We start from the raw sequence: 230,686 nt of genomic DNA on the forward strand, positions 1-230,686 counted from the left end.
CGCACCGGTCACCGTGTACGTGATCGTCTGACCAGCAGCAACATTGGTACCCGAGGCCGGATCCGCAGTCTTCGCGACCGTGAAACCCGGAACCAAGTGATTCGTCTCCACAGAAGGAGGAGTGATCTCCGGACCGGTCGGCGGCTTCGCAGTACCGGTGACCTTGTTGTTCAAGACTGTGCCCGCGGCAACGCCGTCGTTGACCTTCACCTCATAGGTGAGAACGACGGACTTACCGGCTTCGAGAAAACCAGTCCACGAAAGGGTGGTGCCCGACAGAGTCGGATCAGCAGCAGGAGCACCGTCGACGGTCGCCTTCAGCGAACCGGGAACGACAGCGGCGTTATTGAGAACCGCACCCAGATCATCGTTGATCTTTACCGGATCGAGCTTCGTCTTACCGGTGTTGGTTCCGGTGACGGTGTACTTGATCGACTCGCCGGCCTGAACCGTTGAACCGGAAATCGGATCAGCAGTCTTCTCCAGTTTGAAGCCGGGAACCGAGTGATTCGTCTCCACCGTAGGAGGAGTGATGTCCGGACCGGTGGGTGGCTTCGCAGTACCGGTGACCTTGTTGTTCAGAACCGTGCCCGCGGCAACGCCGGCATTGACCTTCACCTGGTAGGTCAGAACAACAGACTTACCAGCCTGGAGATTGGCGGACCACGACAAAATGCTGCCCGACAGGGTCGGAGCAGCGACAGCAGCACCGTCGACGGTCGCCTTCAGCGAGCCCGGAACGACAGCAGCATTGTTGAGAACCGCACTCAGATCGTCTTTGATCGTCGCGGGAGTTAGGGCCGTCTTGCCGGTGTTAGCACCGGTGACCGTGTACGTAATGGTATCGCCGGCCTGAACCGTCGAACCTGTCGCGGGCACAGCGGTCTTCGCGACCGTGAACCCGGGCATGGGATGCGTCGTGCAGAGATTGGTTGCAGGATCACATGTTGTGGGAGGAGTTGTTGTCCCCGGAACGAGGTAGTTGTTCAGGACTTTGTTACCACCGTCTTTGACCGTGACGGTGTAGGTGACTGTCCCTTTGCCGCCGGCTGGCAATGTGCCGCCGACTTTGATTTTGTCGGTGCCATTCAATGCAGCGGTGAGTCCGCCTGTAGCAGCACCGACCGCAACCGTTCCGTCATCAATGACGTCGGCAAGGAAGTCCGTGTAGTCGATCGTTGCCGGCGCAGTGCCGGGATTCTCGAAATTCAGAGTGTAGGTGATTGTTTGGCCGATATTGACCGTCTCACCGGTAGGTGGTGACGACGACTTCTTCACGAGAACCGGGGTATTGATGATCTTGCAGTACGCGTTGTCACCAGGTGCTAATGCTGTCTGCGCAACTCCACCAGCTTGAAGATTCTTGGCCACACCATTGACCTGGCAGTCCCACTTCGTCGCGTAGTTCGCGGTCTTGGTCGCCGAAGTAGTGGGCTTCTCCCAGAACGTGACGGGGGTAGGCGTCGTGTCAGCGAGGAGCATCCGCCAACCGGTGGACGCGGTGGTATCCGTAGCTCCGGTATCGGTGGTCTTGAGCACCTGTCCGCTCGCGGCATTTGCATCGGCGAAAGTACCGGTGCTTGTTCCGATGGTGAAGTCGTCGCCAGGACTGACTCGCGTAAGTTCCTTGTCGATCTTGACCCTCGGCAACAAGATGCCGAACGCAACACCCTGTCGGGACGTTGAATCCGTGGTGTTTCCGAAAGTGCCCGCGAAGGAAGTCGGCGCTGTCGCAGCCAGTACTACCGCTCCAGGTGAGTAATTCTTGCTGAAATCGTTGTCCCACCACGAGTCGCACCGAACCGAGTTCGTTCCCAACCCGGTCAGTCCATCGGCACCCCCGACCGTGCCGTTGCAGGCCCGAATCGGCGGCCATCCGGCAGTTCCGGGTATACCCATGGTGCGATCGATCTGACGGAAGCTCTTGTCCGACTGGAACGACAGGAATTCCTTGTTGTTTGCGGCAACAGGGTCCGTCGATTCGGCATCCGCCACAACAAGCCCGTAGTTGTTGACGGCTCCGTTGGGCCCATTCATCACGATATTGTCGAGCTTGACTGTTCCGCCGGACTGGACCCTCGTCGACCCGTTCATGTCCGGAACCGTTTGGTACAAAGCAGGCTTGACTGTGTTGGGAACACCCGTATACGCGACAGTGCCGAGCGACGAGAATTTCGCCTCGGCAGGCAAGGGACGCGCAGTGACGCCCGTATGCGGCTTTGTCGTGGATCCGTCGATCGAGTTGACCAGCTTGGCATTGAAGCTGATGGAGTAGATATCCGTCAGCTTGACCGTCATCGGCTGTCCAGCTGCTGAGGTTGCGGCAGCCTGGTTGAACGTCGACATATCGATCCAGCAGATGTTCTGCGAGAGATTGCCGGTGTTGGGCGCACTGAACGCACAGCCCGTGGGCGGTTGCTCGTCCGGCAGGACAGCAGCACGAGCCGGCGTCTGAGCCTGAACGGGACCGCCGAGCGTCGCGGCCGGCTGCGCTGATGCAGCTACTGCCGTCGCGCCGGAGAGGCCGAGAATCATCGCGATGGCGGTCCACACCACCGTCCACGCTCGCACCCAGGGCGGGAGCCCTGCGGTGAATAAGGCCGACCTTGTCGGCGGTATGTCGTTAGGCATTTCTTACTCCCCAGGATGTGCCTGATCGATGTTCGGTGGACGGAGATGCGAGAGCGCTGGCGCGAACTCCCGATTGATCGGTTGGTTCGGGTCGATCCGCCTGTTTTCGGCTGATCGACCTCACACCGGACGCTGTTGCCGGTCCTGTCATTCGAGCTCGTCTTCGGAAACACCTGCGTGTTGGAAGAGCCGCCCTGAACAGGACCTTGGCCCTCGAAATCCGTGCAAATCGAGAGCAACCTTCCAGTTATCTGGTTCAAGATAACAGATAACCGGGAGCTTGCCCATCGAAAGTCAGACAAAGCAGACCGATCGACGTTTTTGTTCGTAGATCGGACAAGCTTCGAGGAGCAGCGTTGTTCAAGCGGACAATTCAGCCCTCGGAGTACGGCACCGCTCCGAACGCGATGGCATTCGGCGTTTCCGCTGACCAGATCGGGTGACGACCAACTTCGAGGGCGCCAAGGAATCTGGACAAATGCCCAATATGGATAAGGCCTGTTGGATGCGCCACAGCGCCTCGAACCATGAGCGGGAACTCCGTACTGAATGGAGGCCGATCACCCGTGCGAGCACGTCGAAATTTTTCGAATTGATCCAGACCACACCCGGCGACGGCTGCCGGTAACGAAGTACTCCGGGGCTCCGATAATTGGATTGCGAGGTGCCATCTTCGACCGAAACCGAGCGGGCGCCTTCGAGCCAGACCCAACTTCAAGTCCGTTTTGTAGCTTTTCAATTGGAGCGGTCCTGCTCATTTTCTGCCATAGCTATCTTCTGATCCTGCTCAGCTAGTCGAAAGTTCAGCGACTGTGGCTACCACTCGGCAGAATTCTCGTAACTGGCGAGCAACAACCGGACTAACCGGCCAAGATTCGCAAGAGTGCCAAAAAGGGCCCTTCCGCGTTCCTCGAGACAAATGCCTCGAGGGCGAAAGGGCCCGAACCGGGCACCACGGAGCCAAGGGCCCCGCCGCAAGCTAGCTGCTGCCGAACCCCACACTGTTGGCGTAGCGATCGAAATCGCCCTGCGCTCCGCTGTAGACGTTGATATCAGTGTTTCCGGTGATCCCGGGGATGCGTCCGGTGCTGGTGTACTGCCAGAAGGTCCAGTTGGACCAACCGCCGGGCAGCGGGCCCGGAGCGTTCTGCCCGTTGTAATCGGCGATCCACAGCGGGTAGTGGTTGAACTCGGTGGTGTTGGCCATCTGAGTGCGCCAGAAGTTGGGATACGTGTAAATGATTGGCTGCCGCCCGGTAAGTGCCTGGACTGTATTCAGGTAGCGATGAGTCCAGTCGATGACCTGACCGGCGGGCAGTCCCTTCGCGTCCTCGAGATCCAGTACGGGCGGCAGGTCACCAGGTCCGTTGATACCCAGGACGATCGCCGAATAGAAGGCGGCCTGGGCTTCGGGGGACTGGCGAACATCTGCGTAGTGGTAGGCCCCGCGCGAGACGCCGGCAGCCCGCATGACCAGGCAATCCTGGATGAAGTACGGATTGACGTAGTTGAGCGACTCGGTGGCCTTGACCATCGCGAACTCGTGCCCTGACGCCTTGACCTGGAACCAGTCGATTCCGGTTCCGTCCACGTGCTGCCACGACGAGACGTCCGGGCCGCGGGGAGCGTCGGCAGCGGCGAGGCCAGGTGCCGTGATCGCGATGGCAGCTGCCATCGCGATCGGGGTGAGCTTGCCCAGTGTCCTGACGATCCGTCGCTCGACCATTTCCCGAGAGTAAGGTCGACTAGTCCGTTTTGTCCGCTAATTCAGGGAATGTTCACTCAACCGAGCCAATCGAGAACAGCCGCCGCGGTCCACGACTGTTGCATGCTGCCCAGCGGCTCACCGGTGAAAGGCTCGTAGTACTCGGCAAAACTGCCATCACTGGCCTGCCGCAACCCCTCCGAACGCAAGACGTGCGATCGCTCGGCCCACCCCCGACGCGCGAACGCCCACGAGAACAACCACGTGATCACCGGCCACACCGGGCCACGCCAATACTCCCGAGGACGGAAATCGCCGGAAACCGGAGACGTCGACGGTGGGACGGCAAATCGCATGTCCGGGTGACCACAGAATTTGGGCCCCTCGAAAGTACGCAACAGAGCGCGCTCGGCATCGCGGCTCAGGCCGCCACACAGCAACGGCGCAAACATCGCGATGGTCTCGGTATGAACCCATCGTCCGGTGCGAAGATCGAAATCCTTTGCTGCACCCGATCGTTCATCGGTGGTGGCAATTACGCCCTGCCGGAATCGATCTGCCCAACCGCGCAGATCACGGACGTCGGAGTTTGGTCGCGAATGCTCCTCACCGATAGTTGCCAAAACATCACATGCCATCGAGAAAACCGCACTGACAAACACGTCCTCCACGGCAAAACTCATGGCAGTGGCGAGTTGAGAATCCTCGTACCTCACGGCCTTCATCTCTTCGAGAAGCCAAAGGTAGCGGTCGTATTCGTGATCCGTGGGTCGCTGAGACAAGTCGGTCACCACAGCGAGATCAGCGCGCTGATACGCAGGCACTTGTCCCGCAACAACATTCGCGTACGCCAGATCCCATCGCGGAGAATTGTCCATCCCCGATTCCCACCCGTGATAGAGCGCGATGCGGCCGTTGCCGTCGAGATCGCGGGCCTCCGCCAACCAGCGGTGCCACCGAACCAGATCGCTCCAGCGCCGGTCGAGGAACTCTTCCGCGACCGCACGCGTCGTACGTCCGTGCCGACGCGAATGATCGAGAATCCGCTGCACCGCAATCGCGTGAACGGGGGGTTGAGTGATTCCCGATGTAGCTGTACCCAAAGGAGCATGAGCTGCCAACGCATTGACATCCCAACGCGTCGGGCCGGGGAAGTAGCCGTCGACACCGTTCGCGAACACGATGTGCGGAATCATTCCGTTCTTCCACTGAGCCGAGAGCAAGGTATCGAGCTCTACTACCGCCCGTTCGACGCTGAGCGGCGCCAAACCTACCGCGACGAACGCGGCGTCCCAGCTCCACATGTGGGGATACAGCTTCGGGGCAGCGCTGGTCATCGTGCCCAGGTCGTTTCCGCGCAGCAGGTAGGCAGCTCGGGCGGCGAGCTGAGTCGGGGTAAATCCGCGGTCGGCCATAGATGTCTATTTTGCGACGCGCGGCGCCTTTGCGCTCATCGAGCACTAATCGGGCGCCGTAACCGCGATAATGTGGCAACACCGTCAGGCGATCTCGAAGTGGAGGGCTTGTGCGCGAGAAGATCAAAGCACTGCTGTTCGACGTCCAGGGCACAGCGACCGATTTTCACAGCACCCTGTGCCGCGAGGCCCGTCGGATCACCGACGCCGACGTCGACTGGCCAAGATTCGTCAATCTCTGGCGCGCTGAGTACTTCGCGAACACCTCCGAGGCCGACGACTCCACAGGCGAATGGGTGACAGTACATTCGGTGTACCGCGAGGCTCTGCGCAAGCTGTTGGCCCGCGAGAGCATCGAACTTTCCGATGCCGAACAGGAAGAACTCACCACCGCCTGGAAATTCCTGGACCCGTGGCCGGACACCGTCGCAGGCCTGACAACCCTGCGCCAGCAGTACACAATCGCTGCCTTGTCCAACGCCGATGTGAATGCCGCAGTCAGCATCTCCCGGCACGGAAATCTGCCATGGCATGCCGTCTTCACCGCCGAAATGGCCGGTGTCTTCAAACCAGATCCGAAGATCTACCACCTGGCTGCTCGATACCTCGGGTTCGACACGGCCGAGATCATGATGGTTGCCAGCCACAAATATGACATCCGGGCGGCCAAAGCTCTCGGGTTCCGCACAGCCTTCATAGCCCGACCACTCGAATTCGGAGCCAGGGGCAATCCCGATGTGTCATTCTCCGACGAGTTCGACATCAACGCCGAGGACTTTCTGGATCTGGCAGCACAATTGGTCCACTGATGCCGTGCCTGCGCGTCGTTGCTGGTATTCCTACGTGAAGGAATATCGAAACGGACAGGCGGTTTGGATTTCATGGGCACCAAGGAAGACAGCGCTACCCGCGAACGCAAGGCCCTGCGGTACTCCCTCGTGGTCGCAACGGCGTTGGCTGTGCTCGCCGCATTCTGGGGCTGGATCTCGCAGTCCCAGGTGATCCTGCTCGACGGTGTGTACGCCCTCATCGGAATGGTGTTGACGGCGCTGTCGCTGCGGGTCTCGCGGATAGCCGACTCGGGCCCCACCGCACGCTTCCCCTTCGGTAAGGAGGCATTGATCCCGGTAGTCATCGCTGTCCAGGGCATGGCGCTACTGGCGACGCTCGCCTACGCCGCAGTCGAGGCAGTTCGTGTCATCCTCGCGGGCGGGGCCGACGTCACCGCGGGATCGCTGGTGGCATACGGCGCTGTCAGCGCAGTGGTGTCGATCATCATCTGGCGCTACGTCGGACAAGTCGACCGCACATCTGATCTGCTCGTCGCCGAAGCCAGGCAATGGGGAGCGTCGGCTGCCTTCAGCGCGCTGGTCGCAGTCGGTGCTGTCGTCGCAATGATCCTGGGCCGCACCGATTTCTCCGACGCCGACCGATATGTCGACTCCGTCTTGGTCCTCCTCGGCTGCGCGTTGTTAGTCCCGCAACCGTACGCACTTCTGCGAACCGCACTGATCGAACTCCTCGAAGGTGCTCCCGGCGAAATCGTTCAGGCCCGCGTGCACGAGGCCATCACCGCCGTCCGCGACGAATTCGGCTTGGACGAACCGACTCTCACCATGAGCAAGGTGGGTCGCAAGCTGTATATCGAAGCGACGTTCATGGTCGCGCCACACAGCTGGGACATCGACGGTGAAGACGCAGTTCGACGCTCGTTCGCCAACAGCCTCGCCGATCTCCCCTACGAACCATGGCTCAACATCGAACTGACCACAGATCCGGCGCTGATGCTCTAGAGGCGGAATCTACTCTCGAACAATAGAATCGCGACGGCCGGGCCCACCTCACCTTCTCGAAAACGTCCTTGACTCGAAAGTATGTTCGAGTATGATGGAAGGTGGAACGGGGGGTTCTCATGACGATCGACACCATCGACGACGCTGTCACTGCCGTGGTCAACAGCTCCGCTGTGGGTGTGCGCGGACGATTGTGGCGGCTGCACCCCAGCGACGTCCGCGAGATCGCCATCACCGCGTCAGCGGAAATCCTTCGCCTGGAAGCCATTCGAGTGGCCGCCGTCGACACCCTGACGTTGAACCCGGACGAACAAGTACTCTGCTACCGCGGCACCGGACAATGGCTCGCGAACCACACCATGCTGCAAATCTCCACCGGCAGAAGAATCGCAACCCTAGGCAAAGCCCTACGGTCATTCCCCGAGATCGAAGACCAATTCGACTCCGGCGACCTCACTTTCGAGCACGCAGCACTGATCGTGGCGTTCTGCGAATCCCCACCCAAAACAATGCCCGACGCCGCGCTACCGTACTGCCGCGACACACTCCTCGCGGCAGCATCCGGCGTCGAAGCAACCACCGTCAAACTGCGCTACGCCATCAGCGTCCTCGAGCACATGTTCGAATCCGACGACATACCACCAAGCGAAGACACCGATCGCAACGAACTGCGCATCTCCCCGACCCTCAACGGAAGAGTCTCCGTCCGAGGCGATTTCGACGGAGTGACCGGCGAGATGCTTCTCTCCGCCCTCTCCAGCCTCTCCATGCCCACCCCCGCCAAGGACGGCACACCCGACAAACGACCCGCCGCCACACGCAACGCAGACGCCATGGCAGAACTCATCCGGCGCTACCTCGACAACGCTGCCACCGGTATCGACGGCGGCCAACGCCCACACCTGAACGTGCACATCAACGCCAAAGACCTGGCCTACCACCGTGAATGCGCCTCCACCGCAGGCGACTCAACAGGCCGCACCACGACTACCGACCCGTCCGACCGTGACGACCTCGACACCCTGGACCTTGGCATGCCGGATCTCGACAAACAAGATCTCGATGTCGGCCACATGCCCTGGATGGGACCACTGAGCGTCGGCCGCACCCGCATGATCGCCTGCGACTGCATGCTCGGCGCCGTCCTCCTCGACGAAAACGGTGCCCCACTCGACGTCACCCCACTCAAAAGGCTTGTCACCGCGGCACAACGCACCGCCCTGATCGCCCGCGACAAAGGATGCGCCTTCCCCGGCTGCGACTGCGTCCCCGCCTGGACCGACGCCCACCACATCAAACACTGGGCCAAAGGAGGACCAACCATCATGGACAACCTGGTCCTGCTCTGCCGAACCCACCACACCCTGATGCACCGAAAACCCGGATTCACCGGACAATGGGAAATCCAGGTAGGCGCTGATCACCTGCCCTGGTTCATCCCCCCGCCGGGCATCGACCCCGACCAGAAACCCCGCCGCTCCACCACACGACGCTGAACCCGGAGGTCACCGAGCAAACGCCTCGGTGACCCATTCCGGCGTGCTCTCAATTGCCCGCCCACTCCAGAAGATTTTCGGCGGTCCACGTATTGATCACCCGATCCGCTTCGACGCCGCACTTTTCGGCCCGGTCACAGCCGTAGCCCTGCCAAGCCAGCTGACCGGGGGCATGGGCGTCGGTATCGATGGAGAAAAGACAATCGAGATCGCGGGCCAACTCGATCAAACGCGAAGGCGGGTCACGACGCTCCGGTCGGGAGTTGATCTCGACGGCGGTGCCTGATTCTCGGCAGGCCTCGAACACTTTCTCCGCGTCGAACTGCGACTCGGGCCGGGTTCCGCGAGCGCCCTCGACAAGACGCCCGGTGCAATGCCCGAGAATGTCGACACGCGGGTTTCGCACTGCAGCAAGCATTCTGCGGGTCATCGCCTCACGTTCGGACCGCAGCTTCGAGTGCACGCTCGCCACCACGATGTCGAGTTCGTCGAGTAGATCGGGATCCTGATCGAGTGAACCGTCTTCGAGGATGTCCACCTCGATTCCCGTGAGGATGCGGAAGGGAGCCAGTTCGGCATTCAACCCGGCTATCACGTCGAGTTGAGAACGTAGACGCTCCGCGGACAGCCCGTTGGCAACAGTGAGGCGAGGCGAATGATCGGTGAGGGCGCAGTAGTCGTGGCCGAGTGCTGCTGCGCGTCGCATCATCTCTTCGATGGGGCTTCCGCCGTCGGACCAGTCGGAGTGTGTGTGGAGATCGCCGCGCAGCGCTTGGCGCAATGGGCCGTCGCCGATGGGCTCGGCCTGCCCCCGCAGTTCCTCGAGATACTCGGGGACGCCGTCGTACGACTGGGCGATGATCATTGCCGTCTTGGGCCCGATGCCGGTGAGAGCCTTCCAACTGTCGGCCTTCCGGCGAGACTCCTTCTGCTCGTCGGACAATCCAGCAAAGACCTCCGCAGCTCGGCGATAGGCCTTGACGCGGTGCGTTTCAGCGCGTGATCGTTCGAGCCAGTAGGCGATCTCCCGAAGCGCTTCATCCGGTTCCATGAGACCACTGTTCCGTCAGCAGCGGCTCGCGGCAAGCCTTGATCCCCTTACGCTGTGAATATGGACGACCCGAGAGCACGATTTGAAGCCGCGCGGGTGGCTCACCTGGCAACGGCAGATGCGGCCGGCGTTCCGCACATCGTGCCGCTGGTATTCGTTTTGGTCGGCGACACCGTCTATTCCTGCGTCGACCACAAACCGAAGACCACCACCGCACTTCGCAGGCTCCGGAACATCACCGAGACGGGGCGTGCGAGCCTGCTCGTCGATCATTACGACGACGACTGGTCCGCGCTCTGGTGGGTCCGCGTCGACGGACGCGCGGAGGTCCTCGGCCCCGGCACCAAGGAGTCCGAGAGCGCAATCGATGCTTTGGCCGCAAAGTATCCGCAGTACGTAGATCACCGACCGCACGGACAGGTGATAGCCGTCCGCGATGTGGAGTGGTCGTCATGGTCGGCAGCAGCCTAAGGTTCTGTCCTAGTGTTCAAGGAGCGAAAGTGATTGCAACACTCTCAATTCGGGCAAATTGGCGGGGGATCGATGAAACGACGACAGTTACTTCAGCGCGCAGCCACAGGCCTGGCGCTGGTAGCGGGACCTCAGGTGATCGACATGGGTAGCAGTTCCGGAAGCAGCCAAGACGCAACAACCCCGTTGGATGAGCTGTTGCAAGTCGTTTCGCTCTCCCACGTGAACGACCCCGCGACCACGCCGATTTTTCCCGGCGATCCCGCGTTCACTCTCGACACAGCGGCAACCATCGCAGACGACGGCTACTACCTCCAGTACGTCAAGGAGGGTGAACACACGGGCACACATTGGGGCGCACCCGCGCACTTTCAGGAAGGTGGACTCACAGCCGACCAACTCGATCCGGCCGACCTCTTCCTTCCCGCAGTGAAGATCGACATCCTGGACAAGGCTGCCGCCGATTCGGACTATGCGCTCACGGTCTCGGACCTTCAGGAGTGGGAAAGGCGCAACGGCAAGATCCCCGATGGAGCGGCCGTAGTTCTCTGGACCGGTTGGGAATCGCGCTGGGGTAGCGAAGAATATGCCAATGCCGATGCCGAGGGTGTCACCCACCAACCCGGATTCTCGGTGGACGCGGCGCAGTGGCTGATAGACACCGGACGCTTGGGCACCCGCGGAGCATTGGGAACCGACACCTTCGGTCCCGACCTCGGAAACGACGAGACCTACCCCGTCTCGACGCTCCTGTACGACAAGCATCGAATCAGTCTGGAGAACTTGAACAATCTTGCCGCCCTGCCAACCACCGGGGCGAGCATCCTTGTCGGTGGCGCGATCAACAAGGCCGGATCGGGTTCACCGGCAACGATCTTCGCACTCTTACGGCGCTAGTCTTCGCGGCGATCGCAGTAGACGACAACGGCGCCCTTCCCGCTTCTCTTCGCCTCGTACATCGCCGCATCGGCTCGGCGGAGAAGAGCGTGTGCACTCAGCGGCTCGTCGGCTAACTCGAACTTCGCGACACCAACGCTCGCACCCACCGACACCGATGTGTCTGCAGTCTGATCAGAACTGAGCGCGTCGACGATCCGGTGGGCTACGACGACGGCGTCGTCGATCGGGCCCTGCAGAAGTACCGTGAATTCGTCGCCGCCGAATCGAGCGACAAATGCACTCTCGGGAACCGCTTCGCGCAGACGCGCCGTGAGGGCAACCAGTAACCGGTCACCGGCCGGGTGCCCGTAACGATCGTTGACCTGTTTGAAGTCGTCCAGATCGACAAGCATCAGCACCCAATCGGAGTTCGTGAGGCGGTAGTTCTCGATGGCGCTCGCGAAGTGTTCGTCGAATGCGGCCCGGTTGGCGAGCTCGGTGAGTGGGTCGTGATGCGCTCGGTACCGGAGCTCGTCCTGCGCAGCGGAGATCTGTTGGAGGAGCGCGTCGTTCTCGAGGAGCGTGAGTATCTGGCGCACCAGCGCGAGAACCAGCACGCCGACGCCGAGTATCACGACCACGGCATCGAGGTTGCCGACGATCAGTGCCTGAACAGTCACGATCGTCGCGATCACCGCGATCAACAGATACGGCAGCAGCAACTGAGTCCGATCACTTCGCCACTGCTGTGGCGCGTCGCGGTTCCGAGGCTCGGTTCGCTTCGTCAGCGCCGCCAAGGCGATCAAAGGCGGCCCCGCGATGAACCCGGCATCGGCGATGGTCGGCATACTCTCGGCGCCGATCGCCACCAAGTACGCGTACAGACTGTCCGAAAGGGAGAGCATCACCAACCCGCACCCGAGGAACGTCAGCGGTTCGCGGATCTCGGCAACGGCCTTCGGTCCGATGACCATCAGCAAGACCATCGCGATCAGAACGAAGTCGGTGATCGGATACATCACCGCGACAAGAAACCCGAGAGACCCTGTCGGACCGGTATGAACGACGGCACCCAGGGCGGTCGTCCACGTGAGGATGAACAATCCACCGACAACGACAAGCCCGTCGAGCGTCAGCACGAGCCAGAGATGGATCGGGCCGATCGCCTCACGCCGGGGAGACTCACGTACCAGCGACAGAAGCGCCGGTACGGCAAACACCGGGAACATGAAGAAACCGATGTCCGCGATCGACGGCGACGGAAGTGGTACGTGGAGAACTGAGCGGTAGAACGCCCAGAAGAACATTCCGAGGGTCCAGCCGGCCATACCGAGAGCCATCAGAGTTCGCCAACGACGCTCGACTCCGTGATGGCGCCGCGACGTCCACCAACAGACCGCAGTCGCAGTGGCGCCGCCGACGAGCTGGGCGACATCGTCCACCAGAACCGAGGTTCGTGGGCTGAGCAGCCCGGATCCGGCGAGGACGATGACCGCAACAACGACGCCGAGAACCAGCCACGTGCGTCGTGCTCGGAACTGCGTCATCGAAGGGCCCATCGGTGTTCAAGGCGTCACCACCGATTGTCTTGCAGCCGGCATCGTTGCGGCCGGAATGTTCGTGGTGACGAATGCCCGTACGAACCTACCCGATTTGGTAGCGGATTGTTAACTGGACGAACGATCAAGACCGCCCGTCAAGCCACGGCGCTGTATTCCGCTCGGGTCCTACGCCGCTGCGAAGTCCATTTCGCGATGACCCCCTGCGACGGGCTGAACAGGTACACCAGGGCGAATACGATGCCCTGCGTCATCACAACCATGCCCCCGGAAGCTGTGTCGAGGTAGTAGCTGACGTAGATACCCGTAATCGCGCAGATTGCGGAAACCACCGGAGCTATCACCAGCATCCGCGAGAACTTGTCAGTGAGAAGGTAGGCCGTCGCGCCGGGGATGATCAGCATCGCCACCACCAGCACGACTCCGACAGCTTGCAGCGCCACAACGGACGTGAGTGCGAGGACGCCGAGTAGCAGCGCTCCGAGACGCTTAGGCGAAAGACCTATCGCGTTGGCATGGATCGGGTCGAAGGCAAACAACGTCAGATCGCGACGCTTGAGCAACAGAATGCTCAACGCCAACGCGCCGAGTATCGCGACCTGCAGAAGATCGGACGAGCTCACCCCCAGCAGGTTGCCGAAAATGATGTGGTTGAGATCGGTCTGGCTGGGGGTCACCGAGATGAGAACCAAACCGAACGCAAAGAGAGTCGTGAAGACGATACCGATCGCGGCGTCTTCCTTGACGCGGCTGGTGTTACGGATCAGTCCGATCAGTGCGACGGCGATCAGCCCGAAGATCAAGGCCCCGATGGCAAATGGAGCGCCGACGACGTAGGCGAGGACAACACCGGGCAGGACAGCGTGCGAGACGGCATCGCCCATCAGTGACCACCCGATGAGCACCAACCAACAACTGAGCACCGCGCAGACAACCGCCGCCACAACCGCAACGGCCAACGCGCGCACCATGAATCCGTACTGGAGAGGATCAAGTAGCAATTCAACGAGGTTCATCGATCAGGTCCTGTCCATCACGTCGAGACCGAAAGCCAGGGCGAGGTTTTCCGGTTGAAGCACGGTGTCCGGGTCGGCGTGCACCAGAACCTTGCGCATGAGCAGTACCGCCTCGTCGCAGAGTTTCGGCACCGCGTGGAGGTCATGTGTCGAGACCAAGATCGATCGGCCGTCGGAAGCCAACTCTCGTAGCAGCGTCGAAATCGTTGCCTCGGAACGCTTGTCGACGCCGGCAAAAGGCTCGTCCAGCAACAGTATCGACGCGTCCTGTGCGATACCGCGTGCGACGAAGGCGCGCTTCTTCTGACCACCCGAGAGCTGGCCGATCTGACGATCCGCAAATTCGGTGAGTTCTACTCGCTCGAGGGCCTCTGCCACCGCCTCGCGATCTACACGCCGCGGACGTCGCAAGAACCCGAGGTGGCCGTACCTGCCCATCATCACGACGTCACGGACACTGATCGGGAAGGTCCAGTCGACGTCTTCACTCTGCGGCACGTATCCGACGCGCCCGCTCTTGCGCGCAGCGGCTGCGTCGAGACCGGCGATTCTCACAGAGCCGTTGTCCGGCTTGATCATTCCCATGATCACCTTGAACAGGGTCGACTTTCCTGAACCGTTCATACCGATCAGTCCGCAGACGCTTCCGGAATTCAACGTCAGATCGACATGGTCCAGTGCGTGGACCTCGCCGTAGTGAACGCTGACGTTTTCGACGCGAATGGCTTCGTTCATGATTTACCGCCGGTCAGACCGCCGAGGATGACGTCGGTGTCGTGGCGAATCATGTCCAGGTAGGTGGGCACGGGACCGTCGGATTCGGACAGCGAGTCGACGTACAGCGTCCCACCGAATTTCGCACCGGTCGCCCCGACAACCTGCTGCATGGGGGCATCCGAGACCGTCGACTCGCAGAAGACGGCGGGAACGGAATTGGCCCGGACGAAGTCGATCGCGGCGATGATCTGCTGCGGCGTCGCCTGCTGCTCGGCATTGACCGGCCAGATGTAGGCCTCGCTGAGTCCCGCGTCCCTGGCCAGATAGGAGAACGCACCCTCGCAACTGACGAGTGCACGCTGACCTGCGGGCAATGCCGCCAGGCCACTGACCAGGCCGTCCTGCACTGCTTGCAGTTCCGCCTTGTACTTAGCGCCGTTCTCCGCAAATGCCGAGGCATTGTCCGGGTCGAGGTCACTGAAAGCAGTCACCATGTTGTCGACGTAAATCTGCGTATTCAACGGAGACATCCATGCATGCGGATTGGGCTTGCCCGCATAGGCGTCGCCGGCGATCGGAATGCCTTCGACGCCGTCGCTGACCACGACGTGTGGCACGTCCAGACCGTTGACGAATTTCGCGAACCACGCCTCGAGGTTCATGCCGTTGTCGAGGATCAGATCGGCTTCGCTCGCCCGCCGAATGTCTCCGGGCGTCGGCTCGTAGCCGTGAATTTCCGCCCCCGCCTTGGTGATCGACTCGACGCGAAGGTGATCGCCGGCAACGTTCTGGGCGATGTCCGACAGCACGGTGAACGTGGTGAGCACCACCGGGCGGTCGTCGTCGGAGCCGGAATTCACCGCAGAACAGCTGGAGAGAAGCAGGGCGGCGAGGGCGGCAATTCCCAGGCGGCGGAAGTTCTTCGCGTCGCGAGTCGTCATGGTCGAACTCTAATATGTGGGTAAACAAATACACAAGTTCGGATAGCCGAACAATTCACACTCGATAGGCTCGGACCATGCGTCCTACTGCCTTGATCACCGGTTCCAGTCGCGGCCTCGGAGCTGCCATCGCACGCGAACTGGCGCCGACACACGACCTGCTGCTCGGTGCACGATCCGCGCAGGCCCTCGAGCCGATCTGCGCGGAACTACCCGGCTCGACGCCCCTACCCCTCGACCTCACGGACTACGACGCCGTCGCGGTCGCCGCCTCGTCCATCACGACGCTCGACGTGCTGGTACACAACGCCGGCGTGGCCGACATCGGAACCATCGAGGAATCCTCGGTCGATCAGTGGCGACGCACCCTCGAGGCAAACGTCATCGCCGTCGCCGAACTCACTCGTGTCCTCCTTCCTGCCCTCAGGGCAGCCGGTGGCCACGTCGTACTGATCAATTCCGGTGCCGGACTGCGCGCCAACGCCGGCTGGGGCTCGTACGCGGCCAGCAAGTTCGCCCTGCGCGCTTTCGGAGACGCACTGCGCCTGGAAGAGCCGTCCTTGCGGGTCACCTCCGTTCACCCCGGACGGATCGACACCGATATGCAGCGCAACATCGTCGCCGGCGAGGGCGACGAGTACGACCCGGAGCGCTTCCTGAAGGCCTCCACTGTGGCGCGTGCCGTACTCACTGCCGTCGAAACACCGTCCGACGCACACCCCACGGAGATCGTGCTTCGACCTACCGGCCGGTAAATCCCCAGTTCGCCGGTAACGGAATGATGACGATGGCCACCCGGATATCGCTTTTCCCGGTACTGGCCCGATACTGACATCAGTTGTCGGACAAAGAGACTGGACTGGTTCTCAGGAGTTCATCGAGAGGTGGTGTGCGATGCATGATCATACGAATACGTGGGGAATTTCCACCGAGGCTTTCCTCGGGTGGTACGTCGCCGCTGCCACCGGAGCGGTGGTGATCGCACTTGTGATCAGAGGCGTCGCCATGCGCAAGCCCACACCTGCATTGCGCACACTCACACCACCGGAGATGGGTGTACTGACCAGCGACGAGCGTGCGGTACGCGCTGCCGTGGCAGAACTCGAGAGTGCTGCATATTCTGCCGGCCAGGGTCAGCATGACCGCTTCACCCGCATCGTCCGCCAGCGGATCGACGACGCCGGTGGAACTGCCGTGCCCTCCCGGCTCGTGCCGACACTTCCGCTGCCCCTGTTGGAGCTTCGTAGCGACCTGGTGCAGGCCGGCTACCTGAACGGCAATCGTGAACACACTTTGACGCGATTGTCCGTGGTACCGGTCGTTGTCGTCGCCGTGGTCGGCACGATCAGGACCGGATTCACTGTCGTGAACGAGAACCCGGTGGGATACCTTCCGCTCGTGGTCGTCTGCCTCGCCCTGATTGTCGTAACCCTACTCCGCCTGAGCCGACGCACTCGTTTCGGCCAGGTCGAATTGAGTCGCCTGAAGGACGAATACTCCTACCTCACACCGAATTTCCAACCGTCGTTTGCTACCTACGGGGCGACGTCGGCGGGTATTGCCGCGGCACTCTTCGGTCCGGGTCGCGACGGCGGTTGGGCACCCGGATGCGGCGGCGGGTCTTCACCGTCCAGTTGCTCGACCTTCTCGAGCACCGTGAGCTGTGGGGGGTGAGTGCGGTGAACAACCACTACTCAGCCGACACGTGGGGGATCCCCAGCCAGACTTTCCTTCAGTGGTACCTGGTGGCGGCTGCCGTCGCGATCGGACTCTCGCTGTACAGCCGAATGACTGCGCGCCGGTCGCCCGTGGTCGTCGACTCGGTCCGTCGGCCGCTCACTCCTCCCGAGATCGGTGCCTTGACCAGTGACTACCAGGCCGTTCTGGCGTCGATGGCTATTCTGCGTAGCGCCGAACTGATCAGCACCGAAGGAAAGACCAAGCTGGCACTCACTGCGGAGGACAAGAGTCGTCTCGACTGGTTCACCCGTACCGTGCACAAGCGACTCGGCAACGGAAAGGTCCCGCTGCGGCAGGTGCGTCTGATGGGACGGCTGAACGTCGCACTCGCACAACTACGTACGACGCTGATCGACGAGGGATACTTGCAACGCCCGCAGGACGGGCTGACTGCTGCCTTTCGGACCGTTCCGATCCTGGCGGTAATTGGTCTCGGCGTAGTCCGTCTCGTCGCCGGCATCGCCGGCGGTAAGCCGGTCGGGTTTCTGCTCCTCACCATCATCGTTCTCGCGCTGATGATTCCACTTCTCCGCATCAAGCGTCGTCGGACAGCTTTGGGCGACAGCGAGCTTCGACGCCTCAAGCACGAAAACTCGTACCTCTCACCGAAACTGCGGCCCGCGTACTCGAGCTACGGTCCCTCGCTCGCCGGGCTCTCGGCGGCGCTCTTCGGTTCGGGCGCTCTGGTTCTGATCGATCCCGCGCTGGCGGGAGCGGTGGCTGCGGGCGCCGCGTACAGCCCGGGTGGCGGGGGTTCGAGCTACTACAGTTGTGGCTCCTCATCCGGATCGTCCGGCTCGGACGGCGGTGGCGGCAGCGGTAGCAGTTGCGGCGGCGGGGGGTGTGGGGGATGAGCACGCATGCAGCCGACACGTGGGGGATCCCCAGCGAGGATTTCCTCTACGGCTACATAGCCGTATCGGCCACGCTCATGGTTCTCACTCTGGTGTGGCGTCTGATGATCCGGGCACGCCGGTGCAGGTATTCCGCCGGGCACGGGTATTCCGCCGAGCAACTGACACCTCCGGAAGTCGGAATGCTCACCGGCGAGTCACGCGCCATCGCAGCGTCATTGGCAATCCTGCGTAGCGCTGATCTGATCACCACCGACGGCGCTGTCCTGCGCCCGTTGGGCCCTGGCGACGAGACCCTGGACTGGTACACCCTCACCGTGTACCAGCGCCTGGCCCAGCAGGCTCTACCCCATCGTCGGCGGCAACTCGCCGAGCGCATGACGGTGGAAACAGCTCGCCTACGAAACTCTTTGGCGGACCGGGGATACCTGACCTCCGACAGCACCAGGCGTTCAATCTTTCTCTCCACAGTTCCGTTGAAGATCCTGGTGGCCGTGGGTATCGTCCGCATTGCTTTCGGACTGCACAACGACAAGCCCGTCGAGTTTCTGATTCTCGCCGTACTCGCCACCGGGTTCAGCATCCCGCTGCTCGGGCTCAACTTCGATCGCACCACCTCGGGCAGTGCGGCACGTTCGGAACTGACCACGGCACACGCCTACCTGTCCCCGCGCAACAAGCCTGCCTTCTCTGCCTACGGCCCACGCTTGGCGGGGATGTCCGCCGCTCTCTTCGCCGGTTCGGCGATGCTGATGATCAATCCCGCCTTGGCCTCCGCCGCCGGAATCGGTGCCGACGGCAGCGGAAGTAGCGGGGGTTCGGACGGTGGCGGTTCAGACGGGGGAGGCGGCAGCTGCAGTGGGGGTGGCGGATGTGGCGGCGGCGGTGGTGGATGCGGGGGATAGCCGCGTCCGGGCGAGCAGAAGCGCTGCGGCCTCGGTAGTGATGCCACGTTCCTCGCTCAACGAATACACCTCGTCCAGAGTTCGACCGATCCCTCGGGTTCGTTCGACGACATCGTCTTCGTTCCACCCCAGGACTTCTCGCCCCACGAGGTGAAAGGCTCCGCCTGCGTTCGCGACGAAATCAGGGGCACAGAGAACCCCGCGGCTCCGCAGAACCTCGCCCGCAGCGGCATCGGTCAAGATGTTGTTTGCTGCGCCCGCCACGGCCAGAGTCGGAATCGACGCAGCAGCAGCGGAATCGATGATGCCTCCCATCGCACAGGGAGCAAAGAGGTCACACGATGTTCGAAGTACCTCGTCCGCAGGAACGATCGTGTGCCCCGCAAGAGAAGCCGCCTCGAGGCGCTGCGGGTCCGTATCGGCAACAAGCAGGCGTGCCCCAGCCTGCGCCGCGAGACGCACAACATCTCCGCCGACGGCGCCGAGCCCCTGAACCAGCACCTTTCGGCCGTCGAGTGTTCCGAGTCCACGACGACGCGCCGTGGCCTTCATCGCTTCGAACACGCCCAGAGCCGTGGCGTGCGCGCTGGAACCGGCGCCACCATTGTCGACCGAACGCCCGAAGACGTACTTGGTGGTGCGACTGAGCTGATCCATGTCGGAAGAGTTGGTGTTGACGTCAGGACCGGTCCAGTAGTTTCCCTCGAGCTTGTCGATGTTCTCCGCGTGAATGTCGAGGATACGAGACCAAGTCGCCGAGTCGATCCGATTGCGCGGTGCGGGCAGTGCTATCACCGACTTCCCGCCACCCATCGGCAGGTCGGAGACAGCCATCTTCAAAGTCATTGCGCCGGCCAGCTTCCCGGCGTCCGCCAGCGCGTGACCGATCGAGGGGTAATGCGCCGCCCGCGTGCCACCCGACGCCGGTCCCAGACGGGTGGAGTCGATTCGGATCACAAAGGTCGTGTCGGTCTCCCGATCATGTCGGGTGACGGTCAGTTCACCGTCCCAGCGCAGTTCGTCGTCGATGCTCATTGCAGATCCTCTTCTGGTCATGGTTCAGCGGTGCGCGTGCAGTGGTGTTCCCGCGAGTGCGAGCATGGCCTCGCCCAACGCCTCGTTCTGGCTGGGGTGCGCGTGGATGAAACGCCCCACTTCATCGGGAAGTGCTTCCCAGGCGACGGCCAACTGCGCCTCACCGATCAGTTCACCAACCCGGTCGCCTACCAGGTGGACGCCGACGACGGGACCTCTGGTTCCGCTGCGAATCACTTTGATTCCCCCGGTGGTTCGCAGGATCTGACTCTTGCCGTTACCCGACAGGTCGTAGACGACGGTGGAGACGTCACCGTACTGCTTGCGCGCCGCCTCTTCGCCGAGTCCGACTGATGCAACTTCGGGATGTGAGTACGTCACGCGAGGAATCAAGTGTTCGGCGACCGGTATCGGATCCTTCCCGGCGATCTGTTCAGCCACAAAGATCCCTTGTTGGAAACCTCGGTGCGCCAACGCAAGACCGGGCACGATGTCGCCGACCGCGTACACACCGTCCACGGACGTACGGAGGCGTTCGTCGGTAACGACAAAACCCTTGTCGAGGCTGATTCCGTTTTCTTCGAAACCGTTACCGCCCGTGCGGGATCCGCGGCCGACGGCGACCAACAGTAGTTCGGTATCGGATATCGTTCCGTCGCCTAGTTCGACGCGGACCGAATCGGCTGCTTCTTTCGCGGAAACGATCTTTGTGTCTGTCTTACAGACGATTCCGCGTTTCCGGTAAGCCCGCTCCAGCTGCTTCGACGACCACGGGTCCTCCGCGGCGATCAGTCGCGGGAGTGCCTCGACGATCGTGACTTCGGCGCCGAACGAGCGCCAGAGGCTCGCGAACTCGACGCCGATGACACCGCCACCGAGCACTGTCGCGCTGGTGGGCACCCGGTCGAGTTCGAGCGCCTGGTCACTGGTGAGGATCCGGCGGCCGAGTTCGATGCCGGGCAGTTCCCGCGGATACGATCCGGTGGCCAGTACGAGTGATGTTCCGGTATAGCGGGTTCCGTCGACGTCGATGCTTCGCCCACCGACGTACGTTCCGTATCCGTTGACGATAGTGATCTTGTGTTGCGCCAACAAACCTTGCAGACCGCTGTACAGCCGCTCGACTGTCCCGTTTTTGTAGTCGTGCACCTGCGCGATGTCGATGCCGTCAAAAGATGCTCGGACTCCGAATTGCTCACTGGTGCGTGCCGAGTCGGCGACCTCGGCGGAATGCAGCAGCGCCTTGGTCGGGATGCATCCGCGGTGCAGGCACGTTCCGCCGACCTTGTCCGCCTCGATCAGCGTGACCGACAATCCGAGTTGGGCGGCGCGGATGGCGCAGGCATAGCCGCCCGATCCTCCACCGAGGATCACGACATCAATGTGCTGTTCTGCAGTTGTCATCGGAGCCTTGGTCATCGGAGGCTTGGTCATCGGAGGCTTGGTCATCAGAGCCTTCCCAGGACGCGGATCGGGTTCTCGATGTAGTCACCGAACAGCCTCAGGAATCCACCGGCTTCGCCTCCGTCACAGACGCGGTGGTCGAAGCTCAACGAGATCTGAGTGACCTTACGGACGGTCAACTCGCCGTTCACCACCCACGGCTTGTCGATGATGCGCCCGATCCCCAGAATTGCCGCCTCGGGGTGATTGATGATCGGAGTCGATCCGTCAACCCCGAATACCCCGTAGTTGTTGAGCGTGAACGTGCCGCCGGTCAGGCGGGCGGGTTCGAGTTTGCCGTCGCGCGCAAGGTCGGTGGTCACCCGAAGTGCTTGTGCGAGTTCGACGGTGCTCAGGGCGTCCGCATTTCGAATGACCGGTACCATCAATCCCTTCGGTGTCTGTGCGGCAATTCCCAGGTGGATGCGGGCGTGTCGGACGATCTCGCCTCGAGCAGTATCGACCGACGAGTTCAGTTCGGGGTACTGCCCCAACGCCGCGGTGGTCAGCCGAGCCAGCAGCGTCATCAGGCTGATCTTGTCGGAATCGGGCAGTGACTTGTTGATCTCGACCCGTGCCGTCAACAGTTCGGTGGCGTCGACGTCGACCCAGGTTGTCGCGTCAGGGATCTCACGGCGGCTGGTGGACAGCTTGTCGGCCACCACCTTGCGAAGCCCCTTGATCGGGATGCGTTGGTCGCTCACGTGCGACGTTTCCGTCTCCGGGCCGGTGTTCGACCCGGCCTCGACGTCAGCGCGCGTTATCACCCCGCCGGCACCGGATCCGGAGAGCAAGGAGAGGTCGATATCGTTGTCGACAGCCAGCTTACGAACGATTGGCGAGATCACGCGTACCGACGGAGCAGCTTTGCGACGGCGTCTCGGTGCATCCTCACTGGTGCCGTAGCCGATCAGGACGTTGCCCGAACCCGCGCGTTCCTCTTCACGGTAACGCTCGTGGTTGGCCGAAACGACCGCGTCGACACTGCCGCCACCACTCACAGTGATCAACGGCGTGCCCACCTTCAAGGTGTCGCCGTCCTTGCCATGTAATTCGACGACGGTCCCGGCGAACGGGATAGGCACGTCCACAGCAGCTTTCGCGGTCTCGACCTCGACGACGATCTGATCGATGGTGACCACGTCGCCGACCTTGACGTGCCACTCCGCAATATCGGCCTCGGCCAGACCTTCACCCAGGTCGGGGAGCATGAATACCTGATTGCTCATGCCGTCACCGCCCAACGGGTGTCCGGGGCGTCGTTCCACTGCAGACGGTCGACGGCGTCCAGGACACGGTCGACGCTGGGCAGGTGGTGACGCTCGAGCTTCGGCGCGGGGTAGGGGATGTCGAATCCGCTGACCCTGAGCACCGGAGCGTGGAGATGGTGGAAGCATCGCTCCTGCACGCGAGCAGCAATTTCCGCACCAACACCGGCAAAGCCCTGCGCTTCCTGGATGACGATGCAGCGTCCGGTCTTTCGCACCGACGCGGTGACCGTCTCGTCGTCGAACGGCACTATCGACCGGATGTCGATCACCTCGATGTCGCGGCCCTCGGCCGCAGCAGCCTCGGCGGACTTCAGTGCAACCTCCACGGACGGACCGTAGGCAATGAGCGTCGCGTCACGACCGGGGCGCCGGACGACGGCGCGCCCGATCGGCTCCCGTGCGGTCAGTTCGACATCGGCTCGCGAGAAGTACAGCTTCTTGGGTTCGAGGAAGATCACCGGGTCGGGGTCCTCGATCGCCGAACGTAGCAGTGAGTACGCATCTTCCACCGTGGATGGCGCCACGACCTTCAGGCCGGGCGTGTGTGCGTAGTAGCCCTCGCTGGAATCACAGTGATGCTCCACCCCGCCGATACCGCCGGCAAAAGGAACACGGATGACTATCGGAATCGACAGTGCACCCTTGGTACGGTTGCGGATCTTTGCGACGTGGGAGGCGATCTGCTCGAATGCCGGATAGGCAAACGCGTCGAACTGCATTTCCACGACCGGACGAAAACCAGCCATGGCCATGCCGATTGCGAATCCGATGATGCCGGACTCGGCGAGGGGAGTGTCGAAGCATCGGTCGTCGCCGAAGTCGCGGGTGAGGCCGTCGGTGACGCGGAAAACGCCGCCCAGGGTGCCGACGTCCTCACCGAAGACGACAACGTTGTCGTCCGCAGCCAGAGAGTCCCGTAGCGCGGTGTTGAGGGCCTGAGCCATCGTGAGCATGGGCATGGTCAGTGTCCCCCTGTGTCAGCGGCTTCGGCGGCAAGTTCGGTTTCGAGTTGGGCTTGTTGCTCACGCAATTGCGGTGTCTGCTCGGCGAAGACGTACCGGAACAGATCGAGCGGATCGTGCGGGCGGTCGACGTTCATGCCGGCGCGAAGTGTGGCGGCCTCGGTTTCTGCCTCTGCGGTCAGTGATTCCACGAACGCGTCGTCGATCAGATCGTGTGCGCGCAGATACTTTTCGAGACGCGGCAACGGATCTCGCCCGCGCCAGCTTTCCACCTCGGCGCTGTCGCGGTAGCGGGTGGCGTCGTCGGCGTTGGTGTGTGCGTCGATGCGATAGGTGTGTGCCTCGACGATCACCGGTCCGTTTCCGCTGCGGACGAAGCGCGCCGCCTCGTCCATGACGGCCATCATCGCAACAGGATCGTTGCCGTCGACCTGCTCGCTGCCGATCCCGTAGCCGACGCCCTTGTGCGCTAACGTCGGTGCTGCGCTTTGACGTGACAACGGCACGCTGATCGCAAATCCGTTGTTCTGCACCAGAAAGACGACCGGTGCCTTGAAGACGGCGGCGAAGTTCAGCGCTTCGTGGAAATCACCCTCACTGGTGGCCCCGTCACCGCAGAGCGCCAGCGCGACGGTGTTCAGGCCCCGTCGGGACTCCCCGTAGGCCACCCCCGCTGCATGCAGCAATTGCGTTGCCAGCGGGGTGCACTGCGGCGCACTGCGCAGCGCTACCGGGTCGTACCCGCAGTGCCAGTCGCCGGCAAGCATGCTCAGAATCTGCACCGGATCGACACCCCTGGCAGCCAACGCCATCGAATCCCGATAGGTGGGGAAGAGCCAGTCACTCGGCTCCAGACTCATCGCTGCCGCGATCTGGCATGCCTCCTGCCCTCGCGAGGACGGATACACGGCCAAGCGCCCCTGTTTGGTCAGCGCCGTCGCCTGCTGGTCGAAGCGTCTGCCCAGGAACATCTTTCGATACATCTCGATCAGGCGATCGTCGCTCGGTTTTGCGTAGCGCGCCTCGCTGCGCGTCAGTTCTCCAGCAGGGTCGAGGTACTGCACCGCGGAATCGGCCGGCAGGAACTTTTGATACCGCAGTTCCCCCAAGGGCTCGACAAGAGTCACTTCTACCTCCAGAAGACGTTGTGTCCATCAGTATTCGCACTTCGGCGACGTAATGGCAGAAGGCGTCGAAGATTCAAGACAAACGGCCTATCATGAGGATTCGGACAGCAATATGTCCATCAACCGACTCGACTACCGAAGCAGGAATGGACAGATGGCCACCGAACCGCACGCTCTCGATGCGATCGACCGCCGCATCATCGCCGAACTGGTCGCAGACAGTCGCATCTCCATGCGTGCACTGGCCGAGAAGGCGCACATATCTCGCGCTCACGCCTACGTCCGCATCGAAAGGCTCGAGGACGCCGGAATCATCACCGGATTCACGACGCGGATCGCGCATGAGAAGGCCGGACTCGGCTCCTCGGCGTACGTGGCGCTCTCGATCAGGCAGCACTCGTGGAGGGGTCTGGCTGCGTCGTTGAAGGCACTGCCGTTTGTCGAGCACTTCTCCCTCCTCGGCGGCGACTTCGACGTTCTGGTGCTGGTTCGAGCCCCGGACAACCAGGAACTACGCCACACCGTTCTCGAAGAACTCCAGGGACTCGACGGGGTTCTCTCGACCAAAACGTGGCTGATCTTCGAAGAAGGCAACGGTCCGGGACCCAACTGGCTGCCCGGCTGATCCGTCTATAGTCGCCGTTAGCAGTTGCACACGGGAGGTGACTCGAATGACCCTGTACGGCCTGGGAATCGGTTGGCGTCCCGAGGTATCCGGAATCATCGCGCAGCTAGACGGCCTGGCATTCTGCGAAGTCATTGCCGAATCCATCGGAACCGAGATACCGCCGCACCTCGGTTCGCTGGGAGTTCCGGTGATCCCGCACGGAATCTCGCTCTCCCTTGGCGGGGCCGAGGCGGTAGATCAGGCTCGGGTCGATCACCTTGCGCATACAGCCCAGCTACTGGACGCCCCCTTGGCGAGTGAGCACATTGCATTCGTGCGGGCGGGCGGCATAGAGGCCGGGCACCTGCTCCCACTACCACGCACCTACGAAGCCGTCGACGCCTTGGTACGCAACATCACCCGGACTCAGGACGGTCTACCGGTGCCGTTTGCCGTCGAAAACGTTGCCGCCCTTTTCGACTGGCCCGACGACGAGTTGACCGAAGGGGAGTTTCTCTCGGAGATCGTCGACCGCACCGGGGCTCTGCTGGTTCTCGACATCGCGAACGTCTATGCCAATGCCCTCAACCGAGGGCGTGATCCCTGGGCCGAGCTGAGCCGGCTACCACTCGAGCGAATCGCATACTGCCACATCGCCGGTGGCAGCATCAGCGACGGCAAATACCACGACACGCATACCGATCCTGTGCCCGAAGCCGTGCTGGAACTCCTTGCGCAGTTCACCGCCGCCGGTCACCATCCCGCGATCATGCTCGAGCGCGACGGAAACTATCCGCCGGCACTGGAATTGCTCGACGAGCTCGATGCCATCGCCGACGCAGCGGGTCTGGATCGCATCACCGCGGGCACCGATTGGTCACGCACATGAGCACGCTCGGTGAGCGTCAAGAAGCGCTTATTCGCGCTCTGGTGGCAGGCGGCGAACTACCCGAGGGCTTCGACAAAGACGATGCTGCCGTTGTCTCGACGGCACTGCTCCGAAAGCGCGCCGGAGAAGTGGCGCACCACCTTCCGGTCGTGCGCCACACTCTCGGCGATCGCTATCTTCGGTTGTTCACAGCGTGGGCCGACGGACGGCCGAAGACGTCTTCGCACGCGGACGCCCAGGCTTTTGTCGCCCACCTCCAGGACATCGGCGAACTGCCTCGCTCGCCCTGGCATCAGAGGTTTCGAAGACTCTTACGCAAGTGAGACAACGGCTTCGCTTGTGTACATGAGGAACGTCATCGATTCCTGGAAGTACAGCTCGACGGAGTTCGCATCGTGCGAGAGGTAACCGATGGACAGGTCCTGGCCCAGATGCAGTTCGTAGTCACCACCACGCGTCGACAGCAGGAAAGCGCCGTCGATGGCCGGGGCCCAGATGATCTCGCCGTCGAGAACGCGTCGCAGGTGCTCGCGGATGGGGTAGCCGTGATCGGAGGTCTCGTTGATCGCGGTGAACGCGTCGGCGTTCAGGAGCAATGAATACGGTCCGTTGACACCGGCCAGGCGCAGCGACGTGATCGCCTGGCTGATGGCTTCCGGGTAGTCCTTGGCGTCGATGGGGAGCTTCAATTCCGGGTTGGAACCGCTCGCCCGCACGCCGGTGATGCTGGCTGCGGGGTATCCCTCGAAGATGGCGCGGTCCTCGGCGAACGCGATCTGCTTGGCGGCATCCTTGACCGGCTGCCAGTCGGAGTCCTTGGCGCCGCGTTCGACGTCGTCGATGGCCTGACGGCTGACGGTGAACGGGACCCGCAGTTCGATGACCGGCTGCGACTGACGAGCGTGTGCGATGACGCCGTCGGCCAAGGGATTGATCGGCACCTGATGTCCGAGCGGGATGGCCGCAAGATCGTCACCTGACGGGCCCTCCACGTCCACCACACGACGACCGGCGACGTGGCGCTTGAAGGTACGGCTCGCCTCTTCTTCGATCTCGGCCCAGGCTGCTGCCGAAATGGGTGCTAGGTCGCGGTGCAGGTTTGTCATTGCTGGGCACTCCTTTTGAGGCTGCCGATTCCGAGAGAACCGTCAGAGATGGGCGCTGTGAACGTCGCTTCGGGAACGAGCCTGGTCGGCGCGTCCGGGGGGTCGTCGAGAAAGTCCGCCGTCGGAACGAAGAAATTGATTCCGGTGACGGCGGTGGAGAAATCGAGAATGCGGTCGTAATTGCCGACGGGATTCCCGATGAACATGTTGGTCAGCATCTGCTCGGTGACCGTCGGCGACGCCGAGTAACCGATGAAATAGGTACCCATCTCAGCGGAGCCGACGTGGCCGAACGGCATGTTGTCGCGCAGAATCTGGATCTGCTCACCGGATTCGTCTTCGATGACGGTGAGTGCGGTGTGTGAGTTTGCCGGTTTGGTGTCGTCGTCCATCTCGAGATCTTCGAGCTTGGAGCGTCCGATGACGTTCTCCTGCTCCTCGACGGGCAGTGAGTTCCACTCCGACATGTCGTGGAGGTACTTCTGGACGATGACGTAACTGCTGCCTGCGAAGTCCGGATCCTCGTCACCGACGGTGACCGCAACGTAGGCGGCCTGCCCGGACGGATTCTCGGTGCCGTCGACAAAACCCATGAGGTCGCGTTGCTCGAAATACTTGAACCCGTGGACCTCGTCGATCACCGACGCGGCGCCGGCCAACCTGTTGGTCACAACCGTGGCGAACTCGAAGCACAGGTCCATCTGACGGGCCCGGATGTGGAACAACAGATCGCCCGGTGTGCGGGGAGCGTGGTGTTTGTCACCGGTCAACTCGACAAAAGGATGCAATTCTGCCGGCCGTGGACCCTCGAACAGACGGTCCCACGCATCCGAACCGATGCCGACGACGGCGGCCAAGCCACCGGCGGGAACCCGGAATCCGATCGAGCGTTGCAGTCCGGAAATATCGGCCAGAACGTCGTGAACTGCCTGCTCACCACCCTCGTCGATGGTGAAAACCAGGAAGATCGCAGCTTCGGTGAGCGGGGTCAGCAACGGCTGCGGTATCGCGGGAAGGGCCACTTCGGCCTCGTCGATCTCACTCGTTTCCGCCATGCAGACCAGTATGGACGATTCCGGCAGTCCCGGCATCAGTAGTGGGTAAGACGAGTGAAGGTGTCGCGTTACGGTGTCGCGGCCTGGGCACCCGCGTCGAAGCCAGCCGGAATCTCGAAGATCTTTCCGTCGAACCCAGCGCGGTAGAGATGCCCGCTCGCGAATCCGGAATTGCCGCGCCCATAGGTCAACACACTCGACGCCTGCAGTCCGCTGGTGAGCGAGCAGTACTGGCCGGGTCCGTCGATCCGCCACACCTCACCACTGATGTCCGTGGGAACGATTGCGCGATCTCGCGAGTCCAGGGTCAAACCATCTGGGGCAGAGAAGGTTTCGAGACCGCCGAGATCGACCAACGATTCCGAATACCCTGGATTGTCGACGGAGATGCGGCTGACACCCGGGTTTGCGAACGTGCGCGAGACGTAGAGCCAGCGATTATCGGCGCTCAGGGCTGCACCGTTTGCACTCGGGAAGGTCGCCCACGTCGGGTCGACGGCACCGCCTGGGCTGACCTTACCGATCAACGAACCGAAATCGTTGGTGGCATAGATCGTTCCGTCGTGCGCGACGGCGAGGCCGTTTGCAGCGCTCAGACCACCGGCGATCGGCGTCACGGCACCCGAGTTCACGTCCACCCGCGCGACCGACGCAGCACGCGTCAGATCACCGATCAGCACGCCGGCGTTTGCTCCGGTTCCCACCAGCAGTGAACCGTCCGGACCCCACGCGAGTGCGCCCGCACCGCCGGGAACCGTCGCGATCGGAACTGCGGCCTGACCAGGCGCGTCGACGCGGAAGATTCGACCACTCACCAGATCTGTCGTGTACAGGCGACCCTGAGCGTCCACGGTGACACCCTCGAGGGCCGCGCCCGGAATCTGGGCGCTGAGGATTGCGGGGGACGATCCAGGGCAGGGCGGCGCGGCCGCGGCACCGGACACACCCAGAGCCAGAAGCGAACCGGCAACAAGAGCACCGGTGATACCTACCCGAATACCGCGATCGAAGATCCTGGTGCGCATCTGCGCAACGCTAGACCTTCGGCCCGATTTCGCCTAGAGCGACCGAAGGAAAGAGATCAAAAGTTCATTGACCTCGGTAGCACGTTCCTGCTGTACGAAGTGCCCCGCGCCGCCGAGAAGGTGCACACCCCGCAGGTCGGGGACGGTGTCCTTCATGCGGTCCAATGCCTTGGGGCCGCTCATCGCTATGACCGGATCCTCGGCGCCCGCCACGAAGAGCGTCGGGACGTTGACGTTCGCGCCGTCCAGATCCGCACTGCGTTCCCAATTAGCGTCGTACGCTCGGTACCAGTTCAAGCCGCCTGTGAAACCTGCTGCAGTAAAGGCCTTTACATAAACATCCAGATCGTCCTCGGTGAGCCACGACCACGGCAATGCAGGCGCCTCGGGCAGTACGTCGAGGTAGCCGTTTCCTTCGGACGGGTTCTTCCAGACGTCGAGGTACCGGTAAGCCCCGGAGAGGGCATGGAAGAGCCGCTGAAGAAACTCACGTGGACGGGCGTCGAGTTCGCGCTCCGCGACACCCGGTTCCTGGAAATAGTGAATGTGCAGAAAATGCTTGCGCGCCATCGCGGCGTAGATTGTCGAGGGTTTTGCGGGGAACCTGTCGGGCGCATAGGGGACCGCCAACGAGACAAGCCCCGCAACACGATCGGGATGGCGCAGAGCGGTGGTCCACGCGACGGGCGCGCCGAAATCGTGGCCGACGAACACCGCTTTGTCGATTCCGAGAGCGTCGAGTAGGTCGATCAGCCGGTTCGCGACGGCATCGTTGGTGTAGTCCTCGACCGCTTCGGGGCGGGTAGTGCCGCCGTAACCGGGCATGTCGAGTGCGATCGCCCGAAAACCCGCTTCCGTCAACGCTGTCGACTGATGCCGATAGCTGTACCCGAGGCCGGGAAAGCCGTGACACATAACCACAGCTGTCCCAGAACCGGAATCGTCAATCTGCCAACGGAATCCGTCGACATCGATCGTCTTGACCGTCATGTCAGGCGGTGATCATGTCTTCCTGGTTCCAGAATGCACGCATCGACAGGATCTTTCCGTCGTCGTCGAAGGTCATGACGTCGATGGGTGCGATGGTCAGGGTCTGCTCGCCGAGCTTGGTGATCAGCGAGAAGTGGAATGCCGCTTCGTTTCCGGCGATGCGGAGGGTCTGAAGGTGAGCTTCTTGGTCGAAATTCTCGATCACGGAGTAGAACTCGAGAATGGACTCGCGGGTGGTGCGAACGTCGGTACCAACCGGGTCTTCAACGGTTGCACCCTCGGCATACAGGGCCACAACCTGGGCGGCAGTGCCCGTGGCAACTGTCTCGATGTAGGCGTCGACGGTCTTGCGGATTACCTCTGCGGACGGTGCCATGGTCTACCCCTCGTAGTTAGAACAGGTTCTAATTCTGAGGATAACCTACGTCCCTGGTCCACGGGTCAGGTTTCGAGCACCTTGCGCAGGCGAGCCTTCTTCCGGTTCTCCCGGACGATCCAGACGACATCGGCGTCGTCCGACGCCTCCAGGGAGACGAATGCCGGCAGGGCATTCTCCGGATCAGCCGCGACCGCGACGCTCCAGCAGTATCCGAGCGCCTGCCGGAGAGTACGTGTGTCGGCGTCACGACGGGCATCAGCTGGTTGCGAGACGATCCACTCGGTAGCGTCTCGGCACACCCGGACGGCCAGCGCAGCGTTGGTCCTGTCCTTCAGCAACCGTGGCTCGCAGATCCCGGCAGCCGCTGCGCGCAGCGTCAAAGGATGGGCCGAGCGTGCCCACTGCTCGATGATCGCCCGGAACAATTCCGGATCCGTGTCGCCTATCGCCTGAACGGCCATCGCGGCAGCTTCACGTGCACGCCACGAAGCAATGGTGGTCGCCTCCGTCAGACTGTCCAGAGCAGCCTCATCGCGCGAACGAACAAGAATGAATCCGAGCCCGACGATCCCACAGCAGCGGATGTATTCGTCTTCGGACTCCACCGCCCGCAGGATGTCCTCGTTATCGGCGCCGCGCGCGAACTCGAGCATGAGCGCGAGGTTCGCGCGCGGGCCGGGCAATCCTGAACGCTCCTGCAGATAACTCCACAGTTCATCGCCGTCCAGATCCGCGAATGTCATGGGCGTCCTTTCCTCAGTACACCCAATCCTGTCAGCCCGGATCTACACGCGCAGCATTTCCGATCAGTGAGCAGGGAGAAGGGACGTCTCCTGCGCCGCGCCGTCCTCTGCGCCGATCTGGACGATGTTTCGCGGCAGGAATACGGCTGCGATCGCACCGAGAACTGCTGCAGCAGCACCGATCAGGAACGCGATACGCATGCCCTCGTCGGTGTAGAACACAGCGCCCTCCATCGCCATCGCGATGTGCGAGTTCAAGACCGTGAAGGCGATGACGGGAAGCACTGCGGGGAAGATGCTCTGGAAGACCGCAACCATGCTCGCCGTGGTTGCCTGCAACTGCGGCGGCACTGCCTCGATGAGCAGGTTCGGAATGGAGGCGTAACCCATACCCATACCGACACCGAAGATTCCGGCAAAGATGATGAGCAGCGGCTTGTTGTCGTGAATGGTGGCCGTCAAGGTGAATCCGACTGCCATGAGTATCATTCCGATGATCATCAGCAGACGGGGTCGAATGTTGCGGCCGACCAGGAAGCCCACGATCAAGCCGCCGACCACCACCATGCCGCCAAGGGGCGCCTGGAAGATCGCGAATCCCTCTGCTGTCACGCCGAATCCGTATCCCAGGCCGAGAACTGCTGGCGTCATCACCATCATCGGCAGCAAAATCGTGAAGACTCCCGACGCGCCGTAGCAGAACCCGGCACCGACGGCGGTGAGCATCACCGAACGCTTGCCGAAGTAGCGCAGGTCGATCAAGGGCTCACGGATGGCTCGGGCAGAGGCAACCCACGCCACCAGCAGTGCGACGCCACCGATCAGATAGGCCAGCGTCGAACCGTTCTTCCAGCCCCAGGTCGGTCCGAAGCTGACGCCGATCAGAATTCCGGCGATGCCCGATCCGAGTAGTACCGCACCGATCAGGTCCAGCGAAGAACGCAGTCGCACAGCTGATTCCGACGTCGAAGCGAAGATCATGACGCCGAGCAGAACCAAACCGATGACGAAGAACCAGAAGATGCTCCGGAACCCGTGGTTGTCGATCAACCAACCGGTGAGGAACGGCGCCGGAATAGCGATCAGGCCCATGCCGGAGGTTGCAATACTGACAGCCAGCGCAACGGTTTTCGGCGGAAAGACATCTCGAATGAGGGAGTAGCTCAGGAAGAGGCAGGGAACGAGCAGACCAGTCAGGGACCGGCCCAGAATCAAGACGGCATAGCTCGGCGCAATCGCCGAAATGAAGGATCCGACCGCTGCGCCGGCGACCGCAAAGAGCAGGACTTTTCGCTTGCCGTACATATCCGCGAGCTTGCCGAGCAGCGGAGACGCGACCGCCCCCAGCAGCAGGAACGACGTGAGCAGCCAAGCTCCCTGCGTCGTTTGATAATGCACCGAGATGGCGGGCAGCGCCGTGGAAATCATCATGTAGCTCACCGCGAGCATTTCGAGAAGAAGAACGATCGACGCCAGCGAGAACACCAGTCGCGGAGTCCACCGCTCCGGTATCGACGTCGATTCGGGCAGACTGGGAGACGAACCGTCGCTGTGGACATGAGACGCCATGGCTGAAGAATCCTTTCGGGACACCTGCGAATTCGATTGACCCCCTGCCGAATACCGTCGGCCGGGGCCTTGCGGGGAAGTGCAGTGGAACGACAGCTACCGTTCTCGGCAACGTGTTACCTGCATCACAGCCCTCGCGTCGAACGCGCGCTACAGAATGTTCCGCGGAGCGGGACAATCAGGACAACGACTGATTGGCACCCCGGATACAGCCCCAGATACGACTGTGCGCCGTTTCGGTAGCGGTAACTACCAAAACGGCGCACGTGCGCGAAGCGCCTACAGAACTATGTTCACCATCTTGCCCGGCACAACGATCACCTTGCGCGGTGCTTTGCCCTCGAGCAGAGCGACGATCTTCTCGTCGGCCAGGGCGATCTCCTCCACAGCCTTGCGATCGGCATCCGCCGGGACGCTGATGCGGCTACGAACCTTGCCGTTGACCTGGATCGGGTACTCGACGGTGTCCTCGACAAGCCACTTCTCCTCGACAGCGGGGAAGGGGCCGTGCGCAAGAGATTCCGTGTGTCCCAAACGCGACCACAGCTCCTCCGCGAGGTGCGGCGCCAGGGGAGCGAGCATCAGCACCAACGGCTCGACGGCAGCACGGGGCGCGCCACCCGGGAACGCCTTGGTGAGGTGGTTGTTGTACTCGATCAGCTTCGCAGCGGCCGTGTTGTCGCGCAGCGCGGTGTAATCCTCGATGACACCGGAAATCGCCTTGTTGAGCGCACGCAGCGTCTCCTCACCAGGAGCTTCGTCGGTGACACGGGGCTTGCCGGTCTCCTCGTCGATGACGACGCGCCACACTCGCTGCAGGAATCGAGCAGCACCGACGACGTCCTTGGTCGCCCACGGACGCGAGGTGTCCAGCGGACCCATCGACATCTCGTACACACGCAAGGTGTCTGCACCGAACTCGGCGCAGATCTCGTCCGGCGCAACGGCATTCTTGAGGCTCTTGCCCATCTTGCCGTACTCGCGGTTGACCTCGGCGCCCTCGAAGAAGAACTTGCCGTCATGCTCGACGACCTCTTCCGCGGGCACGTAGACGCCGCGGGCATCGGTGTACGCGAATGCCTGGATGTAGCCCTGGTTGTACAGGCGACGGTACGGCTCGCTCGAGGACACGTAGCCCAGGTCGAACAGAACCTTGTGCCAGAAGCGCGAGTACAGCAGGTGCAGCACCGCATGCTCGACGCCGCCGACGTACAGGTCGACTCCACCGGGATCGTTGGGGCCGTGCAGTTCCGGACGCGGACCCGTCCAGTACGCCTCGTTCTGCGGGTCGCAGAAGGCGTCCTGGTTGGTGGGGTCGATGTAGCGCAGCTGGTACCACGAGCTACCAGCCCACTGCGGCATGACGTTGGTGTCGCGGTGGTAGGTCTGCAGACCGTCGCCGAGATCGAGCTCGACGTTGACCCAGTCGGTCGCCTTGTTCAGCGGGGGAGAGGGCTCGGAGTTGGCGTCATCCGGATCGAAGGACACGGGTGCGTAGTCCTCGACCTCCGGAAGCACAACGGGCAGAGCCGAATCCGGCAGGGCGTGTGCGTTGCCGTCCGCGTCGTAGACGATCGGGAAAGGCTCGCCCCAGTAACGCTGACGCGCGAAGAGCCAGTCGCGCAGCTTGTACTGGATAGTGCCCTTGCCCTGGCCGCTCTCCTCGAGGCGGCTGATGACGGTCGCCTTGGCCTCGGCTACGTCCAAACCGTCGAGGTAGTCGGAGTTCACCAGCGGGCCGTCACCGGAGTACGCAGCCTCCGAAACATCGCCACCGGCAATAACTTCGAGAATTTCCAGTCCGAACGCGTTCGCGAACTCCCAGTCACGGTGATCGTGTCCCGGAACTGCCATGATCGCGCCGGTGCCGTAGCCCGTCAGAACGTAATCGGCGATGAAGATCGGGACCTTGTGGCCGTTGACCGGATTGACGGCGTAGGAACCGAGGAAGACGCCCGTCTTCTCCTTGTTTTCCTGACGCTCCAAGTCGGTCTTGGCGGCAATCGACTTGCGGTATGCAGCAACAGCTTCCGCCGGAGTCGTGGCACCGCCAGTCCAGCGTGCGTCGACACCTTCGGGCCACTCGTCCGCGACGAGCTTGTCCACCAAGTCGTGCTCAGGAGCCAGCGTCACATAGGTGGCGCCGAACAGCGTGTCAGGGCGCGTCGTGAACACATCGACGCCGTATTGGCCTGCGGCAAAGGTAACTTCGGCGCCGTAGGACCGTCCGATCCAGTTGCGCTGCATCGCCTTGACCTTGTCCGGCCAATCCAGGTACTCGAGATCGTCGACCAGGCGATCGGAGTACGCGGTGATGCGCATCATCCACTGCTGGAGGTGCTTACGAAACACGGGGAAGTTTCCGCGGTCACTACGACCGTCGGCGGTGACTTCCTCGTTGGCCAGCACGGTACCCAAACCGGGGCACCAGTTGACCATCGAATCCGACTGGTAGACAAGGCGGTACGAGTCGACGACCTTTGCCTTCTCGGCGACTGTCAGCGACGCCCACTCGCGTCCGTCTTCCAGAGCGCGCTCACCGGAATCGAACTCGGCTTCCAGCTCGGAGATACGACGGGCCTTGCCGGCCGCCTTGTCGTACCACGCGCCGTGGATCTGCAGGAAGATCCACTGCGTCCAGTGGTAGAAGTCGACGTCCGTCGTCGCGAGGCTACGACGCTCGTCGTGCCCCAGACCCAGGCGTCGCAGCTGGCGCTTCATGTTGGCGATGTTGGACTCGGTGGTCGTCCGCGGGTGGGTACCCGTCTGCACGGCGTACTGCTCGGCCGGGAGACCGAACGCGTCGTAGCCGAGGGTGTGCAGGACATTGCGCCCCTGCATGCGATGGAAGCGTGCGAAGACGTCCGTAGCGATGTATCCGAGCGGGTGACCGACGTGCAGGCCCGAACCCGATGGGTACGGGAACATGTCCTGAACGAAGAGCTTGTCGGCGGGAACACCGTCGGGCGAGGAGAGCGGACCGACCGGATTAGGCGCGTTGAACGTGCCGTCCTCACTCCAGCGGTCCTGCCAGTGCTGCTCGATCTGGCCGGCGAGCTCCGCGGTGTAGCGGTGCTGCGGAGTTGCGTCGGCTGGTGAATCGGGGGACTGCGGAGACTCGGTCACTGTGGTCGCTATCTACTTGGCTGACGGAAATACCGATAACCAGGGTAGAGCCTGTGCGACCCGGGCATACCATCAACTCCACTCGCGCCTATCCTGTATGGGTGATCGTTGTCGCTGTGGTGCTATTCGTGCTCGCTGTCGCCGTCGGTGGAGTTGGTGTCGCCGGTCTGATCGGCAAACTCCCGCGCAACCGCTGGGCCGGTGTCCGCACCGAGGATTCCCTGCGGAGCGAGGAGTCGTTCGCCCTCGCCAACAAGGTGGCCGGTCCGACCATGCTCGCGGCCGCTGGAATGTTGGTCATCGGCGGAGTCGCAGCACTGACCATCGGCGGAGTCTTCGGCGTCGCGGTCGCGATCATCGCCGTCGTCGTCGCCGTCCTCACTGCCGGTTTCGGTGGAGGCATCGGCACCCGCGCGGCCGCCGCGCTCCCACAGCAGAGCGGATGCGGTAACGACTGCAACTGCGGCGGCCACTCCGAGCCTGCCGCAGACGAGCCGGCGGCGGAGACCCCCGAGGCCAAGGCGAACGCTGCCGCTTGCGGTACCGCTTCCTGCGGTGCCTGCGCGCTCAAGGATGCTTGCCAGCCGGCTCATTGATTCACGTGAAACATCGCGTGGTCGACCCGGCCGGGGTCGTATTCGGACTAGTGGTTCCGCTGTTGTGTGCGGTCTTCGGCTTCGTCCTGACAAAAATGTGGGAGCCTCGCCTCCCGGAACAGATCGCGACTCACTGGACCACCACCTCGCCGGACGGCTTCTCCACCCCGTCTTCCAATGCGTGGACCATTGCACTTTTGACACTGCTCTTCGGTGGCGGTCTCAGCGCGATTGCTGCTCTTGCTCCCGCGATGTTGATGATGCGTCGCTTCATGTTGGTTGTCGGGCTGAGCGTGGTCGGGCTCATCACGACAGTGAACTTCGCTTTGCTCTACACCCAACTCGATGTCACCGATCCGTCCACGACGTCACTCCCGCTGTGGTCTATCGGTGTCGGCTTTGCAGTCGGCGGGGTGCTGGGGTGGATCGGCGCCTCGTTCCTGCGTGACTACCGCGTCCGCACTCTTGCCACGATCGAACCCTCGGCCGGCTTGCCGCGAAGCGGCTGCCCTCTACCTATCTCCGACGACGTCGGATTCAGCACCAAAGGCTCGGTGATCCTCACTGCGATCACTCTGGCGCCCGGAGTCGTCATGACGCTGGCGATGCGGTCACTCTGGCCGCTGTTCATCTTCGGTGCACTCGGACTGCTCGTCGTCAGCTTGGTTCGCTTCCGGGTGATCGTCGACGAACGGGAAATTCGGGTGATCAACATGGGGATGGCTGCGATGATCTACGGCATCGACGAAGTTGTCGGAGCCGACGTCGCGGAGATCAAACCGTTCGCGGACTTCGGCGGCTGGGGACTCAAGACCAAGGGTCGTCGTAACTACGGCGTTGTCACCCGCACCGGGCCAGCGGTGGTCATCACGTTCGCCGGTGGCGACCGACTCACGATCACGACACCGAAGGCCGAAGACATCGCCGGGTCCCTCAACCGATTGGCCGACGCCCGGACTCGGTAACCGCCGAACCTGACCCGATCGCTTCCTGAGTCTTCTCGAGATACCCGCATGCCGCCGCCCTGGCTTTGGTGACATCGCGCTCGGCGATGGCTTCGGCAACTCCCTGATGATGCGAAGACGTCAGCGACGGCGGATGAACGCCTTCGGTCACCTCGTAGGTGGCGCGGACCGTTTCGAGGATTCCGGCAAACAGATCGGTCAGAACCGGATTGTGAGCGGCATCGACGACGGCAATGTGAAACGCCAGATCGACGTCGACGAAGTTCTCGGCCGGCACGTCACGCTTGGCGGCCAGCTCACGAAGTATCCGAACGTCGTCGTCGCTACGACGCTCACACGCCAACCGGACCGCTTCCATCTCGAGCGCACGACGCACTTCGAAGACGTATTTCATCTCGTCCACGGACGCGTGTTTGCCGAGCAGTCCGCCGATGTCGGTCCGAGCGCGCACGAAGGTCCCTGATCCTCGACGGATCTCCAGGACTCCCGTCGAGGTCAGTGTCTTGATCGCTTCGCGCACGGTGTTCCGGCCGACGCCGAGAACACTCATCAGTTCCGGCTCGGTGGGAACACGGTTCCCGACGGTCCAGGCGCCGTCGGAGATCTGCGCGCGCATCCAATCGAGGGATTGCTCGTACGCGGACTCCTTGCGAACAACGGTCATCTACTCATCCTCACAGCATTCGCGGCGATCATTCCACTCACCTACGATACGTAGGACGACCCATGTATTTTCTAACTCTGTCATCAGGAGGGGCTTCCCACGTCCGCCACAGCTGTCGCCACCGAAGAACGCACACGCCGCACCAATCGACACTTCTACGGCGTGGGCTACGTCCTCACCGTGATCCTTCTGGGCGCGAACATGCCCACCTCCGTCTACGGGCTGTACCGGACCGAGTTCGGATTCACGCCCACCATCCAGACGCTCATCTACGGCGTCTACGTCGCCGGCCTCGTTCCGGCATTGCTGTTCTTCGGACCGCTGTCCGACGCCCTCGGCCGACGAACCGTGCTTCTGACTGCACTCGCGCTGAGCGTCGTCGGCACACTCGTTCTGGCATTCGCCGACGCGACTGTGTGGTTGTTCGTCGGACGCGTTGCTCAGGGAATCGCGGTGGGCGCGGCCAGTGCGGCGGGCAGCGCCGCGTTGGTGGAGCAGGAACCGAAGTTCGATCATCGACGGGCAGCGCTCGTATCGACGGTGACGGGCGCGTTGGGCGGTGCACTCGGACCACTCGTGTCCGGTGCGATCGCCCAGTACCTTCCGCAACCGCTGCGGTTGCCGTATCTGATCTTCCTCGTCGCGTTCATCCCGGCACTGATCGTGCTGCTGCTACTGCCGCGGATCGGGGACATCACACACCCGAAGCGGTTCTTCCAGATGCCACATGTTCCCGCCACCATTCGAGAGACGTTCTGGCTCAGCTCGCTCGCCGTCGCGCTGTCGTGGGGCGCAGTCGGGCTCTTCCAGTCGGTGGTCCCGTCGTGGATGACCAGCCTGCTGAACATCGACAACCTCCTACTCGGCGGCGGAGCAGCTGCACTGGTCATGATCTGCTCGGTGATCGCGCAGCTCGGCGGGAGTCGTATCGACCCGCGGACGTCCGTCACCGCCGGCCTGGGAATCCTCGCTCTAGGAATGATCGGCCTACTCGTGGTCGACCTCGTCCCCAGCCTTGCGCTGCTGGGCGTCATCACCGTGGTGGTCGGCGCCGGGCACGGTCTGGCGTTTGCCGGCGGCATGAAACGCGTCAACGCCGCCGCCCGAATCCACGCCCGCGAGAGCCACGGCGGAGTCCTGGCGGCATTCTTCACCGTCAGCTACGCGGGACTGGCGATCCCGTCGATCATCGCGGGTATCGCCATCACCATCCAGGGAATGCAGACGGCCATCATCGAACTGTCGATCGTCGGGACGCTGCTGTGCCTGGCCGTGATGGGCTTCAACCTTCGTGGGGCTCGAGAGCCCGTCGACGCACGCCGTTATCCTTAGCCAGGTGAAGTTTCTCAGTAGGTTCTACATCGACGGGTTCATCCTCGGCATCATCATCGCCGGCGTGCTCGGAAGTGTGTTCCCGGTATCGGGTACCGCGGAGAGCATTCTGAACTGGGCCACCAAGATCGCCATCGGCTTCCTGTTCCTGCTCTACGGCGCACGGCTCTCGCCGCAGGAAGCGTGGAAGGGCGTCAAGCACTGGCGACTGCACACTGTCGTCCTTGCCGCGACGTTTGTGCTCTTCCCGCTCATCGGCCTTGCGCTGCGATTCCTGTCGCCGACCCTGATCAGCGACGAGCTCTACACCGGCATCCTCTACATGTGCCTCGTTCCGTCGACGGTTCAGTCGTCGATCGCGTTCACTTCGATCGCCAAGGGAAACGTCGCCGGCGCGATTGTCAGTGCGTCGTTCTCCAACCTGATCGGCGTCTTCGTCACCCCGTTGCTGGTGGTTCTGCTGATGAATACAACGGGCCAGGCGACGGTCGACTTCTCGTCGATCCTCGACATCGTCGTGCAGCTGCTGATCCCGTTCATCGTGGGCCAGCTGATCCGCCCGCTGGTGATCGGATGGCTGCAGAAGTATGCCGAGCCCACCAAGTACGTCGATCGCGGATCGATCCTCCTCGTTGTCTTCGCCGCCTTCAGCGAGAGCATGAAAGAGGGGATCTGGAGCACCATCACGATCTGGCAGATCGTGATCCTCACAATCGTGTGCTGCCTGATCCTCGCGCTGGTTCTCGGCGTGACCACTCTCGCGGGGCGCAAGCTCGGGTTCGACCTTCCCGATCAGATCGTCATCATCTTCTGCGGGTCGAAGAAGTCCTTGGCGACAGGCCTACCGATGGCGGCTGTACTGTTCGCGGGCCAGCCCGTCGGCCTGATCGTGTTGCCGCTGATGATCTTCCATCAGATCCAACTGATCGTCTGTGCTGCGATGGCGCAACGCTTCGCGAATCGGGATCCGGTGAGCGTCAGCTAGCGAGCAACTCGCCTCGGGTCGCGTCGACGCAGCCACAACCGCCCTGCAGTTCAGCACAATCGATGGACAACGCATGGCGACTCGATGCCAGGTCGACGCAGTTCACGCCGGTGCATTCGAGTGATCCGTCCGCATGTCGCAGCAAAGAATCGTGGCAGTGATCGACATCCGAAACACAATCCGCGCACTGGATCTGACGCTCAGCGATCATTGCTGCCACCTCTCTCGAAAACGATGACACAGGAATATCATCGACCTCCGACAGATCAGTTTCGTTCCACTTCGATGGGATGGCTGGCCAGCATTGCCACGGGGAGCGGTTGGCGTCGTAGCACCCGTGCCCAGACATCGACTCGGGGCGGCGTCAGCACATCGGACGGCAGTGAGCTGATCACCATCCAGTCTTCACGTTCGAGCTCCGAATCCAGCTGCCCCAGAGTCCAACCCGAGTAACCGGCAAAAATGCGGATCCCTTCGACCAGAGGAGCGATGACCTCCGGGTCCGAGTCCAGATCCACCATGACAACTTTGCCGTCCACCCGCCGCAGGCCGGCGACGCCGTCGATCCGTGCACCGTTGCGAGCGATACCCAGGCAGAGCGCGGAGTCACGCTTGACGGGTCCACCGATGTACAGGGCGGAAGGATGCGCGGTCAGCGGTGACCACTGCGGCAACACGTTCTGCACGGCCGTCTCACTCGGCCGATTGACGATGACGCCAAGGCTCCCGGCGTCGTTGTGCTCGATCATGTAGATGACGGTGCGGCGAAATGCAGGTTCCGTGAGATCGGTCGACGACACCAACAAACTGCCCGGACGAACCTCCGGTTCTATCCAGGCCATTCGATCCTCGGGTTCTTCTGCGTGCGCCACAAAGACATCATCTCACCGACAACTGCGTGCGGGGGAACGAGACACAGGCGTGTTCAGGTCAGACCCGCCACATCGGCAAGTAGTGCCAGATGCCGCTCGAAAATCTCACTCGCATCGGTGAAGGTATCGCTTCCGTACTGCCCGAACACCTCGAAGTTCACCGAACCGAACAGCGATACCCAGACGAGAGTTGCGCGCACCGCAGCATCCGGCGGCAGGTCGGTGCCCAGTTCTTTCCGCACCCCCTCGAGGTCCGTTGCCAGCGTGTCACTCAGGTCCGGGCCCTCTCGCACCGTGAGTGCACCTGCGCGATGGGCGGCGTCGATGATCCCGATCAGCCGGGTCACGACGAGGGTGCCAGGGCCGGTGGTCTGCTCGCCCGGAGCGTCGTAACCGGGGACGGGGCTGCCGAACAGCAATCCGTATCGAGCCGGCTCCCGGATCGCCCAACTCCGGACGGCACGCCCGAGAGCAATGAACTGTCCGCGAAAATCTTCTGCTGCAACGGCATTCACGGCGGAGTCCACTTCCGCGCCCAGTTCCGTGTACCCGTCCACCACCAGCAAGGTCAGCAGTTCGTCGCGACTGGCGACGTAGCGGTACACCGCTGAGGACACGACTCCCAGATCACGCGCGACGGCCCTCAAGGACAACGCGGCGGCGCCGACGGCAGCAAGATGCTCGCGCCCGATCCGGGTGATGTCCTGCAGCGTCTGTTCGCGCGCCCGCTCTCGGGGAGTCCCAACCATGAGTCCATCCTGCCCCATGACCGAGAGCGCTATCAACAAAAGAGAGCACCGCTCTTGACAGCACTGAGCCGCGGGTGCATTCTTGAAAACGAGAGCAGTGCTCTCAGTTCACCCGAAACGAGAAGGAGCACACCATGTCGAACCTCGAAATCGTCACCGGAGCAGGACCCGTCGGATCCGCCGTCGCGCTACAGCTCGCCGAGCAGGGAATCAACGTCCGGCTCCTGACCAGGTCCGGCAGCGGGCCCGAGCACCCGCTGATCGACCGCCGACGCGTCGACGTCTCGGATTCCGAGGCCCTGCGCTCGGTCAGCGAGGGCGCCACGGCCATCTACCACTGCATCCACGCCGCCTACAACGCAGCCGATTGGGAGCGGGAACTCCCGGCGGCCGAGAAGGTTGCGCTCGACGCAGCCGCATCCATCGGAGCCGTCGTGGTCTTCCCCGAAAGCCTCTACGCCTACAACTCCGACACCCTGATGACCGAATCCGATCGACGCAACGCCACCGGCGGCAAGCGCGGAGTGCGCACCGCGCTGCTTCGTGCCCGCGAGGCCTCCGCAACACCCACCGTCAGCGTCGTGGCCTCGGACTTCTTCGGCCCCCGCGTCCGCACCGCCCACGCCGGCGAGCGCATGGTTCCGAAGGTCATGGCAGGTAAGAAGATTCGTGTCATCGGTTCCGCAGACCAGCCGCACTCCTTCACCTACATCCCCGATCTCGCGGCGGCGATGATCGCAGCAGCACACAACCCCGAACTCTGGAACTCCGTCATCCACGCACCCACCGGCCCCGCGCTCACTCAGCGCAAGATCGCCGAGGCCTTCGCTCGAGCCGCCGGGGCGTCCCCCGCCAAGGTGGGTGTCCTGCCCGCCTGGGTGCTCGACGCCGTCGGCAAGATCAACACCGACAGCCGCGAACTCGCGGAGATGAACTACCAGTTCACCAAGCCGTTTGTCATGGACTCGAGCGCCAGCGAAGTGCTGCTCGGACTCTCGCCGACGCCGCTCGATCAGGCCGCCGAAGAGACCGTCGCGTGGTGGCGCGCGGAACAGGCTCGCACCGCTGCTGCCTGAATCTGCAGGTGGGGGCTCTTGACGCAAGAACGGAACGGGTGTTCACTTCTTCACATGGCCTATCGCCGCACTCCGGCAGTACAAGAAAGACTGGACGCCCAACGCGCCCGACTGCTCGACGCGGCCACGACGGCAGTGGCAACCCACGGTTATGCGGGCTGTTCCATCGCCGCGGTGGCCAAGAACGCCGGCGTCGGCACCGGGACGCTGTATCGACATTTCGACGGCAAGGGTGAATTGTTCGCCGAAGTGTTCCAATCAGTCTGCAGCCGTGAGGTATCCGCGGCCCGGGACGCCGGAGACAATGCCCGAAGTCTGGCAGGCAACCACCGCTCCGCCGTATCGGCCTCGGTTCGCACCTTCGCCGAACGTGCCATGCGTGCACCGGTTCTCGCCTATGCACTGCTGGTGGAGCCGGTGGATCCACTCGTCGACGAACAGCGACTCATGTTTCGCGAATCGTTCCGCGATTGCCTGGCCACCGCAATCCGCTCGGCAGTCGACACCGGTGAGATACCGTCGCAGGACGCCACTCTGACGGCAGCGTGCATCGTCGGGGCAATCGGCGAGGCCCTGATCCTTCCGCTGCGCGGCGGCACCACGGATCCCGCTGCGATCGATGCCATCCTCGCCTTCACCCTTCGATCGTTAGGGAGTTTCGATGACACCCACGCATGAAGTCACCAATCAGGTACCGCCCCTGATCGATTACGACGCAGCCGAATACGCGCCGATCCTCGAGGCACTACACCGCGAGGGAGCTTCGGACGCAGCCGAAGAGGTTCATCGCGTCGGGGTCCGCGCCGGCAGCGCGCAAGCTCAGGAGTGGGGCGACCTGGCCGAGGAGCACCCACCTGTCCTGAGAACCCACGACCGCTACGGCAACCGCATCGACGAGGTCCGCTACGACCCTGCCTATCACCAACTCATGAGCACCGCAGTGGAATTGGGATTGCACGGCGCTCCGTGGGTTGACCCGAATCCACACGCACACCTCGTCCGCGCCGCGAAGATGGCCGTGTGGGGTCAAACCGACGCCGGCCACGGCTGCCCCATCTCCATGACGTACGCCGTGATCCCAGCGCTGCGGCACAACGCGGACCTGGCGGCGCAGTACGAACCCCTCCTGACCACCCGGCACTACGATTCGGCGCTGAAAGCTCCCCTCACCAAACCCGGATTGATCGCCGGTATGTCGATGACGGAAAAACAGGGCGGTTCGGACGTGCGTGCCGGAACCACAAGGGCAGTGCCACAATCCGACGGCAGCTATCTCCTGACAGGCCACAAGTGGTTCACCTCCGCACCGATGTCGGACGTGTTCCTCGTCCTCGCCCAGGCGCCGGGCGGTCTGTCGTGCTTCTTCCTTCCTCGGGTCCTGCCGGACGGCTCGCTCAACAACATGTACCTGCAGCGTCTGAAGGACAAGTTGGGAAATCATTCCAACGCGAGCAGCGAGGTCGAGTACCGCGACGCTCTCGCGTGGATGGTGGGCGAGGAAGGCCGGGGCGTGCGCACCATCATCGAGATGGTCAACATGACCAGGTTGGACTGCACGATCGGCACGGCCACCGGCATGCGCGTCGGCACTCTGCAGGCAGTTCACCATGCGAATCATCGAAGTGCGTTCGGCGCCAACCTGATCGACCAACCTTTGATGCGCAATGTTCTCGCAGATCTGGCGGTGGAATCGGAAGCGTCGACTACCGTCGCGATGTGGCTGGCCGCGCTGACCGACCGCGCAACGTCGGGCGATGCCCACGCGAGCGCACTACGACGCATTTCATTGGCCGTGAGCAAGTACTTCGTCTGCAAGCGCGGACCGATCCACGCTGCCGAGGCACTCGAGTGTCTGGGCGGAAACGGATACGTGGAGGAATCCCGGATGCCGCGCCTCTATCGCGAGGCTCCGCTGCTCTCGGTGTGGGAAGGGTCGGGCAACGTCGCGGCGCTCGACACTCTGCGGGCGATGGCGAAGCAACCCGAAACGCTGCAGGTGTTCTTCGACGAACTGAAACAAGCGAGTGGCGTGGACGCCCGCTTCGATCAGACCGTGCGGGATCTCGAGGTGGCATTCGGCGATTTCGACGACATCGAATACCGGGCACGAAAGATCGTCGGTGACATGGCACTCGCACTGCAAGCCTCGCTGCTGCTCCGCTACGGGCACCCCGCGGTGGCCGACGCATTCTGCGCGAGTCGGCTCGGAGATAGCTGGGGGAGCGTGTTCGGAACCCTGCCGAGGGGGATCGACATCGCGCCGATCATCGAGCGGGCCACCGTCAAGATCGGCGCCTGACCCACCCACTACAGTTTCCGCTTATGAACCGAGCCTCGAACCGCCGCGAGGCCTGGCAGCGCGTACTGCACACCCTGCGTGAATCACCCGGCCTGGGAAGGCTGGCGCTCGTCCGCTTTTCCAGCCAGTTCGGCGACGGAATGTTCCAGGCCGCGCTCGGCGGCGCAATCCTCTTCAACCCGGAACGTGAAACCGATCCGGTGGCGATAGCGGCCGGCTTTGCCGTACTGCTCCTTCCCTATTCGGTGATCGGCCCCTTTGCCGGCGCTCTGCTGGATCGTTGGGACCGCCGCCTGGTGCTCCTGTGGGCGAGTGTGCTCCGCGGGCTCTTCATCCTGACCACCGCGGTGCTGCTGGTCGCCGGCGGCGGTGACACTCTGTTGTTGACGTGTGCGCTTGCTGCGATCGGGGTCAGCCGCTTTGTCGGGGCAGGCGTATCCGCAGCCCTGCCGAAGGTCGTCCGACAATCGTGGCTGGTGGCAACCAATTCCGTTCTCACAACGGCTGGTTCGGTGGTAGCCGCTCTTGGTGCTTCGGCAGCGGTGGCGATCATCGGCGTGATCGGCGCGGGGGATCGAGCGTCAGGCGCCGCCGTGGCCATCGCAGCACTGGGATCGGTGATCGCAGCCCTCGCCGCGGCCAGGTTCACCGCCCGCTCACTTGGTCCAGTGGCCGACGAAGTGACTCGTGCCAGCGCCGTCCGTTCGGTAACGGCCGGACTGCGCACCGGGGCAACCGCTGTCTGGGAGGCGCCTGGCGTCACCACGGCAATGATCGGGATCGGAGCGCACCGCATCTGCTTCGGCATCAACACCCTCATCATGGTGCTGGTCCTACGCGATACCTCGAACGGCTCCCAATTACCTGGAGGGATGGCCGGATTCGGCGTCGCCGTCGGCGCAACGGCCATCGGAATGCTGATCGCGGCATTGATCACACCGTTCCTCATCCCGCGGATCGGTCGCTCACGGACGATCACGTACGCCCTGGTGTGCGCGGTGGCCGTCCAGCTCGTCTTCGTGACCACCCTGACGCAGGGATCGCTGCTGATCGCCGCCTTCCTGCTCGGCATCGCCGGGCAGTCCGTGAAACTCAGCGGCGACGCGGCCATGCAGATCGATATCGACGACGACCGTCGTGGCCAGGTATTCGCCTTGCAGGACACCGTGTTCAACGTCGCGTTCATCGGTGCGATCGCGGCAGCGTCGACGGTGATCGCACCCGACGGCAAGAGCGTCGGCCTGGCCCTTGCCGGCGCGGGTGTCTATGCCGCCGGATTGTCAGCGGTGCTGCTCAACCGCAAGAAACGAGAAACTAGCCCTGCTGGGTAGCCCACCACTTCAGCAGTTCGGCTTCGGCCTCGTCACGCTCGAGCGGGCCGCGATCCAGACGTAGTTCCTTGAGGAACGTCCATGCCTTGCCCACCTGCGGGCCGGCCGGGATGTTGAGCAGTTCCATGATGGCGTTGCCGTCGAGGTCCGGACGCACGCGAGCGAGGTCTTCCTGCTCGGCGATGCGCGCAATCCGCTCTTCGATGTCGTCGTACGTGGCCTGCAACTGCGCGGCGCGGCGCTTGTTACGCGTGGTGCAGTCGGCCCGGACGAGCTTGTGCAGCCGGGGGAGCAGCTCGCCCGCGTCGGTGACGTACCGCCGCACTGCCGAATCGGTCCACTGTCCCTTGCCGTAGCCGTGAAAACGCAAGTGCAGGAACACGAGTTGCGAAACGTCGTCGACCATCTGCTTCGAGAACTTCAAGGCACGCATGCGCTTGCGCACCAGCTTGGCGCCAACCACCTCGTGGTGGTGGAAGCTGACGCCGCCGCCCGGTTCGTTGCGCTTGGTGTCCGGCTTGCCGATGTCATGAAGCAGTGCAGCCCAACGCAATACGAGATCGGGGTCGCCTTCTTCGAGGTCGATCGCCTGCTGGAGCACGGTGAGGGAGTGCTGGTAGACGTCCTTGTGTTGGTGATGCTCGTCGATCTCGAGCTTCATCTGCGGAACCTCGGGCAGCACGTATGCAGCCAGTCCGGAGTCGACCATCATGTTGATGCCGTCCACCGGGTACATGCCCAGCATCATTTTGTTCAGCTCCACCTGCACACGCTCGGCGGTGATCCGCTCGATCTGCGACGCCATCTCCTTGATGGCCTCGAAAACGCGATTGTTCAACGTGAAACCAAGCTGCGAGACGAACCTGGCTGCGCGCAGCATCCGCAGCGGATCGTCGTTGAACGAGTTCTCCGGCGCCGACGGCGTATCGAGTTCCCCGGCCAGCAGGGCGTCCATGCCGTTCAGCGGATCGACAAACGTGTAGGAACCGTCCGCGCCGATCTTCATCGCCATCGCGTTGACGGTGAAATCGCGGCGCACCAGATCGTCGGCCAACGTCGTTCCGTACTCGACTATCGGATTACGCGAGACACGGTCGTAAGCGTCGGCCCGGAAGGTCGTGATCTCGATCTCCTGGCCGTGCTTGATGGCGCTGATGGTCCCGAACTCGATGCCGGTGTCCCACTGCTTGTCCACCCAGCCCTTGAGCAGAGCCTGAACCTTCTCCGGCCTGGCGTCCGTCGTGAAGTCCAGATCGCCACTGAAGCGGCCGAGGATCGCGTCGCGAACACTGCCACCCACCAGGAACAGCTCGTGACCGGCCTCGGCAAAACGCTCACCGAGCGGGTTCAACACGACGGACAACGTGCCGAGCGTTGCAGTGGCGTCGGCAAGCAGTCGTAGGCGGCGATCAGCATCGGAGGTAGGGACAGTCACGTGAAAGGAGCTTACTTAAGGTGCGCAAATAGCAGAACGCGCATACGAACGCGATAGACCGCTTTGCGCGGGTTACCGGGCAACGCTGCAAGGCCAACTAGTATCGATGAGGTGTCTGGTGCCGAACGAACAAACAGGAGTCGCCGCAACCCGCGGCGTCGACCTGCCGTCGGCAACCCCGATAAACCTTTGATGCGAACCGTCCGTGAAACTTCTGCGGGCGGCTTGGTCGTCGACGGCTGGGGCGGACCTCCCGAACGCCTCTGCGCTGCACTGATCGGCCGAACCGACCGCCGCGGACGCCTGCTCTGGTCGCTACCCAAAGGCCATATCGAGCAGGGTGAGACGGCCGAACAGACCGCAATGCGTGAGGTCGAAGAAGAAACCGGTATCCAGGGAACCGTCCTGGCACCGCTGGGCAGCATCGACTACTGGTTCGTGACCGAAGGTCGACGCGTCCACAAGACCGTGCACCACTATCTCCTCCGCTTTCTCGGCGGTGAACTCTCCGACGAGGACATCGAGGTCACCGAAGTCGCCTGGGTGCCGCTGACGGAACTGCACAAGCGACTCGCATACGCCGACGAGCGCAAGCTGGCCGAACTTGCATCGCAGATGATCGCTGAAATGCCGCGACCTGAAATGCACCGACCTGAAATCCCGCGAGTACAGCACCCGAAGGAACCGGACGCCGGATGAGAATGGCTCTGCGGCGGGCCGGTGTGGCCGCTTTGGTGATGGCCGCTGTCGGTTTCGGGCCCGCGACGACGGCCGTCTCCTGGGCCGCTCCGTCCAGCCAGCCCAGTGAGCGTGCACCGGCGCGAAACACCAACGATGCCAAATTTCTGCAGCTGACCATCGACTCCACCGCACCGACCACCGTGACGACAACCAGCGACCGCAACGTCGTGGTCAAGGGCACGGTGAAGAACGTCGGTGACCGTCCCGTCGAGGACGTCGGAGTGAGGCTGCAACGCGCTCCCGCGATCGACTCCAGTTCGGACGTGCGCGCAGCACTCGATTTCGACCAGGCTGTTTTCGACACGGTCGGCGAATTCGACACCGTTGCCACCACCCTCGACACCGGCCAGTCCAAGCAGTTCACACTCACCTTGCCGCTCCGGAGCACAACCGGGTTGTCTCTCGACATCACCGAACCGGGCGTCTACCCGATGCTCGTCAACGTGAACGGCACCCCGGAATACGGCGGGGCCGCCCGACTCGACGACGCACGCTTCCTGCTCCCAGTGCTCGGTGTGCCGGCCGCGGCCGAATCGAACGCCACATCCGGAACACCCAGTTCGTCCGCGACGGCCGTCGTTCCCCCCGACACGTCCGCCCCGATCGGCGTCACGCTCATGTGGCCGCTCGCCGACGCGCCACGACTCGTCGGCGGAATCCCGGGCGCGGTCAACGAACCCGTGCGCCTGATCGACGACGAACTTGCCACCGAACTTTCCGACGGCGGGCGCCTGGACGCGTTGGTCGATGCGGTGGAGAACGCCACCAAGCCCGAGAGCGATACCGATCGCCGCGTCACGGATGCGCTCTGCCTGGCAATCGACCCCGACCTTCTCATCACTGTCGAGAACATGACTCGCGGATACCTCGTGGCCGACAACTCGTCAGATCCCACCGGACCGTCGCACGAAGGCCGTGGCAGCGACGCCGCCAACCAATGGCTCGGCCGGGTGAAGACCCTCGCGTTCTCGATGTGCACTACGGCAGTTCCGTTCGCCCAGGCCGATCTCGCCGCAGTCACCTCGGTGGCCAATCCGGAGTTGACGGCTACCGCGCTCGCACGCCCGGCAGACATCGTCGACAACATCCTCGGCGTGACGTCACTGCGGGATTTCGTCTGGCCGGATTCGGGTGTCCTCGACTCGGCCACCGCAGAGGTGCTGAGCGTGAATCCCACCACAGCGATGGTGGCTGACACCTCCGTCGACTCGGCAGCCCCGCAACTGTCGTCGCGGATAACCGGCTCACTCGACGCCCTTGCGTTCGACACTTCGGCAGCCGCAGCCTTGGCCGCCACCGGCTCGGAGCCGCAGGTCCCGTCGTACATCCCCGACGACACCGCGCCGACCATCGACATCGAATCGCGCAGCGCCCGGCGTCAGGACGCGCTGGGAGCGATGGCCTGGGCCGCGCTGACGCCGACCTCTCTGCCGCGCAATCAGATCTTCGCGCCGCCGCAGCTGTGGACCGCGGACAGCAACGACGCCACCGCCGTGCTCTCGATGCTCGCGACCCTCATTCGCTCCGGCCTCGCCTCACCTCAGGCCCTGCCCGCACTACTCGGCAGACAACCGGGGGCCACTGATGCCGCCACGCTCGAGTACCCGGACCGAGCCACCCAGGACGGTCCGCAGACGTCCGTCGTCGAGACCGCAACCACCCAACTTCCGCGTATCGACGGGCTCGAAGCATCGCTCGTGGACGATCCGGCGGCTTCGCTCACCCCCCGGGGATTCACGGCGCCGCTCCGCGAAGATCTACTTCGCTCGATGACCTTGGCGGATCGCCGCAACGTCGACTCCGCATCGGTCAATCGGGCGGAGCGAGCTGCGACCATCCGCGCCGACAACGTCACCGAAGCCGTCGACGGGATGTACCGGGCCGTCAGTGTGGTGTCGCCGGGCGGCGTCTACACCCTCGCGTCGGGGCAGAGTCCGCTCCTGCTGGTGGCGCGCAACGAGTTGCCCATCGCCATCAACGTCGACCTGCGTGTGGAAGCCCCACCCGAGATGCAGATCAGTGACATCGGTCCCAAACAGCTGCCGCCGCGAGGTAGCCGACAGTTGACTGTGCCCGCGGAAATGAACGATTCTCGCAAGCTGGAAGTCAACTTCTCGCTGACCACGACAGATGGCCGCCAATTGGGTACGCCGACCAGCGTGACCGTACGGTCGAATGCGTACGGTCGTCCCCTGGCCGCCGTGACGGCGACAGCGGGAGGGTTGCTGCTGTTCCTGGCAGGGCGACGGCTGTGGCATCGATTCAAGGGTCAGCCGGACCCAGCAGATGAAGGGTACGAACGCTCATGACCGGGAATCCACCCGAGGAGGGTCGCCGCTCGGCGATCACCCGCAAGAGTGCCACGACCCGTTCGCATCCTCGGATGCCACCGTGGGAGCGCGGCTACCCGATTCAGCCGGTCAACCCCGACGCACGTTTCGACGACGCACCCACCATGACCATCCCGGTGATCCGCGACTATCCCAGATATCGCGAAGCCGAGATGGAATTCGCCGATCGGCAGGCGACCAAGTCGGACGAGTTCGATACCGACGCGCACGCCCTGGTCGGTGATCGTAAGGAGACGAACTCCCGCCTCCTCGCGGCGACGGGTTCCATCGCGATCGCGACGCTGACGAGCCGCATCACGGGGTTCGCCAAGCAGTTGATGATCCTGATGGTCCTCGGCCCGGCCATCGCCAGTTCGTTCACCGTGGCCAGCCAGATCCCGAACATGATCGCGGAGCTCGTCTTGGGCGCCGTTCTGACCGCGATCGTCGTCCCAGTGCTGGTCCGCGCCGAGCGGGAGGACGCCGATCACGGCGAAGCATTTGTCCGACGCCTCTTCACGGCGTCGCTCGTTCTACTGGGCATGGCCGCGCTACTCGCGACCCTGGCAGCACCCGTACTCACCAAATACGTCTTCCTGTCCGAAGACGGCAAGGTCAGCACCGACCTGACCACGGCGCTGTCGTATCTACTTCTGCCGGCGATCCTGTTCTACGGGCTGTCGGCACTGTTCACAGCGTTTCTGAACACCAGGCAGATCTTCAAGCCCGGAGCCTGGGCTCCTGTACTCAACAACGTCGTCGTCCTCGTGGTGCTCGTGGTCTACCGCCTGACTCCGGGCGAGATCTCGCTTGATCCGGTCTCGATGGGCGACGCCAAGCTGCTCACCCTCGGCATCGGCATCACCATCGGCGTCATCGTGCAGGCAGCCAGCCTGATCCCCGCACTTCGCCGCGAGAAGATCTCGCTCAAGCCGCTATGGGGCCTCGACGATCGCCTGCGCCAGTTCGGCGGCATGGCCGTCGCCATCGTCTTGTACGTCCTCATCAGCCAGATAGGCATGATCTTCGCGACCAAGATCTCCTCACATGCCGACGAAGCCGGCCCTGCCATCTACAGCCAGGCCTGGTTGCTCCTGCAACTCCCGTACGGCGTGCTCGGAGTGACGGTTCTGACCGCGATCATGCCGCGCCTGAGCCGCAACGCTGCGGCCGACGACACCCCGGCCGTCGTGGACGATCTGTCGGTCGCAACGCGTCTGACCATGATCACGCTGGTTCCGATCATCATGTTCCTGACCTTCATGGGTCCGCAGGTCGGTGAAGCGCTCTACGGTTACGGCCGCTTCGGACCCGAACAGGCCGAACGACTCGGCACCGCTGTGAGCTGGTCGGCATTCACGTTGATTCCGTACGCGCTGGTCCTGATCCAACTTCGTGTGTTCTACGCCCGCGAACAAGCCTGGACGCCGACGTGGATCGTTCTCGGCATCACTGCAGTGAAGATCGCTTTCTCGGCGCTCGCTCCGGTCTTCGCCTCCAACAGCGATCAGGTCGTGATCCTGCTCGGTGCGGCCAACGGTCTCGGATACATCACCGGCGCCGTCATCGGCGGATACCTCCTGCACCGCAGCCTCGGAAACCTGCAGATGGCCAACGTGGGCAAGACAGTCTGGTCCGTCGTACTCGCCTCGCTGGCCGGTTCGCTGACCATGCTCGCGGTCGACCGCGTCCTCGGATTCGATCAACTCACCGAGCGTTTCGGCGGACCCGGCTCGATGGTTCGCGTCGCCGTCGGCGGCATCCTGATGCTCGCGATCACCTTCACGATTCTCTACTTCAAGAAGGTTCCGGAAGTTCTGTCGGTAACGGTTGCGGTCTCCCGCAAGATTCGTTCACTGACAGGTCGCGCCGAACCGGACACACGTAACAACACCGACGACGACGTCACCGAGCTGATTCCTGCAATCAGAACGGAATCAAACGAGCAAGAACGACCGGGTGCGCTCCCGTACCCTGGTCATGGGCGTACAGGATCGCAACCCGCGCGTATTCGGGGACGGGCTATCGATGGAGAAGGAGCGAGGGTGAGCGACGACAACGTTTCCGGCAACAAGAGTGCCGGGACTTCTGCCGTGAAAGCGTCCGAACAGAAGTCAACGGCATCGTCGGGCACACCTGCATCCACGAGTTCCTCCGCATCTGCCGGCCAGAAGCCACAGCAGGGTCAGAGGCCACAGCAGCCCGCGCAGCGGCCGGTCCAGAAGCCACAGCAGGGCCAGAAGCCACAGCCGCCGGTGCAGAAGGCCGCACCGCCGGTGCCTCCGGTCAGTGTGTCGAAGACACCTTCGGCTCCCGTGTCGAAGACACCTTCAGCACCTGTGTCGAAGACACCCGCGCCGAAGACGCCTGCTCCGGACAAGAAGGCACCCGAACCTCAGAAGACGGCTGCAGCTCAGACACCGCCGCCCGCTGCGCCTCGCACACCTGCCGCCGGATCCGCAGCACGACCGGCCCAGCGACCGATGCCCCGTGGACCCAAGCTCATCCCGGGCGCCTCTGTCGCCGGCGGACGCTACCGTCTGCTCGCGCCGCACGGCGGAACCCGCGGACTGCAGTTCTGGGAAGCTCTCGACGTCAAGCTCGACCGTGAAGTAGCCCTGACGTTCGTCGACGCCGATCAGCGCGGTGACGACGACAGCCAGTCCGGACCGCAGGCGGTTCTCTCACGCACACTGCGCCTGGGAAGGATCAACTCGCCCGGTCTGGCTCGCGTCCTCGACGTCGTCCGCGGAAGTTCGGGCGGCATCGTCGTCGCCGAATGGACTCCCGGTCGCTCGCTGCGTGAGATGGCCGAGACCACGCCGTCACCGATCGGTGCAGCCCGCGCCATCCGTGCCCTGGCGGCCGCTGCCGAAGCTGCTCACCGCACCGGCGGTGCGCTGTCCATCGATCACCCGGACCGCGTTCGCATCAGCATCAACGGTGACGCCGTACTGGCGTTCCCGGCGACGCTTGCCGACGCCGATTCCACCAGCGACGTCCGCGGTCTCGGCGCCATGCTGTACTCGCTCATCACGGCGCGCTGGCCGCTCGCCGAACCGTCCGCCGGTCCCGTCGGTGGTTTGCTTCCCGCCGGCCGCGGCGCCGACGGCAACATCGTCGAACCTCGGGTCGTCCGTCCGGAGGTTCCGTTCGACATCTCGGCCGTGGCAGTTCGAGCGTTGCAGTCGGAGAGTGGAATTCGCACTGCTGCCACCGTGCAGCACATTCTCGATCAGGCGTCCGTCGTCAACGACAAGACGGAAATGATTCCGGCACTTCGTCTCGGCCACCGCGAACAGGGTGCGTCGGGTCATGCACTGAACGACCCCGAAGCCATCGAGGCCGAGAAGAAGAAGTCGACGCGGATGCTCGCGGCACTGACGGCGCTCGGTGTCTTCACCGTGATCGTCCTGATTCTCCTTGTGGTGTGGGTAGCGAGCTTCCTCTCGGGCGGCAGTAACGACACCCCGCTCAGCGAGCAGAGTTTCGGCCTGACCACCGAAGCTACTGCGCCCGAGAACAATTCACCTGCCCCCGCACCGGCGGCGGCAACCGTGCCGGTAGCCGCCTCGGCCGTAACGGTGTTCTCGCCCCAGGGCACGCCGGATCAGCCCGCAACGGCGAAGAACGCCATCGACGGCAATCCGGCCACCGCATGGTCGTCGGACTCGTACTTCCAGCCCTTCCCGTCCCTGAAGAACGGCGTCGGCCTGATGGTGACGCTCGCCGATGCGGCCAGCCTGAAAAACATTGCGATCACGTCCGATTCGCCCGGAACCGTCGTTGAAATCCGTTCTGCCCCTTCTGCGAATACTTCGCTGGATCAGACCAAGGAAATCGGATCCGGTGTACTGAAGAACGGTGTGACCGACATTCCGCTCTCGTCGGACGGCTCGGGTCAGTATGTCCTGGTTTGGATTACGCAGCTCAGCACCGAATCCGGACAAAACCAGACATCCATCTCGGAGATTGCATTCACTGCTGCAAAGTGATCGCCCTTGGCCCTTCTGAAACCTACCGACTGGGCTAATATCCGCCCGTGCACAGTTATCGGGGGGGCACCGGGGGCGGAGCCGGAAATTTCGAATCCAGAAGTTTCGAGAACAAAAATCTCGAGCCGACGGATTTCGAATTGTTGACCGCTCATGTCGCGGGCGATCGACACGCGTTCCGTGAACTACTGGTCCGGCATCAGGATCATCTGTGGCACGTTGCCCGGCGTACGAGTTACTCGGACGAGGACGCGGCAGACGCACTCCAGGAGGGTCTGCTCTCCGCGCACCGCAAGGCGGCGAAGTTCCGCGGCGACGCGGCGGTGCGTAGTTGGCTCCACACCATCGTGGTCAATGCCTGCCTTGACCGGATCCGACGCAACAAATCGCGGGCCGCGTTCTCTCTGTCTTCCGAGAATGCGGAGGAACCCCGTGATCACCGCGATTACGCGGCGGGAGTGGACATGAGCCTGACCGTCGAACAAGCGCTGGCATCGCTGCCCCCTGAGCAGCGCGCTGCCGTCGTCGCCGTCGATGTCGAGGGGTATCCGGTGGCCGAGGCTGCCGAGAGGTTGGGCGTGCCCGTAGGGACCGTGAAGAGTCGCTGCGCCCGCGCGCGCAAGCGCCTCGCCGCCCAGTTGGAGGACTTTCGCGAAGGCGGGAACCATTCGTGAACCGGCCGCGTCCTATCTTGTAAGCGTCCACACCGACTGCCGAGGGAGGGTTCATGACAGATCCGTCTGTTCGCGTTCCGTCGCCTCCGTTTTCGGAGGACCTCTTGGCGGATCTTCACGCCGGGGTTCTCGATCCCGAAACCAGTGCAGCTCTGTGGCCGCTGGTACACGCAGACGCCGACGCCCACGCATTTGTCACTACTCTCGACAGCGTCACAGCATCACTCGCGACACTGAACTCGCGCGAGGCCTCTCACGAACGGATTCCGAATTCGCTTGCCGAGCGAATCAATTCGGCACTGGATCTACAGTCCGGTCAGGTCGAGCCGTCAGCAGAGACAACCGTCGTGCCGTTCCGGCGACGCCCACAAGCGTGGCTGCTCGGTGCCGCAGCAGCCGTGTTGGTGGCCTTCGTGATCGTTGTGATCGGAACCCGAGATTCCGAACCTGCCGAAAGCGTTGTCGCTCAACCAAGCATACCGGTGACATCTGCTGTCGACGATCCGGATTCGGCGTCCCTGCTTTCACTCATCGGATCCAAAAACCTTGGACCACTGGATGATCCGTCTAAGCTTGCCGGCTGCCTGAGCGCCAATGGCATCGACGAGGGCAGGCCTGTGCTCGGTTCGGGTGAGGTTCGCATCGACGGTGCACCGGCGATAGTCCTACTCTTCACAGGATCGCAGCCGCGTCAGATCACTGCACTCACTGTTGGCATCAACTGCAGCGACGGGAATCCGAATACGTTGTCGGTCAAGAACATCGGCTGACTTCGATGGTCAGCGCGGTATTGCCGCGGGTAGCAGGAGCTCGAGGATTCTCCCGCGCAACGCATCCGTATCGTCCTCGACCGCTATCAGACTCGAAAACATCGCTGCTCCGGCCGCCAATACCAGCACGGCCTTGGCATCGAGCAGTGCCGATTCGGGATCGTCAGCATTTTGAAGGAAGAGTTGCGTGCTCGGCCCACTGAAACCGCGCCACAATTCGTTGCGTAGGTCGTCATGGTCGCGCAGCGCAGCCAGCAGTCCCGGCGACGCAGCACGAACCTCGGGCCGCGAGAAGAGCTGAGCACTTCCCTCCACCACCCATCGGATCCAGCCGTCGCGATCGGTGCCCTCGAACGGTGTCAGGTCAGGTGTCGCCCCCAGGATCGATCCGAGAACTAGATGTGCCTTCGACGGCCATCGTCGTGACATCGAGGCTCGGCTGACCCCTGCCCGTGCCGCGATCGCCCGGAGGCTGAGTTGCTCCCATCCGACCTCGAGGAGCATCGCTCGGGTGACCTCGAGGACTGTGTCGTCGATGCGTGGGTCTCGTGGGCGACCTGATCCTGTGGCGTTCATCGTGTCGAATTGTCGGACAGATTGGGAGTAGGCGCTATATCGTCGTAGTTACGAGTCCACTGGCATCGTAAAGATCAGGCCGCCGCAGGAAGTTGAAAATGACCACAGCGCCCACACCGTCGATATTCGAACCCGCACGTCTCGGCCCTCTGACCTTGCGCAACCGCATCGTCAAAGCTGCAACGTTCGAGGGCGTCATGCCCCGGGGAGCGGTCTCGGACGATCTGATCAACTTCCACGCTGAAGTCGCCCGGGGCGGGGCCGCGATGACCACCGTCGCCTACTGCGCCGTCTCACCAGGTGGACGAGTCCACCGCGACACCCTTGTCATGGACGAGCGCGCACTGCCGGGACTGCGCAGACTGACCGACGCAGTCCACGCCGAAGGCGCGCTTGCCGCGGCGCAGATCGGCCACGCGGGACTGGTTGCCAACACGCTTTCCAACAAGACGAAGACCCTCGCGCCGTCGACCCGGCTGAGTCCGCCCGCAATGGGCCTCGTCAAAGGCGCGACGCTCGCCGAACTCGACGGTGTCGTCTCCGACTTCGAACGGACCGCCCGCGTCGCAGTGGACGCAGGATTCGACGCCATCGAGGTCCATCTCGGTCACAACTATCTACTCAGCTCGTTCATGAGCCCCAATCTGAACAAGCGCCACGACCGATACGGTGGCAGCGTCGCCAAGCGCGCCGAGTATCCGCGTCGAGTCATCGAAGCGGTGCGAGTGGCCGCTGGATCCAGCGTGGCGGTCACCGCGAAATTCAACATGTCCGATGGGGTGCCGAAAGGTCTGTGGCTCGACCAGAGCCTGCCGATCGCCCAGATCCTCGAAGCCGACGGCCACCTGGACGCGATGCAATTGACCGGTGGCAGTTCACTTCTCAACGGAATGTACTTCTTCCGCGGCGAGGTCCCACTGGCTGAGTTTGTCGCCTCCCAACCCAAACTCGTCGGGTACGGGCTGAAGTTCTACGGTCCCAAACTCTTTCCGACGTACCCGTTCGAGGAGGGTTTCTTCCTGCCCTTCGCTCGTCAGTTCCGACAGGCGCTGAGGATGCCACTGATCCTGCTCGGCGGCATCAACCGCGTCGACACCATCGAGCACGCACTGGATGAAGGATTCGAGTTCGTCGCCATGGCGCGCGCACTGCTCAGGGACCCACAACTGGTCAACAAATTTCAGGCCGAGAGCGTCGACGAGGGTCTGTGTATCCACTGCAACAAGTGCATGCCCACCATCTACACCGGCACGCGCTGTGTGGTTCGGGACGCGCTGGTGGTTCGGGAGGCACCGCGCCCCACCCAGTGAGTCCCGCGCTGTGAGCTGCCGGCTGTGAGCCACTTTCCAGCGGAGTGCGGGAACAACACCCCTTATCCTGGTGTTGATCGGTACGGCTCTCCAAGAAGCGGAGGGTCTGCACTCACTATTGGAAGGCTCGCATGACCACCCAGCTGGAAACCACGCCCGCGGTCCATGACGTCATCATTGTCGGTTCCGGACCGGCCGGCTACACCGCTGGTGTCTACACCGCGCGCGCTGAGCTCCAGCCCCTGCTCTTCGAGGGAACCCAGTTCGGTGGCGCCCTCATGACCACCACCGAGGTCGAGAACTTCCCCGGATTCCGCGAAGGAATCATGGGCCCCGATCTGATGGAACAGATGCGCGAGCAGGCACTGCGCTTCGACACCGACATCCGCACCGAGGACGTCGAGGAGATCGATCTCAGCGGCCCGATCAAGACCGTCGTCGCGAACGGCGAAACCTACGCCGCGCACGCGATCATCCTCGCCATGGGCGCAGCAGCCCGCTACCTGGGCATTCCCGGTGAAGAACGCCTCCTCGGCCGCGGCGTCAGCGCCTGCGCCACCTGCGACGGCTTCTTCTTCCGTGACCAGGACATCGTCGTGGTCGGCGGCGGCGACTCCGCGATGGAAGAAGCAACCTTCCTCACCCGCTTCGCTCGCTCGGTCACCCTGGTGCACCGCCGCGAGGAGTTCCGCGCCTCACGGATCATGCTCGAGCGCGCCAAGGCCAACGAGAAGATCCGCTTCCTGACCAACGCAGAGCCCGTCGAGGTGCTCGGTGAGAACAGCGTCACCGGCCTCGTCGTGCGCGACACCGTCACCGGTGAAACTTCCACACTCGAGATCACCGGCATGTTCGTCGCCATCGGCCACGACCCGCGCAGTGAGCTCGTCAAGGGCCAGGTCGATCTCGACGACGCCGGATACGTGCGCGTCGCTCCCGGTTCTACCGCGACCTCCGTCGACGGCGTCTTCGCTGCCGGTGACCTGGTCGATCACACGTACCGTCAGGCGATCACCGCTGCCGGCACCGGATGCTCCGCAGCAATCGACGCCGAACGCTGGCTGGCCGACCGCGGCGACATCACCGCCAACACGCTCGACGCAGCCGGCCACACGGTCGACGTCGTCGGCGCTCCCTGATTCACCAAGCTGTCGTACCCAACCCTCGAGGAGTAACAGTGTCGAATACCGTCACCATCACCGACGATTCCTTCAAGCAGGACGTCCTGGGCAGCGACAAGCCCGTTCTGGTCGATTTCTGGGCAACCTGGTGCGGCCCGTGCAAGATGGTCGCCCCGGTCCTCGAGGAGATCGCCGGCGAGAACAGCGAGAAGCTGACCGTCGCCAAGCTCGACATCGATGCCAACCCCGCGGCCGCGCGCGATTTCCAGGTCATGTCGATCCCGACGATGATCCTGTTCAAGGACGGCAAGCCGATCAAGACGATCGTCGGCGCCAAGGGCAAGGCCGCGCTGCTCAAGGACCTCGCAGACGTTCTCTGACGGCTGGGTGAGCATCGTGGATTCTCGCAATCCACAGAATTTCTGAGATAATCGATCGATGTGCCTGATCGGGTCTACGACCAGGCACATCGATCGAATTCGTTAACCGATCCGAGAGGCTTTCACGCATGCACAGACTCCGACACGGCGATCACGGCCCGGCCGTCGCCGAGATTCGGGGCACATTGACGAAGCTGGGATACCTCCATCACGGAACTTCCGGCATTCGACGTGAAAGCGCCGACGGTGCCCACTGGGTTGCACCCGACGCCATCTTCGATCATCAACTCGACAGCGCCGTTCGTGCCTTCCAGCAGCAGCGTGGGCTTCTTGTCGACGGCATTGTGGGCCCGGCAACCTACCGGTCACTTCGTGAGGCCTCGTACCGCCTGGGTGCCCGTACGTTGATCTACCAGTTGTCCGCGCCGCTGTACGGCGACGACGTCGCAGCGTTGCAGGCAAAACTGCAAGATCTGGGCTTCTACGCCGGCCGGGTCGACGGTTTCTTCGGTCCGCAGACCCACGAGTCTCTCTCGTCTTTCCAGCGTGAAATCGGGATCGCTGCCGACGGTATCTGCGGACCACAGACACTCCGTTCGCTGGAACTTCTGGGAACCCGCGTCACCGGTGGTTCCCCACATGCGATCAGCGAAGAGGAGCTGGTGCGGCGCAAGGGCCCGCAGCTGGGCGGTAAGCGCATCGTCATCGATCCCGGCCTCGGCGGGCCGTCGACGGGCAACATCGTCAACGGCATCTCCGAAGCTGACATCCTCTGGGATCTGGCCATGCGACTCGAGGGGCGGATGGCCGCAACCGGGATGGAAACTTTCCTCTCCCGCCCGCACAACGCCGATCCCACCGAGGCCGAGCGCGCACTGACATCCAATGCGTTCGACGCGGATCTGATGATCTCCCTGCGTTGCGACAGCAACTCGAGCCCGTCGGCAAACGGCGTCGCGAGCTTCCACTTCGGAAATTCGCACGGTTCGGTCTCGATGATCGGGCAGGTGTTGACCGGTTTCGTTCAGCGCGAGATCGTTGCGCGAACTCCGTTGCGGGACTGCAGAACTCACGGTCGGACGTGGGAGTTGTTGCGCCTCACCAACATGCCGACAGTGCAGATCGATCTCGGCTACCTGTCCAACGCGTCCGACGTTGCGGTACTGACGAACCCGCGGATGCGGGACACCATTGCCGAAGCCATCTTGATCTCGGTCAAGCGGCTGTACCTGCTGGGTCAAGACGATCAGCCGACCGGCACCTTCACCTTCGCCGAGCTTCTCGCAGAAGAACTTTCGGTAGCCGACCGCATTTCGTAGGTCCTGCGGTCGGCACCTGCTCACACTCTGGCGAGCTCGCTGATCTCCACCATTTCGAGAGCTGCGGCCTTCAGTAGACGGTCGAGGGCTTCTTCGACGTCGACTTTCCATTCGTGATCTCGATTGAGTTCGAGACGAAGCCGCGGATAGCGATGGTGCGGTGCCACGACCTCGAAACCGTAATCCTCGAGGAACTCGGCACTGATCATGCATTCTGCGGGTGAACATTCCAGAGCGGCCGTTGCGCTGGCCACGTCGGAAGCAGGTCCCAAGTCGTCGCTACGGATACCGAATGCCTCGAGCGCACGAACTCCGCGTCGAACCAGATCTGTCACGACAGCGACCATCAGGCTTGGCCCTAGTTCTTCCTCTATGCCCGAGGGCTCGAGGCGAAGGCTTGTCAGAAGCACTGCGTCCGAGCTGACCGGGCTGGTCGGAAACAGTTGCGCGCGCGGGATCATGCGGGGAGGGGCGTACAACGCACTTCCGAGCGGCTTTCCGTCGCGGACGGCGACCTGTCCGCACGAACCCCACTCGAGCATGACCATCGACAGCCAGGCTTCCTTCTCGAATTCCTGATCGCAGAATCCTCGGGCGTCGTGAAGCGCGCCCGGGTCCATCTCCCAGAACACGCATCGACGCGCATGGGCGGAAAGCTGATCGAGGCTGTCGAGCGTGAGAGAGGTGATGACGTGAGTCGACACTGACTAACTCACTCTCCGTAGGTCCCCGAAGCGGTTTTGATGTTCGCCCGCCGCTTTTTTCTTCTCCAGGATAGGCCAGCTGTACCGAGTCGGCAGTGGCGCGAGAGTTGATCGCTCTAATGTATTGCTGTTCAACATCTTTCGTCCCGGTTCAAGATTTCGAGAAGCTCGGATCACCTATTTTCGTCACAGTGACGAAAATAGGTGGTGTGCCCGGTCATCGTCATTACGTCACCAAACGGGCATCCGAGTTCACTACGTCGATTTCTGCGCTTCCATCATTCCGACGATGCGTTGTAGGTCGTCGACCGAGCCGAATTCGACCACAATCTTTCCCTTCCGCTTGCCCAGACTGACAGTCACCCGGGTGTCGAACGAGTCCGACAACCGCTCGGCCACATCCTGCAGACCCGGCATCACGATGGGCTTGCGCTTCTGCGGGGGAGCGATCTCGTTGTCCGCCCGGTTGGCAAGAGTGACGGCTTCCTCCGTCGCGCGAACCGACATTCCTTCGGCGACGATGCGTGCCGCCATGACTTCCTGAGCGTCGGCACCCGCCTCGAGGGACAGCAGTGCGCGAGCATGGCCGGCCGAAAGTACTCCAGCCGCAACGCGGCGCTGAACCGCCACCGGCAGCTTCAGCAGACGAATCATGTTGGTCACGACGGGACGCGAACGTCCGATCCGATTGGCCAATTCTTCGTGGGTTACTTCGAACTCCTCGAGCAACTGCTGATACGCCGCTGCCTCCTCGAGGGGGTTCAACTGCACTCGATGGATGTTCTCGAGGAGCGCGTCGCGCAACATCGAGTCGTCATCGGTTTCACGAATGATCGCCGGAATCTTCTCCAGCCCGGCTTCCTGGCTCGCGCGCCAGCGACGCTCACCCATGACAAGTTGGTACTTGTCACCGTGACGACGGACCACGATCGGCTGCATCAAACCGAATTCACGGATCGAGTGAACCAACTCCGCGAGTGCTTCCTCGTCGAAAACGCTGCGAGGCTGCTTCGGGTTCGTCTCGATCAGGCTCGGTTCGATCTCGAGATAGACCGCGCCGGTCGGCTCGAGTTCGGTCTCCGGCTCAGCTTCCACCGGAGCCTTCGCCGCCGTCGCCTTAGCGGCTTTCGGTGTTTTCGGAGCCGCCTTCGTCGGTGGGGGAGGGGAGGGGTTGCGCTTGTCGACGCCGATTACGACGTCCGCTGCAGCCGAACCCAGACCCGGTGCCGTGGCCGGCCCAGTGGGGATGAGAGCAGCCAAGCCGCGGCCCAATCCACCTTTGCGTGCTTGACTCATCTCACTGCTCCTGGGTCGTCGTGGTGGCAGAGCGGGCGGCAAGTTCGCGTCCGGCGTCGAGGTAACTCATGGCGCCGCGTGAACCGGGGTCGTAATCGAGAACTGTCATTCCGTATCCGGGAGCCTCGGAAACCTTCACACTGCGGGGAATCACAGCGCGCAGTACGGCCTCGCCGAAGTGCTTGCGTACTTCTTCGGCGACCTGGTCGGCCAGCTTGGTGCGCCCGTCGTACATCGTCAGAAGGACCGTGGAGACATGCAGATCCGGATTCAGATGAGCCTGGACGAGTTCGATGTTGCGGAGCAACTGACCGACCCCCTCGAGGGCGTAGTACTCGCACTGGATCGGGATCAGGACTTCCTTGGCAGCGACCATCGCGTTGACGGTCAGCAGCCCCAGCGAGGGCGGGCAGTCGATGAGGACGAAGTCGACGTCGAGCTCTGCGAGCACCTTGTCGTTGAGCGCGCCTTTGAGTCGATTCTCGCGGGCAACCATGGAGACCAATTCGATCTCGGCGCCCGCCAGATCGATCGTCGCCGGGATGCAGAGAAGGCGCTCACTGTGCGGGCTGGTCTGGATCGCCTCCGGGGCCTTCACTTCGCCTATGAGCAACTCGTAACTGGAGGGGGTGCCCGAGGTATGGACGACGCCCAGAGCCGTGCTGGCGTTGCCCTGAGGGTCTAAATCGACCACGAGGACAGTGAGCCCTTGAAGAGCGAGCGCCGACGCAAGGTTCACCGTGGTCGTCGTCTTCCCGACGCCGCCCTTCTGGTTCGCGATGGTGATCACGCGGCGGAACGCCGGCTTCGGCAGCGTCACCGAATGGGGGTGAAGCACCTGGCTCGCTCGATGCGCGGCCGCCCCGATGGGAGTCTCCTCCGAGGAGATCGCCGCGTAGGGGGCGGTGAAATTGTCGTCGTCGTCGTTGACGATCTGATCCGCACCCGCGCCCGTGTGCTGCTTCGGTGTTTCACGTGAAACGGCGGATTCAGATCGACCCGACATTGACTGCTCCTTCGATTGGGAATCGATCACTAGGTGCTCTCATCATCTGTACATTGCTCTCGATTGCATGCGTGTAAATCATCAACGCTGGCGACGCTTCGGGAGACGTTCGGCCTTCACCACCACGGTGGGGGTGCGGAGAATCTTGGCTCCACATTCGAGTATTTCCAACTTACCTGCGCCCAATTTAGTGAGCGCCGTTCGGTCCCGCTCGATCTCCTCGGCGGCGCTCGAACCCTTGAGTGCCAACATCCGGCCGTGCTCGTGAATGAGTGGGAGGGACCAACGTGCGAGCTTCTCCAGAGGCGCCACGGCCCGCGAAGTGACCACGTCCGCACCGCCCGCTTCCTTCACAACACCCGATTCCTCGGCTCGCCCTCGGACAACCAGTACGTCCAATCCGTTGGACTCGATGAACTCCGCGAGGTACACAGAGCGTCGAAGCAACGGTTCGACGAGAGTCACCTTCAAGTCCGGGCGGGCGATCGCGAGAGGGATTCCGGGTAGGCCGGCACCGCTTCCTACGTCCACAACCGACTCACCTTCGGCGATCAGTTCACCGATCACTGCGCAATTGAGAAGGTGACGCTCCCACAGTCGGGGAACCTCACGGGGACCAATGAGCCCGCGCTCGACACCATCCGTTGCCAGGGATTGGTAGTACCGTTCCGCGATCTCATATCTGTCACCGAACACTGCGCGCGCAGTCTCTTGTTCGTCCCAGTCAACCGACGCCGCACCATTCTGTTCCACGTGAAACATCCTCCCGCGTAAACCGCGAAATCAACAATCAAGACCGAAATCATTATCCGCTCCGAAGCCGACATGTGTTCGCTTCTGCACACCGACTCGCTGTGAGTCTGCCGACTCGTTCATTCTTTGGGAAGTATTCCGCCCAAAATTCAAGTGGGGGAGGGGAGGGATTCACGTTCCACGTGAAACATTGCGCTGATAAATCTTCCAATTCTGACCCGTTTCACGTGAAACATAGCCCGAAGGTCACATGCAGATAGTAGGTCGGTTTTCAATATCATCACAGTGACGAAACTGCCATGGGTAGTTACATGGATGGAATTCATGGCCAAAAAGGGGTAATTGTCGACGAAAAGCGAGTTTCAGAAAAGGGCCGGCTTCGGACAGTTTCGGTGTCTCGCCGCCGATTGCCACGAGCTACCCAACCTTCGACTTGACTCTCCTGTTGCGGGAGACCGGAGACTTGGCACCAGAAACCGAAATCAATCCAAGGAGCTTGGCACCACATGATGCGCATCGGAGAGTTCGCCCTCGCCTCTGGACTCACAGTGAAAGCACTCCACCACTACGACGCCATCGATCTACTCAAACCCACACGGCACTCCGCAACATCGGCCTCGCGCTCGACACCGTCGCAGAAGCATTGAGCAACCCGCACTACATAAATTCCTTCATCGAACGACACCGAGCATATGTCGCTGACGAACGCGCACGACAAGATGCTGACGCGGCGCAAGGGTCCGCGTTGATCGACTCACTTGAACTCGACTACACCGTGCGCCGTCGTTCCATGCCGGCTCAACACTGGTTGGACTGCAACACGAAATCCGTAACCTCGAACTCGAGCAGGTTGAGTCGCCCCTGGCGACCCTGCGAATGGCCCTGACAGAAGCCGGCCACACGATCTCCGGTCCCTGGTGGACAACACTGCGCCAAACTGCAGAAGCTGAGGTCGTCGAAGTTCTGTTCTGCTGGCCGACTACCCAGATCCCCGCCGAGCCAGTTGGCATCTCCGGAACGATCGTCGAATCTGGCACACTCCCAGCGCGCGACGAACTGTTTGTGATACTCGAAACATCCGACGACGATTCCGATCTCGGCGATCTAGGCGCAGAAGCCGCACAGATCGCGATGATCGAGCAAGCAAACGATGACGGACTGGAGTTAGTTCACGGCAGCATCCGCCAGGTTGGAGTACTCGCTGACGACGGCACACCAGAAGCCATTGAACTCGTGATCGCCATCCAATAGGCGTCCACTACCAATCTGGGATGGAGATCGAGAGCTCGGGGCAACAATCATCGATCCTGTTTCACGTGAAACGAAGGGCTGACTATTCCGGCTGGGGGAGGGGAGGGGCTCACATGTAGTACGCCGTGTTGTCGATCGAATATCCGAACGTGCACAGTGCGCCGCCGACAGCCAATAAGGCAATGATGAAGCTGAGCATGACTGCTCTCCCGGATCCCCATGCCAGTGCAAGTGGAATGAATACGACGGCGACTACTCCCAGCGGCAACAGAAAGGCCCGCGCCGGCGCGATTCGGCGACGAACCTCCGGTTGACGCCCGGCTCAGCCCGCCGGGGCCTCGAACACCATCCTCACCTCGGTCACCTGGTAGTTCGCCCGCTTGAACGCGGCGGCCATGGGCGTGTTGGGTACGTCCGTGGTCGCGGTGATGCGATTGGCGCCATCGGCTGCGTGAACGCGGGTGATCTCGCAGAGGATGTCGTCCACGTAGCGGCACCCGCGCAGCTCGGGCACTACTCCGAGGTATCCGACGCTGCGATGGTAGGGCGTCGCGGACGGGATCGCGAAGCCGACCAGCGTCCCGTCCATGGTCTCCGCCAGCCGCCACCACGATCGTTCGCCAGGGCACGACCGGTAGAACTCGAGATCGTCCCGGGCCTGGCTGACAATGTCTGTGGCCGCAATGCCTCGTTGCGTGGCGACGTCCAGGCTACCGACAGCGACCCGCTGGAACACCGCGAGGAACTCATCATCCGAGGCGGGACGGAACATCAGACGCTCGGAGGGGGCGGGCACACCGGCCGCAGGCGTCCACTCGAAACGCAGCCGCTCGATCATCTCGGTCAGTCCGGCCGCCTGGGCCGCCTCGCGACGCCAGGACACGGCGTCTGCGACGGCGGGATCCGCGTCCTGCCCGGCGGTCGGCACGACCAGCACATACTCAGGTTTCGCGTGGAACTCGGTGTGCGCCCGCGACATGAGTTCGGCGGCAAGCGCAGCACGATCCGGCACGTCAGCCAGCACGTGCAGGAAATCAAGGGCGAGCGGACGCTCGCTGTCCTCACGCCCCCACCACAGGGCACGCGCGACGATCCTGGAGCCGTCAACGGCGAACCAACTCCATTCCGGACGAAGCCGTCCGGCCGCCACCTCTTCCCGGAGCGAGTCAGCGTCGACGAACCCGACCGGATCGTTCATCGCGAACCCCACGGGCTCTTCCAACTCGGCCCGCGTCGCGGGTCGTATCAGCACCATTGCTTCCCTTCACGACGCTTCATTGACGACAGGTTCCGAAATAGAGATAGGACATGTCGACAACGATAGGCACCGGACCTTCACCGTGCCGCCGGATTCGGTTTCACGTGAAACACCTCTCGGACACAAAAGCGGGCCCCGGAAAATCCGGGGCCCGCGTTCGATCAGGGGGGAGTGTCAGTCCTTGAGGACAACGACTCGGCGAGACGGTTCAGCGCCTTCGCTCTCGCTGGAAACACCGGCAACCTTGGCGACGGCGTCGTGAACGATCTTGCGTTCGAACGGCGTCATCGGAGCAAGCTCTTCGCGTTCGCCGGTCTCGAGAACACGCTGTGCGGCTTCCGCACCGAGAGCACTGAGTGCCTCGCGCCGGCCCGCACGCCAGCCGGCGATGTCGAGCATCAAGCGACTGCGCTCGCCGGTCGACTGCTGAACAGCCAGACGAGTCAGCTCCTGGAGAGCATCCAGAACCTCACCCTTGCGTCCCACAAGCTTGGTCAGGTCGTCGCCGCCGTCGATGCTGACGATCGCCCGATCGCCCTCGACGTCAAGGTCGATGTCTCCGTCGAAATCGAGCACGTCGAGCAACTGCTCGAGGTAGTCGCCGGCGATCTCGCCCTCTTCGATCAAATCGTCATCGGAATCGTCGATGTCTACATCCACATCGGTAACCGGCGCAGTGGTCTCGGTGCTCACGTCTGCGTTCTCTCCATCCACAACGATGTCAGCTTCACTGGACATTGGTCGTTCTCTTTCCTGGATCAGCGCCGTTTATTGCGCTTGGGGGAGTTGCCGCGGTTGCTCTGTGGCCGGTTCTGTTTCGGTTTCGACGTCGAACCACCACTGGAACCCGAGGGCTTCGGCTGAGGCTTCTTGAGCGAAACTTCCGGGGCGTCACCGTCGTCGTCGGCTGAATCCGCGGTCTTCAGCGCAGCCGGGGATCCCTTCTTCTTACCGGGATCGGGACGGGCACCGGGCTTAGGCGCATTGTCGTTGCGGCGAGTGATCGCTTCCTGCTTCTTCGCTTCTTCTTCGGCATCGATCTTGCGGAAGACGAGGTGCTGCTGACCGTAGGTCCAGATGTTGTTCGACACCCAGTACAGGAGGATCGCGATCGGAAGGAACGGTCCACCGACCAGAACGCCGAGCGGGAAGACGTACAGCGCGAGCTTGTTCATGATCGCGGACTGCGGGTTCGCGGCAGCTGCTTCGCTCTGACGGGCAACCGAAGCGCGTGAGTTGAAGTGGGTCGCGATGCTGGCAATGATCATCAACGGAGCGGCCACGAGAATGATGTTCAGGCGTGACGGAAGCTCGGGAACGTTCTCGGTGACATAAGCCTGAAGCTGCGCAACCGGCGTCGTGATCGCGGCCGAGATAGGCGCGCCGAACAGACGAGCATCCAGGAACGACTGGACGTCAGTGGCCGAGAAGACGTAGTTCGGGGTGTTGAGGTTGTCCTCGGCGCTCATGCCCAGCTGGCCCATGCCGGTGCCGGTGCGGTTGAACGAGCGCAGGACGTGGAACAGACCGATGAACACCGGAGCCTGAGCCAAGACCGGAAGACAGCCCATGATCGGGTTGAATCCGTGCTCCTTCTGGAGCTTCTGCATCTCGACGGCCTGGCGCTGACGGTCGCCCGAATACTTCTTCTGCAATGCCTTGATCTGCGGCTGCAGTTCCTGCATCTGGCGGGTCGTGCGGACCTGCTTCACGAACGGCTTGTACAGAACCGCACGCAAGGTGAACACCAGGAACACCACGGAGAGCGCCCAGGCTATTCCGTTGTCCGGGCCGAGAATGAACCCGAAGACCTTGTGCCAGACCCACAGAATCGCGGATACCGGATAGTAAATGAAATTGAGCACGGCTCTAAGTACTCCTCTGTTCGTCCGTCGGACTGTGACACGCTGCGCGTGCTTCCGGACAGCTATGGCGGCTACCCGCATCACGGTCACGACGGGCAGGGACAGGGTCCCACCCTCCAGAATGCCAGGGGGCACACTTCGCCAACCGCACCACAGTCAAGAAAAGGCCTTTGATCGCCCCGTGAGTGCGCAGCGCTTCGACCGCGTATTCACTGCAGGTGGGGGTGAACCGGCAGGTCGGCATCCTCAAGGGCGACACATACGTCCGGTACAACTCGATACAGAAGATGAGAACAGTGGCGGGAGCGCGACGCACAGCCTTCAACACCGTGATGACACGGGAGGCTCTGGGAGTCTCGATCTGCTCAGAGAGCGGAGTACTCATGGCTCTTCACTTACCGACACCAATAGGTTCATTTTGGTCAGGCCCCCACGCAACTGCTTGGCCAGTTCGGCTGAACTGGCGGTAGCTGCGCCCGGAAGTGCGCGGATAACCACGTCCGTCTCCGGCGAAACCTGCCCGACGAAATCTGCACAGATATGACGAAGCCGGCGTGCGACTCGATGTCGAATCACCGCCGGCCCGACAGCCTTGCTCACGATCAGCCCGAAACGGGGACCGTGATTTGTTACTACCAGCGCCTCTACTTGCTCGCGATCGAACGCGTGCACGACAAGGTCGCGTCTTCCCATACGACGCCCGCGTCGCACCGCCACGGAGAAATCCGCGTGGCGACGCAACCGAGACGGCTCAGGCAACACCCCGAGCTCCTGAACTCGAAATCAGATCAGGCGGTGAGGGAATCGCGGCCCTTACGGCGACGCGCCGAAACGATTGCACGACCCGCACGGGTACGCATACGAAGACGGAAGCCGTGAACACGCGCGCGGCGGCGATTATTCGGCTGGAACGTCCGCTTGCCCTTGGCCACGGTCAACACTCCTCGAAGTTCATTGACGCCTCCCGGCGTCATTCAGTGATCGACGCCTTACGGCGCCTTTGGATCCAACAGGTACAGAACAATCAACTTCACTCGTTGTGGCTTGGAAGACCGATCCGACCTGACATATGTAGCCAGCACGAAGCGATCACCACCAGCGGGTGACCGTTCGAGGTTACTTACCACCGTTGCCAAGGTCAAACCAGCCCGATTCGGAGCCCTCCCGCGGCAACCACGGCGACACGCCGATACTTACATCATTCCGCAGATTCCATTCACAGTGTGCATACGGCCGTGACCTCGAGCGAGGCGGCAAGTGTGACCTTGGCAACAGTTCCGCTACGGACTGCAGGTGACCCGAAGGCAACCCGGACAGTTCCACCGGCGCATGCTCTCGACAAGGCCTCATCAGCACATACGGGCACGAGCGCCGGACGCGACCCCGAATCCCGAGTTTCCACATTCATCCACAGGGCTGTGAGTGTTGACGCATCCCCGACACCAAGTGGCGAACGCCTCGAGTTCCGACAAAGTTGCAGGTAGATCAATTTCTCGATCACTTTGACGAATTTGGTTGACGAAAAAACCGACTCAGTGCAGGTTTGTCCACATCTGTGGATAATTGTGTGGAAACACAGCCCAGGTGGCATATTCGTAGCCTGTTACGGGGTTCTCACCCCGGGTGGTAATCCACCGAATCATTCGACGCCGCAGCCATACGCTCGGCAGCTGCAGCACACCCACTGTCGGCGAAACACGGGAAGGAACCACGTGAACGACGATCCCAACGCGCTCGCACGGGTCTGGGTCGACGTGGTTGCAGAACTCACGAGTGATGACCCCGGAAGTAATCTTCCGGCTTTGAGCAGCAAGCAGAAGGCATTTGTCCGTCTGGTGAGGCCTCTCACACTTGCTCAGGGTTTTGCACTCCTCTCGGTTCCATCGCCATTTGCTCAAGAGACGATCGAGCGCGATCTACGCGAGCCGATCCTGCAGGCACTCGGACGCCACCTCGGCGGCCAGGTCGAGGGACTCGGTGTCCGCATCGCACTCGAAGACGATGCCGACGCACCCGCCGAACCGGTCGAGGAGCGCACGGGCAGCCGTCAGTTCGAGTCGGTCAACTCATCGGGCGCATACCGTCGGCGCAGATTCACCGAAGGCGACGGCGAACCTTCGGACTCCGAGACTGCCGAGACCGAAGAAGTCGACGACGACCGCGAAGCACTCGCGAGCGTTCACGAATCGTGGCCGTCGTACTTCACGAAGCCGCCCGCTACTCCTTCTGCTTCGGGGTCCGGCGCCAACAGCCTCAACGCGAAGTACACCTTCGACACTTTTGTGATCGGATCGTCCAACCGATTCGCTCATGCCGCTGCCGTCGCGATCGCGGAGGCGCCGGCGCGTGCCTACAACCCCTTGTTCATCTGGGGAGCTTCGGGCCTGGGCAAGACGCACCTTCTTCACGCCGCCGGCCACTACGCACAGCGACTGTTCCCCGGCATGCGGGTCAAGTACGTCTCGACCGAAGAATTCACCAACGACTTCATCAACAGTCTTCGTGACGACCGCAAGGTCGCGTTCAAGCGTCGCTACCGGGAAACGGATGTCCTGCTGGTCGACGACATCCAGTTCATCGAAGGCAAGGAAGGTATTCAGGAGGAGTTCTTCCATACCTTCAACACCTTGCACAATGCGAACAAGCAGATCGTCGTTTCCTCGGACCGTCCGCCCAAGCAGTTGGCAACCCTCGAGGAGCGTCTGCGGACGCGCTTCGAATGGGGCCTGATCACCGACGTTCAGCCGCCTGAGCTCGAGACGCGTATCGCGATTCTGAGCAAGAAGGCGAGGATGGATCGCCTCGAGGTCCCGCACGACGTCCTCGAGTTGATCGCCAGCCGTATCGAGCGCAACATTCGTGAACTCGAGGGCGCGTTGATCCGCGTCACCGCTTTTGCCTCGCTCAACCGCCAGCCGTTGGATCTGACGTTGGCCGAGGTGGTCCTGCGCGATCTGATGCCCGATTCGTCGAGCCTCGAGATCAACGCGGCGACGATCATGGCGGTGACGGCCGAATACTTCAACATGTCGATCGACGACCTGTGTGGGCCGGGTAAGGCCCGGCCGCTCGCTCAGGCCCGCCAGATCTCGATGTATTTGTGCCGTGAGCTCACTGATTTGTCATTGCCGAAGATCGGTCAGACGTTCGGCCGTGACCACACGACGGTCATGTACGCCGACAAGAAGATCCGTAAGGAAATGACGGAACGCCGCAAGGTGTACGACCAGGTTCAGGAGTTGACCGCAAGGATCAAGCAGCGCTCCAAGCGCTGACCTGCACTTATTTCGATCGATGCCGCTCGAGGCAGAGGTTCCCTCGAGCGGCATCGGTGTATTCGAAGGGTTCCACGTGCGGTCCCCTCGAGGGCGGTTGTCCACCTCGAGGGACGACACGCCGGAGTCGGACACGCCGATAAGAACAAACTCTTCGTTTCTTGTGAAAAGTATTCACATCTGTGGATAACTGTGTTGATAACTCCGAAAGTCTGTGGAGTTCTCGAGGAGGAATCCGAAAACTTTCAGAGAGTGCACAGAGGGGGTCGATTGGTCCTCGAGTCTGTCCTCGAGAAGTGCACAGGCCCTCGAGGGGACCTACCAGCGTCGACAACCGTTGCTCCACAGATTGCACAGGACTTATTACTACTACTGAGAATTTCCTAGGAAAAGCTCTTTGAAAATAGTTCTGGGGACAACTCCTGTTGAGAACCTCGCCTCAGGCTGCGCTCGTCCCGGCTTCGGCTTTCCACTTGCGCCCTCGAGGGCATACGGTGGGCATCGCTTGGTCTGTGTCAGACTTCAAGTGAGCTGATGCAGATCCGCAGCAGACGAACATGCCTACCGAGAGGAATAACCCGGCGATGGAGCTTGGAAGCCTGAAGTTTCGCGTTTCCCGGGAAGAGTTCGCTGATTCAGTAGCGTGGGTTGCTCGTAGCCTGCCCTCGAGGCCGCCTGTGCCGGTTCTCGGCGGAGTTCTTCTCGACGCAACCGAAGCCGGCCTCACCGTTTCCGGGTTCGACTACGAGGTATCTGCGCAGGTCCGCGTCTCGGCAGATGTCACGACTGCAGGTCAGGCACTCGTCTCCGGACGCCTCCTTGCCGATATCACCAAGTCGCTTCCCAACAAGCCGGTCGATGTGACCCTCGAGGGCACTCGCGTGCTCATCTCGTGCGGAAGCGCCAAGTTCTCCCTGCCCACGATGCCGGTCGAGGACTACCCCCAGCTTCCGACGCTTCCGCAGCAGTCCGGGTCCATTCCCGTCGACCTGTTCTCCGAAGCCATCAGCCAGGTAGCCGTAGCAGCGGGCAAGGACGACACCCTTCCGATGCTCACGGGTATCCGTGTCGAGATCGAACAGAATTCGATCGTCCTCGCCGCTACCGACCGCTTCCGTCTCGCCGTTCGTGAACTCGAGTGGACTCCGGCAAACCCTGACGTCCAGGCTGCTGTTCTCATCCCTGCCAAGACTCTGTCCGAGTCCGCGAAAACGCTTGCCGGCAATGCAAATTCGCCGGTCGAGTTGGCTCTCGGTTCCGGTACGACCATCGGAAACGACGGACTCCTCGGCATCGTCAACGACGGACGCCGCACCACGACGCGCCTCCTCGACGCCGAGTTCCCGAAGTTCCGTCAGTTGCTGCCTGCTCAGCACACCGCGATGGCAACGGTCGAGGTCACGCCTCTCATCGAGGCCATCAAGCGTGTAGCACTCGTCGCCGAGCGTGGCGCACAGGTTCGCATGCAGTTCTCCGCTGACGGTCTGCTCCTCTCTGCGGGTGGCGACGACGCCGGCCGCGCAGAAGAGACACTCAACGCGTCGTTCCAGGGCGAAGCACTCACCATTGCGTTCAACCCCGGTTACCTGATCGACGGGTTGAACTCGCTTCACAGCGAAAACGTTCTGTTCGGCTTCACCACTCCCAGCCGTCCGGCTGTTCTTCGCCCCGCGGCCGAGGAAGAGCCCACGGCAGACGAGTCCGGTAACTTCGCTGCGCCCTCGAGCGAGTACACGTACCTGCTGATGCCGGTTCGCCTCCCGGGCTGAGTGGTACCCCGCACTTCAGTTCGCGCCTGACCAGGGAGAACAGTATGAAGATCGGACTCGTAGGTCTCGGCAAGATGGGTTTCAACATGCGTGAGCGCTTGCGCGCGCATGGCCTCGAGGTGATCGGATACGACCCTCGACCGGAAGTCACCGATGTCGGGTCACTTGCCGAACTCGCTGCTTCCCTCGAGGGACCTCGAGTCGTCTGGGTGATGGTTCCGGCCGGTGAAATCACCCAGAGCACCATTGCCGAGCTGGCGGATGCCCTCGAGGGCGGCGATCTGGTCATCGACGGTGGGAACTCGCGCTACACCGACGATGCTGTCCATGCCGAGCTTCTGGGCGCCCGTGGGATCGGTTTCCTCGACTGCGGTGTCTCCGGTGGCATCTGGGGCCGTGAGAACGGCTACGGCCTGATGGTTGGCGGATCCGAGCCCGACGTGGCAAAGGCAATGCCGATCTTCGACGCCCTTCGCCCCGACGGCGACGCTGCAGACGGCTTTGTCCACGCCGGTCCCGTCGGTGCTGGTCATTACGCGAAGATGGTGCACAACGGCATCGAATACGGCCTGATGCAGGCGTATGCCGAGGGGTACGAGCTCCTCGAGGCGGAAAGCCTGATCGCGGACGTTCCGGGCGTGCTCCGAGCTTGGTCGAAGGGAACCGTCGTACGCTCGTGGTTGCTCGATCTGCTTGTCGACGCCCTCGAGGAGGATCCGGAGCTTGCGCAGATCACGGGCTATACCGAGGATTCCGGTGAGGGCCGCTGGACGGTAGAGGAAGCTATCAAGCACGCTGTCCCCGCTCCCGTCATCTCCGCTGCTCTGTTCGCGAGATTTGCTTCACGACAGGATGATTCACCGGCCATGAAGGCGGTGTCGGCCTTGCGTAATCAGTTCGGTGGTCACGCGGTCAAGAGCGCTTCGCCCAAGAATTCGGCTTCTGGAAGCTAAGTGTTCGTTCGTAGATTTTCGCTGCGGGACTTCCGATCCTGGGATTCGCTGACGCTGGACCTCACGCCGGGAACAACTGTCTTCCTCGGTTCGAACGGGCACGGTAAAACCAACGTCCTCGAGTCACTGGGGTATCTGTCCACGCTGTCGTCTCATCGAGTGTCCACGGATGCACCGATGATCCGCAGCGGTTCCGCCAGTGCTTTTGCTGGTGCAACGGTGGTCAACAACGGGCGCGAACTGACCATCGACGTCGAACTGATCGAGGGAAAGTCCAACCGCGCCAGGATAAATCAGTCACCGACACGTCGTCCGCGTGAAGTGTTGGGGATTCTTCAGTCGGTGATGTTCGCGCCGGAAGATCTGTCGTTGGTTCGCGGTGATCCTGGTGATCGTCGGCGCTATCTCGACGAGTTGTTGACGTCGCGGATTCCCCGAATGGCTGCCGTCCGTGCGGATTACGACAAAGTGCTGCGTCAGCGCTCAGCCCTACTCAAAACTGCTGGTGCGGCTTTGCGCCGCGGTTCTCGTGGTGGCGAGTCCGACAACGTCCTCTCCACCCTCGAGGTGTGGGACGGGCATCTGGCCGCTCACGGCGCACAATTGTTGGCCGGGCGCCTCGAGTTGGTCCATGATCTGGCGCCCCACCTGGCGGAGTCGTATCGTTCCATCGCACCCGAATCCCGGCCGGCGTCGATTCGATACAAGAGCAGCCTGGGTTCCTCGTTGGATCCCGAATTCACCGATCCTGCAAGGATTTCCGGAATCGACGACGTTGCATACCTCGAGGAGAGATTCCATCTCGAGTTGGCAGAGATGAGGTCGAAGGAAATCGATCGCGGAGTGTGTCTGGTCGGTCCGCATCGGGACGACCTGGAGTTGGTTCTCGGCGACAGTCCGGCGAAAGGCTTTGCCAGTCATGGTGAATCGTGGTCATTCGCACTTTCGCTGAGACTGGCAGGTTTTGCCCTGTTGCGCGCGGACGGCAGCGACCCGGTCCTGATGCTCGACGACGTATTCGCCGAATTGGACCGTCGTCGGCGTCGTGCGCTCGCCACCGTTGCGGCTACCGCAGAACAGGTGCTGATCACGGCCGCCGTTCCCGAGGACGTACCGGACGAACTCGAGGCGGCCAAGTTCGGCGTCGAAGCCTCCGATACCGGAGACGGTCGGATATCCCGGATAGTGCCCGTAGGCTCGACGGATCAGGAGGTCGAGTTCGATGACTGACAGCAGCGCGGCCCCGGAGCCCGAGCTCAAGGGGATCGATCTGGCGCGCCGTGCCCTCGAGGAGGCACGCGCGACAGCTAAAGCCAACGGCAAGGCCGTCGGGCAGGGGCGCTCGTCGCCCAAATACGGAAGTGGCCGCCCGCGTCGACGCAGCGGTTGGTCCGGCCCCGGCCCGGATGCGCGGGACCCTCAGCCGTTCGGTGCTCTCACCAGCGCTATCTCCAAATCGCGTGGGTGGTCCCCCAAGGTGTCCGAGGGCACGGTCCTCGGTCGGTGGCCGCAGGTCGTCGGAGAAGACATCTCCGCGCACGCCGAGCCGATCTCTCTGAAAGAAGGTGTTCTCAGCATCTCCGCCGAGTCGACGGCTTGGGCTACCCAGTTGCGCATGATGCAGTCCCAGATTCTGGCCAAGATCGCTGCTGCCGTCGGTGACGGCGTCGTGAAGACACTGCGCATCACCGGTCCGAGTGCGCCTAGCTGGCGCAAGGGCGAAAGGCATGTGAAAGGCCGCGGACCTCGCGATACGTACGGCTGAGGAAAACTCAACCAGGACCTGGTTCTACCTATTACTTCGTGTTACAGTTAAAACTCGCTAGTGAGTGAACTGTGTCACAAGGCTGTCGTTCCATCCCGATCGGCAGGCATGAAGGAGTAGCTAGATGTCGCAGAAGATATCGACACCCGCTTCGTCGTTCGCCGAGCCGGATCACATCCTGTTGCAGGCTCGCAATGTCGAGTTCGACTGGTCCGATCTGCCCATGCACTGGATTCCGGGCGATCCGTTCAGCACACACGTTCTCAACGTGCTTCACCTCCTCCTCCCAGCCGGTGAGGAGTGGTTTGTCGAGACCTTCAAGGAAGCTCTTCCTCTGATCGAGGACGAGAAACTCCGTGAAGACGTCGTCGGATTCATCGGCCAAGAGGCGATGCACTCCAACGCGCACTCGGGTGTCCTCGTCCATCTGAAGGAAAACGGCCTGGATCCGACGCCGTACACCCAGCAGATGGAGTGGGCATTCTCGAAACTGCTCGGACCGCGCCCGATGACAGGTCTGCGCGCCGAGAATCACCTGGTGGAGCGTCTGGCTATCATCGCGGCCATCGAACACATCACTGCTTTCCTCGGCGACTGGGTGCTCAACGCCAAGGGGCTCGACAAAGCCGGCATGCACCCGACCATGCTTGATCTTCTTCGCTGGCACGGCGCCGAAGAAGTCGAACACCGCGCCGTCGCGTACGACGTGATGCGCTACTTCGACAAGCGTGAGACCCGCCGGATCCGTACCCAGATCCTCGTCACGCCCGCAATCGTGTGGCTGTGGATTCGCGGTACCCGGTTCTTGATGCGCAACGATCCCGAGCTTGCCGCTCAGGCTCCCAGCCGTCGACGACCCCACCTGTCCGATTTCATCGCGGCCGGAAAGCGTGGCACAGTTCCCACGTCGTTCGAGCTGGTCAAGCGGATGTCGACGTACTTCAGCAAGTCCTATCACCCCAGTAACGAGGGCTCGACCGCCCAGGCGGTGCAGTACCTGGCGTCGTCACCCGCAGCTCAGGCGGCTGCACGGTGATTTCACTCTCGAGGGTCAAGGACGTCATCTCCGGGCACGACGGGTTGCCGCGTTTTCCGGCGCCACCCGATTTGTCCGGAAAGAACCGTCCCGACCGTGCCATGCGCATCACGGAGTTATTGGCGGACAAGTACCTTCGGGTGTTGACGGCCTACGACTACAACCCCGAGATCGCTGGCCACAACCCCGACACGGCCATGAACATGGTGGTCAGTACGCGTGAGGTGGTGGCGACCGACGAGAACGTCGTTCGCCTGCGCTTCGAATCCGCCGACGGTTCACCGATTCCGCCGTGGCATCCGGGTTCGCACCTGGACTTCCATCTACCTTCGGGTCTGCGGCGCCAGTATTCGCTGTGCGGCGACCCGGCCGATCGCACGGGTTACAGCGTCGCGGTTCGTCGGATCCCCGACGGCGGTGGCGGTTCCATCGAGATGCACGCTCTCAAGCCGGGTGAGCACGTCACGGTACGCGGCCCTCGCAACGGATTTCCCTTTGTGGGTGAAGGCAGTGCACTGTTTGTTGCCGGCGGTATCGGTATCACGCCGATCATCGCAATGGTCCGTGCGGCAAGAGAATTGGGAATGGACTGGTACTTCGTGTACTCGGGCCGCTCTCGTGAATCCATGCCGTTCCTCGACGAGATCGCGAGCTGGGAACCCGAGCGTGTCTTCGTGCGCCCGGACGACGAGTTCGGATTGCCCACCACCGCAGACCTTCTCGGACGAGCGCCGGTCGGCGGCGCCGTGTACTGCTGCGGCCCGACGCCGATGCTCGACGCCGTCCGCCGCGGATTCCGCGATACACCCTCCACTGCTTTGCATTTCGAGCGGTTCGGGGCTCCGCCGGTGATCGACGGCAAGGAATTCGAAGTGCAGCTGGTCAATTCGGGTCAGGTGCTCACCGTGCCCGCCGACGAGTCCGCGCTCGACGTCATCAAGAAGACATTGCCCGGTGTCGGGTACTCGTGTCAGCAGGGTTTCTGCGGAACCTGTCGTGTGAAGGTACTCGCGGGCAAGCCCGATCACCGCGAAAGGCGTCTGACCGACACCGAACAGGAAACGGAGATGCTCATCTGCGTATCCCGTTCCGACGGTGGACGTCTCGTTCTCGATCTCTAGATATTTCCCGACTCCGAAGGGTTCGACAATGTCCAAGCACTCTCCTGTCCATGCCGTGACCGCGCGTCGCGTGACCAACGGTTCCGTCAGCCTGGCAGTGTTCGAGCAGGGCAAGGCAGACGGCGAGACCATCGTCCTGGTGCATGGTTGGCCCGACACCCATGAATTGTGGAACCGCATCGTGCCTTTGCTGGCAGACGACTTCCGCGTCGTCAGCTACGACAGCCGCGGGGCCGGTGAGAGCACCATCCCCTCGAGGGTGCAGGACTACCAACTGAGCGCACTGGCCGGCGATCTTTTTGCCGTCATCGACGCGGTCAGCCCGGGCAAGCCGGTGCACGTCCTGGCACATGACTGGGGATCCGTGGAAACGTGGGAAGCGGTCTGCGAGCCGGGTGCCGAAGAGAAGATCGCGTCGTTCTCGTCCATCTCGGGCCCCAATCTCGATCATCTCGGCAAGTGGATCCGGGCGAGCGTGTCCAAGCGTCGTTTCCTCGGCCCGGCGGCGCAGGGAATTGCGTCGGCCTACACCGTTCTGTTCCAGATTCCCGGGCTGTGCACCCTCCCGTTGCGTCTGTGGTTCTCCAAGCACTGGCCGGCATTTCTGGGCTTCTTCGACGGTCTGGAACCTCGTGTGGTCAACACCGCGCCCACCATCGCCGACGACATGGTGAACGGACTCAAGCTTTATCGCGCGAACATCCGGCCGTCTCTCGGCAAGCCGCGGGATCGGTACACGGACGTGCCTGTTCAGCTCATTCTGAACAAGTACGACAAAGCCGTTCGTCCGGTGGGATACGAAGACACCGAAAAATGGGTCTCCGACCTGCAGCGACGTGAAATTGCCGCGGGACACTGGTCGCCGTTTTCACATCCGAGCGAGGTTGCCGAACATGCGCGGGCATTTATCGCGAGCCTGAGAGAGCGTCGCTCGGAGAAGCAAAGTTCCTAGCGTTTCACCTTCAGGGGATCGTAAAAATTCGTCTGCGGCGCAGCCAGGGGTGTCATTGGCCGCTTCTAGTCGGTGCTTACCAGTAAGATGGTCAACGGTAACTAGCGGCAACATTCTCGAACCCGCTCCGACGACACCCGCAAGGGCTTGCTGACGGCTGCGCTCGAGTATTGACGGAGAAGGAGAGCTACCCACCCGTGGCTGCCCAGAAGTCAGATACAAGCACTTCCAGCAAGGACTACAACGCGTCGTCCATCACCGTCCTCGAAGGACTCGAGGCGGTACGTAAGCGTCCAGGCATGTACATCGGTTCCACCGGTGAACGCGGCCTGCACCACCTCATTTGGGAGGTCGTCGACAACTCGGTCGACGAGGCGATGGCCGGACACGCCACCAAGGTCGAGGTCACTCTCCTCGAAGACGGCGGAATCCGCGTCATCGACGACGGCCGTGGCATCCCGGTCGGCATGCACGCCTCCGGAGTACCCACCGTCGAGGTCGTGCTGACCCAGCTGCACGCCGGCGGCAAGTTCGACTCCGACTCCTACGCCGTCTCCGGTGGTCTGCACGGCGTCGGTATCTCGGTGGTCAACGCGCTCTCCACCCGGCTCGACGTCGACATCAAGGTCGACGGATACCGGTGGCAGCAGACGTACACCGATTCCAAGCCGGGAGAGCTCGTACAGGGCGACCCGACGAAGGAGACCGGCACCACCGTCAGTTTCTGGGCTGATCCCGAGATCTTCGAGACCACCCGCTACAACTTCGAGACCGTTGCGCGTCGTCTGCAGGAAATGGCCTTCCTCAACAAGGGCCTGACCATCACGCTGACCGACGAGCGCGCCGAGGTCATCGACGACGAAGCTGCCGAGGTGGCCGAGGCTCCCAAGTCTGCTGCCGAAGAAGCCGAAGAAGCTGCTCAGGCAGCGCCGCGTAAGTCCAAGACCCGTATCTACCACTACCCCGGTGGACTCGAGGACTACGTCCGGCACATCAACAAGAGCAAGACCCCGATCCACAACTCGGTCGTGGGATTCACCGCCAAGGGCACCGGCCACGAGCTCGAGGTCGCAATGCAGTGGAACTCCGGCTACTCGGAGTCCGTGCACACCTTCGCCAACACGATCAACACCCACGAGGGTGGTACCCACGAAGAGGGCTTCCGCGCCGCACTGACCGCAACGGTCAACAAGTACGCGCTCGAAAAGAAGCTGCTCAAGGACAAGGATCCCAAGCTCACCGGTGACGACATCCGTGAAGGACTTGCGGCCATCATCTCGGTGAAGGTCGGTGAACCCCAGTTCGAGGGTCAGACCAAGACCAAGCTCGGCAACACCGAGGTCAAGTCCTTCGTACAGAAGGCGTGCAACGAGCACCTCGCGCACTGGTTCGAGGCGAACCCCGCCGACGCGAAAACCATTGTGAACAAGGCTGTTTCGTCGGCGCAGGCCCGCGTCGCCGCGCGTAAGGCGCGTGAGCTGGTCCGTCGTAAGAGTGCGACCGACCTCGGTGGCCTGCCAGGCAAGCTCGCCGATTGCCGCTCCAACGATCCGGAGAAGTCCGAGATCTACATCGTGGAGGGCGACTCCGCAGGCGGCTCGGCCAAGTCCGGCCGAGACTCGATGTACCAGGCGATCCTCCCGCTTCGCGGAAAGATCATCAACGTCGAGAAGGCGCGTATCGATCGCGTACTCAAGAACACCGAAGTCCAGTCGATCATCACCGCGTTCGGCACGGGCATCCACGACGAGTTCGACATCGCCAAGCTGCGCTATCACAAGATCGTGCTCATGGCCGACGCCGACGTCGACGGTCAGCACATCGCAACGCTGCTGCTCACGCTGCTGTTCCGCTTCATGCGGCCGCTCGTCGAGCACGGCAAGGTCTACCTCGCGCAGCCGCCGCTGTACAAGCTCAAGTGGCAGAAGGGTGCGCAGCCGGAATTCGCGTACTCCGACCGCGAGCGCGACGCGATGGTCAAGGCAGGCCTCGAGTCCGGCAAGAAGATCAACAAGGACGACGGCATCCAGCGCTACAAAGGCCTCGGCGAGATGAACGCCAAGGAGCTGTGGGAAACCACGATGGACCCGACGGTGCGCGTTCTGCGTCTCGTCACGCTCGACGACGCGGCTGCTGCCGACGAGCTGTTCAGCGTGCTGATGGGCGAAGACGTCGAAGCACGACGCAGCTTCATCACCCGAAATGCCCGGGACGTTCGTTTCCTCGACGTGTAGGCCTGCGGCCCTGTGAGCGGTTTCGGAGTCCCAGGACTCCTTTTCCGCGCACAGGGGCTTGCCCCCTCTTTTAAGAAAGTGAGCTCATGACCGACACCACGTTGCCACCGGACGGTCCGCAACACGACCGGATCGAACCGGTCGACATCCAGCAGGAAATGCAGAACAGCTACATCGACTACGCCATGAGCGTCATCGTCGGTCGCGCTCTGCCGGATGTCCGCGACGGACTCAAGCCGGTGCACCGCCGCGTGCTCTACGCGATGTACGACAACGGATATCGCCCAGACCGCGGATACGTGAAGTCTGCCCGACCGGTCGCCGAGACCATGGGTAACTACCACCCCCACGGCGACTCCTCGATCTACGACACGTTGGTCCGTATGGCCCAGCCGTGGTCGCTCCGTTACCCGCTCGTCGACGGTCAGGGAAACTTCGGATCCCGCGGCAACGACGGCGCAGCCGCCATGCGTTACACCGAGTGCAGGCTCACGCCGCTCGCGATGGAAATGCTGCGCGAAATCGACCACGAGACAGTCGATTTCACCCCGAACTACGACGGCAAGACGCAGGAACCGACGGTTCTGCCCAGCCGTATCCCGAACCTTCTGATCAACGGTTCCAACGGCATCGCCGTCGGTATGGCCACCAACATTCCGCCGCACAACCTGCGTGAGGTTGCCGAGGCCATCTACTGGGCGCTCGAGAACTTCGAGGCGGACGAGGAAGCCACCCTCGCGGCCGTCATGGAGCGCATCAAGGGACCCGACTTCCCGACGCACGGGCTCATCGTCGGTGGACAGGGCATCCAGGATGCCTACACCACCGGCCGTGGCTCAGTTCGTATGCGCGGCGTCGTCGAGATCGAAGAAGATGCCAAGGGCCGCACCACGATCGTCATCACCGAGCTGCCCTACCAGGTCAACCCGGACAACCTGATCACCTCCATCGCGGAGCAGGTTCGTGACGCGAAGATCGGTGGCATCTCCGACATCCACGACGAGTCCTCGGACCGCGTCGGCATGCGCATCGTCGTCACCGTCAAGCGTGACGCCGTTGCCAAGGTCGTGCTGAACAACCTTTACAAGCACACCCAGCTGCAGACCAGCTTCGGCTGCAACATGCTCTCCATCGTCGACGGAGTGCCGCGCACGCTGCGCCTCGACCAGATGATCCGTCTGTACACGACGCATCAGCTCGAGGTCATCGTTCGTCGTACCAGGTACCTGCTTCGCAAGGCACAAGAGCGCGCCCACATCCTGCGCGGTCTGGTCAAGGCCCTCGACGCTCTGGACGAGGTCATCGCCTTGATTCGTGCGTCGCAGACCGTCGACATCGCTCGCGCCGGATTGATGGAACTCCTCGACGTCGACGAGATCCAGGCCGACGCCATCCTCGGCATGCAGCTGCGTCGTCTGGCCGCCCTCGAGCGTCAGAAGATCGTCGATGAATTGGCCGAGATCGAACTCGAAATCGCGGACCTCGAAGACATTCTGGCTCGCCCGGAGCGTCAGCGCGCGATCGTTCGTGACGAGCTCAAGGAAATCGTCGACAAGTACGGCGACGACCGTCGTACCCGCATCATCGCCGCCGACGGAGACGTCAACGACGAGGATCTGATCGCCCGCGAAGACGTCGTCGTCACGATCACCGAGACCGGTTACGCCAAGCGCACCAAGACTGATCTCTACCGATCGCAGAAGCGCGGCGGCAAGGGTGTTCAGGGTGCCGGCCTCAAGCAGGACGACATCGTCTCGCACTTCTTCGTCACCTCGACGCACGACTGGCTGCTGTTCTTCACCACGAAGGGCCGCGTCTACCGCGCGAAGGCTTACGAGCTGCCCGAGGCGAGCCGTACCGCTCGCGGTCAGCACGTTGCCAACCTCCTGGCCTTCCAGCCGGACGAGCGCATCCAGTCCGTCATCCAGATCAAGACGTACGAAGACGCGCCTTACCTGGTGCTCGCCACTCGCAACGGTCTGGTCAAGAAGTCCAAGCTCACCGACTTCGACTCCAACCGCAGCGGTGGCATCGTCGCCATCAACCTGCGCGGTGAAGACGAACTGGTCGGCGCTGTTCTCTGCTCCGCCGACGACGACCTGCTCCTGGTCTCGGCACAGGGCCAGTCGATCCGCTTCTCGGCCACCGACGAGGCACTGCGTCCGATGGGCCGCGCCACGTCCGGTGTCCAGGGCATGCGTTTCAACGGTGACGACGAGCTGCTCTCGCTCAACGTCGTTCGTGAAGGAACGTTCCTCCTGGTCGCCACCTCGGGCGGTTACTCCAAGCGAACCGGCATGGAGGATTACCCGGTGCAGGGTCGCGGCGGCAAGGGCGTGCTCACGATTCAGTACGACAAGAAACGTGGCACTCTGGTCGGTGCGCTCATCGTCGACGACGACGACGAGCTGTACGCGATCACCTCGGGCGGCGGCGTCATCAGGACGGCTGCCAAGCAGGTTCGTAAGGCGGGACGCCAGACCAAGGGCGTGCGTCTGATGAACCTCGGCGAAGGCGACACATTGCTCGCGATTGCGCGCAACGCCGACGAGCCCGAAGAGCTCGCTGCAGAGACCACCGACAACGCAGACAATGCCGATGGAGCTAAGGAGTCCTAGTGAGCACTCCCAACCAGCCGGGCAGTGACCAGAAGAGTGAAAGCACTTCAGGTTCGACGCCACCGAAGCCGGAGCAGGCAACTGCTCCGGCGGGGCCGCAGACCTCGAAACCTGCAGCTCCAGCGGACGGCGGACCCAAAGCTTCCGAGGCAGCTCCGGCGCCCAAGGCACCGGAGCCGCCTCGCGGCCCGTCGGATTCGGCCCAGAAACCGGCGGCTGCGGCTCCCGACGCCGCGGGTGCGGCCAAGGGTCAGGCTCCTTCCGTTCCTTCTGTGGCTCCGGCTGCGCCGGTAACCCCGGCGAAGGGTGATGGTCAGGCTCCGCCGCAACCGGTTGCCAATCAGGCTCGCGGCAGCCAGGCACCGCCGTGGCAGCGGGGACCCCAGCCGTCAGGCCAGCCTCAGGGGCAGACATCTCAGGCGCCGAAGGCTCCTGCTCAGAACCCGAGTGCTCAGAACCCCGCTGTTCAGAACCCGGGCAAGGCTCCGGCACCGCAGAATCAGGCTCCGCAAAGTCAGCCGCAGACCAACATCACGCGCCCGGCCGGCGCTGGTGCTCCTGCAGGTCGACAGGCAGCTCCTGCTGGGGGTAAGCCGCCTGCGGGTCCGCAGCGTCCTGCTGCGGCCGGCCCGGCACAGGGTGGTCCGGCACAGGGTGGTCCGGCCAAAAACCCCGCGCAGGGTGGTGCGCCGAAGGGGCAGCCGCAGGCGGGTCGCCCCGCTGCCGGTGCACAGACAGGTCGTCCTGCCGGCAACCCGTCGGCGCGACCTGTCGTGACGGGCACGGCGGCTGCCGCAGCTACCGGTGGCGTCGCCGGCGCAGCGGCAGCCAAGGCTGTTGCACCCTCGGGCGCAAATCCCAAGGCTGCAAATGCCACGGTCGCCAATCCCACCGTCGCTAATCCGAAAGCAAAAGCCGCCGCGATCGACGGGCCGACTCGGCACATCGATCGCAAGGATCTGCCGAAGGACATGCCTGACCTCTCCGAGGCCAAGCATCCGTTGCCTGCTGCGGTGAAGGGTGAGAAAACTCACGCCGTATCGGCCTCGGTCGTGGACGGTGCGCCACTGCGCGCAACGGTCCAGATCCGTCGTATCGACCCGTGGTCCACGCTCAAGATCACGTCCGTGATCTCGGTATCGCTGTTCTTCGTGTGGATGGTGGCCGTCGGACTGCTCTACGTCGTTCTCGACGGCATGGGCGTCTGGGATCGCCTGAACAACGCGTTCACCGACATCGTTGCCGACGGCGGCTCCGACGGTCTGGTGACGGCCGGCCAGGTGTTCGGCTACGCCGCGCTGATCGGTATCGCGAACATGGTGCTTTTCACGGCACTCGTCACGATCGGATCGTTCATCTACAACCTCTGCAGCGACCTGGTTGGTGGCGTCGAGGTAACTCTCGCCGACCGCGACTGACCTGCGAAAACATTGCTCCGCCGGGCCCGTTTTGGTGTCAGCGGCCCGGTGGGGTAATCTTTGGAATCGGTTCAGGGGCCTATAGCTCAGGTGGTTAGAGCGCTTTACTGATAATGAAGAGGTCGGAGGTTCAAGTCCTCCTAGGCCCACTCCCATGTGCCGAAGAAGGGTTGCTGGAATGAAGGTTTTCCTGCTTGTCGGGGCCGGAATTCTGGTAGCTCTCGGGGTCACCAAGCTGATCAAAAGTCAGCGCGGAGACAAGGTTTGGCACGATTTGGAAACAGGATAGAACCTAGGTACTCTGACTCCGGTCAGAAAACCGAACGGGGCCTTAGCTCAGTTGGTAGAGCGCTGCCTTTGCAAGGCAGATGTCAGGAGTTCGAATCTCCTAGGCTCCACAGTAAGAAAACACCCTCCCGGGATCCGGGAGGGTGTTTTTTTGTATGCCGATGTGCCGATGTCCGGCCAGCCGGTGCCCGACTCGTGGCCTCCCCCTTTTGAGCGAACGGCACTTTCGGCGCACTGAAGGCGATGAACATGCCGTTCGCTCGGAGTGGGGTGGCCAGAACAGCGCCCACTATGGACCGTTCGTCCCGAATTCTCCGGAAAGTCTAGTGGTCATAACCAGCCGGGCGTAGCGTGAGGAGAACCCAATTTCAGGAGGTTCGTAGTGCTTCACAACGACATTCCCAGCCACGGTGAAATTGCCGCACTCGCGGAGGTGGAAGGGCCCACCTGCATCACCATCGTGACTCCGACTGAAGATGCGCCGCAGGATCATGACAAAGCGCGCATCGCCTTCAAGGACCAGGTCCGCTCGGCGCTCGCATCGGTGGAGGATCCGGCCGAGCGCAAGCTGTTCGAGGCCGAATACGCAGAGCTCGACGACGACGACGATTTCTGGCGCTTCCAGTCGCGCTCATTGGTCACGTACGCGACGCCGGAGCGTCTGGTGACCTTCCGCCTCCCCAACCGTCTGCAGGCGCTCGAAACGGTCAGCGATCGGTTTCATCTCAAGCCACTGCTCCGTTCGGTGACCTTCCCCCAGACGGCGTTTGTTCTCGCTCTCGCCGAAGGTTCGGTGCGATTGATCGAGATCGCCGCCGACCAACCGGCCGACGAGGTTCGTGTTCAGGGAATGCCGAAGAACGCTGCGGATCACGCGGGTAAGTCCTCGATCAACAGCCGAACGGAAGCCGGTCGGCTCTCGGGTTCGGACAGCCGAAAGCTGCGCGTCAATCAGTACGCCCGCGCAGTCGATCACGAGGTCCGTGGTGTCCTCGCCGGCCGCGACGTCCCCTTGATCCTGGCCGCTGCCGAACCCATCGCGTCGGTGTATCGCTCCGTGAATTCGTACCGCCACCTGGTCGACAAAACCGTCGAGGGAAACCCGGAAGCCTTGTCGACGCAGGAGGTGGCGGACGGTTCGCGTCCGGCGCTCGACGATTTCCACGCCGAGCAGTTGGCGGCGGTGCGGGACACCTTCAATGTGCGCACGGAACAAGGTCGCACTCAAACCGACGTCGCCGACGTGGCAACGGCCGCGACGTACGGACAGGTCGACACCGTTTTCATCGACATCGATTCCGTTGTACCCGGAAGTCTCGATCCCCAGACGGGCGCTCTCACGACCGGTGAGTCGACCAACGGAAGTACATACGGGGTCGTCAACGAGATCGCTCGTCGTGCGCTCCTGACGGGTGCTCGGGTCCTCGCTGTTCGCGCCGAGGACATTCCGGGCGGCGGCGCAGTTGCCGCGATTTTGCGCTTCGCCCCGTAAACAGACTGGACGCGTGTGCGCTTCGTGACCTGATTCGGGCACGGGGCGCATACGATTCCGGCATGAAACGTGTGTGGGAACGGCTGCGCCTCTACTGCAAGACGCTGCACCCGGTCGGGCTTGCCTTTGCTCTGGTCTTCTTCACCTGGTCGATGAGTCCTTCCCTGTTGCCGCGCGCGTGGTACTTGCAGGGCGTTGCGACGGGCATCTCGCTCGCGATGGGATACGGCGTCGGCGTGACGGTTGCCTGGATGATCCGCAAGTGCGGCGTCGAACCGCAGTGGTCGGATCGCACCAAGAAGATCGGCTGGCGAGTCTTGTTGGCCGCGGCCGTCATTCTGGTTCCGACGTTCTTGGTCCTCGGTTCGTGGTGGCAGCAGATCGTTCGCGATCTTGTCGAAGCTCCTCGCACCAATCAGGCGAATTACCTTCTGGTGCTGCTGATTTCGCTCGGAATCTGGTTCATCCTGCTCGAGGCAGGCCGTGGTCTTCGTTTCACCACCAACAAGCTCACCGCCGTCGCACTTCGGTTCGTTCCCCTCGAAGCGGCGAAGGTCGGCAGCTTGATCGTCATCTTCGCCATCGGCATCTTCATCGTGAACGGTGCGCTGTACAACGGGTTGATTGCCTTCGCGAACTGGAGTTTCTCCGGTGCGGATCATGAAACACCGGACGGCATCGAACAACCCTTGATCGCTGAGCGCAGTGGTTCACCGATGTCCGCGGAGGCCTGGGATTCGCTCGGCCAGGAGGGGCGCACCTTCATGGGCAGCGGTCCCACCGCGGCCGAGATCACCGCGTTGACCGGACGTGAAGCGAAGCAACCGATCCGGGTGTACGCGGGACGCGAATCCTCGGACTCGATCAACGGTGTCGCACAGCGGGTCGTCGACGAGTTGGAGCGCACCGGCGGATTCGACCGCGGAACCCTCGCGGTTGTCACGACCACCGGCCGCGGTTGGGTGAACGAGGACGTCGCGTCGGCGTTCGAGTACGTCGAGGGCGGGGACACGGCGATCGCGTCGATGCAGTACTCGTTCCTTCCGAGTCCGTTGGCCTTCATCGCCGACCGTGAGACGCCGATGATTGCCGGTCGCGCACTGTTCAACGCGGTGTACGCCAAGTGGATCGACCTGCCCGTGGAGACGCGACCCGAGCTGGTTGTCTTCGGTGAGAGCCTCGGCTCCTACGGTGGCCAGGCCGCATTTGCCGGCGCTCAGGACATGATGACGCGCGTCGACGGCGCACTGTGGGTCGGAACGCCCAACTTCACTGCTCAGTGGCAGGAAATCACGGACAGCCGCGACTCGGGCTCACCGGAGATCCTGCCGGTGATCGACGGTGGCCAGGCGATTCGGTTTGCCGGTGATCCGGAAGATCTGGAGCTGAAGTCCGACTGGGACGACGATCGCATCGTGTACTGGCAGCACGCCAGCGACCCGATCACATGGTGGTCCTTCGACCTGCTGCTCAACAAGCCGGATTGGCTCAAGGAACCGCTGGGTCGCGACGTGGATCCGGGAATGACGTGGGTACCTCTCGTGACCTTCTGGCAGGTAACCCTCGACATGGTCTTCTCGGCTGACGTCCCGTCCGGGCACGGTCACAATTACGGCGAGGATGCAGCGGACATGTGGGCCAAGATCCTGCACCCCGAGGCGTGGACCTCGGCTGATACCGACAAGCTTCGTTCGCTGCTGACCTCCAATCTGGAGCCCACGAAGTAGTCGTAAACGGTTGTAAGTCAGCCTGTTAAGGCGAAAACCTCACGAAAAAGTGTTACGTGAGGTATGTGTTACTCTGCGTTCGCTGTGTGCCAAGCCACAGCGCAGGCGAGCGTGGGGAGATCGAAACGTGAAGAGCAGAGCATGGTGGGCGGCCGGGGTTTCCGTCGCGGCACTGGTCATGGGTGCTGTGACGGCCCCTGCCGCAATGGCGGAGCCGGCGGATTTCTACACGCCGCCGTCGGAGCTTCCGGCAGGTGCCAACGGAGATCTCATCAAGAGTGAGCCGTCACCACTGCTGCTGAGCGTGCCCGGATCGAACGGTGCGTGGCCGGCAACCGCCACCAAGATCATGTACCGAAGCGAGGACGCCAAGGGTGCTCCCGTTGCCGTGACGGGGACCTACCTCGAACCGTCGAACCCGTGGACCGGGCAGGGGGCGCGTCCACTGGTTGCCGCAGCGGTAGGAACGCATGGGCAGGGCGATCAATGCGCTCCGTCCAAACTGTTCAACACCGGTATCGAGTACCAGTTCCCGACGGACGTCATGGTCGGCTACGAGTCCATCTGGGTGAACACGTTGCTGCTCAACGGCATTGCCGTCGTAGTCACCGATTACGAGGGCCTCGGAACTCCTGGCGATCACACCTACGTCAACCGCGAAGCCGAAGCGCACGCGGTTCTGGACTCGGTGCGTGCCGCTCAGCAACTCCCGAACACGGGCATTCCCGCCGACGGCCCCGTCGGACTGTGGGGTTACTCGCAAGGTGGTGGAGCTGCCGCTGCCGCAACGGAATTGAAGCCGTCGTATGCTCCCGAGCTTGATCTCAAGGGCACGTATGCAGGCGCTCCGCCCGCCGATCTGGCGGCGACGCTGCAGCAGGTCGACGGCACGTTCCTCACCGGAGTGATCGGCTACGCGCTCAACGGGATCCTTGCGCAGTACCCCGAGGTTCAGCCGCTGCTCGACGCCGAGATCAACGATCGCGGCCGACAGATGTTGGCCGCCACCAAGAACCAGTGCGTCGCCGAAAGTGGATTGCAGTTCGGCTTCCAGCAGTCGTCGAGCTTCACCAATTCCGGTGAATCACTCTCCGCAGTTCTGGCGCGTCTACCCATGGCGCAGGCGATCCTCGACGAGCAGAAGATCGGCAAGCTGACGCCGGAGTCGCCCGTGCTCATTCAGCATGGCCGCTCCGATGACATCGTTCCGTTCGGTCAGGGACAGCAACTGGCGCGAGACTGGTGCGGCAAGGGCGCGGCGGTGCAGTTCTCCGTCAACGAACTGCCCCCGATCATTCCGGGCATGGCAATCAATCATGCAACGCCGTACCTGGTGGGTACACCCGAATCCGTCGGGTACATGATCGATCGCTTCAACAACGTCCCGGCACCGTCCAACTGCTGAACGTGAACATCGAAAAGCCCCGGAACACAATCTGTTCCGGGGCTTTTCGTGTGTCGACTAAGCGGTCTTCTCGGCCGAGTTCTCTTCGAGCCGAGGGGGTGCGGAAGCGACCGGCGGATGCTCGCGTCGGCGGCTCTTGAAGAACACCGCGCCACCGATCACCGCAACACCGGCGATGACGAACACGGCGACGCGCTTGCGGCCGCGAGGCTTCTCGGTGCGTTCCGCGGACTTCGTGGGGATAGCCTTTGCGCGCTCGACGCCCTTCTTGGCGAGGACCTTGCCCTGACGACCCAGGAACAACCCGACCTGCCCGGCACCGCGAGCGACCGACGTCGCGACCACCGCGGCGATGCGGCGAGCGTTGTCGGCTGCCTCGGACTCCTTGATACGAGCCGCTGTCTCTTCGAGGTAGGCGGCAGTCTCGTCGAAGGTGTCCTCGACGCGGGCGCGCGCGTGATCGAAGGTGTCGGGCAACTGCGTGCTGAGGGACTCGGTCACTCGTGTCATGACTTCACTTTGCCACAAGGGCTGTACCGGGGTAGGTCGGTCGCAGATCGGACTTACGATGGATGAATGTCGACCTCCCCTGCACGGTCCCGTCGAAGCCCAGGCCGACCTGCGATTACGTCGACAGAGGAGATTCTCGATGCAGCGGAACGGGTGGGTTTGGACCGCCTGACGCGGGCGGAGGTCGCACAGGTCCTGGGCGTTTCCGCTGCGACGATTCGCCATCACGTCGACTCGACCGATCGTCTGTACTCGTTGGCGTGTGCGAGAGCTTTCGGACGTCTGCAGTTGGATTCGGATTCGAAGTCCTGGCAGGACTACCTTCGGACGCTAGGTCAGCGGTTCGCTGAACTCGTGACTGCCACGCCTGGGCTCGAGGACTATGTGCTTCGAGGGCCTTACGAAGAGGGCACTCTGGCGCAGTTCGAGCGAATCATGAATGAGGTACTTCTACGGAAGCCTGAATTTGACCGTGCAACAGCACATTTGCTCGGCTCTCGGACACTGATCATTTCGGCGGCACTGCATACACCGGCGCGCAATCGTTACCCGGATTCGCAGTATCCGAAGCCTGAGACTCTCTCGGCTGTTGTTTCCTGGACGCTCGACGCCTTCCTTGTCGGTGCCGAAAAGATGATCGATTCCGGCCTCGTTCCTACGGTCGTTCCAACTCCTGACGCTTCTTGGACTCACATTTCGGATCACTGATGCCCTTCCGGAATAGGAAGGTAAGGCAACCCACATTAATTATTGCTACTGTGGCAATTATGAATAGACACAGGTGGAGGCCAAGATTCCTCGGCGCGGCCGGGGCCGCGTTAGTGCTCGCGCTCGCTGGATGTTCGTCATCGAACACGAACCCGGACGCTGACGGAAGTCCCGCAGCGAGGGGAACCTATCCGGTGACCGTGAGCACGGAATCCGGAGACGTGATCATCGAGTCGGCACCTGAACGGATCGTGACTTTGGGGAACCCGGCGTTCGAGAACGTCGTGGCGCTGGGATCGCACCCCGTGGCCGCGAGCGTGACCAACATCGACAAGCTTCCCTATCTGGCGGACTACGTGGGAAATGAGGCGCTCGACGAGTCCTTGGCTGACATCTATGCAGGGCAAGTGAATTTCGAGCGGATGCTTGCGGTCGAACCGGATCTCATCATCGCGCCTGCCTGGCCGGTTTTCACCGAGCCCGCAACGTTGGAGCGGCTCCGAACGATCGCTCCCACTTTGATATTCGACATGCAGGATGCAGACAACGATTGGAGAGTCGGCGTTCAGCAGGTCGCGGATGCGTTGGGCAAATCCGAGCAGGGTGGGGAGTTGATCACCTCGGCAGTCGACGAATTTACGGGTGTGGCTGCGTCGAACCCAGGACTTGCGAGGCGGCCGTACTCATTCGGGCTTTACTACAAGGAGCAGATTTCGTTGGGATCGGGCGGAAACATACTGCGCCTCTTCGGAATGAAGCCGGCGGAGGACCAAGCCGCGGTGGAATCGACGGGAACTCCGGTGACGTATTCGGGTGAGACCGCGGGTGACGTCGACGGTGAAGCGGTACTTCTGATGCCGTCACCACGGGATTCCATCGCGAACCTCGAACAATCGCCTTTCTGGGAGTCGAATCTGAAATCCCGCGTCGTATGGCTCAGTGATGCGCAGGGTGAGGCGATCAACAATGCGGGTGTACTTGGAAAGACGTGGCTGCCGGGAAACCTGGGTACCGCGTTGGGACAGTTGGGTTAGTCGAGCGTGGACAGGGCGAGAGAATCCCGGTTACCTGCGGGCATGGTCATGACCGTTGCCTCGATTGCCGAGGTTGAACAGCGAACGGACGACACCGTTCGAGTTGTGTTGCAGTCGAGCGAGTTCGGAAACCTGAGCGTTCGTGGGGCGGCGCCGGTGTTCAAGTTGTTCGTGCCTCGGGAGCCGGCGGACGAGATGATGCTCCCCACCTTGGGGTCGGACAAACTCGCGGTTCCCAGTTGGGAGGCCGACCCCCGGCGTCCGATCGGGCGTTCCTACACAGCAATCGATTTCAATCCTGGCGATCGTAGGATCACGTTCGATGTCATAGATCTCGGGAAGCCGGATTGGTGGCTCAACCGGACGGGCGTAGGCAGTCGCGTTGGGGTGATCGGATTCAAACACGAACTCGTCCTTGTTCCGGGCGTCACTGACGTCGTTGCAGTCGGCGACAGATCTGCGCGCCCTGCTGTCGGATCCTTGACGAATCTCGCCGAACAAGTCCGAATACACAGTTTCACGGGTCCGTCAGGCGAGCACGGATTCCCTGATATCGAGTGGGTGGACATAGTCGATCGGACCAAGGCGCAGACAGAATCGACAATGTTGTGGATCGGCGGAGAGAAAAGCTGTGTCGCCCGCTTGCGCAACCAAGCGATCGAAAACGACCTACCACCGTCCCGGATTGTCGCATTGCCGTACTGGTCGGCGGGGCGAACGCGCGACGAGTTCGATCATGCTCTGTACCGGCTGTACCAACGCGCAGCTGCGGACGGAATCGACATTTCCGATCCGGTCGTTGCCGCCGACATCGAACTGCAGTGACGCATGCCTCGTCGCACGGAATTGGCAGGCTCACATCCGCGAGAACGCCGGCAATGGCACGATGGTGGTGTGACTTCAACTCATCAGACCGCAACCGCAACGCTGCACACGAACCGCGGCGACATCAAGATCGCTCTGTTCGGCAACCATGCGCCGAAGACCGTCGAGAACTTCGTCGGCCTCGCCGACGGCTCGAAGGAGTACACCACCGCAAACGCCGCCGGCACCAAGACCGGCCCGTTCTACGACGGTGCCATCTTCCACCGCGTCATCGACGGCTTCATGATCCAGGGTGGCGACCCCACCGGAACCGGCACCGGCGGCCCGGGCTACAAGTTCGGTGACGAGTTCCACCCGGAACTGCAGTTCGACCGCTCCTACCTGCTGGCCATGGCCAACGCAGGCCCGGGAACCAACGGCTCGCAGTTCTTCATCACCACCGGCCCGACGCCGCACCTGAACCGTCGCCACACCATCTTCGGTGAGGTTCTCGACGACGATTCCAAGAAGGTTGTCGACGCTATCTCCTCCACCGCCGTCGATCGTGGCGATCGTCCGGTCGAGCCCGTCGTGATCAACAGCATCACCATCTCCTGAACAGGTAAAACAAGCAGATGACGAACCCCGGTTGGGGCGGCGGTGCGAGTGAGGGCATCCCGCCCCAACCGCGGTGCGTCCGCCATCCAGATCGACCTACCGCACTTTCCTGCAATCGTTGTGGACGTCCGGCGTGCCCGGACTGCCTCCGCGAGGCGGCGGTGGGATACCAATGTGTTGACTGTGTAGCTGCCGGCCAACGCGATGTCCGCCCCGTTCGGGGCGTCGCCGGAAACACCGTGAGCCCCGCCCGTGCGGTCCCGATCGTGACGTACACCTTGATGGGGCTCAACGTCCTGGCGTTCCTCGCCATCTTCGCGCAGTCGCGAAGCATCATGAACAATCAGGTCGGCTCGTCGATCTTCGCGAACTGGGCACTCAATCCGGGTCTGGTCGCCAGCGGTGACTGGTTCCGGCTCATTGGCTCCGGGTTCTTGCACTTCGGCATCTTGCACCTCGCGGTCAACATGTACGCCCTCTACATCCTGGGGCGCGACACCGAAATCGTGATGGGCCGCTCCCGGTACGTCGGCATCTACCTGGTTTCGCTCCTCGGCGGTTCCGCCTCGGTGATGGCGTTCCAGCCGGTGTTCTCCTCGCTCACGGCCCTGTCCTGGACCGCTGGAGCGTCGGGTGCAATCTTCGGCATCATGGGCGCACAGGCCGTCCTTCTACTGCGTTTGCGTCGAAGCCCGGTCCCGATCATCTCGGTGATCGCGATCAATGTGATCATCAGCATTTCGCTGCCCGGGATCTCGTTCTGGGGTCACGCGGGAGGTCTGGTGGCAGGTGCCGCGACGGCCGCTGCCTTCCTGTACGCCCCGCAGTGGTTGGGCGCCGGTGAGAACCGCGTGAAAGCAGTGCGGATCGGCTGGATCGCTTTTGGTGCCGTCACCGTGGTGACGTTGGGAGTCATCGTGCTCCGTGTCGTCCAACTGCGCGAACAGCTGGGAATCAGCTAGCAAGAATCCTAGGGCCCAGCCGTTCTATGGATCAGCCGCCGATGATGGACTCGCAGGCGAACGTGATCTCGAAGCTCGACGTCTCCATCGGGTTGCCCTTGTCCCGGGCGCCGATTCCCTCGCCCGTCACCACGAAGGTATTGCCGTCCTGCTTGGCACTGGCAGATCCGCCAGGCAGACCCGGCGCGAATCCGGCGGTGTACGGCAGACCGTTCGATCCACCCTCGCTTCCGGCGATTCCAGCAGTCTGAACCGTGCCGGATTCATCGATGATGGCTGAGACGGTCAACATGCCGTAGGTGGCATTTTCCGCGTCGAGCAGTGTCATAACTGTCGTGCCGCCGTCCTTTGCGCACTTCGTCTCGAATTTGGCGTCGAGCGTCTTCCCGCCGACGGTGGCCGAGGATGTAGCGGACGAGGCGCCGGCAGCGCTCTTGTCGGAGTCGGTCTTGTCGGAGTCGCTGCCGCAGGCGGAGGCGAATAGTGCGACCGCCGCGATGGTGGCAGCGACTGCGGTGGAGGACCGGCGGGTCATCGTGGTCCGAACCATCTTCGTCATGTTCTGTCCTTCAAGTCACGCGGTGCGTCCGCACTTGCTCTGGCTATTTCGCCGATAACACTAGCCAGTGACTCGGTGCTCTTAGCGCTAAACCCCCAGCTCAGGCGGGTTTGTCGCCTTCGACTGTTCAGGGACGTTCGTCAGACTGCTGCGGGCCATTCGCCGGATCGTTGGGAGTAAACGCACATGCAGGGACGGCTTCTGTAGAGATTGTCCACATAGGTTGGGCTCGGTGGTGCTTCTACTGTGGCTTGAGTCACTTCGTAGATAGCACCGCTGACCTTTTTCGAGGAGTACCCCTGCCATGACCTCCACCGATAGCACCACCACTGACGGTGGGGTTGCACCGAGCGAGATCGAATCTCGCGTGGTGAAGAAGGTAGCGCGCCGGCTGATTCCCTTCCTGATCCTGCTCTATTTCGTGAACTATCTGGATCGTACGAACATCGCCTTCGCGAAGCTCACCATGAGCGCCGACCTCGGGATGACCGAGACGATGTTCGGCCTTGCTTCCGGTCTCTTCTTCGTCGGCTATCTGTTGTTCGAGGTGCCGAGCAACCTGGCCCTGCACCGCTTCGGCGCCCGGCTGTGGATCGCGCGCATCATGCTCACCTGGGGCATCCTCGCCGCTGCGCTGGCATTCGTGCCCAACGTGGGAAGCCTCTATTTCCTCCGCATTCTGCTGGGAATCGCCGAGGCAGGCTTTTTCCCCGGAGTTCTTCTCTACCTGACCTTCTGGTTCCCGAAGAAGTACCGCGTACGCCTGATGGGCTTGTTCCTGCTGACGCTTCCGCTCTCGTCGGCGCTCGGTGCCCCGCTCTCGGCTGCCATCATCCAGTACGGCGACGGCCTGTTCGGGTTGGCCGGATGGCGCGTGATGTACCTGATCGAGGGTCTGCCCGCCGTGATCTTGGCGTTTGTCGTCTGGTTCTACCTCACCGACCGTCCCGCCGACGCGAAGTGGTTGACCCTCGAGGAGCGCACCTGGCTGATGAAGTCCATGGCCGACGAGGAGAAAGAACTCGGCGACGCCGGTCACCAGTCCGCCGGCAAGACCCTGCGCGATCCCCGCGTCATCGGTTTCGGTCTGGTCTACTTCGGAATCACGTACGGCCTTTACGCTTTGAGCTTCTTCCTGCCCAGCATCGTCGCGGGATTCAAGCAGACGTTCAACACCGATTTCTCGCTCGTCGAGACAGGCCTGATCGTGGCCGTCCCCTACGCGATCGGCGCTGTCGCGATGGTGCTGTGGAGCCGCCATTCCGACAAGACCGGTGAACGAATGTGGCACGTCGCTGCGCCGACGCTCCTGGGCGCGGTATCCATTCCGATTGCGCTGTATCTGGATTCGCCGTTCACCGTCATGATCGCGGTCTCGCTCACCGCTGTCGGTGTCCTCTGTGCGCTCCCCGTCTTCTGGTACCTGCCCACCACGTTCCTGACGGGTGCCAGCGCGGCCGCGGGTATCGCCATGATCAACTCGATCGGCAATGCGTCGGGCTTCGGTGCTCCGTACATCACCGGCTGGCTCACCGATGTGACCGGAAATGCCAAGGCAGGCCTGTGGGTGGTGGGCGCCGTGATGCTCTGTGCCGCAATTCTTGTGGTGGCGCTGGCCAAGCGATCGAGCAAGACCGCTCAGATCTGACCTAGTTTCCCCGCACTGGCACGCAGCCGGATCAGGAGCGCAAGATCGAGCGCCTGGTCCGGCTGACGCCACTGGGTGCCGATCAACCGGTCGATCGATTCGAGGCGTTGATACAGAGTGTTGGCGTGAATCGCGAGCGCGGCGGCGGTCGCAGAATGCTTGCAATTGTGTGACAGGTACGACGCGAGGGTGTCCAAGAGCGGAACGCCGCGTCGTTGCTCCTCCTCGAGGAGAGGACCGAGGGACCGCAGCGTCAGCGCTTCGAGTTCTTCGCGGCCGGTGCGGCTGAGGAGAATTCGGTAAATGCCGAGGGAACTTGCCGGTTCCACGTGGGAGGCCCGCCCGAGAGTCTCGAGGACGTCGACGGTGTGTTGTGCCTCGACATAGGCTCGCGCCAGACCTTCCGCTCCCACCGCAGGATCGGCGATTCCCACTGTCGGGTTCTCCGCCGGCTGCACCCACGCCGCCGCAACCTCTACTGGTGACATTCCCGGAATCAGAGCGATGACCCGTGAACCATGCTCGGCAACAACAGTTCCTGACGGGAATGCAATTTCCTCGATACTGCGACGCGTACGGTCTACGGCGTCGGCCGGGCGGGCCACCACGACGGTGTACGAGCGGTCGGGGTTGAGTCCAGCCAGGCGGAACTGACCAGTGACTTCGGCCGGCGTCGGCGCAGGCCTGGTGATCAGATCGACCAGAAATGCGTCGCGTGCTCGGCGAGTGGCTTCCCTGGCCGCCCGTTCGCCTACCAGGGCAAGCGCAATGGCCGGGGCTGACCTTTCGAGTGCCAATCTCATGGCGGCGGTGGGTTCATGACGCGAGAGTAGGAACAGAACTCCGAGTTGATCACCGGCACTGCGCACTTCGGTGGCGAACAGGAACTGCTCACCGACAATGAGCGTCACCTCCTGCTCGCGTCGGTCAGCGGCAAGGATGTCGAAGACCCGGTTGACGCTCTCGCTCACCCGTTGCAGTCCCGGTGGGATCTCCGACGTTCCGGTCACGAAGAACACCGGTGAACCCGTCGACGCGGAGGTTTCTTCCACGAGTTCGCGAACACCGCCGCCGCGCAGGACAACTTGTGTGAGCGATCGGTCCCAGGTCAGTGTCTGTTCGAGAAGTGCTGTGCGCTTGGCAAGTTCGGTGTTCGCTGCATTCACTTCTGCAACCGTCGCGCGATAGCGTTCGAGAGAGCGGGCATTCTCGATGGCTACCGAGGCATGAGCTGCGAGGGCGGACAGCAACGCAACTTCCTCGTTGCCGAATCGGCGCTCCTGACGCTTGCACGCGCAGAGTGCACCCAGGATCTTGCCGTTCAATGTCAGCGGCACTGCCAACAAACCGCGCATGTTCTCGGCTCGCGCTGCGTCGTCGGCGGGTCCGATATGTGCAAACGAGGGATCGTTGCGGTAGTCGGGAGACCAAGCAGGAGAGGAGTTCTCGACCACGCGACCGATGAGGCCTTCACGGAACGGAACCGTCAGGCCGAGCAGTTGCGACGTATACGCCCCGCTCGTGACTTCGATGATCAAGATGTCGTCGTGAATGAGAGCAAGGTACGAAAGGTCTACGCCGAGTAGCCGTTTGGCCTGATCCACGATCTCCTGCAGAAGGGCGTGGTGATCGTGCATCGTGGTCAGCAGTGACGCGATGTCGTTGAGCGCGCCCAGTTCGGTGGCACGTTGTCGGCGCTGAGCCAGGAGACTACGCAGTTGGAGTGCGGATCGGGCTTCTCGCTCGATCTCGGCTGCGACCTCGGGGCCTGACCCGGCGGCCAACTGATCGCGGTGTTCGATCAGTTCCTCGGTGGATGCCTCGGCCAGGAGAAGCTGTAGCCAGTTCTCGAGCATCCGCACTCCCTTGTCAGGCCAACTTGTCAGGCCAACGATGAGTATGGAGAGAATGTCCATACGGTTTCCGGTTTCTCGGAGTAAATCTACATGGGGTGGTGTAGCCGCCGTCACTATCGTGGAGGCATGACACTCCTCGAGGCGCTCGGCTCGCAGATCGATGCGGATCGACTGATCACCGACCCCGACATCATGGCGAGCTACATCCACGACGACGCCGAGTGGGCTCCCTACGAGATGCCCGTCGCCGTGGTCCGTCCGCGCACAGCCGAGCAGGTACAGACAGTTGTGCAGGCGTGCATCGCCCACGGTGCGCCCGTCGTCACGCGCGGCGCAGGCACCGGTCTGTCGGGTGGAGCCAACGCAGTCGCCGGCGGCGTCGTGATCGCCTTCGACGCGATGAACGCCATCAAGGAGATCAACACCCTCGAGCGTTTGGCCGTGGTCGAACCCGGAGTGGTCAACGATCACCTCCGCGACGCGTGCGCCGAGCACGGCCTCTGGTATCCGCCCGATCCGGCGAGCGCACCCTGGTCGACGATCGGCGGCAACGTCGCGACCAATGCCGGGGGCCTGTGTTGCGTCAAGTACGGCGTCACCAAGGACTACGTGCTGGGCATGCAGGTGGTTACCGGAACCGGTGAGCTGGTTCGGCTCGGGCGTCGAACTGCCAAGGGAGTGGCTGGGTTTGATCTCTCCGCGCTCATGGTCGGCTCCGAAGGCACTCTCGGGGTGATCACCGAGGTGACCGTCAAGCTACGTCCTCAGCGCGATCCCGAGCGCACCATCGTCGGATACTTCGACTCCATCGTTGCTGCGGGCAAGGCAGTCGAGGCCGTCGCCGCGGACGGTCTCACGCCGTCGGCCCTCGAGTTGATCGATCGACAGTGCCTGCTTGCCGTCGACGCCTGGAAGAACATGGGCCTCTCGGCCGACGCCGAGGTGGTCCTGCTCGGCCGCATCGACACACCTGGTGAGATCGGCGACGCCGAAGCCGAGCGAATGTTGGCCTGTTTCAACCGTTCCGGGGCAACCTGGAGCGCCAGATCCACCGACCAGGAGGAAGCCGACGCCCTGTTCTCCGCCCGACGTCTGGCGTACCCCGCCCTCGAGCGGCTCGGCCCGGTGCTCACCGAGGACATCTGTGTCCCCAAGGCAGCGGTCCCGGAGATGCTGGCACGGATCGAGGCCATCTCGGCCCGGCACGACACGCACATCGCGAACATCGCGCACGCGGGTGACGGCAACCTGCATCCGCTGCTGATCACGCCACACGACGACGAAGCGGCGCGGAGGCGTGCTCAGGCGGCTTTTGCCGAGATCATCGACAATGCCCTCGAGTTGGGCGGAACCGTCACCGGTGAACACGGCGTCGGCCTACTGAAGATGGGTGGCCTGGCACAGGAACTGTCACCGGCCGTCGTCGCGATGCATCATGCAATCAAGGGCGCACTCGACCCTCACGGAATCATGAACCCGGGCAAGGTGATTTGAAAGGCCGGGTGATCTGAAGGCTGGCTCCGTAACCGAATCGGTTTCCGGGGTTACGCCGTCGAAATGACGAGTTCCTACGCTCGAGTTGAACCGTTTGGCGAACTCGACGTATGGAGTGATGAATGTTCTCTTCCGATTTGACGCTGGCAAGTGTTGTTCCGCGGCGCGTGGACACGGTCGAGGCCGTCCGGGCGGCAATTGCTCTGGACGGCGCCGCGGTCTTCGGTGGGCTGCACACCGAGGAAGATGCCATTGCATTCGCGTCGAAGTTGCTCGGTGAGAAGTGCATTCGCGTCGGCCGCCAGTTCGAGGCGAGCGCCAAAAGTCAGGATGCCGAAGCCGCTGTCGTCGACACCCAACCGGTGGACGAACGCGGGCGCAAGCGCTCGTTCGGTATCTCCGGCGAGCGGATGACCGCCCACAACGACGGTTTTGCTTTCGGCGATTACGCTCCCGATTACCTGTTTCTGTGGTGCAAGCGCCCGGCGTACCCGAGTGGGGGCGACTCGTTTCTCATCGACGCGGTCAAACTGACGCGATTGCTCGCCTTCGATCCCGCAACAGCGGAGCTGGCCGAATTCTGTTGGAGCACAGACATCGACCATTCGGAACCGAACTTCCCGCAGAACGCATTTGCGCCGATCGCCCGGACGGTGCCGAGTGGACGCAACCAGGTTCGGTACCACCCGTACCTCGCGCCGATCGCCGGTGAATCGGAAGAAGCGCAGTGGCCGCTGGTGAAGCAGTGGAGTGAGGCCGTGATTCACGTGCGAGACAGCGGGCCGATGTTCCGTGCCGAAGCCGGCGAGATGATCTGCATCGACAACTACCGGGTGCTTCACGGCCGCGACGGGTACACCGACCCCGGCCGCGAGCTGTACTCGATCTGGGGATGGTCGAGCGACGCCGTCGCGGTGCCGCAGCAGGCTCTCGACATCGTGCAGCCGGACCTCGCGGCACTGGCCATGTAACCCGCGCTTACTTCTCGGGCGGCACCAAACCGTGGACGGTAAGCACGTCCAGGACGTCCTCCGGCGTCGTACCGAGATCCCAGCGTCCGAAGATCAACAGCTTCTCCGTGTCGGTGGGCCGGTCGACGATGTCGATCTCGAGCATCGGGACGCGTCGACCCAGACGCGGGTAGCGGACGAGACGCACGCGGTCGATCTGTTCGCGGGTGAACGTGTGCCGGGCGCGCAGTCGCTGTACCGCGATCGACTTGGTTCCTGCGTTGTCGATCACTGCCAGGCGGGGGCGCTGACGCAGGGCGAGGCCGCCCATCACGAACAGCCCGATCACCGCGAGGGCGAGCAGGAAGCGTCCGGCAGGCTCCGTGGGCGCGATTATCGAGGCGATCGCGAGGGCAATTCCGCCGCCGAACATCGCGTAGACAACACCCATCGGAGTGGCCCACGAGACGACCTCGGTGGCGTTGTCACGAGGCTGTGGATGAAATTCATCCTCGAGCATGTGGATAACTTCCTAGGTTGTCCACAGGAGTTATCCACAATGGGGATGAATGACACCCATGTAATTGAGAGACGGTCACGATTCGAGCCGAATCAGATAATCGCTGGTCAGCGCCATCTCATGGTCATCACAAGGCCCACAACCATGAAGCCGAAGCCGACGAGGAAGTTATAGTTTCCCAAGTCGTTCATCCACGTGATCGAATCCGCGGCCAAGTAGTACACAATCAACCACGCCAGGCCGAGAAGCATGAATCCGAGCATCACGGAGACGTACAACGTGCTCGACGGACCCATCTTCACCTTCACCGGAGTGCGGTTTGCTGGGTTGACTGTGTAGTCGTTCTTCTTACGGACCTTCGACTTGGGCATGGCGTCCTCGCTCTACGGTGTGACCTGCATGTGTTACCTACACGCTAACGTAGCTGTGTCCAGTTGGTCACCGGCCGACCTGCACAATCCGGGAGGAGCCACGTGTCTTCGGGTGAATCTTCACGAACCGTCTGGCACATCGGTGTTCTTGCCGTCTGCCTGGTAGCCGGTCTGATGGTCGCTACGGCGCAGAGATCCGCCGAGGAAAATCAGCTTCAGGTCACCGAAAGCACCAGGCTCTCCGATCTGGTCCGCAGTGCACAGGCCAACGCCGAAAAAGTTTCGGCCGACCGGGACGAACTTGCCGCTCAGCTCGATTCGTTGCAGGAAGACGCCGCTCGGTCCGACGCCGGCGTGGCCGCCGCTCTCGGTGACATCAAGAACATCTCCGCCGACGCGGGACTGACGGAGATGACCGGCCCCGGCGTCGTGGTCACCATGACGGACGCCCCGCGCAACGCCGAAGGCAAGTATCCGGTCGACGCCACCCCGGACGACCTCGTCGTGCATCAGCAGGACGTCCAGAGCGTGCTGAACGCACTGTGGGCCGGCGGGGCCGAAGCGGTGGGCATGCAGGACCAACGGATCATCAGTACGTCGGCGCCGCGGTGCATCGGAAACACCCTCCTTCTTCACGGCCGTACCTACAGTCCGCCGTACGTGATGAGCGCGATCGGCGATGTTGCGCGCCTCGAGGCGGCACTCGCTGCCGAACCGGGCATTCGGATCTACAAGCAGTACGCGACCCGCTTCGGCCTCGGGTACACGCAGGCGACGCCGTCGCAGATCACGGTCCCCGCCTATACCGGCGGATAGCACGGGCGTTTACCCTGCTCTCATGAGGATTCTCGTCGTCGACAACTACGACAGCTTTGTGTTCAACCTGGTGCAGTACCTCGGCCAGCTCGGAACCGAAGCCGTGGTCTGGCGCAACGACGAACCACAACTGACGGCAGACCTCGAGGGTGCAGTAGCTCAGTTCGACGGCATTCTCCTGAGCCCTGGCCCCGGAACCCCGCAGCGCGCGGGAGCGACGATGGATCTGGTGAAGGTCTGCGCCGACACCAAGACCCCGCTGCTCGGCGTCTGCCTCGGACACCAGGCGATCGGTGCGGCTTTCGGCGGAACCGTCGACCGCGCGCCCGAACTGCTTCACGGCAAGACGAGTCTGGTTCACCACAAGGACGTCGGCGTCCTGGCCGGGCTGCCCGATCCGTTCACCGCTACTCGCTACCACTCGCTGACGGTTCTCGAGGACACCATTCCCGAGGAACTCGAGGTGACCGCACACACCGAGAGCGGCGTCGTGATGGCGATGCGTCACCGCGAACTGCCGATTCACGGCGTCCAGTTCCACCCCGAGTCCGTACTCACTCAAGGTGGGCACCGGATGCTCGCGAACTGGCTCGCAGTGTGCGGTGAGGCGCCCCCGGAAGGGCTCGTCGCAGCCCTCGAGGCCGAGGTCGCGTCGGCGCTCGGTGGCGCATTGCCCGCAATTCTCTGACACCTGTCCACAAAAAAGTGCCTCCCGGAAATCTCCGGGAGGCACTTTTTCACTTTGCTAGCGGCCGGGGATTCCGAGCGCTCCGACGCTGACGGTGATGACCGCGTCCTTGGAGATCTCCGAGCCCGGAGGCTGCGTCTGCGAGACGATCTTGCCCACCATTTCCGGGGTGAGCGTCGTGCTCTGGTTCTGCACCAGCTGCGATGCAGTTCCCGCCCAGCCGGCTGCGCGAAGCGTGGTCAACGCCTCGGACACCGTTTTGTTGGTGAGATCAGGCATCGCGACCTGGTTGCCGTTGGACACCCGCAGCGTCACGGTCGAACCCTTGGTGGCCGACGTGCCGCCGGTCGGGTCGGTCGAAACGACCTGTCCCTTCGGCAGTCCCGAATCGATCTCCGTGATCTGGACGACGAACCCGGCACCTTCGATGTTGGGCCTCGCCACCTCTTCACGCTGACCGGTCACATCCGGGACACGAACCTGCTCCGGTCCGGTGCCGACAGTGATCGAGACTGCGGAATCGAGAACAACCGACACTCCGACGGCCGGGTCCTGATTGACGATCTTGTCGACCTCGGCAATGGTCGACGCGGCCTTGCCGATGGTCGGATCAAGTCGGAGTCCGACGGAGTTGAGCTTCTTCTCGGCGTCGTCCTGGCTCAGACCGGTCAGGCGCGGGATCGCGACCTGCTCGGGGCCGGTGGACACGTCGATCGTGACGGTGCTGCCCTTCTCGATGCGCACCCCGGCAACCGGACGCGTCGTGATGACGTTTCCGGCGGCGATCACCTTGTCCGTCTTCTGCTGACGCTCCACCTGGAATCCGGCGTTGGTCAGCGTCGCCTCGGCGACATCAGCGGGCTGGTTGGTGAGGTCACCCGGAACGGTCACCATCTCGACCTTCGGCGAGTTCACCCGAATGAGGAAGAACGTCACCAGACCGATCACCAGAAGCGCCGCGATGCCCATCAGGGCGTAGCGTCCGCCCTTCTTCTTGGCAGGCGGCTCGGCAGCGCGAGTTGTCCGTGCAGGAACCGGCTCGACCGGATCAGGAGCAGTGCGGTAGTTCCCGGTGTCGGAGCCGACGGCGCCGAGGATGGTGGTGCGGTCCTCGTCGTTCATCACCATCGGCGCACTCGGACGCTGACCGCCCAGAACGCGTACCAAGTCGCTGCGCATGTCGCCGGCGCTCTGGTAGCGGTTGGCCGGGTTCTTGCTCATCGCCTTGAGAATGATCGAATCCAGCTCGCGCGGAATGTCGGGATTGATCTCCGACGGCGTCTGCGGATCTTCACGAACATGCTGGTACGCCACGGCGACCGGTGAATCACCCTTGAACGGCGGCTCGCCCGTCAGAATCTCGAACAGCACACAACCGAGCGAGTAGACGTCCGAACGTGCGTCCACCTGCTCACCTCGCGCCTGCTCCGGCGAAAGGTACTGAGCGGTGCCGATCACGGCGGCCGTCTGCGTCATCGGGCTCGACGCGTCGGAAATGGCACGGGCGATACCGAAGTCCATCACCTTCACGGCGCCGGCACGGTTGATCATGATGTTGGCGGGCTTGACGTCGCGGTGCACGATGCCGTTACGGTGGCTGAAGTCCAAAGCGGCGCACACGTCCGCGATCACTTCCATCGCCTTGCGCGGAGTCATCGGCCCGGTGCTGCGCACGATGTCACGCAACGTGTCGCCGTCGACGTACTCCATGACGATGTACGGCAGCGGCCCGGCGTCGGTCTCGGCTTCACCGGTGTCGTAGACGGCCACGATCGCCGGATGGTTCAGCGCGGCAGCGTTCTGCGCCTCACGACGGAACCGCAAGTAGAACGTGGGATCGCGCGCGAGGTCTGCACGCAGCACCTTGATCGCGACGTCGCGGCTGAGTCGGAGGTCGCGCGCCAGGTGAACCTCGGACATTCCGCCGAAGCCGAGAATCTCACCCAGCTCGTAGCGGGAGGAGAGATTGCGGGGTGTCGTCATTGGTCTTGTCCTAGCGGTTCTTCAGCGTCTCCGGGATCCGCCAACGGCTCAGTGGTCGTTGTGGTCGTCGTTGTCGTCGTGGTGGTGGTTGTGGTCGTCGGAGTTGTTGTTGTCGTGGTCGGCGTTGTTGTGGTGGTTGTCGGCTCGGTTGTGGTTGTCGTCGGCCGAGTTGTGGTGGTTGTCGGCTCGGTGGTCGTCGTCGTCGGCCGAGTCGTCGTCGTGGTGGGCTTGGTGGTCGTCGTGGTCGGCAACGTCGTGGACGTGACGACGGGCGGCGTCGGGTCGCTCGGACCGTCGGTCGCGATCCAGACTCCGCCGATGATCAACGCCAACAAGATCAATCCGCCGCCGGCCCATGCCACGGCCTTCTGCCCACTGGTCATTCCGCCGGCTGCCGCGTCGTCCGCAACAGCTGCGCCCGTCACCGGGCCCGCGTACGTCGGCGGCATGACCTGCGTGGCACCCGTAGCCGGCAACGCGCTCGCGGCACCGGTGGCGAGCAGACCGGGCGGCGGTGGACGCCTCCCCGCCCGAACGGCTGCAACGGCGTCGGCGAACTCACCGCCACTGGCGTAGCGGCCGGCCGGATCCTTGGTCAACGTGATGTCGATGAGCTCGCGGATGTTCGCCGGCAGGTCGGCCGGCATCGGCGCCGGGGTTTCCTGCACGTGCTTCATCGCGACGGTCAGCGCGCCGTCACCGGTGAACGGGCGTCGACCCGAAAGTGCTTCGTATCCGACGATTCCCAACGAGTACACGTCACTCGCCGCGGTCGCGTCCTGACCGAGAGCCTGCTCGGGCGCGATGTACTGGGCGGTGCCCATCACCATTCCCGTACGCGTGACAGGAGAGTTCTCGACGGCCTTGGCGATGCCGAAGTCCGTGATCTTCACCTGGCCCGTCGGCGTGATGAGGATGTTGCCCGGCTTCACGTCGCGGTGCACGACACCGGCGTCGTGTGCGACCTGCAGGGCGCGGCCGGTCTGCTCGAGCATGTCGAGGGCATGCGGAACCGCCAGGCGGCCGACGCGTGCCAGGACGGCGTTGAGCGGCTCACCGTTGACGAGTTCCATCACCAGGTACGCCGTGGAATCGCCCGAGCTGTCACGGGTCTCGCCGTAGTCGTAGATTCCGGCGATACCGGGATGGTTGAGCTGCGCGGTGGTGCGGGCCTCGAAGCGGAAGCGCTCCAAGAACTCCGGATCGGAAGAGAACTCGGACTTGAGTACCTTGACGGCGACGCGACGGTTGAGCCGGGAGTCGGTGGCTTCCCACACCTGACCCATCCCACCGGTGGCGATGAGACGGATCAATCGGTAACGATCGGCGATCAAAGCGCCGTTGTTCAACGCCACGGTTCAGCCCCCTTGGATTCCGGCTGCGATGACTGCACGACCGATCGGCGCAGCAACCGAGCCACCGGTAGCGGCAAGTCCGCGGTCACCACCGTTCTCGACGATGACGGCCACGGCGACCGTCGGATTCTGCGCCGGTGCAAAAGCGATGTACCAGGCGTGCGGCGGGGTTTCCCGCGGGTTCACGCCGTGCTCGGCGGTACCGGTCTTGGACGCGATCTGAACCCCGGGGATCTTGCCGTCGCCGCCGGTGAAGTTCTCCGAGCCGATCATCAGGTCAGTCAGCGTTGCGGCCACTGCCGGCGAGATCGCCTGACCCATCGACACCGGTGACGGCGTACTGAGATCGGTCAGATCCGGTGCTTGCAACTGGGAGATCAGGTTGGGCTGCATCCGCACACCACCGTTGGCGACGGTCGCGGCGATCACTGCGTTCTCGAGCGGGGTCACCGCGACGTCGCGCTGGCCGATGCTGGTCTGGCCGAGAGCCGCGTCGTCGGAGATGTCGCCGACGGTGCTGTCCGCAACCGGCAGCGGGATCGCCGGAGTGTTGGGCCCGATGCCGAAAGCGCTGGCCTCGTCCTTGATGGCGTCCGCGCCGTCCTTGATGCCCAGTTCGACGAAAGCCGTGTTGCACGAGCGCGCAAACGCGTCACGCAACGACGCCGTCGGGTTGGGGCCGCAGGTGCTGCCGTTGTAGTTCTCGAGGGTCGTGCTGGTGCCGGGCAGCGTGATCTGCGGAGCCGCGGTCAGCTGGTCGTCCGGCGTCGCACCGTTGCCAAGAGCTGCGGCAGTGGTGAGCACCTTGAACGTCGAGCCAGGAGGGTAGGTCTGCGAAATAGCGCGGTTGACCAACGGATCGTTGGGATCGGCATTGAGCTCGTCCCACGCCTTGGTGGTCTCGGCACCGTCGTGGCTGGCAAGCAGGTTCGGGTCGTAGCTCGGAGTGCTGACCATCGTCAGGATGCGTCCGGTGCTCGGCTCGATGGCGACGACGGAACCGGTGTAACCCTTGCTGGTCAGCTGGTCGTACGCCACCTGCTGCATCGCCGGATTGAGCGTCGTGACGACGTTGCCGCCGCGCGGATCGCGTCCGGACACCAGGTCGAAGAAGCGCTGACTGAACAGCCGGTTGTCCGAGCCGTTGAGAATCGGATCTTCGGTGCGCTCGAGGCCGGCGCTGCCGTACTGCATCGAGTAGAAGCCCGTGACCGGTGCGTACGGGTACGGATTCGGATACTCGCGCAGGTACTTGTACCGGTCGTCTGTGGCGCGGGAGGCGGCAAGCACCTGACCGGAAGCCGAGATCTGACCTCGCTGGCGTGAGTACTCGTCGAGCAGCACCCGTGAGTTGCGCGGGTCGGCTCGCAGGTCGTCAGCCTTGATGACCTGTACGTACGTGGCGTTGGCGAGGAGCGCGACGACCATCACCATGACGGCCATCGCGACGCGGCGCAGTGGAGTGTTCATACGCGCGGCATCATCTCGGTATTGGCGTCAGCGATTGGGGGCGGACCTTTCTTCTTCGTCACTACCGGCGCACGTGCCGCGTCCGAGATCCGGACGAGGATGGCCAGCAGTAGGTAGTTCGCGAGCAGCGACGAGCCGCCGTACGACATGAACGGTGTAGTCAGACCCGTCAGCGGGATCAGTTTGGTGACGCCGCCGACGACGACAAAGATCTGGATCGCGATGGTGAACGACAGACCGGCGGCCAGCAGTTTGCCGAAGCTGTCGCGCACTGCCAACGCCGTACGCAGGCCGCGCACGATGAGAAGCAGGAACAGCATCAGCACAGCGGCCAGGCCGATCAAGCCGAGCTCTTCGCCGATGGTCGCGATGATGAAGTCCGTCTTCGCGAACGGAACCTGGTTGGGCCGGCCACTGCCCAGACCTGTTCCGGCGATACCACCGGTGGCCAGGCCGAAGAGCGATTGCGAGATCTGATACCCGGTATTGGCGTAGTCGCCGAGCGGGTCCAGCCAGGTGTCGACGCGAACGCGCACGTGACCGAACATCTTGTAGGCGAAGAAGAATCCGATGGCGAGTAGTCCGCCGCCGATCACCAGCCAGCCCACACGTTCGGTCGCGATGTAGAGCATCACCAGCACGGTGCTGAAGAGCAGCAGCGACGTACCGAGGTCGGTTTCGAAGACGAGCACACCCACCGAGACGATCCAGGCGAGCAGGATCGGGCCCAGGTCGCGGGCACGCGGAAAGTCCATGCCCAGGAAGTGTTTACCGGCCGAGGTGAACAGGTCGCGCTTGGCGACTAGTACCGACGCGAAGAAGATGATGAGCAGGATCTTCGCGAACTCACCTGGCTGAATGCTGAATCCGGGCAGGCGAATCCAGATCTTTGCGCCGTTCACGCTCGAGAACTTCGCCGGCAGGATCGCGGGAATCGCCAGGAACACCAGACCTGCGAGGCCGAGCGTGTAGCTGAACCGCGCCATCAGGCGGTAGTCCTTCAAGAACACGAGCAGCAACACGAAACCGGTGATCGCCAGTGCAGTCCACATGACCTGCTGATTCGCATCCGGTGACGGTGCCTCGACGCCGTTGTAGAGCGCTGTCTGTTCGTCGGCGAGGTCGAGTCGGTGGATGAGCACCAACCCGAGGCCGTTGAGCAGGGCGACGATCGGCAGCAGCAGCGGATCGGCGTACGGCGCATACCGTCGAATTGCCAAGTGCGCGATCAGGAACAGGCCCGTGTACGCAAGCGCGTACTTGGCGAGGTCCAGCGTGATCTTCTGTTCCTGGCTCGCCTCGACGAGCAGAAGCGAGACCGTCGTGATGATGACGGCAAAGCCCAGGAGCAGCAGCTCCACGTTTCGACGGGTCGACTGGACCGGCGCCGGGGCAAAACCTCCGGGCGGACTCGGAAAAGCCGTCCCCGCAGCTGCGTTGGACGACATCAGTTGACCGTCCTGCAAGTCTGACCGGGAATGTCGGTCGGCGTAGGCGTAGTCGTGGGTGCCGCCGTCGTCGGCGCAGCAGGCTCCGCGGGCGGTGCGGGGGGCGGCGTGGTCTCCGGAGCCGGTGGGGGAGTGGGCGCGGCCGTCGTCGTCGGAACCGGCTCACAACGAGGCAGCAGATCGCCGCCGATGAGACGGATCATCTGGCTCTGCGCGTCTTCACGCTTGCCGGATGGCAGCCCGGCGCGCACCTGCTCCTGCGCAGACGGCTGCAGATCGGTGACCTCGAGAATGTTGCAGTCGCTGGGAATCGCGTCGGGGGAGACGAGAGTGAGGACGTCGTCGTCGCCGACGCAACCCACCAGATCCGCGTCTTGCAGCGAGTAGCCGAGCACCGAACCGGGGATTCCGCGCAGCACCGTCACGCGGCCGTTGTCTTCGCCGACGTAGTAGTTGTTGCGGATGACGGCGCGGCCGATCACGGCGCCGACGCCGACGAGTGCGATCAGCACCACGGCGAGGACCACCCACCACAACCGGTTCCGCTTCTTCTTCGGTTCCGGTTCGGGTTGGGAGACAACTCGCTTGGGCGTCGCGCGCGGCGGACGCATGGCAGCGGCGCGGCCGGCAGCGGTGTTGGGGGGAGGGGCGTCCTCTTCCTCTTCCGTCGACGCGGCGCCCGCGACGATGGGATGTGACTGGCCGTAATCGAGGTCGATGACATCGGCGACGACGACGGTGACGTTGTCGGGACCGCCGCTGCGCAGCGCCAATTCGATGAGACGGTCGGCGCACTGCTCCTGCGAGCCTTCGCGCATCGTGTTCTCGATGGTCTCGTCGCTGACCACATCGGAGAGGCCGTCGGAGCAGAGCAGGTAGCGATCGCCGGCGCGGGCTTCGCGCACGGTGAGCGTCGGCTCGATCTCGTTCCCGGTCAACGCCCGCATGATCAGGGATCGCTGCGGGTGCGTGTGTGCCTGTTCGGCGGTGATCCTGCCCTCGTCGACCAACGACTGCACGAACGTGTCGTCGCGGGTGATCTGCGTCAGGTGGTCGTCGCGCAGAAGGTAGGCGCGCGAGTCGCCGATGTGCACGAGACCGAGCTTGCTGCCGGAGAAGAGGATCGCGGTGAGCGTGGTGCCCATGCCGTCGAGTTCGGGTTCTTCCTCGACGTGATCGGCGATGGAATCGTTGCCCTCACGGGTGGCTGCCTCGAGCTTGCCGAGCAGATCCTCGCCGGGCTCGTCGTCGTCGAGATGCGCCAGAGCGGCAATCATCAACTGCGACGCGACCTCACCGGCCGCGTGTCCGCCCATACCGTCGGCCAAAGCCAGCAGGCGTGCACCGGCGTACACGGAATCTTCGTTGTTGGAGCGCACGAGACCGCGGTCGCTGCGCGCCGCGTAGCGGAGAACAAGGGTCACGGGCGTAGCTCGATTACCGTCTTGCCGACGCGAACCGGAGTGCCCAGCGGGACGCGCACCGCAGTGGTGACCTTGGCGCGGTCCAGATAGGTGCCATTGGTCGAACCGAGATCCTCGACGTACCAGTCAGCGCCACGCTGCGAGAGCCGCGCATGGCGCGTCGACGCGTAATCGTCGGTGAGAACGAGCGTCGAATCGTCGGCGCGGCCGATCATGACCGGCTGAGAACCCAGGGTGATGCGGGTACCGGCGAGGGCGCCCTGCGTGACCACCAGGTACCGAGGCACCTTCGCCTTGCCCAGCGAGGGCAGGACCTTTCCGGCGCGGGTGTACCGCGGCGGAACCCTGACCCCGGAGCCGGCATAGATGTCGGAGCGGAGAGTGCGGAGGACTGCCCAGACGAACAGCCACAGTAGGAGCAGGAAGCCCGCCCGTGTGAGTTGCAGAATCAGGCCCTGCACGGCTGTCCACCTCCTTCTATGGCTCGAGCCCCGCCGCAGCGGGGTTCGAGCATTGTCGACTGGCAGCATCATAGGGGGCGCTGGGCCCCGAAGATCACGATACTGACAGCCGCGTGACGGCGGCGCGCCGACGGACCGCCGAATGTTCGATTGTTATCGGAAAATCCTGGCGTCCGTTTCTCAGCTCAGAGAATGCGAACCAGAATCTCCGAGTGACCTGCTCGAATGATGTCGCCGTCTGCCAGCTGCCAGTCCTGGACCGGTGCTCCGTTGACGGTGGTGCCGTTCGTGGATCCCAAATCGGACAGCATCGCGGTGCGGCCGTCCCAACGGATGTCGATGTGGCGACGCGAGACGCCGGTGTCCGGGAGGCGGAACTGAGCTTCCTGGCCGCGGCCGATGACATTGCTGCCGTCGCGAAGCTGGAAGTGGCGTCCACTGCCGTCCTCGAGCTGCAGGGTTGCCGTCAGGCTCTGGGCCGTCGGTGCGTAACCGCCCTGCGGCTGGGCATAGCCCTGCTGCGGGTAGGCCTGCGTCTGCTCGAAGTTGCCACCCTGCTCGTAGCCGGCCTGCTCGTACGGCTGCTGTGTGTACGCCTGCTGGTCGTAGCCGCCCTGCTGGTAGCTCTGCTGGTCGTAGCCCGGCTGATCGTAGGACTGGCCGTTGTACGGCTGCTGGTAACCCTGCTGGTCGTAGCCGCCCTGCTGGTAGCCCTGCTGGTCGTACCCACCCTGGTACGCCTGCTGGCCGTAGCCCTGCTGGTCGTACGGCTGCTGCTGGTAACCCTGCTGGTCGTAGCCGCCGCCCTGCTGGTCATAGCCCTGCTGGTCGTAACCGGCCTGCTCGTACGGCTGCTGCTGGTTCGGGTACGCCTGCTGGTCGTAGCCACCCTGCTGCTGGTTGTAGCCCTGCTGGTCGTCGCCCGTGCGGTAACCGTCGCCGCGGTCGTAACCGTTCTGGTACGGCGCTTCCTGGCCCTGCGGAGCGGCGTAACCGCCGTCGTCGTGGGAGTACCCGTTCCGTGCCGGCTGCTGCGGTTCGGGCTGGCGACCCGCCGGTTCGCGGCTTGGTTCGTAGCCTGAGTTCTGCGTCATGGGGCCGGCTCCTGGTTGTGACGGGACTGGATTGGAAACAGGGGGAACAATCGGTGCGGGTCGCTGAGGCGGCCGTTGTGGAGGCCGCGACGAAACCTGCGGAACATGCGACGGCGGTGATGCCTGCTCGGCGTCACCATCCGGGTCGACGGTTCCGCGGGTGCGGAACTGACCGGTGTGGAGCGTAGGCGAAGGCTCGAAAGTGACCGAGATGTCGCCGTACGTCTGCCAACCCTGATCGCGGATGAAATCCTGCAGGTGTCGGCTGAAAGCTTTGGTCGTCAGTTCGCGATCAGCTGCCAACTCTTCGTGATCGGAGTTGTTGATGGTGATCACGTAGTTGTTGGGGGCGAGAAGGATTCCGCCGCCGAGGTGCTCGACGCGGTCACGTGCCTCCTGCTGGAGCGCCGCCTCTACTTCCTGCGGCACAACACCACCACCGAAGACCCGCGCGAATGCGTCGCCGACAGCTCCTTGGAGCTTTCGTTCGAAACGCTGCACGATGCCCATCGGGCCCTCCTCTCGCCTCGCATCTACGACGGCAAAATGCTCGGCAAGTAGCGCCGGCACCGCCTTGTCGCGTGTCGTCCAAACTGCTGTACAGGTTCCACGGTACTGTCAAATGTCGCTTCGGCAGTACCTGGCCGCTGTTTCAGCATGGTATCGGTTCTGGGCTTTCGGGTGCTCGGTGTTCATCGATTCGTGCCCTGAGCTGCACGAATAGAACTTTCAAAGTTTGTCGTGATAATGTTTCGGCGTTGCTCGGGCGAGTGGCGGAATGGCAGACGCGCTGGCTTCAGGTGCCAGTGTCCTTCGGGACGTGGGGGTTCAAGTCCCCCTTCGCCCACCACAAGACGAGGCCCCAACTCCTTTGAGTTGGGGCCTCGTTTTTTGTTGTCGGCTAACTGGCCGCAGCCTGAATGAAGCTCAGAACGAAGTCCAATGCGGTGCCCGCAAACGGGTTGCCGACTGGTTGAGGGGTCGCGGCGGGCGCAGTGATCTGAGGGTTCATCATCCCTGGCGGCAGTGTGCCGGGCGGGAGATTGATGATTGCGTTGATGTCGTAGATGGTGTTGTCGGGACCGTTGGTCACCGAGAAAGAGATACTGCCGAAGTCGACGACCGGACTATCGGCTGATGCAGTACCGACTGCACTGCCGAAGGTGATCGCGGCAGCGAGTGCGCCGACACCGAGGGCTGCGGTGGTTCGGGACAAACGAGCAGGCGTTGCGGGTCCATTCACAGATGTGCTCCCTTTCGTGGTGACAGCATCCGTGCGCGGGATGCCAAGCAGCCAGGAGATTGCAACCACTATCGAGGAAGATAACGGACAATCACGTCATGGCGGGGCGGTTCGGCACCGGTTGCTTGGACAACGGATCTGAGTCGATTCTCAAGTCGAGCGAGGACTGCGCGCGAGTTTTCGCGTGAACGAAGGCCCTTTAATAGGTAGCCTAGATTTTTCGTGAATGAACCATCAGTTTTGGACACGGGGCCAGGAATATCTTCGTTCTGGTGGCCAGAATCTTCTCCCGTGTTTCAAATATGGTCGTTTATGAACCATCCGATAGAGAGTTCGGAAATGATTGCTGCGTCAAAATCGAGCTACAGGGAGTCAACGATGTCCTTGACTTTTTCTCCATCACTCGATGAGAGTCCTTCGTTGATCTGCACGAAGATCAACGCATTTTCCGAACCGTAGCGGTGTGGTCCGGCCAGAAAAGCGGCATCGGCATAGCTTTTTACTGTTTTGTGGTACAAGTCGGCATTGTCGAAGATCATGACGGTTCCGCCTTCGCCCGGCACCGAGGGGAGATCGAAATCGTAGGCACCGGTTGCTGCCACTGCGAGCCCCGTGGTGCTTCCTGGTACGCAGTTCTTGCCGATGCCGGCGTCTTCGATTTGTGAACACACACTTGCTGGCGTCGTAGCTCCAGAGGAGGCGGATGTAGCTTCAGCGGAGGTAGTCGTAATTTCATCGGAGGAAGCCGCAGCACCATCGGAGGAATCGGACGAACAACCCGATACGACGAGAAGCGCGGCAGTAGCAGAGACAGCGGCAAAGATCTTCAACGAGTTCATAGGTCTCTTCTTCAGATCGCCAATTATGGCGGTGTTAATGAGAACTTCACTTAAGCAGATAAGTCCGACAGGTTTCAGCCGACGCACCGAACAACGGGTGCGATCGAACGTTCGCGCGCAGATTTGAAAGACTCATCCCATCCGACGCCGAGTTCGGTGAATTTCTCTGGATCCTCCACAGCTGATACTCGAACGGGTCGACCTTCCCCGTGAATCGGACCTTCGACAACATCCAAATAGTTCACCCGCACTTGCACATGGCAAGTGCGGCGTATCTCTCTTCAGAGCTGTCTGGGATGCTTACGCCCCGTAGGTCAGGCCCTTCCTCAGTCTGTGGACCGGCGGCCGATAACCGTCCCTTATGTCAGGCAAAAGACTGCATATCGCATCGGATGCCTCATCTGGCCCGCCGCCCCGTGCGTTAGACGACCGCGCGTGCACCGCGGGGAGCACGCGCCTGAGGGACGGATCGACCTGGGCGGACGCAGTCTGTGGGGCGGGAGTATGCAGGCTTCGAACATGCAGGGCTACCAGTAACCGGCTCGACCGAAGGCGCTTTATTCGCAACACATTTCGGCGGTCGGCAGTGGCCCGACCGCCACCCCGGCCGGGAATCGCCGGTGAAGACCGACGCGCCGAGGACGCGATCAGAGCATCCCCGGCGCAGAGGACCTACGCGGCGTTGGCGTTCGGGAGGACAACCTCGGCAATCTGGTCCGCCATCTCCTCGATGGTCGTGGTTGAACTGGACAAAGCCACCTTGTCGGCGAGAGACGGGCTATATCCCCGCACGTCATCCGCGTCGACGTTGTGCCAGATCGGCAAGATCGACTGCTCACCTGCATTCGTCCTGGTGACGAGTCCGTCGAGCTCGTGGTTCGGCCATCCCTTCGCGAAGAACGAGTGCGACAGGACGACGATGCCGAATCGGCTGGACAAGATGCCCTGATCGATCCGTCGGCGGAGGCTGCTGCCAATCTTCAACTCTGCAACGTCCAGCCAGACTCGCACGCCGCGGGCTGCAAGGGCGTCTCGGAGCGGGATTGCCACTTCGTTCTTGTCCTCGGAAGCGTGTGACATGAACACGTCCCAGGTCTGACCAGCCAGAACTTCGGATGATGGTGGCTCGACCGGCTCACGGGTCGTGATGTTGCTGAGATCGGTTCGTTGAGCGGTCGACTGCTGTCGACCGGCCGCCAGCAGGCCCGGTGCTGGCGGCACAACATTGACACCCGAACGGACCTTGCCCGCGAGACCGCCGAGATCCACGACAACCATCCACCGGCCACTGGAGGGAACCGTCAGCCGAACAGGCGTCTGCCGGTAGGAACCTCCGTACATCCGATACCGGCCACCCGACTTGAACGACCGATAATCCGAAGCCGACATGAGGCGGACATTCGCCTGGCTGCCGAGGCTGACGACGACTGTCGACCCCTTAATTACGTGGCCGAGGTCGTAATGCTGGTGAGGGAACATCGCGTGCTGCCAATCCGGCCGACACTGTGGCCTACCCATCTCCGCTTGTGGAGACCAGCACCCGGTGTATCGTCTGCAATGCAACCGTCAAATTGCTCAGACGAGACCTCGGACAAGGACCAGAACCTTCGTTCGAGGCTCTTGTCGTACCTGCGACCAGACACTACACCTAGTGCGTGCCCTGTAACAGCAACACAAGATGTTGCGAATCACATCGATGGAAGTATCGCCGCCATCGGCACGCGCACTGTCTGACGCGCCGGTGCCCGGCGTGACGGTCAGACAGCGCGCAGTCGAGGAGAGTCCGGCTGCTCTGGCTCGACCTCCGCAACCACCGTGAGGGAAACAGGGGCCTCGACGGCAGTAATGTCCTCCCCCCGGCGGCGTAGCTTCGACTGAAGGCTGACCAACCCGCTCTTGACGTGCGGCGCGGCCTTCACCGCGGCGACCCCCAGCGCGGCGCCCGTGCCGAGGAGCACCAGGACCGCCTTGGTCCCGTCGGACAGCACTGCCTGCGTGACGAGCGTGTTGTCGTCATCCCGCACCAGCGGGCTCTTCCACCCCGGAGTGCTCGACTCCGAGAAATGCGTGTCGGGGGGACGCTTCGTCAGCATCAGTTCCCAGGTCCAGCCATCCCAGTCGAAGTCCATGACGTAACTGTATAGGCGACCAGGTACGCCGCGGACCGACATTCCGATCGCTGGGGCGCGGGCGCGCGTCAGGATTCCCTGATCCATCGGTGCGGCTGGCCGGTTGCCCGATGCCGAGCGATACGACATCCGGAGGCCGCGCCCGCCCGAACCGATTTGGGTGTGTTCAGGCGGAGCCCCATTGCCCCCCGCGTTCCGACGGTCGATCATTCCGGCTTGCAGAGGGGGAACCCCGTCTGGATAAGCCGAGGGTACGCGTCGTCGGCGGTGCAGTGCGCCCGGATTCGGGCGAATCCACGTGCCCGAAGGCCGCTCTTATGTCAGGTCAGGTAGTCCCCATCTCGACGTCCTCACGCAAGCTCCACGAGCCGTTGTGCCGCAGCGTCGTACACGTAGTCGACGATTTCGCCGGACATGATCATGGTGATCGCCTGATTTATGACGTTGATCGGGGCGATGAACCATTCGGACGGGTCGTAGGTGTGGCCCTTGGCGTCGATCTGACTGATGTCGAGGCGAACTTCGGCGAATACCCGGTGCAGGAGGTGTTCTAGCGCAGAGGGTTTGAGGTTGTAGGTGCGGTAGTCCTCAACGATCTCGACCGGTGCCATCAGGTATGTAGGGGACTTGGCTGCGTTCGCGATTCGCTTCTCCACGCTGGTTGTCGAGAACCCGATCTTGTACAGGTCTTCGAGCGAGGCGATCTGGGGGTCTTCGCTACGGGAGCGAAGCACGTAAATATGTCCACTCTCGGAGTCCTCGTCACCTACGTCTCCTGCAAGGTCGATGCCGACTTGGGCTAATGTCTGTCCTTCGGCCTCGTGGAGTCGGATCGAGAGCGACTGCCGGTACATCGAAGACTCGGTGCCGTTTTCGAAGATCACGCGTAGTCGCTGTTTCTGCTCCTGCTTGCCACCGACCATTGCGGTGGTTGTCTCGCCGACCTCTGCGACGAAGAGCATCACGCCGTTGAGGACGAAGAATCTGCCCGCTTCAATGGTCCGGACGCCGGGGAACGGGATCAACCGGTACGTGCCGGCCGCCAACTCGGCATGCTGGGCTTTGAACAGGGGCTCAAATGCTTCGAAACCTTCGGCCTTCTTCCGCTTCGCCACCGAATCAGGCGCGTCCGGTGTCTTGCGCTGCGGCAGGTCCGAGACGTCCAACAGTCCCGATTCGTCACCGAGTAGGTCGAAGTCGTCGCTGTCGAGTAGGTCGTCGATCGAGGCTGGAGGCTCCGGGGCTTCCAACAGCCCAAACTCGTCCAAGTGCTTCAGCGCGGCGATCTTGCCTTCGTCAGCGAGGATGCCGTCGAGCCGAGCGCCGAGCTTGCGCTCGGCGATCTCGCGGGTAGTCGAACTGGGCAGCCTGTCGTGAGTGCGGCGGAACTCCACAACTTCTAAGAAGGCGCGCTCGAGCCGATCGTTGGATGTGACCTTTTTCGGCTTCTCTGCGACGTCAAGGAGCCCATCGACGTCGGAGTCGAGGAGCGATTGGAAGTCCAACCCCGGCCCTGCTGCCTCGTCCATGGCCGCATCAACTTCACCGGTACTCATGACTGAACATCCATCTGTGCTGCTCGCTGGGCGGCGAGGTGCTGTTGCTTCTTCCTCTGGAGGAACAAGATCGTCTCGGCATACCGTTTTTCCGTCGGATCATCACTGCGTGCGTCGGGCTTGCGGCCGTTGACCTTGACCCACGCCTGAACTTTCGGCCAAAGCAGGAGGGCTTCCTCCTCACTGATCTCGATGCGGGTAGCTGTGATCGCATCGGAGATAATTCGCAGCACACTCGTGGTGACCGACTTGCTCATGACCTCGAACGCACGCTGGAACGGGTTGACCGAGTCGATGAGGTTGATGTCGATGTCGTCGATGTTGACGAACTTCTCCGCCATCCGGATGAACCGCTTGTCACCGACTTCGCGGACCTCGCCGTTTTTGATCACCGAGTCCACCACGACCTGCTGCCGCAACTCCTCGACCTGGGTCTCATCCAGGTCTGGGTACCGCTCGCGGATGATCTTCGGGATCAACACCTTGTTCGTCACCTCGGGATCGAGGCTGCCCGCTGCGGCTTTCGCGAAGGTGTCGTCCTGCAGGATCGTGGCCTTCAAATCGTTGAGATCGGTCTCTACGATCTGCTTCACCCGCTTCGTCGTGGGTTCCTTGAAGCCCTTGATCTTCAGCTCGCCCGGCTTCGCGGCGTCGTCGTTGCCGGCTTTGGTCTTGAAGGTGAAGTTTTGCGCCAGCACCTGCTCCATCAGCAGCGAGGCAGTGATGGCCTTGAGCATGTTGTTCACCGACACTTTCACCTCGTCCGTCGCCGCGTCGGGCTGGGCGATGAGGTTTGTGAACTGGGCGTGCTCCTTGCCGGGGCTGTCACGGGTGACCCGACCGATGATCTGGATCACCTCGGTCAGTGAGGCGCGGTAGCCGATGGTGAGGGCATGCTCGGCGAATGGCCAGTCGAAGCCCTCTTTCGCCATCCCCAGCGCGATGATGACATCGACGCCGTCCCGGTCTTTCGATGCAACGGTGGACAGGTAGTGCAGCGTCTCGGCCCGCTTCTTCTGGTCCGCGTCGTCCACCAGGTCCGCGACGCGGACAATCGCGCCGGTGTCATGGCGGCGGATCAAGATAATCCCCGTGTCCTCGGTACCGACGACCTGGCCGATCGAGTCGATGATGAACCCGACCTCTTCGATCTTGTCCTTCGTGGACTCGCCCGAGTTCACGTTCGGGATATGAACGATCGTCTTCTTGTTGAGGTCGAGGACCTCGCCGATCGCGTCGGTGTAGCGGCCTTGGTAGAAGTGGTGACCGATGCCGAGCGACTTGAGGTATTCGTAGCCATTGAGCTGGTCGTAGTAGTTGAACATGACGGGGGTGAACTTCGCTTCGTCCTCTGCCGACAGCACCGGGACAGAGTCGCCGCGGAAGTACGAGCCGGTCATCGCGACGATGTGCACGTCCGAGCCGTTCATCACCTCCCGCAACAGAGCGCCGAGCCGGTTGCCCTCGAGGTCAGCCGAAACATGGTGGAACTCGTCAATCGCGAGCACCGTGCCGTTGAACGCCTCGGGTGCCAGCTTCTCGAACGCAAACCGCAGGGTGGCGTGCGTGCAGACCAAGGTCGCGTCCGGCCCGTCGAGGAACTTGACGAACGCATCGACTTTGCCCACCGACGAGCCTGGCGTGCACAGATTGTGCTCAGGCTCGATCTCCCAGTCCGCGAAGAACCCGTGCGCCGTCAGCTTCGTCGACGAGAACGATGCACCAATCGAGCGTTCCGGGACCGCAACGATGACCTTCTTACGGCCTTGGTTGTACAGCTTGTCCAGGGCCACGAACATGAGGGCGCGCGACTTGCCCGACGCTGGTGGGGCCTTGACCAGGAGGTGCTGAGCGTCGCGCTTGGCGAAGACACGTTGCTGCATCTCCCGCATGCCCATCGCGTCGGTGTGCACCGACGCGCCTGTGCGGGCATAAGTCACGTCAACGACGTTGAGCGGCTTGTTCACTTCTTGTTGCTCCCGTTCGTTGCTTCGTCCGCAGTCATCACTTCATACATGGCGAAGAGGTCCGACAGTCGCTGTTCGTCTGTCTCGTATCCACGCTTGGAGTAGATCGAATCGACCAGCCGGTCGATCTCGGCGTGTGCTGTGCGGAGGTCAACCGGCATCAGATCAGGGTCGTACAACTCGGCTAAAGTCTTCTCGCAGTGATATTCACGTACGTCGAGCACCCGCAGCGCCGCCGACATGAGCGCTTCCTTCACCGCATCACCCAGGGACGGAACTGGGAAGTTGTTGTAAACGATGTAAGCGCCGTACCGGTAGTCCATCTTCATCCGGCCACCGACAGCGCCGAGCCACGCTACGTGCATTCGTGAGGTCAACAATGCGAAGAGCCAAGGCTTTGCATCGTAAACGACGAACGCGAGGTTGGACACGACCGTGCCTGCACCCATGTACCCGATCGGAACGTACTCTCGACGCTCGGAGGAGACGGCAGGTACGACGATAGACTCGGTTGGCTTGTAGGCAATTTGTTTGAATCTGTTTGGGTGAGTGGCATATTCGGCGGTTGTTGCCGCGACGCTCTCACTGCGCCACCGAGCGACAGCTTCAAGCCGCTCGGCGATCAGAGGGTGAGAGCGTGCTACGTCGAGATCTCGGTCCCTGATCCACAGGCAGTAGCGTTCGATGTCGTTGATGAATTCCGCAGAACCGACATAACGCTTGACGAAAGTTTCAGCGCCGGGATCGGATTCCAGCAAATTCTTGCGTTCACTGGGGTCGAGCGTCAGGTAGCCGCCGTCCTTGGGCATCGACCCGAGAACCATGCGCGGCAGCGAGGCACTGAGCGCGCGGGTACGGCGGTAGATGAATACGGACGGGGCATCGGCGAGGTAACCGTTGATATTCGCGGCCTCGATCCGGAGCCCATCAGTGTAGATGTACTTCATTCCCGGACCCGCGGAACGCAAGTTAATGACAACCACAGTCACTCCTGCGTTGCGCTTGGCATTGTTCTCCCATTTGAACGATGTGTAGGCGTAACCGATTTCCAGCCCTTGGTCAAACAACATCGGGAACATCAATCCCACATGTTCACCCTGCGACACCGAGTTGGTGGTCACGAACGCTAACTCCGCTTTCGTTCCCGCGATGTAGTCTGCGCCCTTGACGAACCAGAGTGCGATGTAATCGAGGTCTTTGGAGTAAGTGCGCTTCCCGAAGACATACGGATAGTCACTCTTCATCTCCTTGCCTTGCGACTTCCCCCCCTTGTAGGGCGGATTCCCGATCAAATAGATCGCTTCGTTGCCGCTATTAGGGCAGACCTGCCGCCAGTCAACCCGCGTGGCGTTTCCTTGACGGATCTGACCGGTCTCCTTCAGTGGAATCAACGGCAGATCAATGCCAAACTTGTCGAAGAACTCGACATTCATCTGATGCTTCGCAATCCACAGCGAAAGGATTGCAACTTCAACAGCGAAGTCGTCGATCTCGATACCGTAAAAGTTCTCGATGTTTATGCGAGAAGCTGCCCCCATTGCCAATTGTCGCCGGCCCGAAAGTTCTTGGATCCTTTCAAGGACAGCGTGTTCCAGGCGCCGCAGTTCCTTGTAGGCGATCACTAGAAAGTTGCCGGACCCACATGCGGGGTCGAAGACTTTAATTGCACCAATCCGCTCGAGAAGCGCTTCGAGCTGCTTCGGCGAGTCGAAGGCGCGGTCTAAGTCTTCCTTCAGCGCGTCAAGAAATAGTGGTTCGATAGTCTTGAGAATGTTCGGAACCGAGGTGTAGTGCTGGCCGAGATCGGAGCGTTTGCCCGGCGTTACGATCGCCTGGAACATCGACCCGAAGATGTCGGGATTGATCTCTCGCCAGATCAGATGGCCGGACTCGATGAGCAGATCGCGGGACTTCTTTGTGAACGCCGGGACGACGTGTTCGGGTGCGACAGTGAAGAGTCTGCCATTGACGTAAGGGAACCCGGCAAGGTGTGCGGGCTTCTGGGCAGCGTGTTCGGTGTCGAGCGCAGTGAAAAGGTCGGTTAAGAACTCGGCAACGTCGGACCCGTCAGCTTGGGTATGGGAGCCGACTGCGTTGGTGAACTGTTTCTCTGCGAAGATGCCGGTATCTTCGGCGAAGAAGCAGAACAGCAGCCGGGTAAAGAAGACGTTGAGGGCGTGACGCCCGTTTGGTGTGCTGAGTAGATGGGGGTTGGCGGCGAGCAGTTCGTCGAACAACTTGCCCATCCGTTCGGCGGCTTTGACATCGGCGTGAGCTTCGGCGACGTACTGGGCCTTCTCCATGCCTGCCCAGGGGAGGAAGAAGGTGAAGTGCTTGTCGATGTCCCGGATCGGGATTAGCAGGTTCTCGCTGGTCTTGGTGTCGATGGCGAGCAGCTCGGCGTAGTCGGTGACGATGACGAACCGGGTGTTGTAGCGCACCACCATGGGTGACGTCCGCAAACCCTCAATCACAGCCAGAGGGTCGCCCGTCGTTTCGTGGAAATAGACTACGTTTTTCTGGGCGACCTCGCAGGTGGGGTCGTCGGCCACGTTGAGCGAACCGTTGCGCAGACGGGTGACGTTGCCCTTCGAGCGGCCGTAGGCAAGCAGTAACTCAAAGATGAACTCGCGATCGTAAGACTCGCGTCCGCCCAGCGGGGCGACGCGCTCCTCGACCGTCTTGAGGTTGAGCTTCACCAAGCCACTCCTTCTATCATTGACCTCATCGAAGCAAGGATCTCCAATATTGTCTCGGTCATGACCGTGGCTCTTGCACGGATGTCGCAGCATCACCGCGGACCTAGTCGTCGACCTCGCCCGCGTGGCACTTCCCAAGTCGTTCGATCCTATTGGCGGGTATGGACTTCTCAGAAATCCGTGCATAACCAGCATCTTTGTGGCGCTGAGGTAGGCAGCAATCTCGTCGGTGATTCGTAGATCCGAACCCCAGGCCGGCTTCAACTCGCATCTTATTTCCTTGGAATTGAGACACCAGCCCGTTCGAGTGTGGAATCGGGTGCTGCGCCAGCTCGCCTCGTCTCAGAAGTGCGTACCAAAACTGGCGTCTCGCCGTTGTTCAATGGGACGACTTATGAGACGCCACGCCGGACAACAGATGGCACAACATTTCGGCGTGGACCGCATCTTCGACATCATCATGTGCCGGCACCTCGGACGTCCTGGCTTCTCTGCGGCCCTCGACTATGCCCGAGAAGGTGGCATATTTGTCGTACCCGTACCGGGCCGATCCCTCGTTGACACGATCGAAGCCTTGACCACCGAGAGGACGCAACGATGGACAAGCGACCACACCAACGACGGAGCAACAAGTTTCTGATCGACTACCCCTTGAATAACGTGACTGTCGGTCGACGTTTCGATGGAGTGCCCGAGGGTGAGGGTCGTTGGCAGCGGATTCCGCACTTGGGTGTTCTGTGGACGGACGACAAACAAGCTCTGCAGCTCGGTTGGCTCGATGATGCAGATCAGGACGCCGCAAACGCTGTTGCTCGCCGGATGGTTCTGATGGCTGTCGACGGCATGACCGCGACCGCAGCGTTCGACACGATCGCCAGCGAGAACCAGAAGTACTTGATCATGCATGGTGATCTCGCGGACCGCGGCGAAGAAAACTTCTGGAACTAGCCGACAGCTCAGTCGAGATGAAGAGTCGAGAATCGATCGATATTCGGCATCTGGTCAGCCGCGGCGATTGCGCAGGTGGAGTGCCTCGAGAACCCGTGTCGACAATCAACGTCGAATCGCTGCGGGCGTCCGGGTTTCCGACGACATTGAAGGGATCGAACGCCGTTGATTGCAGATCGGTTCGCATGTCAGCGCACAGGTGGTGTGCAGAGATGGACAGACACGGTTGGTGAGCGGTCATCCTCCACCTGAATATTCGAGTGGCCATGGTGACGGAGGGCGGCTCAAACTTCTTGATCCGATTCGATCATTGTGAAGGTGCGAAATTTCGTATCCATCTGGACCGCGGCGAAGCCATTACTCGGCGGCAAACACGGCAGTGTTGAACCGAGCTGAGAACCTGGGAAGCGCATCGGGGATCAGGAGTTCGCTCCGTACAAACCTTGATGTCGATGGCATCGCGAGTTTCCAATTCGTCGATGTGGGCCAATGCCAGTAGTTTTTCGCCAGCGGTCGCTACGCCGGTCTCGATCCGAAGCGACCCAGCCAGCGCGCCAACAGGGTCAGTTCAACCTCTTGTTCAGAGGCGCGGCCGGAACGCAGGCGTGCTCGAATTACGGCCCGTATTTGTGTTTCGGGCGTATCCGACAGAAGTTCTCCGTCTTCCTTGGACCATGACGATGGGTTCACGTGTGTCCGAAATGTCGTCCCCATCGGGGACGCCTCAACCCCGCGCCTTCAGCGCCGCCCGCGCAGCATTGAACCCACCCATCCCGTGGACCCCGCCGCCCGGCGGAGTTGCGGACGAGCAGAGGTAAACGCCCGGGGCTCCGGTGGCGTAGGGGTCCAGCCCGAACCGGGGGCGCGCGATGATCTGCCGCGCAGTGTTCGCCCCCGCGGAGATGTCGCCGCCCACATAGTTGGGGTTGTACGCCTGCATCTGCGGCACATTGCGCACGTGGACGCCCACGATCCGGTCCCGGAATCCCGGCGCAAACCGCTCGATCTGACGCGTCACCGCATCGGTGGCTTCACCCGGATGGCCATGCGGCACATGCGCATACGCCCACACGGGATGGATGTCTCCGACGGAACGGGAAGGGTCGGCCAAGAACTGCTGGCCCAACAGAATGAAGGGCTTGTCCGGCATCTGACCCCGAACGGTCTGGCGTTCGACAGCCGCAGTTTCCGAAATCGTCCCGGACAGGTGCAGGGTGCCGGCCTTGCGGGCATGCGGATTCGTCCACGGCACGACGCTGCCGTCGGAATCACCACGCACGGCGTAGTCGACCTTGTAGGCGGCGGTGCCGTAGCGGAATTTGCGGTAGGCCCGGGCAATGCGGTCGGGTTGCCGGCCGTCGAGCAGACGACCGGCCGCATCGGGGGCTATGTCGAGCATGACGATGTCGTAGTCGGCGATCTGGGAGTAGTTGGTGACCCAGTTCCCGGTTTCGATGGTGCCACCGAGGCTTCGCAGGATCGACGCGAGGGCGGCTGCAATTGAGCCCGAACCACCTTGCGCGACAGGCCAACCGTGTGCATGAGCGGCCGCGGTGAGCATCGAGCCGACGGCACTGGAGAGAGGAAGGGTGAGCGTCCCGAACATGTGCGCCGCGACGCCACCGAACAGCGCCCGCGCTTGTGGGGTCTTGAACATCCGGGCGAAACCCGTCGCGGGAAGCAGAGCGCCCGTCCCGAAACGGGCGAGCATCAGCGGGTGCTTCGGAACGTGCACGATCGGCTGGAAGACGTCCTGCACCAACTCGTCGAAGTTCTCGGCGAGGTATCCGAAGACGTCGAGCCAGCGCTTACCGTCGACACCCAGTCCCTCAGCGGTCCGGTTGATGTCGCGCCACAGAACCCCGGCGGTGCCGTCGTCGAGTGGATGGACCAGATCTATCTCGGGCCACAGCCACGTCAGGCCATGCTTGGCGAGTCCGAATTCGCGGTCGAGTTCCTTGAAGTAAGGAGAAGCCAAAGCGGTGGGATGGAAGGCGGAACAATCGTCGTGGACGAGTCCGTCGACTATGTATTCGCTACTGCGGGTACCGCCGCCGATCTTGTCCGCACCCTCGATGACATGGACGTCGATTCCGGCGCGGGCGAGTTCGATCGCCGCCGCGAGACCGTTGGGGCCACTGCCCACCACTACTGCTGTTGTCATTTGCGCTTCGCCACCCGTCTTCTCAATGGTGAGCCTACGGAAATTACAGCGATGGCATTCTGCGAGCAAACAATTCAGGCCTAGACCTTGGTTGATCGATCAACTTTTGTTACAGTTCGAGGCGCACTGGCCGCAGCTGATTCTTATCGCTGCGGCCAGTTGTTGCATTCATCGCCCATCGCGCCTGTTTCCTGCGGATTCGGTATCCTGTGAATCGGAACTTCTCTGCACAGACGCAGCTCCGAAATCTGTCGAGGGGCCTTCTGGCTCCCTGCATCGCCGCAGTTCAGAGCAATTATAGGGCTACCTTAGTTGCGCCCGTGCCGGGGTTCTGAATTATCGTTTTCGTTACACGGTTGACTCACAAAAGTTTCAACCGACCGAAGACTCACGTCGCCGGGTGCCAGAACGCACACCATCGCGTCTGCGCAGGGCGGCTACTTCGGTGGTACCGAACACATCGTCGTGTCGGTGCTTTGAAGGACTTGCATTGCAAGTTGATGGCCATCAGCGCTGCTGGTCGTCGGTGCATCTTTATGGCATACGAAGGCTGGGTATGAAGCAACTTCCAGGCCCCCAGGGCCTCTATCACCCGTCCAATGAGCACGACTCCTGTGGAGTCGCATTTGTTGTCGACATGCATGGTCGCCGCAGCAGGGACATCGTCGAAAAGGCGATCACCGCTCTGGTCAACCTCGAGCATCGCGGCGCTGCCGGATCAGAACCCAACACGGGTGACGGTGCGGGCATTCTGCTGCAGGTTCCCGACAAGTTCTTCCGAGCTGTCGTGGACTTCGCGCTGCCCGCCGAAGGCGCGTACGCAACCGGTATCGCATTCCTCCCGCAGGGCGATGCCGATGCACACGAGGCTGCTGCTGCAGTCGAGAAGATCGTCGTCGAAGAGGGCCTGAAGGTTCTCGGCTGGCGCGAGGTCGGAACCGACGACTCCTCGCTTGGCGCATTGGCGCGCGACGCGATGCCGACGTTCCGTCAGATCTTCATCGGCTCCGAGGGTGACAAGTACACCGGCATGGATCTCGAGCGTCGTGCATACGTGGTGCGTAAGCGCACCGAGCACGAACTCGGCTCAGAAGGCGCCGGTAAGGGTGGCCCGGGTAGCGAGACCGTGTACTTCCCCAGCCTGTCCGGCCAGACGTTCGTCTACAAGGGCATGCTCACCACCCCACAGCTCAAGGGTTTCTACCTCGACCTGCAGGATGATCGTGTCGAGAGCGCACTGGGCCTGGTCCACTCGCGCTTCTCCACCAACACGTTCCCGTCGTGGCCGCTGGCGCACCCGTTCCGCCGGGTCGCTCACAACGGTGAGATCAACACCGTCACCGGCAACGAGAACTGGATGCGCGCTCGCGAGTCCCTGATTGACAGTGACGTCTTCGGTGGCCGCGAGAACCTGGACAAGATCTTCCCGATCTGCACCCAGGGCGCCAGTGACACCGCTCGTTTCGACGAGGTGCTCGAGATGCTGCACCTCGCCGGTCGCAGCCTGCCGCACGCAGTTCTCATGATGATCCCCGAAGCCTGGGAGAAGCACGAGAGCATGGACCCCGCTCGTCGGGCGTTCTACGAGTACCACTCGGCTCTCATGGAGCCCTGGGACGGACCGGCGTCGGTGTGCTTCACCGACGGCACCGTCATCGGCGCCGTGCTGGACCGCAACGGTCTGCGTCCGTCGCGTCTGTGGATCACCGAAGACGGCCTCGTCGTCATGGCGTCGGAGGTCGGCGTTCTGCCGATCGATCCGTCCACCGTGGTCCGCAAGGTCCGCCTCCAGCCCGGCCGCATGTTCCTCGTGGACACCGCGCAGGGCCGGGTCATCAGCGACGACGAACTCAAGTCCGAACTCGCTGCCGAGCACCCGTACCAGCAGTGGATCGACGAAGGTCTGATCCACATGGACGACCTGCCGGACCGCCCGTACACGTACATGTCGCACGAGCGCGTCGTGCTGCGTCAGCAGCTCTTCGGTTTCACCAGCGAAGAGGTCAACCTGCTGGTCAAGCCGATGGCTCTCTCCGGTGCCGAGGCACTGGGCTCGATGGGTACCGACACTCCGATCGCCGTGCTCTCGTCACGTCCCCGGATGCTGTTCGACTACTTCTCGCAGCTCTTCGCTCAGGTCACCAACCCGCCTCTCGACGCGATTCGTGAAGAGGTTGTCACCAGCCTCGGCGCGACCATCGGCCCCGAGGGCGACCTGCTGCACCCGAATGCGGACTCCTGCAAGCAGATTGCGCTCCCGCAGCCGATCCTGCACAACGACGATCTGTCGAAGCTCGTTCACGTCAACGACGACGGCGAATTCCCGGGCTTCCGCAGTGTCGTGATCCGCGGCCTGTACCCCGTCAAGGAAGGCGGCGACGGTATCCGTCGTGCGCTCGAGGGCATCAAGTACCAGGTCTCGCAGGCAATCGAGGGTGGCGCACGCATCGTCGTGCTCTCGGACCGCGAGTCCACCGAGGACTACGCGCCGATCCCGTCGCTGCTCCTCACCTCAGCGGTGCACCACCACCTGGTTCGTGAGAAGTCGCGCACCAAGGTCGGCCTCATCGTCGAGGCCGGCGACGCCCGCGAGGTGCACCACATGGCGCTCCTCATCGGCTTCGGTGCCGCAGCGGTCAACCCGTACATGGCTTTCGAGACCATCGACGAGTTCCTGCAGAACAAGGAACTCGAGGGCCTGACCCTCGAGAAGGGCATCGCGAACTACATCAAGGCAGCCGGCAAGGGTGTCCTGAAGGTGATGTCCAAGATGGGCATCTCGACGCTCGCGTCGTACACCGGTGCTCAGCTGTTCCAGGTCATCGGCCTCTCGCAGGAGCTGACGGACGAGTACTTCACCGGTCTGCAGTCGCAGCTCGGTGGCATCGGCCTCGACCAGATCGCAGCCGACGTCGAAGCACGTCACCGCATCGCGTACCTCGATCGCCCCGAAGAGCGCGCTCACCGCGAGCTCGAGGTCGGCGGCGAGTACCAGTGGCGTCGTGAAGGCGAGTACCACCTGTTCAACCCGGACACGGTCTTCAAGCTCCAGCACGCAACTCGCACAGGTCAGTACGAGGTGTTCAAGGAGTACACGACCATGGTCAACGACCAGTCGGAGCGCCTTGCCGCTCTGCGTGGTCTGTTCGACTTCAACATCGGCAAGCGGCCGTCGATCTCGATCGACGAGGTCGAGCCGGCCAGCGAGATCGTCAAGCGTTTCTCGACGGGTGCGATGAGCTACGGCTCCATCTCCGCCGAGGCTCACGAGACTCTCGCCATCGCGATGAACCGTCTGGGCGCCCGCTCCAATTCCGGTGAGGGCGGCGAACATCCGTCGCGCTTCACGCCGGACGAGAACGGCGATCTGCGACGCAGTGCCATCAAGCAGGTCGCGTCGGGACGCTTCGGTGTCACCTCGCACTACCTGAGCAACTGCACCGACATCCAGATCAAGATGGCGCAGGGAGCCAAGCCCGGTGAGGGCGGCCAGCTTCCGGCTCACAAGGTGTACCCGTGGGTGGCCGAGGTTCGGCACTCCACGCCTGGCGTCGGCCTGATTTCGCCGCCGCCGCACCACGACATCTACTCGATCGAGGATCTCGCTCAGCTGATCCACGACCTGAAGAACGCCAACCCGCAGGCCCGCATCCACGTGAAGCTGGTCTCCGAGGTCGGCGTCGGAACCGTCGCGGCCGGTGTCTCCAAGGCACACGCCGACGTCGTTCTGATCTCCGGTCACGACGGTGGCACCGGTGCCACCCCGCTGACCTCCGTCAAGCACGCGGGCGCACCGTGGGAGCTCGGCCTCGCCGAGACCCAGCAGACGTTGCTGCTCAACGGTCTTCGTGACCGCATCGTCGTGCAGGTCGACGGCCAGCTCAAGACGGGCCGCGATGTCGTCGTCGCTGCCCTGCTCGGCGGCGAGGAGTTCGGTTTCGCCACCGCACCGCTGGTGGTCTCGGGCTGCATCATGATGCGCGTCTGCCACCTCGACACCTGCCCCGTCGGTGTCGCGACGCAGAACCCGTTGCTGCGTCAGCGTTTCAGTGGCAAGCCGGAATTCGTCGAGAACTTCTTCATGTTCATCGCCGAAGAGGTTCGCGAGCTCCTCGCGGAACTCGGTTTCCGCACGCTGCTCGAAGCAGTCGGCCAGGTCGACATGCTGGACACCACGCGCGCTCTCGATCACTGGAAGGGAAGCAAGGCAGGCAATCTCGATCTGTCGCCGATCCTGACCCAGGTCGAGTCCGCGTTCATGGACCAGGACCTCCACTGCACCGGCACACAGGATCACGGTCTCGACAAGGCACTCGATCAGCAGTTGATCGTTTCGGCCCGCAACGCACTCGACAAGGGTGAGGCGGTCTCGTTCGAGTCCGCGATCACCAACGTCAACCGCACGGTCGGCACCATGCTCGGCCACGAGGTCACCAAGGCGTTCGGTGGAGAGGGCTTGCCCGAGGGCACCATCGACATCACGTTCACCGGTTCCGCCGGTAACAGCTTCGGTGCTTTCGTGCCGAGCGGTATGACCCTGCGCCTGCACGGCGACGCCAACGACTTCGTCGGCAAGGGCCTCTCGGGTGGACGCATCGTCGTACGCCCGCCGCTCGATGCAGCGGAAGGCTTTGTCGCCGAGGACAACATCATCGGTGGCAACGTCATCCTGTTCGGCGCCACCAGCGGCGAGGCTCTGCTTCGCGGTGTCGTCGGCGAACGCTTCGCAGTCCGTAACTCCGGCGCCACTGCCGTCGTCGAGGGTGTGGGCGATCATGGTTGCGAGTACATGACGGGTGGAAAGGTGGTCATCCTCGGAGCCACCGGACGTAACTTCGGCGCCGGCATGTCCGGTGGCGTCGCGTACATCTACAACCCCGACAAGGCATTCGAGAAGAACCTCAACACCGAACTGGTGGACCTCGAGGATCTTTCGGGCGACGACTTCACCTGGTTGAAGAGCGTCATCGAACGTCATCGCGACGAAACCGGCTCCGAGGTTGCCACGCGCATCCTCGGCGACTGGTCGCAGCAGGTGGGTCACTTCGCAAAGGTGATGCCCCGCGACTACAAGAAGGTTCTTTTGGCCATCGCGGCCGCAGAGAAGGATGGCAAGAACGTGGACGAGGCAGTTATGGAGGCAGCTCGTGGGTGATCCAAGCGGCTTCCTGAAGCACACGTCGCGCGAACTTCCGGTTCGCCGGCCGGTGCCGTTGCGCCTGCTCGACTGGAAAGAGGTCTACGAGGAGTTCCCGAAGGAAACCCTCCAGACCCAGGCCAGCCGTTGCATGGACTGCGGAATTCCTTTCTGCCACAACGGTTGCCCTCTCGGAAACTTGATTCCCGAGTGGAACGACCTGGTCTTCAAGGACCACTGGCACGACGCCATCGAGCGTCTGCACGCGACCAACAACTTCCCGGAGTTCACCGGTCGTCTGTGCCCCGCACCCTGTGAGGCGTCCTGTGTCCTTGGCATCAACCAGGATCCGGTCACCATCAAGCAGGTCGAGGTCGAGATCATCGACAAGGCCTTCGACGAAGGGTGGGTCAAGCCGGTTCGCGCCGCGCATGCCACCAACAAGAGGGTCGCAGTTGTCGGCAGTGGTCCGGCCGGTCTGGCTGCAGCGCAGCAGCTGACCCGCGCCGGTCACGCAGTGACGGTCTTCGAGCGGGCAGACCGCATCGGCGGCCTGCTGCGCTACGGCATCCCCGAGTTCAAGATGGAGAAGCGGCACATCGACCGCCGTCTCGAGCAGATGGAAGCCGAAGGCACCGTCTTCAAGACCAACGTCAATGTCGGCGTGGACATCACCGCGGACGAGCTGCGCGAGCAGTTCGACGCAGTGGTTCTGGCCGGCGGCGCCACCGCAGCTCGCGATCTGCCGATCCCGGGCCGTGAACTGGACGGCATCCACCAGGCGATGGAGTTCCTGCCGATCGCCAACCGCGTGCAGTTGGGTGACCTCGACGCTCCCACCATCACCGCTGAGGGCAAGAAGGTTGTCATCATCGGCGGCGGCGACACCGGCGCGGACTGCCTCGGTACCTCGCACCGTCAGGGCGCAGCCAGCGTGCACCAGTTCGAGATCATGCCGCGTCCCCCGGAGACTCGCGCCGAGCAGACTCCGTGGCCGACGTACCCGCTCATGTTCCGCGTGGCTTCGGCTCACGAGGAAGGCGGCGAGCGTCTGTTCTCCGTCAACACCGAGAACTTCGTCGGTGAAAACGGCAAGGTCACCGGACTCAAGGCTCACGAGGTCGAGATGAAGTCGGGTCGTTTCGAGAAGGTCGAGGGCTCGGACTTCGAGCTCGAAGCCGATCTCGTGCTCCTGGCAATGGGCTTCGTCGGCCCCGAGAAGCCGGGTCTGCTCACCGATCTCGGTGTCGACTTGAACGAGCGCGGCAACGTCGCCCGCACGTCGAAGTGGAACACCAACGTCGACGGCGTGTTCGTGGCCGGTGACATGGGCCGCGGTCAGTCCCTGATCGTCTGGGCCATCGCCGAGGGACGTTCCGCAGCAGCCGCTGTGGACACCTACCTCGAGGGTGTCACCGCCCTTCCGTCACCGATCCACCCGACAGCGGCTCCGCAGCGCTAGAGGCTCTTACAAAGCCGCACCCCATCGCATTCGGTGGGGTGCGGCTTTGTTTCCGCAAGTAGTTCGCACGATCTGTAACAAACCTTCATCAATCGTGCATCGGACAGACACAACGCCCAGACAGTATGATTCCGGAGCATCGATAGTGGTGTATGGGTTGCTTAAGTTAAATCAGGGGAGTTTCATGCGTGCGAGGCGTCTCGTTGCGGTGTTGTCGGCACTAGCTGCGGCAGTAGTGGTACCGGTTGTCAGTTCTCCCGTGGCGTCGGCTGATCCCTGCCCCGGTCTGTACGTCGTGGCCATTCCTGGAACCTGGGAGCCTTCGGGTACTTCTCCCGGTGCCGGCATGCTTGCCCCGGTCACCAACGGCCTTCCCGGTTCCGTACGCACCGATTACGTCACGTACTCGGCAACGGCCTTCCCGTGGGAGTCCAACGTCTACGCCAAGTCGAAGCAGCAGGCTGTCGACAACGCCCGCGGCATGATCGCCGCGATGGCCGCCTCGTGCGGTGACACCCGCTTCGCGATCGTCGGATACAGCCAGGGCGCCGACGCGGCAGGCGATCTCGCAGCCGAGATCGGAACCGGCATCGGCGTTGTTCCCCCGACTCGCGTCGAGGGCGTAGGCCTCCTGTCCGATCCCCGCCGCTCCGAGTCCGACGTCCTGATCGGACCCGCTGTCGGAGGCAACGGAGCCAGTGGCGCTCGCATCGGTGGATTCGGTTGGCTGTCAGGCAAAACGGTGACGCTGTGCGCCGTCGGTGATCTGTACTGCTCGACGCCCAAGGACGATTTCGTGATGCGTCTGGCCGGGTTCATGGCTCAGGTTTCCGACCCCACTCCGGCAAACGCTCTCTCGCTGCGCGACGAGGCCGCCGTGATCGTCAACGATCTGGTCACCGCTGGCGGACTCCCCGCACTGATGGCTCAGCTCGATCCAGGCGCGAACTCGCGGCGCGTCGATCAACTGGTCGCCTTCTACGGCTCGCAGGTTCACACCGACTACACGCGTTACGTCGTTGATGGCGCAGGCAATTCGGCCACATCCTGGCTGCACAACTGGTTGGCAGGAAAAGCCTGATCAGCAGTACGTCTGCTCCGCGGTGTCGACGTAGATCTCGGCGATCCGCTGCGAAGACATCGGCGTGATCTGTGAGTACACCTCGCCGACGGAGTTGAACTCCGCCAGCACCTCGGACCGCGGCATGCCGTCGGCCAGAGCCTTGCAGGTGCCGTCGGCGTAGAGGATCTCGGCGGAATCCATTCCGGCGGGCGGGATCCCGGCCAGACGTAGTGCAGCGATGTACCGCTGTCCCTTCTCGCCTGCGTTCGCGACGATCTCGTCCGGTGACCGGGCGTCGATCGGTGAGTTTGCCGGTGGCGCTACCTGTGGCGCTACCGGCAGCGCTACCGGTGGGGGCGTCGATTCGACGATGCTCGGCGCGGCTTCCGGAGTTGCGGCGGGTGGGCTGGTCGCCAGCGCCGACAGGGACTCGGGGGCAGCTGAACTCGACGTTGCCGCGATCGACGTGCTGGTGGCAGCAGATGTGGATTCCGCTGCGTTGCTGTCGGATTGGCTGCTGCAGCCGCTGAGGAGTAGGCCCGCTGCCGCGACGCAGAGGACCAGTCTGTTCGTGTTCATCACCCGTGAGTGTTACACACCGTACCGCTTAGTTTGTCCGTTTTAAGGAAACTCCCTTTTGCCCTGTTTTTAAGTCGAAGTCCTGTGATATACATCTGTTCAGTTGTTACTTGTGAGTAGGAGCACACCGCAAGACCTTGTCGGCGGCGGTCGAAACACAAGCAATGACTGCGAGTTTCGTCCCCCATCACATAAACGGCAGGGAGAAATCAGTGCAGAAATCTCACAAGAACGGCAACAGACGTCTCGGCACGCGCGTGGCCGTTATTGCAGGTACCGCAGGTGCAGTGCTGGCTTTTGCAGCGCCGATGGCCTCGGCTCAGGACCCGGTCGACAATTCGGTACCGGGCGCCGCAGTGTGTCCGGCTACTGCCGAATCCTGTGTGTCGGTAGTGGTTCAGAGCGGAACCTTCGACAACAACGGCTTCAACCTCCCGATCGGAAAAGGCGACATGATCATTGCCGCCGAGGCCGGCTCCGGTGAAGGTGAGTCCACCGTTCTTCTCCCGCGCGACGACGGACACAACGGTGTCTACTCCAAGCCGTTGACCGTTCCCGGCGGCGTTCTGGGAATCGATCTTCCGTTCGGCAATCTCTTCGGCCTTGCCGCAGTAACGGCCGAGGTGGAGGCAACGGCTGCGCCGACTCTCAACGGAATCATCACCGACATGGATCTGAGCATCCCGGTGCGGATGAAGATCAACAACGCGTTCCTCGGTGACAACTGCTACCTGGGTTCCGCGGCGGCGCCGGTGAATCTTCGTCTCGCGCCTGACCCGTCGGTGGTCCCTACCTACACGGTGCTTCCGTCGACTGCGCTGAAGGTGAGCCCGGTCGGGAACGAGGCCACCGGCTTCGCGCTGCCCGCTGCCAGTGGTTGCGGACCGTTCGGAGTGCTGAATCCGATCGTCAACTGGCGAGCAAAGGTGCCGGCCACTTCCGGCACCTCGCTCAGCACGATCTCCGACGCCTACCTGTATCCGGGCGGGCTCACCGGTAGCGATCCTCTCGACGATCTCGGTGGCGGAACAGGATCCAGCGGTTCCAGTGGCTCGAGCGGTTCGTCCGAAAGCTCCGGTTCCTAGAAACTCGGAAGCCTAGACGCAGCGGTGGTGACGGAATGTCACCACCGCTGCGGCGTCCGACCTGTAATAACCTGTGCCTCAGGGTGGGCGAAGGCGGCACTCCATCAGGAGGACCTGCGCGGCCACGAAATCACAGGGGAGTCCTCAAACATGTTTCGAGACAGCGTTCTTGCCGGTCCGGTCCTGCGTCGAGGTGTGACGGCGCTGGCAGTTGCAGCCGCGGCCACCATGTTTGTCGGCACCGCAGCAACGGCGGAGCCGGCAGCAGTTGTCGGTGAGGTGTCCGCGGACTCTATCGCGGCAGCCCGTGCGCAGGCCATCGGAACGACGGTCACCGTCGTGGGAACCGCGACCACGCCGTCCGGAGTGTTCGAATCCAGCTTCTACGACAAGGGCTTTGGTCTCCAGAGTGGCAATTCGGGCATTTACATCAGCGATCCGAACAACTCCGGGATTGCTCTCGGCGATCAGGTTCAGGTCGCCGGAGTCCTCGCGGATCAGGAAGGCCTGCTCGTCGTCCGCCCGACTGCCGTCGAGGTAATCGGCACGACCACCCAGATCAGCCCGGCGCGATTGCCCCTCAATGCAATCGGTGAGGGCAGCGAAGGTCGTCTCGTGACGGTGTCCGGGATCGTGAGCGGACCCGTCGTCGACGATCTGCCGTACGGTCACAAGATCCTGGTGTCCGGCATCGACGGAAACACCGTCATCTTCGTCAACACCCAGACCGGAATCGACGTCGATGCCGTCGCCGTAGGACGACCGATCACCGTCACCGGTTTCAGTGGCCAATACGCCAGCACCTACGAGGTTCTTCCCCGTTCGGAAGCCGATGTGCAGCAGGGTTTCACGGGCAGCCTGAGCTTCGGCAGCTGACCTAGATCTCGAACCGAGCTCCGACGCGCATCGACCCGGGAGACAACCGGCTGATCGTGCGTCCGAGCTTGGCTTCGACGGTCACGGGCACCACGGCCTTGTTCGTGCGAACTGCTTTCACGATCGCACTGGCCACCCGGTCGGGGGTGAAGTTGCGTTTGCGGTAGAAGTTGTCGACCTTGGTTTGATTCTCGAGTTGTTCCTCGGCGGTGGTCCCGGCGAACTCGGTGGTCTTGAGGATGTTCGTGTGCACGAGGCCGGGGCAGATGGTGCTGACGCCGATGCCGTGTGGAAGCAGCTCTGCCCGTAGGCAATCCGAGAGCATGAATACCGCTGCCTTGCTTGTCGAATACGCGGTGAGGGCCTTCTGGGGTGTGTAGGCGGCGGCGGAGGACAGGTTGACGACGTGTCCGCCGGTTCCGCGATCGATCATCATCGGGGTGAATGCCCGGCAGCCGTAGACAACTCCCCAGAAGTTGATGTCCATGACGCGCTCGAACTGGCGCTGCTCGGTGTCGGCGAATGTGCCGGAGAACCCGATTCCAGCGTTGTTGACGACGATGTCCGGCACGCCGTGATGCGCCGCGACTGTCTCCGCGAATCGGATCACGGCCTGTTCGTCGGACACGTCGACCTGGTAGGCGTGCGAACCGCCACCGAAAACCGCTTCGGCTCCGCTGGCCTGAGTGGGTGTGTTGATGAGTGCCGCAGTGTCCTGCGCGCTTTCGAGGTTGATGTCGGAGACGACGACGATAGCTCCCTGGGCCGCGAAGGCGAGGGCCGTTTCACGCCCGATGCCGCTGCCTGCACCGGTGACAACTACGAGCGTGCCGGTGAGGTCGCGTAGTCGACGCTGCAACTTCGTGCCGCGTCGCCAGCCGGTGACGTCCTTCAGTAGCCCCATTGGTTGCCCTTTTCGTGTGTACGTTTGCGGCGTGTGTCTCTAGCTGACTTCCCCTCTGCGAAAGGTATCCGATGAGGGAGCTTCGTGTCGTACGAGTCGTTAGAGTGCGCACATCTGCAGGCTGCACTGGCCGCGGCTGCCCACTCCTCGACGGTGCTCCGGCAGTTCACCCGTTGAGGACACTCGAATCGGAATGAATTCCTGACCTTCGCTAACGGCCTGACCTGCAAATGTCGCTCGAAAACTGAACAATCTTCTCGCTACATTCCACTGAGCGGGACCTGCAACTAATCCCTGTGCCTTACGTCACAAACTGTCTCGACAATGCTTCACATCACAGTTTCTGACCTGGAGGTTTTGAATGAGTCGCAGTTCTCGGCGCGGTCACCGCAAGGTTGCCGCCGTCGCGCTGGCTGTCTCCGCCGGCCTGTTCGTCTCGTCGTGCGCTGACAGCGGGAACGGGGGTGGGAGCGGCGACGCACCGGATTCCGGTTCGGGGTTGTCCATCGGCCCGGTCAACGAGCAGTCCGGCGAGGGTGACGCGGTCAAGGGCGGCACGCTCACGTTCAGCGGGTACTCCGCTGTCACGAATCTCGACCCCGCGAAGACTCAGATCGCCGGTTCGGTCGCCGGTTCGGAGCTGGGCGCCATCTACGACACCCTGCTGCGCTACGACCCGGCGTCGAAGGAATTTGTTCCGAAACTCGCGGAGTCGATGGAACCGAGTTCCGATTTCAAGACGTGGACTCTCGAACTGCGCGACGGTGTGAAGTTCAGCGACGGGACGCCGGTGGATTCGGCGGCCGTGTCAGCGAGCCTCAATCGCTACGTCACCAACAAGGGGCCGCAGTCGAGCCTGTACGCGTCGAAGATTGCGTCGGTCGACACCCCGGACGCGTCGACCGTCGTCTTCAATCTTGTCGACCCGTGGACCGGTATCGAGTCACTGCTCTCCACCGGACCCGGCATGATCGTCGCGCCGAGCGCCCAGCAGGGCGATCAGTTCACCCCGATCGGCGCGGGCGCGTTCGCCCTCGAGAAGTTCGCTCCCAACGAGGAATTGATCCTCGACGCTCGGGAAGACTACTTCGACGGCGCCCCGAACGTGGACAAGCTGCGGTTGATCAGCATCGTCGGTTCACAGTCCACCACCGAATCCCTCAAGAGCGGCGGCACCGACGTCGCGTACATGCGTTCGCTTCCGAACGTCCTGGATCTGATCGACTCCGGCTACCCAGGCTTCGTCGACATCCCGTCGCTGTCGTACCTCTCGCTCGTCAACACGGCTCCCGGTCGTCCCGGTGCCGACGTGCGGGTGCGTCAGGCATTGGCGCTCGCGACCGATCCCGTCGCTCTCGACAACCGACTCAACGAAGGTAAGGGTCTGCCCGGCCAGGTCATCTTCCAGGACACCTCTCGCTGGCACAACGACGTCGCTCCGATCGGCGTAGACACCGCCAAGGCGAAGCAGCTTCTCGACGAGGCCAAGGCCGACGGTTTCGACGGCAAGATCACATACCTGACGCTGCAGGAGAATTCGGCGCAGGCGATGGCTCTGGCGTTGCAGTCGATGGCCAACGCCGTCGGTTTCGATTTCCAGATCGAGTACGTCAACTCGGTTGCCGACGTCGTCAAGCGTTTGTACGCCGACCGCGACTTCGACATGGCAACAGGTTCGGCCAACCTCGCGGAAGCCGATCCGTTCGAGCGTCTGTACTCGAACCTCAAGTCCGGTGGACGAAACAACGCCACGAGCTTCTCCGATCCGGAGATCGATTCGCTGCTCGACCAGCTGGGTGTAGCGACGTCGAACGACGCGAAGATCGAGGTGCTAGCCAAGATCCAGGAGCGCGCCAATGAGGTTGTGCCGTGGCAGGTTTACGGCAACACTCCGTGGCTCGGTGTGTGGGGACAGAATGTCCACGGCATTCAGCAGAGCCTGGACGGAATCATGTTCTTCGACAAGGCCTGGAAGAACTGAAGGCCTCTGAAGAACTGAAGAACTGATCAGACCCGAGAAGCGTCCCCGCGGGGACGCTTCTCGGCATCAGAGAGTGTGACCGATCAAGAAGTGAGATCGAGGGCGGCGCGAACGATGCTGTCGGAGTCGAGGCCGTGGTACCGGTAGACGTCTTCGAGTGAACCGACCTGACCGAACCGGCTCACTCCGAGCGCAGCACCCGGGACATTGTTGATTCCCGTCAGGAACGCGAGGGTGTGCGGGTGCCCGTCGAGAACGGTGACCATCGGCGCGGACCGGCTACTCGGGAAGATCTGATCCAGGATCCACGACGGACCGTCCGCGAGACCGCGCCGAGACTGGAGTGCTTCGAAGAGTAATCCGGGGCTGGTCACGCACACGACGTCGGCGGAAATGCCTTGCTCGCCCAGTCTTTCGGCGGCGACAAGTGTTTCGGTGACGGTGGCACCCATGCCGACCAGGGTGATGGCCGGATCAGGGTTGTGCCGCAGCGTGTACGCGCCGCCCACCACCTGACGTCGACGGCGTTCTCGCGCAGCCGGATCGGCCGGCACCGCGGCCAAGGCCTGATCGACCGGACGGGTCGACAGACGCAGATACGACGAGCTGCCGTCTGGTCGGCCGAGGCGTCCAATGCTGTCGAGGAGCGTCCACTCCACATCGACGGCGAATGCCGGTTCGAAACTGACGCATCCCGGCTGTTCGAGTCCGATGGACGGGGTCTTGATCGACTGGTGCGCACCGCCTTCGGCTGCCAGGGTGACGCCCGACGGAGTGCCGACCATGATCGACTGTCCACCGGCGTAGATGCCGTACGACCACGGTTCGAGAGCCCGCTCGATGAAGGGGTCGTACATCACGCCGATGGGGAAGAGCGGCTGGCCCCAGCGACTCCAGGTTGCACCGAGTTCGCCCATCAGGCCGACCAGGTTGGTCTCGGCGATACCGAGTTCCATGTGCTGACCGGTGGGCTTCTCACGCCAGTGCATGATCGTTTCGGCGTCGTCGGCAAACCAGTTGTGCCGCTCGTTGGGGGACCAGACCCCGACCTTGTTCAGCCACCCTGCCAGGTTGGTGGTGGAACTGACGTCCGGGCTCAGTGTGACAACACGTTTCGCGGCGTCCGGCGCCTCTCGGCTGAGGTCGAGTAGCACCCGACCGAGAGCTGCCTGAGTGGTGGACGTGCCGGAGGGGGTACGGCCGATGTCTTTCGGAACTGCCGGGGGCACCAGATGCTCCACCTTCGGGCGAGCCAGGCGCTCAGCGGTTTCGGCGCAGATGCGACCTGACGGGCCGTCCGCCTCGAACCGTTCCCAGGGCTTCGACGGATCCATGCCGAGTTCCGCCGCCAGAATCTCGTACTGCTCGGCGGTGAGCAGCGACGAGTGGTTCTGCGGATGGCCCTGCGTCGGCAGGCCCCTGCCCTTGATCGTGTACGCGATGATCACGGTGGGGCGGGTGTCGTCGATCTGCGCGTACGCCTCTCGCAGAGCGTCGAGGTCGTGGCCACCGAGATTGCGGATGGCCTCGAGCACCGTGGCGTCGTCGAGGTCGTTGATCAGCGACGTGATCGCGTCGGCGTCCGCCGCGTCGCCGGGCAGCCTCAGACGGACCTCGTCGGCCGTGCATCGCAGCAGACGCTGGTACTCCGGATTCGGCATGTCCAGGATTCGTTCGCGCAACGCGGTGCCGCCCGGCCGGGTGAACAGCGATTCCAGGAGCGCGCCGAATTTCACGGTGATGACCTGCCAGCCGGCGCCCGAGAACATGCGCTCCAGGCGGGTTGCCGCGATGTTCGGCACCACCCGGTCGAGCGATTGGCGGTTGAGGTCGACGATCCACACGATCTCACCCAGTTCGGCGACCGAATGATCGAGAACTGCTTCCCACACCGCGCCCTCGTCGAGTTCGGCGTCACCGACAAGGGAGTACTGACGCCCGGTTCCGGCGCCGCCGAGGGAGGCGTCGACGTATCGGCGTGCGATGGCGCCCCAGATGGGAGCCGTCGCACCGATTCCCACCGATCCGGTCGAATAGTCCACCGGATCGGGATCTTTTGATCGACTCGGGTAGCTCTGCAGGCCCCCGAACTCGCGCAGCGTTGTCAGGTACGACTCGTCGAGTTCACCGAGCAGATAGTTGATGCCGTGGAGCGCTGGAGCCGCGTGCGGCTTGACGGAAACCCGGTCGCCGGAACGAAGTTGGCCGAACCACAGCGACGTCATGATCGAGACCATCGACGCGCACGAGGCCTGGTGGCCGCCGACCTTGAGCCCACTGGGATTCGGACGGACACGGTTGGCGTGATGGATCATCGCGGTCGACAACCACAGAACGCGCTTCTCGATCTCCGCCAGTGGCTCGGGAGCGTTCTGGTTGATGCTGGGGCTGTTCACGGCCGGTCCTGCCTTCAATAGTTGACATCGATCGCCACACCGCCTGTACCCCAGATCATGGGGCCGACGATGTGGTTGTGATGTTTGGCAGGACTTCCTGAGGCCGAACCGTTCGGCGCGGCAAAGTCCAGCCGCACCTGTCGATCTGTTGTGCAGATTCTGCGTCAAAGTCCATCATCGGCATACAGATTGGGCAATAGCTACCCAGTGGATTGAGCAATGTGCGCAACACCGAGGCCTGTGCGCCGTGCGAGGTGGGCACTATGCGCAGCACACTGCGAGTCGTGCGCGCTCAATCCATCAGATCGTGGACGTAGCACCAGCGCCAGGATTCGCCGGGCTCGTGCGAGCGCATGACCGGGTGCGCGGTGTCGCGGTAGTGGTTGGTCGCGTGCTGATGGGGGCTGGAATCGCAGCACCCGACGTGGCCGCAGGACAGGCACATGCGCAGGTGAGACCAGTTATCCTCGCCCAACTCGGCGCACTCCTGGCAGACGCCGGGCGTCAGCGCTGCCGGGTCCGTTTCGGGCGCATTGGTTAGTTCCTCGCAACCGGTCGGAGCGGGTGCGGGCTGCTGTGTGCGAGCTGCTGCTCGCTTCAGGATTTTCTTCATCGCCTTCCATACTGCATGCTGCCAGAGTGAACGGCATATTACTGGGGGTTGTAGTAGCGGCGTTGCTGGTGGCGGCGGTCGCGCGAAGGTTCGGATTGTCTTCGCCGCTGATCCTTGTCCTGGTCGGTTTGATCGCCTGCCAGATACCCGGTGTTCCGGAGTTGGAGCTCGATCCGGACCTCGTCCTGTTCGTCGTGTTGCCTCCACTTCTGTACTCGGCGGCGCTGGACAGTTCATACCTGGCACTGCGGTCCAATCTGCGTCCGATCGGATTTCTCGCAGTGGGGCTGCCCCTGGCGACGACGGCAGCGGTGGGCTTTGTCGCCTATCTGATCGTGCCGGAGTTCTCGATTGCGGCCGCACTGGTTCTCGGCGCCATCGTGGCGCCGCCGGACGCGGTGTCCGCGAGCGCAATCGGACGCAAGCTCGGTCTGCCGCGCCGAATCATGACCCTGCTGGGCGGGGAGAGCCTGCTCAACGACGCCACCGCTCTGACTGCCTACAAGGTCGCTCTCGCGGCGGCGGTGGGTACCGGTGCGACACTGATCGGCGGCTTCGAGACCTTCCTCGTCGCAGCGGTCGGTGGAACGGTGATCGGCCTCGCGGTGGGCTTTGTCATCTCGAAAGTCCGCGGCAAACTCCAGGATCCGGTGATGGAGAGTGGAATCGGATTGGTGGTGCCGTTCTTCACCTACCTGGCTGCTGAAGAGGTCCACGCGTCGGGCGTCATCGCGGTCGTCGTGGCCGGATTGTTCCTCGGCCAGCGCTCCACGCGCGCGAGTTATGCGACGCGCTTGCAGGACACGGCAGTGTGGAAGGCCGTCGACCTGATCCTGGAGTCCTTCGTCTTCCTGTTGATCGGGCTCCAATTGCCCAGTGTTGTCAACGGATTGCAGGGGTACAGCACCTCGATCGTCGTCTGGGCGTCGATTGCTGTGCTCGTGACCGTCGTGGTGGTGCGGATCGCCTGGGTGTTCCCGTTCACGTACGTACCGCGTTGGCTGTCGCCCCGTATCCGAGCGAGGGAGCCGGAGATTTCGGCGCGGGCAGTGTTCGTCGTGTCGTGGGCCGGTATGCGAGGGGTCGTGTCGCTGGCTGCTGCCTTCGCCATTCCGTTGACGGTCAACAGTGGTGAAGACTTCCCGGGCCGTTCGCTGATCCTGTTCCTGACGTTTGTCGTCGTGGTCGGCACGCTGCTGCTGCACGGCCTGACGTTGCCGTGGGTCATCCGTGTCCTCGGTGTGCAAGGAGACGAGGAGCAGTCCGACGCACGCGCCGAGGCGGCGGCTCAGGACAAGGCTGCACGCGCTGCTGCGGCGCGCCTGGACGAATTGGTCGGAGCCGACGCCGACGACGTCCCTCAGGTCCGCAATCGCGCCGCGGACATCTTGCGAAGCTGGAACACCCACCGCGCGAACTCGGCGTGGGAGCGACTGGGACGCAGCGACGAGGATCTGGGGGAGAGCCCGTCGAACGCCTTCCGCTCGCTGCGCCTCGAGATGATCGATGCCGAGCGAGGTGTGTTCATCGCCGAGCGCGATGCCGGCCGGATCGACGACGAGGTTCTCCGCAAGGTACTTCGAGAGCTCGATCTCGAGGAAGCCACGCTCGACCGGGACTAGACCGGCTGGTCTGATGTCGGTGAGGGTAATCGCTGGCCAGGGTCGGTTTACCTGGCCGTTGAGGCCTGCAACTTAACCGATTCCACTGAGCGAGACTCGATCCAATTTTCTGTGCCTCCCGTCACAGACTGTTTCGTGTTCAACATCACGTCACGGTCTTACCCCGCCTTGGAGGCATTCGAATGAGTCGTAGTTCCCGCCGCGGAAGTCGCAGATTGGCTGCGGCTGCGCTGGCGATCACCGCAAGTATGTTCCTGGCGTCGTGCGCCGACAACGGCTCGAGCAATGGCGGCGGCGAATCTGCTGATTCCGGTTCCTCGCTGAAGATCGGCATGGTCAACGAGCAGGCCGACCCCGGCACTCCCACCAAGGGCGGCACGCTGACGTTCAGCGGCTACTCGGCGGTCACGACTCTCGATCCCGCGAAGGCTCAGGTTGCCGGCGCCACCGGCGGCAGCGAGCTCAGCGCCATCTACGACGTGCTCATGCGCTACGACCCCATCGGGCAGAAGTTCGAGCCCAAGCTCGCCCAGTCGCTCGAAGCGAGTTCGGACAGCAAGACCTGGACGCTGAAGCTCCGCGACGGTGTGAAATTCAGCGACGGAACAGCTTTCGATTCCAAGGCAGTGGCGGACAGCATCAACCGCTACGTCACCAACAAGGGACCGCAGTCGAGCCTGTGGGCTTCCAAGGTTGCCTCGATCGACACCCCCGACGCGACGACTGTCGTCTTCAACCTCGTTGATCCGTGGACGGGCATCCAGTCGATGCTCGCTACCGGACCCGGCATGATCGTCGCCCCGAGCGCGCAGCAGGGTGACCAGTTCACCCCGATCGGTGCGGGCGCGTTCACTCTCGAGAAGTTCGCTCCCAACGAGGAACTGCTCTTGGCTGCTCGCCCCGACTACTACGACGGCGCACCGAACATCGACAAGCTCAAGCTGATCAGCATCGTCGGCGCTCAGCCCACCGCTGAAGCCCTCAAGACGGGCGGCATCGACGCCGCGTACATGCGTACGCTCACCCCGATCCTGGATCTGATCGAGTCGGGTTACCCCGGCTTCGTCGACATCCCGTCGCTCGGTTACATCGCCAACGTGAACATGGCCCCGGGTCGCCCGGGCTCGGATGTTCGTGTCCGCCAGGCGATGGCGCTTGCCGTCGATCCGGAGACGCTCAACACCCGCGTCAACAACGGCAAGGGACTGCCCGGCCAGGAGATCTTCCAGGACACCTCGCGCTGGCACAACGACGTCGCACCGATCGGCGTCGATCCCGCCAAGGCGAAGGAACTGCTCGATCAGGCCAAGGCCGACGGCTACGACGGAAAGATCACCTTCCTCTCCATCCAGGAACCGTCCGCCCAGGCAACGGCTCTGGCCATCCAGGCAATGCTCAACGCTGTCGGATTCGACGCTCAGATCGAATACGTCACCGGTGCAGGTGATCTGGTCAAGCGGATGTATGCCGATCACGACTACGACATGAGCACCGCAGCACTGAGCCTCGCCGAGGCCGATCCCTACGAGCGTCTGTACACGGGCATCAAGTCCGGCGGCCGTAACAACGCCACCGGCTACTCCGACGCCGAAATGGACGCTCTCCTGGACAAGTTGGGCGTCGCAACCACCGACGACGACAAGAAGGCAGTCCTGGCACAGATTCAGGAACGCGCCAACGAGACCGTCCCGTGGCAGGTGTGGGGCAACGTCGCCGCACTCGACGTCTGGAACCAGAACGTTCACGGTCTCGAGCAGAGTCTCGACGGAATCGTGCTCTTCGACGGAGCTTGGAAGTCCTAGAGAGCCTGAAGTCCTGGAGAGCTTGAACCAAGACCTGAAATCAGAGGAACTGCTGTGTATTGCGAGCTCGCTGTCCGAAGGAGACGAAATCGATGAACATCGGCGCAATAGGTAAGAAATTGGGCCAGCTCGTCATTGTGATCCTGATCGTCAGCTTCGGAACCTTCGTGCTGGCATCACTGATCCCCGGCGATCCTGCTGTCTCCGTTCTAGGTGAAGGCCGAACGCCCGCCGAGTACGAGGAAGTTCGGCAGCAGCTCGGGCTCAACGATCCACTCCTGGTTCGCTATTGGGACTGGCTGACCAGCGCTCTCCAGGGCGACCTCGGTAATTCGCTTGTTCCCCCGCAGCAGGACGTTCTGACTGCGATCGGCTCGGCACTGCCCGTCAGCGTTCAGTTGGCCGTGATGGGTCTGGTCATCGCACTCGTCGTCGCCGTGCCGCTCGCACTCTGGTCGGCGCACCACGAAGGCGGCGTCATCGACCGCGTCATCAGCGCCGCGACGTTCGGTGTTCTTTCCGTCCCGAGCTTCCTCGCCGGTCTGTTGCTGATCATGGTCACCGTCAATTGGCTCGGCTGGTTCCCGCGATCACAGTGGGTGCGCATCGGGGACAGCCTCTCCGGAAACCTCTCACACGCAATACTCCCGGCTATCACCATCAGCCTCCTCGAGATGGCGATGTTCACTCGCGTTCTCCGATCCGATCTGGTGACGACGCTCCGTGAGGATTACATCCTCGCTTCGAAGGCGAAGGGAATGCCCACGCTGCGAGTGCTTTTCAGTGACGCGCTCCGACCGTCGTCGTTCTCGCTCATCACGATGATGGGTCTGGCTCTCGGCGGCATGATCGGCAGCACCGTGATCGTCGAGACGCTGTTCTCGTTGCCCGGAATGGGCACGCTCATCGTCCGCGCAGCGCAGCAAGGTGATTCGCCGATGCTGCTTGGCGCGGTGGTCGTGATCGCGGTCATCTACGTCCTCGTCAACAGTGCGATCGATGTTCTGTACACCTATCTTGACCCGAGGAGTCGTCGTGTCCATGTCTGAAGTGACGCCAGACGGAGCGGCCCCGTCGCCGGCCCCGTCCGAGGTGATGACATACCGGCAGCAGACAGTCCTGCTGGCTCCCGGTCCCGTCGAGACGTTGGAACAGCCCAAGAATCTGGTCCTGATCGGATCGATTCTCACGGTGATCGGCGTTGCGCTGCTCGGCACCGCACTCTTCGGTTCGGCCATCATGATGACCGTCCGCATCGTGCTCGCGCTCGTTGCCCTGGTTTTCCTCTTCAAGGGTCTCGGCAAGCTCGGTACGTCCAAGTGGGGCAGTCAGTTCGATCTCTCGTACTGGTTGGCGTGCATCTGGCTGGCCGCGCTGATCCTGGCCGCGATCTTCGCACCGCTGCTGCCGCTCGGTGAGTACAAGGACACGGTCAAGACCTTGGCCGAGCCGGGCTTCGCCTCGCCGAGCCTGCTCTCCGATCACCCGTTGGGTACCAACAACTTCGGTCTCGATCTGCTTGCCCGCGCTTTGTTCGGTGCCAGGGCATCCTTGACCGTGGCCATCTGCGCCGTACTGATCGGCATGATCATCGGCGGCACCATCGGCGTCATGGCCGGTTACTTCCGCGGCAAGGTCGACGCAGTCGTCGGAATCCTGACCAACTCGCTGCTGGCCATTCCTTCTCTGGTGCTGTTGATCGCACTGGCCGCGGTGCTCACGTCGAACCTGCGCAACATCACCCTCGCACTCTCGATTCTCTGCATTCCCAGCATGGTTCGAATCGCCAGGGCCAACACCATCGTCGTCGCCCAACGGGAGTTCGTGCTTGCCGCGCGGGCCATGGGCGCCACCAAATGGCGCGTCATCTGGCGCGAGTTGGTTCCCAACGTCCTCGTTCCGGTCGCCGCGCTCGGCCTGGTGGCCGTCTCCGGCCTGATTGTCGCGGAAGCATCACTCAGCTTCCTCGGACTCGGTATCGCACAACCTGATCCGACCTGGGGCAACATGATTGCGGAAGGCCAGGGCGGGATCGTGGAGAAGCATCCGTTCATCGTTCTGGTTCCCGGCGTCTTCCTCTTCCTGACGGTGTTCTCCTTCAACCTCATCGGCGAGAAGTATCGGAGTAAGCTGTGACCACTTCAGTTCAGAACGGCGTTCCGCTACTGCAGGCGGACAACATCAGGACCGTATTCGCCACTCCGCGTGGCCAGTTGCGAGCAGTCGACGGTGTCTCGATCCACGTTTCCGCCGGTGAAACTCTCGGTATCGTGGGTGAATCCGGTTCCGGCAAGTCGGTTCTCGGACGCACCATCATGGGTCTGCTGCAGAAGGGTCCGGCTCTGGACATCAGCGGGACGGTGACGTTTGCCGGCCGCGACATGTCGACCATGAAGAAGGCGGAGATGAAGCACTTCTGGGGACCCGAGATCGCCATGGTCTTCCAGGATCCGATGACCTCGCTCAATCCGTTCAAGCGCATCGGTACCCACATCACCGAATCCTTGAAGTTCCACCTGGGTCTGAAGAAGGACGCGGCCCGCGATCGCGCTGCGGAACTCCTGTCGATGGTGGGTATCCCCGAGCCCAAGCGTCGGCTCGATCAGTACCCCCACGAACTTTCGGGCGGTATGCGTCAGCGTGTGGTCATCGCGATGGCCCTGGCCTGCGAGCCGAAACTGCTGATCGCGGACGAGCCGACCACAGCGCTCGACGTGACCGTGCAGAAGCAGATCCTCGACCTGCTCGCCTCGCTCAACGACAAGCTCAACATGGCCGTCATCCTGATCAGCCACGACCTCGGTGTGGTCTCGGGACGATCGGATCGCGTCGCCGTCATGTACGCCGGGTCCGTCGTGGAAACGTCGGCCACCGAGGAGTTGTTCACTCGTCCGCGCCACCCGTACACCGAAGCGCTTATGGCCGCGATTCCGCGACTCGAATCGCCGACGCACACAGTGCTGCAGACAATTCCGGGTGGACTGCCGGACATGACGAAGCCGATCACCGGTTGCCGCTTCGCCGCTCGCTGCCGGTATGCCCAGGACGACTGCCTGACCGGCGAACCGGCTCTGGCTCCCGGTGGCCTGGGAGACAACACAACCGAAAGTCACACGTTCGCGTGCCACTACCCGGTCGACACCCCTGAAGGCACAACGGCATTGGTCGCCAACGAGAAGGCCGGCACTACCGCAGCGGGTCTCTCGCTCGCGGTGAAGGAGATGGTCTGATGACTGCAGCAACCGAAACCAGAAAGCCCGAGACGGTGGACGCGGCCCTGACGGTCGAGGACCTGGTCGTCGAATTCAACGTCGGCAAGGGGCAGACCGTTCATGCCGTGTCCGGGATCAGCTTCACCGTCGCTCCGGGCGAAACATTGGGCGTTGTCGGTGAATCCGGCTGTGGCAAGTCCACAGCAGGCCGGGCGATCATGCAGTTGCCCTCACCGACGTCGGGCTCCATTCGCCTCGGAGAGACGGAAATGACGGCACTGGGCGCGGAAGAACTGCGTCGCAGTCGCACTCAGTTGCAGATGATCTTCCAGGATCCGATCTCCTCCCTGAACCCTCGTCGCAAGGTCAAGGCTCTCATCACCGAGGGTCCGTCGATCTGGGGCGGAAAAGACAAGGCCGCCATCGAAGCTCGGGCACGCGAGGTTCTTGCCGAGGTCGGGTTGGACCCGGACATGGTGTGGGACCGGACCCCGCGGGAACTCTCGGGCGGACAGTGCCAGCGTGTGTGCATCGCCCGCGCATTGATGCTCGATCCCAAAGTCCTGATCTGTGACGAGCCGGTCTCGAGCCTCGACGTCTCCGTGCAGGCGCAGATTCTGAACCTGCTCGAGGATGCGAAGAAGCGTCACGGGCTGTCTTTGCTGTTCATCGCGCACAACATGGCCGTCGTGAAGAACATCAGCGACCGCGTGATGATCATGTACTTGGGCCGCGTCTGCGAAATCGTTCCCGCAGAAGACATGCAGAACCGCGCGCTGCACCCGTACACGCAGCTACTGCTGTCGTCGATTCCCGATCCTGATGCCACCGTCACCGCAGCGCAGAACGTCGAGCAGAAGGTCATCGAGCTGCCGTCGCCGCTCAATCCGCCCAGCGGCTGCCGGTTCCGTACTCGGTGCCCGCTGGCCACGGATCTCTGCGCCGAGGAAGTTCCCGAACTTCGTCTCGTCCAGGGCGGTCATCAGGTGGCGTGCCACAACGTGTGACTACACGCGAAGCATGTTGCGTACGTGACCGGTTTCGTTGATCGACCCGACCCTGCGGCTTCCGTCCCGGGAAACAAGAATTCGCGTGACGGACACGTACTCGATCGGGAAGGTCAACGGACGCTCCAGCCCGAGTAGTTCCTGCAGAACGATATTGATGACGCCGCCGTGGCAGAAGATCGCCACGGTGGCGTTGTTGTCGGTTGCGGCGACGACGTCGTCGATCGCACCGAGGACTCGCGCACGAAAAGCGTCGCCGTCCACCGACTCGGGTAGCCATCCGGCCTTGATGCGCGCATACGTTTCCGGTGCGCGTTCCAAGACCTCGTGCATCGGGATGTAGTGGGGCTGCTCGTAGTCGTACTCCGCCAGACCCTCGAGCTGGGTGACCGGAAGATCCAATGCCTGCGCTACCGGGTCCGCAGTCTCGAGTGCGCGCTTCTGCGGGCTACTGAAGAGCCCGGTGATCCGGTAGGGGGCCAAAGCCGCAGGCAGCCGAAGTGCCTGCACGCGACCGGCGTCGGTCAGTGAGGGATCGGCGAAGCCTTCGGTGACCTCGGCCAGTTCGGGGAGCGCGTGTCGGATCAGGAGTAGTTGCACCCACGTCACCTTGCCATGTACAGATCGACGGCCACCACGAGGTTTCGGCCTTCGCGTTTCGCCTGGTACATGGCGGTGTCGGCGATGTCGAGCAGAGCGTCCATCTCGGCCATTGCCTGATCTACCCAGGCGACTCCGATACTGACCGTTCCGGCGAAGCCGCGGATGGATCGGGAGTGCGCCTCCTGCCTCTGTCTGATGCGTTCTGCCAGGGCAATTGCTTCCTCGAATGTGCAGTCGGCGGCGGCGACGGCAAATTCCTCACCGCCAAGGCGACCGGACAGTCCCAGTCCTTCGGTAGTGGCGAGGAGGGTGTTTCCGAACTGTTCGAGGACCGAATCTCCGGTGAGGTGGCCGAGGTTGTCGTTGATCGATTTGAAGTGGTCGAGATCGAGCATCATGACGGCGATCGATTTTCGCGCTGTGTGTTGGGTGTCGAGGAGTTCTTGCGACTGGGTCCAGAATGCATGTCGGCTCAGCGTTCCGGTCAGGGCGTCGCATTCGGCGATGCGTTGGAGTTCACGTTCAGCGCGTCGCTGTGCGCCCGTGGCGACGGCTACGGCGATGGGGGAGAGCGCCATCAAGATGACGGAGATTCTGGTGGTTACACCTTCGCTGAGCAGATGAACCGGATCGGCCAGGGCCAACCGCCCCTGGCCGGCCATGATCAGCGCCCACGCGCTCCACCCAGCCGCGAGGAGCGAAGTGCTGAACAGCGAGACGCGCATCGCGCACCACAAGAGCGCCGGCATCGGAAGCAGCAATGCGAGGGCTCCCTGCACTTCGAGGGCCAGCGGGAGGCAGGCGAGGAGGGCTGCCAGCGGCAGAAGGATCTGGGCGACCCGTCGAAGTCGCAGATTCTGCCGCACGGACGGCCCGAACGTACGACGGACGTGGTCGAACGGAGGTGCGGAAAGAAGGATGGGCAGCACGATCAGATAGGTGCACAGGTCGGCGAAGAACCAACCCACCAATTCCGTTCCCGCACCGCTTCCTTCGTGGAGTTGAGTGCGCAGCGCGCTCGCGGACCCAGCCGTGAACGACGCCAGAACCGAGACGACGAAGATTCTGGTCGTGTACTTGGTCTCGGAGATCCGCCGCGGAAAACAGCCGAGCAAGTTCGCGGCGATCAATCCTGTCGTGACGCCGACCAGATTGATCGCATTCAGTTCGAAGGCCCTCTGCACGGGGCTTCCGGTCGCAAGATCCGCCGTCAGCAGCGCGGCGCCGCCGACAGCGAGTCCGATCGGCGCAAACGAGCGTGGGTTACGAAGGAGAATGCCCAGAAGGATCGCGTTGGCGGGCCAGAAGGTCGACAGAAACCCGGGCGGACGGGCGGCGATGCCGGCGAGGGCGACAACGAGTATGGCGACGAAGATCAGCGACGAGCGCACCCGGGTTGTCGAACGATCCATGGCCAGCCTGTCGTAGAAAGCAGAAGCTGTCCGAGCCTAGCAATGATCCGGCTACTGTCCGAGTTGTACGTTGAAGTGTCATTCCCGAGGGTTCGGCTGCGTGAGGCGCCGAATCAAGTTCGCCAACTCCTCGGGCTGATCGATCATCGCGTGGTGATGCGCCGGGCGCAGGACGTGAAAACTCCCGCCGAGGTAGGTGGCGAGTTTCTGCTGCTTTGCCATCCAGGCGATGGACCAGGGAGTGGTGTGGCCAGTGTGTGCGGCAACGACGCTGAGGTCGATGTCGGGCAGTGGATGCTTGCTCGAGCGTCGTAAAGCGGTGAGCTCCAGCGCCATATCGGTGTACGCGACGTATTCGATCATCGCCGCCTCCAGATAGTGAGGCTCGCGGTAGATCTTCCGGACCCATTCGAGGGTGGCTTCGGACGACCCGCTCGGCGGCACGGACTGGTTGAGGATCTTGCGCGTCGTGGTGCCGAGGAGTCGTTGGAGTCCGGTGGTGCTGAACGAGGCCGCGGCGGCCCGGGAGGCGATCAGCAGCAGGTCGCGGGGGAAAAGACGTTTCGGTTCTTTCTCGGCACTGGAATCGAGGAGCAGCATCCCCGCCGCCCGATCGGGGAACAGTCGCGCGAAGCCTTCGGCGTAGAAGCCGGCGATGGAGTGGCCGACGACGACGGCCGGACCAGTCAGTTCCAGAGTGTCGAGCACGTCGCGGATCCGCTGAGCTTCGCCGCGGACAGTCGGCACGTCGGAAGACGGCTCGCTGAGTCCGAAGCCCGGGCGATCGAAGCGGACGACGGTGTGGTCCGACTGGAGATGACGCGCGCAGTCATCCCAGTCGAACCAGTTGCCCGCCAGTCCGCCGCACAGGACGACGACGGGGCCGTCGCCCTCGGCAAGAACATGCAGTCGGCTCTCGCCGACCTGCAAGATCTCGCCCGGTGGTTTCACGTGGAACAATTCCGGCACGTGAGAATCCGGACTACTGACGCGGTTTCGCGAGGGGGAAGGCCAGCGTCTCGCGGATGCTGCCGCCCGTGATCAGCATGACGATTCGGTCGACGCCCATCCCGAGACCACCCGTCGGCGGCATCGCGTGTTCGAGGGCTTGAAGGAAGTCCTCGTCCAATTCCATCGCTTCTGGATCGCCGCCGGCCGCGAGCATCGACTGCTCGGTGAGCCGGTTGCGCTGATCCACGGGGTCGGTCAACTCGCTGTACGCGGTTCCGAGTTCGACACCCCATGCCACGAGGTCCCACTTCTCGGCGACGCCGGGGATGCTGCGATGCGGCCGGGTGAGCGGAGACATCGAGGTGGGGAAGTTGGTGTAGAACGTGGGGAACTCCGTGTAGTCCTCGACCAGGTGCTCGTACATCTCCTGCGCGATGGCGCCGGTATCCCAGCTGGACTGGTACGGAATCTCGTTGGCGTCGCACAGCTTCTGCAGGTCTTCGAGACTCGTCTCGGGGGAGACGTCGACACCAAGCTTTTCGGCGACGGCGCCGTGCATCGTCTTCACCGGCCACTCGCCGGAGATGTCGACCTCGACCAATTCGCCGTCCGGGCCGGGTCGCATGATGATTTCGCGCCCGAAGGCTGCGACGGCCGCCGCCTGGATGAGCTCGCGGCACATCCGCATCATGCCCTCGTAGTCGCTGTGCGCCTCGTAGGCCTCGAGGATCGTGAATTCGGGATTGTGTTTGAAGTCGACGCCCTCGTTACGGAACACGCGGCCGATCTCGAACACCTTCTCCATTCCTGCGACGCACAAGCGCTTCAGGTACAGCTCGGGTGCGATGCGGAGATAGAGGTCGAGGTTGTACGCGTTGATGTGTGTCAGGAACGGAGCGGCGTTCGCGCCGCCGTGCACCTGCTGCAGGATCGGGGTCTCGACTTCGAGGTATCCGCGACCACCGAGTGAATCGCGAAGCGACTTCACGACGGCACTTCGAGCTTCGAGCAGTTCGCGGGCCTTCGGGTTGAGGGCGATGTCGAGGTACCGCTGGCGGACTCGGGTCTCGGGATCCGAGAGGCCCTTCCACTTGTCCGGCAGCGGGTGCAGGCACTTGCCGTTCATGCGCCACTCGACGGCGATGAGCGACAGCTCGCCCTTGCGGCTGCGCCCGATGGTTCCGCTCACTTCGATCAGGTCACCGAGATCGAACTCGGCAGCGAACTCCGCCAACTTCTCGCGGCCGACGTTGTCCTGGTCGACCAGAACCTGGATGTCGCCGGACCAGTCGCGCACGTCCGTGAACACGACTCCGCCGTAGTCGCGAACCCTCAGCAGGCGTCCCGCGATGCGTACGCGGGTGCCCTCCGGCGACTTCGCTGCGGCTGCGATCGTATGCGTCGGCGGGTAGGCGACGGGGTAGGCGGCGATTCCTTCGTCGGCCAGTTGCGCGAGTTTGTTCATGCGCACGCGGACCTGCTCGGGTCGACGCGGACCGTTGGTCGTGAACGACGGCGCCGAGTCCGGCGGACTGCCGTCGGCGTGCAGTCCTTCGGAAGTCACCAGAGCTGCCGGCACCGCCGCATGCGTTCCGGTGTGCTTGACGACCTGGCTCGACTTGCGCCCGAAACTGGGCAGAACGACAAAGCCTTCGGCGATGGCCGACGCGAATCCGACGCGCGGCAGCTCACGGTTGTCCTCGAAGCAGAGAAAACGCGGCTCCCAATCCGGCTGGTACTTCACGTTCGAGCGGTACAGCGCTTCGAGCTGCCACCAGCGGGAGAAGAAGACGAGCACCGAGCGCCAGATGCGGAGGATCGGGCCGGCGCCGATGCGCGAACCTTCCTCGAACACCGAGCGGAAGACGGCGAAGTTGAGCGAGACCCGCACGACGCCGATCTCGTCCGAACGTGTGGCCAACTCCGAGACCATCAATTCGACGACACCGTTGGGCGCCGTCGGCTTACGGCGCATCAGGTCGAGCGAAACGCCGTTCGGTCCCCACGGCACGAGCGAAAGCATGCCGACGACGCTTTCGTCCTCCGTGCCTTCGCCCATGACGGCTTCGACGAGGAGGCAGTCGCCATCGAGGTGATCGCCCAGTCGGCCGAGCGCCATGGAGAAGCCGCGCTCGGTGTCGGTGTCACGCCAGTCGTCCGCGCGGATGATGACGGCCGCCATGTCCTCGGGCGGGATGTCGCGATGGCGTCGCATCCGCACGGTGACGCCGTGGCGCCTGACGCGGGTGACGGCCTGGCGCACCGGGCGCATGTCGCGTCCGTTGAGGTTGAACTCGCGGGTGCGCAGGATCGCTTCGTCGCCGAGTTGCAGGACGCTCAAGCCTGCCTTCTTGTACGCCGTTGCCCCGGTTTCGCTGGCGCCCATGACGGCCGTCGCCCAGCCGTACTGCGAGGCCAGGTCCTGCCACGCTTCGATGGCGTGCGGCCACGCTTCGGGATCGCCGATGGGATCACCACTGGCGAGGCAGACGCCGATTTCGACGCGGTAGGTGATCGCGGCCTTGCCGCTCGGCGCGAAGATGACGGCCTTGTCGCGGCGGGTGGCGAAGTAAGCGAGGGAGTCGTCGGCGCCGAAGTTCTGGATCAACCCGCGGATCGCGGATTCGTCGTTGCCGGTGAGGGCGTTGTTGGAGCGTTGCGCGCGGAAGAGCGTCATGACGGCGGCGAGTAGTGCGATGGCGCCGAGGAGACCGAGGACCGTGTTGACGAAGACGCGTGGATGGCCGTCGAATACCTCGTTGTCGACCGAAGCCGCCGCGGTGACGCGGTTCAGGGCCCACAGGAATCGTTGGTTCTGCGGCAGGTCGCCCGGGAAGAGTTCGACAAGGCCCCAACCGATCACGGTCGCGACAGCCATGCCGCCGATCAGTACGCCGAGCGCTTTCCAACCGGCGCCGCGTCGTACGCGTGTGTAGAACTCGGGCCTCGCGGCGATGAGGATTCCGATCACGACAAGCAGAACGACAGCGGCGACGGCGTTGTTCGGGTTCTTGTCGACGATCGTGGAGGCGATGTTGGTGAGGGTGATCAGCGCGAGGTAGATCGTCAGCAGCCACCAGGCGATGCGCTTGCGACTCGCGAGGGCCGCGGCGAGCAGGGCGACGACGAGCGCCCACGACAGGCTCGTATCCGGTGCGTCGAAGTAGTAGCTGTCGATGTATTCGCGTGGGACGCGGAGGATGTGCCGCAGAACCGGCGAGATGCTCCACAGGAACACCAGTACGGAGAAAACTCCGAGGATCAATCCCGAGATATGGGGAACCTGGCTGAACCGCCCTTTGCGGAATCGCCGCGCCTGGCGCGGATTTTCGGGTGGCGATTCCACCAGCTCTGCAGTGGTGTCCGATACCTCGGTCAATGGTGCCATCGAGCTTCCTCTCCTACCGGTCGATCAGATCCTCACGCTAAGTGTGGTCTGTCGTGTCCAGTTTTGTGGGAGGAGGAAGATGATTGACATGACCGACAACATTCCAGCAGTACCCATCCGCGACGAAATGATTCGGCTCGGTCAGTTTCTCAAGCTCGCGAACCTCATCGAATCGGGCGCGGAGGCCAAGGAAGTGATCGCCGACGGCATGGTTTCGGTCAACGGTGAGGTCGAAGATCGTCGGGGCCGCCAGCTTCGTGACGGCGATGTCGTCGAGATCGGCGGGATGGCCGCCAAAGTGGAAGCCCCCGCCTGATCCCGCGACTTCTGACTAGCTTTCGCGAACGACGACGCCGTCCTGGTCGCTGTAGACGATCTCGCCGGGGTTGAAGGTGACTCCGCCGATTTCGATCGGCACGTTCTTCTCGCCCGAACCGGTCTGAGTGCTCTTGCGCGGGTTGGTGCCCAGCGCCTTGACGCCGATGTCGAGGGTGCGCAGGATCGCCGAGTCGCGGACAGCTCCGTTGACGATGACGCCGGCCCAGCCGTTGTCGACGCCGCGGCCGGCGATGATGTCGCCGACCAGGGCGGTGTGGATGCTCGCGTCACCGTCGACGACGAGGACTCCACCGTTGCCCGGTTCGCTGAGGGTCTGCTTCACGAGCAGGTTGTCCTGGAAGCACTTGATGGTCGTGATGGGGCCGGCAAACACTTCACGTCCACCGAACTGGGTGAACTGCGTGTCGCAGCTACGGATGTCGGGTCCGATCTCGTCGGCAAGGTCAGCGGTCGCTACAGGCTCGGTCATGCCCCACAGGATAGTCGGCGGGGCTCGGGCCTAGTTGTCGTCGGGGAGTATGCCGTTCAGCACTATGTCGGCGAGAGAATCGGCAAACGGTCCCGGGTCCGAGACGTCACGAACCGACAGCGCGAAGATGGCCGCGCCCGCCATGATGTCGAGGAGAGCGTCGGCGTCGACGCCACTTCGGATGTCGCCGCGCTCCCTCGCCGCTTCCAGTCGACGGTTCAGCTCGACGCGGACTCCGGCCAGTTGCCGCACCACGAGAACGTCGCGTAATTCCGCGTTTGTTCGCACTTCGCTCATCAGTCCGGGCGCCGCGGCCCGGGTGGCGGGAGCGGCGAATAGTGCCACCGCGCCCTGCACAAGCGCGCGAATCTGATCCGCGATCGTGCCCTCGGCGCCGAGTTCGGTGTCGATGTCCGCGCCCTGTTCGACGTCGAGTACCGGATAGATCGCGTCGTTGACGATGTGTGCCTTCGACGGCCACCGACGGTAGATGGCTGGACGCCCCACTCCGGCACGCGTGGCGATGGCGTCGATGGACGTGCCCGCATACCCCTTTTCTTCCAACAGTTGCCTGGTCGCGTCCAGTACTGCGTCGTCGATTGCAGGGTTTCGCTGCGGGCCCAGGCGGTGCTGAGTTTCGGAATCTTTGGACATTTTGGGCAAATCCCTTGCGGTATCGCTGTGATGGCCGTTACATTCTGTCACGGCTTTAGTCGATACATATTGTATCGACTATCGGCACGTGTGCATCGGCGCCACCGAACCACGAGGAGTGGTGATGAACCTTCGAACCGAAACAGAAACCTCAGACGAAGACCCCGACTACGCCGAATTCGCCAGGCCTGGCGAATCCCGCAACGACCCGGCAGAGATGCGACGCAGCCTCGAAGGCTGGCTTGCCACCGTGCTGTGGCGAGGCTCGAAACCTTCCGTGACCTCGGTCAAGATACCGGCCGCGAACGGCATGTCCAACGAAACTGTGCTTTTCGACGCGACGTGGATCGAGGACGGGGTTCGAGGTGAGCATCGCCTGGTCGCCCGTATCGCCCCGCGCGACAGTGCGGTACCGATCTTCCCGTCGTACAACCTGGACCAGCAGTTTCGGGTCATGAGCGCCGTCGCGGCTCACACATCGGTGCCGGTCCCGCGGGTGTACTGGTCCGAGAGCAACCCGGACGCGCTCGGCGGTGAGTTCTTCGTAATGGAACGGCGCGACGGCGAAATTCCGCCAGACGTCATGCCGTACACGTTCGGATCCTGGCTCTCGGTGGCTTCAGCGGACGACTGTTCTCGACTCCAGCAGTCATCGGTCCGGGTGCTCACGGAGTTGCACGCTATGGCCGATCCGCACCTGGCTCTCCCAGGGTTGTGCGGTTTCGGTGCCGAACCGACTGGGGCAGAAGCACTTCGGGCGCACCTCGAGGACCAGCGCCGCTATTACGAGTGGGCAACCGCCGACGGACCAGGATCTCCGTTGATCGAGCGCGGCTTCGACTGGATCGAGGCGAACTTCCCCACCGATGCCGGTTCCGCAGTGCTGTGCTGGGGAGACTCGCGGATCGGAAACGTCATCTACCGCGACTTCGAACCGGCGGCGGTCCTCGACTGGGAGATGGCTGCACTGGGGCCGCGCGAGTTGGATCTCGGCTGGATGATCTTCCAGCACAGGTTCTTCGAGGATCTCGCTGCCATGGCCGGACTCCCCGGAATGCCGGATTTCCTTCGTCGCGAGGACGTGGCAGAGGCCTACGGCTCGCTTTCCGGCCACCAGGTTGCGGATCTAGATTTCTACATCGTGTACGCCGCGCTGCGACATGCGGTGATCATGTTCCGAGTCCAAAGTCGCGCAGTGGCTTTCGGTCAGGCGGAATTTCCCGACAACCCGGACGAGATGATCCTGCACCACAAGACACTCGAAGCCATGCTCGACGGCACCTATTGGGAATCGCTCGCTACAGCCACGCTCACAACAGCGTCGGCCGCAACAGGAGATGCACGATGACACTGTCCCCGCTCGACGACTACCCGGTACATCAGATCGCCGAGACCATCCGCCACGTGGGCACCTCGGATCGAAACTTCTACGACCGCTACTACTTCAACTGCCATGCAGGCGTCGACGGCGACAGCGAGCCGCTGTTTCTCATCATCGGTCTCGGTCAGTACCCCAATCTCGGTGTGTGCGACGGCTTTGCGGTTCTTCGGCGCGGCGACGACCATATCGTCTTCCGGGCATCCCGCGCCTTGGGTGACGATCGTATGGACCTGTCAGTAGGCCCGTTGAGGATCGAGATCATCGAGGGTCTGCACCGTCTGCGGGTGGTGTTGGACCCGAGTCCCGAAGCGCCGGACCTGAGCTTCGACCTCACCTTCGAGTCCGACGGCCCCGCCAATCTCGAGGCCAGACATTTCCATCGCCAACTCGAACGAGTCACCTTCGACACGCAACGATTCGTGCAGACCGGAACATGGTCCGGATCCCTGACCGTCGACGGCGACGTCATCCCGGTCACCCCGGAGACGTGGCGGGGTAATCGCGATCGATCCTGGGGTGTTCGACCGGTCGGCGAGGCGGAACCTCCTGGACGCAAGGCGGATCCGTCGATCGCCGGTAGTCAGAACTTCTTCTGGATCTACTCGATCATGCAATTCGGGGACTTCACCGTCGTCACGGTCGTTCAAGAGGATCAGCAGGGACGCCGAATTCTGGAGGATGCGACACGCGTCTGGGCGGATCGTTCGCGCGAGCCGGAGTGGTTGGGTCGACCGGACCACCAGCTCACCTTCATTTCCGGTACCCGCGAGGTGAAGAGCGGAACTCTGTACTTCCGGCGTCCCGGTGCACCAGGAGAATCCGACCACATCCTGGAGATAACCTGCGAACCGATTCTGCCCAACTACATCGGTGTCGGTACGGGCTACGGACTCGAGCAGGATTGGCGCCACGGGATGTGGCAGGGAGAACTGGTGGTTCAGGGCCTGCGAGAGAAGGTTTCGGACATCGAACCGTGGAAGAAGATGCTGTGCCCGGTCGACAATTTGGCCCGGTTCACCCTTGTAGAAGACGGCGTAACTCGCACCGGGACAGGACTGTTCGAGGTAGCAGTCATTGGACCCCACCAGCGATACGGGTTCACCGGAATCGGTGACGTCGCACCGTAACTCCAGCTCGCCAAACCGCAAATCCCAAACCACAGAGAGAGACACTGCCACATGTCCACACGCTCACGAATGTTGTTCGCTCGCACTGCGAAGGCCGCCGCACTTGTTGTCACCGGAGGCCTGTTGTTTGCCGCTCCCGCCACGGCCATCCCGCTCGACTTGGGCTCTCTCAACACGGGATCGGTCGATCTCGGCTCGCTCGATCCTGTGCTCGCGCCGACACCGAACTTGGCCTCCGTGGCCAACTTTCGCGACGTCGCCGGCAATGACGGTAGGGGATACGCCACCGTCGACGGCTCGCACCTCAAGCGCGGCGTCATCTACCGGTCCAATGCGCTGACCGCGACCAGCGACGCAGACAAGGCGACGCTCACCGGCCTCGGACTTGCCGACGCCTATGACCTGCGCGGTTCAACCGAGATCTCCAACCCGTTCATCGGTGGCGCGGACAAGCTCCCGGACGGTGTGACGTACACGAACATCCCCATCGAGTTCAAGGATCTCACTCAGCTCGCTACAACGATCAAGTCGCCGGAAGAGGCCAAGCAGTTCTTGGTCGACACCAACCGTAGTTTTGTCACCGATCCCGTGCGCCGTGCCGGCTTCAAGCAGGTTCTCTCGGACATCGCTGCTGGTGACGGGGTGCAGTTGTTCCATTGCACTTCAGGTAAGGACCGCACGGGTTGGACCGCGATGTTGCTGCAGACCATCGCTGGTGTCCCCGCCCAGACGATCATGGACGACTATCTGTTGAGCAACACCTACCTTCAGGCGACCAACGAGAAGATCCTTGCGCAGATCTCTCAGGCTCTGAGCCCGCAGGTAGCGACCAATCTCGAGCCAGCCCTCGGTGTCGATGCGTCATACCTGGAAGCTGGACTCGCGCAGATAGCCAGCGATTACGGAACCGTCGACGGTTATCTCACCGAAGGTCTCGGACTCACTCCGGACACGATCGCGCTTTTGAAGGCCAAGCTCGTCGCTTGATTGCTGCGGCCGCTACTCGAAGGAGTGTCGGCCGCTGCTGATCTCTTTGCTCGTTTGTCGTGCTCGTTGCCCGTAATCGAGGTAGAGATCGGGGGTCAGCCGGACGCTGGGGGCCGAGATCGAGAGAGCGGCGATCGATCGTTGATCCGGGCCGACGATCGGAGCGGCAATCGCCGTTGTCCCGTCTTCCAACCCTTGTTCGTTGACTGCATAACCTTGGCGTCGAACCTGCTCCAGTAGTTCACGAAACGTGTCCGGGTCGGTGACGGTGTGCTCGGTTGAGGGGTCCAGGCCTACCGCGATGTAATCCTCGGCGACGATGTCGGGTTGGTATGCGAGGTAGGCGATTCCGTTTGCCGTTGCGTGCATCGGTCTCGCTCCGCCGATCGGGAGGAAGACACGAACTGGGTGCGAGCTGTCGAGACGTTCGATGAGCACCATGTCGCGCCCTTCGGGGACCGTGAGGTGAACGTTCTCCTTCGTGTAGTCCTGGAGGTCGCTGAGGGCGGGCAGTGCCATCTCGCGGATTCGCTGAGTGTCGGGAACCTGAGCGCCGATGACGAAGGCTTTGGTGGTCAGTATCCACCGCCCGGAGTCTGTGGTCTGACGGATCCAGCTTTCGTCGCGCAGCGTCGTCAGGCAGCGTTGCACGGTTGCCTTCGAGACGTCGGTTGCGCGGGTGAGCTCACTGAGCCCGACGGGCTGAAGGCGTGCAACAGCTTCGAGAATGTGTAGCGCGGTCGCCACGCTCTGTGTCGCCATCAAACCTCCATCGGATCGTGTGTCTCGCGAGCATACGGTCGACTCTTCCGTGCCCCGGAGCACCCTCCGCGCGTTGACGTGCGTCAGATCACACTCTACTGTGATCGGATCGTACTGTAAACCACTTGGTTCGCACAGTGAACCAGTCGGAGGTTTGACTGAAGTGACTCTTCAAATTGCCGCGTTCGCGGTGTTAGTGGCGGCGTTTGTGCTGGCAACGGTCCGGCCCGTGCATATGGGGGCGTTGACGCTGGCGGCCGCGCTCGGCGTGGGAACGACTCTCGCCGGCTTGTCGATCTCCGAGATCCTGTCTGGATTTCCGGTGGACATCATGCTGCTTCTGCTCGGAGTGACCTACCTGTTCGGGATCGCACGAAGCAATGGCACTCTCGACTGGATCGTGCAGGGCGCAATTCGACGGACCGGAGCGCGCGACGCTCTCCTGCCGTGGGTGTTCTTCGCGCTCGCTGCCGGAATCAGCAGTTTGGGTTCGCCTCTTGCCGGCGTCGTCCTCGCTCCTCTCGCATTGGGAATAGCCAAGCAACGAGGGCGTGATCCGCTCCCGATGGGTCTGGCGGTTCTCACCGGCGGTTCTGCAGGTGGATTTGCTCCCACCAGCCTGTTCGGCATCATCACCGTTGGTGTGGCTGAGCGCAGCGGTATCGACATCAACGCGTTCGCGTTCTTCGGTTTCGTCGTCGTGGTCAACCTCGTATTGCTTGCCGCCGCGACCAGGCTGTTTCGCCGACACGGAGTGCCGGTCGAGCAGGGTGAGCACGTGGACAACCGTGGCGGGATCTCGGCTCCGAGTGCTGGACCGAATCGCCTTCCTGGCGGCGGCGCAACCCAGGTCCTTGTGTCCGAGAAAATGCCAATGGCCACCCATCTCAATGCCTTCCAGCGAGTCACGGTGATGGCGCTGGTCGGCCTGATCGTCGGTGTCGTTGTGTTGTCGGTCGTCGGAGTCAACGTCAACGTCGGCGCACTCGCCCTGGGGCTCGGTGTCACCGTCTCTGTGCTCTTCTCGGAGCAAACACGCTCCGCTGCAAAGGAGATCGACTGGTCGACCATATTGTTGGTGGGTGGGATCATCACGTACGTCGGCGTGCTTCAAAAAATGGGTGCCGTCGATCTGATCAGTGAAGGTGCCGCCCACATACAGGCTCCGCTGATCGCCGCGGTGGCGTTGTGCTTGACAGGCGCGTTCGTGTCGGCGTTCGCCTCCACAACAGGAATCCTCGGTGTACTCATTCCTCTTGCACTCCCACTCATATCGCAGGGGCAGATTCCGGCCGCAGGATTGATCTGCGCGTTGGCAGTCTCGTCCTCTCTCGTGGACAGCACACCGTTTTCCACCGCGGGCGCCGCCGTTGTCGCCAGCGCCGACGAATCCGATCGACCTCGTATCGCCAAGAACCTCCTGCGGTGGGGAATGTCGATGATCGTCATCGGCCCATTGCTGACGTGCGCGGTCCTCGTGGTCCCCGGCTACTTCTGACAGGAAACATCTCATGGCACCCCCGATAACAGACCCCCGTGATACCTCGTCGTTTTCGACGGTCTCGCTTCAGATGGATTCTTCGACACCAACTCTGACTCTCGACAACCCCACCCGCCGAAATGCACTCACTGCCGTGATGCGAAGGGAATTGCTCGACCATCTCGCGCATCTCGCACACCGAGCAGACATCAGAGCAATCATTCTCACCGGCAAGGGTCCGGACTTCAGCGCCGGTATGGACATCAACGAAATTGACGACCAAACCGTCGATGGTGTCGCGGAGGACATGATTCGCCTCGAGGACGCAATCGCGCAGTTCCCGGTGCCGGTCATCGCCGCGATCCGAGGTAACTGCATCGGGGCCGCAACCCAGTTGGCGGTGGCGTGCGACATACGACTCTGTGACACGACCGCCAGCTTCGCGATCACACCGGCCAAACTCGGGCTCGTCTACCCTGCACGTTCGATCGAACGACTCGTTGCCGTCGTCGGCGTCGCGGCCGCAAAGCAATTGCTTCTCACCGGTGCTGCCGTTGACGCCGAGACCGCGAAGGACCTCGGCATCGTCACCTCCGTCGTTGATACTCATCTCGAGGTGCACGCCGCAGAGACTGCAGGCACCATCGCGCTGCGCTCACCGATCAGCGTTCGCGCGGCAAAGGAAATGCTCGAAGCCGCATCCGTTGGAGGGCGGGTTCCGGAAGATCTCCAAACTCGTTGGGCCGGTTTACGTAGCAGGGATTCCGCCGTCGGCATTGCGGCCTTCACGAACCGGCGCATGCCGACCTTTCCGGACTTCAGCGCCGACAGATATCAGTAGACCGCTGACATAGAACAACGAATTATCGACTACTGCAATAGAAGAGGAACCACGATGCTCCTGACCGCTCTGCAGCCGAACTTCCCTGTTCCTGACTCGCCCGATGCAGTTGTCATCGGTGACACACAGATGTCTCGCGCCGAACTCGCGACTGCCGCGCAGGCCGTCATCGCCACGCTGCCGACCTCAGGCGTCGTCGCTGTGAACGCTGTGCCCGCGATGGAAACGGTTGTGGCCATCACCGCCTGCCTGCTCGCAAAAGTGCCGGTTGTTCCAATTCCACCCGATTGTGGGAGAACGGAACTCACGCATTTCCTCACTGACTCGGGCGCGATCCGCTGGGTGGGATCCGTACCGGAAGAATGCGGTGTCTCCGAAATCATCGAGGCCAACCGAACTTCGGGCGCAGCCCCCCGGGCAGACGCCGAGACCGCTCTGATCGTCTACACGTCCGGTACCACCGGTGCGCCGAAAGGTGTCGAACTCACCGCAGCGGCCGTCGCTGCCGGTCTCGACTCGATTGCCGAAGCATGGGACTGGACCGCAGCCGACATCGTCGTCCACGGACTACCACTCTTTCACCTCCACGGACTGATTCTCGGAACCTTGGGGTCCCTTCGCATCGGTTCCAAAGTGGTGCATACGAGGCCCAAACCCACCGCGTATGCGGCCGCGAAAGGCACTCTCTATTTCGGGGTCCCCACCATCTGGTCGAGAATCGCCGACGACCCCGATTCCGCCCGATCATTGCGCTCCGCACGACTTCTGGTCTCGGGCAGCGCATCCCTGCCCGTTCAGGTGTACGACCGCCTGGTCGAGCTCACCGGACAAGCACCACTCGAGCGGTACGGCATGAGCGAAACGCAACTCACGCTCAGCACACGCCCTGACGAGCGTCGGCGAGGCTGGGTGGGGCGTCCCGTCGAGGGTGTCGAAACACGTCTACGCGGCGAGGACGGCAACATCGTCGCCTCTGACGGGGAAGCCATCGGCCAGCTCGAGGTGCGAAGTCAGTTGCTCTTCCTCGGGTACCTGGGTCGACCTGACGAGACAGCACGCGCATTCACCGACGACGGTTGGTTCAAGACCGGAGACCTTGCGGTGCGAGACCCGTCCGGATTCCACAAGATCGTCGGACGCGCCTCCACCGACCTGATCAAGTCGGGCGGATACCGGATCGGAGCAGGCGAAATCGAAACGAGCCTGCTCAACAATCCGACAGTCAAGGAAGCTGCCGTCGTCGGTATGCCCGACGCTGATCTCGGGGAGCGCGTGGTCGCCTACATCGTCCCGGTGGACGAATCCGGTGACGTGAATCAGATCGAACGAGAACTGGTCGAGTACGCCGACGAGTTTCTGTCCCGCCACAAGCGGCCGCGCGAGATCCGAATCGTCGACAGTCTTCCTCGAAATGCAATGGGCAAGGTCCAGAAGAAGAAGCTCATCATCGGGGCATCTGCGGTGATGCCTACGCTTGGGCCTGCGGGTCCGCCTGGAGGTGCTTGACCGGACATCCGGCGGGGAAGGTCCCGAGGTCTTCGACCTTGTAACCATTCGGGTAGCTGCGGATGTTGGGCAGTTCCCGGGCGAATTTTCGCTTCGTCTAGTTGCGCGCCGCTAAAACGCTTGAACGAACGAGTACCAGTCGCCGTCGAACTCCTGGTATCCGATCTCGCCGTCGCGGCGGGGCTTGCCGAGATATGGTGCGCCGTCCGGTAAGTACGCCAATCCGATCGAATCGATCAGACCACCCTCGATATGGAAGCGGCACCCGTTGCCTACCGGCCAGACCTGCAGGACCCGGTAGACGCCAATTGTTTGGTTGTCCAACGACTTCTGGCAATCCGCGGCCACAGCTTCGAGCGAATCTTTCGACAATGCAAACGCAACACGCGAAGGGACGGACAAGGTCACGAGCGCGCCGGTGACGAGGACTATCACTGGCGCGATCGTGCTCAACCGGAGCGTTTTGTACTTCATCCAACCAATCAGGCTGAGTATCAACCACACTCCACCCAAACCGAGTAATACCGAGGCGGCGAGCGCAAAGAATGGAAAGTACACAACCGGCGGCATGAAGGACCACACGATGACGCCGCATGTGAGAGCGACAAGCACTGCGGCGACAATCGCTGTCACCTTCCACCAGGATGCCGGGCCTCCGCGCTCAGTTGTCGGATCACCGTCAGTCATCGGACAACCCTTGCACAAGGCAGTAATTGTGGGGTGGCAACGAATGGAATTGTTGCCACTGGTTTACGTCGAGGCCGTCGTGCGTTGATCCGAGAATTGGTCACTTTCAGCGCCGGCTATCTCTCTGATGCCGGAGGGTATGGTCGGATTGTGAACCAGGATCTGATCATTCGCCGCTACCTACCCTCGGATGAGGATGTGGTCGTCGACCTGTGGTCGCGCGCTGCCCGTGAAGCCCATCCGTTCCTTACGGGTGAGGGAACGGGCGAACGGGAGCAGAAGATGCGAGAGGTCTATCTGATTCAGGCCGACAATTGGGTGGCTGAGCACAACTCCGAAGTTGTTGGCCTGTTGGGAATGATCGGCTCCGAGATCGGGGGACTGTTCGTCGCGCCGGCGTCGCAAGGGTTGGGCGTCGGTTGGGCGTTGGTGGAACACGCCACAACCATGCACGGCGAGGTGACACTCGAGGTTTACACCCTCAACGATCGCGCCCGCAGGTTCTATGCGCTGATGGACTTCGAAGAAGAGGGGCGCCGACACGATGCCGAGACAAACCACGAATTGATCACCCTGCGTCGTACTGGTCGCGACTCGTCCCTCATTCAGGCCTGAGAAAGGCGATTCAGCCCAGCGCAGGGTGCCAGGAGTTCCACCACTCCACGATGGGAACCAGCCAGGGAGTCCAGATCTTCCAACTGTCACCGAGTCCGTACGGCGGTATCGGAATCATGACCATCGCCTCCTGAACGTCCCGCAGACAAACTCGTCCGTGAATCTGATGTATCCCAACGCACCTACGCTTGGGCCTGCTGGTCTGCCTGCAGGTGCTTGACCGGGCATCCCGTGGGGAAGGTGCCGAGGTCTTCGACCTTGTAACCGTTCGGGTAGCTGCGGATGTTGGGCAGCTCGCGGGCGAATTTCCGCTTCGTGCGCACCGGGAAGAAGCGCAGCAGACGCGCACGGACCTTCAGCGCACCGCGCGAGACGACGCGCATCGCGGTGCTCGGGTGCTTGTAGTGGAAGGCGTCGAGTAGGTGGTCGTCCATGAGGGCGAACGCGAATCCCTTGACCAGAGCCTTCGGCGCCAGGTTGTTGGGCGGGAAGGTGCACATCAGGTCGAGGGTGGAATCGGCGACGGCCCGCGCTCCGGAGTCGAATGAAAAGTGTTCGCGCTCATAGTCGTCGAGAAGTTTGACGAACCCCTCGTAGGTGTCAGGAGTGTCCTTGATGTTCATGTACCGACCCAGGTGGCGGTAATAGTTCGTCGACCCGACGATCTCGTTGTCGGTCATCTTCCGCCAGCCGTACTCGTCGAGCCATCTGACCGGCGTGACGACAAAGGTGGCCAGAACGTAGAGCATGTTGTCGTTGGAGATGTCGTAAGAACCGTGCATCTGATTCATTCGACGCACGCTCTTGCGGCCTTCCGTACTGCTGAGGCCGTGCTCGAGGATGGCATCGAGGATCAGGCTGGTGTCGTCGTAGCGCTTTTGAACCTTGTCGGTGAACTCGCCCGTCGAGAAGAGGAGCTTGCCGATGGAAGGGACCGCGTACGTGCGAAAAAGGGCGAAGCTGAGCGCCTGATTGATGTCCCAGGGAAACTCTTGCGCCGCGAGAATGCGCGACATCTCTTCGTAATCGGTTTCGGGATCGAGTCGATCCGTGCGACTGCGGAGGTCGTAGCGCTTCATCTGAACACTCCCTGGGACTGGTCTGCGCGCTGCAGAGGTAGGTGTGAGCTGCACCACCGACTGTAGTTCTGACAACACGCGTTGTCTAGGGGTGTGAATAGTCGACTTTCCATCGTTTCGGGCGTTGTACCAGGGGTATCCGGAAAGTGTTGTCGACCCGAGGAGCAGCTATGAGCGTCACACGCACGGCCGGGGTTTTTGCGGCCATCGGATTACCGATTGCCGCGAGCGTCATGTTCGCCGGAGTCGCCTCGGCTGATCCGCCCCACCCTTTCGGCGGCGCAGCCGTCACCATCGGGTGCCCGAATCAGGGGTCACTGGCCTCGTTGACCGGGCTCACCGGCCAGTCCGGACCAGAGTCCAATCCGCCCATCGCCAAGGGCGATATTCGCTTCGATTCGTTCCCGGCAGCCGCGCCCATTCCGGCGGCGGGTCAGGTGACCGTTGCGTGGGTCAACACCGACACGGGTAAGTCCGGAATCGTCGACCTGGTAGGGGCGTACCCGTATCTCTCTGCGACGGTGAACACCGGCGTCGGCAATGTCGTTGCGACGGCGTTCGGTTCGATCAATTGGGGCAGTAGTCCCATCTGCCAGTCGAATCCGACGATCGGCAGGTTTATAGCCTGATCTTCGGCCCCTGATCGTCACAGCCTGAACGGGCACAGGGTTGGCGGTATCGCGTGATTATCTGTCATCTCGGAGATACCGCCGTGTCCGTCCCATCCCATATTCTGAAACGTGTTAGTTGAAAGCATATTTCAGGGATGGAAAAGGTGGCGACGTGAACGGGTCGAGCGCGCGTCAGTTGATGAGCCAGATGCTCGTCGAAAAACGAAACAGTCTTGCGCCCGAAAAGGTCGGCATGCGCTGCGAGGGTGCTCGCCGCATGCACGGCCTCAGTCGGCGTGATGTCGCGCAGATAGCCGACATCAGTTTCAATCACTATCAGCGGCTGGAACAGGGTACGTCCGTTGGTGTTTCGGCTCCGGTCATCGTACGTATCTGCGACGCCTTGTTGATGGAAGACGACGAGAAGGCGCGCATGCTGGCGTTGCACCAGGCATGGGCGCGCCCTCGTCGACCGCTGGCTGGATCCCGAGTTGTCGGCCCTCAGGCCGCCGGTGAAATCTCCGGTAGGCAGCGGGCGAGTTCGTCCGGCGTGTAGAAGAAACTCCCGGCGCTCACCGGAGCGCACGGGGCAGCAAATGCTGTCTCACGCTCGTTGTAGAGCATTCGGACCAGCCGCTCACCGTCCGGTCCGGCGTAGACGTCCCACTGCACGTTGGCGGCCATCGGGCTGACATTCGCTCCGCGCCAGGGGTTGTTCGCGTAGGTGTAGAGATCACCCTCGGCCTGCGAGACGGTGCTTCCCGGCAGTTTCAGGAGCGCAGCGAAGGGGATGATCGTTTCTGCGTGTGCAAATCGGAAGTCCGCTCCCGGCACGGCGGCGTCGCCGGTGTGTTCCTGCAACCCGCGCAGGAACTCGTGGCGCAGGACGGTTGCCATCCGGTAGGTGACGTCTTCACCGGTGAAGCCAGGACCCTTGGCGTAGAAGTCCTCGGCGTCGTTCGTGTACGCGAGCCACTGAGCGTCGTCGGAGTCGATGAACCGCTCGAAATTCCACTTGCCTTCTTCGGCCATGCCCGGAGTGATGATGTACGTGTTGTACAGCATGTACGCGGCGTCGACCTCGTTGTCGATCGTGCTGGAACCCTTACCGCGGTCGACGAGTGAGAACTCGCCCGCACTCAGCCGGTTCACGAAGTCCTCCGAGTAGAGCCTGAGCATCATGTGCCGCGAGACCTCGCGGGTGCGGGGAAGATCGGCGATCTGGTCGTCGACGGCTTTCAGTCGAGGATCGGACTCTTCGTAGTCCTTGTAGTCGGCGTTTGCATCCGAGTCGTGGAAGTAGAGAAGGTCGGCATCCGTGGTCACCGGCGCAACATCGCCGGCGACGGCCGGAAACGCACCGGTCAGGCCCTGAGCGAAGTTCTCGGCGCTGTCCACGGCACGGTCGACGCCCGACGAAGTCAAAGTGATGGTGCCCTGTTGCGCTGCGATGGCGTCGAACAATTGCGGGAGGCGCTCGGTGACGCGCGCTCCGAGCTGCCGATGTTCGGCCACCCCGAGTCCGCTGAGGTTGCCGTACCCCAGCTTCTTGTTGGCGGCCATGAGATCACGAAGCGCCGGGCCGAATTCCTTGCCGACGGGATTCAATGCGTTCTCGGCTTCGGCGATTTCCCCCAGCTGTAGGCTCAGGTCGTCGTACTTCAGGCTCGACAGTGCTCTGGAGCCATGGCGCGCAACGCTTTCCGTGTACACCGGGATGTATCCGGTCGGCGGCGCCTGATAGTCGGCGATGCGCTGGCCGGGAGTGTAGGGCGTCTTGGAGGTGAAACCGCCGTTGCTGACGGTCGGTGTCTCTGTCGAACCGGAACTCGAACCGGCGTCGAGCGAACCGAACGGTGACGCCGTGGCGATGGACTGGACGCTGCTGGTGACAAGCACGAGTCCGACAGCGCCGGCAGCGGCCAGCACGCCGAAGCGTGAGCTTCGCATGGTGAGTTGATCCTCTCCGTCGGTGCCGAGGTGACACGACGGAAGGAAAGTTAGAACAGCTAAGCGTCCGAATTGCTCCTATTTGCCCATGTGCAGATGGACGCGGGGTTACAAGTTTCGGATCCGCCGAGCTCAGGAGGGTTTGGCGGCAATCCCGATCGACACGGAGAGCGACAACGCGATGAGGGTCATGGCCAGCCACTGGTAGCTCTTGGGCGTGGGCTGCTTCTTACGTCCGAACTTGCTCACTGATGTCTCCCGTTTGTCCGTGGGTACTCAGCACATATTACTGTTCCATTACCCCGATTGCGTGGTCGACCTAAAACTGTGCGCGATCAGACAGCAGGCGGACCGTGAAGTCCGCCCGCTGCCCTGTGATCAGGAGGTCGTGCGCAGCTCCCGTCGCAAGATCTTGCCCGTGACGGTCTTGGGCAGTTCCTCCACCAGCACCACGGAGCGTGGGTACTTGTACGCCGCCATCCGCTGCTTGCAGTGATCGATCAAGTCTTCCGGCGTCACCGAGGCCCCCGCGACGAGGCTGACAAACGCCTTCACCGTCTCACCGCGGTATTCGTCGGCGATCCCGACGACTGCCGCCTCACGGACTGCGGGGTGCTCGGCAAGAACGTCCTCGACCTCGCGTGGCCACACCTTGTAGCCGGACGCGATGATCATGTCCTTCTTACGGTCGACGACGTAGAACCAGCCGGCTTCGTCCATGAAACCGACGTCGCCGGTGTGGAACCACCCGTCGCGAATGGCCGACGCACTCTCCTCCGGCTTGTTCCAGTAACCGCGCACCACCTGTGGACCACGGACGACCAATTCGCCGATCTCTCCGATCGGCAGGACCGCACCGCCCTCGTCTTCGATGCGGACCACGGTGTTGGGTACCGGAACGCCAACGGACAGTGCCCCGGACGTGGGGTCGACGGGGGTATCTGCCCCGACGGGAACGGCGTGAGTGGGCGACGTGGTCTCGGTCAGCCCGTAGATGTTGTGCAGCGCAGCACCGGTCATGACGCGGACTGCCTCGGCGGCTGTCGGCGAGATGGGTGCGCCGCCGGAATACAGCAACCGCATGGAGGTGAAGTCTTCGGGCGCGCAACCCGGAGTGTTGAGCAGTGCGGTGAACGCAGTGATGGCGCCGACTGTGAATGTCGGGCGGTGCTCACGAATCGCGTCGAGCATCACCTCGGGCTGGAAGCGATAGGCAAGCACCAGCGGCATTCTCGCCAGGACGGACACCGCGATGTGACCGATCAACCCCGTGATGTGGAAGAGCGGCGCGACGCCGAGAACCGTGTCTTTCGGGGTGAGCCCCAGCCAGTCACGGTAGACCTGGGCGTTGAAGGTCATGTTCGCGTGAGAGGTCATCGCTCCCTTCGGCGGACCTGTGGTTCCCGACGTATAGGTCAGTACCGCAATGTCTTCCGGTGCAGCGTCGGTAGTGATCGGATCGCCGAGACGATGCTGGTCGATCAGCGTCGCGAGATCGTCGGTACCGAGATCCTTCTTCACGATTCCGTCGAAAACCCGTGGATCGTTGCGGCTTTGGTACTCGAGTTCCGAGGTGGTGATGACTCGCCTGACCGGCGAGTCGGAGACGACGTTGCGGCCGACGGACTCGTAGAGCCCCTCGAGAGCGATCAGAACCGCTGCTCCGGAATCTTCGAGTTGGTATCCCAGTTCTCGTTCACGGCTCATGGGATTGATCGAGACTGCGACGCCGCCGGCTTTCCAGATTCCGGCGAGGGCGAGCACGAATTGCGGAACGTTCTGCAGGAAGAGTGCGACACGGTCTCCCTTCGCCAGGCCACCTGCTCGTAGTGCGCGGGCCAGGGCGTCACTCTGCTGATCCAGTTCAGCGAAACTGAGTTGACCGTCGAAGTACTTCACAGCCGTGGCGTCCGGATCAGAGCGAACCGTCGCCGCCAACATTTCGAGCATTGTGGGCTGTTCGACGTCGATGTCGGGGGGAACGTCGTTGCGGTACAACGCCAACCAAGGGCGATCCTCGTATGTCATTTGATGGCAACCGGATTCACGGGAGAGCCGCTGGCCTTGGCAACCTTGAGCGGTGCGGCGACGTACAAGAACGTGTACTGGCCGTCGGACGCGCAGTCCGCGGCCAGCTTCTCCAGATCGCAGATCTCGGTGAACACCACACCGAGGTTGCGCATCAATGCGTTGTGGAGAACCAGTGCCACACCGTTTTCGGGGTCGGTGGTGACCTCGTTGGCAATGGTGTCGGTGACGAGGTTCGGAATCTCCATGTCCTGGAACCACTGGACGAGTTCGGGGCTGTAGATCAAGCCGGGCTCGCAGAAGCCCTCGTAGAAGGCTTCGCCCTGGTCGAAGAACAGCTTGAGGAAGTTGGTGCGGATGACGAGAATGTCACGCTTCTCGATGGTGACGCCCTGCGCTTCGGCACAGGCCAAAAGATCATGGTGCGTGAAGGTTTCGGCCTTGTCGAGGTTTTCCTTGCCGCGGAACTTCGCCATGTCGAGAAGTACTGCGCGTCCGACGACGCCGCGGTCGGCAATCGGTTCGACGCTGGCCTTCTCCAGGCCGCCGACAGTGGTATCAGCCGAGTATCCGTTCCACAGGGCGCCGTCGTACCAGACGTGGCCGAGTGCGTCGTACTGCGTCGAGCCCTGCAGGAACGCGTCGATCTTGTCGTCCGCGTAATGCAGGCCACCGGGGAAGTTGGGGGCGTCGTCGCCGTCCCAGCTGCTCTCGTCGAAGATCTGTGTGCGCTCGGCGGGGCTCCGTCCCGGCCAGACCGGATCACCCTTGGGATCGCCGATAAGACGTTGGAGTGTGAACACGGAACCCTGCTTGATGGTTCCGACGCCACGAAGCACCTGTCCGGCGTCGAGGTAGTTCAGTGAACCGACCTCGTCGGACTCTCCCCACTTGCCCCAGTTGCTGGGTGCGTCGCGCAGGAGTTCTCCAAGATATGGCGCCTCGGTCATGGTGATTCGATCCTCTCGCTACCGACACCGAACGATCGCTCGGGCGGACCTGGGTCTTTGTGATCCACATCATGTTCAGGCCGATAACTAGTAGTCAACACGTTCATAGATTTCCGTGGTCATCGCATTGTTGGAAATCCTATGTTCGGCAATACTGAACACTGTGACCGAATTTGAGAATGCTGTCCTGATCGGGGCGTCGATCCGGCAAGCGCGGCGTCACAGCGGGCTCTCGCTGCGTGAATTGGCCAGGCGTCTCGATGTCAGCCCGGCGACGCTCAGCGCTGTCGAGACCGGAAAGACCAGAGTCAGCGTCGACCGGTTGGCGGCAATCGGCGGGATTCTCGGAGTGCGTTTCGACGCTCTGCTCCCGGCTGCGATAGTGCGTCCGCCGGAACAGCCGCGATGGGGAGGCGACGACGCCGACCCGGACGCACATTTTCGCCCGAACGAGTGGCGAAGGTTCGGTCCGAGTTCGTTCGATCCGGTGTTGGCTGCCGCGCTCGCGGAGATGGTGAAGACCGGATATCACGGCGCTGCGATGCGTGAGATCGCCAAACGTGCGCAGATGAGTGTTCCGGGTCTGTATCACCACTATTCCAGTAAGCAACAGATGTTGGCCAAAATTCTCGACCTCACCATGGCTGAACTCAACACGAGATCGTTGGCGGCTATCGAAGAGGGCGAAAGTCCCGACGAAAGATTGGCTTTCCTTGTCGAATGTGTGACCTTGTTCCATATCTATCGGCGTGATCAAGGATTTCTCGGCGCCAGTGAAATGCGCAGTCTCACAGCCGAGAACAGGTTGCGCATCACGGAATCACGCAACTACCAGCAGTGGTTGATGACGAAGCAGGTGGACGACGGAATCGCCGCCGGTGTGTTCGAGACGGATCGGCCGCGACAGGCCGCGCGTGCGATTGTCGTGATGTGTGTCTCTGTCGCGCAATGGTATCGGCCGAGTGGGCCGCAAACGCCCGAGGAAATTGCACGTGACTACGTGCGTTTTGCGCTCGATCTGGTGCGCCTTCAACGACCGTGACGGACGTCATCCGGCTCGGGTGATGCGCCTGCGGGCAAACGGGTCCATGCTTGGAAGGTATCCGTACCGCGACTCGAGTAAGGAACGAAACCCAATGTCTTCCAATCTGTCTCACAAGGCCTACATGATCGGTGCCGGCATCGGAAACCTCTCGGCTGCCGTCTATCTGATTCGAGACGGTGAGTGGAACGGTGAGGACATCACCATCATGGGCCTGGACATGCACGGAGCGAACGACGGCGAATCCGCCGCTACGTTTCAGCACCAGTACGGCCATCGCGAACTCGGTAACGACGCGGGTTTCATCAACCGCGGCGGCCGCATGCTCAACGAGGAAACCTACGAGAACCTCTGGGACATATTGAGTGCGGTTCCGTCGCTGGACAACCCGGGAAAGTCGGTGACGGATGACATTCTCGACTTCGACCACGCGCACCCCACGCATGACGTCGCACGGTTGATCGACCGAGACGGTATTCGCAACAAGGGCGAGAACGATTACAAGCACATGCAATTCGACAACAAGGACCGGTACTTGTTGACGAAGCTGATGACGATGCCGGAGTCGGACGAGGCAAAACTCGACGACATCAGCATCGAGCAGTGGTTCGAGGACACTCCGCACTTCTTCACCACCAACTTCTGGTACATGTGGGAGACCACTTTCGCTTTCAAGCGGGTGAGTTCGGCGATGGAGCTTCGCCGGTACATGAACCGAATGATTCTCGAGTTCAGCCGCATTCAGACGCTTGCGGGTGTCACCAGGTCCCCGTACAACCAGTACGAGAGCATCATCTTGCCGATGCGGACCTTCCTCGAAGGTAAGGGCGTGAAGTTCGTCAACGAACTGAAGATCACGGAGTTCGTGTTCAAGGACACCCCGCTTCGAGACGAGATCATCGTGACGGGACTCGATTACGAGAACGTCCGCACCGGCGAGAAGGGCCGAATCGACGTGGCGGAAGGCGATTTCGTCTTCGACACCAACGGCAGCATCACCGACAGTTCGTCGATCGGCGATCTCGACACCCCGATCGTCGAAGACATGAGATACGCACCGAGTGCGCTGCTGTGGAAGCAGGCCACCGAGCATTTCTACGATCTCGGGAATCCCGACAAGTTCTTCGGGGACCGGGCGCAGAGTGAGTGGACCAGCTTCACCGTCACCACTTCGTCACACGAGCTCATCAACGAGATTTCCCGAATCACCAAGCAGCTCCCCGGAAATGCACTCAACACGTTCGTGGACTCGAACGTGCTTCTGTCGATCGTGGTTCACCATCAGCCGCACTACCACGCGCAGAAGGAGAACGAAGGAGTCTTCTGGGGTTACTGTCTGTTCCCGCGCAAGGACGGCGACTACGTGAAGAAGCCGTTCATCGAGATGACCGGGCGCGAAATGCTGGAAGAGACTCTCGGGCATCTCGAGGCGCTCGACGAGAGCGGTGCGCTCGCCGCGCGCCGACAAGAGATCACCGGCAGCGTCGTGAATTCGATTCCCAGCCACATGCCTTACGCCAGTGCGCTGTTCAATCGGCGAGCCGTTGGCGACCGGCCGTTGGTGGTGCCGAAGCACTCCAAGAACCTGGCGTTCATCAGTCAGTTCGCGGAGTTGCCGTTCGACATGGTGTTCACCGAGCAGTACTCGGTGCGCTGCGCTCAGGTAGCCGTCTACAAGTTCCTGGGGATTCCGGAAGACAAGCTCACCAAGATGCATCACTACGAGAAGGATCCGAAGGTCCTCGCCAAGGCCGCAGTGACGATGTTCCGCTGAGGGGTGCTCAGCGACCGTGCCGCTTCTCGTAGTCCTCGCGAGTGCGATCGGCACGGCGCTGGGCCTTCTCGTCGAGCAGTTCGGGATCGAGTCCGTGGCTCAGCAGGCGGTGACGGCGGTAGATGGTCCCGAGCGCCACGACGAAGTACGCGAGCGGGATGAGCAGCAAAGCCATCATGGCCAAGGGAATCCAGATCGGTCCCGGAATCAACAGGAACAGCAGAAGAATCAGCGTCGCCGGCACGGTGAAACGAATGATGTAGCGAGCCTGCGCACCCGGTCCGACCAGATCGTTCCGCACCCAGTCCTGGTACCGGTCGGGGAGCGTCTTCCCCAGGAGGTATCCGCAGTACTGGGGGAAGTTCGGGCGAGTCTGTTCGGCCATGGCCTCCAGGATAGTGCCTGGTACTGCCGCTTACGCCGGTGCCTTGAACGTGCGTCGGTAGGCGCTCGGTGAAACGCCGAGCGCCTCGTTCATGTGTTGACGCATCGATGTCGCAGTCCCGAAGCCGGTTCGAGCTGCAATTGCATCGATCGACAGATCGGATTCCTCCAGCAATTCACGTGCCCGATCGACGCGTCTGCTGGTCAACCAGCGGTTCGGTGTGGTTCCGACTTCGTCGCGGAATCGACGGCTGAAGGTGCGGACGCTCATGTTTGCACGCGTCGCCAGGTCTGCCAGCGTGATCGGATCGCCGAGATGTTCGAGGGCCCAGTGCCGAGCGTCGGCAGTCGATTCCGAAGGCTTGTCGGCCAGTGGGCGGCGGATGTACTGCGCTTGGCCACCGTCGCGCCACGGCGGTACGACGCAACGCCTCGCGACGGTGTTCGCCACTTCCATGCCGTGGTCGCGCCTGACGATGTGCAGACAGAGATCGACGCCTGACGCCACTCCGGCCGAGGTCAGGATGTGGCCTTCGTCGACGAACAGCACGTCGGGATCCACGTTCACCTTGGGATAGACACGCTGGAAATGGTCGGTGTTGCGCCAATGCGTCGTAGCACGGAGTCCGTCGAGCAAACCGGCCGCGGCGAGGATGTACGAACCGGTGCAGATCGAGACCAGCCGGGTCCCCGGGCGGATGTGTTCGAATGCTGCGGCCAATTCGGGGGAGAGATAACCCTCGTCGAAGGCCGGGCCCAATTCGTACGACGCCGGGATGACGACGGTGTCGGCGGTGGCGAGCAACTCGCTCCCATGGTCGACCGAAATGCTGAAGTCAGCGTCGGTCCGCACGGGATTGCCGTCGATTGTGCACGTCAGGATCTCGTACAGCGGCCGATCCTCGACGTCGATGGCACGCCCGAAGATACGCGCGGGGATCCCGAGTTCGAAGGGAATGACTCCGTTCAGAGCCAGTACGACGACGCGATGCGGACCAGACATGGCTCGATCCTTTCATATATTGGCAATCTGGCCACTGTTCTCGATCGAATCCGAACTGCAGAATTCTCTCTGTGACTTCTGAGACCGCTCTCCCCGAATCGGGCCCGCAGCAGGTGAGACCCCCGCGCTTTCACCGCGCGTGGTCCGTCGCGATCGTGGCATTCCTGGCATTGGTCGGTGCGGCGAGCTTCCGCGCTGCCCCATCGGTGCTGATCGATCCGCTGCACGAGGATTTCGGGTGGTCGCGCGCCAGCATCTCGGCCGCCGTCTCGGTCAACCTGATCCTGTACGGGCTGACCTCGCCGTTCGCCGCTGCCCTGATGGAAAGGTTCGGTATCCGGGCGGTCGTCACTTCGGCGTTGGCGCTCATCTCGCTCGGCAGTGGTCTCACGATCTTCATGACCTCGAGTTGGCAGCTCATTCTGCTGTGGGGTGTCTTCGTCGGCCTCGGTACGGGTTCGATGGCGCTGGCGTTTGTCGCCACCGTCGTCGATCGCTGGTTCGTCGAAAAGCGTGGTCTCGTGACCGGCATCCTGACGGCCGGTGGTGCTGCCGGTCAGCTGGTGTTCCTGCCCGTCCTGGCGAAGCTCGCGGAAACGTACGACTGGAAGAGCGTCGCCTTCACAGTTTCGTTTGCCGCACTGGCCGTCGTGCCGTTCGTTCTGCTGTTCCTGCGTAACTATCCGTCAGACGTGGGAACGACGCCGTACGGCGCGCCCGCCGATTACGCCCCACCCGCCAAGCCTGTCTACCAGCGCGGCGGCGCCGGAGGCCGGGCGATCTCGGTGCTGGTGATGGCGTCGAAGACCAAGGTGTTCTGGCTTCTCGCCGGTACCTTCGCGATTTGCGGCGCGAGCACCAACGGCCTGATCGGAACGCACTTCGTCCCGGCGTCGCACGATCACGGAATGCCGATCACGACGGCCGCGTCCCTGTTGGCGTTGATCGGAATCCTCGACATGGTCGGCACCATTGCTTCGGGTTGGTTCACCGACCGGATGGACTCGCGAAAACTTCTCGGCATCTACTACCTCTTCCGCGGAATCTCGCTGCTCTTCCTGCCGCTGCTGCTCGCCAACACCGTGAATCCGCCGATGATCGCGTTTGTCATCTTCTACGGGCTCGATTGGGTGGCGACGGTTCCGCCGACCGTCGCGCTGTGCCGTCAGCACTTCGGCGCCGACGCCCCCATCGTGTTCGGTTGGGTGCTGGCATCTCATCAGATCGGCGCGGGTCTGGTGGCCTTCTTGGCCGGCCTCGTTCGTGATCAGATCGGCTCGTACGACGCTGCATTCTTGGTGGCCGGCGCGCTCTGCGCGATCGCTGCAGTCATGTCGTTGTTGATCGCAAAACGTCCGAAAGAGGCAGTATTGGTTGACTCTGTCTGATTCGGCACTGTGATCGGTACCACCGACGGGGTAAGTTGTGTGTAACTCCAAGAACTACTCACCAGTAGGGGTACTGAAATGCCTGCTCCGTCCGCTGCGACCTTCTCGCGGCTCGCCGATCTGATCGCCATCGACAATGTTGCCGATCGCCCGACGAAGTCCATCACCGAGGTGTTCACCGGCAAGGAGCTGGCGACCATCCCCGTTGGCACCGCCGACGACGCACTTGCGGCCATCGCCCGTGCCCGCGTCGCCCAGAAGGAATGGGCCAAGCGCTCCGTCCTCGACCGCGCCGCCGTCTTCCACCGCTACCGCGACCTCATCCTCGAGAACCGCGACGCCCTCATGGACATGGCTCAGGCCGAGACCGGAAAGTCGCGTACCGCAGCTCAGGAAGAAGTCCTCGACATCTCGATGACGTCGCGTCACTACGCACGTGTGGCTCCGAAGCTGCTGCGTCCGCGTCGCGTCTCCGGCATGCTTCCGGGTCTGACGAAGACCGTCGTCCGCTACCAGCCGAAGGGTGTCGTCGGCGTCATCTCGCCGTGGAACTACCCGATGACGCTGGCCGTGTCCGACGCCATCGCCGCGCTGCTCGCGGGCAATGCCGTTGTCCTCAAGCCGGACAGCCAGACGCCGTACTGCGCGCTCGCCTGCGTCGAACTGCTCTACAAGGCGGGACTGCCCCGCGACCTCTTCGCCGTGGTTCCCGGACCGGGCTCCGTCGTGGGCACCGCGTTGGTCGAGAACACCGACTACCTCATGTTCACCGGTTCCACCGCGACCGGTCAGCTCCTCGCCGAGCAGGCCGGCCGTCGACTGATCGGCTTCTCCGCCGAACTCGGTGGCAAGAACCCGATGATCGTCGCGGCCGGCGCAGACCTGCGCGAGGTCACCGACGCCGCTGTGCGTGCGTGCTTCTCCAACTCCGGTCAGCTGTGCATCTCCATCGAGCGCATCTACGTCGAAGAGTCCATCGCACCCGAGTTCATCCGTATGTTCGGTGACCGCGTCAAGAAGATGAACCTCGCCGCTGGTTACGAATTCGGAATCGAGATGGGCAGCCTCGTCTCCGAGGCCCAGGTCAAGGCAATCTCCGCGCATGTCGACGACGCAGTGGTCAAGGGCGCCACCGTCATTGCCGGCGGCAAGGCCCGCCCGGACATCGGACCGCTGTTCTACGAGCCCACGCTGCTCACCGGGGTTCCCGAAGACGCCGAGTGCTACCGCGACGAGACCTTCGGGCCGCTCGTCTCGATCTACCCCGTCAAGGACGTCGAAGAGGCCATCGCTGCGGCCAACGACACCGAGTACGGCCTCAACGCCAGTGTGTGGGCGGGAAGCAAGGCTGCCGGCGAAGCCATCGCAGCGCGCATCCACGCCGGCACCGTCAACGTCGACGAGGGTTACGCACCCACCTGGGGCAGTACCGCAGCACCGATGGGCGGCATGGGTGTCTCGGGCGTCGGTCGTCGTCACGGCGCCGAGGGGCTGATCAAGTACACCGAGCCGCAGACCGTTGCCACCACCCGCGTCATGAATCTCGGTGGACCGCGCGGACTTCCGGCCAAGGTGTGGGCAAAGCTCATGCCTCACGCCATCAAGATCATGTCCTGGGTTCCGGGCCGGTAACGGGTGGAAACCGCCAGCGCGTACATCGAGGCAACTCCGGTATCGGTGTGGAAGGTTGTCAGCGACATCGAAGGTATGGGTCGCTTCAGCCCTGAAAACACCGGTGGAACATGGACTTCCGGAACTCCGGGCACTGTGGGTGCAAAGTTCAAGGGCACCAACAAGCACGGCCTGATTCGGTGGAGCACGCACTGCACGGTGGTCGACGTGGTCGACTGCCGGAAGTTCTCCTTCGAATCGGACGAGCCGAAGGCTCGGTGGACGTACGTGCTCGAGCCTTCGGGAACGGGCACCGTGCTTACCGAGACTCGTGAGATCTATGCGACGCCTGCGCTTTACGTCCGCATGATGTCGGGTAGCGGCCTACTCGGTCGGGGTCGAGATCAGCTGATGCAGACCGGAATGGAAACCACTCTGGCGCGCATCAAGGCGTTTCTGGAGAGCTAGAAACATACACAAGTGGGGCTGCACTCGATTCGAGTGCAGCCCCACTGTTTTGTCTCTATCTGTTCGACAACTCGCCGATGTCGGAAGTCGACACCCGATTCTCGTTCTTGCCGGCATTGCGGAAAGGCGTTCCGACCGTACGGAGGTCGATTCCCTTGGTCTCCTTCATGATCAAGGCGGCAATAAGGGAGAGCAGGCACAGTGCTCCGACGTACACAGAGAACACCCATCCGAGATCTCGCGAGGTCAACCAGGTGTTCAGGTATGGCGCCGTACCGCCGAAGATCGCAACGGACAGCGAGGTAGCGAAGCCGACTCCCATCGCGCGTGCACGGGTCGGGACGAGTTCGGACATGAGCGCCGGATACATCGCGGACGCGCAGCACCATACCGCCAATCCCATCGCCTGCGTCACGAACAAGGTCCACGGCTGGGCGGTAAGGATAGCCGCGATCGGCAGTACGAGGACAGCGCCGGAGATGCCGAAGGCTGCCGCCATGGTACGCCGACCGTACTTGTCCGAGAGGTGACCCGAGAGTGGAAGTAGTGCCAGCACAACGAGTTGGGCAAGCAAGCTTGCAATGAAGGCTCCGTTGGGATCCATTCCCTTCGCTGAAATTGCATACGCTGACGCGAAGGTGGCCCAAGTGTAGTAGGCCGCGTTCTGCCCCGCAGACAGCATGAGAATCAGCACACCGATCTTGACAATGTCCTTTCGTGCGATCGGAGGTGCCGTGGCTGCAGAATCCGAATTCTCTTCGAAGTGAGGCGATTCGGATGCTGCACGACGCAAGAACAATGCGTAGAGACCGAGTACGGCCCCGATGGCGAAAGCAATTCGCCATCCGTATCTGCTCATGTCGTCTTTTCCGAGGATCCCCGTCAACAATGCTGCGACGAGAGTCGCCAGCATTACTCCGAAGGTGACAGCCGTGAATACCGAACTGCCCCAGAGACCTCGGCGATCTCGAGGCGAGATCTCACCGACGTAGGTGTAGGAAACGCCGGCCTCCCCTCCATGCGCGAGGCCCTGCGTCAGACGTGCAATCAAGAGCGCGAGCGACGCCCACACCCCAATGCTCTCGTAGCTCGGGATCAATGCAATTGCCAGGCTTGCAACGGCCATCAGGCACATCGTGAGCACCATCGTGAATTTTCGACCCTTGCGGTCCGCCAGGCGCCCGAAGACAAGGCCACCGAACGGCCTCGCCACGAATCCGACTGCGAACACCGCAAGTGTCGACAGCAGGGCAGAAGTGGGATCGCTGTCATCGAAGAAGTTCGAGGCCAGGTATGTGGAGAAGATTGCGTACAGAGTCCAATCGAACCATTCGAGGATGTTTCCGGACACGGCTGCCCGGAGCGAACGGGCGCGATCTAGTGCGGGGGTTTCTTCCGGAGGTGCAGAGCTGTTCATGTGAGCCTTCTCGAGATGTCAGTATGTTTGTCGTTCAACAAGTTCGCTGGATATGGGCGTTCAGCCCATATGGAGTCCGCCGTTCACATGAATCACTTCGCCGTGCACGAAACTCGCGGCTGGACTGCACAAGAACCCGACCACGGAAGCAACCTCGGCGGCGCGGCCGAATCGGCCCATCGGCGTCGAACGGATGAGGTGGTCGTTTTGGCTGTTGACCAAATTTGCAGTCATCGGTGTTTCGATGATGCCGGGCGATACTGCATTGACTCGGATCGATCCGCCCAGTTCCCAAGCGAGACTGCGAGTGAAAGCGAGTAGTCCACCTTTTGACGCCGCGTAGTGAGCGTGATTTCGACTGCCGCGATGGCCTGCCATGGATGTCAGATTGACGATCGAGCTGCCGTCACGCATCACCGGAATGGCGGCGCGTGTCAAATACATTGCCCCGTCGAGGTTGACGGACATGACCGTCCGCCATTGCTGGTCGGTCATCAACTCCACTGACTGTTCGGGATAGATCCCCGCAGCGACGATCAGATGGTCGATCCCCCCGAAATGCCTTTGCGCAACCGCAACGAAGTGATCATTGCTTTCAGGTGAAGCAGCATCGAGTTCGGTTGTCGCTATACGATTTCCGTCAGGATCCAGGGAGGCTCTGATTGCGGAGAGTGCTTGTGTATCCAGGTCGCCGAGTACCAGATTCGCCCCTGCTGCGTACATCTGCTCGGATACCTGCCTGGCAATTCCGCCTGCGGCTCCGGATATTGCAATGGTGCGATCGGTGAAGTCGTACAAGTCGCTTTCCTTTGATCAGCGCACTTTCGACGAACCTCCCGGCGAAGAATCAGGATGGGTGCTGTCGAAAAGTTCGGGATGCTTGGTTAATTCGGTTCTGGTTCTTCGTATGTGGCCGGTCAGGCACCGTTCGGCATCGATCTCGTCTTTGCGCACGATGGCTTCGATCAGTAAGCGATGTTCGTAGTTGATGACCCAGGTTCGATCGGGACCCGTCAGTCGGGCATATGCCCGACGGTAATGCTGAGTGGTATTCCAAAACCGCGTCACCATAGTTATCAACTGAGGAATCTCGCAACCGCTGTAAGTGAGTAGATGCAACTCCCGGTCCAGTACCAGGAATCGGTCTACGTCCTCGTTGGCTTCGATCTCTTCCTGGATACTCCAGAGTCGATCATGCACACTGCTGTTCAGATGCGGGATGCTCTCCGCCAGCGCCATGGGCTCGATACGTTCGCGAATGCGATACACGAAATCGCATTCCTGCATATCCATCGAGGACACCCACGCGCCGCTGTTCGCCTTCAGTTCGACCAGGCCTTCGGATTCGAGCATGCGCAGCGCTTCTCGCACCGGTAGTCGACTCGCGCCGAGTCGTTCGGCTATCTCCTCCTGGCGGATTCGAACTCCGGGGAGTAGGCGTCCGGAAAGTATGTCTTCGCGGATATGGGCAGCGATGCGGTGGCTCGCGACCGTGGTGGGGCCGTTCGCAGAATCGGCTTCGGACAACGGTGCTCCTCGAGATGGGGGACGGGCGCAGTTCTGCTCGGCCACGGATCGAGCGGGTGCCGGAGTTCATTGTTCACTGCGGACATGCGTGATGGTGTTCGGGATGATCCGTGTCGCGGATTGGATCCAATTGTGCCTGTTTGCATGTTTGACCGCGGTTGCGATCTGGGTCGAATGCTTCACCGCTTTGGATCCAATCGCTTAAGTTTGCATGCCGGACAAAACTCACAGCTCGTATGCTGCGCGGTGTTGCACCAGTTCGTCAAGTGGGGCAGGCCACATTTGCTTCCGATAGAGACCTGGTCGGGTTTGCGAATGGATCCATTCGATGGCAATGTGAGCCCAACACGGAAAGTGGACCGCCCCGCGCGAGTCCCTCCGCGCTGTCCAGACGCGCTGCCAAAGCTTGGCCGTCCAAAGGCCTGATCCGGAGACTGACTATGACCACGCACAAGAAACTCACCGCAGCATCACCATGGGTGGAACTGGCAACATCGAACAAGGACTGGGATGCGGCCGCCCCGTCGCTTCTCGCCACGATGCTGGCTCAGACGATCTTGATCCGATCCTTCGAGGAATACGTCCTGGAGTTGGCGGGGAAGGGACTGATCCACGGTCCGGCCCACTCCAGCATCGGACAAGAGGGTGGGGCTGTGGGGTCGATCGTCGGCCTCACATCCGCTGACTCCATCAACGGTTCCCACCGCGGACATCATCAGTTCCTTGCCAAGGCGCTGGCCCATGTGGCTGTCGACGGTTTGGATCCGACCGCTGAACTCTCGCCAGAGGTCCGTACCGTACTGACCCGCAGCCTCGCAGAGATCTGTGGTCTGTCGCGCGGCTACTGCCGTGGTCGTGGCGGGTCCATGCACCTGCAGTGGAAAGAAGCCGGCGCGATGGGTACGAATGCGATCGTCGGAGGCGGGGTACCGCAAGCTGCAGGGTTTGCCTGGGCGCACCGTCAGGCAGGAACCGATGCCGTCGCAGTAACCTATTTCGGTGATGGCGCGGTCAACATCGGTTCGGTACTCGAATCGTTCAATCTGGCAGCGGCATGGGATCTTCCGATCTGCTTCTTCATCGAGAACAACCAATATGCGGTTTCCACACATGTCGCGGAAGCGACCGGTGAACCGCGATTGTCGGCACGCGGGCTCGGGTTCAACATTCCTAGTTGGAAGGTTGACGGTATGGACCCACTTGCGGTCCACCTCGCGATGCAGGAGGCCCTCACCCATATGCGTTCGGGTAAGGGCCCGACGATCATCGAAGCTGATGTCTACCGCTTCTTTCACCAGAACGGTCCATTCCCGGGCAGCGCTTTCGGCTATCGCACGAAGGACGAAGAAAAGGCCTGGAAAAAGCGCGATCCGCTTCGTCTGCTCACCGATCAAGTAGTCCGTCGGAAGCTGCTGACGGAAGCCGACGTAGCCAAGGCGGTCGCGCAAGCCTCCCGAGTAATGCAGGAGATCGGTGGCGAGCTGCTGGAAACAGTGCCAGGGGGCAAGCCTGGCGAGGCCAGAATCAAGGCATCGGAATGGCCGGATGTGAACTTCGTCGATGTCGGGATACGTGGTGATCTCAGTGAGTTCGGGGGTGCCCGATTCGTCGAGCCGGAGGAGTTCGCCGGCGAGATGGTCGATCGGAAGTTCATCGACGTCGTGGCGGAGGTAATGGACCGTCGCATGGACGCCGACAACTCCATCGTCGTGATGGGTGAGGACATTCATCGCTTGAAGGGCGGAACGAACGGCGCTACAAAAGGATTGGCTGATCGATACCCGGGCAGAGTGCTCGGCACTCCGATCAGTGAGAATGCGTTCGCAGGCCTCGGTGGCGGAATCGCATTGGACGGACGGTACAAACCAGTCGTCGAATTCATGTACGCCGATTTCATGTGGGTGGCAGCCGACCAGATCTTCAATCAGATCGGAAAGGCGCGACACATGTTCGGAGGGGACAGCAACGTTCCATTCGTATTGCGCAGCAAGGTCGCTATGGGGACCGGCTACGGCTCGCAACATTCCATGGACCCTGCCGGCGTGTTTGCAACTGCCCCGGGATGGCGCATCGTCGCACCGTCCACGCCGTACGACTACATCGGCTTGATGAACAGCGCTTTGCAATGCAACGACCCGGTGGTGGTCATCGAGCACGTAGACCTATATGGCACGAGCGGCCAGGCGCCGACCGATGACTACGACTACTTCCTGCCGGTCGGGAAGGCCGCAGTGCGTCGGCGCGGAAGCGATCTCACGATCATTTCCTACCTGTCGATGGTGGGGCATTGCCTCGAGGCAGTGGATGAAATCGGGACAGTCGATGCCGAGGTCATCGATCTCCGTTGGCTCGACCAAGCGAGTATCGACTGGGACACCATTGGCGAAAGCATCAGAAAGACCAACAACGTGGTCATCGCTGAGCAAGGAGCATACGGAACGTCATACGGCGGCTGGCTCAGTGATGAAATCCAGCGCCGATTCTTCGATTGGCTTGATCAGCCCATCCAGCGAGTGACGGGGTCTGAGGCATCGCCGAGCATCAGCAAAGTGCTCGAACGTGCGGCAATTGCACAGACGGATGAAGTGGTCGAAGCGTTGAAGAGGATCACTCGATCGTGAAGCGACCGAACCGAACCCACTTACCCTCATCGGCAGAAATTCTCTAGGAGCAATCAACCGCCATGGCGACATTACTGCGCATGCCAGAGGTGGCAGCCGGAGCTACCACCGTAATCCTCTCCGAGTGGCCGCTTGCTGTCGATTCGGAATTCGATGTCGACGAACCGTTGGCCGTTCTCGAAACGGACAAAGCGACGGTTGAGATCGAGGCCGAGTCCGCGGGTGTACTTGTACACACATTCGTCGAACCAGGGACATCCGTCGAGGTCGGTGCACCGATCGCCGTCCTCGCTGATCGGGGCGAAGTCGTAAAGGATATTGCGGCATTGCTGGCCGAGCTCGGGGTCCGTGATGCCCATGGGTGCTCTGCCAAGCCTGAAACATCCAATGCTGTAGACGAACCCGACGGTACGTCGCCTCCGACCGTGCCGGGCGAGAAAGTGGCCGATGAGAGGGCGCCGCGAATTTTCGCGAGTCCCTTGGCGCGACGCCTAGCGGAATCGGCAGGGCTGAACCTCGGTGACATCGTGGGATCGGGCCCGAACGGACGCGTCGTACGTAACGATGTCGATGCCGCAATAGCAGTAAAGGGCGCTTCGGCACAGGCCGTCGCAGTGAAAGATGTTGGTGTCAAGGACGCTGGTGTCAAGGGCCATGGCTCTGCCTTCACGGACACACCGCACACGAGACTTCGGCGTGCAATTGCTGCTCGGCTGACATCGAGTAAGCAGACACAGCCCCATTTCTACATCTCTGGTTCTGCTCGGGTCGATGCGTTGCTGGAGGCGCGCAGGCAGCTCAACGAAGTCAGCGCTTCCAAGGTGTCGGTCAACGATCTGTTGATCAAAGCGATGGCGAAGGCGCATACGCTGGTGCCGGAGATGAACTCGATCTGGGTCGAAGACGCAGTGAGAACCTTTGCCAAGGTGGATATTTCGATCGCGATAGATTCCGATCGCGGATTGCTTACTCCCGTTCTGCGCGGGGTCGACGCCATGTCCATTTCCGAAATTGCTAGCGCTACAAAAGATTTAGTAGCGAGAGCAGGTGCAGGGAAGATTCGGCAGGACGAACTCGAAGGTGGGTCGACGACGATCTCGAACCTCGGGATGTTCGGGGTCGAGGAATTTTCGGCCATAATCAACCCTCCTCAATCGTCGATTCTTGCAATTGGAGCAGCGACCGAGCAGCCCGTTGTCGTGGCGGGACGGCTGGAGGTCGGGACGGTCCTACGAGTGATTCTCTCGGTTGATCATCGTCCGATCGACGGGGCGATCGCCGCGAAGTGGATGAAGCATTTCACCACAGTTCTCGAGAACCCGATCCAGATCTTCGGCTGAGCAGACATCGCGAGAAAGTGGGAGGCACAGGTATGAATTCACACTACGACGTGGTCGTACTCGGAGCTGGGCCCGGTGGCTACGTTGCGGCCATCAGGGCCGCGCAGTTGGGGCTCTCCACTGCTGTGGTCGAGGAAAAGTACTGGGGTGGCGTATGTCTGAACGTCGGATGCATTCCGTCGAAGGCACTGCTACGGCACGCGGAGATTGCGCACCTGGTGACCGACGGAGCCTCGATGTTCGGAATCGAAGGTGTCACTTCGGTTGACTTCGGGGTTGCGTTCGACCGCAGTCGATCTGTTGCGGACGGCCGAACCAAGGGCGTCAATTACCTGATGAAGAAGAACGGTATTCGGCAGTACAACGGTCGCGGCGTATTTCGTGGACCGAATACCCTTGAGGTATCGGGGGTCGATTCCGCGACGATAACTTTCAACAACGTGATTATCGCCAGTGGAGCAGAGCCACGGCTACTTCCAGGCACGACTCGCAGCGACAATGTAGTCACGTATGAGGAGCAGATTCTCACTCGCGAGCTGCCGAAGAGCGTGGTCATCGCCGGTGCAGGAGCGATCGGTGTGGAATTCGCCTATGTCCTGAACAGTTTCGGAGTTGACGTCACGCTGGTCGAGTACGCAGAGCGGATCCTTCCGCTGGAAGATGCGGATGTATCTGCCGAACTGTCGAAGCGATACAAGAAATCCGGGATCACGATTCTGGTTTCCACTGGGGTGGAGGAGATCGTCGATTCGGGTGGCCAGGTCAAGGTAGTAGTGAGGCAGGGTGGCGAGGCGCGAACGCTGCTCACGGACAAGGTGATCCAAGCGATCGGATTTGTTCCGCGGACCGACGGCTACGGCCTCGAGACGACAGGCGTCGAACTGACCGAGCGAGGAGCCGTGATGGTCGACGAGTACATGCGTACTTCAGTGCCCGGAATCTTCGCAATCGGCGACGTCACCGCACAGTTGATGCTCGCTCACGTCGCAGAGGCCCAGGGCGTGGTCGCGGCTGAGACGATTGCCTGCGTAGACACCGTCCCTGTCGACTACCCAATGATTCCCCGCGCAACTTTCTGCCAACCCCAAGTTGCCAGCTTCGGATGGACGGAGCAGCAAGCGAGGGACAAGGCCGACACCATGGGCTGGGATGTCAAGGTGGCTACCTTTCCGTTCAGTGCCAACGGCAAGGCGCATGGTCTAGGGGATGCTGTCGGGTTCGTGAAGCTGATCAGCGACGATACGTACGGTGAGTTGCTCGGTGGACATCTGATCGGACCGGAAGTGACCGAGTTATTGCCAGAGCTGACGCTCGCTCAGAAATTCGAACTGACAGTTGAAGACCTCGTACGCAACGTTCACGCTCACCCGACACTGAGTGAGGCGCTGCAGGAGGCTTTCCACGGGCTTGCCGGACACATGATCAATCTGTGAACGGACTGCTGTTGAATTGGTCCGATAACCGAACCGAACGAGGAGTGGCAAGTGATAGGCGTCAAGGCAGACTCGCTCCCTGAGCCCCTGCGGGGAAACGCGGTGGCACAGATCGCCATGATTGTGCCTGATCTGGAATCGGCCGTTGCGCTGTGGAGCGGCATTCTCGGCCGAGACGATTGGTCGATCTACACGTATGGGCCCGACAACGTTCCGGAGTTGAGCTACCGAGGTGAGGAAGGACGGTTCGGCATGCGCTTGGCTTTTGTCGGTGTCGGTCCCCAAATCGAGCTGATCGAACTCCTCGAAGGCCCCAGCTCGTACCACGAATGGCAATCGCGTCACGGTTTCGGATTGCACCATCTGGGTTTTGTCGTCCCGTCGATCAAGGACGCGATGATCGAAATGGCGGAACACGACGTCGATTTGATTCAGTCGGGGTACGGCTATGGGGCGAACGGGGACGGAGGTTTTGCGTACTACGACACTCAGGATTCGGTCGGCGCGATTGTCGAGCTCATCGAGGTTCCATCGATCCGACGACCATCCGAGGTTCTGTAGAAGCCGCGTCGATGAGCGCGGTGTAGACACGCTCCGGCTCTTCGGCGATGCGATTGAGTACGTACAGCCACCACTGTGTTCCGAAGATGACGTATTCGCGTGTGGTGAAGCCCGCGGCTCGGAGTGCGTCCAGTTGCTCGGTACCGAGACCAAGCAGCATCTCGAACTCCACGTGGTCGGCTCTGAGCTTCGAATCATGCTCGGCGCGTAATGCTTCGAGGATGTCGCGGTCATGCGTCGCGATGGAAACCTGGTGACCCGATTCGACAATTCGGGCTGCGTAGTCGAGATACGCGCTGCGCAGTTCGGCACTACCGCGCGGGTAGGCGACGGATTCGGCTTCGAGGAAGGCGCCCTTCACGAGACGGATGCGGCCGGGTCGGTCCAGCAGAGCGGCGAGATCCTTTGCGGTCCGGTGCAGTCGGGCCTGAACGGTGATCCCCACGTGAGTGAAGCGCTCGGCCAGCCGCGCGTGCATGTCGAGGACCAGGTCGGTGCGATCGGACGCTTCGGCGGAGATGATCAGCTCGGCACCTGCGCGTTCCGTGGCCTCGGCCAGGCGCACGACATTGCGAAAGCACTGCTCCGGATCGATTACCAAGCCGATGTGCGAGAGGTCGAACGACACGGTGCTCTCGACACCCGACGTGCCGATTCGTTCGGCGAGTTCCACGAAAACATCGGTTTCGGCGTTCGCGAGCTCGGGATCCCGGACGCTTTCCCCGGTGTATTCGATGCTCGCCTTGTGTCCTCGCGCGAAGATCGAGGGGAGGCGGTCGAAAGCGTCGTCGATGGTTTCGCCGCCGATGTAGCGAGCGGCGACTTTCCGTGCGAGAGCTGCAGTCGCAGCGTCCGCCATGGTGCGTTCTTTCAGGGATTCGTCGAGTGCGAGGCGGCGTAGGACGTCTGCGGCCTGGGCTTGTAGATCCGTGTTCACGGCTTCAGCGTATCCGGACGAGGGTGCGGGAATTATTCTCCAGACCCTTGCGTTCGATCTATTGTCGATATATCGTCGATACGTCAAACAAACACAGACAGCCCAGGAGGACAACATGTACGCCCCACACAACAACCCAGAAATGCAAGAACGTCGCGAGCATGGCCGCCGAGGCCCGCATCGCGGACACGGTTTCCGTCGAGGATTCGATGGAGAGCGCCCCGAGGGTCGCTTCGAAGACCGAGCAGAAGGACGCCCCGAAGGCCGACGCGGTCGCGAAGGTCAGCGCGGATTTGGTCGTCCCGACCAGCGCGGACACGGTTGGCCGGGCTTTGGTGAAGCCGGCGCAGCGCTCCGTCCCGCGATGGGTCTACTCCGAGGTGCCGCTGTCGCGGTAGCCGCAGGTGGGACCGCTGAGCAGGTCGCCAAGGCAGAGGCAATTCTTGCCGAGGCACGCCGTGCACTGTTCGAGATGCTGGCGGAAAAGCCGGCTGACGTGCAGCAGGCTCACGCAGAATCTACCGACACACTGCCGGCAGAGTGATCACGGCGCTCAGGCGCCGACGGTGACTTCCTCGCTGTTCATGCCGGAAACGTGGCCGTCGGCGCCCTCTCGCCAGTACCCGACAACATTGTGCTTGTCGCGAGCAATTCCTCGAACTTCCCTCAGATGCTTACGAATACGACGGCTGGTTGCGCTTTCGCACGCCACCCACGCGTAGACGTCGGCCGATTCGGATTCGGGAAACTCGACCTTCTCCACAGCTTCGAACAGCGCGCTCGGCGCCTTTCCGAGGCCACTCCCCACGAGCCACGTGTACGTGACGTCGCCGCGAGTGACAAATTCCTGTCGATCCTCTTCGGTTTCGACCTCGATGATCGCCTGTGCGACATCGCCCTCTCGAAGTTCTTCAACAATCCTGCCCAGTCCGGGGAGACCCGTGGCGTCTGCGACCAGCAACTGCCAGCGAGGACCCGCCGGTGCTTGGTAGTGGGACCGCGAACTGTCCGACCAGAAGACGCCTAGTAGGTGACCTGGTTCGGCCCGCAGGGCCCAATCCGCTGCAATACCGCCAGGGTGCACGACGAAGTCGATGTCCAGACGTCGGCCGCCGTCGTGCACCTTGCGCACGGTGTAGTGCCGCCACGGTGGCTCGGTTCCGAGATCGGCCTTGCCGTAGTCGGGATTGTTGAAGTAGTCGTAATCTGCTTCTGTTTCACCGGGTTTCGGGAACGCAATATCGATGCGCTCGTCGCCTTGTCCGCCGGTCGGCCAGTGCCAGTCACCTTCTGCCTCGATGCTGATTCGCCGCATGTGCGGGGTCAGGGACGTGACGGTGACAACGCGGGCGGGTTCGCAGAAAGACATGCCTCGACCCTATTGGTCCTGCGTGTCGAAGTGGAGACAGATGCTGTCGCAAGACGGACATCGAAAGCAGCTGAAAACGCCAGCGTATGCCCCGAGGCATGGTTATTCCCCGGTGCATACGCTGGCATTTTCAGTTATGGCCGTTCAGGCGGCTGTCGGCGGGCTGTTCCCGCCGATCGGCTGCTGATACGGATCAACGGACATCGGTGGATAGAACACCGTCTTCCGATCGGGGCCGATCTCGACCCGCCATTCGGTGTGGTGCAGTGTCCGATGATGGTGACCGCACAACAAGATCAGGTTGTCGAGATCTGTTGGGCCACCATCACCCCAGTGAACAATATGGTGGGCATCGCACCACCCCGACGGAGTCCCACACCCTGGAAACGCACAACCGCCATCCCGAACCGCAAGAGCCCGCCGCTGCGGCACCGTTGCTGTTCTCGCTTCCTTGCCGCAGTCGAGCGGAACACCGTTCTCGTCCAGGAGGATCCGGGTGACGGTGCAGTCGCAGGCGAGCATCCGTGCGGTGTCGATACTGATCGGGCCCACCCAATCCGTCCACGCGAACCCCAACTCCTCGGTGGACGGCAACAGGTCTTTCAGAACTTTAAGGTCCGTCATGTCTTTCGCGGACGCGGTGACCGTGATGTGTGGTTTCACGCCGCCTTCGATCGGACCCAACCCCGCTCGCTCGTACCGGCGCAACAGTTCGCAGAACCCGTCCGCCCGTCGTAATGCAGGCGTGCGGGTGTCCTTGACACCGTCTTTCTCCGGTGTCGGAGCGGACAGGCTCGACAGAAACGTGATCAACCGTGCCCCGTTGACCGCATCCAGATCGCCCTTCACAGTGACCCGCCCGTACAAGCCTTTCGAGGCGTAGAACTCGTTGCGTTCGGAATCTTCCCCGACCGGAACGCCGTCCTCGCGTTTTCCGTACTGCTTCTCGATTCGGCGGATCGCTGCCCGCACCGCATCACAATCCGCAATGTTCCTCGACGCCAACGACAACAAGATCCCGCGGGCCTTGTCCACATCCGCCGGGGTCATGTTCTTCGGTGGATGCTGACAAAACGACGCCACCTGCCGGGCCTTCAACGCATCAACATCACCCCGGTGAAACGCATCCGCCACAACAGGTTCGAGCATCAACAACCGCGCCAACCCGACCAGCAGACTGCACTCACCGATCTCCAAATTCGTCGAACCATGCAACCACTGCGCGATCGCCCGAAAACCCTTCCCGCCGAGAACCTCACGGGAAAACATCTCCACGATCAGCAACACCATCCGCGACTGCAACTCGTGCCGGGCGCGCACCAGATCGAGAACCTCACTCTTGAGGTCCTCGCCATCCAGCTGCCATGCTTCCCGACTGTCCATACCGAAAGTCTAATCGAACAAACTTTCGATAACCAGAGACAAAACGGACAACTTCGGTAACCGTAGAAGTTTGAGAATTGTTGAAATGCATCAGTATTCGAGCAAGTTTTTCACTCCACCCGCGTATTCGCTCGTGGCGAGAGAGCGCCGGTTCGTGCGTTGGCGTTTCTATGCATTTGTTTTAGAATTCGGCGTATCAGACTGTCCGACTGAGAACGTTGGCGGCGAAGGTGTTGATCGGTCATGTTGGGCCCTGGTACTAGTCCAGTTTGGTTGGCGACCTCAATTTGCCCCGCTTGAATTGTCCAAAGCCTCAGATCGAACCCAGCTCCCGCGCACGAGCTACCGCCGACGTCCGCGACTTCACGCCCAACTTGCCGAAGATGTGGACCAGATGCGATTTGACCGTGGTCTCGCTCAGGAAAAGTTCTTTACCGATCTCTCGGTTGGATCGACCCGCCGCCACCAACTTCAGCACTTCGATTTCCCTTGGACTAAGGCTGGTTTCGGGTTTGCGTACCCGAGTCATGAGCTTCGACGCGATGGCAGGGGAGAGAACGCTGTCCCCGCTCGCAGCGGCGCGGACGGCCGACAGCAACTCGACCGGGGGTGTGTCCTTGAGTAGATAGCCGCTGGCTCCGGCTTCGACGGCGCTCAAGATATCCGCGTCCGTGTCGTAGTTGGTCACAACGAGTACGTGCGGCGGATTCGGCAGCGCGCATACCGCGCGGGTGGCGTCGACCCCGGTCTTGCCTGGCCCGAACCGCAGGTCCATGAGCACGAGGTCGACCGGCGTGGTGGCGCAGAAGGCTATGGCTTCCTCGGCGGTCCCTGCTTCGCCGACCACCTCGATGTCGGATTCGCTTTCGAGCAGCGCTCGCAGCCCGGCGCGCACGATCGCGTGATCGTCGGCGAGCAGCAGGCGGATCACTGTTCACCGACATCGAGGGGAAAGGTCACCGCGACGGCCGTGTGTCCCGGCTCCGACTCGATGGAGAACGTTCCGCCCTGCAGTTCGACGCGTCGTCGAATTGCGTTGAGGCCAAAAGATTCCGCCGGTCCACGTTCGAGAACTTCCACGTCGAAGCCGCGGCCGTTGTCGACCACGTCGAGGCTGACGGTGTTGTCGGAATACGTCAGTGTCACAGCCATTCTGGTTGCATCCGCGTGGCGGAGAACATTGGACACCGCACCCTGGGCGATGCGCACCAGGGTTGCTTCGAGGGGCATCGGCAGCCGGATTGCCTCACCCTCGACCACGGATCGCGCTTCCAGTTCGGGACTGCTCGCGCGTTCACAGATTCGACGAAGCGCATCGGCGAGCGACTGACCGTCCAGGGCCGCGGGTGTCAATTCGGCTATGAGTTGGCGGGTTTCGGCAAGACTGTCCGCTGCAGTTTCCCGTGCGAGGCTGATCTGTCGGATGGCCGGGCTCTCCGGATCGGCGCGTTCGGCAGCGTGGAGGAGCATCTGGATGCTCGAAAGTCCTTGGGCCACGGTGTCGTGGATCTCGGCCGCGAGCCTTTCACGTTCGGCGAATTTTCCGGCATCGCGAGACGTCGACGCCAATTCTTCACGGGTGTTCATCAATTCGTCGATGAGACGACCGCGCTCGGCTGCCTCCCGGTACAGCGCTTGGTATCCGAGACCGATAGCAACGGCTACGGCGGCGCCGATGATCGGTCCGACGGCGCCGGCCACTGTCCACCCGCGATGCAATCCGGTGCCGATCACGGCGACAGCCGTTGCCGCGGTGACGGCCAGCAGGCTCCAGGGGCGCCGCAGAATATGGAGATAGAGGAAGAAGAGTCCGAACGCGAGGTAGGCGGCGTCGGCGGATACCGCCATCGTCGCGATCCAGACGAGGGTCAGCACGGCCAGCCACCAGCGGGCAGCGTTGCCGCGCAGCCTTTTGGCAACCCCGAAAAGATAGACGGCAACAAAGATCACGGCCAACGCGATGATTGTTGCGGTCAGGTCGGATTCGTCGATCAGCGCTCGAAGAAACACCACACCGGCCAGCGCCATGACAAGGACATGCAGGCCCAGTTGTAGGCCGGCGAAGACAGGCGTGAGCGGAGATCGGTGCATCTCGCCCAGCTTAGCGAGGTTCGGGCCTGGTTCATCCATCAAAAGTTGTAAACCGGGATGGTTCTTTCGAGCGCTGGAATGTCGATCCGAGGTGCGATGGTAAGAGTCTGCATCCGCGAGAGCGTAGAGGCAAGCACAGGAAAGGAATTCACAGTGTTTGTCGCAATGAGGGACTTACGGGCAGCGCGAGGTCGTTTCGCGCTGATCTCCGTCGTGGTTCTGTTGGTTGCACTTCTGGTCAGTTTTCTCAGCGGGTTGACTGCAGGACTTCGCCATCAGAACGTGTCGGCCATCGAGGCCATGAATGCCGACACGGTGGTGTTTGCAGACACCGGAGCTGGGGCGTCGTTCGACGAATCGGCGCTCACACAGGACCAGGTCAACGCCTGGGCCGGGGCCGCGAAGGATGTCGACCCCATCGGAATCGGCCGCGGCAAGGCAGGATTGGCCGACGGAAATCAGAAGTCGGTGGCCCTGTTCGGTGCTGACGGCGGTTTCGGTGACGTGACGCCGTCGGCGTCAGGCACGGTGGTGTTGAGCGAAGGTGCCGCCCGCGATCTGGGGGCGGGCGCCGGCGATCAGGTGAGCGTCGGTACGCAGCAGTTCACCGTCAGCGACGTTCGCGGTGACGACTGGTACAGCCATTCGCCCGTCGTCTGGATGACGCTCGGTGACTGGCAGGCGGCCAATCCACGCGGCGGAGTTGCGACAGTACTGGCTGTCACCGGAGCCTCCGACGCTTCCGCAACGGACAAGTCAGCCGCGACGACGTCGACGACGGTCAGCGGTTCGCTCGACGCGATCGGTTCGTACAAGTCGGAAAACGGGTCGTTGACGCTGATGACGCTCATGTTGTTCGCGATCTCGGCCCTGGTGATCGGTGCGTTCTTCACGGTGTGGACGATCCAGCGAACCCCGGACATCGCGACGTTGAAAGCGCTCGGCGCGACCACCGGTTCTCTCGTGCGCGACGCACTGGGCCAGGCGCTCATCGTCCTGATTGCCGGCGTCACCGCCGGAATCGGGCTGACGGCCGTGGCCGGCTCGCTGATCGGAGACGCCATGCCGTTTGTCCTGGACGCATCGACCACCGTCGTACCTGCCGTGGCATTGATCGGGCTCGGTCTGCTCGGCGCGGCCTTTGCACTTCGATTCCTCTCGACCACCGATCCACTCACAGCATTGGGGAGCGCACGATGACCGTCACAACCGGCACCACAGTTCTCGACATCCAGAACGTCGATCTGACATTTCCCGACGGGCAATCGCGGGTGACGGCGCTGGACGACGTGTCTCTGCGACTGCACCGCGGCGAGATCGCCGCGATCACCGGACCTTCGGGTTCAGGCAAGTCCAGCCTGTTGGCGGTGGCGTCGACCCTGATCCGTCCGGATTCCGGGCACGTCTATCTCCGCACGCCGGAAGGCAGCACCGACATCGCGGCGCTGAGTCGGCGGGCGGCGTCGGAGCTGCGACGCTCGTCGATCGGGATCGTCTTCCAACAGTCGAACCTCGTGTCGTCGTTGACGGCTCTGGAGCAGCTCGAGGTGATGGCGCATCTGGGGCAGTCCGTTTTCACGTCACGGACCCGTCGCAAGGCCGTGAAATCAAAAGCGATGGATTTGCTGGACGCTGTCGGGCTCGCGGATCAGAGCGGAAAACGACCGTCTCAGCTGTCGGGTGGGCAGCGACAGCGCGTCAATCTCGCGCGAGCATTGATGAACGATCCGCAGCTTCTGGTGGTCGACGAGCCCACCAGCGCGCTCGATCAGGAGCGCGGTGCCGCTGTCATGGATCTGATCATCGGGGTGGTGCGGGAACGCGAGGCGGCAACCCTTCTCGTGACACACGACCGAAGTCACCTGTCTCGGATGGATACTGTCTATCGTGTTGTTGACGGTTCCTTGGCGGAGGACCAGGAGGCGCTCGCGGCGTAACTCAGGCGGGCACGATTCGGGCATTCGTCACTGCATCCGGGCGGGAAGTCAACCCGCGATTTGCTGGGCAGTTAGACTGTTGTCGACTCGGGCAACTTGAGAGGACGTGTTATGGAACGCCGCCGCAATGTTGCGCAGCCGCCACAATCGCCGATTGCGGATCTGGAGCAGATGCCTGCTCTGATTCTCCTCGACAGGCTTCCGGTGCCGGTCATGGCCGTTCACCGCGACGGCAGCATCGTTTTTGCCAACCCGTCCTTCGCTGACATGCTGGGATATCCCAAGAAGGCCGTCTCGGCTTTGCGTTTGCAGGACATTCTCTACGACAAGGATGCCGACGACGTCAGTGCCGAGCAGGCTCATCGTGAACTGAGTTCCGAGCCGGGCTCGGTCAAGGAGTTCGTGCACTCCGACTCCACGTTGGTGCGCGCGACGGTCAGTCAGTCTCTGCTCCGACGGGACGACGACACGATCACCCTCGCCGTCCTTCACGATCTGACGGAACGCCTGTGGAACAACCCACGGCACATCGACGACAAGCCCACCAAGTAGTCCCAGCTACTTCCGGGATTTGACGGTTCGGTCCAGGCCCAGGGTGGCGGCAAGGGTGTTGACCACCCATTCTTCGTACTTTTGGCCGGTCCAACCCGCGCCGACCACGAGGTCTGTGTACGTCTCGGGACTGAGCAGCGTGAGTGCGACGTTCACGGCTGTCTCGAGGTCGACGGTTGGCGCTTTTTCGACTATGCCGACCATCAGATGTTCCTGCACCGTGCGTCGCTGAGTGCGGTTGATTTGCCACAGGCGGGCGGCGTCCTCGTCGGCGGAAGCGGCAGCCCGCAGTGCCAACAGGATGTCTGCGGTGCGCTCCAGAATGAGCCGTCCGTGGTGAACCTGAATCCGGAGTTGCCCGAGTGGATGTGGGGCGCCTAGTGCTGCCGCCACCCACGGACGGTCGAGAGTTGCCGTCTTTTCCTCGTCGCCCGCAACGGCCACGTCGAGCAGTGCTGACAGCACGCTCGGCTTGTTGCCGAACACAAAATAGACACTCTGCACCGACACGCCCGCCGCCGCGGCAAGCTGTTTGATCGTGGCGGCCGCGTAGCCGGGATCGACAAAAACTTCCCGCGCTGCCTCGATGATCTTGCGCCGCGCCGACGTGTCTTCCCGAAGAACCTCAGTCATGATTAGAGTTTAACTCTAGAGTCGAACTCTAGCGACTCGGGAGGCGAAATAATGACGAAGGTTCTTGTACTCGGTGGCTACGGTGCCGTCGGGATTCCCCTGATGAAACAACTCGCGAAGGTCCCCGAAATCTCCGCGTACTCCGCCGGGCGCGATCGTGCCCGCGCGGACGTCGTCGTTGATCTTAAAGAACCAGGCGCGTACGCGGCTGTGGTTCGAGACTTCGATGTCGTGGTGAATGCGTCGGGTTTCGAGGACGTTCGCCTGGCAGAAGAAGCGGTACGCGGTGGGGCGGCATTCGTCGACATCACGGCAACCTCGAGCTACTGCGAAGAACTGGAAGCGGTCGACGGCCCAGTTCTGATGGGCGTCGGATTGGCACCGGGATTGACCAGTGTCCTTGCCGCCGAAGCGCATCGACTCGGCGACGGACCCGTGGACATCGTGATCGGCCTCGGCGGCGGAGAACTACACGGACCGGCCGCGACGGCGTGGACGTACGGGATGTTGGGAACGAGGTTTCCCGATCCCGACGGGCGATCGATCCGGAACTACACCGGGATGAAGACGTTTCGGATGCCGGCGGACGCGACCGGGTACCGATCCGGTCCTGCTGTGCGGGCGGACTTTTCGGACCAACATGCGTTGACGCGCGACCTTGGCGTACCGGTGCGGACGTACCTGCGATTGGACACGTCCACCGCGACGCTCGGGCTTGCGGCCATGACGTGGGCGCCCGCCCTCCAGAAGGTAGTGCCGAAGAAGCTGTGGGGCTCGGATCGTTGGGTTGCGATGGCACGAACGGATACCGGCCCGGCGCTGTGGGTTTCGGGGCGTAGCCAGTCGGCCGCGACGGCAACCATCGCCGCGCGTGCCGTGCAGGTGATTCGAGACAGTGCAATCTCGAAGCCGACTTGGTTTCACGCGGTGGAGACCGCAGAGTCGTTACAACTGGCAGTTCCGGAACTGTCAGTGCGGCAATGGGATGGTACGAGGCGGACGTCCGGCAAGACCGTCGACTAGTCGGGGCGAGCCGAGAAACGGCAATCCGGCGGCCGCATTGGTGAGACAACCGGGAACGACGACGCGGACGACGCGCAGGCCGGCGCGGAGAACATCAGTTGTGGTCAGATCGACCCATGCCGGCCTGAAACCCGAGCCTGTCAGTGCGCTTTCGGTGTCGATGGGTGACGTCTGAGAGTCGAGGTCCACCTCGCCGACGACGGCATCTGCCAGCTCACTCTCGAATCGTGCTTGGATCTCCGGGTCCAGGTGGAGCTGCAAGTGGCATCCGTAGTCCATGACGTCGGCAAAGTCCGATCGGTAGGCGCCTGCATAGCTTCGGTCAGCTCGCCAAGGCGCAAGCGGGCTGGTCGGGGAGGCCGCGGCTCGACCGATCCCGCTCTCCGGGTCGTCGTAGTCGGCGGAAAGAAGTTGCAGCTGAAGCGCTTCCCCGAGCGACTTGAACGCAGCCGTCTGTGCTTCTTCGTGGCAGGCGGTTCCCATGGTCGAGTATCCGGTGCGGTGGTCGCGGACGAGGGCGCCGAGTACCGGGATCCCGAAATCACTCTCGAATGCCAGCCATCTCGTCGACAGGGTTTCGTGATTGCCCAGTCGAAGGAGCTGCTCTGGCATCCCGGTGACAATCCGAACGCCGCGCCTTCCGGTCCAGGAGAGCGTCATCGCGTCGCGCTCGACTATCTCGCGCACTGCATTCCGTATCGCGAATTCCGTCGTGGGACCGGCGGCGAGACCCGCCTGAGCTACTGGAGAGATCGCCGGACCCGTCCGGGCGACGAAATGAGGATACGAACCCCAGACGAGTTCGGCCGGTACCCAGATATCCGAACCCGTGATCAGGTCGACTCCGAGAGTCCAGTCCAACTCGAGATCGTCGGTTGGTTCGACGAACGGGAACTGTGGCTGCGCGTACTGGGCGGCGTCGAAACGCGCGAGTTGTGACAGGTCGATGCTTGCTCCGATCAATGCATCAGCCGACCCGCGGACGATCGGTTTGGCGACGATGTTGCCGCAATACCGTTCCACCGCTTCGCCTATCGCAGCTGCGGTAGGCCGCGCACGGTCACCTAGATCGAAGCAGTATCCGGCACCCGCCGAGTCGCTGGACCAGGGTGAAAAGCGTGCCGAATCGCAGACATACGAGTGAATCAGCTTGAACTCCGGCGGAAAGTGCTGGGGAACAACGGCGTCGACCAACTCTCGAATGATCCCAGTTCGGCGGTCGACGAGCAAAGACCTCATGCGAGAGGGACCGGCAGATGCAGATGGGTGGTCGATGCGCTGGTCAATCTGCTACCTCCAAGAAGGGGAAAAGCTGCCGGGGCATTGTTGTACAGACCGGGCGAGAGGACACGGACGACGTGTAACCCGGCAATCGAGATGTCGCGAGTAGTGAGATCGACGGAAATCGGTTGGTACCCTCGAGACGTCAGAAGGACTACCAGAGAATCAAGATTCACAGGATCTTCGTCGGGAACCTCTGATACCGAGCGTGTTTCGGTGTAGTCGAAAAGATGCTCTTCCGCTGCCTCAGCCATCACGGGGTCGAGATACAGCTGGGCGACGGTCGGCAGATCGACGACGTCCTTCCACTGCGCATCGAACTCGTCCCGGTAACGACGGTCGGCCCGAAAGGGTTTGTACAGGTGCGCCGGCAGCGTTCCGTCCGCCACGCTGCGCCAGGTCGGCCCGTCGGGGTCGGCGAGGTCGATCGTGATGGCAAGTACGGCGTACGCCTCGACAAGGGCCTTCGAGACTGCCGCCTCCACCGTTGGTCGACAAGCTGTGCCCAGCGCGACCAATCCACGTCGGTCATCCCGGATCCACACTGCGGCGACGGGAATGCCGAAGGGGGAGGGAAGCAGAAGCACTCGAACGCTCCGAGTGTCGCTCTCCAGATCCCCGAGTTGGCGGTGCACAGGTAACCGCTCCCAGTCGGCGAGTTCGATTGCCGGCTGTGACCGGTCCCCGCACCACCACAGTGCGGTGGCATCGCGTTCGAGAAGTTCCAGCAGAGCTGACATCTCGGCCTCGGCGCGTGAGCGTCCCGCGGCGATTCCGGCGTACTGCAACGACGCGATCGGTGGTTCGCCGCGACGGGTGCCGGTGTAGTACCCGAGATAGGTCAGGGCGGCCGGCACATAGGTGGGCACTTTTTCGTCCATGGTGTGACCCAGCGCCCAACGGATTTCCAGAGCCGATGTGAAGGGAACAAAGGGGAATCGGGGAAGGCGGTACTGGTCCTCGCTGTACAACGCAAATTTCGCGGGATCGACGACCCGTGAGCCTGCCAGTTCCAGCGCTGACGCACTGCTGCGGATCAGATCTTCGGGGACTACGTTGCCGCAATATCTTTCGACAGCCTCACCGGTTGCAGCACCGCGAGCTGCTGCGTCGTCGCGTATCGAAGCCCCGAATCCGTAAGGGTCCGCGCGAAACAGTGAACCGCTGCCGCCGATGTTTCTGGTGTCGGCCACCCTCGCGGCCCAACCGACCCAGCCTGTCGGCATGTCCGAGCGAATGTGTGGTTCCAGTGAGGTCAGCACGCCGCTTCGGGCGTCGACCAGCAAGTCATCCACCGGCAGTTCCTCCGAGTATCGGCAGGGTCAACGACCCGGAAAATGATTGGTGCAGTGCGGTACTGCGTGTTCCTCGATAGCGATCACCGTCTCCGAGATTGCGTGCGAGCCGTGGGAAGTCCGAGCCGGCGATCCGCAGCGTCAAGACATCACCCGCGCGCACAGTGTGCAGCACGGGATCCAGATCGATTGTCACCATCGTCGGCTGCAGGCTGACGCCGGCCCCACGAGCGATCGACCTGGTGACTCCGGCGCTATCGACGACGCTCAGCTCGACGATCCAGTCAGCTTCGCCCTCGGGCGAATGCACCTTCAACTCCACCGAAGGCATTCCCGACAGCACACACTCGACCTCCATGTCGAAAGTCCAGACAACACAGTCGTTTCGGCCCTCGTCTGCGTGGTGCGTGAAGTTGAAAGGCGCCGTCCTCGGGTCTGGTTCGAGACGAACGCGATTCGCACCCGTGACATACGGTTCGGTCGACCATTCGCCTGCACCCCGGTCGAACACCCGATTGATGGTCACGGGCCGCGCCGAGAATATCGATTCCATCCACTCGACCTGAAGGCGGCCGAAACTTGTCTCGCCGACCATTCCAGGGCGGAGGTCGTGCCCCCAGGGACCCACGATCAAACTCTGCGGCGCACGCCACACGGATGCGAAGTGCCGCAGTGTCTCCCGAATCATCGCATCGTCCCAACCGCCGATGTGCAGCCCGGCGACGTCGAGTTCGGAGAGTTCGTCCGCGGACACCAGATCATCGCCACCGAAGTCTTCGCGCTCACGAGCGCGACGGATCGGCGTCAACCAGCCCGGTGAATCGGAGGTCAGGCCAACCTCCTCGATCATCGACTGCACCGGGAGATGTTCCAGCAAAGACGAATCCGAGCGCATCAGGGCAGGGATGAAACCCTCACGAGAGGAAGACGAATCTCCGTGCTCGCCCCACCACGCCAGATGCTCGGCGAGGAGAATTATCCCCGAGGGATCACGTTTGACGCGGTCGCTTCCGATGGTCGGCACTTTGGAGACGACGCCGCGAGCACGAAATGCCCGATCGGCGCCGTTGGTCTCGGCAGCAAACGCCCACGCAGTTCCGGCCGCATACGAAGCCCCGCTTGCGATGACGCACTCGGGTGTCCACGGCTGATCCTGCAGCCACTCGGCAAGGGCGGCGGCGTCCTCGCGCTCGTGGACGTAGGGTTCCCAAGATCCGGTGGAATCGTGCCGTCCACGTACGTCCTGACAGATGAAGGCAATTCCTCGTGATCGCCATTCGAGCCCCTCGGCCAGATGCCACCCGCGTCCGTACGGGGTTCGGATCACGATCAATCCTCGAGGTGAAGAATCTGGGAGAAGCACATCCGTAGCCAGCGAAGAGCCGTCTGCTGCCGGGATCTTCACTCCGAGTGAGATCACCGGAGCGTCGGCGAAGGTTCGAGAACGCCGCCTGGCAGTGGTAGCACGGGATGTCGAGTCATCATCAGGGTTCGTGGATTCATCCGGATCTGGTGGTGAAGGTGTGATGGCGGTGCGCCGTAAGAACTAGCCACGACGTCCGAACATGCAAGTGCACTGACCATTGCGGCTGCGGTGGGTGAAAGTCCAAGCGGACGACGTTCGCTGTCGGCGAGGTGGTTCCACAGAGCCAGCAGGTGATCCGGTACACGTGACGCGGCTAGCCGCCGACCGCAGACGTCCCGGTAGCTCGCGCTGTCGATGCCGTCGAAGAAGGGACCGATGCAGATCTCACCCAGCTCCGTGTGGACGCGTTGCCACGGAGTTCGGCTGTGGCGGCACCAGGTATCGAGTTCCGACCACGCGTCGTGAGGAGGAGCGTCGGCAACCGACAGTACGAGGTCCGAAGACGCAACGTCGTCTTCGATTGGCGCAGTGGTGGATACGACGTCGAGGTCCGGAAGAGCCTTGGAGAGCAGAGCGATGCAGGCATCGGCAACGGGTCCGACCCCGTCCATCAGCACACGCTGTGGGGCCGGAATCTCTGGCACTTGACCTGGAACAGCCAGCACGCCGCGATAGACGAGAGCGTCGGCGATCTCGATCGCTCCCGGGCCGAGCACCGAACCAGACCGCCGGAGAAAGTTGTCGAGTTCTGCGAGAGCTTCGGCCGGCGCACCGATCGTGACTGCGTTCTCGTCCGGTGTCAGGTAATGCCAAACACCGTCCGGTGTCGGATACAGGTGGTGTCCGTCGGCGAGGGCGTACACGGATCTCCTTGTCGGTGCCCGCACCCGACGAGTCGGATGCGGGCGGGGTCATCGGCAGATCAGACCGTCGAAACGGTCTGGATCAGGGAAGGTTTCAGCTCTGGAAGCTGAACGGGTTGTCGACGAGGGCGTTGGTGCCCACACCCTGCAGAGCGTGTGCGGACGTCGCCTCGGCAACCGGCTCGAAGGTGAACGGGTTGTCGACGAGGGCGTTGGTGCCGACGCCCTGGAGTGCATTGGCCGGAGCCGAGTTGGAGACGCTGTCGAACGAAATGTTGCTCATTGTCATCCCTTCCGTAATGGAAACCATTTCCATTACGATGCCACCGTACGAAAGATCGCCACGGAGAGCAACAGGTACAAGAGAGTGCATACATGAGCGAGACCTCGACGACGGGATCCGCCGAAGCGCAACCACATGTGTTTCGGGACAGATCGTTTCGATTGTTCTTCACGGCTCGCACGATTGCCGTGGCCGGTGCGGCCGTCACCGGAGTGGCAATGCCGATCCTGGTGTTCGACATCAGCCGGTCTCCGTTTCTCACCTCGCTCGCGGCTGCGGGGACGGTTCTGCCGTACCTCGTGTTCGGCTTAATCGCGGGCGCCGTGGCAGACCGAGTCAACCGGCGGACAGTCATCCTGTGTGCGCAGGCCGTTGCTGCTCTTGCCTTGGCGAGCATTCCGGCGGCGCAGGCGCTCGGTGTGTTGACGGCATGGCATGCGGTCGGCGTATCGATGTGCATCGGAACGTGTTTCGTGTGGTTCGATGCCGCAGCTTTCGGAGCGTTGCCTGCGCTGGTCGGTCGGCAGAGAATACCGGCCGCCAACGGTGCGCTGTGGACTTCCAGCACGCTCGTCGATGTTGCCTTTCCGGCTATTGCCGGAGTGCTCGTGGCGTCGATCGGCCCGGCCTACGCATTGGGTGCTGATGCACTGGCCTACGTATTGGCCGGGCTGGCCATGGCGTCGATCGGAGCCTCGTTCGCGAGTACTCCTGCGGCGCCGAAGAAGTCGGAACCCGGAATTGCGCGTGACATACGCGAAGGCCTCAGCTTCCTCTGGCAGTCTCCGCTCCTGCGAGCCTTGACCGGCGTCGGCTTTGTCAATTCGCTGACGCAGGGTGCTGTCACGGCGCTCCTGGTGGTGTACGCGTCCGGGAGGCTGGGGATTTCGACGTCGAGTCCGATGATCGGGGCCGTGTGGACAGCAGTCTCCGTGGGTGGTGTGGTCGGCGCAGTCTTGCTCCCACGCCTACCGGCCCAGTGGCCGGTCGGCGCGATCACTGTCGGTGCGTTGACCATCGCCCCGGTGGTGCTGTTCGTCGTTGCGACAACCAGCAACACCGCCGCCGCGATCACCGCTCTGACCGTCTACTCCGGCTGTGCGACTGTCACCATCCTCAACGGCATCGGTGCACGTCAGCGTCTGACTCCGGATCGTCTACAGGGGCGCGTGAACACCACGGCGAGGATGGTCGCCTGGGGTGGTTCGCCGGTGGGTGCCTTGATTGCCGGGGCAATTGCAGCACGTTGGGATATCGGCACCGCCTACCTCGTTGCGTGCAGCTTTGCGCTGGTCGGGGCACTCTTCGCGTGGGTGAGCGCCCTGCGGACCGATCCTTGTCCGCACAGATGAGCATGTCACTATTAATGAAAACGACTGTCGTTATGGTTAGATCCACCTGTTCATGCCTGTGAACCCCACCTCTTCAGGAGTGCGATGACGCTGACCAGCGAAGCAGTACCTGATGCCCCGTCGCGTGCGCATCCCGTCGGCGACCGCGGATACGTCCCGTTTCTGTTGGCCACGGCCGTGGTCCTTGCCACCGTCTCTACCGTCGCGGTGTGGTCGGGCGCTGCGTCGCTGTCCTTCGCCGACGTATTCGCGGTGTTGTACGCGCACGTCGGTGGACCGCCGGTCGACCCGCTGCTCGATCGGATCGTGTGGGGACTGCGGGTCCCGCGCATTCTGATCGCGGCACTGGCAGGTGCCGGGTTATCACTGGCCGGCGCGGTACTGCAAGCGTTGGTGCGCAATCCGATTGCCGATCCGTACATCTTGGGTGTCGGTTCGGGAGCGTCCTTCGGCGCAGTGCTGATCATGACGACGGGCATCGGAACCGGTCTGTCGATCGGTGTTCCGGTGGCAGCCTTCCTGGGGGCCATGGTTTCCCTGATCGCGGTTCTCGTACTGGGTCGGCGCGAGGGAATGCTTGTCCCGCTGCGCATGGTCCTGGCCGGAGTTGCCATCGGCTATCTGCTCTCGGCTGCAACAAGTTTTGTGCAGTTGCGCGCCGATCCGAGTCAGCTTTCAGGAGTGCTCTTCTGGCTACTCGGTTCGGTGAGCGGGGCAGGTTGGTCGGATCTCGGTGTGCCCGCCGCGGTGATCACCGTCTGTGCGGCAGTGCTGTTGACGAAGTCTCGCCAACTCAACGCGCTGGCGATGGGAGACGAGAGCGCGCAATCGGTGGGCGTCGACGTGCGCCGTACCAGGTTGCTACTACTGGTGATCGCGTCGTTGCTGACCGCGGTTGTTGTATCCGTTGCCGGCGGAATCGGTTTCGTGGGGCTGCTCGTGCCGCACGCCGTACGACTCCTCGTGGGATCCGACCATCGCAAGCTGCTGCCGGCAACCGCGCTGGTCGGTGCAACCTTCCTGGTGATCGTCGATCTTGCGTCTCGGATGTTGGATGCGCCCAACGAATTACCGCTCGGAATCATCACCGCCGGATTGGGTGCTCCGTTCTTCCTCTGGTTACTTCGACGCGACGGAGGTGCGCAGTCATGAGATTGTCGGCCAGCGGGATTCACGTCGTTCGAGGTGGGCGTCTGGTGGTTTCCGGCGTAGATCTCGAAGCGCCCGAGGGGAGCGTGGTCGGACTCGTCGGGCCGAACGGCAGTGGAAAGTCCTCCCTCCTGCGCGCGTTGTACCGCTCGATGAAGCCGCGAAGCGGAATCGTGAAGGTCGACGAAGTGAACGTGTGGGACGATCTCTCGCCACGATCCGCAGCACGCATCATCGGTGTTGTGGGGCAGGAGCATTCATCCGACTTCTCGTTCAGCGTCCGCGAGGTGGTGGCGACGGGCCGGACGCCGCATCACAGCGCATTCTCTCGACTCGGTGAAATCGACCGGGACATCGTCAGTGCCGCACTGGCACGAACCGGTATGCACGGCTTCGGATCACGACTCTTCGCCGAACTGTCCGGCGGAGAAAAGCAGCGTGTGATGTTGGCCCGGGCGATCGCTCAACAACCGTCGGTGCTGGTCTTGGACGAGCCCACCAACCACCTCGACATCCGAGCTCAACTCGAACTGATGGAATTGGTCGCCGAACTCGGTACTACGACGATTGTCGCGATCCATGAACTCGCCTTGGCCGCAGCGTATTGCGACTACGTCTGTCTGCTCTCCGGCGGGGTAGTTGTCGCGACAGGACCAACGGCCGAGGTCCTCACCGAGGACCTGCTGTCCGAAGTATTCGGGGTTCAGGTGCATCTCGGCACTCACCCCTTGACCGGGCGTCCCTTGCTCTCGTTCGCCCCTCCGCTACTACACACGAAAGAAGCAGTGTCTTGAAATCCTCGATACGTACTGCCGCGCTGTTGTGCTCGGCCGTTACCGCCACTGCAGTACTGACCGCATGCGGAAACTCCACGGCGGATTCGGCGACGTCGTCGTCCGAGAAGATTTCCGTCACCAATTGTGACCGCGAGGTCACGTTGCCCAAGACGGCGGAGCGGATTGTCTCGCTGTATCCGTCGATGACAGAGCTTCTGATTCAACTCGGTGCCGCCGACCGCATTGTCGGACAATCGAATACCGATCTCTCTCCTCCCAGCCCCGAACTCGCGGATCAGTTCGCGGCCGTGCCGGTACTGAGCACCGGAGTTCCCGCGAAAGAAGCATTGCTCGACGCCCGTCCGGATCTGATCGTCTCCGACGGGGAATACTGGTTCGACGGTGACCGACTGCAGAGCATGGACGAATTGCGTGACCTCGGCATCCCGATCTTCGTGAACAGCGGCTACTGCCACAAGGCGGTCACCGAGGGGCGGATCGACGACGTCTGGTCCGACATCGACGGTCTCGGTGCCCTGACCGGAACAAGTGACGAAGCAGCAACTCTCCTGGCAGATGGCAAGAAGTCGCTCGCAGAAACCGAGGCATCCGTGGCCGGGAAGGAGCCGGTTCCCACTGTGATGGTTCAGGTTTCGGAGGGGCAGTCCTACGCTCTGGCGAGGGGCCTCTACAGCAGCGTGCTCGAGGCGGCCGGGGGAAAGAACCTCTACGAGAGCGACCTTCCGGATGGGAAGTACTTCGGCCAGGTAGCCACCGAATCGATACTCGCGAAGTCGCCGCAGGCAATTCTTGTCGTTTACTCCACCGAGTCGGCTCGGGAATCCACACTCGAGGCTGCTCGCACGGCATTTGCCGGGACGCCTGCCGCGACGTCGAATGCGATCTTTGCCGTTCCGGAGGCGTGGTTCGCCGGTGAATTGGTGTCGATCGACGGGGCCGGCGAGGTGTCTCGCCTGCTGCACCCGGGTTCGTGACCGCACTCGAGCGAATCGAGGCCGTCGTATCGCTGCATGCAGCGTTGGACCGGACGGTGAGTCCGTCGGAGCTACCGTTCGACGAGCACGCACTGCCGCCGGTGACGTGTGAATCCGTGGACCTGCCGGCCCCGACGTCACTGCCGGCCCTCGGGTTCGCGGACGTCTTGCAGGCACGAGGGAGCCGCTACGACCCCGCACAGACGGCACTCCGAGCAGGCGAGCTGTCAAACGTGTTGCACCACAGCCTTGTCAGCAGCCCGACCGCGGGCGGGATGCGCGAACTGACGGTGTTGATGGGTCTTACCCGGCCCTGTGATCCGCTCGGAGTCGGGGTGTACCGGTACGCCCAGGGCCGCGCCGAGGCTGTCCGGCCAGGCGACGTGCGAGAGCACCTTCGAGCGAGCCTTCTCCAACCCGAGTTCGTCGACGTGTTCCCGGTTCTTCTGTTTGTGGTCGCCGACGTCGAAGCTCCGCTCGAGAAGTACGCGATGCGGCACTACCGCACGATGCACGTGGATGCCGGTGTGCTGGTTCAGAATCTGTACCTTGTGACCGAGGCGATGGGACTTGTGGGCTGCGCCATCGCAGGATTCACGGATGCGCGAGTGGCGTCTCTGTTGAATCTCGCGACGACGCAGCTTCCCGTAATGGCTTTTGCACTCGGGCGGCCCAGCTAGTTCAGCCGAGGATGCGCGCCTTCTGGGTCTCGAACTCGGCCTCCGTCAATACGCCGGCATTCTTGAGTTCGCCCAGCTTGGTGAGCTGTTCGAGCTTAGCGTCCATCGACATTTCCGATTCTGCCGGAGCTGCCTGCGGCGGGAGGGGCGGTAGATCGGGAATCGGCGGCACCGGCTGGATCTGCGCTGCGCGGGCCTGATCTTCGGCGGCCCAACGGGTCCGCTGACGGCGCTGAACATTGCCGTGAATGGAGCTCGCGACGGCTACCCGGCCGGCTCGCCTCAAGAAACTCATGCGTCCTTCTCCGTGGTATCCGGTGCGGTGTTGTCCAGTGCAGCAGCCAGTTCGTCCACGCTCAGGTGACCTTCGGTGACAACCTTTGCGCCGCTGCGGGTCCAGGCCTCGATGACCGGCAGTATTGCCAGTTCCTCGTAGACGAGTACGGCGGCAACACTTCCGGCAGCCAACTCTTCACCAACGGCAGCGATGTCGCCGGCGTCGAGCAGCCCGGAGGCAGCGCCGTCGAACTGCGCCAGATCGAAATCTGCGAGTTCGAAGGTGGACGCGGGTACGACGGATACCGATCCGTCGGCGGCTTTGGTGACGAACTCGAGGTCGAGGATGCGGATCACTCCGGAGTCGACGAGAGTGAGCAGCTGCTCGAATCCCGCGGAGGTCGGTGCACCGCTGGGAAACTCGACGGCAACGTATTCGATCGGACCGAATTGGTCTTGGTTGGACATCGGTTACTTCTTGCCCTTCGTGGGTTGCGGTTCTTCCAGAGCAGGTACTTCGTTGGGCATGCGCCCGGCCGGAATGATGGCGAGCAGAGAGAGCCCGGCGAGTACGAGGAGCGAGGTTCGCAGTGCGCGCAGGCGCGCTTCGGTGTTGATCCGGATGGCTTCGTCGATCTGTGCTTGTGTCGCGGAGGTGTTTTCGAGCGTCACGACGAGTTGATCGTTGGGGACGAAGTTGACCTGGTCGAGATTGATCCCTGACTCGACCTTGAGCGATGCCGGGATGGTGGGGTTGTCGATCAGTTGCGAGCTGACGAGGGTACCGAGGATTCCGACGGCGAACACGCTGGCCACCGCGATGCCGACGCTGCCGGACATGTTGTGTACCAGTCCTCGCCAGGCACCGACGTCACCGGCCAGTTCCTTGGGGGCTGCGGTGAGGAGGGTGTTGAACACCAGCGCAACGATGGCGCCCTGCCCGAGGCCGAGGGTGATCAGGCCGATGACAACAAAGATCTGATGCCAGTCACCACGAATGGTGAAGGCCAACAGGATGAGTCCAGCGGCAACAACGACGAACCCGGCTCGTGCGATCAGACGCGGGGAGTACGTCTTGTACAGGCGCGCGACGACGGTGCTCGCGATGAAGATCGAGAGTGTGTACGGGATGATCGAGAACGACGTCTGCAAACTGCTGCGGCCCTGGATGATCTGCATGTACAGCGGAATGAGGAAGTTGGCCGCGGTTCCCACGAACATCATCGTCGCCATGCAGATCGTGGTGGCGCGCTCGGCGCCGGTCTTGAGGACGTCGAGGTTGAAGAGCTGAGGCTTGTTCTGCGCCTTGCGGCTTCGCGTCCACTGGAAGAATCCCTGCGCGCAGATGGTGCCGAGGACGATCAGGATGGCCGCGGGTGAAACACCGATGACCGAGAACGGCGCAGCGTCGGTGGCCAGGATGACGCCCCACGAGTTCAGGCCGCTGAAACCGAAGCTGAGCAGGATGACGGCAACGACAGCCAGTGCGGCGCCGGCCCAATCGATGGTGATGTCCTTCTGCGGGGGAACAGGTTTGACACGGAAACTCAGGACCAGGTTGACCACGGCGAGCGCCACGACGAGGGCGAAGGAGTAACGCCACCCGATGGTCGTCGCGAAGGAACCGGCGATGAGTAGTGCCAGCACACCGGCTGCGGGGATTGCTGCTGCCAGGTAACCGATGGCCTTTGCCTGCTGATCGCCATTGAAGTTAGTGGCGATGAAAACCGTCAACGCGGGGGCGATGAGGGCGATCACGGCGCCGGATGCGGCTTGCGCCACGAACAGCATTGCCGGGCTCTGGCTCAGAGCGACCGCAGCCATCGCGAGACCGTGAATCGCGACGGCAATCTGGAAGACCAAACGCGTCCCGTAGCGGGCGCCGATCTTGGCGCCCAGCAGAATGAAGGCAGCCATGGCAAAGGTGCCTGCGGTGATCGCGGTGCCGACACTTGTTGCAGGAGTGTCGAGATCGGTGGTGATGCCGGCCATCGAGACGGTCAGCGCATTGACGGCGAACGACGCCTGAATCTGCGTGAGGACGACCACGATCAGTGGTAGCCAGGAGGCGGTGGTTACAGCGGCCGACGTATCGGCTGCGCCAGGCTTTACGGACATCATGGGTCACGCCTTCCTCGACACTGCGTGTACTCGCGGCGTGCCCGGATCAGCCACGCACGGTTACATTAGCCGGAATTGTGCTGAATGGTCGCCTGCAAGTGGTTGGTTTCTTCGCGGTAGACCACCATCTCCCGTTGCAAGGCTCGCCGGAAGCGTGGTTGCTCGGCCAGGAGTACGGCCAGGACGGTCAGCAACAGCCACGTCGCGGCCGCGCTCGCGAGGAGCAGCAGGACCGGAATCCACGGCCCGCCCATTTGTTCGAGCAGCGTCGTCTTGGCCCAGACTCGCCAGTAGAGCATCAGATTGACGATCAGTCCGACACCGTACGAGATGACGAAGGACAGCAGGAACTGCTTCCACGTGCCGTCGTGGCGCCTCGCCGTCATCGGTTCGGCCCGCAGCGGCAAGGCCACGGACATCACGTTGGCGACACCGAGCCACAGCAGGATCATGGTCAGTACCTGACCGCACGCCTTCACCAGATCAGCACTGCTTCCGGAGCGCCACGCGAGGATGGCACTGAGCAGGAACCCGGCGCTGCCGACGAGAAGCAGCATCATCGCATTCTTCGCGACGAGGACGTGCCAGAGCCTGGTTCCGCCGGACAAAGCAGCACGGACGCGGCCGGCGTCGAAGCTGAGCGCATTGGTGCACACGACGCTTCCGACCACACCCGAGAGTGCGTACAGCGCAAGGTAAGGCAGTCGATCTTCCTTGGCGTCCCACTGGAAGAGGCGAATGAATGCCAGGTACGCCAAGCCCATTCCGAGGCTCAGCCCCAGTCGAAAAGCGATCGACCGAGGCTTGCCACTCACGACGTGCCGTGCTTCCTCACGGATCCGGGAGCCGAGACCCTGCACGTGCCGGACGACGGGGTTGCCCGAGTTCAGCGGGACGTAACCGCGGATCGCGGCGGCGACGGTATCGGTATCTCCGGCATCGAGCGCGGCGACGCGTGCTTCGAGAACCGCAAGGTGGGCGGCGCGCAAGGCTATCCGCGCGGTGGTCACCGCGGCGACGGCGTCGGCCTCGGCCTGCGCGGCGGTGCTGATGCCGGCGTCGGCGGGCAGCGGCGGCTGCAACGTCGTGATCAGTTCGAGTTGGCGAGCCATGTGCGGCGACGGCGACAAACCGCTGTACGACGGTCGGCTCAGCGCTGATCGTTCGTCGTCGAGCGAATCACGCACGGACGCGGCGGCCTTGCGGACGGCTGCCGGGTTGTGCCAGCGCACCGACCGGGCGTCACGCTCGGCGGCGACGGCCCGGGAGGCAACCTCGGTCAGATCCTCCACCGCTGTCAATGTCTGCTCCACTCGGTTTAGGTTGGTTTCATGACCACCAACTCGGAAAAGGAAGATCTTCAGCGGTACCTGCAGGCAGCACGTGACGCGCTCGTCTGGAAGCTCGACGGGCTGTCGGAGTATGACATTCGGCGTCCGATGACCCGGACAGGGACCAACTTGTTGGGACTGGTCAAACACATGATCGGCGTCGAGCTCGGGTATTTCGGTCCGACGTTCGGCCGTCGGGTTCCCGATCTACCGGCGTGGTTGCGTTCGGAGGAACTCAACGTCGACATGTGGGCCCGCGCCGATGAGTCCAGTGCCGACATCGTCGAAACCTATCGCCGCACCTGGGCTTTCGCTGACGCCACGATCGAGCAGCACGATCTGGACGCCCCCGGCTTCGTGAAGCACTGGCCGGAGGATCGTCGCGACGTCACATTGCACCGGATACTCGTTCACGTTGTCACCGAGATCCATCGGCACGCCGGCCACGCGGACATCGTGCGGGAGCTGATCGACGGAGCTGCTGGGATGAAGGCGGGCGACAACAATCTGGCTCCCGGTGATGAGGCGTGGTGGGCCGAGTACAACGACCGTCTGGAGACGGCGGCACGCGAGGCCCACCACGCCTGAACTACTCGAATACCGCTGCCGCACCGATCACCACGACGACGATCGCCGGGCCGACCATGTCGCCGGCCCCACGGGTGATCCGGGAGACGATTTTCTTCTCGCCCATCTTCGCGACTGAGCCGACGAGAACGGCGGCGAGGATGCCGCAATTCTTGACATTGACGTCAACGTCAACACACACTGTGACGGTGACCACCAGCGAAACGCAGGAGCGAGCGCGGACAGCCCGCAAGCTCGGGGACGGTCCACGTCGGGCCGGCCTGCTCGATACCGCTGCTCTCTGTTTCGGCGAACTCGGATACGACGCCGTGACCGTCGAGACCATCACCACCAGGGCCGATGTGTCCCGAGCGACCTTCTACGCGTACTTCTCGTCGAAGGACGAGGCCTTCCGTGCCGTCGCCGAAATGATGTGCCGACGGTTTCTCGACGCCCAGCACATGGAGGGGCCAGCGGCCGAGGATCTACGCGAAGTTCTCAGAACGACCACGTCGGCGTTCATCACGGCCGTGTACACCTACGGGGACCTGCTCGCGGTGATCGAGCACCGGGCGCGGGTGGATTCCGAGGTCGAGCGCAGTTGGTCAGCAGTTCGCGAAAAGCTCGTGAGCCGCTACGTACGCTTCGTCGAACGTATTCGACAGGTTCACGATGTAGATCCCTGCGTTTCGCCCCCGGTGCTCGTTCAGATGATCTCGGACGCACAGATGGCCGGTGGAGCACGACTGAGTAAGGCGAGTGTCGAAGAGCAGAACCAGTTCATTGCAGATATGACGACGATGTCCGAACGGTTGATCGGGTTCGAAGAGTCGAAATAGATTTCTTTTACGAATGGAGTGATCGGTGGCAGAACAAGACGTGCTCGAAGCGGCTCTGGCGGAAATCTCTGCGCTGCAGCAGGCGCATTGGCCCGCCGGGATTCCCCGCGCCGTCGAGTATCCGCTCGAAGGCGGGGGACTTGTCGACTACTTGCGGCATTGGGCGCTCGAGCGGCCGGATACTCCCGCAATCGTCTTCTACGGCCGCGTCATCACGTACGCCGAGTACGACGAGCTTTCGGATCGTTTTGCCGGATGGCTGCTTTCACTCGGAGTCGAACGAGGTGATCGCGTCGGCGTTCACCTGGTCAATTGCCCGCAGTTCCACATCGCGATGCTCGGCATTCTCAAGGTCGGTGCGGTTCACGTGCCCATCAATCCGCTCTTCCGTGAACACGAATTGATTCACGAACTCAACGATGCCGGCGTCAAGGTCCTACTGACGCAGAACACTTTCTCGAAGCTGGTGAAGAAGGTTCGCTCACAGACTTCACTCGAACACGTCGCGAAGACCGCAGTATCGGACATGCTGACTGCGATCCCCACCGTCGAACTGCCCTTCGAGGTCGACGATCCGCGCCTGAGCGACTGGCAGTCGATCATCACCAGTGAGCGGGCGACTCCCGTTGCCACCGAACTCGATTCCCTCGCCGCCCTGAACTACACGGGCGGAACGACGGGAATGCCCAAGGGCTGTGAGCACACTCAGCGCCACATGGTTTACACCGCGGCCACCGCGACGCTTGCCGGTGGTGACCAGGTGGGCGCCAATCCGCCGGTATCCCTGGTGTTTCTGCCGATCTTCTGGATCGCGGGTGAGGACTTCGGCATTCTGGTTCCGCTCGTCAACGGCGGAACCGTTGTTCTGCTGAACCGTTGGGATGCGGAGACCACGCTCGACGCGGTCGAGACCTACGGTGTGACCTCGCTGGTCGGAACCGTCGACAATTACGTCGAACTGATGGACACATCAGGGTTCTCGGAGCGAAATCTCTCGACACTCCAGAACGCCATGGCAGTCTCGTTTGTTCTCAAACTCGATCCGGCCACGCGCCAGCGGTGGCGCGAGGCTACCGGCGGTGTTCTGCGCGAAGCGAGCTACGGCATGACCGAAACCCACACCGCGGACACGATCACCCTCGGTTTCCAGGACGGCGACTACGACTTGAAAAGCGAGCCGGTGTTCTGCGGAATTCCGGTGCCCGGTACCGACGTTCTGATCGTCGATCACGACGGCAGGCCGGTTCCCGTCGGCGAGCACGGGCAGATCATCGTGCGCAGCCCGTCCATCCTTTCCGCGTACTACCGCAACGAGGCTGCCACCGCCGACGCCATCCGTGACGGCTGGTTGCAGACCGGCGATGTCGGAAAGTTCAGTGAGCGTGGTGGTTTGCACTACCTGGCGCGAAACAAGGAAATGATCAAGACCAACGGCATGAGTGTTTTCCCCTCCGAGGTGGAAGCGCTGCTCATGCTGCATCCCGCGATCGAAAAGGCTGCGGTGGTACCGAAACCGGACCAGGACAAGGGGCAGGTGGCTTTTGCGTTTGTCCAGCTGGTCGAGGGTTCCGACACCGCGGCCGACGAGATCGTCTCGTGGGCCAAGGAGAACATGGCTACGTACAAGGTGCCCGAAGTGGAAGTGCTCGAGGCGCTTCCGATGACTGCAACAGGAAAGGTGCGCAAGGGCGATCTGTTCGAGCGCACTCAGGGGGAAAAGTGAGACTGCTGATTGCGAACCGCGGCGAAATTGCGCTGCGGATCATTCGAACTGCCCGTGAACTCGGGATCGAAACGGTGTCGGTTTACGCCGAGGACGACGCGTCCAGTCCGCACGTCGCGGCGGCCACGGAGTCGGTGCCGCTCGGAGCTTCGGGCGCATCCGCGTATCTCGATCAGAGCGCACTGCTGAAGATCGCGGCCGAAACGGGCGCCACGCACGTGCACCCGGGCTACGGATTCCTCAGTGAGAATGCCGAATTCGCGCAGGCGTGTACCGAGGCGGGCATCGTCTTCGTCGGCCCGGACGCCCAGGTTCTCCGGACTTTCGGCGACAAGGCCAGCGCCCGCACTGCGGCGGTCGACTCCGGCGTACCGGTCCTGCCGTCGACATCGGCGAACGCCGACCTCGACGAGGTGCGTGAATTCTTCGAGCGCAACTCCCGCGGCATCATGATCAAGGCGCTCAGCGGCGGCGGTGGCCGCGGCATGCGCGCGGTGCGCGACCCGAAAGCGCTCGACGACGCGTACCGTGTGTGTGCGGCCGAAGCCCAGTCGGGGTTCGGCAGTTCGGCACTGTTCGCCGAGGTACTCAGTGAGCACGCTCGGCACATCGAAGTGCAGATCGTGGCGGGGCCGGGGCAAGGCGGAACCCACGCGCTCGCTCTGGGTGACCGTGATTGCAGCGTCCAACGTCGGCATCAGAAGTTGATCGAGGTTGCGCCCGCGCAGGGGCTGTCGGGGGCCCTGCGCGAGCGTCTTCACGCTGCGGCCGCAAGGCTGTGCGCCGAGGTCGGCTACCGAGGCATCGCGACGGTCGAGTTCCTGGTCGAGGAACGCGGGTTCGTCTTCCTCGAAGTCAATCCCCGAATTCAGGTGGAGCACACGGTGACCGAGGAGGTCACCGGAATCGATCTCGTCGCCGTGCAACTCGCGATCGCGGACGGGGTTCCGTTCGAGGACCTGGACCTGCCAACCGGAATTACCGCTGTCGAGAAGGTATCGGAGACAGTCGGATCCGTGGCAAATGCGTCGGGGATCGCGATACAGGCCCGCGTCAACATGGAAACCATGACGCCGGACGGCAATGCGCTGCCGTCCTCCGGCACGCTCGACAACTTCACTCCTCCGGGCGGACCCGGCGTGCGAGTGGACACCTTCGGTACGGTCGGACTCTCGCCGAGTGCGCGTTACGATTCGCTGCTGGCGAAGGTCGTCACCCACACGCGTCGATCGGATTTTCCTGCCGCTGTGCGCAAGTCGACTGCTGCTTTGAGTGAGTTCACCATCGACGGCGTGGCGACCAACCTCGAATTCCTGCAGGCACTACTGTCGGACAAGGACTTCCGCGACGGCCTGGTCGACGTCGACTGGTTGGGTTCTCGATTGGCGGACCTCGTTCCCGAAGCGGGCCCACAAACACCCTCCGCGAGTGTGGACATCGCGCCGGACGAGGACGTGGTCCGTGCACAGATGGCGGGAATCGTCGTCGAACTTGCCGCAGTCGGTGACGGCGTCCATGCGGGTGGCCAGGTCGCAGTCCTCGAAGCGATGAAAATGCAGCATGTTCTCTCGGCGCCCGGTGACCTCGAAGTGGTCCGGGTCCTGTCGTCACCGGGGAGATCGGTGAGTGCGGGCGAACCGTTGCTCGTCGTCCGTAGCGCAAGCTCGGGATCGAAGCTCGCCGAGGTCGACGAGGTGGACCTCGACGACGTACGTCCCGATCTGGCGGAGATCATCGCTCGCCACGAGGTGACCCTGGACGCGGCGCGGCCCGCGGCAGTGGCCAAGCGCCACAAGCTGGGGCGGCGGACTGCTCGCGAGAACGTCTACGACCTGGTCGACGACGACAGCCTGGTCGAGTACGGCGCTCTCGCACTGGCTGCGCAGCGCAGTCGGCGAAGCGAGGAAGACTTGATCGCCAACACTCCTGCTGACGGTCTGATCGGCGGAGTGGCGACCATCAGCGGTGGCGAGAGCGTCGTGATCTCGTACGACTACTCGGTGCTCGCCGGTACCCAGGGCATGCGCAATCACGCCAAGACCGACCGCCTGCTCGAGATTGCCGATCGCAAGCGAGTTCCGGTAGTGCTGTTCGCGGAAGGCGGCGGTGGTCGCCCCGGTGACACCGATGCAGGGGCAGGAGCGGGCCTGGAACTGGGAACCTTCCGTGCCATGGCGGCGTTGAGCGGCCGCGTACCCATGGCCGCTGTCGTGTCCGGCCGCTGCTTCGCGGGCAACGCGGCCCTGGCCGGTGCCTGCGACGTACTGATCGCGACGCCCGACGCCAACATCGGCATGGGAGGCCCTGCCATGGTCGAGGGCGGCGGGCTCGGAAACTTCCGCCCCGAGGACATCGGCCCCATCGACGTGCAGCGCCGTAACGGCGTCGTACACCTGGTGGCTGACGACGACGCTCATGCGGTGGCGCTGGCGAAGCAGTACCTCGGCTACTTCCAGGGCGCGAGCCAGGCGTGGACGGCTCCGGATCCGCGGCTCTCCCGGCACGTGGTCCCGGAGAATCGCCTGCGCTCGTACGACGTTCGTGGAGCGATCGAGGCGATCGCGGACGTCGACAGCGTCCTGGAACTGCGTCGAGATTACGGTCGCGGTGTAGTGACGGCACTCGTTCGTGTCGAAGGAGTTCCGTACGGTGTGCTGGCGAACAGCAGCGAGCATCTCGGCGGAGCGATCGACGCGGAAGCCTCGGACAAGGCTTCGGATTTCCTGGAACTGCTCGAAGCGCACCGCATTCCTCTGGTGACCCTTTGCGACACACCGGGATTCATGGTGGGCCCGGACTCGGAGGAGGAGGCGACGGTCCGAAGGTTCGGCAGATTCTTCGTTGCCGGTGCTCGCCTCACGGTGCCGTTCGGAACGATCATCCTGCGCAAGGGTTACGGGTTGGGCGCCATGGCGATGGCCGGTGGTTCCTTCCACGCACCCGAGTTCACGGTGGCGTGGCCGACCGGCGAGATCGGGCCGATGGGTCTGGAAGGTGCCGTGCGCCTCGGTTTCCGTAAGGAACTCGAATCCGTCGAAGACCCGGAGGCTCGGGAAACTCTGTTCGGTCAGTTCGTGGAACTGGCCTACGCACAGGGCAAGGCGCTGATGGCGGCGACCACGTTCGAACTGGACGATGTCATCGATCCCGCCGACACCCGCGCCTGGATCAGGCAGCTCGGCAGAAACAGTTGAGATCCTGCTGATTCGAGCTGTTGCCGCACGTGGGCAGGGCAACTAGCCTTGCCCACGTGTCGGCTGCGCGAGATAACGTCCTGATCATTCATTGGCACGACCTGGGCCGACACCTCGCGAGTTACGGTGTCGCCGGGGTCAACAGCCCCAACCTGGACCGGCTGGCGGCAGAGGGCATCCGGTTCACCGACGCACACGCGACGGCGCCGCTGTGCTCACCTTCGCGCGGTTCTCTCTTCTCGGGCAGGTATCCGCACAACAACGGTCTGATCGGGTTGGCGCACCACGGCTGGGAGTACCACGCTGAGGTGCAGACGCTTCCGCAGATCCTCTCCGACAACGGTTGGTACACCTCGCTCTTCGGCATGCAGCACGAGACTGCGTACCCGAAGCGGCTTGGCTATCACGAGTACGACGTCACGAACTCGTTCTGCGACTACGTGGTTCCGCGCGCCCAGAACTGGCTACGACGCTTCCCGCCCGAGCCTTTCCTTCTCACCACGGGGTTCTTCGAAACGCATCGGCCGTACCCGGCCGATCGCTATACCCCGGCGGACACCGCAGCGCTGGAGGTTCCCGGATATCTTCCCGACGTGCCGCAGGTACGCGAGGACCTGGCCGAATTCCACGGCAGCGTAGAGGTAGCGGACGCCGCGGTGGGTGATCTGCTCGGGACTCTCGAGGAAGAGGGGCTCGACGAGAACACGTGGGTCTTCTTCCTCACCGATCACGGCGCCGCGTTCCCACGTGCCAAGTCGACGCTCTACGCCCCCGGCACCGGCATTGCGTTGATCGCTCGCCCTCCGGCTCGGTATCGCAGTGGCGGAAAGGAATACGAGACACTGTTCAGCGGTGTGGATCTTGTTCCGACCATTCTCGATCTCCTCGGTATCGATGTCCCCACCGAGGTGGAAGGGCGCTCGCACGCCGATGCCCTCGTCGATCGTGGAACCGAGCCGTCCGAACCCGTCCGGACCTCCTTGTTCACGGAGAAGACCTTTCACGACAGTTTCGATCCCATTCGCGCGGTGCGCACCAAGGACTACAGCTACATCGAGAACTACGCTGTCCGCCCCGCTCTGGATCTTCCGCTCGACATCGAGGACAGTCTTTCCGGAAAGGCGCTCGGCACCGAGCATCTGGCGGTACGCGCACCCCGGGAGCTGTACGACCTTCGTGCCGACCCCGACGAGAAGATCAATCTGATCGATCGACCGGAAGTCTCGGCAATACAGGCGGAATTGTCCTCGCAGCTTCACACGTGGCGCGCCGAAACGGATGATCGTCTCCCGGACGAGGCATTGGGAAGCGCGATGGCGGTGCATCGCATGGCGGCGTACCTCGAGAAGATCGGTGTCCGACCCAACGTGCGGTCCGCCTACAGTGCGGACCGCGGTTACCTCGAGTCGGACACCGAAAACCCCTAAGGCCTCGCGGCTTCGCGCTCCTCCAACAATGCGACGACCCGCCCGACCAGTTCGTTGATGTCAGCGCCTGTCGTATCGAAAGCCAGGTCCGGGTCCTCCGGAGTCTCGTACGGTGCGTCGATTCCGGTGAGCCCCTTCAGTTCACCGGCCCGTGCACGCGCGTACAGGCCCTTGGGATCTCGGCGTTCGCATTCTTCGACGGGAGTGGTGACGGCAACTTCGAGGAAAGTGAGCCCGGCAGCTTCGTTGAGAGCACGCGCAATTGCTCGATCCGAACGCAGCGGTGAGACCATCGACGCGATGGCCACGACGCCGGCGTCGGCGAACAGTCGAGTGAGATGCCCGACGCGCCGGATGTTCTCGGCCCGGTCTCCCGGCGAGAACCCGAGATCGTCGGAGATACCGTGGCGGACGTTGTCACCGTCCAGGAGATACGCGGTGCGTCCCGCGTCGACCAGCGCACGTTCGACAGCCACAGCGACGGTGGATTTTCCGGAGGCAGGAAGGCCGGTCAACCAGATCGTCGCGCCCTTCTGGGTGGTAGACGCCCACCGCCGCTGACGTTCGAGTGAAGACGGATGCCACTTGATGTCGTTGCGGGTCTGCTCACCGGGAACGACGACGCGTGGCTCGAGAATGGTGCCGGCGCCGACGGTGTCGTTGCTCTGCTCGTCGATCAGGATGAAGGCGCCAGAGTCCCGATTGTGGTCGTAGGTGTCGGCGACCACCACGGAACTGGTTCGGAGCGTGACCGTTCCGATGTCGTTGAGCCCCAGTTCGACTGGGCTCTCCTGCTCGTCGAGCGTCTCGGGGTCGAGTCGGGTGTGCAGTTCTTGAACGGTCGCTCGCACGGTCCGGGACGTGTGTTTGAGCGCTATCCGATCGCCCGCGCGCAATGGAGTGTTCGACAACCAGCAGATCGTGGCTTCGAGTTCTCGGGCCAGAACCGGCAAATGAGCCTGCGCACCGCCACTGACCAGAACGTCGCCACGTCCGACGTCGATGTCATCGGCCAGTTCCACCGAAACCGACAGTGGTGCAACGGCAGTACTGCGGTTGTCGTCGAGGGTGTCCAGGCTGATCACGGTGCTCTTCGATCCGGACGGCAGTACCACTACCTCGTCTCCGACGCTCAGTGTGCCCGCCGAAATTCGGCCGGTGTACCGGCGCCGATTCTGCGGATCGGGGCGCGAAACCCACTGCACGGGAAGCCGAAGTTCCTCGATGTGGGTCGCGGGCGCATGGAGTTCGACGCCTTCGAGATATTCGAGAAGTGTCGGCCCGTTGTACCACTCGGTGTTCTCCGAGCGGGTCACGACATTGTCGCCGGCTTTCGCGGAGACGGGGATGGCAAGTACGTCGCCTCGCCCGAGCTGGCGTGCCAATACCCGCAATTCTTCCTGTACCTGCGCGAATCTCGCTTCGTCGAAGCCCACCAGATCGATCTTGTTCACCACGGCCACAAGGTTCGGAACACCCAGTAGCGCTGCGATTCTGGCATGCCGACGCGTCTGACGCAGCACGCCGGTCCTCGCGTCGACCAGCAGGACCGCTACGTGAGCGTTGGATGCTCCGGTGAACATGTTGCGCGTGTAGCGCTCGTGTCCCGGGGTGTCGGCAAGGACGTAACTTCTGGTCGGAGTGGAGAAGAATCGGTACGCGACGTCGATCGTGATGCCCTGTTCACGCTCGGCGCGCAATCCGTCGGAGAGTGCAGCCAGGTCGGCGACACCGTGCTCGTCGGTCACGGAATCGAGGTGATCGGTTGGCAGGCTGTCGGTGTCGTGCAACAGTCGGCCGATCAGCGTGCTCTTGCCGTCGTCGACGCTACCCGCCGTGGCCAGCCGAAGGAGTTGGCGAGTGATGGTGGTGGTCATCAGAAGTAGCCCTCACGCTTTCGGTCTTCCATCGCGGCGACCGAGGTTCGGTCGTCTGCGCGAGTCTCGCCTCGTTCGGAAACCGTCGCGGCCGAGATCTCGGTGACGACGTCGTCGATGGTGGTGGCGTGCGATCGAACGGCGCCGGTGATGGTCAGATCGCCGACGGTTCGATATCGCACCCACTCGGTCGTTGCCGCGGCGTTCTCGGCGTCGGTGCTGAATTCCGAAGCAGCGAGGAGCATTCCGTCGCGCTCGAATACCCGCCGTTCGTGCGCGAAATAGATGGGCGGCAGTTCCAGTTCCTCCTGGGCTATGTAGCGCCAGATGTCGAGTTCTGTCCAGTTGCTCAGCGGGAAGACACGAACGGACTCTCCGCGTCTGATCCGACCGTTGTAGAGCGACCACGGTTCGGCCCGTTGCGCCCGAGGGTCCCACTGGCCGAACTCGTCACGGAAGCTCAGGACTCGCTCCTTGGCTCGCGCACGTTCCTCGTCCCGGCGGGCGCCGCCGAATGCGGCGTCGAATCGCCCGCCTTCGAGAGCGTCGAGCAGAGTTCTGGTCTGCAGGCGGTTTCGCGATCCGCTGGTCTCGGTCGACTCCTGCACTCGACCCTGGTCGATCGAATCCTGAACGGAAGCAACCAGTAGTGTGTGCCCGCCCTCCTTGATTCGGCGGTCGCGAAATTCGATGACTTCCTCGAAATTGTGACCGGTGTCGACGTGTAGGACGGGGAAAGGGAGTGGGGAGGGTCGAAACGCCTTCTCGGCGAGTCGAAGCAGGACTATCGAGTCCTTGCCGGCTGAGAAGAGCAGTACCGGTCTTTCGAGTTCTGCCACCACCTCTCGAATGATGTGAACCGCTTCGGATTCGAGAACTCGGAGTTCGTCGACAACATCGGTGACGGTGCTCATGTGACGGGGTATCCGTTCTGTTCGGCGTCGATGCGATAACGCTGCACCCATTCGCGGGAGCGTCCGTCGCTCTGACGACGCAGCGGCGGTGGTGGGGCCAGTTGTCCGTCGAGACCGAGGGAAATGAGGGTTTTTGCGACCACGGACTGCGGGTCTTCGGTGAGATCGCGGAACCCGATCTCGATGGGGGAGATGTCCTCTTCCTCGAACCAGCGCTTCCACTGTCGTTCCTGCTCACCGAGAATCGTCACCAGGTGTGCGATTCCGAGCGCGTTGTACTGCGCACCGTCCGAGAGATTCGGTGGGGTCGCGTCGTCGCGCCAGACCTGCGTCTGCACGGCTCGCCACATCGATACAGCCTGAGCGACAACATCTTCTCGATAGACGTGGATGAACTGCAGGTCGTGATCGAGAGTGTCGTGGAGTGCGGAACGTAGATCTGTCCCACTGCGCCACGGCAATCCGGCTGCGCGATCGAGCAGGAGCGGTGTCTGATTCCACATCAGCTTGCCGCCCCAGACTCCGTTGGGTGTTCGGCCGAGTTCGAGAAGTTGTGTGCGCCACTGCTCGGAGGTGCGGGTGTCCGGCGTACCCGGGTGGAACGGGGCGAGCAGACCCAAGACGGACTCGTCCGTGACGTCTTCGAACCACTGCCTCGGTTGCGGCGAACGCGAGGTCTCGGGGAGGTACTGGAAGAACTCTTCCGGCTCACCCGCGACCCCTGTTGCTCGCAGGGATTCGACCAGCAAAGTACTGCCACTGCGCTGCGAAGCGCAGACGAGAAACGAGCGTTGGGCCTCCGTCATGCGAGCAACGCTAAGGGTGGCCGGAAACCGCCGCAAGCTGGGAAAATAAACTCACGTAGAGGTTAAATCTCGACGTGAAACGTTAAATGTGCGGGTCACGAAATCTTGTGCTGAGGCACGTCTTACGCAGTTGTCGCAAGGGCCGCGGCGAGCCCGAATGCGATGGCCATGAAGACAACTTCACCGATGGCGCGGCGCAGGGATCCGTCCGAACTCATGCGGTGTGCAGCACTTGCGACCACCCATGTCCGGCGCCACCACCATCCCAGTGCGACGAGCATTGCGATCGCCACGATCTTGGCGAGGATCACCCGGCCGTAAGCGGTGTCGTAGGAGGCGGAGAGCGAGTCGAGTCGCACGACGGCGTTGACGATACCGGTGACGACCAACGCGAGGACACATCGCCAGGCGAGGGCGGAGTACCTGGGCAACCAGATCGCCCAGGCACCACGCGACGGTACGGCAAGCGCGAGTGCGGCCAGCACGCCGAACCACAAGGCCGCAGCGAGGACGTGAACGGCGTCGAGGATCGATCCGAAGCTCTGCTGCGCCATGTGCCCGGTGATCGGGCGGGCAGCGAGCGCCAACGCGGAGACGACCAATGCCGGTGCGACCGGCACCGTCTCGGGATTGGTGAACCCGTAGATGCCGTAACAGACCACGGCAAACGCGCACGCGATGATCGCGACACCGACGCGGCCGACGTTGACCTCGGAGACGAATGCGCCGAAGTGCCCGATGGTCAGTGAGGTGACCGGGGCGCCGTCTGCCGCTGCGGCATTGAGCACGAGGAGCGTGATCTCGGCGACGAGCCAAACCGCTGCCGCCGCGGTGAGCTGAGTCCACATGATCGCGGGGGTTGTTGCCGGACGGCGTTCACTGCGGCCCATCCAGGCAAGCGTCGCGATGCCGAGCGTCAACGAGCCGCATCCGATCGCGAGAACGCGGACAGTGCTCGACGATTCGGGTCCCGACGGACTCGCGAGGCCCCAGGCGATCAGGACTCCCAGCAGCGCTGTGGGTACGGCAAACAGCAACCACCACCTGTTTGCCGTACCCGTCACGCGATCAGCTCGACTTCGGCTTACGGAGCACGAAGAACAGCGCACCGCCGAACACGACGACGCCGGCGACGATGAAGATCCACACCGGCATGCTGCCGGACTCCGACTCACCCGTACTCGACGCAGCGGCAGCGCCGGGAGTGCCCGACCCCGCCTCGGTGAGGGTGAAGGTCAGAGTTCCGTTGACGGGGTGACCGTCGGCGGAAGTGACTCGGTACGCGATGGTGTAGACGCCGGTCGGCCCGAGATCGCCGAGGTCTGCACTGACAGTGGGTCCTTCGACGGACGGATCGCTCTTGGTCCAGAGGTTGCCGTCCGGGCCGGTGACCGTCAGTGCCGCGAACTGCGCCTGCAGAGCCTCGTTGAACGTGACCGAAACCTTGTCAGGCGCAACCTGAATGGACGCGCCGTTTTCCGGGTTGGAGCCGACAACCGCGGAGTGCGCACTGGCCGTGCCCATTCCGAGCATCGTGGCCAGCATCGCGAGCATGCCGACGGTGATGACCTTGATCCGGGTACTCATCAGCGCTTGCTCCTGACCAGTGCGCCGAGGCCGAGTGCAGCGCCCAAGGCGCCGAGCACCAGGCCGACGCCGCCGAGCCAGCGCGCGGTGTTGTCTGACGAAGAAGATTCGGAAGCAGCGGACGTCTCGGCAGTGTTATCGGCAGCAGGCGCTCCGTGAGCATCGCCGGTGGATGCGGCGAGAGTCAGCGTCGGCGCGGGCTTGTCCGGCTCGCTGCCGTCGGCAAGTTCTTCCTGATCCCAGTTGACGACGTTGCCGTCGCTGTACGTCTGGACGGCCTTGAACTCGACCTCTTCCTGCTCCGGCAGCGGGCCGGCGGAAAGGACGAACTGCTGGAACTGGCCGGGGGCGATTCCGACGCCGGGGTCGGCCGTCCAGGTCACGGACTTCGCGACCAGCGAGGTGGGGTCCTTCTCGACGACGGCGGTCCAACCGGGCATCGGTTCGGTGCGTGCCGACTTGAGGTCGGGGAGGGCCACCGTCAGCTTGGTGGTCGAAGCGGTGTCGGATTCGGTGGGCACGCGGAACGTGAGAACGGAGTACCCGCCCTGCGTAGCTCCTGGTGCGACGACGCTGACGTGTGCTGAAGCAATTCCGGCGGCCAGCAGCACAGCGCTGCCGGTAGCGACGGTCGTGACAACCGCACGCGAAATCAGGGTGTTCTTCATGTCGGGAAGTGTCCTCTTGGTCTGGTGAAGGGGTGGGGAGTTCTACGAATCTTCAGACCAGGGCAGGAGGACCGCGCCGCGAGATGCTGGCGCGAAGAAGGGCGTCGACGGGTCCGTGATGGATTCCGGTCGAGACGGTGTGGCCGCGGGAAGTGACGGCGGCGGGAGCCAGGGACGCCAGGACGACGTGAAGAGCGTGGGTGACAACGCGGTAGAGGCGCTCGGCGGCCAGGACCGCCACCGCACAGGCGACGGTGGCACCGGCGTGAGCACCGAGCATCACCAATCCCGGAGCGGGCGAATGAGCGTGCTCGGAGAGCGTCATGGTGGTGTGGGCGGCAAGCTGACCCAGGCCAAGCGCCACGATCAGGGCAGCGGGCCCCCGGGAGAGGGCGGGAAGGGTGGCCGTCACGGCGCCGACGGTTGCGCAGACGGCGAGCAACAGGGTCAGCGACGACGACTGTGGCAGCTCGCCTCCGCCGATTCCATGCGCGGCGACAGCGAGAGCAGCCGAAGCGGAACCGACAGATATCCCCCGGAGGGTCGCGGTCTGCTCGGCTGCTCTCACTGGCGTTCTCAGGTCTAGCGCACGCCGAGACGTGCGAGCAGATCTGCTTCGACGCCGTCGAGTTCGGAAGAAATTGCCTGGTGAGCTGCCTTACGGCGAGCCTGCGGCATCTGCTCGGCAGCGCGAACTGCCGTGCTGAGATCGCCGAGGCGCTCACGGATGGCGGCGGCA

The 230,686-nt window shown here is 62.6% G+C and carries 203 protein-coding genes, 3 tRNA genes and 1 pseudogene (1 of these 207 cut by a window edge); 105 read left to right on the forward strand and 102 right to left on the reverse strand.

What is annotated here, in order from left to right; translation table 11 throughout:
- From QMA15_RS02510 to QMA15_RS02520, 3 genes are all read right to left on the reverse strand, one after another.
- The coding region (locus QMA15_RS02510; protein ID WP_290283638.1) for an isopeptide-forming domain-containing fimbrial protein at window positions 1–2,631 on the reverse strand (2,631 nt) is incomplete at its 3' end.
- A gap of 979 nt (window positions 2,632–3,610) precedes the next feature.
- Complete coding sequence (locus tag QMA15_RS02515) at window positions 3,611–4,357, reverse strand: glycoside hydrolase family 25 protein (protein ID WP_003942452.1); 747 nt, start codon at window positions 4,355–4,357, stop codon at window positions 3,611–3,613.
- Window positions 4,358–4,413: 56 nt separating this feature from the next.
- The gene (locus QMA15_RS02520) at window positions 4,414–5,751 is read right to left on the reverse strand and encodes a glycogen debranching protein (protein ID WP_019746148.1); all 1,338 of its coding nucleotides are present in this window, start codon (window positions 5,749–5,751) and stop codon (window positions 4,414–4,416) included.
- A gap of 110 nt (window positions 5,752–5,861) precedes the next feature.
- Between QMA15_RS02520 and QMA15_RS02525 the strand changes: the two genes are divergently transcribed.
- The 3 genes from QMA15_RS02525 to QMA15_RS02535 all read left to right on the forward strand — a co-directional run bounded on the left by QMA15_RS02525 (window position 5,862) and on the right by QMA15_RS02535 (window position 9,040).
- Window positions 5,862–6,560, forward strand: a complete 699-nt coding sequence (locus QMA15_RS02525; protein ID WP_020909815.1) for a haloacid dehalogenase type II — start codon at window positions 5,862–5,864, stop codon at window positions 6,558–6,560.
- 72 nt (window positions 6,561–6,632) lie between these two features.
- A complete protein-coding gene (locus QMA15_RS02530) occupies window positions 6,633–7,544 on the forward strand; it encodes a cation transporter (protein WP_020909816.1) in 912 nt (303 codons plus the stop codon).
- A 119-nt stretch (window positions 7,545–7,663) separates the two neighbouring features.
- Window positions 7,664–9,040 carry an HNH endonuclease signature motif containing protein gene (locus QMA15_RS02535; RefSeq protein ID WP_279163298.1) on the forward strand — a complete coding sequence of 459 codons (1,377 nt, stop codon included), beginning with the start codon at window positions 7,664–7,666 and terminating at the stop codon, window positions 9,038–9,040.
- Between the two features lie 49 nt (window positions 9,041–9,089).
- On the opposite strand, the gene QMA15_RS02540 is transcribed toward QMA15_RS02535, so the two are convergent.
- Window positions 9,090–10,091, reverse strand: coding sequence for a PHP domain-containing protein (locus QMA15_RS02540; protein ID WP_019746152.1), 1,002 nt, complete (start codon window positions 10,089–10,091; stop codon window positions 9,090–9,092).
- Between the two features lie 60 nt (window positions 10,092–10,151).
- On the opposite strand from QMA15_RS02540, the gene QMA15_RS02545 reads away from it, so the two are divergent.
- The gene (locus QMA15_RS02545) at window positions 10,152–10,562 is read left to right on the forward strand and encodes a TIGR03668 family PPOX class F420-dependent oxidoreductase (protein WP_020971441.1); all 411 of its coding nucleotides are present in this window, start codon (window positions 10,152–10,154) and stop codon (window positions 10,560–10,562) included.
- Window positions 10,563–10,706: 144 nt separating this feature from the next.
- Window positions 10,707–11,459, forward strand: coding sequence for a cyclase family protein (locus tag QMA15_RS02550; RefSeq protein WP_279163537.1), 753 nt, complete (start codon window positions 10,707–10,709; stop codon window positions 11,457–11,459).
- On the opposite strand, the gene QMA15_RS02555 is transcribed toward QMA15_RS02550, so the two are convergent.
- The 4 genes from QMA15_RS02555 to QMA15_RS02570 all read right to left on the reverse strand — a co-directional run bounded on the left by QMA15_RS02555 (window position 11,456) and on the right by QMA15_RS02570 (window position 15,674).
- Entirely contained in the window at window positions 11,456–12,988 is a 1,533-nt protein-coding gene (locus QMA15_RS02555) for a GGDEF domain-containing protein (protein ID WP_070796767.1), read from the reverse strand. The genes QMA15_RS02550 and QMA15_RS02555 overlap by 4 nt on opposite strands.
- A gap of 149 nt (window positions 12,989–13,137) precedes the next feature.
- Window positions 13,138–14,016: a metal ABC transporter permease gene (locus QMA15_RS02560; protein ID WP_070796664.1), complete on the reverse strand. Its 879-nt coding sequence runs from the start codon at window positions 14,014–14,016 to the stop codon at window positions 13,138–13,140.
- A 3-nt stretch (window positions 14,017–14,019) separates the two neighbouring features.
- Complete coding sequence (locus tag QMA15_RS02565) at window positions 14,020–14,751, reverse strand: metal ABC transporter ATP-binding protein (RefSeq protein WP_046379695.1); 732 nt, start codon at window positions 14,749–14,751, stop codon at window positions 14,020–14,022.
- On the reverse strand, window positions 14,748–15,674 hold the full coding sequence (locus tag QMA15_RS02570; protein ID WP_029256784.1) for a metal ABC transporter substrate-binding protein: 927 nt from the start codon (window positions 15,672–15,674) through the stop codon (window positions 14,748–14,750). Before QMA15_RS02570 ends, QMA15_RS02565 begins: the two co-directional genes overlap by 4 nt.
- A 77-nt stretch (window positions 15,675–15,751) precedes the next feature.
- On the opposite strand from QMA15_RS02570, the gene QMA15_RS02575 reads away from it, so the two are divergent.
- The 4 genes from QMA15_RS02575 to QMA15_RS02590 all read left to right on the forward strand — a co-directional run bounded on the left by QMA15_RS02575 (window position 15,752) and on the right by QMA15_RS02590 (window position 19,173).
- Window positions 15,752–16,429, forward strand: coding sequence for an SDR family oxidoreductase (locus QMA15_RS02575; RefSeq protein WP_092765134.1), 678 nt, complete (start codon window positions 15,752–15,754; stop codon window positions 16,427–16,429).
- A gap of 139 nt (window positions 16,430–16,568) precedes the next feature.
- Window positions 16,569–17,348: a TIGR04222 domain-containing membrane protein gene (locus tag QMA15_RS02580; protein ID WP_020909823.1), complete on the forward strand. Its 780-nt coding sequence runs from the start codon at window positions 16,569–16,571 to the stop codon at window positions 17,346–17,348.
- 5 nt (window positions 17,349–17,353) lie between these two features.
- Entirely contained in the window at window positions 17,354–18,268 is a 915-nt protein-coding gene (locus tag QMA15_RS02585) for a TIGR04222 domain-containing membrane protein (RefSeq protein WP_279163297.1), read from the forward strand.
- Window positions 18,265–19,173 (forward strand): TIGR04222 domain-containing membrane protein, encoded by a 909-nt coding sequence (locus tag QMA15_RS02590; protein ID WP_133728187.1) that lies wholly within the window; start codon window positions 18,265–18,267, stop codon window positions 19,171–19,173. The genes QMA15_RS02585 and QMA15_RS02590 overlap by 4 nt, the downstream gene beginning before the upstream one ends.
- Here the strand turns inward: QMA15_RS02590 and QMA15_RS02595 are convergent.
- The 5 genes from QMA15_RS02595 to pdhA are packed head-to-tail and all read right to left on the reverse strand — an operon-like array spanning window position 19,102 to window position 25,011.
- Window positions 19,102–20,208, reverse strand: a complete 1,107-nt coding sequence (locus QMA15_RS02595) for a Glu/Leu/Phe/Val dehydrogenase dimerization domain-containing protein (protein ID WP_279163296.1) — start codon at window positions 20,206–20,208, stop codon at window positions 19,102–19,104. The genes QMA15_RS02590 and QMA15_RS02595 overlap by 72 nt on opposite strands.
- A 24-nt stretch (window positions 20,209–20,232) precedes the next feature.
- A complete protein-coding gene (gene lpdA / locus QMA15_RS02600; protein ID WP_279163536.1) occupies window positions 20,233–21,642 on the reverse strand; it encodes a dihydrolipoyl dehydrogenase in 1,410 nt (469 codons plus the stop codon).
- Window positions 21,643–21,656: 14 nt separating this feature from the next.
- Entirely contained in the window at window positions 21,657–22,880 is a 1,224-nt protein-coding gene (locus tag QMA15_RS02605) for a dihydrolipoamide acetyltransferase family protein (RefSeq protein ID WP_133728188.1), read from the reverse strand.
- Entirely contained in the window at window positions 22,877–23,881 is a 1,005-nt protein-coding gene (locus tag QMA15_RS02610; protein WP_019746166.1) for an alpha-ketoacid dehydrogenase subunit beta, read from the reverse strand. The genes QMA15_RS02605 and QMA15_RS02610 overlap by 4 nt, the downstream gene beginning before the upstream one ends.
- A gap of 2 nt (window positions 23,882–23,883) precedes the next feature.
- The gene (gene pdhA, locus QMA15_RS02615; RefSeq protein WP_020909830.1) at window positions 23,884–25,011 is read right to left on the reverse strand and encodes a pyruvate dehydrogenase (acetyl-transferring) E1 component subunit alpha; all 1,128 of its coding nucleotides are present in this window, start codon (window positions 25,009–25,011) and stop codon (window positions 23,884–23,886) included.
- 154 nt (window positions 25,012–25,165) lie between these two features.
- On the opposite strand from pdhA, the gene QMA15_RS02620 reads away from it, so the two are divergent.
- From QMA15_RS02620 to QMA15_RS02630, 3 genes are read left to right on the forward strand one after another with little or no spacing between them, the layout of a single operon-like run.
- The gene (locus QMA15_RS02620; protein WP_020971454.1) at window positions 25,166–25,636 is read left to right on the forward strand and encodes an Lrp/AsnC family transcriptional regulator; all 471 of its coding nucleotides are present in this window, start codon (window positions 25,166–25,168) and stop codon (window positions 25,634–25,636) included.
- 46 nt (window positions 25,637–25,682) lie between these two features.
- Window positions 25,683–26,507 carry a DUF692 domain-containing protein gene (locus QMA15_RS02625; protein ID WP_019746169.1) on the forward strand — a complete coding sequence of 275 codons (825 nt, stop codon included), beginning with the start codon at window positions 25,683–25,685 and terminating at the stop codon, window positions 26,505–26,507.
- Window positions 26,504–26,830: a hypothetical protein gene (locus tag QMA15_RS02630; protein ID WP_019746170.1), complete on the forward strand. Its 327-nt coding sequence runs from the start codon at window positions 26,504–26,506 to the stop codon at window positions 26,828–26,830. Before QMA15_RS02625 ends, QMA15_RS02630 begins: the two co-directional genes overlap by 4 nt.
- On the opposite strand, the gene QMA15_RS02635 is transcribed toward QMA15_RS02630, so the two are convergent.
- From QMA15_RS02635 to leuS, 8 genes are all read right to left on the reverse strand, one after another.
- Window positions 26,819–27,613, reverse strand: a complete 795-nt coding sequence (locus QMA15_RS02635; protein WP_020909834.1) for a family 1 encapsulin nanocompartment shell protein — start codon at window positions 27,611–27,613, stop codon at window positions 26,819–26,821. The two genes, QMA15_RS02630 and QMA15_RS02635, sit on opposite strands and share 12 nt — an antisense overlap.
- Window positions 27,610–28,668 carry a Dyp-type peroxidase gene (locus tag QMA15_RS02640; protein WP_044480584.1) on the reverse strand — a complete coding sequence of 353 codons (1,059 nt, stop codon included), beginning with the start codon at window positions 28,666–28,668 and terminating at the stop codon, window positions 27,610–27,612. Before QMA15_RS02640 ends, QMA15_RS02635 begins: the two co-directional genes overlap by 4 nt.
- Window positions 28,669–28,736: 68 nt before the next feature.
- Window positions 28,737–29,693 carry an SMP-30/gluconolactonase/LRE family protein gene (locus tag QMA15_RS02645; protein WP_279163294.1) on the reverse strand — a complete coding sequence of 319 codons (957 nt, stop codon included), beginning with the start codon at window positions 29,691–29,693 and terminating at the stop codon, window positions 28,737–28,739.
- A gap of 33 nt (window positions 29,694–29,726) precedes the next feature.
- The gene (locus tag QMA15_RS02650; protein ID WP_279163293.1) at window positions 29,727–30,683 is read right to left on the reverse strand and encodes an alpha/beta hydrolase; all 957 of its coding nucleotides are present in this window, start codon (window positions 30,681–30,683) and stop codon (window positions 29,727–29,729) included.
- Window position 30,684: 1 nt separating this feature from the next.
- Window positions 30,685–31,059 carry a nuclear transport factor 2 family protein gene (locus QMA15_RS02655; protein ID WP_003942502.1) on the reverse strand — a complete coding sequence of 125 codons (375 nt, stop codon included), beginning with the start codon at window positions 31,057–31,059 and terminating at the stop codon, window positions 30,685–30,687.
- A 65-nt stretch (window positions 31,060–31,124) separates the two neighbouring features.
- Window positions 31,125–31,805, reverse strand: coding sequence for a hypothetical protein (locus QMA15_RS02660; protein ID WP_279163292.1), 681 nt, complete (start codon window positions 31,803–31,805; stop codon window positions 31,125–31,127).
- A gap of 63 nt (window positions 31,806–31,868) precedes the next feature.
- On the reverse strand, window positions 31,869–33,374 hold the full coding sequence (locus QMA15_RS02665; RefSeq protein ID WP_279163291.1) for an MFS transporter: 1,506 nt from the start codon (window positions 33,372–33,374) through the stop codon (window positions 31,869–31,871).
- A gap of 279 nt (window positions 33,375–33,653) precedes the next feature.
- On the reverse strand, window positions 33,654–36,500 hold the full coding sequence (gene leuS, locus QMA15_RS02670) for a leucine--tRNA ligase (protein ID WP_279163290.1): 2,847 nt from the start codon (window positions 36,498–36,500) through the stop codon (window positions 33,654–33,656).
- A gap of 101 nt (window positions 36,501–36,601) precedes the next feature.
- Here leuS and QMA15_RS02675 point away from each other — a divergent pair, with 101 nt between their 5' ends.
- Both QMA15_RS02675 and QMA15_RS02680 read left to right on the forward strand, forming a co-directional pair.
- Complete coding sequence (locus QMA15_RS02675) at window positions 36,602–37,096, forward strand: SdpI family protein (RefSeq protein WP_029256800.1); 495 nt, start codon at window positions 36,602–36,604, stop codon at window positions 37,094–37,096.
- A 5-nt stretch (window positions 37,097–37,101) separates the two neighbouring features.
- Window positions 37,102–38,061 (forward strand): DUF1648 domain-containing protein, encoded by a 960-nt coding sequence (locus QMA15_RS02680; RefSeq protein ID WP_279163289.1) that lies wholly within the window; start codon window positions 37,102–37,104, stop codon window positions 38,059–38,061.
- Here QMA15_RS02680 and QMA15_RS02685 read toward each other — a convergent pair.
- On the reverse strand, window positions 38,030–38,725 hold the full coding sequence (locus tag QMA15_RS02685) for a FadR/GntR family transcriptional regulator (RefSeq protein ID WP_020909842.1): 696 nt from the start codon (window positions 38,723–38,725) through the stop codon (window positions 38,030–38,032). The two genes, QMA15_RS02680 and QMA15_RS02685, sit on opposite strands and share 32 nt — an antisense overlap.
- A 162-nt stretch (window positions 38,726–38,887) precedes the next feature.
- Between QMA15_RS02685 and QMA15_RS02690 the strand changes: the two genes are divergently transcribed.
- Together QMA15_RS02690 and QMA15_RS02695 are read left to right on the forward strand one after the other, a co-directional pair.
- Complete coding sequence (locus QMA15_RS02690; RefSeq protein ID WP_279163288.1) at window positions 38,888–40,057, forward strand: MFS transporter; 1,170 nt, start codon at window positions 38,888–38,890, stop codon at window positions 40,055–40,057.
- A gap of 4 nt (window positions 40,058–40,061) precedes the next feature.
- Window positions 40,062–41,042, forward strand: coding sequence for a bile acid:sodium symporter family protein (locus QMA15_RS02695; RefSeq protein ID WP_003942582.1), 981 nt, complete (start codon window positions 40,062–40,064; stop codon window positions 41,040–41,042).
- Between the two features lie 266 nt (window positions 41,043–41,308).
- Here QMA15_RS02695 and QMA15_RS02700 read toward each other — a convergent pair whose 3' ends face one another.
- A complete protein-coding gene (locus QMA15_RS02700) occupies window positions 41,309–41,914 on the reverse strand; it encodes a YqgE/AlgH family protein (RefSeq protein WP_020909845.1) in 606 nt (201 codons plus the stop codon).
- Between the two features lie 53 nt (window positions 41,915–41,967).
- Window positions 41,968–42,663, reverse strand: a complete 696-nt coding sequence (locus tag QMA15_RS02705; protein ID WP_020971476.1) for a TetR/AcrR family transcriptional regulator — start codon at window positions 42,661–42,663, stop codon at window positions 41,968–41,970.
- 134 nt (window positions 42,664–42,797) lie between these two features.
- On the opposite strand from QMA15_RS02705, the gene QMA15_RS02710 reads away from it, so the two are divergent.
- The 4 genes from QMA15_RS02710 to QMA15_RS02725 are packed head-to-tail and all read left to right on the forward strand — an operon-like array spanning window position 42,798 to window position 47,369.
- Window positions 42,798–43,739, forward strand: coding sequence for an NAD-dependent epimerase/dehydratase family protein (locus QMA15_RS02710; protein WP_133728201.1), 942 nt, complete (start codon window positions 42,798–42,800; stop codon window positions 43,737–43,739).
- Window positions 43,740–43,793: 54 nt separating this feature from the next.
- Complete coding sequence (locus tag QMA15_RS02715) at window positions 43,794–44,417, forward strand: TetR/AcrR family transcriptional regulator (RefSeq protein ID WP_279163287.1); 624 nt, start codon at window positions 43,794–43,796, stop codon at window positions 44,415–44,417.
- The gene (locus tag QMA15_RS02720; protein ID WP_279163286.1) at window positions 44,401–46,038 is read left to right on the forward strand and encodes an acyl-CoA dehydrogenase family protein; all 1,638 of its coding nucleotides are present in this window, start codon (window positions 44,401–44,403) and stop codon (window positions 46,036–46,038) included. Before QMA15_RS02715 ends, QMA15_RS02720 begins: the two co-directional genes overlap by 17 nt.
- A gap of 23 nt (window positions 46,039–46,061) precedes the next feature.
- Window positions 46,062–47,369, forward strand: a complete 1,308-nt coding sequence (locus tag QMA15_RS02725) for an MFS transporter (RefSeq protein ID WP_279163285.1) — start codon at window positions 46,062–46,064, stop codon at window positions 47,367–47,369.
- On the opposite strand, the gene QMA15_RS02730 is transcribed toward QMA15_RS02725, so the two are convergent.
- Window positions 47,353–48,804 (reverse strand): CCA tRNA nucleotidyltransferase, encoded by a 1,452-nt coding sequence (locus QMA15_RS02730; protein WP_264613687.1) that lies wholly within the window; start codon window positions 48,802–48,804, stop codon window positions 47,353–47,355. The two genes, QMA15_RS02725 and QMA15_RS02730, sit on opposite strands and share 17 nt — an antisense overlap.
- Before the next feature lie 111 nt (window positions 48,805–48,915).
- Here QMA15_RS02730 and QMA15_RS02735 point away from each other — a divergent pair, with 111 nt between their 5' ends.
- Genes QMA15_RS02735 through QMA15_RS02755 form a run of 5 tightly spaced genes read left to right on the forward strand, consistent with a single transcriptional unit; the run spans window position 48,916 to window position 57,314 of the window.
- Window positions 48,916–49,503 (forward strand): NUDIX hydrolase, encoded by a 588-nt coding sequence (locus tag QMA15_RS02735; protein WP_019746192.1) that lies wholly within the window; start codon window positions 48,916–48,918, stop codon window positions 49,501–49,503.
- Complete coding sequence (locus QMA15_RS02740) at window positions 49,500–51,854, forward strand: DUF6049 family protein (RefSeq protein WP_279163284.1); 2,355 nt, start codon at window positions 49,500–49,502, stop codon at window positions 51,852–51,854. Before QMA15_RS02735 ends, QMA15_RS02740 begins: the two co-directional genes overlap by 4 nt.
- Window positions 51,851–55,870, forward strand: a complete 4,020-nt coding sequence (locus QMA15_RS02745) for a lipid II flippase MurJ (RefSeq protein WP_279163283.1) — start codon at window positions 51,851–51,853, stop codon at window positions 55,868–55,870. The genes QMA15_RS02740 and QMA15_RS02745 overlap by 4 nt, the downstream gene beginning before the upstream one ends.
- Window positions 55,871–55,917: 47 nt before the next feature.
- Complete coding sequence (gene sigM / locus QMA15_RS02750) at window positions 55,918–56,544, forward strand: RNA polymerase sigma factor SigM (protein ID WP_019746195.1); 627 nt, start codon at window positions 55,918–55,920, stop codon at window positions 56,542–56,544.
- A gap of 53 nt (window positions 56,545–56,597) precedes the next feature.
- Entirely contained in the window at window positions 56,598–57,314 is a 717-nt protein-coding gene (locus QMA15_RS02755) for a hypothetical protein (protein WP_211919058.1), read from the forward strand.
- Window positions 57,315–57,323: 9 nt separating this feature from the next.
- On the opposite strand, the gene QMA15_RS02760 is transcribed toward QMA15_RS02755, so the two are convergent.
- On the reverse strand, window positions 57,324–57,890 hold the full coding sequence (locus tag QMA15_RS02760; RefSeq protein WP_279163282.1) for a TetR/AcrR family transcriptional regulator: 567 nt from the start codon (window positions 57,888–57,890) through the stop codon (window positions 57,324–57,326).
- A gap of 98 nt (window positions 57,891–57,988) precedes the next feature.
- On the opposite strand from QMA15_RS02760, the gene nox reads away from it, so the two are divergent.
- The 4 genes from nox to QMA15_RS02780 all read left to right on the forward strand — a co-directional run bounded on the left by nox (window position 57,989) and on the right by QMA15_RS02780 (window position 62,020).
- On the forward strand, window positions 57,989–59,200 hold the full coding sequence (gene nox / locus QMA15_RS02765; protein WP_279163281.1) for a 4,4'-dithiodibutanoate disulfide reductase: 1,212 nt from the start codon (window positions 57,989–57,991) through the stop codon (window positions 59,198–59,200).
- A gap of 131 nt (window positions 59,201–59,331) precedes the next feature.
- Window positions 59,332–60,339, forward strand: coding sequence for a thioredoxin-disulfide reductase (gene trxB, locus QMA15_RS02770; RefSeq protein ID WP_019746199.1), 1,008 nt, complete (start codon window positions 59,332–59,334; stop codon window positions 60,337–60,339).
- 38 nt (window positions 60,340–60,377) lie between these two features.
- On the forward strand, window positions 60,378–60,701 hold the full coding sequence (trxA, locus tag QMA15_RS02775) for a thioredoxin (RefSeq protein WP_003942530.1): 324 nt from the start codon (window positions 60,378–60,380) through the stop codon (window positions 60,699–60,701).
- Window positions 60,702–60,829: 128 nt separating this feature from the next.
- The gene (locus QMA15_RS02780) at window positions 60,830–62,020 is read left to right on the forward strand and encodes an N-acetylmuramoyl-L-alanine amidase (protein WP_020909860.1); all 1,191 of its coding nucleotides are present in this window, start codon (window positions 60,830–60,832) and stop codon (window positions 62,018–62,020) included.
- A 20-nt stretch (window positions 62,021–62,040) separates the two neighbouring features.
- Here QMA15_RS02780 and QMA15_RS02785 read toward each other — a convergent pair whose 3' ends face one another.
- From QMA15_RS02785 to rsmG, 4 genes are all read right to left on the reverse strand, one after another.
- Window positions 62,041–62,724 (reverse strand): GNAT family N-acetyltransferase, encoded by a 684-nt coding sequence (locus tag QMA15_RS02785; RefSeq protein WP_279163280.1) that lies wholly within the window; start codon window positions 62,722–62,724, stop codon window positions 62,041–62,043.
- Between the two features lie 255 nt (window positions 62,725–62,979).
- Window positions 62,980–64,020: a ParB/RepB/Spo0J family partition protein gene (locus QMA15_RS02790; protein ID WP_046379717.1), complete on the reverse strand. Its 1,041-nt coding sequence runs from the start codon at window positions 64,018–64,020 to the stop codon at window positions 62,980–62,982.
- Window position 64,021: 1 nt separating this feature from the next.
- The gene (locus tag QMA15_RS02795; protein WP_020909862.1) at window positions 64,022–65,026 is read right to left on the reverse strand and encodes a ParA family protein; all 1,005 of its coding nucleotides are present in this window, start codon (window positions 65,024–65,026) and stop codon (window positions 64,022–64,024) included.
- Between the two features lie 81 nt (window positions 65,027–65,107).
- A complete protein-coding gene (gene rsmG, locus QMA15_RS02800; RefSeq protein WP_019746204.1) occupies window positions 65,108–65,788 on the reverse strand; it encodes a 16S rRNA (guanine(527)-N(7))-methyltransferase RsmG in 681 nt (226 codons plus the stop codon).
- 497 nt (window positions 65,789–66,285) lie between these two features.
- On the opposite strand from rsmG, the gene QMA15_RS02805 reads away from it, so the two are divergent.
- Both QMA15_RS02805 and QMA15_RS02810 read left to right on the forward strand, forming a co-directional pair.
- Window positions 66,286–66,426, forward strand: a complete 141-nt coding sequence (locus QMA15_RS02805; RefSeq protein WP_220388532.1) for a MerR family DNA-binding transcriptional regulator — start codon at window positions 66,286–66,288, stop codon at window positions 66,424–66,426.
- A 229-nt stretch (window positions 66,427–66,655) separates the two neighbouring features.
- On the forward strand, window positions 66,656–67,030 hold the full coding sequence (locus tag QMA15_RS02810) for a hypothetical protein (RefSeq protein WP_279163279.1): 375 nt from the start codon (window positions 66,656–66,658) through the stop codon (window positions 67,028–67,030).
- Between the two features lie 322 nt (window positions 67,031–67,352).
- Here the strand turns inward: QMA15_RS02810 and QMA15_RS02815 are convergent, their stop codons facing one another.
- The 6 genes from QMA15_RS02815 to rpmH form a co-directional block, all read right to left on the reverse strand.
- A complete protein-coding gene (locus tag QMA15_RS02815; RefSeq protein ID WP_279163278.1) occupies window positions 67,353–68,285 on the reverse strand; it encodes a GNAT family N-acetyltransferase in 933 nt (310 codons plus the stop codon).
- Between the two features lie 177 nt (window positions 68,286–68,462).
- On the reverse strand, window positions 68,463–69,026 hold the full coding sequence (locus tag QMA15_RS02820) for a protein jag (RefSeq protein ID WP_003942504.1): 564 nt from the start codon (window positions 69,024–69,026) through the stop codon (window positions 68,463–68,465).
- A gap of 20 nt (window positions 69,027–69,046) precedes the next feature.
- Complete coding sequence (gene yidC, locus QMA15_RS02825; RefSeq protein WP_019746208.1) at window positions 69,047–70,153, reverse strand: membrane protein insertase YidC; 1,107 nt, start codon at window positions 70,151–70,153, stop codon at window positions 69,047–69,049.
- Between the two features lie 4 nt (window positions 70,154–70,157).
- Entirely contained in the window at window positions 70,158–70,538 is a 381-nt protein-coding gene (yidD, locus tag QMA15_RS02830; protein ID WP_007729147.1) for a membrane protein insertion efficiency factor YidD, read from the reverse strand.
- A complete protein-coding gene (gene rnpA, locus QMA15_RS02835) occupies window positions 70,535–70,915 on the reverse strand; it encodes a ribonuclease P protein component (protein WP_019746209.1) in 381 nt (126 codons plus the stop codon). The genes yidD and rnpA overlap by 4 nt, the downstream gene beginning before the upstream one ends.
- A 26-nt stretch (window positions 70,916–70,941) precedes the next feature.
- Complete coding sequence (gene rpmH, locus QMA15_RS02840) at window positions 70,942–71,085, reverse strand: 50S ribosomal protein L34 (RefSeq protein ID WP_003942540.1); 144 nt, start codon at window positions 71,083–71,085, stop codon at window positions 70,942–70,944.
- Between the two features lie 780 nt (window positions 71,086–71,865).
- On the opposite strand from rpmH, the gene dnaA reads away from it, so the two are divergent.
- The 16 genes from dnaA (at window position 71,866) to QMA15_RS02920 (ending at window position 92,206) form a co-directional block, all read left to right on the forward strand.
- Entirely contained in the window at window positions 71,866–73,428 is a 1,563-nt protein-coding gene (gene dnaA / locus QMA15_RS02845; protein WP_003942491.1) for a chromosomal replication initiator protein DnaA, read from the forward strand.
- A gap of 584 nt (window positions 73,429–74,012) precedes the next feature.
- A complete protein-coding gene (gene dnaN / locus QMA15_RS02850; protein WP_007729165.1) occupies window positions 74,013–75,197 on the forward strand; it encodes a DNA polymerase III subunit beta in 1,185 nt (394 codons plus the stop codon).
- Between the two features lie 44 nt (window positions 75,198–75,241).
- Window positions 75,242–76,150, forward strand: a complete 909-nt coding sequence (gene gnd / locus QMA15_RS02855) for a phosphogluconate dehydrogenase (NAD(+)-dependent, decarboxylating) (RefSeq protein WP_019746211.1) — start codon at window positions 75,242–75,244, stop codon at window positions 76,148–76,150.
- A complete protein-coding gene (gene recF / locus QMA15_RS02860; protein WP_020967977.1) occupies window positions 76,151–77,380 on the forward strand; it encodes a DNA replication/repair protein RecF in 1,230 nt (409 codons plus the stop codon).
- Window positions 77,373–77,915: a DUF721 family protein gene (locus QMA15_RS02865; protein ID WP_290283641.1), complete on the forward strand. Its 543-nt coding sequence runs from the start codon at window positions 77,373–77,375 to the stop codon at window positions 77,913–77,915. The genes recF and QMA15_RS02865 overlap by 8 nt, the downstream gene beginning before the upstream one ends.
- Window positions 77,916–78,039: 124 nt before the next feature.
- Window positions 78,040–78,951 carry a metal-dependent hydrolase gene (locus tag QMA15_RS02870; RefSeq protein ID WP_007729174.1) on the forward strand — a complete coding sequence of 304 codons (912 nt, stop codon included), beginning with the start codon at window positions 78,040–78,042 and terminating at the stop codon, window positions 78,949–78,951.
- Window positions 78,951–80,072, forward strand: coding sequence for a PDR/VanB family oxidoreductase (locus QMA15_RS02875; protein WP_042950189.1), 1,122 nt, complete (start codon window positions 78,951–78,953; stop codon window positions 80,070–80,072). Before QMA15_RS02870 ends, QMA15_RS02875 begins: the two co-directional genes overlap by 1 nt.
- A gap of 28 nt (window positions 80,073–80,100) precedes the next feature.
- Window positions 80,101–81,024 (forward strand): alpha/beta fold hydrolase, encoded by a 924-nt coding sequence (locus QMA15_RS02880; RefSeq protein ID WP_290283642.1) that lies wholly within the window; start codon window positions 80,101–80,103, stop codon window positions 81,022–81,024.
- Window positions 81,025–81,221: 197 nt separating this feature from the next.
- Window positions 81,222–83,258, forward strand: coding sequence for a DNA topoisomerase (ATP-hydrolyzing) subunit B (gene gyrB, locus QMA15_RS02885; protein WP_003942515.1), 2,037 nt, complete (start codon window positions 81,222–81,224; stop codon window positions 83,256–83,258).
- An 86-nt stretch (window positions 83,259–83,344) separates the two neighbouring features.
- Window positions 83,345–85,876, forward strand: coding sequence for a DNA gyrase subunit A (gene gyrA, locus QMA15_RS02890; RefSeq protein ID WP_019746215.1), 2,532 nt, complete (start codon window positions 83,345–83,347; stop codon window positions 85,874–85,876).
- Window positions 85,876–87,294 carry a DUF3566 domain-containing protein gene (locus tag QMA15_RS02895; protein ID WP_097386586.1) on the forward strand — a complete coding sequence of 473 codons (1,419 nt, stop codon included), beginning with the start codon at window positions 85,876–85,878 and terminating at the stop codon, window positions 87,292–87,294. Before gyrA ends, QMA15_RS02895 begins: the two co-directional genes overlap by 1 nt.
- Before the next feature lie 75 nt (window positions 87,295–87,369).
- Window positions 87,370–87,443, forward strand: a tRNA-Ile gene (locus tag QMA15_RS02900).
- A 176-nt stretch (window positions 87,444–87,619) separates the two neighbouring features.
- Window positions 87,620–87,692: transfer RNA gene (locus tag QMA15_RS02905), tRNA-Ala, on the forward strand.
- A gap of 272 nt (window positions 87,693–87,964) precedes the next feature.
- Entirely contained in the window at window positions 87,965–89,074 is a 1,110-nt protein-coding gene (locus tag QMA15_RS02910; RefSeq protein ID WP_290283643.1) for a hypothetical protein, read from the forward strand.
- 62 nt (window positions 89,075–89,136) lie between these two features.
- A complete protein-coding gene (locus QMA15_RS02915; RefSeq protein WP_047890115.1) occupies window positions 89,137–90,801 on the forward strand; it encodes an alpha/beta-hydrolase family protein in 1,665 nt (554 codons plus the stop codon).
- Between the two features lie 127 nt (window positions 90,802–90,928).
- Window positions 90,929–92,206: a lipase family protein gene (locus tag QMA15_RS02920; protein WP_092765172.1), complete on the forward strand. Its 1,278-nt coding sequence runs from the start codon at window positions 90,929–90,931 to the stop codon at window positions 92,204–92,206.
- A 57-nt stretch (window positions 92,207–92,263) separates the two neighbouring features.
- Here QMA15_RS02920 and QMA15_RS02925 read toward each other — a convergent pair whose 3' ends face one another.
- A complete protein-coding gene (locus QMA15_RS02925) occupies window positions 92,264–92,716 on the reverse strand; it encodes a hypothetical protein (protein ID WP_019746221.1) in 453 nt (150 codons plus the stop codon).
- Between the two features lie 66 nt (window positions 92,717–92,782).
- Here QMA15_RS02925 and QMA15_RS02930 point away from each other — a divergent pair, with 66 nt between their 5' ends.
- The 5 genes from QMA15_RS02930 (at window position 92,783) to QMA15_RS02950 (ending at window position 96,842) form a co-directional block, all read left to right on the forward strand.
- On the forward strand, window positions 92,783–93,424 hold the full coding sequence (locus QMA15_RS02930; protein WP_133728217.1) for a TetR/AcrR family transcriptional regulator: 642 nt from the start codon (window positions 92,783–92,785) through the stop codon (window positions 93,422–93,424).
- Window positions 93,425–93,618: 194 nt separating this feature from the next.
- Complete coding sequence (locus QMA15_RS02935; RefSeq protein ID WP_216637107.1) at window positions 93,619–94,458, forward strand: ABC transporter substrate-binding protein; 840 nt, start codon at window positions 93,619–93,621, stop codon at window positions 94,456–94,458.
- 42 nt (window positions 94,459–94,500) lie between these two features.
- Entirely contained in the window at window positions 94,501–95,283 is a 783-nt protein-coding gene (locus QMA15_RS02940) for a siderophore-interacting protein (RefSeq protein WP_070796694.1), read from the forward strand.
- Between the two features lie 69 nt (window positions 95,284–95,352).
- Window positions 95,353–95,880: a peptidylprolyl isomerase gene (locus QMA15_RS02945; protein WP_007729190.1), complete on the forward strand. Its 528-nt coding sequence runs from the start codon at window positions 95,353–95,355 to the stop codon at window positions 95,878–95,880.
- Between the two features lie 17 nt (window positions 95,881–95,897).
- Window positions 95,898–96,842, forward strand: a complete 945-nt coding sequence (locus QMA15_RS02950) for a rhomboid family intramembrane serine protease (RefSeq protein WP_290283645.1) — start codon at window positions 95,898–95,900, stop codon at window positions 96,840–96,842.
- A gap of 31 nt (window positions 96,843–96,873) precedes the next feature.
- Here QMA15_RS02950 and QMA15_RS02955 read toward each other — a convergent pair whose 3' ends face one another.
- The gene (locus QMA15_RS02955; RefSeq protein WP_021332617.1) at window positions 96,874–97,401 is read right to left on the reverse strand and encodes a lipoprotein LpqH; all 528 of its coding nucleotides are present in this window, start codon (window positions 97,399–97,401) and stop codon (window positions 96,874–96,876) included.
- A gap of 304 nt (window positions 97,402–97,705) precedes the next feature.
- Between QMA15_RS02955 and QMA15_RS02960 the strand changes: the two genes are divergently transcribed.
- Complete coding sequence (locus QMA15_RS02960; protein WP_021332618.1) at window positions 97,706–99,049, forward strand: MFS transporter; 1,344 nt, start codon at window positions 97,706–97,708, stop codon at window positions 99,047–99,049.
- Here QMA15_RS02960 and QMA15_RS02965 read toward each other — a convergent pair.
- Window positions 99,040–100,905: a GAF domain-containing protein gene (locus QMA15_RS02965; RefSeq protein WP_290283730.1), complete on the reverse strand. Its 1,866-nt coding sequence runs from the start codon at window positions 100,903–100,905 to the stop codon at window positions 99,040–99,042. The genes QMA15_RS02960 and QMA15_RS02965 overlap by 10 nt on opposite strands.
- A gap of 126 nt (window positions 100,906–101,031) precedes the next feature.
- Here QMA15_RS02965 and QMA15_RS02970 point away from each other — a divergent pair, with 126 nt between their 5' ends.
- Window positions 101,032–102,399: an FAD-linked oxidase C-terminal domain-containing protein gene (locus tag QMA15_RS02970; RefSeq protein WP_024487653.1), complete on the forward strand. Its 1,368-nt coding sequence runs from the start codon at window positions 101,032–101,034 to the stop codon at window positions 102,397–102,399.
- Between the two features lie 122 nt (window positions 102,400–102,521).
- Window positions 102,522–103,370 carry a TauD/TfdA family dioxygenase gene (locus tag QMA15_RS02975; RefSeq protein WP_290283646.1) on the forward strand — a complete coding sequence of 283 codons (849 nt, stop codon included), beginning with the start codon at window positions 102,522–102,524 and terminating at the stop codon, window positions 103,368–103,370.
- Between the two features lie 7 nt (window positions 103,371–103,377).
- Here the strand turns inward: QMA15_RS02975 and QMA15_RS02980 are convergent, their stop codons facing one another.
- Both QMA15_RS02980 and crgA read right to left on the reverse strand, forming a co-directional pair.
- On the reverse strand, window positions 103,378–103,869 hold the full coding sequence (locus QMA15_RS02980; RefSeq protein ID WP_020905623.1) for a PH domain-containing protein: 492 nt from the start codon (window positions 103,867–103,869) through the stop codon (window positions 103,378–103,380).
- Window positions 103,870–103,976: 107 nt separating this feature from the next.
- Window positions 103,977–104,240: a cell division protein CrgA gene (gene crgA, locus QMA15_RS02985; RefSeq protein WP_019746229.1), complete on the reverse strand. Its 264-nt coding sequence runs from the start codon at window positions 104,238–104,240 to the stop codon at window positions 103,977–103,979.
- Window positions 104,241–104,414: 174 nt separating this feature from the next.
- Here crgA and QMA15_RS02990 point away from each other — a divergent pair, with 174 nt between their 5' ends.
- Together QMA15_RS02990 and QMA15_RS02995 are read left to right on the forward strand one after the other, a co-directional pair.
- Entirely contained in the window at window positions 104,415–105,056 is a 642-nt protein-coding gene (locus QMA15_RS02990; protein ID WP_223258023.1) for a DUF881 domain-containing protein, read from the forward strand.
- A gap of 22 nt (window positions 105,057–105,078) precedes the next feature.
- Window positions 105,079–105,744, forward strand: a complete 666-nt coding sequence (locus QMA15_RS02995; protein WP_290283648.1) for an aminodeoxychorismate/anthranilate synthase component II — start codon at window positions 105,079–105,081, stop codon at window positions 105,742–105,744.
- Window positions 105,745–105,801: 57 nt separating this feature from the next.
- Here QMA15_RS02995 and pknB read toward each other — a convergent pair whose 3' ends face one another.
- The 7 genes from pknB to QMA15_RS03030 all read right to left on the reverse strand — a co-directional run bounded on the left by pknB (window position 105,802) and on the right by QMA15_RS03030 (window position 115,489).
- Window positions 105,802–107,727: a Stk1 family PASTA domain-containing Ser/Thr kinase gene (pknB, locus tag QMA15_RS03000; RefSeq protein ID WP_019746231.1), complete on the reverse strand. Its 1,926-nt coding sequence runs from the start codon at window positions 107,725–107,727 to the stop codon at window positions 105,802–105,804.
- A complete protein-coding gene (locus QMA15_RS03005; RefSeq protein WP_020905625.1) occupies window positions 107,724–109,082 on the reverse strand; it encodes a protein kinase in 1,359 nt (452 codons plus the stop codon). Before QMA15_RS03005 ends, pknB begins: the two co-directional genes overlap by 4 nt.
- Before the next feature lie 3 nt (window positions 109,083–109,085).
- Window positions 109,086–110,552: a penicillin-binding protein 2 gene (locus QMA15_RS03010; protein ID WP_007735774.1), complete on the reverse strand. Its 1,467-nt coding sequence runs from the start codon at window positions 110,550–110,552 to the stop codon at window positions 109,086–109,088.
- The gene (locus QMA15_RS03015) at window positions 110,549–112,000 is read right to left on the reverse strand and encodes an FtsW/RodA/SpoVE family cell cycle protein (protein ID WP_003943414.1); all 1,452 of its coding nucleotides are present in this window, start codon (window positions 111,998–112,000) and stop codon (window positions 110,549–110,551) included. The genes QMA15_RS03010 and QMA15_RS03015 overlap by 4 nt, the downstream gene beginning before the upstream one ends.
- A complete protein-coding gene (locus QMA15_RS03020; RefSeq protein ID WP_256065295.1) occupies window positions 112,000–113,424 on the reverse strand; it encodes a protein phosphatase 2C domain-containing protein in 1,425 nt (474 codons plus the stop codon). The genes QMA15_RS03015 and QMA15_RS03020 overlap by 1 nt, the downstream gene beginning before the upstream one ends.
- Complete coding sequence (locus QMA15_RS03025) at window positions 113,421–113,885, reverse strand: FHA domain-containing protein (protein WP_003943418.1); 465 nt, start codon at window positions 113,883–113,885, stop codon at window positions 113,421–113,423. Before QMA15_RS03025 ends, QMA15_RS03020 begins: the two co-directional genes overlap by 4 nt.
- Before the next feature lie 185 nt (window positions 113,886–114,070).
- Window positions 114,071–115,489, reverse strand: coding sequence for a DUF3662 and FHA domain-containing protein (locus QMA15_RS03030; RefSeq protein WP_020905627.1), 1,419 nt, complete (start codon window positions 115,487–115,489; stop codon window positions 114,071–114,073).
- Window positions 115,490–115,743: 254 nt separating this feature from the next.
- Between QMA15_RS03030 and QMA15_RS03035 the strand changes: the two genes are divergently transcribed.
- A tRNA-Leu gene (locus QMA15_RS03035) sits at window positions 115,744–115,829 on the forward strand.
- Between the two features lie 51 nt (window positions 115,830–115,880).
- Here the strand turns inward: QMA15_RS03035 and QMA15_RS03040 are convergent.
- The 7 genes from QMA15_RS03040 to QMA15_RS03070 all read right to left on the reverse strand — a co-directional run bounded on the left by QMA15_RS03040 (window position 115,881) and on the right by QMA15_RS03070 (window position 125,415).
- A complete protein-coding gene (locus tag QMA15_RS03040; RefSeq protein ID WP_046379721.1) occupies window positions 115,881–116,222 on the reverse strand; it encodes a hypothetical protein in 342 nt (113 codons plus the stop codon).
- A 362-nt stretch (window positions 116,223–116,584) separates the two neighbouring features.
- The gene (locus QMA15_RS03045; RefSeq protein ID WP_290283649.1) at window positions 116,585–117,061 is read right to left on the reverse strand and encodes a hypothetical protein; all 477 of its coding nucleotides are present in this window, start codon (window positions 117,059–117,061) and stop codon (window positions 116,585–116,587) included.
- Window positions 117,062–117,733: 672 nt separating this feature from the next.
- Window positions 117,734–118,579, reverse strand: a complete 846-nt coding sequence (locus tag QMA15_RS03050; RefSeq protein ID WP_356699707.1) for a DUF1883 domain-containing protein — start codon at window positions 118,577–118,579, stop codon at window positions 117,734–117,736.
- 239 nt (window positions 118,580–118,818) lie between these two features.
- Entirely contained in the window at window positions 118,819–119,190 is a 372-nt protein-coding gene (locus QMA15_RS03055; RefSeq protein ID WP_290283650.1) for a hypothetical protein, read from the reverse strand.
- A 350-nt stretch (window positions 119,191–119,540) separates the two neighbouring features.
- On the reverse strand, window positions 119,541–120,746 hold the full coding sequence (locus QMA15_RS03060; RefSeq protein WP_290283651.1) for a GIY-YIG nuclease family protein: 1,206 nt from the start codon (window positions 120,744–120,746) through the stop codon (window positions 119,541–119,543).
- Window positions 120,743–122,644: a DEAD/DEAH box helicase gene (locus QMA15_RS03065; protein ID WP_290283732.1), complete on the reverse strand. Its 1,902-nt coding sequence runs from the start codon at window positions 122,642–122,644 to the stop codon at window positions 120,743–120,745. The genes QMA15_RS03060 and QMA15_RS03065 overlap by 4 nt, the downstream gene beginning before the upstream one ends.
- A gap of 65 nt (window positions 122,645–122,709) precedes the next feature.
- Window positions 122,710–125,415: a DNA methyltransferase gene (locus QMA15_RS03070; RefSeq protein ID WP_290283652.1), complete on the reverse strand. Its 2,706-nt coding sequence runs from the start codon at window positions 125,413–125,415 to the stop codon at window positions 122,710–122,712.
- Between the two features lie 594 nt (window positions 125,416–126,009).
- Here QMA15_RS03070 and QMA15_RS03075 point away from each other — a divergent pair.
- Entirely contained in the window at window positions 126,010–126,360 is a 351-nt protein-coding gene (locus QMA15_RS03075; RefSeq protein ID WP_197942030.1) for a hypothetical protein, read from the forward strand.
- A 724-nt stretch (window positions 126,361–127,084) separates the two neighbouring features.
- On the opposite strand, the gene QMA15_RS03080 is transcribed toward QMA15_RS03075, so the two are convergent.
- Window positions 127,085–128,524, reverse strand: coding sequence for an NAD(P)/FAD-dependent oxidoreductase (locus tag QMA15_RS03080; RefSeq protein WP_290283653.1), 1,440 nt, complete (start codon window positions 128,522–128,524; stop codon window positions 127,085–127,087).
- Window positions 128,525–129,080: 556 nt separating this feature from the next.
- Between QMA15_RS03080 and gltB the strand changes: the two genes are divergently transcribed.
- From gltB to QMA15_RS03095, 3 genes are all read left to right on the forward strand, one after another.
- On the forward strand, window positions 129,081–133,679 hold the full coding sequence (gene gltB, locus QMA15_RS03085) for a glutamate synthase large subunit (protein WP_020905642.1): 4,599 nt from the start codon (window positions 129,081–129,083) through the stop codon (window positions 133,677–133,679).
- The gene (locus QMA15_RS03090) at window positions 133,672–135,123 is read left to right on the forward strand and encodes a glutamate synthase subunit beta (protein WP_020968013.1); all 1,452 of its coding nucleotides are present in this window, start codon (window positions 133,672–133,674) and stop codon (window positions 135,121–135,123) included. Before gltB ends, QMA15_RS03090 begins: the two co-directional genes overlap by 8 nt.
- Before the next feature lie 184 nt (window positions 135,124–135,307).
- Window positions 135,308–136,204, forward strand: a complete 897-nt coding sequence (locus tag QMA15_RS03095) for a cutinase family protein (protein ID WP_020905644.1) — start codon at window positions 135,308–135,310, stop codon at window positions 136,202–136,204.
- Here QMA15_RS03095 and QMA15_RS03100 read toward each other — a convergent pair whose 3' ends face one another.
- Window positions 136,205–136,765: a DUF732 domain-containing protein gene (locus tag QMA15_RS03100; protein WP_092765195.1), complete on the reverse strand. Its 561-nt coding sequence runs from the start codon at window positions 136,763–136,765 to the stop codon at window positions 136,205–136,207. It abuts the gene before it with no gap.
- A 212-nt stretch (window positions 136,766–136,977) separates the two neighbouring features.
- On the opposite strand from QMA15_RS03100, the gene QMA15_RS03105 reads away from it, so the two are divergent.
- Entirely contained in the window at window positions 136,978–137,850 is an 873-nt protein-coding gene (locus QMA15_RS03105; protein WP_290283655.1) for a hypothetical protein, read from the forward strand.
- A gap of 150 nt (window positions 137,851–138,000) precedes the next feature.
- On the forward strand, window positions 138,001–138,726 hold the full coding sequence (locus QMA15_RS03110; RefSeq protein ID WP_290283656.1) for a hypothetical protein: 726 nt from the start codon (window positions 138,001–138,003) through the stop codon (window positions 138,724–138,726).
- Between the two features lies 1 nt (window position 138,727).
- Here QMA15_RS03110 and QMA15_RS03115 read toward each other — a convergent pair whose 3' ends face one another.
- The gene (locus tag QMA15_RS03115; RefSeq protein WP_020968018.1) at window positions 138,728–139,630 is read right to left on the reverse strand and encodes an SDR family NAD(P)-dependent oxidoreductase; all 903 of its coding nucleotides are present in this window, start codon (window positions 139,628–139,630) and stop codon (window positions 138,728–138,730) included.
- A 361-nt stretch (window positions 139,631–139,991) separates the two neighbouring features.
- On the opposite strand from QMA15_RS03115, the gene QMA15_RS03120 reads away from it, so the two are divergent.
- A complete protein-coding gene (locus QMA15_RS03120; protein ID WP_290283657.1) occupies window positions 139,992–141,611 on the forward strand; it encodes an ABC transporter substrate-binding protein in 1,620 nt (539 codons plus the stop codon).
- Between the two features lie 83 nt (window positions 141,612–141,694).
- Here the strand turns inward: QMA15_RS03120 and QMA15_RS03125 are convergent, their stop codons facing one another.
- Both QMA15_RS03125 and QMA15_RS03130 read right to left on the reverse strand, forming a co-directional pair.
- Entirely contained in the window at window positions 141,695–144,007 is a 2,313-nt protein-coding gene (locus tag QMA15_RS03125) for a pyruvate dehydrogenase (protein ID WP_290283658.1), read from the reverse strand.
- Window positions 144,008–144,299: 292 nt separating this feature from the next.
- Window positions 144,300–144,620, reverse strand: a complete 321-nt coding sequence (locus QMA15_RS03130) for a UBP-type zinc finger domain-containing protein (protein WP_019746256.1) — start codon at window positions 144,618–144,620, stop codon at window positions 144,300–144,302.
- A gap of 26 nt (window positions 144,621–144,646) precedes the next feature.
- Here QMA15_RS03130 and QMA15_RS03135 point away from each other — a divergent pair, with 26 nt between their 5' ends.
- The 6 genes from QMA15_RS03135 (at window position 144,647) to QMA15_RS03160 (ending at window position 152,263) form a co-directional block, all read left to right on the forward strand.
- A complete protein-coding gene (locus tag QMA15_RS03135; protein ID WP_020905652.1) occupies window positions 144,647–146,242 on the forward strand; it encodes a Na+/H+ antiporter in 1,596 nt (531 codons plus the stop codon).
- 182 nt (window positions 146,243–146,424) lie between these two features.
- Window positions 146,425–148,044 carry an ABC transporter substrate-binding protein gene (locus QMA15_RS03140; protein ID WP_020968021.1) on the forward strand — a complete coding sequence of 540 codons (1,620 nt, stop codon included), beginning with the start codon at window positions 146,425–146,427 and terminating at the stop codon, window positions 148,042–148,044.
- A 92-nt stretch (window positions 148,045–148,136) separates the two neighbouring features.
- Window positions 148,137–149,093 carry an ABC transporter permease gene (locus QMA15_RS03145; RefSeq protein ID WP_019746259.1) on the forward strand — a complete coding sequence of 319 codons (957 nt, stop codon included), beginning with the start codon at window positions 148,137–148,139 and terminating at the stop codon, window positions 149,091–149,093.
- Window positions 149,086–150,180, forward strand: a complete 1,095-nt coding sequence (locus QMA15_RS03150) for an ABC transporter permease (protein ID WP_020968023.1) — start codon at window positions 149,086–149,088, stop codon at window positions 150,178–150,180. The genes QMA15_RS03145 and QMA15_RS03150 overlap by 8 nt, the downstream gene beginning before the upstream one ends.
- Entirely contained in the window at window positions 150,177–151,274 is a 1,098-nt protein-coding gene (locus QMA15_RS03155) for an ABC transporter ATP-binding protein (protein WP_290283661.1), read from the forward strand. Before QMA15_RS03150 ends, QMA15_RS03155 begins: the two co-directional genes overlap by 4 nt.
- Window positions 151,274–152,263 (forward strand): oligopeptide/dipeptide ABC transporter ATP-binding protein, encoded by a 990-nt coding sequence (locus QMA15_RS03160; protein WP_021332638.1) that lies wholly within the window; start codon window positions 151,274–151,276, stop codon window positions 152,261–152,263. The genes QMA15_RS03155 and QMA15_RS03160 overlap by 1 nt, the downstream gene beginning before the upstream one ends.
- Here QMA15_RS03160 and QMA15_RS03165 read toward each other — a convergent pair whose 3' ends face one another.
- From QMA15_RS03165 to lysX, 4 genes are all read right to left on the reverse strand, one after another.
- On the reverse strand, window positions 152,264–152,863 hold the full coding sequence (locus QMA15_RS03165) for a histidine phosphatase family protein (RefSeq protein ID WP_020968024.1): 600 nt from the start codon (window positions 152,861–152,863) through the stop codon (window positions 152,264–152,266).
- A gap of 5 nt (window positions 152,864–152,868) precedes the next feature.
- Window positions 152,869–154,278, reverse strand: coding sequence for a GGDEF domain-containing protein (locus QMA15_RS03170; protein WP_020905658.1), 1,410 nt, complete (start codon window positions 154,276–154,278; stop codon window positions 152,869–152,871).
- 78 nt (window positions 154,279–154,356) lie between these two features.
- Window positions 154,357–155,247 carry an alpha/beta hydrolase gene (locus QMA15_RS03175; RefSeq protein WP_290283662.1) on the reverse strand — a complete coding sequence of 297 codons (891 nt, stop codon included), beginning with the start codon at window positions 155,245–155,247 and terminating at the stop codon, window positions 154,357–154,359.
- A gap of 13 nt (window positions 155,248–155,260) precedes the next feature.
- Complete coding sequence (gene lysX / locus QMA15_RS03180) at window positions 155,261–158,617, reverse strand: bifunctional lysylphosphatidylglycerol synthetase/lysine--tRNA ligase LysX (protein WP_019746266.1); 3,357 nt, start codon at window positions 158,615–158,617, stop codon at window positions 155,261–155,263.
- Between the two features lie 88 nt (window positions 158,618–158,705).
- Here lysX and QMA15_RS03185 point away from each other — a divergent pair, with 88 nt between their 5' ends.
- Window positions 158,706–158,933, forward strand: a complete 228-nt coding sequence (locus tag QMA15_RS03185; protein ID WP_003943569.1) for an RNA-binding S4 domain-containing protein — start codon at window positions 158,706–158,708, stop codon at window positions 158,931–158,933.
- 15 nt (window positions 158,934–158,948) lie between these two features.
- Here the strand turns inward: QMA15_RS03185 and rraA are convergent, their stop codons facing one another.
- Both rraA and QMA15_RS03195 read right to left on the reverse strand, forming a co-directional pair.
- A complete protein-coding gene (gene rraA / locus QMA15_RS03190) occupies window positions 158,949–159,425 on the reverse strand; it encodes a ribonuclease E activity regulator RraA (RefSeq protein WP_003943552.1) in 477 nt (158 codons plus the stop codon).
- 30 nt (window positions 159,426–159,455) lie between these two features.
- Window positions 159,456–160,079: a TetR/AcrR family transcriptional regulator gene (locus QMA15_RS03195; protein ID WP_020968028.1), complete on the reverse strand. Its 624-nt coding sequence runs from the start codon at window positions 160,077–160,079 to the stop codon at window positions 159,456–159,458.
- A 124-nt stretch (window positions 160,080–160,203) separates the two neighbouring features.
- On the opposite strand from QMA15_RS03195, the gene QMA15_RS03200 reads away from it, so the two are divergent.
- The 3 genes from QMA15_RS03200 to QMA15_RS03210 are packed head-to-tail and all read left to right on the forward strand — an operon-like array spanning window position 160,204 to window position 163,574.
- A complete protein-coding gene (locus QMA15_RS03200) occupies window positions 160,204–161,427 on the forward strand; it encodes a phosphotransferase family protein (protein ID WP_290283663.1) in 1,224 nt (407 codons plus the stop codon).
- The gene (locus QMA15_RS03205; protein ID WP_020968030.1) at window positions 161,424–162,587 is read left to right on the forward strand and encodes a hypothetical protein; all 1,164 of its coding nucleotides are present in this window, start codon (window positions 161,424–161,426) and stop codon (window positions 162,585–162,587) included. The genes QMA15_RS03200 and QMA15_RS03205 overlap by 4 nt, the downstream gene beginning before the upstream one ends.
- A 51-nt stretch (window positions 162,588–162,638) precedes the next feature.
- Window positions 162,639–163,574 carry a tyrosine-protein phosphatase gene (locus QMA15_RS03210; protein ID WP_046377671.1) on the forward strand — a complete coding sequence of 312 codons (936 nt, stop codon included), beginning with the start codon at window positions 162,639–162,641 and terminating at the stop codon, window positions 163,572–163,574.
- Window positions 163,575–163,586: 12 nt separating this feature from the next.
- Here QMA15_RS03210 and QMA15_RS03215 read toward each other — a convergent pair whose 3' ends face one another.
- Window positions 163,587–164,336, reverse strand: a complete 750-nt coding sequence (locus QMA15_RS03215; RefSeq protein WP_046377672.1) for an IclR family transcriptional regulator — start codon at window positions 164,334–164,336, stop codon at window positions 163,587–163,589.
- Window positions 164,337–164,499: 163 nt separating this feature from the next.
- On the opposite strand from QMA15_RS03215, the gene QMA15_RS03220 reads away from it, so the two are divergent.
- Genes QMA15_RS03220 through QMA15_RS03230 form a run of 3 tightly spaced genes read left to right on the forward strand, consistent with a single transcriptional unit; the run spans window position 164,500 to window position 168,163 of the window.
- On the forward strand, window positions 164,500–165,834 hold the full coding sequence (locus QMA15_RS03220) for an SLC13 family permease (RefSeq protein WP_046377673.1): 1,335 nt from the start codon (window positions 164,500–164,502) through the stop codon (window positions 165,832–165,834).
- A gap of 13 nt (window positions 165,835–165,847) precedes the next feature.
- Window positions 165,848–166,657, forward strand: coding sequence for an enoyl-CoA hydratase/isomerase family protein (locus QMA15_RS03225; protein ID WP_080945600.1), 810 nt, complete (start codon window positions 165,848–165,850; stop codon window positions 166,655–166,657).
- Window positions 166,658–166,711: 54 nt separating this feature from the next.
- The gene (locus tag QMA15_RS03230) at window positions 166,712–168,163 is read left to right on the forward strand and encodes an acyl-CoA synthetase (protein ID WP_046377675.1); all 1,452 of its coding nucleotides are present in this window, start codon (window positions 166,712–166,714) and stop codon (window positions 168,161–168,163) included.
- Here the strand turns inward: QMA15_RS03230 and QMA15_RS32745 are convergent.
- Window positions 168,126–168,260 (reverse strand): annotated as a pseudogene (locus tag QMA15_RS32745) (DUF2236 domain-containing protein); the annotation flags it as partial. The gene QMA15_RS03230 and the pseudogene QMA15_RS32745 overlap by 38 nt on opposite strands.
- A 14-nt stretch (window positions 168,261–168,274) precedes the next feature.
- Window positions 168,275–168,850, reverse strand: a complete 576-nt coding sequence (locus QMA15_RS03235; RefSeq protein WP_020968032.1) for a hypothetical protein — start codon at window positions 168,848–168,850, stop codon at window positions 168,275–168,277.
- Between the two features lie 150 nt (window positions 168,851–169,000).
- Here QMA15_RS03235 and QMA15_RS03240 point away from each other — a divergent pair, with 150 nt between their 5' ends.
- Window positions 169,001–169,465 carry a GNAT family N-acetyltransferase gene (locus QMA15_RS03240; protein WP_290283665.1) on the forward strand — a complete coding sequence of 155 codons (465 nt, stop codon included), beginning with the start codon at window positions 169,001–169,003 and terminating at the stop codon, window positions 169,463–169,465.
- A gap of 182 nt (window positions 169,466–169,647) precedes the next feature.
- Here the strand turns inward: QMA15_RS03240 and QMA15_RS03245 are convergent, their stop codons facing one another.
- On the reverse strand, window positions 169,648–170,544 hold the full coding sequence (locus QMA15_RS03245) for an oxygenase MpaB family protein (RefSeq protein ID WP_141488024.1): 897 nt from the start codon (window positions 170,542–170,544) through the stop codon (window positions 169,648–169,650).
- Between the two features lie 170 nt (window positions 170,545–170,714).
- Between QMA15_RS03245 and QMA15_RS03250 the strand changes: the two genes are divergently transcribed.
- The gene (locus tag QMA15_RS03250; protein ID WP_019746277.1) at window positions 170,715–171,173 is read left to right on the forward strand and encodes a hypothetical protein; all 459 of its coding nucleotides are present in this window, start codon (window positions 170,715–170,717) and stop codon (window positions 171,171–171,173) included.
- Window positions 171,174–171,327: 154 nt separating this feature from the next.
- Window positions 171,328–171,711: a helix-turn-helix transcriptional regulator gene (locus QMA15_RS03255; RefSeq protein ID WP_141488023.1), complete on the forward strand. Its 384-nt coding sequence runs from the start codon at window positions 171,328–171,330 to the stop codon at window positions 171,709–171,711.
- On the opposite strand, the gene QMA15_RS03260 is transcribed toward QMA15_RS03255, so the two are convergent.
- The 3 genes from QMA15_RS03260 to QMA15_RS03270 form a co-directional block, all read right to left on the reverse strand.
- The gene (locus tag QMA15_RS03260) at window positions 171,657–173,105 is read right to left on the reverse strand and encodes a histidine-type phosphatase (RefSeq protein WP_290283666.1); all 1,449 of its coding nucleotides are present in this window, start codon (window positions 173,103–173,105) and stop codon (window positions 171,657–171,659) included. The genes QMA15_RS03255 and QMA15_RS03260 overlap by 55 nt on opposite strands.
- Window positions 173,106–173,483: 378 nt before the next feature.
- On the reverse strand, window positions 173,484–175,133 hold the full coding sequence (locus tag QMA15_RS03265; RefSeq protein ID WP_290283668.1) for a long-chain fatty acid--CoA ligase: 1,650 nt from the start codon (window positions 175,131–175,133) through the stop codon (window positions 173,484–173,486).
- Entirely contained in the window at window positions 175,130–176,083 is a 954-nt protein-coding gene (locus QMA15_RS03270; protein WP_003943547.1) for a cyclase family protein, read from the reverse strand. The genes QMA15_RS03265 and QMA15_RS03270 overlap by 4 nt, the downstream gene beginning before the upstream one ends.
- Before the next feature lie 115 nt (window positions 176,084–176,198).
- Here QMA15_RS03270 and QMA15_RS03275 point away from each other — a divergent pair, with 115 nt between their 5' ends.
- Both QMA15_RS03275 and QMA15_RS03280 read left to right on the forward strand, forming a co-directional pair.
- Window positions 176,199–177,125: a TetR family transcriptional regulator gene (locus QMA15_RS03275; protein ID WP_182262763.1), complete on the forward strand. Its 927-nt coding sequence runs from the start codon at window positions 176,199–176,201 to the stop codon at window positions 177,123–177,125.
- A gap of 46 nt (window positions 177,126–177,171) precedes the next feature.
- Window positions 177,172–178,899 carry an oleate hydratase gene (locus tag QMA15_RS03280; RefSeq protein WP_080945601.1) on the forward strand — a complete coding sequence of 576 codons (1,728 nt, stop codon included), beginning with the start codon at window positions 177,172–177,174 and terminating at the stop codon, window positions 178,897–178,899.
- Between the two features lie 7 nt (window positions 178,900–178,906).
- On the opposite strand, the gene QMA15_RS03285 is transcribed toward QMA15_RS03280, so the two are convergent.
- Window positions 178,907–179,284, reverse strand: a complete 378-nt coding sequence (locus QMA15_RS03285; protein ID WP_003943558.1) for a DUF5313 family protein — start codon at window positions 179,282–179,284, stop codon at window positions 178,907–178,909.
- A 30-nt stretch (window positions 179,285–179,314) separates the two neighbouring features.
- Window positions 179,315–180,286 carry a helix-turn-helix domain-containing protein gene (locus QMA15_RS03290; protein ID WP_019746284.1) on the reverse strand — a complete coding sequence of 324 codons (972 nt, stop codon included), beginning with the start codon at window positions 180,284–180,286 and terminating at the stop codon, window positions 179,315–179,317.
- 71 nt (window positions 180,287–180,357) lie between these two features.
- Between QMA15_RS03290 and QMA15_RS03295 the strand changes: the two genes are divergently transcribed.
- From QMA15_RS03295 to QMA15_RS03305, 3 genes are all read left to right on the forward strand, one after another.
- Window positions 180,358–181,674, forward strand: coding sequence for an MFS transporter (locus QMA15_RS03295; RefSeq protein ID WP_070384749.1), 1,317 nt, complete (start codon window positions 180,358–180,360; stop codon window positions 181,672–181,674).
- 78 nt (window positions 181,675–181,752) lie between these two features.
- Window positions 181,753–183,306: a succinic semialdehyde dehydrogenase gene (locus QMA15_RS03300; RefSeq protein WP_003943578.1), complete on the forward strand. Its 1,554-nt coding sequence runs from the start codon at window positions 181,753–181,755 to the stop codon at window positions 183,304–183,306.
- A 3-nt stretch (window positions 183,307–183,309) separates the two neighbouring features.
- Window positions 183,310–183,753 carry an SRPBCC family protein gene (locus tag QMA15_RS03305; protein ID WP_019746286.1) on the forward strand — a complete coding sequence of 148 codons (444 nt, stop codon included), beginning with the start codon at window positions 183,310–183,312 and terminating at the stop codon, window positions 183,751–183,753.
- A gap of 55 nt (window positions 183,754–183,808) precedes the next feature.
- Here the strand turns inward: QMA15_RS03305 and QMA15_RS03310 are convergent, their stop codons facing one another.
- From QMA15_RS03310 to QMA15_RS03320, 3 genes are read right to left on the reverse strand one after another with little or no spacing between them, the layout of a single operon-like run.
- Window positions 183,809–185,170 carry an MFS transporter gene (locus tag QMA15_RS03310; RefSeq protein WP_256065317.1) on the reverse strand — a complete coding sequence of 454 codons (1,362 nt, stop codon included), beginning with the start codon at window positions 185,168–185,170 and terminating at the stop codon, window positions 183,809–183,811.
- Between the two features lie 60 nt (window positions 185,171–185,230).
- The gene (locus QMA15_RS03315) at window positions 185,231–185,968 is read right to left on the reverse strand and encodes an SDR family NAD(P)-dependent oxidoreductase (RefSeq protein WP_019746288.1); all 738 of its coding nucleotides are present in this window, start codon (window positions 185,966–185,968) and stop codon (window positions 185,231–185,233) included.
- Window positions 185,969–185,983: 15 nt separating this feature from the next.
- Window positions 185,984–186,697: a GntR family transcriptional regulator gene (locus QMA15_RS03320; RefSeq protein WP_256065318.1), complete on the reverse strand. Its 714-nt coding sequence runs from the start codon at window positions 186,695–186,697 to the stop codon at window positions 185,984–185,986.
- A 440-nt stretch (window positions 186,698–187,137) separates the two neighbouring features.
- On the opposite strand from QMA15_RS03320, the gene QMA15_RS03325 reads away from it, so the two are divergent.
- From QMA15_RS03325 to QMA15_RS03340, 4 genes are all read left to right on the forward strand, one after another.
- A complete protein-coding gene (locus tag QMA15_RS03325) occupies window positions 187,138–189,318 on the forward strand; it encodes an alpha-ketoacid dehydrogenase subunit alpha/beta (protein ID WP_029537334.1) in 2,181 nt (726 codons plus the stop codon).
- Window positions 189,319–189,398: 80 nt separating this feature from the next.
- Window positions 189,399–190,658 carry a dihydrolipoamide acetyltransferase family protein gene (locus tag QMA15_RS03330; protein ID WP_290283669.1) on the forward strand — a complete coding sequence of 420 codons (1,260 nt, stop codon included), beginning with the start codon at window positions 189,399–189,401 and terminating at the stop codon, window positions 190,656–190,658.
- Between the two features lie 32 nt (window positions 190,659–190,690).
- A complete protein-coding gene (gene lpdA, locus QMA15_RS03335; RefSeq protein WP_290283670.1) occupies window positions 190,691–192,091 on the forward strand; it encodes a dihydrolipoyl dehydrogenase in 1,401 nt (466 codons plus the stop codon).
- Window positions 192,092–192,142: 51 nt separating this feature from the next.
- Window positions 192,143–192,652 (forward strand): VOC family protein, encoded by a 510-nt coding sequence (locus tag QMA15_RS03340; protein ID WP_019746293.1) that lies wholly within the window; start codon window positions 192,143–192,145, stop codon window positions 192,650–192,652.
- Here the strand turns inward: QMA15_RS03340 and QMA15_RS03345 are convergent.
- Complete coding sequence (locus tag QMA15_RS03345) at window positions 192,609–193,589, reverse strand: proline dehydrogenase family protein (protein ID WP_290283671.1); 981 nt, start codon at window positions 193,587–193,589, stop codon at window positions 192,609–192,611. The genes QMA15_RS03340 and QMA15_RS03345 overlap by 44 nt on opposite strands.
- A gap of 115 nt (window positions 193,590–193,704) precedes the next feature.
- Between QMA15_RS03345 and QMA15_RS03350 the strand changes: the two genes are divergently transcribed.
- The gene (locus tag QMA15_RS03350) at window positions 193,705–194,133 is read left to right on the forward strand and encodes a hypothetical protein (protein ID WP_290283672.1); all 429 of its coding nucleotides are present in this window, start codon (window positions 193,705–193,707) and stop codon (window positions 194,131–194,133) included.
- A gap of 9 nt (window positions 194,134–194,142) precedes the next feature.
- On the opposite strand, the gene QMA15_RS03355 is transcribed toward QMA15_RS03350, so the two are convergent.
- From QMA15_RS03355 to QMA15_RS03370, 4 genes are all read right to left on the reverse strand, one after another.
- Complete coding sequence (locus tag QMA15_RS03355; RefSeq protein WP_030536654.1) at window positions 194,143–194,958, reverse strand: siderophore-interacting protein; 816 nt, start codon at window positions 194,956–194,958, stop codon at window positions 194,143–194,145.
- 144 nt (window positions 194,959–195,102) lie between these two features.
- Complete coding sequence (locus tag QMA15_RS03360; RefSeq protein WP_290283674.1) at window positions 195,103–196,341, reverse strand: HNH endonuclease signature motif containing protein; 1,239 nt, start codon at window positions 196,339–196,341, stop codon at window positions 195,103–195,105.
- 313 nt (window positions 196,342–196,654) lie between these two features.
- Entirely contained in the window at window positions 196,655–197,272 is a 618-nt protein-coding gene (locus QMA15_RS03365) for a response regulator transcription factor (protein ID WP_019746299.1), read from the reverse strand.
- A complete protein-coding gene (locus QMA15_RS03370) occupies window positions 197,269–198,471 on the reverse strand; it encodes a sensor histidine kinase (protein ID WP_021332670.1) in 1,203 nt (400 codons plus the stop codon). The genes QMA15_RS03365 and QMA15_RS03370 overlap by 4 nt, the downstream gene beginning before the upstream one ends.
- Window positions 198,472–198,585: 114 nt before the next feature.
- Between QMA15_RS03370 and QMA15_RS03375 the strand changes: the two genes are divergently transcribed.
- From QMA15_RS03375 to QMA15_RS03385, 3 genes are all read left to right on the forward strand, one after another.
- Window positions 198,586–199,632, forward strand: a complete 1,047-nt coding sequence (locus QMA15_RS03375; RefSeq protein ID WP_181447565.1) for an ABC transporter permease — start codon at window positions 198,586–198,588, stop codon at window positions 199,630–199,632.
- Window positions 199,629–200,369: an ABC transporter ATP-binding protein gene (locus QMA15_RS03380; protein ID WP_141488012.1), complete on the forward strand. Its 741-nt coding sequence runs from the start codon at window positions 199,629–199,631 to the stop codon at window positions 200,367–200,369. Before QMA15_RS03375 ends, QMA15_RS03380 begins: the two co-directional genes overlap by 4 nt.
- A gap of 111 nt (window positions 200,370–200,480) precedes the next feature.
- A complete protein-coding gene (locus tag QMA15_RS03385; protein WP_003943598.1) occupies window positions 200,481–200,921 on the forward strand; it encodes a PAS domain-containing protein in 441 nt (146 codons plus the stop codon).
- A gap of 6 nt (window positions 200,922–200,927) precedes the next feature.
- Here QMA15_RS03385 and QMA15_RS03390 read toward each other — a convergent pair whose 3' ends face one another.
- A complete protein-coding gene (locus tag QMA15_RS03390; RefSeq protein ID WP_019746303.1) occupies window positions 200,928–201,554 on the reverse strand; it encodes a TetR/AcrR family transcriptional regulator in 627 nt (208 codons plus the stop codon).
- A gap of 51 nt (window positions 201,555–201,605) precedes the next feature.
- On the opposite strand from QMA15_RS03390, the gene QMA15_RS03395 reads away from it, so the two are divergent.
- Window positions 201,606–202,577, forward strand: a complete 972-nt coding sequence (locus QMA15_RS03395) for a sugar nucleotide-binding protein (protein WP_153213364.1) — start codon at window positions 201,606–201,608, stop codon at window positions 202,575–202,577.
- Here QMA15_RS03395 and QMA15_RS03400 read toward each other — a convergent pair.
- The 5 genes from QMA15_RS03400 to QMA15_RS03420 form a co-directional block, all read right to left on the reverse strand.
- Window positions 202,524–203,816 (reverse strand): YcaO-like family protein, encoded by a 1,293-nt coding sequence (locus tag QMA15_RS03400; RefSeq protein WP_290283676.1) that lies wholly within the window; start codon window positions 203,814–203,816, stop codon window positions 202,524–202,526. The genes QMA15_RS03395 and QMA15_RS03400 overlap by 54 nt on opposite strands.
- Window positions 203,813–205,153, reverse strand: a complete 1,341-nt coding sequence (locus QMA15_RS03405) for a YcaO-like family protein (protein WP_283567416.1) — start codon at window positions 205,151–205,153, stop codon at window positions 203,813–203,815. Before QMA15_RS03405 ends, QMA15_RS03400 begins: the two co-directional genes overlap by 4 nt.
- Entirely contained in the window at window positions 205,146–206,573 is a 1,428-nt protein-coding gene (locus QMA15_RS03410) for a CocE/NonD family hydrolase (protein ID WP_283567417.1), read from the reverse strand. The genes QMA15_RS03405 and QMA15_RS03410 overlap by 8 nt, the downstream gene beginning before the upstream one ends.
- Window positions 206,570–207,382, reverse strand: a complete 813-nt coding sequence (locus QMA15_RS03415) for a hypothetical protein (protein WP_283567418.1) — start codon at window positions 207,380–207,382, stop codon at window positions 206,570–206,572. Before QMA15_RS03415 ends, QMA15_RS03410 begins: the two co-directional genes overlap by 4 nt.
- A gap of 94 nt (window positions 207,383–207,476) precedes the next feature.
- Window positions 207,477–207,665: a streptamidine-related RiPP repeat protein gene (locus tag QMA15_RS03420; RefSeq protein ID WP_003943543.1), complete on the reverse strand. Its 189-nt coding sequence runs from the start codon at window positions 207,663–207,665 to the stop codon at window positions 207,477–207,479.
- A gap of 92 nt (window positions 207,666–207,757) precedes the next feature.
- On the opposite strand from QMA15_RS03420, the gene QMA15_RS03425 reads away from it, so the two are divergent.
- The 5 genes from QMA15_RS03425 to QMA15_RS03445 all read left to right on the forward strand — a co-directional run bounded on the left by QMA15_RS03425 (window position 207,758) and on the right by QMA15_RS03445 (window position 212,617).
- Window positions 207,758–209,017: an MFS transporter gene (locus QMA15_RS03425; protein ID WP_283567420.1), complete on the forward strand. Its 1,260-nt coding sequence runs from the start codon at window positions 207,758–207,760 to the stop codon at window positions 209,015–209,017.
- Window positions 209,018–209,101: 84 nt separating this feature from the next.
- Window positions 209,102–210,169 carry an iron ABC transporter permease gene (locus tag QMA15_RS03430; protein WP_290283677.1) on the forward strand — a complete coding sequence of 356 codons (1,068 nt, stop codon included), beginning with the start codon at window positions 209,102–209,104 and terminating at the stop codon, window positions 210,167–210,169.
- Window positions 210,166–210,960 (forward strand): ABC transporter ATP-binding protein, encoded by a 795-nt coding sequence (locus tag QMA15_RS03435; RefSeq protein WP_020968054.1) that lies wholly within the window; start codon window positions 210,166–210,168, stop codon window positions 210,958–210,960. Before QMA15_RS03430 ends, QMA15_RS03435 begins: the two co-directional genes overlap by 4 nt.
- Window positions 210,957–211,937, forward strand: coding sequence for an ABC transporter substrate-binding protein (locus tag QMA15_RS03440; RefSeq protein ID WP_290283678.1), 981 nt, complete (start codon window positions 210,957–210,959; stop codon window positions 211,935–211,937). Before QMA15_RS03435 ends, QMA15_RS03440 begins: the two co-directional genes overlap by 4 nt.
- Window positions 211,934–212,617 (forward strand): SagB family peptide dehydrogenase, encoded by a 684-nt coding sequence (locus QMA15_RS03445; RefSeq protein ID WP_290283679.1) that lies wholly within the window; start codon window positions 211,934–211,936, stop codon window positions 212,615–212,617. Before QMA15_RS03440 ends, QMA15_RS03445 begins: the two co-directional genes overlap by 4 nt.
- 1 nt (window position 212,618) lies before the next feature.
- Here the strand turns inward: QMA15_RS03445 and QMA15_RS03450 are convergent, their stop codons facing one another.
- The 4 genes from QMA15_RS03450 to QMA15_RS03465 all read right to left on the reverse strand — a co-directional run bounded on the left by QMA15_RS03450 (window position 212,619) and on the right by QMA15_RS03465 (window position 216,327).
- On the reverse strand, window positions 212,619–212,912 hold the full coding sequence (locus tag QMA15_RS03450) for an SHOCT domain-containing protein (protein ID WP_290283680.1): 294 nt from the start codon (window positions 212,910–212,912) through the stop codon (window positions 212,619–212,621).
- Window positions 212,909–213,361: a DUF6325 family protein gene (locus tag QMA15_RS03455; protein ID WP_070384763.1), complete on the reverse strand. Its 453-nt coding sequence runs from the start codon at window positions 213,359–213,361 to the stop codon at window positions 212,909–212,911. Before QMA15_RS03455 ends, QMA15_RS03450 begins: the two co-directional genes overlap by 4 nt.
- Window positions 213,362–213,364: 3 nt before the next feature.
- The gene (locus QMA15_RS03460) at window positions 213,365–215,014 is read right to left on the reverse strand and encodes an MFS transporter (RefSeq protein ID WP_290283683.1); all 1,650 of its coding nucleotides are present in this window, start codon (window positions 215,012–215,014) and stop codon (window positions 213,365–213,367) included.
- Window positions 215,015–215,079: 65 nt separating this feature from the next.
- Window positions 215,080–216,327 (reverse strand): hypothetical protein, encoded by a 1,248-nt coding sequence (locus QMA15_RS03465; RefSeq protein ID WP_020968060.1) that lies wholly within the window; start codon window positions 216,325–216,327, stop codon window positions 215,080–215,082.
- Window positions 216,328–216,345: 18 nt separating this feature from the next.
- Between QMA15_RS03465 and QMA15_RS03470 the strand changes: the two genes are divergently transcribed.
- The gene (locus QMA15_RS03470) at window positions 216,346–216,933 is read left to right on the forward strand and encodes a DinB family protein (RefSeq protein ID WP_019746321.1); all 588 of its coding nucleotides are present in this window, start codon (window positions 216,346–216,348) and stop codon (window positions 216,931–216,933) included.
- Window position 216,934: 1 nt separating this feature from the next.
- Here QMA15_RS03470 and QMA15_RS03475 read toward each other — a convergent pair whose 3' ends face one another.
- Window positions 216,935–217,114, reverse strand: a complete 180-nt coding sequence (locus QMA15_RS03475) for a hypothetical protein (RefSeq protein WP_060938715.1) — start codon at window positions 217,112–217,114, stop codon at window positions 216,935–216,937.
- A 1-nt stretch (window position 217,115) separates the two neighbouring features.
- Here QMA15_RS03475 and QMA15_RS03480 point away from each other — a divergent pair, with 1 nt between their 5' ends.
- From QMA15_RS03480 to QMA15_RS03495, 4 genes are read left to right on the forward strand one after another with little or no spacing between them, the layout of a single operon-like run.
- A complete protein-coding gene (locus QMA15_RS03480) occupies window positions 217,116–217,751 on the forward strand; it encodes a TetR/AcrR family transcriptional regulator (RefSeq protein WP_080909317.1) in 636 nt (211 codons plus the stop codon).
- A gap of 25 nt (window positions 217,752–217,776) precedes the next feature.
- Entirely contained in the window at window positions 217,777–219,474 is a 1,698-nt protein-coding gene (locus QMA15_RS03485; protein WP_211918988.1) for an AMP-binding protein, read from the forward strand.
- Window positions 219,471–222,668 (forward strand): carboxyl transferase domain-containing protein, encoded by a 3,198-nt coding sequence (locus QMA15_RS03490; protein WP_290283686.1) that lies wholly within the window; start codon window positions 219,471–219,473, stop codon window positions 222,666–222,668. Before QMA15_RS03485 ends, QMA15_RS03490 begins: the two co-directional genes overlap by 4 nt.
- Before the next feature lie 56 nt (window positions 222,669–222,724).
- The gene (locus QMA15_RS03495) at window positions 222,725–224,095 is read left to right on the forward strand and encodes a sulfatase (RefSeq protein ID WP_020905704.1); all 1,371 of its coding nucleotides are present in this window, start codon (window positions 222,725–222,727) and stop codon (window positions 224,093–224,095) included.
- On the opposite strand, the gene cysC is transcribed toward QMA15_RS03495, so the two are convergent.
- The 8 genes from cysC to QMA15_RS03535 form a co-directional block, all read right to left on the reverse strand.
- Window positions 224,092–225,972, reverse strand: coding sequence for an adenylyl-sulfate kinase (gene cysC, locus QMA15_RS03500; protein ID WP_290283687.1), 1,881 nt, complete (start codon window positions 225,970–225,972; stop codon window positions 224,092–224,094). The genes QMA15_RS03495 and cysC overlap by 4 nt on opposite strands.
- Window positions 225,972–226,886, reverse strand: coding sequence for a sulfate adenylyltransferase subunit CysD (gene cysD, locus QMA15_RS03505; RefSeq protein WP_019746328.1), 915 nt, complete (start codon window positions 226,884–226,886; stop codon window positions 225,972–225,974). The genes cysC and cysD overlap by 1 nt, the downstream gene beginning before the upstream one ends.
- Window positions 226,883–227,692 (reverse strand): Stf0 family sulfotransferase, encoded by an 810-nt coding sequence (locus QMA15_RS03510; RefSeq protein ID WP_019746329.1) that lies wholly within the window; start codon window positions 227,690–227,692, stop codon window positions 226,883–226,885. Before QMA15_RS03510 ends, cysD begins: the two co-directional genes overlap by 4 nt.
- Window positions 227,693–227,814: 122 nt before the next feature.
- Complete coding sequence (locus tag QMA15_RS03515) at window positions 227,815–228,756, reverse strand: CopD family protein (protein ID WP_182262317.1); 942 nt, start codon at window positions 228,754–228,756, stop codon at window positions 227,815–227,817.
- 4 nt (window positions 228,757–228,760) lie between these two features.
- A complete protein-coding gene (locus QMA15_RS03520; RefSeq protein ID WP_029254160.1) occupies window positions 228,761–229,279 on the reverse strand; it encodes a copper resistance CopC family protein in 519 nt (172 codons plus the stop codon).
- Complete coding sequence (locus tag QMA15_RS03525) at window positions 229,279–229,947, reverse strand: YcnI family protein (protein ID WP_020905708.1); 669 nt, start codon at window positions 229,945–229,947, stop codon at window positions 229,279–229,281. Before QMA15_RS03525 ends, QMA15_RS03520 begins: the two co-directional genes overlap by 1 nt.
- Before the next feature lie 52 nt (window positions 229,948–229,999).
- On the reverse strand, window positions 230,000–230,515 hold the full coding sequence (locus tag QMA15_RS03530) for a hypothetical protein (protein ID WP_019746333.1): 516 nt from the start codon (window positions 230,513–230,515) through the stop codon (window positions 230,000–230,002).
- A gap of 14 nt (window positions 230,516–230,529) precedes the next feature.
- Window positions 230,530–230,686 carry the 3' end of a DUF6474 family protein gene (locus tag QMA15_RS03535; RefSeq protein WP_003944178.1) on the reverse strand. Its footprint extends 497 nt past the window's final position, so only the last 157 of its 654 coding nucleotides appear in the window; the start codon falls outside the window, past its right edge; it ends in the stop codon at window positions 230,530–230,532.

It is taken from the genome of Rhodococcus sp. APC 3903, assembly GCF_030407755.1.
GTDB lineage: Bacteria > Actinomycetota > Actinomycetes > Mycobacteriales > Mycobacteriaceae > Rhodococcus_F > Rhodococcus_F erythropolis.

Excerpts from the sequence above, each read along its gene's own strand:
- gyrA (WP_019746215.1), top strand. The coding sequence starts at position 83,345 with ATGACCGACACCACGTTGCCACCGGACGGTCCGCAACACGACCGGATC.
- QMA15_RS02515 (WP_003942452.1), bottom strand. The coding sequence starts at position 4,357 with ATGGTCGAGCGACGGATCGTCAGGACACTGGGCAAGCTCACCCCGATC.
- QMA15_RS02660 (WP_279163292.1), bottom strand. The coding sequence starts at position 31,805 with ATGACATTCGCGGATCTGGACGGCGATGAACTGTGGAGTTATCTGCAG.
- QMA15_RS03260 (WP_290283666.1), bottom strand. The coding sequence starts at position 173,105 with ATGCGAAGCTCACGCTTCGGCGTGCTGGCCGCTGCCGGCGCTGTCGGA.
- QMA15_RS03100 (WP_092765195.1), bottom strand. The coding sequence starts at position 136,765 with ATGAACACGAACAGACTGGTCCTCTGCGTCGCGGCAGCGGGCCTACTC.
- rraA (WP_003943552.1), bottom strand. The coding sequence starts at position 159,425 with ATGACCGAGCCTGTAGCGACCGCTGACCTTGCCGACGAGATCGGACCC.
- QMA15_RS03195 (WP_020968028.1), bottom strand. The coding sequence starts at position 160,079 with ATGTCCAAAGATTCCGAAACTCAGCACCGCCTGGGCCCGCAGCGAAAC.
- QMA15_RS03435 (WP_020968054.1), top strand. The coding sequence starts at position 210,166 with ATGAGATTGTCGGCCAGCGGGATTCACGTCGTTCGAGGTGGGCGTCTG.
- QMA15_RS02595 (WP_279163296.1), bottom strand. The coding sequence starts at position 20,208 with ATGAGCATCGACGACGAACTGCGCTGGGACGGTGAACTGACCGTCACC.
- cysC (WP_290283687.1), bottom strand. The coding sequence starts at position 225,972 with ATGACCACCACCATCACTCGCCAACTCCTTCGGCTGGCCACGGCGGGT.
- QMA15_RS02575 (WP_092765134.1), top strand. The coding sequence starts at position 15,752 with ATGCGTCCTACTGCCTTGATCACCGGTTCCAGTCGCGGCCTCGGAGCT.
- QMA15_RS02630 (WP_019746170.1), top strand. The coding sequence starts at position 26,504 with ATGAGCACGCTCGGTGAGCGTCAAGAAGCGCTTATTCGCGCTCTGGTG.
- QMA15_RS03385 (WP_003943598.1), top strand. The coding sequence starts at position 200,481 with ATGGAACGCCGCCGCAATGTTGCGCAGCCGCCACAATCGCCGATTGCG.
- QMA15_RS03215 (WP_046377672.1), bottom strand. The coding sequence starts at position 164,336 with ATGGCGACACAGAGCGTGGCGACCGCGCTACACATTCTCGAAGCTGTT.
- QMA15_RS03095 (WP_020905644.1), top strand. The coding sequence starts at position 135,308 with ATGCGTGCGAGGCGTCTCGTTGCGGTGTTGTCGGCACTAGCTGCGGCA.
- QMA15_RS02915 (WP_047890115.1), top strand. The coding sequence starts at position 89,137 with ATGAAACGTGTGTGGGAACGGCTGCGCCTCTACTGCAAGACGCTGCAC.
- QMA15_RS02685 (WP_020909842.1), bottom strand. The coding sequence starts at position 38,725 with ATGACCGTTGTTCGCAAGGAGTCCGCGTACGAGCAATCCCTCGATTGG.
- QMA15_RS03400 (WP_290283676.1), bottom strand. The coding sequence starts at position 203,816 with ATGAGGTCTTTGCTCGTCGACCGCCGAACTGGGATCATTCGAGAGTTG.
- QMA15_RS02725 (WP_279163285.1), top strand. The coding sequence starts at position 46,062 with ATGAACCGAGCCTCGAACCGCCGCGAGGCCTGGCAGCGCGTACTGCAC.
- QMA15_RS02950 (WP_290283645.1), top strand. The coding sequence starts at position 95,898 with ATGACGAACCCCGGTTGGGGCGGCGGTGCGAGTGAGGGCATCCCGCCC.
- QMA15_RS03350 (WP_290283672.1), top strand. The coding sequence starts at position 193,705 with ATGTACGCCCCACACAACAACCCAGAAATGCAAGAACGTCGCGAGCAT.
- QMA15_RS02565 (WP_046379695.1), bottom strand. The coding sequence starts at position 14,751 with ATGAACGAAGCCATTCGCGTCGAAAACGTCAGCGTTCACTACGGCGAG.
- QMA15_RS03170 (WP_020905658.1), bottom strand. The coding sequence starts at position 154,278 with ATGGATCGTTCGACAACCCGGGTGCGCTCGTCGCTGATCTTCGTCGCC.
- QMA15_RS03210 (WP_046377671.1), top strand. The coding sequence starts at position 162,639 with ATGTCCACACGCTCACGAATGTTGTTCGCTCGCACTGCGAAGGCCGCC.
- QMA15_RS02625 (WP_019746169.1), top strand. The coding sequence starts at position 25,683 with ATGACCCTGTACGGCCTGGGAATCGGTTGGCGTCCCGAGGTATCCGGA.
- QMA15_RS02870 (WP_007729174.1), top strand. The coding sequence starts at position 78,040 with ATGTCGCAGAAGATATCGACACCCGCTTCGTCGTTCGCCGAGCCGGAT.
- QMA15_RS02930 (WP_133728217.1), top strand. The coding sequence starts at position 92,783 with ATGTCGACCTCCCCTGCACGGTCCCGTCGAAGCCCAGGCCGACCTGCG.
- QMA15_RS02795 (WP_020909862.1), bottom strand. The coding sequence starts at position 65,026 with ATGTCGGGTCGATCTGAATCCGCCGTTTCACGTGAAACACCGAAGCAG.
- QMA15_RS03265 (WP_290283668.1), bottom strand. The coding sequence starts at position 175,133 with ATGACATACGAGGATCGCCCTTGGTTGGCGTTGTACCGCAACGACGTT.
- QMA15_RS03280 (WP_080945601.1), top strand. The coding sequence starts at position 177,172 with ATGCTTGGAAGGTATCCGTACCGCGACTCGAGTAAGGAACGAAACCCA.
- QMA15_RS02760 (WP_279163282.1), bottom strand. The coding sequence starts at position 57,890 with ATGAACGCCACAGGATCAGGTCGCCCACGAGACCCACGCATCGACGAC.
- QMA15_RS02790 (WP_046379717.1), bottom strand. The coding sequence starts at position 64,020 with ATGAGTCAAGCACGCAAAGGTGGATTGGGCCGCGGCTTGGCTGCTCTC.
- QMA15_RS03310 (WP_256065317.1), bottom strand. The coding sequence starts at position 185,170 with ATGAACAGCTCTGCACCTCCGGAAGAAACCCCCGCACTAGATCGCGCC.
- QMA15_RS02620 (WP_020971454.1), top strand. The coding sequence starts at position 25,166 with ATGGCCACCGAACCGCACGCTCTCGATGCGATCGACCGCCGCATCATC.
- QMA15_RS02710 (WP_133728201.1), top strand. The coding sequence starts at position 42,798 with ATGTCGAACCTCGAAATCGTCACCGGAGCAGGACCCGTCGGATCCGCC.
- rsmG (WP_019746204.1), bottom strand. The coding sequence starts at position 65,788 with ATGTTTCACGTGGAACAGAATGGTGCGGCGTCGGTTGACTGGGACGAA.
- QMA15_RS03430 (WP_290283677.1), top strand. The coding sequence starts at position 209,102 with ATGACGCTGACCAGCGAAGCAGTACCTGATGCCCCGTCGCGTGCGCAT.
- QMA15_RS03460 (WP_290283683.1), bottom strand. The coding sequence starts at position 215,014 with ATGATGTCCGTAAAGCCTGGCGCAGCCGATACGTCGGCCGCTGTAACC.
- QMA15_RS03450 (WP_290283680.1), bottom strand. The coding sequence starts at position 212,912 with ATGAGTTTCTTGAGGCGAGCCGGCCGGGTAGCCGTCGCGAGCTCCATT.
- QMA15_RS03230 (WP_046377675.1), top strand. The coding sequence starts at position 166,712 with ATGCTCCTGACCGCTCTGCAGCCGAACTTCCCTGTTCCTGACTCGCCC.
- QMA15_RS02740 (WP_279163284.1), top strand. The coding sequence starts at position 49,500 with ATGAGAATGGCTCTGCGGCGGGCCGGTGTGGCCGCTTTGGTGATGGCC.
- QMA15_RS02645 (WP_279163294.1), bottom strand. The coding sequence starts at position 29,693 with ATGCGCACCAGGATCTTCGATCGCGGTATTCGGGTAGGTATCACCGGT.
- nox (WP_279163281.1), top strand. The coding sequence starts at position 57,989 with ATGACCACAGCGCCCACACCGTCGATATTCGAACCCGCACGTCTCGGC.
- QMA15_RS03225 (WP_080945600.1), top strand. The coding sequence starts at position 165,848 with ATGGCACCCCCGATAACAGACCCCCGTGATACCTCGTCGTTTTCGACG.
- QMA15_RS02555 (WP_070796767.1), bottom strand. The coding sequence starts at position 12,988 with ATGACGCAGTTCCGAGCACGACGCACGTGGCTGGTTCTCGGCGTCGTT.
- QMA15_RS03470 (WP_019746321.1), top strand. The coding sequence starts at position 216,346 with ATGACCACCAACTCGGAAAAGGAAGATCTTCAGCGGTACCTGCAGGCA.
- QMA15_RS02995 (WP_290283648.1), top strand. The coding sequence starts at position 105,079 with ATGAGGATTCTCGTCGTCGACAACTACGACAGCTTTGTGTTCAACCTG.
- QMA15_RS02925 (WP_019746221.1), bottom strand. The coding sequence starts at position 92,716 with ATGACACGAGTGACCGAGTCCCTCAGCACGCAGTTGCCCGACACCTTC.
- QMA15_RS03030 (WP_020905627.1), bottom strand. The coding sequence starts at position 115,489 with ATGGGCATCGTGCAGCGTTTCGAACGAAAGCTCCAAGGAGCTGTCGGC.
- QMA15_RS03080 (WP_290283653.1), bottom strand. The coding sequence starts at position 128,524 with ATGACAACAGCAGTAGTGGTGGGCAGTGGCCCCAACGGTCTCGCGGCG.
- QMA15_RS03455 (WP_070384763.1), bottom strand. The coding sequence starts at position 213,361 with ATGTCCAACCAAGACCAATTCGGTCCGATCGAATACGTTGCCGTCGAG.
- QMA15_RS02780 (WP_020909860.1), top strand. The coding sequence starts at position 60,830 with ATGCACAGACTCCGACACGGCGATCACGGCCCGGCCGTCGCCGAGATT.
- QMA15_RS03145 (WP_019746259.1), top strand. The coding sequence starts at position 148,137 with ATGAACATCGGCGCAATAGGTAAGAAATTGGGCCAGCTCGTCATTGTG.
- QMA15_RS02810 (WP_279163279.1), top strand. The coding sequence starts at position 66,656 with ATGGCCCTGACAGAAGCCGGCCACACGATCTCCGGTCCCTGGTGGACA.
- QMA15_RS03395 (WP_153213364.1), top strand. The coding sequence starts at position 201,606 with ATGACGAAGGTTCTTGTACTCGGTGGCTACGGTGCCGTCGGGATTCCC.
- QMA15_RS03245 (WP_141488024.1), bottom strand. The coding sequence starts at position 170,544 with ATGAAGCGCTACGACCTCCGCAGTCGCACGGATCGACTCGATCCCGAA.
- QMA15_RS02955 (WP_021332617.1), bottom strand. The coding sequence starts at position 97,401 with ATGACGAAGATGGTTCGGACCACGATGACCCGCCGGTCCTCCACCGCA.
- QMA15_RS03300 (WP_003943578.1), top strand. The coding sequence starts at position 181,753 with ATGCCTGCTCCGTCCGCTGCGACCTTCTCGCGGCTCGCCGATCTGATC.
- QMA15_RS03055 (WP_290283650.1), bottom strand. The coding sequence starts at position 119,190 with ATGGACTTCGACTGGGATGGCTGGACCTGGGAACTGATGCTGACGAAG.
- QMA15_RS03130 (WP_019746256.1), bottom strand. The coding sequence starts at position 144,620 with ATGAAGAAAATCCTGAAGCGAGCAGCAGCTCGCACACAGCAGCCCGCA.
- QMA15_RS03425 (WP_283567420.1), top strand. The coding sequence starts at position 207,758 with ATGAGCGAGACCTCGACGACGGGATCCGCCGAAGCGCAACCACATGTG.
- QMA15_RS03160 (WP_021332638.1), top strand. The coding sequence starts at position 151,274 with ATGACTGCAGCAACCGAAACCAGAAAGCCCGAGACGGTGGACGCGGCC.
- QMA15_RS03050 (WP_356699707.1), bottom strand. The coding sequence starts at position 118,579 with ATGGGTAGGCCACAGTGTCGGCCGGATTGGCAGCACGCGATGTTCCCT.
- QMA15_RS02545 (WP_020971441.1), top strand. The coding sequence starts at position 10,152 with ATGGACGACCCGAGAGCACGATTTGAAGCCGCGCGGGTGGCTCACCTG.
- trxB (WP_019746199.1), top strand. The coding sequence starts at position 59,332 with ATGACCACCCAGCTGGAAACCACGCCCGCGGTCCATGACGTCATCATT.
- QMA15_RS02960 (WP_021332618.1), top strand. The coding sequence starts at position 97,706 with ATGACCTCCACCGATAGCACCACCACTGACGGTGGGGTTGCACCGAGC.
- QMA15_RS02635 (WP_020909834.1), bottom strand. The coding sequence starts at position 27,613 with ATGACAAACCTGCACCGCGACCTAGCACCCATTTCGGCAGCAGCCTGG.
- QMA15_RS02655 (WP_003942502.1), bottom strand. The coding sequence starts at position 31,059 with ATGGCACCGTCCGCAGAGGTAATCCGCAAGACCGTCGACGCCTACATC.
- QMA15_RS02990 (WP_223258023.1), top strand. The coding sequence starts at position 104,415 with ATGGTCGCTACGGCGCAGAGATCCGCCGAGGAAAATCAGCTTCAGGTC.
- QMA15_RS03120 (WP_290283657.1), top strand. The coding sequence starts at position 139,992 with ATGAGTCGCAGTTCTCGGCGCGGTCACCGCAAGGTTGCCGCCGTCGCG.
- QMA15_RS03060 (WP_290283651.1), bottom strand. The coding sequence starts at position 120,746 with ATGAGTACCGGTGAAGTTGATGCGGCCATGGACGAGGCAGCAGGGCCG.
- QMA15_RS02815 (WP_279163278.1), bottom strand. The coding sequence starts at position 68,285 with ATGGTGCTGATACGACCCGCGACGCGGGCCGAGTTGGAAGAGCCCGTG.
- QMA15_RS02610 (WP_019746166.1), bottom strand. The coding sequence starts at position 23,881 with ATGCCCATGCTCACGATGGCTCAGGCCCTCAACACCGCGCTACGGGAC.
- QMA15_RS03115 (WP_020968018.1), bottom strand. The coding sequence starts at position 139,630 with ATGGGGCTACTGAAGGACGTCACCGGCTGGCGACGCGGCACGAAGTTG.
- QMA15_RS03150 (WP_020968023.1), top strand. The coding sequence starts at position 149,086 with ATGTCTGAAGTGACGCCAGACGGAGCGGCCCCGTCGCCGGCCCCGTCC.
- crgA (WP_019746229.1), bottom strand. The coding sequence starts at position 104,240 with ATGCCCAAGTCGAAGGTCCGTAAGAAGAACGACTACACAGTCAACCCA.
- QMA15_RS02975 (WP_290283646.1), top strand. The coding sequence starts at position 102,522 with ATGTTCTCTTCCGATTTGACGCTGGCAAGTGTTGTTCCGCGGCGCGTG.
- QMA15_RS03285 (WP_003943558.1), bottom strand. The coding sequence starts at position 179,284 with ATGGCCGAACAGACTCGCCCGAACTTCCCCCAGTACTGCGGATACCTC.
- lysX (WP_019746266.1), bottom strand. The coding sequence starts at position 158,617 with ATGGCACCATTGACCGAGGTATCGGACACCACTGCAGAGCTGGTGGAA.
- QMA15_RS03270 (WP_003943547.1), bottom strand. The coding sequence starts at position 176,083 with ATGACCGAGGCGCCATATCTTGGAGAACTCCTGCGCGACGCACCCAGC.
- QMA15_RS02650 (WP_279163293.1), bottom strand. The coding sequence starts at position 30,683 with ATGACGGTCAAGACGATCGATGTCGACGGATTCCGTTGGCAGATTGAC.
- QMA15_RS03200 (WP_290283663.1), top strand. The coding sequence starts at position 160,204 with ATGAACCTTCGAACCGAAACAGAAACCTCAGACGAAGACCCCGACTAC.
- pknB (WP_019746231.1), bottom strand. The coding sequence starts at position 107,727 with ATGACGACACCCCGCAATCTCTCCTCCCGCTACGAGCTGGGTGAGATT.
- QMA15_RS03015 (WP_003943414.1), bottom strand. The coding sequence starts at position 112,000 with ATGTCGTCCAACGCAGCTGCGGGGACGGCTTTTCCGAGTCCGCCCGGA.
- QMA15_RS03330 (WP_290283669.1), top strand. The coding sequence starts at position 189,399 with ATGCCAGAGGTGGCAGCCGGAGCTACCACCGTAATCCTCTCCGAGTGG.
- QMA15_RS02965 (WP_290283730.1), bottom strand. The coding sequence starts at position 100,905 with ATGCTCGAGAACTGGCTACAGCTTCTCCTGGCCGAGGCATCCACCGAG.
- QMA15_RS02535 (WP_279163298.1), top strand. The coding sequence starts at position 7,664 with ATGACGATCGACACCATCGACGACGCTGTCACTGCCGTGGTCAACAGC.
- QMA15_RS02590 (WP_133728187.1), top strand. The coding sequence starts at position 18,265 with ATGAGCACGCATGCAGCCGACACGTGGGGGATCCCCAGCGAGGATTTC.
- QMA15_RS03290 (WP_019746284.1), bottom strand. The coding sequence starts at position 180,286 with ATGTCTGGTCCGCATCGCGTCGTCGTACTGGCTCTGAACGGAGTCATT.
- QMA15_RS03205 (WP_020968030.1), top strand. The coding sequence starts at position 161,424 with ATGACACTGTCCCCGCTCGACGACTACCCGGTACATCAGATCGCCGAG.
- QMA15_RS03520 (WP_029254160.1), bottom strand. The coding sequence starts at position 229,279 with ATGAGTACCCGGATCAAGGTCATCACCGTCGGCATGCTCGCGATGCTG.
- QMA15_RS02970 (WP_024487653.1), top strand. The coding sequence starts at position 101,032 with ATGACACTCCTCGAGGCGCTCGGCTCGCAGATCGATGCGGATCGACTG.
- QMA15_RS02550 (WP_279163537.1), top strand. The coding sequence starts at position 10,707 with ATGGGTAGCAGTTCCGGAAGCAGCCAAGACGCAACAACCCCGTTGGAT.
- QMA15_RS02865 (WP_290283641.1), top strand. The coding sequence starts at position 77,373 with ATGACTGACAGCAGCGCGGCCCCGGAGCCCGAGCTCAAGGGGATCGAT.
- lpdA (WP_290283670.1), top strand. The coding sequence starts at position 190,691 with ATGAATTCACACTACGACGTGGTCGTACTCGGAGCTGGGCCCGGTGGC.
- QMA15_RS02940 (WP_070796694.1), top strand. The coding sequence starts at position 94,501 with ATGGTCATGACCGTTGCCTCGATTGCCGAGGTTGAACAGCGAACGGAC.
- QMA15_RS02540 (WP_019746152.1), bottom strand. The coding sequence starts at position 10,091 with ATGGAACCGGATGAAGCGCTTCGGGAGATCGCCTACTGGCTCGAACGA.
- QMA15_RS02745 (WP_279163283.1), top strand. The coding sequence starts at position 51,851 with ATGACCGGGAATCCACCCGAGGAGGGTCGCCGCTCGGCGATCACCCGC.
- QMA15_RS03360 (WP_290283674.1), bottom strand. The coding sequence starts at position 196,341 with ATGGACAGTCGGGAAGCATGGCAGCTGGATGGCGAGGACCTCAAGAGT.
- QMA15_RS02665 (WP_279163291.1), bottom strand. The coding sequence starts at position 33,374 with ATGGCGTCTCATGTCCACAGCGACGGTTCGTCTCCCAGTCTGCCCGAA.
- QMA15_RS03420 (WP_003943543.1), bottom strand. The coding sequence starts at position 207,665 with ATGAGCAACATTTCGTTCGACAGCGTCTCCAACTCGGCTCCGGCCAAT.
- QMA15_RS02980 (WP_020905623.1), bottom strand. The coding sequence starts at position 103,869 with ATGCTCGAGGATGAATTTCATCCACAGCCTCGTGACAACGCCACCGAG.
- cysD (WP_019746328.1), bottom strand. The coding sequence starts at position 226,886 with ATGAGCACCGTCACCGATGTTGTCGACGAACTCCGAGTTCTCGAATCC.
- QMA15_RS02715 (WP_279163287.1), top strand. The coding sequence starts at position 43,794 with ATGGCCTATCGCCGCACTCCGGCAGTACAAGAAAGACTGGACGCCCAA.
- QMA15_RS02755 (WP_211919058.1), top strand. The coding sequence starts at position 56,598 with ATGACAGATCCGTCTGTTCGCGTTCCGTCGCCTCCGTTTTCGGAGGAC.
- QMA15_RS02880 (WP_290283642.1), top strand. The coding sequence starts at position 80,101 with ATGTCCAAGCACTCTCCTGTCCATGCCGTGACCGCGCGTCGCGTGACC.
- QMA15_RS03010 (WP_007735774.1), bottom strand. The coding sequence starts at position 110,552 with ATGAACACTCCACTGCGCCGCGTCGCGATGGCCGTCATGGTGATGGTC.
- QMA15_RS03065 (WP_290283732.1), bottom strand. The coding sequence starts at position 122,644 with ATGGGCATGCGGGAGATGCAGCAACGTGTCTTCGCCAAGCGCGACGCT.
- QMA15_RS02640 (WP_044480584.1), bottom strand. The coding sequence starts at position 28,668 with ATGGCGGAAACGAGTGAGATCGACGAGGCCGAAGTGGCCCTTCCCGCG.
- QMA15_RS03110 (WP_290283656.1), top strand. The coding sequence starts at position 138,001 with ATGTTTCGAGACAGCGTTCTTGCCGGTCCGGTCCTGCGTCGAGGTGTG.
- QMA15_RS03140 (WP_020968021.1), top strand. The coding sequence starts at position 146,425 with ATGAGTCGTAGTTCCCGCCGCGGAAGTCGCAGATTGGCTGCGGCTGCG.
- gltB (WP_020905642.1), top strand. The coding sequence starts at position 129,081 with ATGAAGCAACTTCCAGGCCCCCAGGGCCTCTATCACCCGTCCAATGAG.
- QMA15_RS02580 (WP_020909823.1), top strand. The coding sequence starts at position 16,569 with ATGCATGATCATACGAATACGTGGGGAATTTCCACCGAGGCTTTCCTC.
- QMA15_RS02570 (WP_029256784.1), bottom strand. The coding sequence starts at position 15,674 with ATGACGACTCGCGACGCGAAGAACTTCCGCCGCCTGGGAATTGCCGCC.
- QMA15_RS03250 (WP_019746277.1), top strand. The coding sequence starts at position 170,715 with ATGAGCGTCACACGCACGGCCGGGGTTTTTGCGGCCATCGGATTACCG.
- QMA15_RS02805 (WP_220388532.1), top strand. The coding sequence starts at position 66,286 with ATGATGCGCATCGGAGAGTTCGCCCTCGCCTCTGGACTCACAGTGAAA.
- QMA15_RS03325 (WP_029537334.1), top strand. The coding sequence starts at position 187,138 with ATGACCACGCACAAGAAACTCACCGCAGCATCACCATGGGTGGAACTG.
- QMA15_RS02605 (WP_133728188.1), bottom strand. The coding sequence starts at position 22,880 with ATGAGCAATCAGGTATTCATGCTCCCCGACCTGGGTGAAGGTCTGGCC.
- QMA15_RS02720 (WP_279163286.1), top strand. The coding sequence starts at position 44,401 with ATGACACCCACGCATGAAGTCACCAATCAGGTACCGCCCCTGATCGAT.
- QMA15_RS03370 (WP_021332670.1), bottom strand. The coding sequence starts at position 198,471 with ATGGATGAACCAGGCCCGAACCTCGCTAAGCTGGGCGAGATGCACCGA.
- gnd (WP_019746211.1), top strand. The coding sequence starts at position 75,242 with ATGAAGATCGGACTCGTAGGTCTCGGCAAGATGGGTTTCAACATGCGT.
- dnaN (WP_007729165.1), top strand. The coding sequence starts at position 74,013 with ATGGAGCTTGGAAGCCTGAAGTTTCGCGTTTCCCGGGAAGAGTTCGCT.
- QMA15_RS03510 (WP_019746329.1), bottom strand. The coding sequence starts at position 227,692 with ATGACGGAGGCCCAACGCTCGTTTCTCGTCTGCGCTTCGCAGCGCAGT.
- QMA15_RS03525 (WP_020905708.1), bottom strand. The coding sequence starts at position 229,947 with ATGAAGAACACCCTGATTTCGCGTGCGGTTGTCACGACCGTCGCTACC.
- QMA15_RS02530 (WP_020909816.1), top strand. The coding sequence starts at position 6,633 with ATGGGCACCAAGGAAGACAGCGCTACCCGCGAACGCAAGGCCCTGCGG.
- yidD (WP_007729147.1), bottom strand. The coding sequence starts at position 70,538 with ATGAGTACTCCGCTCTCTGAGCAGATCGAGACTCCCAGAGCCTCCCGT.
- QMA15_RS02520 (WP_019746148.1), bottom strand. The coding sequence starts at position 5,751 with ATGGCCGACCGCGGATTTACCCCGACTCAGCTCGCCGCCCGAGCTGCC.
- QMA15_RS03075 (WP_197942030.1), top strand. The coding sequence starts at position 126,010 with ATGGACAAGCGACCACACCAACGACGGAGCAACAAGTTTCTGATCGAC.
- QMA15_RS02560 (WP_070796664.1), bottom strand. The coding sequence starts at position 14,016 with ATGAACCTCGTTGAATTGCTACTTGATCCTCTCCAGTACGGATTCATG.
- lpdA (WP_279163536.1), bottom strand. The coding sequence starts at position 21,642 with ATGACCAAGCCTCCGATGACCAAGGCTCCGATGACAACTGCAGAACAG.
- QMA15_RS02705 (WP_020971476.1), bottom strand. The coding sequence starts at position 42,663 with ATGGTTGGGACTCCCCGAGAGCGGGCGCGCGAACAGACGCTGCAGGAC.
- QMA15_RS03355 (WP_030536654.1), bottom strand. The coding sequence starts at position 194,958 with ATGTCTTTCTGCGAACCCGCCCGCGTTGTCACCGTCACGTCCCTGACC.
- QMA15_RS03235 (WP_020968032.1), bottom strand. The coding sequence starts at position 168,850 with ATGACTGACGGTGATCCGACAACTGAGCGCGGAGGCCCGGCATCCTGG.
- QMA15_RS03380 (WP_141488012.1), top strand. The coding sequence starts at position 199,629 with ATGACCGTCACAACCGGCACCACAGTTCTCGACATCCAGAACGTCGAT.
- QMA15_RS03185 (WP_003943569.1), top strand. The coding sequence starts at position 158,706 with ATGACCGACAACATTCCAGCAGTACCCATCCGCGACGAAATGATTCGG.
- QMA15_RS02820 (WP_003942504.1), bottom strand. The coding sequence starts at position 69,026 with ATGTCCAGTGAAGCTGACATCGTTGTGGATGGAGAGAACGCAGACGTG.
- QMA15_RS03390 (WP_019746303.1), bottom strand. The coding sequence starts at position 201,554 with ATGACTGAGGTTCTTCGGGAAGACACGTCGGCGCGGCGCAAGATCATC.
- QMA15_RS03045 (WP_290283649.1), bottom strand. The coding sequence starts at position 117,061 with ATGAACTCGTTGAAGATCTTTGCCGCTGTCTCTGCTACTGCCGCGCTT.